General features: G+C 54.8%; 165 protein-coding genes, 1 tRNA gene and 4 pseudogenes (2 of these 170 running past the window's edge). 93 read left to right on the top strand and 77 right to left on the bottom strand.

Annotated elements, in window-relative coordinates; all coding sequences use genetic code 11:
* The 3 genes from SV7mr_RS24525 to SV7mr_RS24515 all read left to right on the top strand — a co-directional run.
* Positions 1-1237 carry the 3' portion of an arylsulfatase gene (locus SV7mr_RS24525; RefSeq protein ID WP_145277649.1) on the top strand. The gene continues 359 nt to the left of window position 1, outside the view, so 1237 of the gene's 1596 nt are visible here — the last part of the coding sequence; its start codon lies beyond the left edge, outside the window; its stop codon occupies positions 1235-1237.
* 291 nt (positions 1238-1528) lie between these two features.
* Entirely contained in the window at positions 1529-3316 is a 1788-nt protein-coding gene (locus SV7mr_RS24520) for a sulfatase (protein WP_419187888.1), read from the top strand.
* A gap of 9 nt (positions 3317-3325) precedes the next feature.
* On the top strand, positions 3326-4726 hold the full coding sequence (locus SV7mr_RS24515; RefSeq protein WP_145277646.1) for a sialidase family protein: 1401 nt from the start codon (positions 3326-3328) through the stop codon (positions 4724-4726).
* Here the strand turns inward: SV7mr_RS24515 and SV7mr_RS24510 are convergent.
* The 6 genes from SV7mr_RS24510 to SV7mr_RS24485 all read right to left on the bottom strand — a co-directional run bounded on the left by SV7mr_RS24510 (position 4723) and on the right by SV7mr_RS24485 (position 8753).
* Complete coding sequence (locus SV7mr_RS24510) at positions 4723-5991, bottom strand: sulfatase family protein (RefSeq protein WP_419187887.1); 1269 nt, start codon at positions 5989-5991, stop codon at positions 4723-4725. The two genes, SV7mr_RS24515 and SV7mr_RS24510, sit on opposite strands and share 4 nt — an antisense overlap.
* A 353-nt stretch (positions 5992-6344) precedes the next feature.
* Positions 6345-6563, bottom strand: coding sequence for a PEP-CTERM sorting domain-containing protein (locus SV7mr_RS24505; protein ID WP_419187886.1), 219 nt, complete (start codon positions 6561-6563; stop codon positions 6345-6347).
* Positions 6560-7075 carry a hypothetical protein gene (locus tag SV7mr_RS24500; protein WP_419187885.1) on the bottom strand — a complete coding sequence of 172 codons (516 nt, stop codon included), beginning with the start codon at positions 7073-7075 and terminating at the stop codon, positions 6560-6562. Before SV7mr_RS24500 ends, SV7mr_RS24505 begins: the two co-directional genes overlap by 4 nt.
* A 422-nt stretch (positions 7076-7497) precedes the next feature.
* Complete coding sequence (locus SV7mr_RS24495) at positions 7498-7662, bottom strand: Lacal_2735 family protein (RefSeq protein WP_145277638.1); 165 nt, start codon at positions 7660-7662, stop codon at positions 7498-7500.
* A 78-nt stretch (positions 7663-7740) separates the two neighbouring features.
* Positions 7741-8136 (bottom strand): thiol-disulfide oxidoreductase DCC family protein, encoded by a 396-nt coding sequence (locus SV7mr_RS24490; RefSeq protein WP_145277636.1) that lies wholly within the window; start codon positions 8134-8136, stop codon positions 7741-7743.
* Positions 8133-8753 (bottom strand): SOUL family heme-binding protein, encoded by a 621-nt coding sequence (locus SV7mr_RS24485; RefSeq protein WP_145277634.1) that lies wholly within the window; start codon positions 8751-8753, stop codon positions 8133-8135. Before SV7mr_RS24485 ends, SV7mr_RS24490 begins: the two co-directional genes overlap by 4 nt.
* Before the next feature lie 244 nt (positions 8754-8997).
* Between SV7mr_RS24485 and SV7mr_RS24480 the strand changes: the two genes are divergently transcribed.
* Positions 8998-9273, top strand: coding sequence for a TIGR03643 family protein (locus SV7mr_RS24480; protein WP_145277631.1), 276 nt, complete (start codon positions 8998-9000; stop codon positions 9271-9273).
* A 53-nt stretch (positions 9274-9326) separates the two neighbouring features.
* Here SV7mr_RS24480 and SV7mr_RS24475 read toward each other — a convergent pair whose 3' ends face one another.
* Entirely contained in the window at positions 9327-9755 is a 429-nt protein-coding gene (locus SV7mr_RS24475; protein ID WP_145277629.1) for a methyltransferase family protein, read from the bottom strand.
* Positions 9756-10077: 322 nt separating this feature from the next.
* Here SV7mr_RS24475 and SV7mr_RS24470 point away from each other — a divergent pair, with 322 nt between their 5' ends.
* Both SV7mr_RS24470 and SV7mr_RS24465 read left to right on the top strand, forming a co-directional pair.
* A complete protein-coding gene (locus SV7mr_RS24470; RefSeq protein WP_419187884.1) occupies positions 10078-12645 on the top strand; it encodes a DUF1588 domain-containing protein in 2568 nt (855 codons plus the stop codon).
* A 164-nt stretch (positions 12646-12809) separates the two neighbouring features.
* Complete coding sequence (locus tag SV7mr_RS24465) at positions 12810-14204, top strand: DUF1552 domain-containing protein (protein ID WP_145277625.1); 1395 nt, start codon at positions 12810-12812, stop codon at positions 14202-14204.
* An 81-nt stretch (positions 14205-14285) separates the two neighbouring features.
* Here the strand turns inward: SV7mr_RS24465 and SV7mr_RS24460 are convergent, their stop codons facing one another.
* Together SV7mr_RS24460 and SV7mr_RS25860 are read right to left on the bottom strand one after the other, a co-directional pair.
* Positions 14286-15146 (bottom strand): slipin family protein, encoded by an 861-nt coding sequence (locus tag SV7mr_RS24460; RefSeq protein WP_145277623.1) that lies wholly within the window; start codon positions 15144-15146, stop codon positions 14286-14288.
* A gap of 176 nt (positions 15147-15322) precedes the next feature.
* Positions 15323-15396 (bottom strand) — tRNA-Arg (locus SV7mr_RS25860).
* A 372-nt stretch (positions 15397-15768) separates the two neighbouring features.
* On the opposite strand from SV7mr_RS25860, the gene SV7mr_RS24455 reads away from it, so the two are divergent.
* Both SV7mr_RS24455 and SV7mr_RS24450 read left to right on the top strand, forming a co-directional pair.
* Positions 15769-17271 carry a cryptochrome/photolyase family protein gene (locus SV7mr_RS24455; RefSeq protein ID WP_145277621.1) on the top strand — a complete coding sequence of 501 codons (1503 nt, stop codon included), beginning with the start codon at positions 15769-15771 and terminating at the stop codon, positions 17269-17271.
* 67 nt (positions 17272-17338) lie between these two features.
* Complete coding sequence (locus tag SV7mr_RS24450) at positions 17339-17782, top strand: hypothetical protein (RefSeq protein ID WP_145277619.1); 444 nt, start codon at positions 17339-17341, stop codon at positions 17780-17782.
* A gap of 97 nt (positions 17783-17879) precedes the next feature.
* Here SV7mr_RS24450 and SV7mr_RS24445 read toward each other — a convergent pair whose 3' ends face one another.
* Positions 17880-18848 (bottom strand): hypothetical protein, encoded by a 969-nt coding sequence (locus SV7mr_RS24445; protein ID WP_145277617.1) that lies wholly within the window; start codon positions 18846-18848, stop codon positions 17880-17882.
* A 118-nt stretch (positions 18849-18966) separates the two neighbouring features.
* Here SV7mr_RS24445 and SV7mr_RS24440 point away from each other — a divergent pair, with 118 nt between their 5' ends.
* Complete coding sequence (locus tag SV7mr_RS24440) at positions 18967-19590, top strand: hypothetical protein (protein WP_145277615.1); 624 nt, start codon at positions 18967-18969, stop codon at positions 19588-19590.
* Positions 19591-19661: 71 nt separating this feature from the next.
* Here SV7mr_RS24440 and SV7mr_RS24435 read toward each other — a convergent pair whose 3' ends face one another.
* On the bottom strand, positions 19662-20609 hold the full coding sequence (locus tag SV7mr_RS24435; protein WP_145277613.1) for a YybH family protein: 948 nt from the start codon (positions 20607-20609) through the stop codon (positions 19662-19664).
* A gap of 405 nt (positions 20610-21014) precedes the next feature.
* Here SV7mr_RS24435 and SV7mr_RS24430 point away from each other — a divergent pair, with 405 nt between their 5' ends.
* Both SV7mr_RS24430 and SV7mr_RS24425 read left to right on the top strand, forming a co-directional pair.
* On the top strand, positions 21015-21581 hold the full coding sequence (locus SV7mr_RS24430) for a hypothetical protein (RefSeq protein WP_145277611.1): 567 nt from the start codon (positions 21015-21017) through the stop codon (positions 21579-21581).
* A gap of 342 nt (positions 21582-21923) precedes the next feature.
* Complete coding sequence (locus SV7mr_RS24425) at positions 21924-22184, top strand: cation transporting ATPase C-terminal domain-containing protein (protein WP_419187883.1); 261 nt, start codon at positions 21924-21926, stop codon at positions 22182-22184.
* 135 nt (positions 22185-22319) lie between these two features.
* On the opposite strand, the gene SV7mr_RS24420 is transcribed toward SV7mr_RS24425, so the two are convergent.
* On the bottom strand, positions 22320-23219 hold the full coding sequence (locus SV7mr_RS24420; RefSeq protein ID WP_145277607.1) for an endonuclease/exonuclease/phosphatase family protein: 900 nt from the start codon (positions 23217-23219) through the stop codon (positions 22320-22322).
* A 265-nt stretch (positions 23220-23484) separates the two neighbouring features.
* On the opposite strand from SV7mr_RS24420, the gene SV7mr_RS24415 reads away from it, so the two are divergent.
* Positions 23485-24162, top strand: coding sequence for a hypothetical protein (locus SV7mr_RS24415; protein WP_145277605.1), 678 nt, complete (start codon positions 23485-23487; stop codon positions 24160-24162).
* Positions 24163-24221: 59 nt separating this feature from the next.
* Here the strand turns inward: SV7mr_RS24415 and pdeM are convergent, their stop codons facing one another.
* Positions 24222-24881: a ligase-associated DNA damage response endonuclease PdeM gene (gene pdeM, locus SV7mr_RS24410; protein WP_145277603.1), complete on the bottom strand. Its 660-nt coding sequence runs from the start codon at positions 24879-24881 to the stop codon at positions 24222-24224.
* 3 nt (positions 24882-24884) lie between these two features.
* Positions 24885-25139 (bottom strand): annotated as a pseudogene (locus tag SV7mr_RS24405) (hypothetical protein); the annotation flags it as partial.
* 82 nt (positions 25140-25221) lie between these two features.
* On the opposite strand from SV7mr_RS24405, the gene SV7mr_RS24400 reads away from it, so the two are divergent.
* A complete protein-coding gene (locus SV7mr_RS24400; RefSeq protein ID WP_145271091.1) occupies positions 25222-25536 on the top strand; it encodes a transposase in 315 nt (104 codons plus the stop codon).
* A 35-nt stretch (positions 25537-25571) separates the two neighbouring features.
* Complete coding sequence (locus SV7mr_RS24395; protein ID WP_473163691.1) at positions 25572-26498, top strand: IS3 family transposase; 927 nt, start codon at positions 25572-25574, stop codon at positions 26496-26498.
* A gap of 202 nt (positions 26499-26700) precedes the next feature.
* Here SV7mr_RS24395 and SV7mr_RS24390 read toward each other — a convergent pair whose 3' ends face one another.
* The 3 genes from SV7mr_RS24390 to SV7mr_RS24380 are packed head-to-tail and all read right to left on the bottom strand — an operon-like array spanning position 26701 to position 31603.
* Positions 26701-28956 (bottom strand): ligase-associated DNA damage response DEXH box helicase, encoded by a 2256-nt coding sequence (locus SV7mr_RS24390; RefSeq protein ID WP_145277598.1) that lies wholly within the window; start codon positions 28954-28956, stop codon positions 26701-26703.
* Positions 28953-30572, bottom strand: a complete 1620-nt coding sequence (locus SV7mr_RS24385; RefSeq protein WP_145277596.1) for an ATP-dependent DNA ligase — start codon at positions 30570-30572, stop codon at positions 28953-28955. The genes SV7mr_RS24390 and SV7mr_RS24385 overlap by 4 nt, the downstream gene beginning before the upstream one ends.
* Positions 30569-31603: a ligase-associated DNA damage response exonuclease gene (locus SV7mr_RS24380; RefSeq protein WP_145277594.1), complete on the bottom strand. Its 1035-nt coding sequence runs from the start codon at positions 31601-31603 to the stop codon at positions 30569-30571. Before SV7mr_RS24380 ends, SV7mr_RS24385 begins: the two co-directional genes overlap by 4 nt.
* Positions 31604-31827: 224 nt before the next feature.
* On the opposite strand from SV7mr_RS24380, the gene SV7mr_RS24375 reads away from it, so the two are divergent.
* The 3 genes from SV7mr_RS24375 (at position 31828) to SV7mr_RS24365 (ending at position 36416) form a co-directional block, all read left to right on the top strand.
* Positions 31828-31998 carry a DUF2256 domain-containing protein gene (locus tag SV7mr_RS24375; RefSeq protein WP_145277592.1) on the top strand — a complete coding sequence of 57 codons (171 nt, stop codon included), beginning with the start codon at positions 31828-31830 and terminating at the stop codon, positions 31996-31998.
* Complete coding sequence (locus SV7mr_RS24370; RefSeq protein ID WP_419187881.1) at positions 31955-32800, top strand: hypothetical protein; 846 nt, start codon at positions 31955-31957, stop codon at positions 32798-32800. The genes SV7mr_RS24375 and SV7mr_RS24370 overlap by 44 nt, the downstream gene beginning before the upstream one ends.
* Positions 32801-33356: 556 nt before the next feature.
* The gene (locus SV7mr_RS24365) at positions 33357-36416 is read left to right on the top strand and encodes a patatin-like phospholipase family protein (RefSeq protein WP_145277588.1); all 3060 of its coding nucleotides are present in this window, start codon (positions 33357-33359) and stop codon (positions 36414-36416) included.
* 72 nt (positions 36417-36488) lie between these two features.
* On the opposite strand, the gene SV7mr_RS24360 is transcribed toward SV7mr_RS24365, so the two are convergent.
* Complete coding sequence (locus SV7mr_RS24360) at positions 36489-37637, bottom strand: DKNYY domain-containing protein (RefSeq protein ID WP_145277586.1); 1149 nt, start codon at positions 37635-37637, stop codon at positions 36489-36491.
* An 835-nt stretch (positions 37638-38472) separates the two neighbouring features.
* Between SV7mr_RS24360 and SV7mr_RS24355 the strand changes: the two genes are divergently transcribed.
* The 6 genes from SV7mr_RS24355 to SV7mr_RS25855 all read left to right on the top strand — a co-directional run bounded on the left by SV7mr_RS24355 (position 38473) and on the right by SV7mr_RS25855 (position 46912).
* A complete protein-coding gene (locus tag SV7mr_RS24355; RefSeq protein ID WP_419187880.1) occupies positions 38473-41739 on the top strand; it encodes a S41 family peptidase in 3267 nt (1088 codons plus the stop codon).
* Between the two features lie 259 nt (positions 41740-41998).
* Positions 41999-43456 (top strand): sulfatase family protein, encoded by a 1458-nt coding sequence (locus tag SV7mr_RS24350; protein ID WP_145277584.1) that lies wholly within the window; start codon positions 41999-42001, stop codon positions 43454-43456.
* Between the two features lie 82 nt (positions 43457-43538).
* Positions 43539-44306 carry a phytanoyl-CoA dioxygenase family protein gene (locus SV7mr_RS24345; RefSeq protein WP_145277582.1) on the top strand — a complete coding sequence of 256 codons (768 nt, stop codon included), beginning with the start codon at positions 43539-43541 and terminating at the stop codon, positions 44304-44306.
* A 413-nt stretch (positions 44307-44719) separates the two neighbouring features.
* Positions 44720-46444, top strand: a complete 1725-nt coding sequence (locus SV7mr_RS24340) for a DUF389 domain-containing protein (protein WP_145277580.1) — start codon at positions 44720-44722, stop codon at positions 46442-46444.
* Positions 46445-46537: 93 nt separating this feature from the next.
* Positions 46538-46738, top strand: coding sequence for a cyclic nucleotide-binding domain-containing protein (locus SV7mr_RS24335; RefSeq protein WP_145277578.1), 201 nt, complete (start codon positions 46538-46540; stop codon positions 46736-46738).
* Between the two features lie 24 nt (positions 46739-46762).
* Entirely contained in the window at positions 46763-46912 is a 150-nt protein-coding gene (locus tag SV7mr_RS25855) for a cyclic nucleotide-binding domain-containing protein (RefSeq protein WP_419187879.1), read from the top strand.
* Between the two features lie 670 nt (positions 46913-47582).
* Here SV7mr_RS25855 and SV7mr_RS24330 read toward each other — a convergent pair.
* Positions 47583-47732 (bottom strand): annotated as a pseudogene (locus SV7mr_RS24330) (IS256 family transposase); the annotation flags it as partial.
* 167 nt (positions 47733-47899) lie between these two features.
* Here SV7mr_RS24330 and SV7mr_RS24325 point away from each other — a divergent pair.
* Both SV7mr_RS24325 and SV7mr_RS24320 read left to right on the top strand, forming a co-directional pair.
* A complete protein-coding gene (locus SV7mr_RS24325) occupies positions 47900-48982 on the top strand; it encodes a type IV toxin-antitoxin system AbiEi family antitoxin (protein WP_419187878.1) in 1083 nt (360 codons plus the stop codon).
* The gene (locus SV7mr_RS24320; RefSeq protein ID WP_145277574.1) at positions 48983-49774 is read left to right on the top strand and encodes a nucleotidyl transferase AbiEii/AbiGii toxin family protein; all 792 of its coding nucleotides are present in this window, start codon (positions 48983-48985) and stop codon (positions 49772-49774) included. It begins immediately after the preceding gene.
* A gap of 952 nt (positions 49775-50726) precedes the next feature.
* On the opposite strand, the pseudogene SV7mr_RS24315 reads toward SV7mr_RS24320, so the two are convergent.
* A pseudogene (locus SV7mr_RS24315) lies at positions 50727-51016 on the bottom strand (IS256 family transposase); the annotation flags it as partial.
* 290 nt (positions 51017-51306) lie between these two features.
* Between SV7mr_RS24315 and SV7mr_RS24310 the strand changes: the two are divergent.
* Entirely contained in the window at positions 51307-52386 is a 1080-nt protein-coding gene (locus SV7mr_RS24310) for a type III polyketide synthase (protein WP_145277571.1), read from the top strand.
* A 39-nt stretch (positions 52387-52425) separates the two neighbouring features.
* Here SV7mr_RS24310 and SV7mr_RS24305 read toward each other — a convergent pair whose 3' ends face one another.
* From SV7mr_RS24305 to SV7mr_RS24285, 5 genes are all read right to left on the bottom strand, one after another.
* The gene (locus SV7mr_RS24305) at positions 52426-53607 is read right to left on the bottom strand and encodes an NAD(P)/FAD-dependent oxidoreductase (protein ID WP_145277569.1); all 1182 of its coding nucleotides are present in this window, start codon (positions 53605-53607) and stop codon (positions 52426-52428) included.
* On the bottom strand, positions 53600-54271 hold the full coding sequence (locus SV7mr_RS24300; protein WP_145277566.1) for a methyltransferase domain-containing protein: 672 nt from the start codon (positions 54269-54271) through the stop codon (positions 53600-53602). Before SV7mr_RS24300 ends, SV7mr_RS24305 begins: the two co-directional genes overlap by 8 nt.
* Before the next feature lie 106 nt (positions 54272-54377).
* Positions 54378-55895 carry a leucine-rich repeat domain-containing protein gene (locus SV7mr_RS24295; RefSeq protein ID WP_145277565.1) on the bottom strand — a complete coding sequence of 506 codons (1518 nt, stop codon included), beginning with the start codon at positions 55893-55895 and terminating at the stop codon, positions 54378-54380.
* Positions 55892-57244, bottom strand: coding sequence for a DUF1552 domain-containing protein (locus tag SV7mr_RS24290; protein ID WP_145277563.1), 1353 nt, complete (start codon positions 57242-57244; stop codon positions 55892-55894). Before SV7mr_RS24290 ends, SV7mr_RS24295 begins: the two co-directional genes overlap by 4 nt.
* Positions 57245-57249: 5 nt before the next feature.
* Complete coding sequence (locus tag SV7mr_RS24285) at positions 57250-59712, bottom strand: DUF1588 domain-containing protein (protein WP_419187877.1); 2463 nt, start codon at positions 59710-59712, stop codon at positions 57250-57252.
* A 432-nt stretch (positions 59713-60144) separates the two neighbouring features.
* Between SV7mr_RS24285 and SV7mr_RS24280 the strand changes: the two genes are divergently transcribed.
* Both SV7mr_RS24280 and SV7mr_RS24275 read left to right on the top strand, forming a co-directional pair.
* Positions 60145-60651 carry a hypothetical protein gene (locus SV7mr_RS24280; RefSeq protein ID WP_145277559.1) on the top strand — a complete coding sequence of 169 codons (507 nt, stop codon included), beginning with the start codon at positions 60145-60147 and terminating at the stop codon, positions 60649-60651.
* Positions 60652-60964: 313 nt separating this feature from the next.
* Entirely contained in the window at positions 60965-61789 is an 825-nt protein-coding gene (locus SV7mr_RS24275) for a hypothetical protein (RefSeq protein ID WP_145277557.1), read from the top strand.
* Between the two features lie 875 nt (positions 61790-62664).
* Here SV7mr_RS24275 and SV7mr_RS24270 read toward each other — a convergent pair.
* Positions 62665-63666, bottom strand: a complete 1002-nt coding sequence (locus SV7mr_RS24270; protein WP_419187876.1) for an exo-alpha-sialidase — start codon at positions 63664-63666, stop codon at positions 62665-62667.
* A 230-nt stretch (positions 63667-63896) separates the two neighbouring features.
* Between SV7mr_RS24270 and SV7mr_RS24265 the strand changes: the two genes are divergently transcribed.
* On the top strand, positions 63897-64943 hold the full coding sequence (locus SV7mr_RS24265) for an FkbM family methyltransferase (RefSeq protein WP_145277553.1): 1047 nt from the start codon (positions 63897-63899) through the stop codon (positions 64941-64943).
* A gap of 45 nt (positions 64944-64988) precedes the next feature.
* On the opposite strand, the gene SV7mr_RS24260 is transcribed toward SV7mr_RS24265, so the two are convergent.
* Positions 64989-66578 carry an SHD1 domain-containing protein gene (locus tag SV7mr_RS24260; protein ID WP_145277551.1) on the bottom strand — a complete coding sequence of 530 codons (1590 nt, stop codon included), beginning with the start codon at positions 66576-66578 and terminating at the stop codon, positions 64989-64991.
* Between the two features lie 163 nt (positions 66579-66741).
* The gene (locus tag SV7mr_RS24255; protein ID WP_145277549.1) at positions 66742-67641 is read right to left on the bottom strand and encodes a LysR family transcriptional regulator; all 900 of its coding nucleotides are present in this window, start codon (positions 67639-67641) and stop codon (positions 66742-66744) included.
* 235 nt (positions 67642-67876) lie between these two features.
* Here SV7mr_RS24255 and SV7mr_RS24250 point away from each other — a divergent pair, with 235 nt between their 5' ends.
* The 14 genes from SV7mr_RS24250 (at position 67877) to SV7mr_RS24185 (ending at position 84456) form a co-directional block, all read left to right on the top strand.
* Positions 67877-69325 carry an MFS transporter gene (locus tag SV7mr_RS24250; protein ID WP_145277547.1) on the top strand — a complete coding sequence of 483 codons (1449 nt, stop codon included), beginning with the start codon at positions 67877-67879 and terminating at the stop codon, positions 69323-69325.
* Positions 69322-70380: a Gfo/Idh/MocA family protein gene (locus tag SV7mr_RS24245; RefSeq protein WP_145277545.1), complete on the top strand. Its 1059-nt coding sequence runs from the start codon at positions 69322-69324 to the stop codon at positions 70378-70380. The genes SV7mr_RS24250 and SV7mr_RS24245 overlap by 4 nt, the downstream gene beginning before the upstream one ends.
* Positions 70367-71005 carry a cyclase family protein gene (locus SV7mr_RS24240; protein WP_145277543.1) on the top strand — a complete coding sequence of 213 codons (639 nt, stop codon included), beginning with the start codon at positions 70367-70369 and terminating at the stop codon, positions 71003-71005. Before SV7mr_RS24245 ends, SV7mr_RS24240 begins: the two co-directional genes overlap by 14 nt.
* On the top strand, positions 71005-72309 hold the full coding sequence (gene otnK, locus SV7mr_RS24235) for a 3-oxo-tetronate kinase (RefSeq protein ID WP_145277541.1): 1305 nt from the start codon (positions 71005-71007) through the stop codon (positions 72307-72309). The genes SV7mr_RS24240 and otnK overlap by 1 nt, the downstream gene beginning before the upstream one ends.
* Positions 72306-72938, top strand: a complete 633-nt coding sequence (gene otnC / locus SV7mr_RS24230) for a 3-oxo-tetronate 4-phosphate decarboxylase (protein WP_145277539.1) — start codon at positions 72306-72308, stop codon at positions 72936-72938. Before otnK ends, otnC begins: the two co-directional genes overlap by 4 nt.
* Positions 72905-74434: an isocitrate/isopropylmalate family dehydrogenase gene (locus tag SV7mr_RS24225; RefSeq protein WP_145277537.1), complete on the top strand. Its 1530-nt coding sequence runs from the start codon at positions 72905-72907 to the stop codon at positions 74432-74434. Before otnC ends, SV7mr_RS24225 begins: the two co-directional genes overlap by 34 nt.
* 66 nt (positions 74435-74500) lie before the next feature.
* Positions 74501-77653, top strand: coding sequence for a DUF5060 domain-containing protein (locus tag SV7mr_RS24220; RefSeq protein WP_419187875.1), 3153 nt, complete (start codon positions 74501-74503; stop codon positions 77651-77653).
* 386 nt (positions 77654-78039) lie between these two features.
* Positions 78040-78789, top strand: coding sequence for an RraA family protein (locus SV7mr_RS24215; RefSeq protein WP_145277535.1), 750 nt, complete (start codon positions 78040-78042; stop codon positions 78787-78789).
* A 137-nt stretch (positions 78790-78926) separates the two neighbouring features.
* Positions 78927-79538: a hypothetical protein gene (locus SV7mr_RS24210; RefSeq protein WP_145277533.1), complete on the top strand. Its 612-nt coding sequence runs from the start codon at positions 78927-78929 to the stop codon at positions 79536-79538.
* Complete coding sequence (locus tag SV7mr_RS24205) at positions 79525-79956, top strand: transcriptional regulator (RefSeq protein WP_473163663.1); 432 nt, start codon at positions 79525-79527, stop codon at positions 79954-79956. The genes SV7mr_RS24210 and SV7mr_RS24205 overlap by 14 nt, the downstream gene beginning before the upstream one ends.
* 61 nt (positions 79957-80017) lie before the next feature.
* Entirely contained in the window at positions 80018-80878 is an 861-nt protein-coding gene (gene ispH, locus SV7mr_RS24200) for a 4-hydroxy-3-methylbut-2-enyl diphosphate reductase (protein WP_145277531.1), read from the top strand.
* 243 nt (positions 80879-81121) lie between these two features.
* A complete protein-coding gene (locus tag SV7mr_RS24195) occupies positions 81122-82582 on the top strand; it encodes an N-acyl-D-amino-acid deacylase family protein (protein WP_145277529.1) in 1461 nt (486 codons plus the stop codon).
* Positions 82583-82591: 9 nt separating this feature from the next.
* Complete coding sequence (locus SV7mr_RS24190) at positions 82592-82984, top strand: RidA family protein (RefSeq protein WP_145277527.1); 393 nt, start codon at positions 82592-82594, stop codon at positions 82982-82984.
* Positions 82981-84456, top strand: a complete 1476-nt coding sequence (locus tag SV7mr_RS24185; RefSeq protein WP_145277525.1) for a sodium:solute symporter family protein — start codon at positions 82981-82983, stop codon at positions 84454-84456. Before SV7mr_RS24190 ends, SV7mr_RS24185 begins: the two co-directional genes overlap by 4 nt.
* Positions 84457-84535: 79 nt before the next feature.
* Here SV7mr_RS24185 and SV7mr_RS24180 read toward each other — a convergent pair whose 3' ends face one another.
* Complete coding sequence (locus SV7mr_RS24180) at positions 84536-85075, bottom strand: FKBP-type peptidyl-prolyl cis-trans isomerase (RefSeq protein ID WP_419187874.1); 540 nt, start codon at positions 85073-85075, stop codon at positions 84536-84538.
* Positions 85076-85497: 422 nt separating this feature from the next.
* Here SV7mr_RS24180 and SV7mr_RS24175 point away from each other — a divergent pair, with 422 nt between their 5' ends.
* From SV7mr_RS24175 to SV7mr_RS24160, 4 genes are all read left to right on the top strand, one after another.
* Positions 85498-88908 carry a PSD1 and planctomycete cytochrome C domain-containing protein gene (locus SV7mr_RS24175; protein ID WP_145277522.1) on the top strand — a complete coding sequence of 1137 codons (3411 nt, stop codon included), beginning with the start codon at positions 85498-85500 and terminating at the stop codon, positions 88906-88908.
* 6 nt (positions 88909-88914) lie between these two features.
* Complete coding sequence (locus tag SV7mr_RS24170; RefSeq protein WP_145277520.1) at positions 88915-90366, top strand: DUF1501 domain-containing protein; 1452 nt, start codon at positions 88915-88917, stop codon at positions 90364-90366.
* 167 nt (positions 90367-90533) lie between these two features.
* Positions 90534-91775 carry a sialidase family protein gene (locus tag SV7mr_RS24165; RefSeq protein WP_419187873.1) on the top strand — a complete coding sequence of 414 codons (1242 nt, stop codon included), beginning with the start codon at positions 90534-90536 and terminating at the stop codon, positions 91773-91775.
* A 173-nt stretch (positions 91776-91948) separates the two neighbouring features.
* Entirely contained in the window at positions 91949-94324 is a 2376-nt protein-coding gene (locus SV7mr_RS24160; protein ID WP_145277516.1) for an arylsulfatase, read from the top strand.
* Between the two features lie 368 nt (positions 94325-94692).
* On the opposite strand, the gene SV7mr_RS24155 is transcribed toward SV7mr_RS24160, so the two are convergent.
* Positions 94693-96132 carry a DUF1501 domain-containing protein gene (locus SV7mr_RS24155; protein ID WP_145277514.1) on the bottom strand — a complete coding sequence of 480 codons (1440 nt, stop codon included), beginning with the start codon at positions 96130-96132 and terminating at the stop codon, positions 94693-94695.
* A gap of 3 nt (positions 96133-96135) precedes the next feature.
* The gene (locus tag SV7mr_RS24150; RefSeq protein WP_419187872.1) at positions 96136-98829 is read right to left on the bottom strand and encodes a DUF1553 domain-containing protein; all 2694 of its coding nucleotides are present in this window, start codon (positions 98827-98829) and stop codon (positions 96136-96138) included.
* Between the two features lie 775 nt (positions 98830-99604).
* On the opposite strand from SV7mr_RS24150, the gene SV7mr_RS24145 reads away from it, so the two are divergent.
* From SV7mr_RS24145 to SV7mr_RS24115, 7 genes are all read left to right on the top strand, one after another.
* Positions 99605-100126, top strand: a complete 522-nt coding sequence (locus SV7mr_RS24145; RefSeq protein ID WP_145277510.1) for a hypothetical protein — start codon at positions 99605-99607, stop codon at positions 100124-100126.
* A gap of 94 nt (positions 100127-100220) precedes the next feature.
* Entirely contained in the window at positions 100221-101231 is a 1011-nt protein-coding gene (locus SV7mr_RS24140) for a WD40/YVTN/BNR-like repeat-containing protein (protein ID WP_419187871.1), read from the top strand.
* Between the two features lie 114 nt (positions 101232-101345).
* Positions 101346-103469, top strand: coding sequence for a WD40/YVTN/BNR-like repeat-containing protein (locus SV7mr_RS24135; protein WP_145277506.1), 2124 nt, complete (start codon positions 101346-101348; stop codon positions 103467-103469).
* Between the two features lie 104 nt (positions 103470-103573).
* A complete protein-coding gene (locus SV7mr_RS24130; protein WP_145277503.1) occupies positions 103574-104188 on the top strand; it encodes a DUF502 domain-containing protein in 615 nt (204 codons plus the stop codon).
* A gap of 146 nt (positions 104189-104334) precedes the next feature.
* Positions 104335-105636, top strand: coding sequence for a carbohydrate porin (locus SV7mr_RS24125; protein ID WP_145277501.1), 1302 nt, complete (start codon positions 104335-104337; stop codon positions 105634-105636).
* A gap of 271 nt (positions 105637-105907) precedes the next feature.
* The gene (locus SV7mr_RS24120; RefSeq protein WP_145277499.1) at positions 105908-106618 is read left to right on the top strand and encodes a class I SAM-dependent methyltransferase; all 711 of its coding nucleotides are present in this window, start codon (positions 105908-105910) and stop codon (positions 106616-106618) included.
* A 98-nt stretch (positions 106619-106716) separates the two neighbouring features.
* Positions 106717-108006 carry an MFS transporter gene (locus tag SV7mr_RS24115; protein ID WP_145277497.1) on the top strand — a complete coding sequence of 430 codons (1290 nt, stop codon included), beginning with the start codon at positions 106717-106719 and terminating at the stop codon, positions 108004-108006.
* A 22-nt stretch (positions 108007-108028) separates the two neighbouring features.
* Here the strand turns inward: SV7mr_RS24115 and SV7mr_RS24110 are convergent, their stop codons facing one another.
* Both SV7mr_RS24110 and SV7mr_RS24105 read right to left on the bottom strand, forming a co-directional pair.
* A complete protein-coding gene (locus SV7mr_RS24110; protein WP_145277495.1) occupies positions 108029-109387 on the bottom strand; it encodes an aminopeptidase P N-terminal domain-containing protein in 1359 nt (452 codons plus the stop codon).
* Positions 109388-109409: 22 nt separating this feature from the next.
* Positions 109410-110327 carry a M90 metallopeptidase family protein gene (locus SV7mr_RS24105; protein ID WP_145277493.1) on the bottom strand — a complete coding sequence of 306 codons (918 nt, stop codon included), beginning with the start codon at positions 110325-110327 and terminating at the stop codon, positions 109410-109412.
* Between the two features lie 728 nt (positions 110328-111055).
* Here SV7mr_RS24105 and SV7mr_RS24100 point away from each other — a divergent pair.
* Positions 111056-112066, top strand: coding sequence for a DUF1559 domain-containing protein (locus SV7mr_RS24100; protein WP_145277491.1), 1011 nt, complete (start codon positions 111056-111058; stop codon positions 112064-112066).
* Between the two features lie 85 nt (positions 112067-112151).
* On the opposite strand, the gene SV7mr_RS24095 is transcribed toward SV7mr_RS24100, so the two are convergent.
* On the bottom strand, positions 112152-113510 hold the full coding sequence (locus SV7mr_RS24095; protein WP_419187870.1) for a hypothetical protein: 1359 nt from the start codon (positions 113508-113510) through the stop codon (positions 112152-112154).
* 85 nt (positions 113511-113595) lie between these two features.
* Between SV7mr_RS24095 and SV7mr_RS25850 the strand changes: the two genes are divergently transcribed.
* Entirely contained in the window at positions 113596-113733 is a 138-nt protein-coding gene (locus tag SV7mr_RS25850) for a hypothetical protein (RefSeq protein WP_419187869.1), read from the top strand.
* Positions 113734-113992: 259 nt separating this feature from the next.
* Positions 113993-114796 (top strand): hypothetical protein, encoded by an 804-nt coding sequence (locus tag SV7mr_RS24090; RefSeq protein ID WP_145277487.1) that lies wholly within the window; start codon positions 113993-113995, stop codon positions 114794-114796.
* Between the two features lie 108 nt (positions 114797-114904).
* Here SV7mr_RS24090 and SV7mr_RS24085 read toward each other — a convergent pair whose 3' ends face one another.
* A complete protein-coding gene (locus SV7mr_RS24085) occupies positions 114905-116530 on the bottom strand; it encodes an arylsulfatase (RefSeq protein ID WP_145277485.1) in 1626 nt (541 codons plus the stop codon).
* A gap of 75 nt (positions 116531-116605) precedes the next feature.
* Positions 116606-118117, bottom strand: a complete 1512-nt coding sequence (locus tag SV7mr_RS24080; RefSeq protein WP_145277483.1) for a sulfatase family protein — start codon at positions 118115-118117, stop codon at positions 116606-116608.
* Positions 118118-118528: 411 nt separating this feature from the next.
* On the opposite strand from SV7mr_RS24080, the gene SV7mr_RS24075 reads away from it, so the two are divergent.
* Positions 118529-118855 (top strand): hypothetical protein, encoded by a 327-nt coding sequence (locus SV7mr_RS24075; protein WP_145277480.1) that lies wholly within the window; start codon positions 118529-118531, stop codon positions 118853-118855.
* A gap of 305 nt (positions 118856-119160) precedes the next feature.
* Entirely contained in the window at positions 119161-120054 is an 894-nt protein-coding gene (locus SV7mr_RS24070; RefSeq protein WP_145277478.1) for an HDOD domain-containing protein, read from the top strand.
* Between the two features lie 43 nt (positions 120055-120097).
* Here the strand turns inward: SV7mr_RS24070 and SV7mr_RS24065 are convergent, their stop codons facing one another.
* The 7 genes from SV7mr_RS24065 to SV7mr_RS24040 all read right to left on the bottom strand — a co-directional run bounded on the left by SV7mr_RS24065 (position 120098) and on the right by SV7mr_RS24040 (position 129182).
* Positions 120098-121450, bottom strand: a complete 1353-nt coding sequence (locus tag SV7mr_RS24065; protein ID WP_145277476.1) for a lactonase family protein — start codon at positions 121448-121450, stop codon at positions 120098-120100.
* Positions 121451-121573: 123 nt separating this feature from the next.
* The gene (locus tag SV7mr_RS24060; RefSeq protein ID WP_145277473.1) at positions 121574-122992 is read right to left on the bottom strand and encodes a hypothetical protein; all 1419 of its coding nucleotides are present in this window, start codon (positions 122990-122992) and stop codon (positions 121574-121576) included.
* 8 nt (positions 122993-123000) lie between these two features.
* A complete protein-coding gene (locus SV7mr_RS25845; protein ID WP_419187868.1) occupies positions 123001-123471 on the bottom strand; it encodes a hypothetical protein in 471 nt (156 codons plus the stop codon).
* A gap of 10 nt (positions 123472-123481) precedes the next feature.
* Positions 123482-124054 (bottom strand): DUF2585 family protein, encoded by a 573-nt coding sequence (locus tag SV7mr_RS24055; RefSeq protein WP_419187867.1) that lies wholly within the window; start codon positions 124052-124054, stop codon positions 123482-123484.
* A gap of 59 nt (positions 124055-124113) precedes the next feature.
* Positions 124114-125703 (bottom strand): DUF1552 domain-containing protein, encoded by a 1590-nt coding sequence (locus SV7mr_RS24050; RefSeq protein ID WP_145277471.1) that lies wholly within the window; start codon positions 125701-125703, stop codon positions 124114-124116.
* Positions 125700-127703, bottom strand: coding sequence for a DUF1592 domain-containing protein (locus tag SV7mr_RS24045; protein WP_419187866.1), 2004 nt, complete (start codon positions 127701-127703; stop codon positions 125700-125702). Before SV7mr_RS24045 ends, SV7mr_RS24050 begins: the two co-directional genes overlap by 4 nt.
* Positions 127704-128063: 360 nt before the next feature.
* Positions 128064-129182, bottom strand: a complete 1119-nt coding sequence (locus SV7mr_RS24040) for an OmpP1/FadL family transporter (protein ID WP_419187865.1) — start codon at positions 129180-129182, stop codon at positions 128064-128066.
* 51 nt (positions 129183-129233) lie between these two features.
* On the opposite strand from SV7mr_RS24040, the gene SV7mr_RS25840 reads away from it, so the two are divergent.
* The 6 genes from SV7mr_RS25840 (at position 129234) to gltS (ending at position 139631) form a co-directional block, all read left to right on the top strand.
* Entirely contained in the window at positions 129234-129476 is a 243-nt protein-coding gene (locus SV7mr_RS25840) for a hypothetical protein (RefSeq protein ID WP_419187864.1), read from the top strand.
* A gap of 522 nt (positions 129477-129998) precedes the next feature.
* Positions 129999-131285, top strand: coding sequence for a DUF1552 domain-containing protein (locus SV7mr_RS24035; protein WP_145277464.1), 1287 nt, complete (start codon positions 129999-130001; stop codon positions 131283-131285).
* Entirely contained in the window at positions 131272-133869 is a 2598-nt protein-coding gene (locus SV7mr_RS24030) for a DUF1592 domain-containing protein (RefSeq protein ID WP_419187863.1), read from the top strand. Before SV7mr_RS24035 ends, SV7mr_RS24030 begins: the two co-directional genes overlap by 14 nt.
* Before the next feature lie 141 nt (positions 133870-134010).
* Positions 134011-135645 carry a sialate O-acetylesterase gene (locus SV7mr_RS24025; protein WP_419187862.1) on the top strand — a complete coding sequence of 545 codons (1635 nt, stop codon included), beginning with the start codon at positions 134011-134013 and terminating at the stop codon, positions 135643-135645.
* 138 nt (positions 135646-135783) lie between these two features.
* The gene (locus SV7mr_RS24020) at positions 135784-138213 is read left to right on the top strand and encodes a DUF6288 domain-containing protein (protein WP_145277458.1); all 2430 of its coding nucleotides are present in this window, start codon (positions 135784-135786) and stop codon (positions 138211-138213) included.
* A 215-nt stretch (positions 138214-138428) separates the two neighbouring features.
* Positions 138429-139631, top strand: coding sequence for a sodium/glutamate symporter (gene gltS / locus SV7mr_RS24015; protein WP_419187861.1), 1203 nt, complete (start codon positions 138429-138431; stop codon positions 139629-139631).
* A gap of 80 nt (positions 139632-139711) precedes the next feature.
* On the opposite strand, the gene SV7mr_RS24010 is transcribed toward gltS, so the two are convergent.
* The 4 genes from SV7mr_RS24010 to SV7mr_RS23995 all read right to left on the bottom strand — a co-directional run bounded on the left by SV7mr_RS24010 (position 139712) and on the right by SV7mr_RS23995 (position 144673).
* Positions 139712-140779 carry a WD40 repeat domain-containing protein gene (locus tag SV7mr_RS24010; protein WP_145277456.1) on the bottom strand — a complete coding sequence of 356 codons (1068 nt, stop codon included), beginning with the start codon at positions 140777-140779 and terminating at the stop codon, positions 139712-139714.
* A complete protein-coding gene (locus tag SV7mr_RS24005; RefSeq protein WP_145277454.1) occupies positions 140776-142035 on the bottom strand; it encodes a DUF1501 domain-containing protein in 1260 nt (419 codons plus the stop codon). The genes SV7mr_RS24010 and SV7mr_RS24005 overlap by 4 nt, the downstream gene beginning before the upstream one ends.
* 25 nt (positions 142036-142060) lie before the next feature.
* Positions 142061-143725, bottom strand: coding sequence for a DUF1549 domain-containing protein (locus SV7mr_RS24000; RefSeq protein WP_145277452.1), 1665 nt, complete (start codon positions 143723-143725; stop codon positions 142061-142063).
* Positions 143726-144076: 351 nt separating this feature from the next.
* A complete protein-coding gene (locus SV7mr_RS23995; RefSeq protein ID WP_145277450.1) occupies positions 144077-144673 on the bottom strand; it encodes a hypothetical protein in 597 nt (198 codons plus the stop codon).
* A gap of 375 nt (positions 144674-145048) precedes the next feature.
* On the opposite strand from SV7mr_RS23995, the gene SV7mr_RS23990 reads away from it, so the two are divergent.
* The 7 genes from SV7mr_RS23990 to SV7mr_RS23960 all read left to right on the top strand — a co-directional run bounded on the left by SV7mr_RS23990 (position 145049) and on the right by SV7mr_RS23960 (position 154519).
* Complete coding sequence (locus tag SV7mr_RS23990) at positions 145049-148222, top strand: DUF1553 domain-containing protein (RefSeq protein WP_419187860.1); 3174 nt, start codon at positions 145049-145051, stop codon at positions 148220-148222.
* Positions 148223-148275: 53 nt separating this feature from the next.
* On the top strand, positions 148276-149679 hold the full coding sequence (locus SV7mr_RS23985; protein WP_145277446.1) for a DUF1501 domain-containing protein: 1404 nt from the start codon (positions 148276-148278) through the stop codon (positions 149677-149679).
* Between the two features lie 441 nt (positions 149680-150120).
* Positions 150121-151140, top strand: a complete 1020-nt coding sequence (locus SV7mr_RS23980) for a DctP family TRAP transporter solute-binding subunit (protein ID WP_145277444.1) — start codon at positions 150121-150123, stop codon at positions 151138-151140.
* Positions 151137-151760 carry a TRAP transporter small permease gene (locus tag SV7mr_RS23975; RefSeq protein WP_145277442.1) on the top strand — a complete coding sequence of 208 codons (624 nt, stop codon included), beginning with the start codon at positions 151137-151139 and terminating at the stop codon, positions 151758-151760. Before SV7mr_RS23980 ends, SV7mr_RS23975 begins: the two co-directional genes overlap by 4 nt.
* Complete coding sequence (locus SV7mr_RS23970; RefSeq protein ID WP_145277440.1) at positions 151757-153034, top strand: TRAP transporter large permease; 1278 nt, start codon at positions 151757-151759, stop codon at positions 153032-153034. The genes SV7mr_RS23975 and SV7mr_RS23970 overlap by 4 nt, the downstream gene beginning before the upstream one ends.
* A 52-nt stretch (positions 153035-153086) precedes the next feature.
* Positions 153087-153845, top strand: coding sequence for a phytanoyl-CoA dioxygenase family protein (locus SV7mr_RS23965; RefSeq protein ID WP_145277438.1), 759 nt, complete (start codon positions 153087-153089; stop codon positions 153843-153845).
* A 416-nt stretch (positions 153846-154261) separates the two neighbouring features.
* Positions 154262-154519 carry a hypothetical protein gene (locus SV7mr_RS23960; protein ID WP_145277436.1) on the top strand — a complete coding sequence of 86 codons (258 nt, stop codon included), beginning with the start codon at positions 154262-154264 and terminating at the stop codon, positions 154517-154519.
* Positions 154520-154561: 42 nt separating this feature from the next.
* Here SV7mr_RS23960 and SV7mr_RS23955 read toward each other — a convergent pair whose 3' ends face one another.
* The 4 genes from SV7mr_RS23955 to SV7mr_RS23945 form a co-directional block, all read right to left on the bottom strand.
* Positions 154562-155299, bottom strand: a complete 738-nt coding sequence (locus tag SV7mr_RS23955) for a YegS/Rv2252/BmrU family lipid kinase (protein WP_145277434.1) — start codon at positions 155297-155299, stop codon at positions 154562-154564.
* A gap of 3 nt (positions 155300-155302) precedes the next feature.
* Positions 155303-155461: a hypothetical protein gene (locus tag SV7mr_RS25835; RefSeq protein WP_419187859.1), complete on the bottom strand. Its 159-nt coding sequence runs from the start codon at positions 155459-155461 to the stop codon at positions 155303-155305.
* A gap of 201 nt (positions 155462-155662) precedes the next feature.
* On the bottom strand, positions 155663-157792 hold the full coding sequence (locus SV7mr_RS23950; RefSeq protein WP_145277432.1) for a LamG-like jellyroll fold domain-containing protein: 2130 nt from the start codon (positions 157790-157792) through the stop codon (positions 155663-155665).
* Between the two features lie 92 nt (positions 157793-157884).
* On the bottom strand, positions 157885-159000 hold the full coding sequence (locus SV7mr_RS23945; protein ID WP_145277430.1) for a sialate O-acetylesterase: 1116 nt from the start codon (positions 158998-159000) through the stop codon (positions 157885-157887).
* Between the two features lie 350 nt (positions 159001-159350).
* Here SV7mr_RS23945 and SV7mr_RS23940 point away from each other — a divergent pair, with 350 nt between their 5' ends.
* On the top strand, positions 159351-160679 hold the full coding sequence (locus SV7mr_RS23940) for a hypothetical protein (protein WP_145277428.1): 1329 nt from the start codon (positions 159351-159353) through the stop codon (positions 160677-160679).
* Between the two features lie 119 nt (positions 160680-160798).
* Here SV7mr_RS23940 and SV7mr_RS23935 read toward each other — a convergent pair whose 3' ends face one another.
* The 7 genes from SV7mr_RS23935 to SV7mr_RS23905 all read right to left on the bottom strand — a co-directional run bounded on the left by SV7mr_RS23935 (position 160799) and on the right by SV7mr_RS23905 (position 169733).
* Positions 160799-161422 carry a DinB family protein gene (locus tag SV7mr_RS23935; protein WP_145277427.1) on the bottom strand — a complete coding sequence of 208 codons (624 nt, stop codon included), beginning with the start codon at positions 161420-161422 and terminating at the stop codon, positions 160799-160801.
* A 157-nt stretch (positions 161423-161579) separates the two neighbouring features.
* Positions 161580-163064 carry a sulfatase gene (locus SV7mr_RS23930; RefSeq protein ID WP_419187858.1) on the bottom strand — a complete coding sequence of 495 codons (1485 nt, stop codon included), beginning with the start codon at positions 163062-163064 and terminating at the stop codon, positions 161580-161582.
* A gap of 3 nt (positions 163065-163067) precedes the next feature.
* The gene (locus tag SV7mr_RS23925; RefSeq protein WP_145277425.1) at positions 163068-164438 is read right to left on the bottom strand and encodes a sulfatase-like hydrolase/transferase; all 1371 of its coding nucleotides are present in this window, start codon (positions 164436-164438) and stop codon (positions 163068-163070) included.
* Entirely contained in the window at positions 164435-165838 is a 1404-nt protein-coding gene (locus SV7mr_RS23920; RefSeq protein WP_145277423.1) for a sulfatase family protein, read from the bottom strand. Before SV7mr_RS23920 ends, SV7mr_RS23925 begins: the two co-directional genes overlap by 4 nt.
* Positions 165839-165940: 102 nt before the next feature.
* Positions 165941-167455, bottom strand: a complete 1515-nt coding sequence (locus SV7mr_RS23915; RefSeq protein ID WP_145278928.1) for a sulfatase — start codon at positions 167453-167455, stop codon at positions 165941-165943.
* A gap of 197 nt (positions 167456-167652) precedes the next feature.
* Positions 167653-169209: a LamG-like jellyroll fold domain-containing protein gene (locus SV7mr_RS23910; protein WP_145277420.1), complete on the bottom strand. Its 1557-nt coding sequence runs from the start codon at positions 169207-169209 to the stop codon at positions 167653-167655.
* The gene (locus SV7mr_RS23905) at positions 169209-169733 is read right to left on the bottom strand and encodes a sigma-70 family RNA polymerase sigma factor (protein WP_145277418.1); all 525 of its coding nucleotides are present in this window, start codon (positions 169731-169733) and stop codon (positions 169209-169211) included. The genes SV7mr_RS23910 and SV7mr_RS23905 overlap by 1 nt, the downstream gene beginning before the upstream one ends.
* 445 nt (positions 169734-170178) lie before the next feature.
* On the opposite strand from SV7mr_RS23905, the gene SV7mr_RS23900 reads away from it, so the two are divergent.
* The gene (locus SV7mr_RS23900) at positions 170179-171075 is read left to right on the top strand and encodes a hypothetical protein (protein WP_145277416.1); all 897 of its coding nucleotides are present in this window, start codon (positions 170179-170181) and stop codon (positions 171073-171075) included.
* A 98-nt stretch (positions 171076-171173) separates the two neighbouring features.
* On the opposite strand, the gene SV7mr_RS23895 is transcribed toward SV7mr_RS23900, so the two are convergent.
* Positions 171174-172673: a sulfatase-like hydrolase/transferase gene (locus SV7mr_RS23895; protein WP_145277414.1), complete on the bottom strand. Its 1500-nt coding sequence runs from the start codon at positions 172671-172673 to the stop codon at positions 171174-171176.
* A 355-nt stretch (positions 172674-173028) separates the two neighbouring features.
* On the opposite strand from SV7mr_RS23895, the gene SV7mr_RS23890 reads away from it, so the two are divergent.
* The 3 genes from SV7mr_RS23890 to SV7mr_RS23880 all read left to right on the top strand — a co-directional run bounded on the left by SV7mr_RS23890 (position 173029) and on the right by SV7mr_RS23880 (position 177033).
* Entirely contained in the window at positions 173029-173703 is a 675-nt protein-coding gene (locus tag SV7mr_RS23890) for a hypothetical protein (RefSeq protein ID WP_419187857.1), read from the top strand.
* 451 nt (positions 173704-174154) lie between these two features.
* Positions 174155-174559, top strand: a complete 405-nt coding sequence (locus tag SV7mr_RS23885; protein WP_473163662.1) for a group II truncated hemoglobin — start codon at positions 174155-174157, stop codon at positions 174557-174559.
* Positions 174560-175080: 521 nt separating this feature from the next.
* The gene (locus tag SV7mr_RS23880; RefSeq protein ID WP_145277412.1) at positions 175081-177033 is read left to right on the top strand and encodes a trypsin-like peptidase domain-containing protein; all 1953 of its coding nucleotides are present in this window, start codon (positions 175081-175083) and stop codon (positions 177031-177033) included.
* Positions 177034-177060: 27 nt separating this feature from the next.
* Here the strand turns inward: SV7mr_RS23880 and SV7mr_RS23875 are convergent, their stop codons facing one another.
* The 4 genes from SV7mr_RS23875 to SV7mr_RS23860 all read right to left on the bottom strand — a co-directional run bounded on the left by SV7mr_RS23875 (position 177061) and on the right by SV7mr_RS23860 (position 182303).
* Complete coding sequence (locus tag SV7mr_RS23875) at positions 177061-177984, bottom strand: sugar phosphate isomerase/epimerase family protein (RefSeq protein WP_145278922.1); 924 nt, start codon at positions 177982-177984, stop codon at positions 177061-177063.
* 108 nt (positions 177985-178092) lie between these two features.
* Entirely contained in the window at positions 178093-179451 is a 1359-nt protein-coding gene (locus tag SV7mr_RS23870; protein WP_145277410.1) for a DUF1552 domain-containing protein, read from the bottom strand.
* A 70-nt stretch (positions 179452-179521) separates the two neighbouring features.
* A complete protein-coding gene (locus SV7mr_RS23865) occupies positions 179522-181906 on the bottom strand; it encodes a DUF1592 domain-containing protein (RefSeq protein WP_145277408.1) in 2385 nt (794 codons plus the stop codon).
* A gap of 202 nt (positions 181907-182108) precedes the next feature.
* A complete protein-coding gene (locus tag SV7mr_RS23860; protein WP_145277406.1) occupies positions 182109-182303 on the bottom strand; it encodes a CPXCG motif-containing cysteine-rich protein in 195 nt (64 codons plus the stop codon).
* A gap of 440 nt (positions 182304-182743) precedes the next feature.
* Here SV7mr_RS23860 and SV7mr_RS23855 point away from each other — a divergent pair, with 440 nt between their 5' ends.
* The 4 genes from SV7mr_RS23855 to SV7mr_RS23840 are packed head-to-tail and all read left to right on the top strand — an operon-like array spanning position 182744 to position 190967.
* Positions 182744-184939 carry a DUF1549 domain-containing protein gene (locus tag SV7mr_RS23855; protein WP_419187856.1) on the top strand — a complete coding sequence of 732 codons (2196 nt, stop codon included), beginning with the start codon at positions 182744-182746 and terminating at the stop codon, positions 184937-184939.
* Between the two features lie 39 nt (positions 184940-184978).
* The gene (locus SV7mr_RS23850; protein ID WP_473163661.1) at positions 184979-186331 is read left to right on the top strand and encodes a DUF1501 domain-containing protein; all 1353 of its coding nucleotides are present in this window, start codon (positions 184979-184981) and stop codon (positions 186329-186331) included.
* Entirely contained in the window at positions 186331-188010 is a 1680-nt protein-coding gene (locus SV7mr_RS23845; protein ID WP_145277404.1) for a serine protease, read from the top strand. The genes SV7mr_RS23850 and SV7mr_RS23845 overlap by 1 nt, the downstream gene beginning before the upstream one ends.
* Positions 188007-190967 (top strand): WD40 domain-containing protein, encoded by a 2961-nt coding sequence (locus tag SV7mr_RS23840; protein WP_145277402.1) that lies wholly within the window; start codon positions 188007-188009, stop codon positions 190965-190967. Before SV7mr_RS23845 ends, SV7mr_RS23840 begins: the two co-directional genes overlap by 4 nt.
* A 235-nt stretch (positions 190968-191202) precedes the next feature.
* On the opposite strand, the gene SV7mr_RS23835 is transcribed toward SV7mr_RS23840, so the two are convergent.
* From SV7mr_RS23835 to SV7mr_RS23825, 3 genes are all read right to left on the bottom strand, one after another.
* Positions 191203-192387, bottom strand: a complete 1185-nt coding sequence (locus SV7mr_RS23835) for a glycine C-acetyltransferase (protein WP_145277400.1) — start codon at positions 192385-192387, stop codon at positions 191203-191205.
* Positions 192388-192472: 85 nt separating this feature from the next.
* The gene (gene tdh / locus SV7mr_RS23830; RefSeq protein ID WP_145277397.1) at positions 192473-193498 is read right to left on the bottom strand and encodes an L-threonine 3-dehydrogenase; all 1026 of its coding nucleotides are present in this window, start codon (positions 193496-193498) and stop codon (positions 192473-192475) included.
* Between the two features lie 501 nt (positions 193499-193999).
* Positions 194000-194797, bottom strand: a complete 798-nt coding sequence (locus tag SV7mr_RS23825; protein WP_145277396.1) for an SDR family NAD(P)-dependent oxidoreductase — start codon at positions 194795-194797, stop codon at positions 194000-194002.
* 195 nt (positions 194798-194992) lie between these two features.
* Between SV7mr_RS23825 and SV7mr_RS23820 the strand changes: the two genes are divergently transcribed.
* The 4 genes from SV7mr_RS23820 to SV7mr_RS23805 all read left to right on the top strand — a co-directional run bounded on the left by SV7mr_RS23820 (position 194993) and on the right by SV7mr_RS23805 (position 200654).
* The gene (locus SV7mr_RS23820) at positions 194993-196279 is read left to right on the top strand and encodes a Gfo/Idh/MocA family protein (RefSeq protein WP_145277394.1); all 1287 of its coding nucleotides are present in this window, start codon (positions 194993-194995) and stop codon (positions 196277-196279) included.
* A gap of 95 nt (positions 196280-196374) precedes the next feature.
* Complete coding sequence (locus tag SV7mr_RS23815) at positions 196375-198006, top strand: sulfatase family protein (protein ID WP_145277392.1); 1632 nt, start codon at positions 196375-196377, stop codon at positions 198004-198006.
* Positions 198007-198379: 373 nt separating this feature from the next.
* The gene (locus SV7mr_RS23810) at positions 198380-199333 is read left to right on the top strand and encodes a ThuA domain-containing protein (protein WP_145278916.1); all 954 of its coding nucleotides are present in this window, start codon (positions 198380-198382) and stop codon (positions 199331-199333) included.
* A 217-nt stretch (positions 199334-199550) separates the two neighbouring features.
* Complete coding sequence (locus SV7mr_RS23805) at positions 199551-200654, top strand: alpha/beta hydrolase (protein ID WP_145277390.1); 1104 nt, start codon at positions 199551-199553, stop codon at positions 200652-200654.
* 1318 nt (positions 200655-201972) lie between these two features.
* Here the strand turns inward: SV7mr_RS23805 and SV7mr_RS23800 are convergent.
* From SV7mr_RS23800 to SV7mr_RS23770, 7 genes and pseudogenes are all read right to left on the bottom strand, one after another.
* Entirely contained in the window at positions 201973-203286 is a 1314-nt protein-coding gene (locus SV7mr_RS23800) for a sulfatase-like hydrolase/transferase (protein WP_419187855.1), read from the bottom strand.
* 43 nt (positions 203287-203329) lie between these two features.
* Positions 203330-204511, bottom strand: a complete 1182-nt coding sequence (locus tag SV7mr_RS23795; protein WP_419187854.1) for a DUF1592 domain-containing protein — start codon at positions 204509-204511, stop codon at positions 203330-203332.
* On the bottom strand, positions 204447-205568 hold the full coding sequence (locus tag SV7mr_RS23790) for a DUF1587 domain-containing protein (RefSeq protein WP_145277384.1): 1122 nt from the start codon (positions 205566-205568) through the stop codon (positions 204447-204449). Before SV7mr_RS23790 ends, SV7mr_RS23795 begins: the two co-directional genes overlap by 65 nt.
* An 84-nt stretch (positions 205569-205652) precedes the next feature.
* Entirely contained in the window at positions 205653-205898 is a 246-nt protein-coding gene (locus tag SV7mr_RS25830; protein ID WP_419188519.1) for a hypothetical protein, read from the bottom strand.
* A pseudogene (locus SV7mr_RS25825) lies at positions 205799-206864 on the bottom strand (DUF1552 domain-containing protein). The gene SV7mr_RS25830 and the pseudogene SV7mr_RS25825 overlap by 100 nt, the downstream one beginning before the upstream one ends.
* A 123-nt stretch (positions 206865-206987) precedes the next feature.
* Positions 206988-207677 (bottom strand): hypothetical protein, encoded by a 690-nt coding sequence (locus tag SV7mr_RS23775; RefSeq protein ID WP_145277378.1) that lies wholly within the window; start codon positions 207675-207677, stop codon positions 206988-206990.
* Entirely contained in the window at positions 207674-208201 is a 528-nt protein-coding gene (locus SV7mr_RS23770) for a sigma-70 family RNA polymerase sigma factor (RefSeq protein WP_145277376.1), read from the bottom strand. Before SV7mr_RS23770 ends, SV7mr_RS23775 begins: the two co-directional genes overlap by 4 nt.
* A 300-nt stretch (positions 208202-208501) precedes the next feature.
* On the opposite strand from SV7mr_RS23770, the gene SV7mr_RS23765 reads away from it, so the two are divergent.
* The 8 genes from SV7mr_RS23765 to SV7mr_RS23735 all read left to right on the top strand — a co-directional run bounded on the left by SV7mr_RS23765 (position 208502) and on the right by SV7mr_RS23735 (position 222480).
* A complete protein-coding gene (locus tag SV7mr_RS23765; protein ID WP_419187853.1) occupies positions 208502-209914 on the top strand; it encodes a hypothetical protein in 1413 nt (470 codons plus the stop codon).
* Positions 209911-210039 (top strand): hypothetical protein, encoded by a 129-nt coding sequence (locus tag SV7mr_RS25820; RefSeq protein ID WP_419187852.1) that lies wholly within the window; start codon positions 209911-209913, stop codon positions 210037-210039. Before SV7mr_RS23765 ends, SV7mr_RS25820 begins: the two co-directional genes overlap by 4 nt.
* A gap of 111 nt (positions 210040-210150) precedes the next feature.
* Positions 210151-210666 (top strand): sigma-70 family RNA polymerase sigma factor, encoded by a 516-nt coding sequence (locus SV7mr_RS23760; protein WP_419187851.1) that lies wholly within the window; start codon positions 210151-210153, stop codon positions 210664-210666.
* Entirely contained in the window at positions 210663-212060 is a 1398-nt protein-coding gene (locus SV7mr_RS23755) for a FecR domain-containing protein (protein WP_145277372.1), read from the top strand. The genes SV7mr_RS23760 and SV7mr_RS23755 overlap by 4 nt, the downstream gene beginning before the upstream one ends.
* Positions 212061-212158: 98 nt before the next feature.
* Positions 212159-216478, top strand: a complete 4320-nt coding sequence (locus tag SV7mr_RS23750) for an arylsulfatase (protein ID WP_419187850.1) — start codon at positions 212159-212161, stop codon at positions 216476-216478.
* 101 nt (positions 216479-216579) lie between these two features.
* A complete protein-coding gene (locus tag SV7mr_RS23745) occupies positions 216580-218904 on the top strand; it encodes a DUF1549 domain-containing protein (protein ID WP_145277368.1) in 2325 nt (774 codons plus the stop codon).
* A 10-nt stretch (positions 218905-218914) separates the two neighbouring features.
* Complete coding sequence (locus SV7mr_RS23740) at positions 218915-220210, top strand: DUF1501 domain-containing protein (RefSeq protein ID WP_145277366.1); 1296 nt, start codon at positions 218915-218917, stop codon at positions 220208-220210.
* Positions 220207-222480, top strand: a complete 2274-nt coding sequence (locus SV7mr_RS23735; RefSeq protein WP_145277364.1) for a sulfatase family protein — start codon at positions 220207-220209, stop codon at positions 222478-222480. The genes SV7mr_RS23740 and SV7mr_RS23735 overlap by 4 nt, the downstream gene beginning before the upstream one ends.
* Before the next feature lie 804 nt (positions 222481-223284).
* Here the strand turns inward: SV7mr_RS23735 and SV7mr_RS23730 are convergent.
* From SV7mr_RS23730 to SV7mr_RS23715, 4 genes are all read right to left on the bottom strand, one after another.
* Positions 223285-224034 carry a hypothetical protein gene (locus SV7mr_RS23730; protein ID WP_145277362.1) on the bottom strand — a complete coding sequence of 250 codons (750 nt, stop codon included), beginning with the start codon at positions 224032-224034 and terminating at the stop codon, positions 223285-223287.
* Positions 224035-224038: 4 nt separating this feature from the next.
* The gene (locus SV7mr_RS23725) at positions 224039-224806 is read right to left on the bottom strand and encodes a hypothetical protein (RefSeq protein ID WP_145277360.1); all 768 of its coding nucleotides are present in this window, start codon (positions 224804-224806) and stop codon (positions 224039-224041) included.
* Positions 224803-226770, bottom strand: coding sequence for a hypothetical protein (locus SV7mr_RS23720; protein ID WP_145277357.1), 1968 nt, complete (start codon positions 226768-226770; stop codon positions 224803-224805). The genes SV7mr_RS23725 and SV7mr_RS23720 overlap by 4 nt, the downstream gene beginning before the upstream one ends.
* A gap of 590 nt (positions 226771-227360) precedes the next feature.
* Positions 227361-230686: the 3' portion of a DEAD/DEAH box helicase family protein gene (locus SV7mr_RS23715; RefSeq protein ID WP_145277355.1), read on the bottom strand. Its footprint extends 466 nt past the window's final position; 3326 of the gene's 3792 nt are visible here — the last part of the coding sequence; the start codon falls outside the window, past its right edge — the gene reads right to left on this strand; it ends in the stop codon at positions 227361-227363.

Here is a 230686-nt window from a genome sequence, read left to right as displayed (position 1 = left end):
CGGTTACAACACGTTCTATTCAGGAAAGTGGCATTTGGGCGAAGCCGACTATGCGATGCCCATCAACCACGGGTTTGATGTGATGCGGAACACGTTCTTGTATCACCTCAACGCCTACACCTATCCGCTTGAATCGTTCAACCCTGACATGGATCCCGAACTGCGAGCCTTCTTCGAAAAGGTCACCACGGGTCTTCTGGAAGGCGAAGCCGGTGGCAAAGTGCGAGAAGTCGCCAAGATCGACGATCGAAACATCGCCGAAATCGATATGCTGACAACGAAGGTTTCCTTGGAGCACATGGAGAAACTCGCAAAGCAAGACAAGCCGTTTCTGATGAGCATCAACTTCGGCAAAAACCACCAGCCCAACCTGCCTGCCAAGGCGTTCAAGGGAGCGTCTCCAGCGAAGAGTCCATACGCAGATTCTGTTGTTGAGCTCGATCATCACGTTGGCGAAGTGCTGAAAAAGATCGAGGCATTGGGGATCAAGGAAAAGACTTTGGTGATCTACACGGTCGATAACGGTGCCTGGCAAGATGTTCATCCAGACTCGGGTTACACGCCGTTTCGCGGGACAAAAGGGAATTGTCGAGAAGGCGGTAGCCGCGTGCCGGCGCTAGCTTGGTGGCCCGGGACAATCGAGGCTGGCCGTGAGTCACATGAGATTGTTGGCGGTTTGGATCTCTTGGCAACCTTTGCCTCGCTCGCTGGCGTCGATGTGCCCAAGCTGGATCGTGAAGGGAAGCCGATCGTGTTTGATAGCTATGATATGACACCGTTGTTGATGGGCCAGGACGGTTGGAAACGGGACACTTGGTATTACTTCACCGAAACAGAGTTGTCTCCCGGCGCTGTCCGCTCCGGTAAATGGAAGGCCGTGTTTAACTTGCGCGGCGACAACGGGGCCATGGCGGGAACGGAAGCACCGGCACCAGAGTTGGGTTGGCGTGGGCCAGAGAGGTACATTGCAACCGTGCCAGCGGTTTACGATCTCTGGCAGGATCCTCAAGAACGCTACGATGTGTTCATGAACAGCTGGACAGAAAAGACTTGGACGCTGGTGACGTTCAATAAATCGGTTGCCGAGCTGATGAAGACCTATCAAATCGATCCGCCGCGAAAGCTTCAAAGCGAAGTCTATACAGGACCAATGACCATCGAACGCTTTCGCAAAATCGAGGACATCAAGCAGCTGTTAGAGAAGAAAGGTTTCGATCTAAAACAGCTGGAAAACTGAGGCACTGTTGCCAGCGCCGACGGCTTGATCTTGCGTGGCGCAACAAGTGTTCGCTGCGGGAATCGTGAACGCTGTGTCGTCCTTGGATGACGCAGCAGTCCACTGGCAGGGGCCTTTAAGGCGTCCTCTAGCACTGTAGGTTTTGGTAATGTCTTTCGGCTAACCGGCGTCGCGCTTGATCGCTCTGGCAGTTTGTGGGATCGGCTGGCAAAGTTTTCGTTCTCTGGCAATGACATTCGTGTTATAACATGATATGACGAAAACCTGTTCTCTGCCGATTGATGTTGAAACATGATGTGCCGATCGCTCGCTACGCTGTGGCTGCTTTGTTTTCTTGCTAATTCTTCGTCGGGTCAGGCGACCCAACTGATTTCCAAACGTCAGTCGCGACCGAACGTGCTGTTCATCGCGGTTGACGATTTGCGTCCCGAACTTGGCTGTTACGGCGCCTCGCATATCCATAGCCCAAACATTGATGCGTTTGCCGCTAGTGGACGTCGATTCAATCATGCGTACTGCCAGCAAGCTGTGTGCAATCCATCACGCACGAGTTTGATGACCGGGATGCGGCCCGATTCCATTGGTGTGACTGGGAATCATTCGCACTTTCGCACTCAGCATCCTGACATCGTCACACTGCCGCAGCATTTCAAGCGGCATGGCTATCATGCCGCCGCCATTGGAAAGATCTACCACGGCGTTTTTCCCGACGGCGCCAGTGTCACCAAATGGGACACCATGGGGGATCCCGAAAGCTGGTCCGTTCCCGCGCTCCGCTTTGGACCGCGCTACTACTATACAGAGCAAGGCATCGCGGCCGCGAAGTCGATCTATGAAAAGATCTACCGTCCCCAGAATCCTGGGCCAGATGACTGGACGACAAAACTGGTGTTCGGGCCCGCGACGGAATCGCCTGATGTGGCGGATAATGTCTTGTATGACGGCCAGGTGGCCAATGCGGCAATTGAGCGACTCAGCGAGCTAGGCGATCAAGATCAACCGTTCTTTCTAGCCGTTGGTTTCATCAAGCCGCACTCGCCCTACATTGCCCCCAAGAAGTATTTCGACCTGTACGAAGGTGTTGATCTGCCGGCTGATGTCAACTTGCCTGACAACGCGCCACCCTTTGCGGGACATCGTTCCGGTGAACTAAGGCGTTACACCGACCAGCCTGGTTCCGGCCCGATTCCTGATGTGAATCAGCGCCGCGTTCGTCAAGCTTACTACGCCTGTGTCAGCTATATCGATGCGCAGATCGGGCGTGTGCTCAGGGAACTGCAACAGACGGGGTTAAGCGAGCGAACGATCGTCGTGCTCTATGGGGATCATGGTTATCACCTTGGCGAGCAAGGCTTGTGGGGAAAGACAACGAACTTTGAACTCGATACTCGGGTCCCACTGATTATCCGTGCTCCCGGCATGCACGCCGCTGGACAGGCCAGTGATTCTCTGGTGGAACTTGTGGACCTGTATCCGACCTTGGCTGAACTGGCTGGGTTGCCAGTGAACGAACAGTTGGAAGGCAGCAGCTTGGTTTCCGTTCTCGGTGATCCCGAACAGGTCATCAAATCAGCGGCGGTCAGTCAGTACCCCAGGGCCGGAGGCTTAATGGGATATTCGCTGCGCACGCCAACTCATCGTTTGACGAAGTGGGTGCACAAAGCGTCCGGTCAAGTGCGCGCGACAGAACTCTATGACTATTCCGGCGGTCTGGTGGAGACAGAGAACCTCGCCGCCGAGAATCCTGAATTAGCATCGCGTTTGTCCACGCAGTTACAGTCGTTGGTGACGTCTGCCGAGTGGAAAGAGCGTTCAAGGGAACCCGAGGGATCTCAAGGGGGCGGCGGCGATGTGTCGGATCGTGTCTTGGGATTTGAGCGGGCACGGCCCGGCAACTTCAGTAACCTGCAAACGAAGCTTGGTGCTTGGCATGTTAACGCCGGTCGCGCACTGATCGATGATCGGCACGCCAAAACCGGTCAGCAATGTTTGCAGCTGACCGGCGGGACCAAGACGGTGGCGACATTGCAGTTGGCTGAAAAGGTGGCTGCAGAAAGTGTTCTTGCGTTTTGGGCCTAGCGATGGACGGTGAGAAAGCCCTTTTCATTTCGTATCGAGGCAAAGAATGCAAGCGGCTGGCAGGAAATCTTCAACGGTGATCAGAAGGTACGTGTTGGTCGTGGATTTCTCTCCCGCGTCGTTGTGCCAGTTGACAAGGGAGTCCAGCAACTGCGATTTTTGGTCACTAGTCCCCCAAAGACAGGTGTCTTGATCGATCACCTGGAGATCGCGCTGGCTTCTGAAGTTGAATGGCCGCTGCAACGACAAACCCTCTTTCAGCAGCGTGAAATTCCTGATGGTGTTCCGCGTCTGGGACATGCTAAGGATGCCAAGCAGTTTGGCTATCGCATTCCGTCGTTGCTGGTCACCAAGCAAGGAAGCATCCTGGCGTTCAGCGAGCGCCGATTGGGGCTGCATGATCACGCACAGAATGACATTGTGCTTAAGCGAAGCACTGACGGTGGCAAGACTTGGAGCGAAGAGATCGTTGCGTACGAAGACGGCAAGAACTCGATCAACGATCCGCTTACGGTTCAGTTAGACAATGGCCGGATCCTGTTGATGTTCGCGCGGTTTCCCTATGGGCGACATGCCCGCGATGCCGGTTGGATTAAAATGGCCAGTCTTGGCTACGATGATCCCACAGCCAATGTGTTGACATTCCTGTGCCATAGTGATGATGACGGTTTAACCTGGTCCCAGCCAGTTGATATTAGCCGGCAGGTCAAACATCCCGCCTTGCTAAATGCCAACACCCCAGGCGCCATGATCCAGTTGACGAAGGGGCCGCATCAAGGAAGAATCGTGACGGGGCTGTGGGGCACCTATCCAGTGACACAGGGCGGTAAGCGATCGCGTGAGTGGCGAGTTGTGGTCGCTTACAGTGATGACAATGGCCAGTCCTGGCAGCGTACTGAATTCCTGCAAGACGCCAGCCAGTTGGGTTTTCCTAACGAATGTCAGGTCGTCCAGGCAGCCAACGGTGACTTGGTTTTGATCAGTCGCAACCAAGGTGGCAAGCGTTTTCGCAAGAAAGCCATCAGTCGCGATGGTGGGGAAACATGGACGGCTCTGCAAGAGGACACGACTTTGCCATCGGTCGCTTGCATGGGGGCGGTTGTCAAAGGCCCCGTCAAACCAGATGGTAACTGGGACTTGTGGGCTTCGTTTCCCTCAGCAGCAGGCCGAAAAGCGGGTCAGTTTGCGGTTTCACGGAATCATGGCCAGTCTTGGCAGATCGTCAAAGTCATTCCGGGACACTTTGCGTACTCGGCATTGCAGGTGTCACCGGATCAAAAGAGCCTCTTATGCTTGTTTGAAGACAACGGTTATCGAACGGAATCATTCATCAAGATTCCATTTGATCAGCTTCTCTCTGGCCACGCAGAGGATTCGGTGCGACCCAAGTTGCCTTCAGAAGGGTTCTAGGGTTTTCTTCGATTCGCGTTCTGTCCCGCTGCTGGATAGGAGTCGATTACCGCTTGCAGTTTCTGACGCACGGAGTGGATGGTGGCATTGGCTGGATCGCTGCCAATCGGCTGCTTTTCAAGCACGTCATTCACGGTGTCGTAGAGCTGGCCATTGTCGTAAAGCTTGTAGCGTTTGTCTCGGGCAAAGCGAACTTCGTAGTGGCTGTATTTGTCGTTGTATTTCTTCGCTGATGGCCTGGGAAAATAGTAGCAGTAGATCGCTTCGCGCTGTTTGCCGCGTTGGCCAATGCACTGCGGCCAGAAACTCCAGCCATCGCCGTCTTCGATTGTTTTTGCCGGCAGGCCAGCAGCCTGGACCATGGTGGGGAATAGATCCGAGAAGCAAACCAGATCATCGACGACTTGCCCGCCCGATGCTTTGCCCGGCCAGTTGACGATTAATGGGACGTGGGTGCCGTAGTCGTGAGTGTAGCCTTTCCCGCCGCGAATTTGCTGGCCATTGAGTTCCGATGTTAGGACGGAGTTGGTGCCGTTGTCGCCGGTGAAGATGATCAGCGTGTTCTCTCTGAGTCCAAGCTCTTTTAAGGTGTCCTCCAAGCGACCAACGTTTTTGTCGATGTACTGCACCATGTCGATGAAATTGCTTTTACTGTCTGTTGACTTAGGAACTTTGCTGTCTGGAGTGACGGGGAATGGATTGTGCGGCAAGATCATCGGAAAGTAGGCCAGGAACGGTCCATCTTGATTCCTCTTGATGAAATCAATCAGGAAGTTCGTCGTGATGTCAGGGCCATAGCTTTCGGCTGGAAGATCCAATAATTTGCCGTTCTGGACCAACGATGGATTCCAATACCGCTTGGACCCTCCGCCCGGGAAGTTCCACAGGCAATAGCTATCAAAACCAGCGTCCTGCGGTGTGATGCCGCCCTTCTTTGTTAGTAACTGCCACTTTCCTGCAACAGCGGTCGCATAGCCATGCTGTTTGAAATGGTTGGCAAACGTTGGCTCGCCTTTGGGATAAACGCCAAAGTCATTGTAGTTATAGACGTTGGACTTGCCGGTCATCAAATTCACGCGGCTGGGAGTGCAAAGCGGCGTGGAGTGGCAGTTTTCAAAACGAACGCCGCCAGCCGCCAAGGCGTCCAGCCGGGGAGTCGCGTATTCATGGCTGCCATAAGCACTAAAACACTCGAATCCGACGTCGTCACAGAGAATCATGATGACGTTCGGCTTGTCCGCTGCCCACAGTGGTAGCGCAGTCATTGAGAAAACAACAAGTGATAGCAACCGGGTGAGCATGCGTCTTCCTCTGTGAATGACCCCGGCGGTTGAGGTCATCTTGGTTTAGGTTCTCAGGTCAAAGAGGACCATTCTACATCGTCGTTCAGCAAGCGTTGGTACCCGCCGTGTAGGGTGCCGTGCTTTGCACGCACCAATTTTCTCGCAGGCATTCTACGGTTTGATTGGTGCGTGCAAGCACGGCACTCTATCGAATGCGTGTTGCAAGCATTCAACCGCACTTGAACGGGATCGGGTTGAGGAGTTCCAAGGCGCGCATTAAAAAAGGCACGCTTTGTGGCGTGCCTTTCAATCACTGAATTTCAATCGAGTGTGCTTTACGCACGTTTGCGGCGGCGGAACATCAGTCCAACGCAACCAATGGAAAGCATTGCTAGCGAGCTTGGCTCGGGGACAGCGAACGCTCGCGCTAGGCCACCGATCTCTTCTGGGGTTAAGGCGCGTTCGTAGGTTCCCACGCCAAAAATCTCGCCGACGAGTGATTCATTTGGGCTGCCACCGAGATAGTTGGTTTGGCCCGGCAGATCACCATTCACAATCCACGAACCGCGTGTAGCGACCCCGCGGAGACACCATTAAGGTAAATCTCCATCTCACCATCCGGACGGTTATTGAAGATCACGTGCGTGTCGGCATCGAAGAGCGAGGACGCGCTTGGGAATCGGTGATCCGAGTATCCACGGATTGTAATGCCGAAAACTCCGGTGTTTCTCCACTGTTCCAGCTTTAGGATCGTGTCCTCGCCAGCCCAACCTTCGTACTTGGCAAACGCAATGGAACCTCCATTGTTGGATGCGTTGTAGATGAATTCAAAAGCCGCACCGGCGCCGACAGTGGTTGTGTTGTTGTCTTCGTCTAGGTCGCCGAAGTTGTATTGAATCGCGCTGTTGCCACCGTTAAAGGTGTATCCGGTCTTATCAGCCACGACATTGCCGGAGATCGATTTCGCCTGGTTGTACCAGTTCATGATCCCCGCTTCGGAGTGGCTGGTCCATAGTACGGAGAAAAGTGTCAGGCAGGTAACCGACAGGAGTCTTTGAGTTGACATCGTCTTGGCAGGCTAGATGGGGCAACAAAACTGTTTGAGCCTGCAAGCTAGACGCGCCGTGTCCCAGTACAACGGAAAAATGGGTCGGAAGATAGAAAAGAACCGCAAGATGGCGGCTGTCCCCGGGGGCCAGTGATGTACCCATCCGCCCCGTGGGCGGTTCGCTTGCCTAGTGATCTTGGGGGGAGTAGTGTCTGTTCAACACAGCCCGGGCTTGAGAGACTCCGATCGGAGGTCGAGAGGAGGTGGCCGATTCGCTGCGAAGGCGGTTCATCATTGAAACCAAGAATGCTGGTTCAGCAGCGCCGTTGCTTTGACCGCTCTGGCGCCAGTGTTTGTCCGAGACGGTTTGGCGCGTTGAGCATCAATTTACGGGGACGGGCCGACCACGAACCCGATTTCGCCAGACATGATCGAAGTGTTTAGGATTGCCGTTCCAGTTCGTCCAGTTGCTGGCCGATCTCTTCAGCCTCAGCCCGCTTCTGATCGCTTTTCTTGCGATTCACGGTTGAGAGGTCATAGGCTTCTTGCATGAGCTTGTTGTACTTGGTTTGCAATTTGACTTTGCTGTTAGCGGAACCGAACATTGATCGTGGTCTCCTAAGAGGTTTGTGAATCGCGAGCGGACAACGACGTCCATTGCCAACGCGACAACCGCAGGAGGATCACTTCAGTTCACAGGATTCTGCTTTACATCGGCCAGTTAATTTCAATCTGTTTTTCGCGAACAGCTTGTAGCCGAAATCTAAGCCATGAGAGATTCCCGGCAGTCGCGTGATCGCAACGATCGCCCGAAAGCGTAGCGCAGCGTAGACGCGACGGAAGACCTCGACACCAACGATCCAAGAACCATCGGGTAGACGTCCTTGGATCTCGTCCATGAACTCGGTCATCGATTTGCCATAATCGGCAGGGCGAAAACTGGGATGAGCGATGTCGGTGAAACGGATGTGATCGCGACGATCCATCCAGCGAAGGAATCTGATTTCACGAAGGCACAGCGGACAGTCTCCGTCAAAGAAGACTTCGACCTGCCAGTCACTTCCTCGCGGGTGGTTCATGATTCTGTCTGGGTCTGATCGGCATCGTCCAGGCGAATCAACACTTCATTGCGACGCAAGCGTTGTGGAGTGAACGGTGGATCGTAGCCTGCTGCTTCAGACGTGGTTGCACCCTTTAGCCCTCGCGCTTTGATCCACTGGCGCAGCGTTGCCTCCTGTTCTTTGGCCAGCTTTTTGTCGAGCCGGCCAGCGAAACGAATGACCGCGAAGCGTCCGCCCTCGCGTTTGCGAATGGTCACACCAGCCCCTTGCGGATCAGGAACGCCATTGGCGGCCACTTCCTTCGGTAAGACAAAACCCATTGAGACCTCGGCGTCGCTGGTCTTTCCTTCCATGAAGACAGGCGTTGTCATGGCAATCTTTTGCTTGTCTTCGTTGGCACCGCTGATGTATTGAAACAATCGCATGAAGCTGCCGTCACGTCCCTGTGAATCCATTTCAGAACGGGTCGAGACAAGCATCAAATCGGGGTATTGGCGAATTTCGATTTTACCGTCAGCTTCCAGCACTTTGTATTCCGCTGACTCATACATCGCACGAGCAGCCATGGCCCAGGTTGTGACACCGACTCCGATGAGCCCCACCATCGCCGTCAGAATGATCATTCGTCGTTTCATCACTGTCTCCTACAAATGAATTGGTAACCAACTATAGCAAGCCGGCTAGAGAGCCAAGTGCTGGCCTTGTGACGGTGAACGGTCATGGCAGCGGGGCTGGATCACAGCGGTGTTGAGCAGGGCTTGGAACGCGGTCTTTCTGGGTGAGGGTCGGTTAACTTGGTTTGCGAATTTCCGGAATCCGTAAGTGAATCCGGAATGATTCGATGTGTTTTCGCTCTCCTTTTAGATCTAGGAAAACGAGATGACTGACGAGAGGAGACAACTTTGTTGTGCTCAGATAGATCGCATCATCATGATGGCTTGGGAGGATCGAACGAGTTTCGATGCGATTCGCCAGCAATTCGGAATCTCACCTGGCGAAGTGATCAAGCTGATGCGGCGGGAATTAAAAGCGAGCTCATTCAGACTCTGGCGGAAGCGAACCCGCAGACGAATGACCAAGCATGAAGCGAAGTTTTCGCAATCTCAGTCGGGGCAACCCTTGCGTCGGTTCAGAGCCAAGTCGCAGCGCGGCTAGCCGAGTGTCAGGATGCGGCGAGCGGGTCGGCTCTGGTCGCGCGATCCTAACTGTCAAATCACAAACGGGATGAACCGTTTGGTGCGTTTCTGATAGGCCTCGTACTCTGCGAACTGAGCGCTCAACTGCTCTTCTTCGAGGTTGGATTTCAACACCAAGACGACGATCAGGACCGCCAATGCGATGCCTTTCCAAGGGTGGAATGGCATCAACGAAAAGCCCACGCAGGCGATGCTTAGTCCTGTGTACATCGGATGCCGAACGAATCGAAAGGGGCCCGTGGTGACCAGCTGAGTTCGTTCGTTTGCTTCGGGCATCACGCGCACTTTTCGAACTCCCACCGCCGCCACGGCCCAGGCTCCCCAAAAGAAGCCGATCACCACCAGCAGAATCGCAATCAAATCAACAGCATTGGGTCTCGCAGAAAGCACCAAGGCAGCCGCCAGAGTGCTCTGCAGGACGACCAGGGTGAGCGACTTCATGAAACAGCGAGTCTCGCGTGTGGGTAAGCTGTGTGGCCAGGTCCGCGTTAGAATCTGGATTGTGGACCTGCGTTTGGGAATGAACTATAATTCTAACCCCTTCCTGCCTTCCCCACGGCCGTCACTCGATTTCCTTTCCCGGCAGAAAGTCGCTGCATTGATCGTCATGATTGGCAGTGATCACTGGTTTTGCCGATCGCCGTGGCTAGGGAAACAATGAACTGGTTTTGATTGTCTGACGACCAGACAGCGATCAAGCTTGGAATCGCATTGTTTGCCTGTGCTCATGCCATCCAACCCTCCGCCTATTCGGGAGCCTCCCTTGCGTTTTAATGTTCGTTCGCGATCGTGGCTGGGCCTGTCTGTACTGCTATGGACCAGTCTTTGCCTGGCACCAGTAACCGTAACAGCCAACGAGGCTGCTGCGCTAGCGATGCCGGGGCCGATTCGGTCGATCATTGATTCAGCCTGTTTGGACTGCCATCAAGGTGAATCGGCAGAAGCGGGTGTTCGGTTTGATCAGTTTCAAACACTTAGCCAGGCCGCCAAGATCGACCTGCTGAACCGATCTCAGGATCAGTTGTTCTTTCAGTTGATGCCACCGGAGGACGCAGAGCAGCCTCGTGACACTGAGCGTCAAGAACTGACAAAGTGGCTGCGCCACGAACTGCGATCGCGGAATGCTTCAAAGTTGGACGAGAAGCTCCGCGAACCGGCTTACGGAAATTACGTGGATCACGATCAACTGTTCGATGGCTCGATCACTACCAAGCCATTCACGCCTGCGCGGCGTTGGTTGGTCAGCCCCCAAATCTTTCACCAACGCGTCAACGCAATCTTTAAACTTGATGGCCGGTCGCGACAGTCAAAGTTCTATGGTGTCACCAATCCGATCGTCTTGCCCGATCACTCTGGAGTGCGTTACTACGATACTGCTACGCTTGATGGTGGTCACCTGCTAGTGATGCTAAACAATGCCCAGTGGATCGCTGACAAGCAGATCATGGCGGCCGTGCATCACGAAGACGATCCACGCAAGTTGGAGTTCCCGAATCCGAAAGACAAATGGTTGCCTTCTCATGCGCCGGAAGCCTTTGTGGCAATTGTTGGTCTTGAATCGATGCCCAGTGACGAGGTCATGATAGCGGCGATTCATGCTCAGTTCGACAACGTGCTGCAGCGACAGGCCACCGAGTCAGAGCTGCACGAATACCTGCCACTGCTCAAGTCCGCGATTGAACTCGGTGGTAATGTCGAAGGCCTGCGGCAGATGCTGATCAGTGTGCTGCTGAAGTCCGAATTTTTATACCGCTTGGAGTTCGGTGCTGGTAAGCCGGATGCGTTTGGCCGCCGGAAACTGTCCCCGCGCGAGGCAGCGTATGCGATTGCTTACGCCATTGATGATCGCATCCCTGATGCTCAGCTGTTTCAGGCCGCTCGCGAAGGACGTTTGCAAACAAAAGAAGATTACCGCCGCGAGGTGAACCGGTTGCTGGACGATAAGCAGTCGTTTTATGCGGTGGCTGATCCGACGCTTTCGGGGATTACGATTCATGGTAGTCAGGTCACGCACCCCAAGATCAATCGATTCTTTCGCGAGTTCTTCGGTTACCCGAGTAGCACAAAACTGTTCAAAGATGTTGCTCGCAGTGGAGGATTCTATGACAACCTTGAACGTGGTTACAGCGGCACGGCGGGCTCGGTGACTGGCGAGGCGGACTTGATTGTCGATCGCATTCTACGTGAGGACAAAGAGGTCTTCACACGTTTGCTGACGACCAACGAATACTTTGTGTTGCATACGAAGAGCAACGAAGAGGGTAGAAAGCTTGTCGAACAGTGGCGGCGGGCTTACGAAGGCTTGAAGGACACTGATTGGAAAGAGAACACAGAGCAAGCGCTGCTCGACAATTTTGAAACTCATCAAGAACTCTTCAAGATCATTCGCATTGATAACATTCGTGAAGATCGCCGCCGCGTGCATCTTCGTGACTTCAGTCGGTTTATGGTGTTCTTTGAGAACACGTTTGGCAAAGGGATCACTCCCAATACTTACCCTTGGTTTTTTCATGGTGGGCAAAAGTATCGTCATGCCGAAATCTATAACTTGCCTCACGTCACTGGGGCAGGTCCCTTGCATTACGATGGCGTGTTCTCACGCGGTGAGTATCCCGATATCCAGACTTGGGATTACCCCGTCGAGCAACCCTTTGTGATCAAACATCGCATGGGGATCTTGACGCATCCCGCCTGGTTGCTTGCTCATTCGCAAAACGCCGAGACCGATCCCGTGCGACGTGGACGCTGGATTCGTGAGAAGCTTTTGGCGGGACGGGTGCCCGATGTACCGATCACGGTTGACGCACAGATTCCTGAAGATCCACACCGCACGCTGCGTCAACGGTTGGATTCAGTGACCGGCCAGCAAGCGTGCTGGAAGTGTCATCAGCACATGAATCCGCTAGGGTTGACTTTCGAGATCTTTGACGATTTCGGGCGCTATCGGACAAAGGAGAGCCTCGGGGATTGGGAGAGCAATCTGCTCATACGCAAAGGAAAACAAAGTGACCCCAATCAGAAGGCGGCGCCCGTCGATGCCTCGGGAATGTTGTCGGGTACCGGTGACCCGGCCTTAGACGGCGAGGTGAAAGACGCCTTTGATTTGATTGATCGAATGGCCAAGTCTGATCGCGTGCGGCAGTCCTTCGTCAGGCACGCGTTTCGGTACTTTATGGGCCGCAACGAGATGCTGTCCGATTCGCAGACCTTGATGGATGCCGATCAAGCTTATTTGCAGAGCGGTGGCAGCTTCCGAGCGGTGATCGTTTCGCTGTTGACGTCGGACTCGTTCATGTATCGCAAAGACAAAATAGGCTCGAACGACGATTGATGTATTGATTCAGCAGACTGGAAACTGATCTAATCGCTAGCCGTTGCCGATTCGCGATGAACGGTTCGGCCTAGTGATTGGATCGACTTTGATAACGAATCTTTGGCCGCGGCTTACAATCAAGCGGCTGATTTGACCCAACTCTTTTACCTCAGGAAGAAACCATGACCTCTCGCCGAGAATTCCTCTCACAGTCGTTGGCTGGTGTTGGAGCGTTGAGTTTGGCGTCGCAATCGTTAGCCGATCAGCGTTCGGAGTCGAAGCCGCCGATGCGTTTCATTTTCATGCACAAGGGCAATGGGCTGCTGCCAGACTCGCTGGCACTACCCACCTTTGATGCAGAACAGGCTGCAGCGGAGAAACAGAAGTCAGCCTTTGTGGCGGATCTGGACGAGCATGAATTGCCGGGCTGGATGAGTCCGCTGGCCGGTCACAAACAGAACATGACGATCTTGCAAGGCTTGTCAGGCAAGATGTGTACGACGGGGCACCACACTTGGTGTTCCGCGTTGGGAGCCTATAAAGCCAATGAGCGGCTGAGCACGATTCGCTGGGCAACGGTTGACTTCGAGCTCGCAGACTTGTGCCCCTCGCCGTTTCACCACATTGAACTGGCTTGCTTCCCCAGTGGTGGCGGCAACTCACGCGGCAATGTCAACGGGATTGAAAAAGGCTTTTCCGCTCGCGGGCCACAGCAGCCCAACTATGCCTTTGGTTCGCCAAAGATCGCCGTGCAGGAGCTGTTCAAGTCTGTCTCAGCCAATCAGGATGCCAAGACGCGGTATCAGCTTGAGCGTCAGGTGTTGAAGTTTCTTTCCAATGATGAGTCCTCGTTGGCGGCGCAGTTGAGTGGTTTCGAACAACGCAAAGTTGGCAACTACGCTGATGCCTTGAACGACATTCGGCAACGCAATGCACGTGTGGATGCCATGGGCGATGTGATTCGCAAGCACATCCCACAGCTTGATGCCAAATACATGGCGGAAGATCTTACCACCGTTGATCGTCAGGATGGGTTGGTTGAGGTCTTGTTGTCGACACTGATCTCGGGCATGACCAACGTGGTTGCCTTCACCGCGGATGAACTCGGAACGCCCTACACTGGGTTGCCAGGCATCGAAGGTGAGAACGTGAATCTGCATGATGTGGGTCACGGCAAGTCATTCGGTGGCGTTGAAGCACTGGGGATCCGGGACAAGGTTCGACATCAGCACATGACGTTGATCGATCGCATTGTCAGTCGGTTGAAGCGTGTGCCTGAAGGTGATGGCACGATGTTTGACAACACGATGTTGTTCTATTTGCCGAACAACGGAGAAACTCACCACAGCAAGGGCAGCGAGTGGCCGTTTGTTGTGCTGGCTGGAAACAACGCGCGGCTGGACATTGCTCGACGTTACATTCGTTTGCCGGGCTATAACCAGCCTGGACACAAAACGATCGGTAACTTGTACACGACGATACTCAATGCCTATGGCAATCCGATTGAGCACTACGGCGCTTTGGACGTAGCGTTAAAGATCGATCAGACCGGCGGAATCAAGTCGTTCCACGCATAGAAACGCCCGTCAAAGCGGCCTGCCGCCGCTTGCTGATTTCATCCCCACGCGGCGAGGCGCCGCGTTAAAAGGGCTGTTCCATTACGAATCCGTTTCGTTCAGGCGGACTCGGTCGAGGCCGAAATACAGTCGAGCGTTCCCGTTGTGAGCCAACTCGCGTAACGTTTCCAGTTCTGTCAAACGTAACAGTGTTGGGTGATCTTCCAATGCCTCGGCAGCCTTCACGCGTAGCGCATAGGCTTGCGTTTCTGCCTCAGCCTTGGCCTGGGTCGCTGCTGCCTCGGCTTGTTCACGCAGTCGTCGTGCATCGGCATCTGCCTGAGCATCTCGCCGTGTGATTTCCGCTCGAGATTCGGCCTCAATCTTGTCTACCTCGGCTCGTGTTCGCGCTTCAACGAGTTGTGCTTGGCTGTGCCGTTCGGCGGCGAGAACGCGGTTCATGATCTCCTGTAGGTTTCCCGGGAAGATCAAGTCCTTTACGTCCGCGCGTCGAATCGTGACACCATAGCTGCCGGCAGATTCCGTCACGTCGGACAGGATCTCCTCACTGAGTCGGTTCCGGTTGGTCAGGATTTCTTCCAGCGTCATCGATGCGAGTGCGCGTCGAGCGGCCAGTTGAACATCGCTGTATAGTCGATCTTCAAAGCTGTCCACGGTATGGACGGCGGCCTTGGGGTCTGTCACTCGGTACTGAACTAAAATGCTCACGCGAATGGCGACCTTGTCGGCCGTCAGAATTTCCTGACCCTTCAGCGTTAGCTCGCGCTCGCGAACGTCGACCAACAAACACTCAACGGTGGGCAGTTGCGTCAAAAATCGCTTTCGCGGTGGAATCTTGTAGTGCCCTGCTTCCAGGATCTTGGTTAGCTTGCCATCTTCGTAGTACAAGCCGCGGTGCGTGTCCTTGATAATGAATTCTCGCCCCGCTCCGCTAATGATCATGATGCACCTCCTATGGGTGACACTGATTGATGGTTGAAAGGTAATGATTGAATGGAGCCTCGGAGCGGAGTTGATATGAAGGACGAGTTCATCAGATGTGGAAAATCTGAGCGATCATTTCGAATAGTGAACGCAGGATCCATTTGCTTACTCGCTCCTAACGCCGCCGAGGCAAGTTGCTCGAGTGGGATTCGAACCCACGGCACCTTTGGCTCGAAGCCAAAGTGGTCAGCCAGTTACTTGCCGAGCATTCCCATGCTGGTCGCCTGATTGGCTACCAGCTGGTTTCGAATCTTGGAGTGCCGTTGCAGCGCGTTCGGGACATGTCGGTGAGCGCTGCGTGACCCTGGATGAGGATCTGCTCAGTAGAGACAACGAGCTGTTCGCTGGATGGTTGCCTCCAAGATGCGATTGACAATAGGAACGTCAAACTCTATCGCAGGTTCGCGATTTGTTGGAAAAGTTTCCTTCTCATGGTGGGTCAATTCAGGAATCCAACACCATGGGTTTGCACGTCACTTCCAGGCATTCCCCAACGCTCGGCTGCGGATGCTTTCCGCCGATCTATCATTTAGCGTTGTGTCGATTGATCGGTTGCTTTGGTTGATGGAAATGTCTCGTCATGATTCTCTTGGTCTTGCCCCATCAGCTGTTCGCCAAACATCCCGGTCTAAAGCGAAATCCAGACAAGATTGTGCTGGTTGAAGATTCGTTTTTCTTTGGCGATCCAGCGTGTCCAATGGAAATCCACCAGCAAAAGGTATGGCTTCACCGTGCAACCATGAAGCGGTACGCGGCAGGGTTACAGAGTAAAGATCACGATCTGACATACATCGACTACAACCCCAATCAGCCGCGATTGATTGATCAGCTGCCGGCTGTGTTGAGTCTGGCGGAAATGAAAGGAGAGACGCTTGCGGTAGTCGAGCCCACAGATTTCTTGGTCGAGAAACACATTCGCAAAGTCTGTGATCGATTTGGTCTAAGGCTTGAGCTGTTGCCGAACCCGGGATTTCTGAACACCACGGAGCAAAACAGGGAATACCGCCAGGGCAAGAAACGCTGGTTCATGGCGGACTTTTACAAGTGGCAGCGCCGGCGTCTGAGTGTCTTGATGGAGGGAGATCAGCCGCGGGGAGATCGCTGGAGTTTTGATGAAGACAATCGCAAGAAAGTACCCAAGAACCTACTGAGTGAGATTCCGGAACGATTGAAGCTAAAGCGTGATGCCTTTGATCAAGAGGCCGTGCAGTACGTCAACGAACGGTTTGCCAGTCATCCAGGCAATCTTGACACATTGTATTATCCCACATCGCATGCAGCTGCCAAACGATGGCTCCAGCATTTTTTGGAACACCGTTTTGAACGGTTTGGGGCATTTGAAGATGCAATCGTTGAAGGTGAATCATGGCTTTGGCACAGCATGCTTACGCCGGCTCTGAACATTGGGCTGTTAACACCAGATCAGGTCCTGAAGGCTGCGTTGAAGTTTGCCCAGCAAAACGAGGTGCCCATCAATTCGGTTGAAGGATTCGTTCGACAGTTGATTGGCTGGCGCGAGTACATGCGTGCAACCTATGAAGATCTTGGCGTCACCATGCGAACAACCAATCGTTGGCAACATCATCATTCAATGCCGCAGTGCTTCTACGATGGTACCACGGGCATCGATCCTGTGGATGACGTGATCCATCGTTTATTGGATACAGGGTATTGCCATCACATCGAACGATTGATGGTGTTAGGTGGGTTCATGTTTCTATGTGAAATCCACCCGGACGAGATCTATCGCTGGTTTATGGAAATGTTCGTCGACAGCTACGACTGGGTGATGGTGCCCAACGTGTATGCGATGAGTCAAAATGCAGACGGTGGAGCGATTACGACAAAGCCCTATTTCTCCGGTTCGTCGTATCTTCGCAAGATGAGTCATTATCGGCGTGAAGCATGGTGCGAAGTCTGGGATGGTTTGTATTGGCGATGGATCTGGCTGCATCGCGATGAGTTAGGCAGCAACCCGCGTTGGGCAATGATGTGCCGCATGGCCGAGAAGATGGATGATCAAAAACGAGAGTCACATCTTCATCATGCCGAATCCTTCTTGAAACGCATTCACAAGAACTGATCTCACGATGATCGATCGTCAGCACGCGATCCTATTAGAGCAACCACCCGTAGAGCACGTCTGATTCATGAACGCCAATCTCGTTTTCTTAACCAATCTGCTGTCGACGTGGTATCTGATGGGATTGATCTGGATGGTTCAAGTTGTTCACTATGAACTGTTTGATCGCGTGGGTGCCGATCAGTTTGCGCGTTATGAAACGGACCATACTCGGTTGATCACGCCGATCGTTGCCCTGCCCATGTTGATCGAACTGATCTCGGCGATGGGATTGATTGCCATGTCGCCGGCAGGATTCCCGCGATGGGCCGCTTGGGCTGGACTGGCTTTGATCGGGGTTGTTTGGCTGACAACGTTCTTTGTCAGCGTGCCCTGCCATTCAACGCTGGTCAATGGCTTCGACCAAGATGCTTATCGCAAGTTAGTGAACACCAATTGGATCCGCACGATCGCTTGGTCGCTGCGCGGGATTCTATTGGGTTACTTCACCGTGCGGTTAATCAATGGATAGCATCCGTCAAAGCGGCCTGCTGCGGCGTGCTGATTTCATCCCCACGCGGCGAGACGCCGCGTGGACTGACTGACACATGGACTGACGCGAACAGACGCTACTGCTCGTCGGAGGAGTTTTCGGGCTCATCCAGTCGAGCAAGACTCCACTGCTGAGTTTCACCGCCTTCGAAGTGCAGCAACACGTCGGTCGCGTTTTCGCTCAGGTTGTAGATTCCAGTTTCCATGATGGGCCACGGTTTTCCAACCGGACCCCAAGCAGCACGTTGAGACTCTTTGTCCACCGTGCCTTCGACTTCAAAGGCATCGTCGGTTGTGGTGTTCTGCACCGTGCCAGCGATGATGCCGTCTTTGTTGACAGCCAACTGTAAAAACAGCGTCGCGTCTTCAGCGTCACCATCTCGTTCCATGACTGAAAAGATACCTAGCGGCAGCCATTCCACGTCGTCTGTGTCGACGTCATCAGGGACCGCAGCAGCGATCTCCTGAGCTTGGGCTGCGTACTCATCCGCCGAGGCAATGACATTGTTTTCGTAGTAAACATTGTCACCTTCGTAGTAGATGTTGTCTCCGTAGGAATAGTACACCGGTTGCGTGTTCACACGGAAACACCATGAGGTGATCAAAGGGACTGAAGCCCAGCGATACCAGTTGACAGGATAGCGGTGCCAACCCCAACGCCATGGATAGCGATTCCAGAAATGGCGACCATAGACGGGAAGGTGCACAGGTGGTCTCCAGCCTGGCGGACGCCAACCCGGTGGACGCGCCCCTGGTGGTCGCCATCCTGGTGGACGCGACCCTGGGGGACGAAGCACTGGACGGTGGACAGGAAGGTTGGCCGGCGGACGAGCTCCCGGTGGGCGTTGAGGCCGAGTCGGTAACGTGCCGGGCCGCTCAGGTCGATCTCCACCACCGGGACGTTCTCCGGGCAGCGGTGTAATGGAGGGACGATCTCCGCCGCCGGGTCGGTTGCCTTCTCCGGGCAGGGGCATGATCGAAGGACGATCTCCGCCGCCTGGTCGATCTCCGCCGCCGGGTCGGTTGCCTTCTCCGGGCAGGGGCATGACCGAAGGTCGATCTCCGCCGCCGGGTCGAGTCCCGGGCGCTGGTAGAGTCGACGGACGATTCTGCAAGAAGTCACCGGCGGGATTGCTGGGCCGTGTGCCAGGTTGACCCGGTCGGATGAAGTCTTGGATATCTCCCAGTGATGGCCTGTTTCCTGGCAGTGCTGGCCGAGTGTTTGGCAGCGAAGGCCGAGTGTTTGGCAGTGATGGCCGAGTGTTTGGCAGTGATGGCCGAGTGTTTGGCAGCGAAGGCCGAGTGTTTGGCAGCGACGGCCGAGTGTTTGGCAGCGAAGGCCGAGTGTTTGGCAGCGAAGGCCGAGTGTTTGGCAGCGAAGGCCGAGTGTTTGGCAGTGATGGTCGCGTGTTTGGCAGCGATGGACGCGTGCTGGGATTCGACGGTCTGGTTGATGGGAATGAGGGGCGCGTTGAGGGCCTTGTGCTGGGCATCGAAGGCCGGCTGATCGAAGGCCGCGATGATGGCCGAGACATCGATGGCATTGAAGGCCGCGAGGTCGGTCGAGACATCGATGGCCGCGAGGTTGGACGGCTCATTGATGGCCGACTGACCGATGGTCGTGCCGATGGCCGACTGACCGATGGTCTGGCGCCGCCTCCGCCACGTCCACGCTGTGCAGACAGTTCTGCACTGGGTAACAACACCATGGCCAATAAGGCCGGCAGCACAGAGCGTGCCTTGATGGGAATGCTGAACATCGTTTTCATCACAAATGAGATGGGTTAGGTGGGGCGTTTGATTGTTCAATGGCGGCAACCGGAGCCAGCCCGCCAGAGATGGGCATCCTGCCGCGTTGGTCATTCCGGTTGGCGAACGACAATTGCGGGTTCCAGGTTCGGTAAGATCTGGCCGTCGATCACTCGCTTGACCTTTTCCACGCGATAGCTTGCTTCATCCAGTGGCGTCACGATCGACGTTGAAGATCCCTGTCCTCCGTCACCGAATGTTCCCACCGATTCGATTCTCCACTGATCACCATCCTTGGTCCAAGTCGCTTGAACGACCGTTCCTTCTTCGTCGAAAAGGTAGCTGCGAATCTGTTGCGAAGCGGCATCCCAGCTGATCAACTGAAGGCCCGATGATCGCACGTCTTCGCCAATGGTGACGGTGTATTTACGCGACAGAAATTTACCGCCGCGAGTCCGTTGGCAGCTCATGCGAATGGTCGAGTCGCCAGCTTTGTCCTGCCACTCGCCCTGCAGCCAATCCAGTTGGCTCAACGGATCCGCTGCCGCCGGGCCGCTACTCGCGGGCTGGGAAGGCGACACATTGTCAGTCACGCGAACGATTTGCCAGCCCGTGTCCTTTTTGACGTACTGGACTTGATACAGCGTTCGCGAGACGGTGCCATCGGCCCGAGTCACAATGGCCTGGCCGTCTTCGACGATTTCCCTTGGCGATGTCTCGCGGATCGCTTGAGTGCTGCATTCCAGTTTCAAGCCAGGGTGCAGCTCAAAGGTTTCGCGAAAGCTCTCGGCAAGTGCCTCGCGTCCTTTGACTTCATCACCCGTAGCATGATCGACGAAGATTCCGTCTATTGCCCAAAAACTTGCAAGTTCTTCCACGTTTGCGGCGTTAAACGCGGTCACGTAGTCCTTCACCAAACGCTGGATCGCTTGGGCAGACTCGGTTGTTGGAGCTGGTTGGCTCTCTTGGATGGGGGCCGTGGTTGCTGCCTCTTGCCCGGAGAGCGAACTGGTAAACAACAACGATAGCGATGCGAAAAACCAATGCTTCAATTTCATCTCAATGTCTCTATCAAGTTTCGCCGTGCAGAATCACACTTCAGTGTAGCTGATTCGCAGTGGCAGCGAATCAGATTCATGCCGCATTTTGATTTGCGATTTTATCCCGGTACAGTGTTGATCTGCATTCGGTTCTAGAGATGAGGGGAATTTGTTGGCGGATTCTCATTCAGGTCGATCGGCGGCCTGCGAGTGACGGTTTGTCGCTTAGTGATCATCGCAGTCGCTAGCTGCGGAAAAATCAACGTCGCGCGTTCTCGTTCTGCACCGCCCTGTCCTCCGCTGACCACCATGCTTCATCGTGTGCCTTCAACGAGACGCGTTTGCCGCGAACCAAGGCAAGCCATGCGCGCCGTTTGGTCCCAGCAACGGTTGGTTGCTTGCATCGCGTTGGAAAGCTACATTGTGAATTCACGATCGAGCAATCAATCCATGGGGCAAGTCAACGTGATTTATTTGTGTGAACGAGAGATCGGATCCGATAACACGGAGATTGGATTTCCGAGTATCGATGGCTGTCGCGCCATTGTGCTCGGTACCGCCGGCGGCTTGTATGGATTGCATCTCAATGGATCGCTAAACGGTACCAAGCTGGATGCGTTGGCCAACTTCGTAAACGGTGCTGCAGTGACGATCATGTATGTGGCCTGCAATCAGAACAGTGGCGCACGGGACATTGAAGAGGTGGCTCAGGTAGCAGCAAGGTTTGGCTGCGCAAACGCAACGTACTGGTTGACTACAGGGTTCCCAGGAAGTTCAGCGTACATTGACTTCATGTTGGTTCCTGGCAACAAATGTGTGATCCAAGCGCGAGCCTGGAATGAGGCCGCCGATAATGTTCCAGCGAACAAGTCAGGCTATGCCGCAGGTGCGAATCGAGCGATGGCCAATGGCGGCGCTCCAGGGCAAATGTATGCTGGCCTCAGCCGAGCCGGCATGACGACTTATTATCCGATCAAGCTTAACCTTTAGAACAGGCAGACTCAGCATCAGTCAGCCCGAGTGCGGAGTTTCCATCGATGAACTGAGACGCGTGGATTGCGCTCGGAGTCTCGATCCGAGCAGCCAGACACTAGGATCTGCTAGACGCCTTGATCTGCCGTTTTCTCCGCTGTCGGCACTTGCCACTGCGCGAATTGGGGGTTTGCAAACTTTGCCAATGTCTCCCCTGTCTCTGCGATGTAAGATGCAGGCTTGGTGCTCGATTGAATGAGTGAGCCCCGCCAACTGTTGCAAAAACTTCCCGGCTCTCAGGGTGGTTTTGCAGGGCGGTTTTCTAGGGTGTCGTGCTGTTTTCTTGATGGAATCTTCGCTGTGAGTATTGAAACCGTCTTTGATTCACGGTCCTCGAGCACGTTGTTTCGCAAGGATCCGTTAGGCAATCGCGCTCTGCTTGGCGCGGTTGCTCTGTCCGCTGCACTGTCACTGCTAGCGATCTACACCACGCCGGGGAACTTGGTGCTTGGCACCACACCGCTGCAGGCCAGGCACCTGCTGGAGATCGTGGCGATTGCTTCGTTGCCAACGCTGGGGCTTTCAGCGCTGAAAGAAGTGTTTCAATTTAAGTTCTTGTAGAAACCGAAGTGCTAGTGCGTTCGCTCCAGCGGAGCGGGCAGCGCTGCACACCGCTCGCTGACCGAACACCTCCGGTCAGCAGGCAAGCTTGCCAAGACTTCCGTCGTTTGGACGGGAGGATGCGGCGCGGTGGTCTCATTCCGCCGGCAGTGTCGCGAAGTCAACGATGACCGGCAAGTGATCCGACAGGATCCAAGTCGTTTCCGATGCGACGACCTGGGCACGCGAAACGTGTTTGGCCAATGGAGGCTTGGCAAAGACGTAATCCAGTCGTCGAGCACTGCCGTGATCGCCGGGCTTTTCGATTTTGGTTGGAAAGCTGCCAGTGAATGCAAAGTCCGGGCCGCGTTGGGAGTTTTCCAAGTCCACAAAGCCTGCCGCTTTGTAATGCTCGATGACGCTAAAGTCCAGTTTGCCCCTGCGCAGATTCTTCTCGCCGTACTTCTGATCGCGTTGATTGAAGAAGGGCTCCAGCTTGCCATGTTGATAGTACTTGGCATCGTCGCTGGAGAAGGTGTTGAAGTCACCCGCTAAGATAACGTGCGATCCTTCAGGCAGTGAAGCGACGTCCTTCAAGATCAGTTCCGTTTCTCCGAGGCGTGTTTCCCAGTTGCTGGGGTGAAGATGGATCACATACACATACAGCCCACGAATTTTGACTCGCAGCAAGCCATGATGAAACCCGGTCAGCGTGCGCTGGATCTCCTCGATCGGATATCGTGAGGTGATGCCAGTTGAAAAGCCCTTGGTTTTAAGCAGTGCAGAATGCGGATGTTGCCAAGCCGCGGCGTCCTTGGCCAATCGTTCTTCGGTGTAACCATTAAGCTCTTGAAGTGACACGATGTCGGGGGCCTGCTGTTTCATCCAGGTCAGATACGCGGGCTTGCGATCTGGGACTTTGCTGAATCCGTACCATACATTGTACGTAATGAGTCGCAGGTGAGCCGATTCGTTTTCGACAGCCTGGCTGTGCTGAGCGGTGAGCGTGAGACACAGGAAAACGAGGATAATCAGGTGACGGTAGGCGGTGATCATTTTGTTCACGCAAGACCAAAGAGAAAGAGCCAGTGGTGAGATAAAGGACACATTGTAATTCCCGACGCGCTCGAGGAGGTGTAAGAATGGCTGCGTCTGACGGAAGTCATGAGGCCCAGTGCGCGACACCGGCGCAAGATTGTGTGCAGGTGCAAATTGGAGTTCGCGGGTTCTGGCCACCAGGCAAGGTCAGTCGTGTTTCGTTATCCTAGCGAATTCGGCCAACGTCCCATTCCACTTCGTTTCAATTGACCAGAGGTTTAAAATGTCACGCAGCGGCATACTGTTACTGGTGTTCTTGATGGGTGCTGTTCCTATCGCGTCCGCTCAGCAAGATCAGCGACGGGAATCGGAGGCAAAACCAGTGCCCGATTTTCAGCCGCAGAATGATCGTGAACGCGCATTGTTCGAAATGATCAAGGAGTTGCGCAGTGAAGTGGCTAGCCTGCGCACCCAATTGCGATCTCGGGAACGCAGTCTGCCCAATCTTCGCGATCGAGAAGGCTCGATCATCCGTCGACCTGCTGAGGGCGATGCTGCGAGAGAAGTGTCGCGACGAGATTCACCGCGTCTGGATACTCAAGCAAACGCATTGTATCGCAAAGCCCAGCGAATCTACCAAGCCTACGACAAGAACAACGACAAGCGCGTGTCGTTCGAAGAATGGTTGGCCATGCGTGAAGGCGAGATGACACCGGAGCGGCGAGCACGCGAACGACAATATTTCGCGGATCCTGCTGGTGAGGATGAAGTCATCACGCTTGATGAGTTCTTTCGCTGGATGGAGCGACGGTCTCGAGGCGGTAAGCGTGAAGACGCCGGTGAACGAACGGGTTTACGTGCCCGCGACGGTGCCCGTGAAGGTAGTCGAGAACGATCGGGACTGCGCGAGAGTGATCAGCGGCCCAGCGGCCAGCGCGAATCAGAAGCGGCTGATCGCTGAAACGTCGGCCTCGCTAAGTTCCACTGAGTTGGCTTGCCATGGAAATGGAGTTGGCTGGGTTAGCCCCACTGAATCACTTCATGGTCGGCGACGAGCCAGACCTGATCGGTGGTTTTGGGCTCGATGATCTGCGAGCCCGTAAAGCTGCCGAGCGCCGGTAATACGAGTGTGCCTTCGCGATACCAAAAGCAGCGAAGTTTCAGACGGTCGGTGCGAGAATTAATCCGAACGGCTGGATGAATGTGACCCGCAAGCACAATGGCTGACGGGTCTTCGGGGACGACAGGATAGTGCGACACAATGAGGTTGTTCCAGATTGTACCGGGCTTGACGAGTTGGATCGGCCAGTGGCTCGGCAGTCGTCTCAATTGGGAGTCGTGATTGCCGGGGACCAGGTAGACACTGACGGGTGCGATTTCATCGAAGAACGGCTCCAAGGAGTGCACGGTTGATGGGGTCAGAGTTGCTTGGTCATGGAACATGTCGCCGAGAATGACCAGTTTTGTCGCCGAACTCATGTGCAGCATGCGCTTGATCTTCTGTAGAGTTTCATCAGTTGTCCCCTCCGGGACGGGCACAGCATGTTGCCGAAACGTCGCGTCTTTCCCAAAGTGTGTGTCGGCGACGTACAGGGTTCCGGCAGCCGGATCGAACACTCCTCCTGGGCTGCAAAGCCAAAGCTGATGATTCTTAATCGTGACCGGGTTTCTTCCGTGCACGTTCTAACCTGCCGCAGCTTCAAGTTGTTTCTGCATGCGCGCGACACGTTCAGCCAGTGATTCGCTGCTCAAGCGTTCACGCAGTTTGTCGACCAACAATGGAAACGCCAGCGGCGTCATCTTCTCGGGAGAGACAAGAATGATTTCACTGTCTTCAATGCGACGAATGGCACGCTGCAGGCGATTCGCATCAAGCTGCAAGTCAAGCACCTCTTGTTCGGCTTGTTGCAACAGTAGGTTCTCAGGATCGTAATTGCAGAAGACGTCAAATTGTCTTGCCTCTCATGGAATTGGAATTTTGCCTCCGGTGAATTAATCTCACCCCCCGAGGAGAATTCTGATGACAAAAAAACGACGATCTTTCACCGCTTCACAGAAGGCTGATGCGGTTCGCAGGCATCTTAAAGACCAAATTCCTGTCTCGCAGATCGCTGACGAGATGCACGTCCAGCCAACGATGATCCACAACTGGATCAATTCCGTGCTTCAACAGGCTGAACGCTCTTTTGAGTCGCCGCGATCGACGAAGGCTGAAACGTCCAAGCACGATGCCAAGCTCCAGAAGATGCGTGAGAAACTCGACGCTAAGAACGAAGTCATCTCTGAGCTGATGGAGGAGAACATCCGCTCAAAAAAAGAAAATGGGGAGCTCTAACCGGTCGCTGGGTTCCTCACGATACACGAGACCAAATCGTCGATTACATCAACCATTGGACGAAACAAACTGAGCTGCCTGCAAAGCAACTGCTGCTGTGGCTTGGCTTGGCGGCCAACAAGTTCCACACCTGGAAGAAACGCTACGGAATGGTCAATGACCACAACGGAAAGATCCCTCGCGACTGGTGGCTCGCGGATTGGGAGCGGCAAGCCATTGTCGCGTTCCATGACAAGAATCCACTGGAGGGTTATCGCCGATTGACTTTCATGATGCTTGACGATGACATCGTTGCGGTGAGCCCTTCGACGGTTTATCGCGTTCTCAAAGCAGCGGGGCGTTTGGACCGCAAATCCGCGACCAAGTCGCTCAAAGGAACAGGCTTCAAACAGCCTAAAAAGCCGCATAGCCATTGGCATACCGATGTTTCTTACATCAACGTTGGTGGAACGTTTTTTTACTTGATCACGGTACTCGATGGCTTCAGTCGTTACATCGTGCACCATGAACTTCGCGAGTCGATGACGGAAGTGGATATTGAGATTGTGATTCAAGCAGCGCTGGAAAAACATCCCGGTGTGAAGCCCCGAATCATCAGCGACAATGGTCCGCAGTACATCGCGAAAGACTTTAAAGCATTCGTTCGCTTCAACGGTTTGACGCATGTGACGACGAGTCCTTACTACCCGCAAAGCAACGGAAAGCAGGAGCGATTTTACGGGACGTTGAAGACGGAGTGCATTCGTCCCAATCCGCCGCGAGATCGTGACGAAGCGGTCAAGCAAATAGCTGCTTATGTGTGTCATTACAACGAGACGCGTTTGCACAGCGGGATCGGTTACATCACGCCAGCGGACTGCTTGAATGGCCTGTCCGGCGAGATCCATGCAGAGCGTGATCGCAAGCTTGAAGAAGCTCGTTCACGCCGTCGCGAGCAAGCATCACTTGCAATCGCGAGCTGATGTGAGAGACTGAGAGAACTTGGTCGGAGGATAGGGCACTGGTGAGGACCAACCCGAGCGCCGTGCCAAGTGAAACGTCGAAGGGCAGCGGTGTCAGACGATGTCGCTACTCTTCCCTTCGATGTTTCCACAATGCGAAAAACCTTCGGGCAGGATGCCTGATCTTCACGGCAGGAAGCCGCCATCCTGTACTACTCGCCGGTTAGCAAATTCCAATTCCCGTTGAACCAAGACAAAAGAACAGATTGCTGCTGGCCATCAAGTGTTTAGAACTTTTTCGACGGGTTGGTAGCCCTTGGTGAACGAGCCCTGCGACTCGAGCGATCTGTCGAAATTGCCGCTTGGCCATCTCGGTCGCATTCATGCTTTTATGTATGTCCTCGACCAAGGAATCGGAAGAGAAAACGCTCCCGTCAAGCAACGCTGACGGATCGATCTGAGTTGTGGATTGCAAGACGAAGCCATAGTCATTGCAGGCAATCGAGAACGTCGTCTTTTGGGCTTGTGCAAGACGATAGGCAGCGACAGCAGCGAGACCTTCATGGACGAGCCGACCTTCGAAGCAGTAAACAAACAGTTGCCACCCCGAGCGATTTTTCTGTTGTTCAATCAGTAACTGATCCATTCTGGGAATCACGCTCCAACGCGTTTGGACCTCCAGCAAGGGTCGGATTGCTTTCATCTCTTTGCCGGCGAACTGACCCCGCGAGGCTTCGTCGAACTTCCTGCGCAGTTGATCACCAAGCTCGGCCGAAAGCGGCATGCGGCCGCCCATCCATCTCGGTACAGCGTTGGGCTTTCCTTTTGCACGCCGCACGTAGGCCACGTTGTCTTGGACTCGGGCTAGCGAGACCAGCTTTCCGGCGAAAACGAACACGCAATCCTTTTTCAGCTTGGATAAGAAGCTTTCTTCGACCATTCCGAGTCGCTTTCCAGACATGTATTTGACGACCATGGCCGTGTCTGACACGATGGTTCCAATGTTCATGCGGTGCATGGTCATGACCCGCTTTTTCGTCACCTTGTAACGGCCGTCTTGAACTTCGACACGCTGAAAGTCAGGGTAGGCTTTAAGGGAACTGCCGCCATGCTCGACAAAGGCTAGAATCCATTGCCACTCAGTATCATTCAACGTGCGGTACGTGGACGCGCTGCGGACTTCGTCCAGCAATTCGCTGGGGCGAAAGCCGCCTCCAATTGCGATCGTGATGGCGTGCTGGGCGAGTACGTCGAGCGGCTTGTCCAGCAAGCGGTACGACTCTAGGTTTTGCTCTTTGATGGCTTGCTGTGCAGCGGCGAGTTCTGCGAGTTCAATCGCGTTGGTGGGAACAAACGCTAATCGGCTCACCGCATCCGGTTGATGTCCACTCCGTCCAGCGCGTTGCAGCAGTCTTGCCGAGCCCTTGGGGCTGCCGACTTGAACCACAAAGTCGACCGCCGTGAAGTCAACTCCCAAGTCCAGGCTACTGGTGCAAACGACGGCCTTCAATTCGCCATTGCGCAAACCTTCTTCCGCCCACGATCGTACCTCCGCGTCCAAGGACCCGTGATGAAGTGCGATGCTGCCAGCCCAGTCTGGCCGCAGCTTTAAGAGCTCCTGATACCAGATCTCAGATTGTGATCTTGTGTTGGTAAAGACTAACGCACTATCGACTTCATTGAGACGCTGCGCGACCTGTGGTGCCATCTTGGTCCCGATGTGTCCGGTCCAAGGAAACCGCTCGATCGTTGCAGGAATGATTGATTCGAACTTCAGCTTTTTCTTGCGATAGCCCTCAATCAGCCGCGGCGCTTCGTTGGGAGTGCAGCCAACCAGCGTGTCTGCAGCTTGCTGCATGTTGCCGAGTGTTGCTGAGAGAGCCCAAGACCTTAGGTTCGGATTAAGTTTTCTCAACCGTGCCAGTGCCAACTCGGTCTGGACTCCTCGTTTCGATCCCAGCAGTTCATGCCACTCATCAATGATCACCGCTTCCAAGCCAGCGAGTTGCGTTAAGACTTGCTCGTGTGTCAGTAAGAGCGACAAGCTTTCTGGAGTGGTGACTAAGGCGGTGGGCAATCGCTTCAGCTGGCGAGCTTTCATCGATGACTTGCTATCGCCCGTTCGTGACTCCAGTCGCCATGGCAGTTGAAACGCATCAAGTGGGGCACGTAAGCTGGCCTCGGTGTCAGCGGCGAGAGCGCGAAGCGGCGTGATCCAAAGGACACGGACCGGCGGCGGACGTTTGGGATTCCAACGCACGGTGTCGGGGTTCTCTCGCATCCATTTGATGAGTGGACCCATCCATACCGCCAGTGTTTTGCCGGTGCCCGTAGCGGAGTGAACAATTCCGCTTTGTCCCTGTTGGTAGGCGCGCCAGCAAGATCGCTGGAAACGAAACGCGCGCCAACGTTGGCTTTCAAAGTACTCGTTGACCAAGTCATCTGGAGAGGCGATGGTTGTGACTTCGGCGTTGATCATGGCTGTTCGATCGGCTCCGTTGGACTGTCCAGCAACGCCTTCAGTTCAGCCAATGAGCTGGCATCGGATGGCTGCTTGTCATGCCTCCATCGCACAATTCTGGGAAACCGGGTGGCAACCCCGGATTTGTGTCGCTTGCTGATTCTCAAGCCTTCGAATGCGATTTCCATGACCAGCGTTGGCGTTACGCTGCGCACGGGACCAAAGGATTCCGAAGTGTTTTGGCGAATGAAACGATCGACTTGACGAATCTCCTGGTCGCTCAAACCGCTATAGGCCTTTGCGAATGGTACCAGGGCGTCACCATCCCAGACGGCGAACGTGTAATCCGAGAACAGATTCGCTCGTCTGCCATGACCTTTTTGACCGTAGATCAACACGCCGTCGATGGTGTGTGGATCGACTTTCCATTTCCACCAAGTTCCTGTGACTCGGCCTACTGAGTACGACGCATCGAGCCGTTTCAACATCAGGCCCTCGGCATGATGCTGACGACTTGTTTCACGGATCTTTGCCAGCTGATCCCAAGCCGTTTGTTGCATCAGTTGAGTGATCCGCAAGTTTGGAGGGTCGACTTTCCGGAGCAATGCTTCTAGCTTTTTCCGGCGTGATGCAAAGGGCTCCAGACGAATGTCTTCGCCCTCGCGCTCTAATAGATCAAACGCATGAAAAACGACGGGGACTTCCTTGAGCAGTTTCTTACCCACCCGTTTTTTCCCGATGCGACGTTGTAGCTGATCAAAGGGAAGGACGTCGCCCACTGTGGCGGCGGCTAGAATTTCTCCGTCTAAGACGGTGCCGTCGGGTAGACTTGCCGCTGCCGCTTCAATCTCGGGCCATGTATTCTCCATCAGGATCTCGCCACGCGACCAGAGAAAGGTTTGGCCCTGGCGGCGGATCAGCTGTCCGCGAATGCCATCCCACTTCCACTCGGCCGCATATTCATTGTGCTCGCCAAGCTGTTCGATTGATCGTTTGTTATCAACCGCGTGAGCAAGGCAAAACGGATACGGCCGACTCGCTACTGAGTCACCTTCATCGGGATCGACGAGTCGCAGAAACGATTCCGCCGTTGATTCCCATGTTCCCATCAATCGATGAGCGATGACCTCTGTGTTGACCCCGGAGTGCTTTGACAATGCCCGAATGAGTAAACGCTTGCTGACGCCCACGCGAAATCCTCCGGTCAGGAGTTTCATGAACACAAACCTCACCTGCTTGGTCGTGTTTCGCCAGATCTGTAGCGTTCGCGATCGCTGATCCGCTTCCGGAAGATCTCGCATGGGCAGCAAATCCTCACAAACGCACTCAGCAAGCGATTTGCTGTAGTGGTGGTTTCCGTCTGGAACGACTAATGCAACGGTTTCCGCCAGATCACCAACCGTCTGGTACGACTCTTCAAACAGCCAGGCGGGGATGTCTGCTTCTTCGGCGGCCCATGTGCGCACCAGCTGAGTGGCGATCACGCGTCCCAATCGGTTGCCGGAAAGGAAGTACGTCGCCCAAGCAGCGTCAGCGGGATCAGCGGCTTCGAAGTAATGAATCAGAGCACTGATCTTTTGGTTGGTCTTTGTGGTCCGATCGAGCCGTGTGTATAGCTCTGCGAAGTGAATCATTGATAGGCCTCGCTTGCAGCTGGCGAGCTTTGCGGTTGATCCTCTTCAATTCTCGACATCTTGCTTTCCACCGCTCGGGCCTTGCGACCGGTGTCATTCAAGTACCTCGCGACGATGTCACTGTAGCCGTGATCGACCCATACCTCTTCGGGATCGCATAGTCTGATCGCCCGCATCAGCGCTGGCCAATCAACGTGATCGCTGATCACAAAGCCATGGTCCATGAAGCGCCGGCGTCTCCAGCCGCGGATCATGGTCCATCCGCTCACCATGGCTGTACTGACTTGTCCGAAGCGTTTCATCCAAGTCGTGCCGTGTGCACTTGGGACAGCCAGTACCAATGCTCCACGAAAGTCCTGTTTTGATTCCGCTGACGCGACATGCTTGGTGTCGGGAAGCGCAACGCCGCTGTCGCGATAAGCCTGAACTCCTTTCTCGATGGCCCCGTGTGTAAAGATCGATCCGATGCTATCATCAAGTGCAGCCAGCACTCGCTGACTCTTGCCGATCGCATAGCCATACAACACACTGCAAATCTCCTTTGCTTGATTATCACGCCACCAATCATTGATTTGCCTGACAACGGTCTCCTCTGGAGGCCAGCGGAAGACTGGCAATCCAAAGGTCGACTCGGTAATTAACAGATTGCACTCAACAGGTGACCAGCTCTGGCAAGTTGGTTCATGTCCTAATTTGTAGTCGCCAGTGATAACGGCAACGTAACCCTTATGCTCCAATCGAACCTGAGCGGATCCCAGCATGTGACCAGCCGGATGCAAGCTTAGGTTGACTCCGCCAAGGTTGATGGTTTCGCCATAATCCAGGAAGTGGAAGTCGCTCTCGCTTCCTAATCTCATTCTCAGCAGGGGTTTGCCAACGGCGCAAGCTAAGTAAGATTCGGAACCGGGGCGAGCGTGATCAGCATGAGCGTGCGTGACGACGGCTCGCTTCACCGGACGGATCGGATCGATGAAGAAATCGCCGGCCGGACAATACAATCCGGAGTCCGTGTACGTGAGCGGCGGATTCATCAGATTTGTGATTCCAGGTGCAAGAGAAGGTTGGCTGCGAGCGCTGGTGAGCAGAGAGAATCTATCGTTTGGGGCGCAGGTTTCGGATCGTTACGCGACGTCAGTATGTTCTCCGGTCAATTGGCGATTCTGTAACAGAAATTGCGTCCTCCGAATGCGATGATCGGCGACGGCTGGACGAAGTCCTAAACTTCCCTATCTCCCCCTGATTTTGGAAACGGCACGTGGCCAAAAACAACAAAACCGATTCGCCCCGTAAGCTCTGCGCGGTCTGTGGGCGACCGTTTAGCTGGCGCAAGAAATGGGAACGCAGCTGGGATTCGGTCAAGTACTGTAGCCAGCGGTGCCGCCGTGAAAAAGCCACAGGAACGCCAAAAGCGACCGGCAGTGGGTGATCTGATGCGGGCACACGATGATTTTGAGTTAGCCATCGGCATTGACTATTCGGGTGCGAAAACACCGCTTAGCCGATCCGCGGCCCTGCAGGTCTACAAAGCCTCACCAGGTAGCGAGCCCCGCATCGTCACTTCCCCAGCTTCCAGCGACAATCGAAAACGCAATTGGAATCGGAAAGAAATCGCCTGGTGGCTGGCGGAGCACTTGCAGGAAGAGCGACGAATGATCGTTGCTATCGATCATGGATTCTCGTTTCCAATCGACTACTTCCAACGCAACCAGATCCATGACTGGAATCAGTTTCTAGAGGACTTTGTCGCTCACTGGGCCACCGGTGAGGAAACGGTTTCCATTGATGATTTGCGTGCGAACGAGAAGTCTTTGGTACAGCAACGATGCGGATCGAGTCGTGAGCTTCGTTTGACGGAATCATGGTCCGGATCAGCAAAGTCCGTCTTCCAATTTGACGTCCAGGGATCGGTTGCCAAATCGACTCACGCTGGGATTCCCTGGTTGCATTGGCTGAAAGCAAAGTTCCAGTACCAGGTCCATTGGTGGCCGTTTGATGGTTGGGACCCTCCGCAGGAGAAGTCAATCATTTGCGAAGGCTATCCGACACTGCTACGCAAACGCTACCCGCGCGAGGGGCGCAGTGCTGATCAGCACGATGCGTATTGTTTAGCGGCTTGGCTGCGACGACTTGTTGATCAACAAACACTCGGTCACTACTTGAACGTTCCGCTGACTGATCAGGAGCGCGAGATCGCACTGCGGGAAGGCTGGATCTTGGGAGTGCTTTAACTTGTTCCGGGTTCAACAACTGCCGTCGATCCTTTTTGATGTTGCGCAATGCATACAGGCCCGCAGCACAAGCGAGGGAATCGCGGAATGATAAACGATCACGTGTCAACTTAATTCAAAGAGACGCCATCCACTCTCTGGCGCGGCCTGCTTGTAGTTTTCACAGTCACACAGCAACTGCGAGTTGTGTGGCGCAACATCAAGGGGCGATCTTCGGGCAAGAGCGATGGTTTCATCGTTTATGCGACCGAATCTAATCAGTAGGGAGACTGCAGTCGATTTGTTTTCCGCAAGACGAATGTCTTGCCGATGTTTGCCAGCCTGGGATTCGTTCAACTCACGCTGATTGTTCCGATGCGATTAACTCGCTTCACTGGCATCAATCTGGTTGACAAACACCGCTCGGCATTGGGAGCGGCTTGTATCGAAACGCTGATTTGATACTTTGGACTAGCCCTCTAGCGGTTGGCGCTCCTCCCCTGGCCTGCCGCTGTTTTCATTCCATGCATTCTCTTGGCTGCTACGCTCGGGCATCCGCATTGCTGACCAAGTCGTTATGGGTCGAGTTTTAAAGAATCGCTATTCTGAACACCATGTCTTTGAAGAAGAGTCCAAAGAGATCCAGCGTCGCCGGCGCATTGCCTTTGATGATGATCACGAAACAGGCGATGATCAGGAAACGGTTGGGCTGGCCATCTCTGGCGGCGGCGTCCGCTCCGGGGCATTAGGCTTAGGTTTCATTCAGGCACTGATCAAGAGAGGCATCATGCCTTACGTCGACTACATGTCGACGATCTCCGGAGGCGGTTATGTTGGCGCGTTTTTGAGCTCTTACTCGCTGACACTACCGCCGGGTGTTCCGCGCAAGTCGCAGTCTGTTGATGTCAATGAGGAGCCGTCCGCACCTCAAAGTCTCCAGCCCGCCGAGCAGCCCTTTGACAATCATCGGATCTCACAGATTGTGCATGGCGGCAATCAATTGCGGTTTCTCGGCTCGTTTCTCAACCGAGCGTTTTTGGGTTCGGTTCTGATTTTGGGTGTGATCTCAAGTGCGTTGATCTTCTCCACGAACTTGATCGCTTATTGTCACCAATGGGTCAACTACGAGAGCTTTCGTTTCTTTATTAATCCTCTGGGGTTCGACTCGGACGTCACGGCAGCCTTCTTTCCAACAGTGATCTGCGTCTTGCTATGGTTGCTGGCGTGGCTGTTTAGTTTTGTGCGTCGCGGTGGCAACACCACTGGCGCATTCGCGAAGCCATTTCTGTTGGCGGCCATCGTGACCTTGATGACTGGGTTTGCTTTGTTACTGGGCACTGGAGATATCTCGTTAGGGCATTTCGCTCACTGGATGGGAATCATCAGTGAAGAGGTTTCCCCAGAACGCTTGACCCGTCCGCTGGTCATCATCGTTAGTATTGCGATTTGCGTTGCCTTATTGCCTTATCTAAAACCCTCTGTCTTGATTGAGAGTGGGAAATCGAAACGGATTGTTGGTCGTGTCGGCTTGTGGGCGGTCACTCGGATTTTGATCCTCGGCGTTCCGTTTCTATTGCTGGTTTTCGCTGCTCGCGAAAACGTTTCGGGATTTAACTCCGATCGTTATCACTTGTTGCTGAAGCAACAGGAGATCAGTGAATGGAAGAAATGGGGTGTGCTGTCACCGTTGTGGGAGCAGGTCTTATCCAGTCCGCCCTCGGATCTCATCGGCAAACGCATCAATAAGTTTGCCATGAAAGCAGGTCCGACTGAGGGCGACAATCACATTCTAACCGCCTTGTCGAAGCTAGAACGTTACCAGGCCTTCGAGCACGCGTTGGTGATTCCGAAGTGCAATAAGTCGCTCGAAGATACTGAAGTGATTCATGTCAGGGCTCTTCGTGAGCAGTTCAGTCGGCTACGTCAGAGCAGCGCTGAAGTCGATGAACGACAGCGCGAAGTTGGCTCAATGTTGGCGGCTTGGGGATCCTTGAGCCGGCTTCCCATGCAATGGCTTGCTGGTGAATTCGAACGGAATAATCTGGTCCGGATGATGCGGTCCCGCGACAAAGTGTCTCGCCAGAAGTCTGTCATGCTTTACTACGTAAATTGCTGCTTGATCAACCCCCGTTTCTTCCAGCATGTTGAGCTCCCCAGCAACCGAAGTTCCGTCGATCTCAGTCGTTTTGCAAAGCTTCGTAAACGGGCAGATGCCCTCTCCAGTTTGATCGATAAGAGAAAACTCACATTGAACAACGAGTACGATAAGCAGTTGTTGAAGGAGGTGATTAAGACGAACCGGCAGCTTCTTGAGTTGTATTACCCGGGCGCATTACGATCTCCGGCAACCGTCTTTTGGGGCGTCGTCGGACTTCATGACCAAACCTTTCGGCTCTCCGTGATGTTCTATGCCGGGTTCGTGTTTCTTGTACTGGGGTTGCTGGTGGATTTGAATTCAACGTCAATTCATCAGGAGTATGCCGGGCGATTGGCCAATGCCTGGATCGTCCACGAAACCAACGATCGTCTAAAAATCCCCTTGACCAAACTGGACACCGTTTCTCGCGGCTATCCGTATCACCTGATTTCTGGTTCGGCGTACTTTCCGGGCCGGCGAAAACGAAACTCTCGTGCCGAGCCGTTTGATTACTTCCTGTTTTCCAACAGGTTCTGTGGATCGACCCGCACAAAGTACGTCAAAACCAAGGACTTTATGAATAGCAGGTACTCGCTGGAGGAGGCGATGGCCGTCTCAGGCGCAGCCACCAGCATTCTGCACTTGACCAGCAATCCGCTGCTCATGCTGTTATTGCTCGTCTTGAACGTCCGGCTTGGCCAATGGATTGAGAACCCAGGTTTTCGGCCCAAGGTTTCCAATACACTTGGCGTCTTGATCAACCGTTACTTGCCCATTTCTCCCATTCGTGTGTTGCTCAGTATGACACAGCGCGCAGAACGCAGGTCGTTGTGCTTCGTTGCCGACGGAGGCTTTTTTGATAACCTCGGCGTTGATCCATTATTGCGGCGTCGCTGTCGACTGGTGATTGCCCTCGATGCCGGTAGCGATGCGAAGTCCGAGTTCACCGACTTCACCAAGCTGCTACGCAATGCACGAACAAAACATGGGATTGAATTCACTTCACTCGCTGATGAATCGAACCTGCCCTTGGAGAGCGTCTCCATTGATCAACAAACGTCGCTGAGTGAGTCTCACTTTTTTGGTGCTCAGATCCACTATCCGGATCGCGACGAGCCAGGATTGTTGCTGTACTTCAAAACTAGCATGACGGGTGATGAGTCTGATGAGTTGATCAAGTTTCAACAGCAGTCTGAGTTTCCCAACGATCCAACAATCGATCAAGCGTTCTCAAACGCCCGTTTTGAATCCTATCGCATGCTTGGCGAACACATGTGCGAGTCGTTTGCCAAACAGCTGAATTCAAGGAAGTTGGATCAAAAAGAAGACAGGCTTTCTCACGATGAGTTAGTGCGTGTCATGCAACAGGTTTTGGTCTCAACCGAATTGAACCTCCCATCGATGAAACCCAAAACCGGTCGCGTTCCCAACCCTGCCAAGGCCAGGGTGATCCGGAAACTGCGGCGTGCACAGCCAAAACCAACGTCTAAGAAAAAGTGAACCTCATAGTCAGACCCGTCGCTGTTCAGGGCAAGCTCAACCCTGCGTTGGTAGCAGGTTTTGCTGGCATCGCTAGTTTGCTTCTTTGAGCATGTCGCCCGCAGCCTGCATTTGCTGGATCAGGTCGGCGCGGCGAAAGATTTGGAGCTGTGCTTCTGAAACCGGTTTTGCCGTGGCCTCACCGGGCGGCGGTAAGATGCGAACCTTTTCCAGTTTGTCGCCGGCGACTTCCGCCGCAATGATCGCAAGTGGTTTGTTTGTGCCGTGTTCGTAAACCAATTTTTCAACGTTCAGTTGATCTTTGTCCCAGTAAAGTGTGACTGGATTGCACTGATAAGTGTCCACGAGAAACGCATGGTTTTCGTCTTTGCCAACCCGATTGTCAATCATTTCAAAGGAAGTTGGATCGGCATGCAGAAACCGTTGTGAATTGAGGTAGACGCCATGCTTGTCGCTGACAATCTGGTAGCCATAGGGATCGTGCAAAATGAATTGGCAAGTCTCCGGGTCAATGTTCGGTAGTCGTTGACCACTTCGGTACACAAGGTTTTTATCGACTGCCATGAAGGAATCACCTAAGACCTTAAAGGTCGCCAAATCAACACCTGCGATTGGTTTTGGGCCCCAGTAAATGGCTTCCGCATCGCGATAGTAGCCCGAACCCAAATGACGGAACGACGCTGCATCGGCGCCGGCAATGAGTTGATGTTGATACCAGACGCGCTCCGCGTCTCGATAGACAGACCCTTCCCTGACGATCGTTAATGTTGCTGGATTGGCGTCTGGAATCACAATGTCGTACCACCACACTTGGTGCTTGTCTCGTGCAAGGTTCGATCCGACCACAGCGAATGTCATTGGATCCGCGTTCGGCAGCTCAATCATCAAGAAGCGACCTGGGCTGATCCACTTGTAGTAGACCTTGTTTTTGTCGCGAGTGTATTCCTCCGACAATACTTCGAAACTGGCCGCATCGGGTGCCGCACAGAGTTTGACGGGACGCGTCATCGAGCGGCGGAAGCCAAAGATGACACCCTTTCCGGGCTGATCGATCCGAGTGCCTTCCCCAGTGTTGGCATTCTTCTCGCCGCCGACGAAGTGAATGGCATCACCCCGGCGAACATAACCCAATCCAAGGTTGTCTTCAGCATCAACAAGGGGACAAAGAACTCCGGTCAAACAAACACACAAGACCGCCCGTTGCAAAAAACGTCTCGTCATTTAGGCTGCTCCTGGTACGGTGCGGTGATGGGAGACATGGAACCACTGCGCGTGGATAGATGTCCCAAGATCTCTGCACACGGAAATTCAAACCTCGCCTACCTCCACGATAGCAGAATCTTATCTCCCCGCTCAGACTTCCGCACGATTCCTCGACTTTCCAATGGCAAAGGGGCGGCGACGCTAGGGGCCGGTGCTGGTGGTCGTCGCGGTGGAGGCCGTTCGCCCGGCAGCGGCGCAGGTGCAAAAGGGAAATCGACCAGTCGTCTCGACCCGTCCCCTGCCGGCGAACCAGCGGCGAGAGGGGGGCTGACGAATTCATGAATCATGGAAGAAGAAGAGAGACGCACGCGCTGGCGCATCGTGCTCGTGTTTTGATGCCTATTGGAGACAAGCACGTTGCGGTAGCAAGTGCGTCCCCTGTTGTCGGCCTCTGATTCTCTGAGGCCATGCTATTCGGCATGCTAGCTGCCCTCTCTGCGGGCTGATTCATTTCTCCGGCCGAAATCTCCTTGCCGCCGTGGCTGGCCAAGCCACCTTCTTTACACCCTGACTATGATGAGTCAGGACGGCGGGGCTCAGTGACGAAGCGTTTGATTGACTGGCTGAGCTGAGCCGCACAAGGGAACCGTTGTCGCACATGATCGATTGCGCTACGCCGACCTTGCCCTCCAGTCGCGTTCCTGTTTCGCCGACCTGTTTTCCACGGCTTTAGCGGTGGGTCATCGGGCTCGGCAGAGCACGGCCCGGTGCCACTCAGGCTTGTCGTGCGACTGCAACACAATTCAAATCATCCGCCGTTAGAACCTCCCAGATGTTTCGAGTCACCCCTCTCATGAATGCACCGTCACTGCGTTTGATGTCGCGTCTGTTTCTTAGCGTTGGCGTGGTCTTTGCGTTTACCACCACCGCCTTCGGCCAGGACCTCAGCTATTGGTTTCGGCATGCTGCCATCTCTCCAGCCGGAAACATGATTGCGTTCAGTCATCAAGGCGATGTGTTTGTTGTTTCCAGTAAAGGCGGTGTGGCGCGGGCGCTGACGACAAGCGACGCTTGGGACGGACACCCCGTCTGGTCGCGAGATGGCAGGCAGCTCGCTTTCGCCAGCGATCGCCACGGCAATCTGGATGTGTTTGTGATGCCGGCTGAAGGTGGCAAGGCAACGCGATTAACCTTTCACAGCGCCCATGATGTCCCGACCGATTTTTCGGTTGACGGCCATGCGGTCTTGTTCTCTTCGGCCCGTAATGACAGCGCCGAGACAAGCCTCTTTCCCACCAGCCGCTTAGCCGAGTTGTATGAGGTCAAAACCAGTGGTGGAACGCCTCGCATGATCACCACCATTCCCGCTTCGCAAGCTCGTTACAGTCAGGATGGCAAGGAGATCGTTTATCGAGACGAAAAAGCTTACGAAATTGAGTTTCGCAAGCATGACGTTTCAGCCTTTGCGCGTGACATCTGGAAATTCAACGTCGAGACAGGGAAGCACACGCAGTTGACGACGTTCAAAGGTGGTGATCACGATCCCTACTATCTTGGTGAGACGATTTATTACTTGTCTGAGGATCAAGGCAATAACTTCAATGCCTGGAGAATGGATGCAAACGGTGGCAAGAAAAAACGCCTGTCCAGCTTTGAAACACATCCCGTAAGGCATCTTAGCGTGTCACAGGGCGGACTGCTTTGCTACACCCAGCATGGCTTGATCTACACCCAGCAAGCCGGCAAAGCCCCACAGCAGTTGGAGATCAGCTTCCAAGCCGATTCCCAAACCAATGATTATGAAACCAAACAGCTCAGCGGCGTGTCAGAGTTTGCTGTTTCACCCAACGGAAAAGAGATCGCCATCATCTCACGCGGCGAAGTCTTTGTCGTTAGTCGAGACTTTGGCACCACCGTCCGGATCACCGATACACCTGAACAAGAGCGTAGTGTGTCCTTTCATCAAGACGGACGCACATTGCTCTATGCCGGTGAACGCGATGGAAAGTGGAAACTCTATGAAGCTTCATTAACCGACAAACGTGAAAAGTACTTCTTTACCGCAACCAAGATTGAAGAGGCCGAAATTCACTCGGCGGACACCGAGAGCTTTCAGCCGCTGTATTCACCCGACGGCAAAAAAATTGCCTTCCTGGCAGGCCGCGATGAAATTCAGATTCTGAATCGAGAAACCGGGGACACGAATGTTGCGCTCAGCAAGGTGCACAACTACTCATATGCCGACGGTGATATTACCTTCGCTTGGTCATCCGACAGTCAATGGCTCACGTCAGACTATGCGGCTCGTGGGCGATTGTTCATTCCCAACATTGGAATCTTTCCTGCGGATGGTTCAGAGCAGCCAGTGGATCTTAGCCGCTCCGGTTATGAAGATGGAGCACCTGCCTGGAATCGTGGTGGCAATGTCATCTATTGGGCCAGCGCTCGCTATGGTCAACGCGATCATGGCAGCTGGGGACGGGAATACGATGTGATGGCCGCCTTTTTAAATCAAGATGCGTACGATCAATTCACGCTCAGCAAGGAAGAGTACGAACTCGCACAGGAACTCAAAGAGGACAACAAGAAGGATGAGGCGAACAAAGACAAAGAGGATGAAGAGGACGTTCGCAAAGTGCAGGTTGAATGGGAGGGGCTCGACGATCGAACCGTTCGTTTGACCAAGAACTCCGCCAAAATCACACAGTTCTATTTGCTAAAGGATGCGTCCAAGTTGTTCTTCCTGCAGAGCCATGCCGAAGGCAGTGAGCTCTGGATGCGTGACTTTCGAGAGGACGATACCAAGCTGCTGAAGAAGCTTGCCGATGGTGCAAGCTTCCAATTCTCTGATGATGAAAAGACGATCTTCATGTTGTCTGGATCATCGCTTAGCCATGCATCCGTTGATTCGATTGATAGCGCAAAGCCGATCTCGACGAGCACTGTCATGACATTGAAGCCCCAGGCGGAGCGGGCCTACATGTTTGAGCACAGCTGGCGACAGATAGCCGATAAATTTTACAAGCCGGACTTTCATGGGATTGACTGGAAGGCAATGAAGGCAGCCTACGCTAAGAAGCTTCCATCGATCACCACCAATCGAGACCTCGCGAACTTAATGGCCGAGATGACAGGCGAGCTCAATGCATCACACATTGGAGTGTCTTACCGGCCGAGCAAGGCAAAGGGCGCCGATCAGACGGCTGCGTTGGGTGTGCTTTTCGATCAGCGCGACACCAGTGGTCCACTGTTGATTGCCGAAGTTCTTGATAAGAGTCCGCTAAAGAAAGTCAAAAGCCAGATTCGCGCCGGCATGAAACTCGCCGCGATTGATGGAACGGACTTGGATGGATCGGCCAACCTTGCCAGCCTGCTGAACCACAAAGCGGGCAAGCGCATTCGACTATCAGTGATTCGCGAGGACGGGACGCGATTTGATGAAATCACCATGCCGATCTCGACGGCTGCTCAGTCACAGTTGATGTATGAACGGTGGGTCAAGAATCGTCGCAACTTGGTGGAAACGCTTTCCGGCGGGCGGCTTGGTTATGTGCATGTCCGAGGCATGAACGATTCCAGTTTTCGCGTTGTCTATTCTGAAATCCTGGGACGTAACTTTGACAAAGAAGCCATCGTTGTCGACACCCGATGGAATGGTGGTGGTTGGTTGCACAACGATCTGGCCAAACTGCTGATGGGCAAAGAGTATGTGACCATGCATGTTCGTGGCCGCGAATACCGAGGTGACTCGTTGGACCAGTGGAATAAGCCGTCGATCTTGGTCATCGGCGAAGGCAACTACAGTGATGCACACGCGTTTCCCTACACTTACAACGTGCTGGAGATTGGTGAGATGGTGGGCATGCCGGTCCCCGGCACCATGACCGCTGTCTGGTGGGAAACCTCGCTCTCGGGGGACATGCGAGTCGGTGTGCCTCAGGTTGGCATGAAGAATACCAAGGGCCAGTATTTAGAAAACAACCAGACCGAACCTGACTATCGGGTCAAGAACGATCCCGAGTCTACTGAGAAAGGGCAGGACAAGCAGATCGAAAAAGCCGTGGAAGTGATGCTCAAACAGCTAGACGCGACCAAGCGGAAAGCTGGACCGAAACCGTAGCCTGCCGAGCCATGCCCGGGCCTTGATTGCCACCGTGAACGTTAGCAGCGAGTCGAGCACGGGGGTGCCGGTGGTGGCGCTTCAAGCTTCTAAGTCTGGGCCCAAGGTCAGCTGGCCAATCAACAAGCTGGCCAATCAACAAGCAGCCTGGCCCAGAAAGCCTGTCACTGTCTGGCGGCGATTCGCTTTCGTTGCCAGATGGGCCGTGGCCGGTTACGCTATCACGTGAAATCACACTGCTACGAACTACGGGAAAACGATGGGTCGATTCATCACGGGTATCCTCTGGGTTGTGTTGCTCTTGCAGGCGGCGCCAGCGCTGGCTGCTGGGCCGAACCTTTTGTTCATCGTCTCGGAAGACAATAGTGAACACCTCGGTTGCTATGGCGAACAACGCGTCCACACGCCTCACTTAGACTCATTGGCGGCCGGAGGTGTTCGGTACACGCGCGCTTACGTGCCCTATTCCGTTTGCAGTCCATCGCGTTCTGTCTTCTTAACGGGACTGTACACTCGTCAGACAGGGCACATCGGACTGGCCACGCACCGGTTTGCGATGTACCAAGAGTTTAAAACGATGCCGGCGTACTTTCGGCAGGCGGGCTACTACACCGGTTTCCTTGGCAAGACACACATTAATCCCGAACGATTGGTGGAGGATTTCATCGATCATCGTGCCATTAATAACTCGAACTTCTCCAAAACGATCAGCATCGAAACCTATGCCGAAGAAGCTCATACGGTAATGCGGAACGCGGCGGAACAGGACAAGCCGTTCTTGCTGATCATCAACTATGCCGACGCTCATCGGAAATTTGTGGCACGGTCAAAGCATGGGTTTCCGACCCGCCAAGTCACTGAGCCGATCAAGCCGTTCCCATGGATTGGATCCGATACGCCTCATTTGCGCGAGGAGATTCGCGATTACTTTAATTGCATGAACCGCCTGGATGAAGGCATTGGCATGGTTCTGGACAAGCTGGATCAAACCGGAAATCGCGACAATACATTCGTGATTTACATCAGCGATCATGGTGCGGATTTTCCTCGCGGCAAGGGCAGCATTTACGAGAATGGCACGCGGATTCCGATGATCGTCAATGCGCCGGAACACTTCTCCAAAGGCAAAGTCGAAACCGGCATGGTTTCCACGATTGACATCCTGCCAACGATGATGCGTGCTGCCTCGATCCCGGTTCCGGACGAGTTGCCCGGTATGGCTCTGCAGGATCTTGATTCCGGAAAGGCTCCGCCGCGGCGATACATTCATACGTTCACCACCGGTTCATCGCCGAATCTGTTGTACATGCAATTTGGGATCCGTGATCAGCGTTACAAACTGGTCTTCAATCCCGATCGGGTACTGAATCGATTGGCTGAGTCCCGTTATCGCAACAGCCAGTTACCCAAAGAACAGGAGGTGCAAAGTTTCCTGTATCCGCCGCAGTACGAATTGTTTGATTTGCAAGCAGATCCCTATGAATGGAAGAACCTTGCCGCCAGTGCTGAGCATCAGCCAATCCGAGAGCGTTTGCTGCAAGCGATGCGTGAGTTTCAACTGGAAATCAACGATCCCTTTGCTGACCCAGAGAACATTGCCACCTTCATTGCCGAACAGAAGGAGTATCAGAGCAAACGTTACAAGAAACCTGGTTTCCGCTGGCCACATCTGGATCTGTTTCAAGAGGCCAGCCAGACCGGTGACACCGGGAAATAAGCTTTGACAGCGGTTCCACGGATTCACTTGGCTGCACCGTCGCGATCTCCTGAACTGACAACTTCAACTTGAAACACCCTTCATGTCGACGACGATTCCCGAGCCAGAATTACAGCAGCAATTCGACCGCGACGGTTATGTTGCTTTCCCCCAGTATCTTGATCATGGGGAAATGACAGAACTGGTTGCCAACGTGGATCGATTCATTGGCGACGTTTTACCGAGGCTTCCTGCTGAGCACGTCTTCTATGAAGATCGTGATGATGCGGCCACTTTGAAGCAGATCCAGCAGCTGGGGCAATATGATGCTTGGTTCCATCAACTCTTGACCGTCGGTCGCTTTCCTGACTTGGCGCAGCGATTGCTCGATGGTCCGGTTGTTCCCAGGAACATGCAATACTTCAACAAGCCGCCCGCAGTGGGGCAACCGACTCCTGCACATCAAGACGGTTACTACTTCATGCTTGACCCCTGCGAAGCAGTGACCATGTGGTTGGCTTTGGAAGACGTGGATCAGGAGACGGGTTGTGTCCGTTACGTCCAGTCATCTCACAAGCAAGGCATGCGCGAGCATGCCAGGACCGGCACACTGGGCTTTAGCCAAGGGATCGTTGATTATCCGACCGATAGCGATCGGTTGAATGAAGTCGCTTTCCCGGCCGGTCCGGGGGATTTGCTGGTGCATCATGCAATGACGATACATCGTGCTGATGGCAACCGTTCGGCCACGCGTTCCCGTCGCGCACTCGGCTTGATCTATTACAGTGAACGAGCACAGGAAGACGCCGAGGCGCATGCAGCGTATCAGCAAAGGTTAGCTGCAGACATGAAGTCGGCAAATCAGATTTGAGAAGCCGTTGTGCCAAGCCAAAGCGACGTTGTTTCCATTTCGCCATTCAATCGCCCGCTGCCAGCAAACGGATTTTCGGCGTCGAGGAATAGTGCTGATCTGGCTGGTCGCGACGATTAGGGGTGCGTTGCCTTCTTGGACATTTCAGGACGGAATGGTTATGCCGCTCACCGAGTCGCTTTCCTGGCTTGATACCCGTGTCTGATTTGTGTCAGGCACTGCCTGCGTTTAAGATCAGTTCGATTGATGAGCGATAATGGCGGCGACGCGAGTTCAGTCCGCTGTCGCTCAGCTTGCCCTTCCCTGTTCTGTGCGTGTTTTCATCGCCTGAGTCCATGACGTTTCCGCGAGGGGCGTGAAGTTCGCCAGCCCCTCATTCGTCTGTTTTCCAACGCCACGTTTCGAGCCCACCCATGTTTAAGATCTACCGAGTTTCGCCCAAGCGGACTCAAGAGATCGTCCGTGAAATCTCGGTTTCGTCCCAGCCACGAGGACGATTCTTTGTTTTGCTGCTCACGTCGTCACTGATCGCTTCGTTTGGTTTGATGGCCAACAGTGCGGCGGTGATCATCGGCGCGATGCTTGTTTCGCCCTTGATGACGCCAATCTTTGGAATCGCTCTGGCGATGCTGCGCGGGAATCCTCGTTTGTTGTGGCGGGCATTCAAAACAGAAATTCTAGGAGCGTTCTTGGCGATTTTGTCAGGGTTGCTGGTCGGGCTACCGCAAGTCGCATTCGGTGATGCAACGTCCGAGATGTTGGCACGGACGCAGCCGAACATTCTTGACCTCTTGGTTGCCGTGTTTGCGGGTTTTGCCGGCACCTACGCTCTGCTGGATGAACGCGTCAGTCCGGCGCTGCCCGGGGTGGCGATTGCCACTGCGATCGTGCCCCCGCTTTCGACCTGTGGGCTGTGTCTTGCGTTGGGCGCCTTTTCCGGCGCCTTCGGAGCGTTGTTGCTGTTCCTTGCTAACTTTGTTTCGATATTGTTGGTCGCATTGGTAACGTTTGCGATCGCTGGACTTTCGCGTCCGATTCCAGGCAGAAAAGTCGTTCGGCAATTTGGGCCCACCGTGGTGGTGTTTGTTGTCATCGCCGTGATCCTTTCCAACTCGCTGCTGCGGATTGCCCGTGATCGCAAGGTCCAGCAAGTGATCACACAAACCTTGGAGGAGCAGCTCTCGAACAGCCATCGGGCCAGCTTGGATCAGTTAGAACATCGCTTAACGCCGCGTGGAATCCAGGTGCTTGCCACGGTTCGAACGCAGCGGACGGTTTCACCTGGTTGGGTGGCAATGATTGAAGAGACGATGGGCGAGCGACTTGAATCGCCAGTTGACTTGGTGGTTCGATCCGTGCGATCGCGCGACGTCTGTGCGTTGGGGTCATCGCTTCAGGCGGTTCGCCCCAAACTGGATGGAACCTTCCTTGTAAAACCCGCCAATGATTTCGAAGATCGGGAGTTGTTGGCGTCTCAGGTGATCCGCGAAACGTATGAACGCGAGCCCGGATTTGAACTGACTCGCATCGAGTACGGTAATCGATTGGGGACGGGAGTCGTTGTGGCTTATGTTGACGCCATTCGCAATATCGCCGCGTACGAGGTTCAAGATCTGGAGCTGACTTTGCGAGAGCGTTTGAATGATCCTGAGTTACGGTTCTACTTACGGACGAGTGCGGCGCAATTACGTGATCGCAGCGGAAGCTTGCATGTTGAGTGGACAAATCAGAGTGAAGCACCCGAAGAGCAGCGAGCGCGGATTCCAGAACTGAAGCCCATCGTGTTACAGACTGTCAATAAGCAGGCCGATCTAAAGGCCATCGAGGCGCACTTCAATTGGATCGGTGATCACTGGAAAGTCTTGGTGGAAGTGATCGGTCCGGGAGAGATGACTCCTGAAGGGATCGCCGACATTGAAAAGGTGCTTCCCGAATCCGTGGAGTTGCTGTTCTGGAGGCGAGCAGACTACGTCGCAACCAAAGACGGGTACACCACCTATGACGCATTGGTTGAACGGGGGCTTCCCGAGCGAATTCAGAAACTGGACGAATTGTTTGAAAGTCAACAAGTCGCTCGTACGCTGCAAGCGACCGAGGGTATGAAGACGGATCAATCAGCCGACCGAGATGACAACTGACCAGTGCGATCACGAGACTCCGCTTCCCGCACCCTCGAATGATGATGCGCTAACTGGATCTCCGTTCCGGCCGACAAAGACACATTGACGTTGATGAAGTCCCACGGGCACTTCAAGGAAATCTCTGACGAAGTGTTGCAGGCGGTTGCAGAACGCATTCGCATCCAGCGAGATCAAGTCGGTGACTTGATCTATCGCGTTAATCGTCCCGTCACCGAAGTCGGGTTTCTTATTGCAGGTCGTGTGAAAGCCGTTATGGCACACCCTGATGGATCAGAAAGCCTGTTCCGCTAGATCGAGCGGGGAGCATCGCTGGGAATGATCTCCGCTGCGATGGGTGATCCACTACCGGTCTCAGCGTACGCAGTCGAGCCAGCCACGTTGCTGATCATTGACTATGAAGCGGCGTTGGATCTGACCGCGAAGCACAAAGAGTTACGGAAACGCGGGAGCCAACGCTCAAACTGATCGAACGCTCGCTTGGTAATTTCCAGCAGCGGGTTCATGTAACTGCACGCGCCCCTCAAATTTTTTGCAGCGGAGAATGATTGTGACCTCACCCTTCGTGCTCTTCGCGTCCTTCGTGGTTCATTCCCGGTTACGCGACGTTTTCCAGCTTCGGTGGACTGTCCCCGGCAGATTCTCAGCGTTTGCATGGCCAGCGGCACTGGTGTCATTTTTCTAGTGCAAGGGTTTGGGCGAGAAGCCTTGGAGTTGCCTGCGTTCTGATGGGCTTGCCAGGACCGTTTGTAGAACACCTTCGGCGTTCGGAGGCGATGTGTGTGGGGCCTGTCCCCAGGGTGCGCTGCGCGACCCTGGGCTATGGGGTAGAACACCTTCGGCGTTCGGAACTCTGGATGCAATTGTGAAAGCCACCGCCTTGGATTTGGCAGGTGACTGAGGTGCGTTTCTCTGATCATGTGCTTCGCAGGAACGTCAGGCTGGCCTGCCGAACGCCGTAGGTGTACCTGGGGCCTGTCCCCAGGGTGCGCTGCGCGACCCTGGGCTATGGGGTAGAACACCTTCGGCGTTCAGGCATTCGGTCCGGACTGGCATTCGGTCCGGACTGGCATTCGGTCCGGACTGGCATTCGGTCCGGACTGGCATTCAAGATCGGGGACAGTCCCAGTCCACTGAGCCCTGACGCTGAGCCAGCGCGGTAATGATCACTGGAGGAGGGTTCGTGCTTGGGACCGCAGAGTTCGGTGACTTCAGCGGCCATGACTTCGCAGATCATCTCCCGCACTTAGCCTCGCAAAAAGTCTCGAAGGACACGGTCGGTTTCTGCATCGCGGTCGACAAAGCCCTGGATGAACGCCACCGAAGCTTGGAGCAGGGCCGTGGCTGGCGCGGCACTCCCTTTTTTGCTCATTTGGGACAGGTTTCCAACAATAATATTCACTATTCATGCTATATTTACTGCGCAGTAAATACGTCATTATCAGTGAACAACCAATGCCTGCTAAACCAAATCTGGCGAATTTAATAGAACGCGCGTTGGCTGGACTCGGCGATTTCCAGGTCGCGATAGTGTCAGACTCCGAAGTGGGCGAACTGCAGATCACCCCACCTGCACGTGGGGCGATTCCCTTGGTCTTCAAGTCGTATCGGCTGATCACCCCTGCCCGCGCGGAAGGTGCCTGTAAGATTCTGCTGCAGGAGGCTCGCATGAGAAACGCCCAACCGCTGCTCTATGCGGCGGCCGTTTCAGACCGGACAGCTGAAATCGCTAAACAGGCGGGAGTCTCATGGATGGACTTTGCCGGAAACTGCGTGCTGCAATTTCCTGAACACAGTCTCTATGTCCAACATCGTGGGATCCCCAGTTCGCACGGCAAGCACGACCAGAAGACGCTGAAAATCTTTTCACCACGTTCCAGTCGCGTTCCACGCGCAATGCTGCAGGAACCTCAACGTACCTGGCAGGTCAACGAACTTGCCAAACACCCTGATGTGAAAGTCAGCCCTGGGCTGGTCTCGCGAATCAAGGGACGCATGGTAGACGAGGGCTATGTCGTTGTTGATGAACGACGCCTTCGACTTAAACGCCCCAAACGCCTGCTCGACGACTGGGTGGCAGAAATGCGATCGACGCGGAGAGAGCAGGTGATGTACTACATGCGCGGTGGCCTGGCCGACATCGAAGCCAAGGTGGCAGATTGGCTTCAGAAAGAGAACCTGCTTCATGCCTTATCGCACCTCGCAGCCGGCTGGCGAATCGCACCTGAAGTTCGCTACTCGGTTACCTCCTTTTTGCTTGCCGAAGAAGCTTGGGAGTCAGAAGCCTTACTGGGGTTCGAGGAAGCCTGTGGTGCGAGAAGGGTTGAAAGCGGAGCGAACCTGACTTTTTATCGTCCCTTAGACGAAAGCCAATTCGCTAATCTCTCAGAAACGCCTGTGCCAGTGACGTCGGCTCTACAAACTTACCTCGACTTAAGGACCATGGATGGCAGGGGGCAGGAAGCGGCAGATACCCTCTATGACCAGATCCTTCGTCAATCTTTCGATGCCGCCACCAGAACTGCAAGGGAGCTCTAGATGACACCCCAGGAAGCTGCCTATCGAGTCATGTTCGAAGTCGTGGAAACGTTGGCTCAGTGTGGCGAGTTCGTCTTGGTCGGTGGTTGGGTACCTGAGTTGCACTTTCCAGGCCAAGGTCATGTGGGGTCTATTGATGTAGACTTAGTCCTGCCCCCCAATGGACTTCGTCAGAATGTTGACTTAGACCAGCATCTTGTCGATCATGGCTATCAGCGCAGCCAACGGCCCAATCCGACTCAGTATCTGCGTCAGTTGCCTCAAACAACCACTCCAGTCGCTATCGATCTGTTGACCACACCGCGCTTTCAGGGCAGGGATGTCATGAAAATCGAAATTGGCGGCGTCTCTGTTGAAAGCCTACCGGGACTGGATCTCGCATTGCTCTGCAATGAACACCGCACTCTTCGACTGGAAAGTAATCCAGGTGTCGTCGAGGAGATCTCCGTAAAGGTAGTTAAACCGGAAGCGTTCATCTTGATTAAAGCCTTCCCACTCGCCAGACGCAATAAAGCGAAAGACGCCTATGACATTGCGTTCACGTTACAGCACTACCAACCTAGCCTGACTCAGTTGGCAGCTTTGATAGCTCCGTTGATCCACACCAAATCGGGAGCCGAAGCCTATGAACTATTGCAGGAGTCTTTTGCAGAACTGGACTCGGAGGGGCCACAACAGGCTGCCAGCCTCGCCAACGAACTTGGGCAGTCCCCTGCGCAGATGCAACAAGCAGCGTTTCAGGATGCCCAGGCACTGTTCCAAGCGATTCGCCTGGTTTCAGGAGAACTCTGAACGGCCTTCACAAACCTTGCCTAAGGTTCGGGGATGTCCCATCTGTTGTTAAATCTCTTGATGGTCTCTCTGGTGATTACTTGATTGAGCTTACAGGGGCTTCGCCGCGTCAGCTCAAAAGCCTGGACTCGAAAAATTGAAACACAGAGGAACAGAGATCACGGAGGAGGCTCAGTGCCCTCTGTGTTTTTCTTCTCCCTGATCTGTGACAGGATCAATTGATGCCGAATGACTGGGCTAACAACAGGCGAGGATGTTCCTGCCTGGAAACACCTTCGGCGTTCGGAACTCTGGATGCAATTGTGGAAGCCACCGCCTTGGATTTGGCAGGTGACTGAGGTGCGTTTCTCTGATCATGTGCTTCGAAGGAACGTCAGGCTGGCCTGCCGAACGCCGTAGGTGTTCCATTTTCACAGCCCAAGGTCGCGAAGCGCACCTTGGGTCATTGGAACCATCAAACCTCCGAACGCCGTAGGTGTTCCACACGCGGTTTTGGGCACACCCAGCGGAGAGCAAATGTTCTCTGCTGCACATGGATGCTTCGGGGACAGGAGGCGACGGGGGCAGTCCCCGGAGAATGATTGTGACCTCACCCTTCGTGCTCTTCGCGTCCTTCGTGGTTCATTCCCGGTTACGCGACGTTTTCCAGCTTCGGTGGACTGTCCCCGGCGGATTATCAGCGTTTGCATGGCCAGCGGCACTGGTGTCATTTTTCTAGTGCAAGGGTTTGGGCGAGAAGCCTTGGAGTTGCCTGCGTTCTGATGGGCTTGCCAGGACCCTGTTGTAGAACACCTTCGGCGTTCGGAGGCGATGTGTGTGGGGCCTGTCCCCAGGGTGCGCTGCGCAACCCTGGGCTATGGGGTAGAACACCTTCGGCGTTCAGGCATTCGGTCCGGACTGGCATTCGGTCCGGACTGGCATTCAAGATCGGGGACAGTCCCAGTCCGCTGAGCCCTGACGCTGAGCCAGCGCGGTAATGATCACTGGAGGAGGGTTCGTGCTTGGGACCGCAGAGTTCGGTGACTTCAGCGGCCATGACTTCGCAGATCATCTCCCGCACTTAGCCTCGCAAAAAGTCTCGAAGGACACGGTCGGTTTCCGACGCTGGAACTTGGCCAAGGGCTGCAATGAGATTAACTTCGTTCATGGATGGTCTCCCCGTCGGTTGCAGCTGACGAAAATAGAAACGTTCTAGGAGGGAAGATTCTGCCTTCCGGGAGACCATCTTTCAAGTTTTAACAATCACCCGGTCGCTTCCCAATGACATGCCGCGCGCCATGTGCTTGCGCACCGCGGATGGAGACCCGGACTGGCCCTGGAATTCTATTGATGGCTGGGCTGCGGAGAATCTAGTGTTTTAGACGCTGAGACCTGGTCTTTCTTCAATAGGTTCTTCCATCAGTTGGAATTTATCAGGAAATTTGGGGCTAACTTGGACCCTGTGATGGCCGGAGGTCAAAACTTGAAGTGGTGGTAGACTTTGGCAGTGAAAGGTAGCGGTTAGGCAACGGGCTTTCGATAAGGAATTTCATTTGAACCCTTGTATTCTCGGATTCGGCACAGAGGTGCCCGTCAATCAGATGAGCCAAGAAGAGGCGGCGGCAATGTCCGCTGATTTGCTCTGTGGCGATGAACGGAAAAAGCGTTTGCTGAAGGCGATGCTCAAACGCTCTCAGGTGAGCAATCGTTACACCTGCATTCCCTACAAAGCAGCTTACGATTGGGTTGAAGAGGATTCAGAGCCCGGCACTTCAATGGGTTTAAGCACCCAGCAGAGGATGGCGTTGTATGCCGAGCACGTCGGTCCGCTATCAATTGGTGCTGCGCACAAAGCGCTCGAAAGCGCTAACGTCTCAGCGGATGCTATCACTCATCTCATCACGGTTTCTTGTACAGGTTTTGATGCACCCGGGTTTGATGTGCAGTTAATCAAAGCACTCAATTTACGTCGCGATGTCCAGCGGATGCAAATTGGTTTTATGGGCTGTCATGCGGCAATCAATGGGATGCGTGTCGCAGCTGCTCTTGGAAACGCCGATCCATCAAGTAAAACCCTGCTCTGCGCAACGGAACTCTGCAGCTTGCATTATCGCACGCAGTGGGATGAAAAACTGATGTTGGGTAACGCATTATTCGCAGATGGATCTGCGGCGTTTGTAAGTGGTCGGCCGAGTGGCACGGGAGAATTACCTTACGTGATCAAGGCGACCGGCTCTTACCTTGCACCTGATTCAACCGAGATGATGTCGTGGCAGATAGGCAATCACGGTTTTGAGATGTCGCTTTCTAGTTTAGTTCCCGATGCAATCAAGCAGCACCTTCGTCCCTGGTTGGCCCGGTGGCTTGAGAGCAATGGCCTGGCACTTAACGACATTGGGTCTTGGGCCGTTCACCCCGGTGGTCCACGCATTTTGACAGCTGTTGAACGATCGCTGGAACTGCCCGCGGAGGCACTGGAGATTTCTCGGGATGTGCTCCGCGAATACGGAAATATGTCTTCTCCAACAGTCTTGTTTATCCTCCAACGCTTGGCAGCATTGTCGAGGCCGAAACCATGTCTTGCGTTAGCCTTTGGTCCCGGGTTGATGATCGAAGCAGCGCTGCTGGATTAGCACTCCAGCGAAGCCTTGCTAAACGCTTTCATCGCTGAGCTAGGAGCGAAGTTCTGGAAAGGGGCGGTTCAGAGACCTAATAAAGGGACGCGAAAGACCGGGCGCATGAGTCAATCCCCAGGCAGCGGCTTTTACGAGCTTTGGCCGTCGTAGTAATTGACTGATCAGACGACACTTCCACATTCTTCCCCCAAGCAGCCGTGTTCTGGACTTCGCCCAAGTTGGACCGGTCTCCGTGGTTCCTACTTTGAGTGATTGAAGTGCAAGTGGTGCCACAGCAATTCCCGACGCGATTGCCCAAGCCATGCCTTCGCCGGTAAACGGTTCAACGTATCCAGCTGCATCACCGACAACGAAAAGGCGATCCCCGTAAACCGTCGCTCTGGACTGGGTGAGTTTGGCAGTGCCGCGCCAGTTTGCTGCGGCCACAGCATCAGACGCAGGAAGTCCCGCAGAGTTGGTGATGATGCTGGCCAATGGACCGATGCCGCCGGCCTGCTTGACAGCGTTTGCATCCAGTGCAGCTGCCAGGTCAAGACGCCCGTCCTCTAGACGCACACAACCGACATAGCCGCTTCGGTGGCAAGCCATGTAAATGGTCTTCGGCTTGAAATCAGAACGAACCTCCGAAAGGACCGCGCCAGCTCCGATCCTGGAGTTTCGATTGGTTCGGCGTTCATCGGCGAGTCGGTTAGAGAACACACGCCGTCCCAATCCACTGGCGATGATGGTAATCCTGGCGCGGGTGGCGTATTCCGATTGCGAATGATTTAGCATGACCGAGCAATGCTGTTTTTCGCTCGCATGCAGGGTGGCTCTCGTTTCATCCAAAAACTGCGCCCCGGCGTCAATCGCTGCCTGTGTTAGTTCCAAATCAAGTCGCTGTCGTGACAGCGAGACTCCGGCACCTAGCGGTAGAGCGACTTGTTGTTGACCGCTGGCGAGAACGAAATTCTCGAGTATTGGAGCATGGCAATCAGAGACCAATTTGTTCAGCCCAATCCGATTCAACGCCTCCAAGGCTGCGCCATTTAGACAGCAACCACAGACCTTGTCGCGAGGCAGTTTCTGATCATTGACCAATAAGACTTTGCCGCCGCCTTGAGCGCATTGCCTCGCCGCGATGGCTCCGGATGGACCGGCACCAATCACAAGCACATCCCAGTCTCGCTGAGATGCCTCGGTGACGTTGAGGGTCGCCTGGAGAACTGAATCAGTCATGACAGGTTCCAACCAGCATGAATCGGCAGGGCCAGTGGTTTGTTAGTTGATAAGTTTGGAGTGGCAGGTTGGCTGCAATCGACTCGATTTCGCTGATCGTGAAGGAAGCGCGAATCGACTGTGGCCCATCAAAATGAACCACCGGTGATCGAGAAAGCAAACGCGTCGCAATGCAGACCTGTAGCCAGTTGAATCGGCTGCGAATCAAATCGACGACAACGATTTTCTGCGTGGCAGCCTCGATCATTTTGGCAAGTACGATCTCGGCTTGTTCGGTGGTTAAGTGGTGCAGGAAAGTCGCGCACATAATCATGTCATACCCGTCAGGGATCGGTTCAGACAACACATCAAGATGATGTAACTTGATAGAGACTTTACTCTTCTGGCTGTTGTCCTCTGCAAATTGTATAGCCTGCGGGCTGATGTCGCTCGCTTCGACTTCCAGCCTAATTCCCCGTCGCTCAGCTCTTTGAGCCAGTTGAATCGGCACATCAGCGCTGCCGGTAGCGATGTCTAGAATCCGCAAGGAGGAGGCAGGATTTTCCCGGGCCATTTGCTCAATTGGACGCCATACCAAATCGATCAGCTTCGTCCAGCGATTAAGCCGTTGCAGTCCATCGAGCGCGTGAAAATGTTCACGCTGGTCGAGACTCGGGTTGTCCATTAATTCTGGCTCAAGAATCCGGCTCTGCACGATGGATCACCCCTGGTTTGTTTTTTGGTCATCGCTCCGCTGGCCCGTCGTGATTGCGAACTAGCTAGCGCGAGAGTCAATCGAAGATGATTGCACAGTTGGGCAACGCGAGCTTAAGTTGCTCGATCCGGCTGGCGGTCAGCCCAGGACAACTATCCAGAACCAGATATTCCAGCGATTCAAGTTGCTTAAGCGTGTCCAGTGAAGCGTCGGTCAAGCTTAGGCAGCCCGTCAAGGTAAGTTCTCTCAGCTTGGACAGTCGAGATAGCTCCGCAAGCCCAGTGTCGGTGATCTGCGTGCAATGATCAAGGTAGAGTTCTTCTAGGTTGGTTCGCTGGCCGGCATGCTTCAACGCGGTGTCGGTTAGATGATCGCAATCAGCAAGGTTTAGCGTTCTCAGCTCTGGCATCTCCTGAAGCACTGCCAGCCCACTGCCTTCAAGATTGGGAAGACTCCAGAGATGCAATTCTTTCAGCAAGTGAAGTCCGGCTAAGTTCGCGAGCCCAGCATCAGTGAAATGATCATTGTCACTAAGGTTCAGATAAGTCAGCCGCGGGCAATGTTGCAGCTCGACAAGGCCTTCATCCGTCAGTGCCGCGATGCAGCCGAGATGAAGCCATTCCAGATTCGGCATGTCACGCAAACGCTGCAGGCTCTTGTTGGTCAGTTCCAAACAGTAAAATAGGTTGAGCGTCTTCAGGCGATGCGTTTCTTTCAATTGGGTGACCCCCGCATCAGTCATCTGGAACGACTCCATCATGTCAAGATGAACCAGCGTTGGCGGAAGCGCGATCTCGGTTCCTTTAAGCGGCCAGTTGAATCCCATCTCCAATGTCGTCAGCTTTTCAAGCTTGGCAAACAGTGGGTTGTAGCCTTCAGCGGTCAGTTGAAAGTGACCAAACAGTCCCAGGAACTCTAACTCCGTGAGCGACTCAAGATGTTTCAGACCGGCATTTGTTAATGTCTTATTCGCGCCCCAATTGCGGCTCCCGTTTAGATTCAGAGAGGTCAGCTGGGTTAATGATCCAAGTGGTTTGAGATCATTGTCAGTGATACCACCGTTCGCATTGGAGAGATCCAAGTAGGTCAGCTCAGTGAGCTCCTGCAGCCCTTCACTTTTGAATCCGCGAATGTCTCTTACTTCCAGTCGCGTCAGGGCGGGCAGTTGCTTTAGTTCGCGATAGACATCCGTTAAAGGTAAACGAGTCTTGCTGAGGTTCAGAGTGGTTAGTTTTGGCAGTCCACAGATGGCTTGAATGCCCTTCAGGCTGATGCGATGACAGTTCTGCAGGCTTAAGGATTCCAGCGCCGTCACTTCAGCGACGTGCAGCAGCCCTTGATCGGTGATCTGATGACAGTCCGTCAAATCCAGCTGAACCAGATCGGACGCTTGGCAAATTCGAGCAAGGTCGTCGTCCGAAAGCTCGTTGCCTCGCTCGGCAAGAATGGCTCGAGCTTTGGCGGTGGTCATTGAGGTTTGGCTGGCAATGTCCGTAGATTGCTGCGCAGAAACCCCTGTGATGCCCCATTCGGTCAGACCCAATCCAGCGACCAAGAAGAGAGCGATTGTCCGGCAAAGTGAGTTGACGATCATGACAGCAGCTCAGCCAAAGGTCCCGATTGATTTTCCGGCTTGCCTAACGCTAGGTCAGGCTGTCCAAACAGGTCCTGTGGAACGCCAGCAAGATGGCAGAGCGTCGTGAACCAATTGCAAATCGTGTGCTTGTGTCCCGCCCGACCGTACTGAGGATAAGCCAGGAATCTGCCTTGCGATTTCAGTCGGCCTGCTAAGTTGCCCACGACGACCATCGGCCAGTCATTTCCCACCGAGTGATGCTGGGCGGCGTTATCACTGGTGTAAACAATCAGTGTATTGTCCAGCATCGTGCCATCGCCCTCGGGGATCGCCTTCAGTTTGGCAGCCAGTCCGGAGATCAGTTCCACATGGAATTGACGAATGGCATTTCGGCAATCTTGAGCCGACAGCGTCGCGTAGCCAGCGCCATGACCGATCGCGTGGACGTTGTTGCCAATGCCAATTCCAGAGTAGACCGAATCCAGTCCATCGGCGTGAATCGTGATGACATTGGTCAGGCCAGTGACAAGCGCCGAGGCCGCCATGTCAAAGTGCGCTTCCAAATGCTGGGTCTTAAAGCGAGAGGTGTATTTGTCGTCCAGTTCCGGAGCATGCTCCTTGAGTGTCTTTTGCATGGAAACCAGTTTGACGCGGCGATCGCGCAAGGCTTCAAAGCCGCTGAGGTAGTGTCCTAGCTTTTCCTGTTCGGTGCTCGGCAGGTTCTGTTGAAGCTTGCGAATATCCGATGACATCGCATCTAGGACATTGCCAGTGCGCGTGTACTTCTTTTTAAGATCACCTCCTTCTAGGATGCTACCGAACAGGTTCTCGAAGGCTGCAACTGGGTTTTGCTGAAACGGAAGCTGTTGGCCTTTGCCTTTTGCCGAGATGGCGGGGAACGTTACTCCCTGGCTTCCTTCACCCATCTTGAAACCAACATGGTTGAAGACCGAGGGAAACGTTTCCGAAAGGTAGCCGTCAATGGTTGCTGCAAGTGGCGGCGTGTGCGGTGAAGCTTTGTATCCGCCCAGTGCACCATAGTGAGCGCTGTGTCCCAGTCGCGTCATCTTGCCGCTTAGGCCTTGAATGATCGTTAGTTGATCTTGAAAAGGGGCCAGCGGCTTCAGGCTTTCTGGAAGGGAGCGTTCCGCCAGAGTCGAGTCGACCAGTTTATCACCCCGATGCTCCAGGCCTTCTGGGTTCAGGTATTCTCCCTGCAGCCCACTGCTCTTGACCACAAACACAAAGCGTTTGGGTGGTTCTTGATTCTCCGCAGCATCAAGCCGCCTGACAAACGGAGACAGAGCCACGGCTCCTGCTCCTAGGCTGAGTCCCTTCAAGAGATTTCGACGATTTGAGTTCTTCATCGTGGCTATTTTCTGTAGAGAAAGGAATCGGAAGTCATCAATGCCACCAGCAACTCTTTAAAGCTGCCGCCGCTTTCCACATAGGCTTTGTCCATCGCCATCAGCGTTTGGGAGTCGCTGAGCATTTCATTGCGCCCCATCCAGTATCGGAAAACGTGCCGGATAAAGCTTTGCCGAACCAGGTCGGATTCAGCGAGAGCTTCCATCAGCTCGAGAACATTTTGGACGTCTTGATGTAAGCTGTCGTCGTGGCTCAGTGTGATCGAGCCGCTCGCGTCAACGGGCTGGCCCTGTTCGGTCGCACGCCATTTGCCGACGTGATTGTATGCTTCGAATGGCATGCCGAGTGGATTCATTTTCTTGTGGCAACGCCAGCAGGCACTCTCGTGCACGACTTGGAATCGCTCACGCAGCGTTTGATGTTCGTTGTCAGGAATCTGAGCATCAACATTGATCGGTAGATCCATGACCACACCTGCGAGCAGCTTTTCGCGAATCCACTTCCCGCGCCGCACAGGGTCATTGTCAAAGTTGCCGCTATGCGCAATCAGCCAGCTGGGTTGGGTCAGAATCCCACAGCGTTGTTCCGCTGGAGCGCGGAACACCTGTCCGTTCTTGCGAATCTGTGGATCACTGTGATTGTCTTTATCGTAGGCGTGCTCGTACGGATCCAGGTTGTAGCTTTGCACAGGATGGGTGCGTCGATACTTTTCCGCGCCACCGGCCCGTTTAACTTGCTGTTCATCGTTCTTGCCATTCCAATACACCGAGACGACTTTGTTCGTTGTTAGCAGCTGTTTGAGAACATCTTTGTCTTCCTGAAGTATGTGCAGAATCAAGCTGTCTGTGTCGTAGGCCAACTTGGATGCACTGCCCTGAACAAACTGCTGAAAGCCATCACGTTTTTTGAACTCGTCAATGTCTTTGAAGACCTCATCGGCTTTGTAGTAACCGAAGAACTCACGAAAGAACTGCAGGATTCGAGGGTTAGTGGTGGAAAGGTAGGTGCGGTTGTGAGTGGTGACCCAGCCGTTTTGCCGCGCGTCAAGCATTTGTCGCACGACGCGTTCGACATCGTCTCGCGTCTTGAGCTTGCCGGCCAGCATCTCCTTGACCAATGCACTGTGCCCAGCGGCCCAGGCGGGGCGTGGAGTGGTCATGGTGCGCTGGATCGGAGCTTCGCTCTGTTTGGTATAGACATCGATGGTTTCGATCTCATCCACACCAAAGGCCGGCTTGTTGTGCAACGCATAATGCAGCGAGTAAACCAACTCTTGAGGTGACAGGAAACGGCGGCCGTCAGCGTCGGTCTCGCCGAGACCTAGCTCCATGCGATAAACGAATTCGGGTGTTAAGGTGACATAGATCAAGACAGCCTGTAAAGCCATCTCGTTGCCGAGTTCGGCGTTCTTTTGAAAGACGTTCCGCCAGTAGTGCTCGTATTCCTCTTGCTTGGGCGAACGTCTGAGGAACAACGCGAACGCCACATCAAGAGCCTGGTCAAAATCGTCGCGCGTCACCGGTTGTGCGGATTTGACGATGTAGTTGAAAATGACTGGGACCCGTCCTCGGTACTCGTTTGCCGTGGTGGTCACGCCGCCGACAAACATCGCTTCGTTGTTTCCCGTCCGACTGCCTTTGTTTTTTACCTGAGTGACAATCCGAACCTTTTGACCTACGGTTAGGATCTGAGCCATCGTTTCGGCGTTTACCAATAATGCTTCCAGTGATGACTGGTCAGCAACGATCGACGCGTAATCGGTAAAGCCTGAAGCGTGATGGACAAATTCAAAGAACGGATTGGCGTACTTTTGATCTTGGAAATACCGCGTTGCCATCAGCTTGCCTTTGTGAGGCCCGCGGGCGATCAGATGATTTCCCGTTCCACCAATCTTGACGCTATACCAGGGAGCACGTCCGTAAGCGTTGCCCCAGATGGCGTCATAGATGATTGGCCGTTGTCGCCAGAGACGCGCTGGGCTGTATGGTTTTTCGGTGACGCTGCCATCGAATAGTTTGCCGTGGTCGATATAGTTGCCAAACTGTGGGAGCAGCAGCTTTTTGTCCAGCTCAAAACCGCGACCATGCAAAGTCAGTTCATGATCGAGTTGCCTGAGAAACGTCGCTCGTTGATCAGCCGATGGTTGCGTTTCATCTTCCGGCGGCATCTCACCAAATTGAACCTGATTGAAGATGCGGTTCCAAGAGTCGGCTGTTTCGGTGACAGAGAGATCAACGTCCAAGTTGTCCAGTCGGACATCGCCCTCTGGATCGGTCGAGTCGTGGCAATCGAGGCAAAACTTGCCCAGGAATTGACTCGCGGTGTTTTGAAAATCAGTCGCAGGAGTTTCGCCCTGCCCTGCTTTGCTTGACGGTTGGTTGTTCGCAGGTGCTTCGTCTGTTGCCTGGCCGTTGGCAGCTAACGGAAACGCGACCAACAAGAATGCCGCCCAACACAGTCGTTGCATCGACCGGCCATCAATGGTCGTCGAGATGCATGGCGTCGAAGGGGAACAGGCGGGATGGTTTTGGTGATGATCCATCCACTCATTTTAGCTGAGTTCGCACCCAATTGATAGCGAACAAATTAGCGTCAGCAAGCGCTTCGCGTGCCTCGCCGGACACTCTGATTCTGAGACTGAGTTGAGTCAGGTTTTCCTGATCAAATCGGTTTGTTACTCGCGGTCCGAAACTTTGTCTGTTTTTGGCGGGCGCTGATTTAGCTTTCTGACGAGAACGTTTGATGTCACGAACCTAAATCAGTTCGACTGCTTTGTCTCTTAACGTAGGAATTGCTTAAGCCAACTCGATTTGGTCTAGCGGTATCGACTCTAATAAGCTTCTCTGTGATCATCAGGTAAAAAACACCGCTACGCGAGAAAGTGAGGCCCCCGATGCGTGTGACATCCATTCCCAGAATCACTGAGTCAATTTCAATTTCAGAATATGTGTTTGGTGCGGCACAAAGGCAAATCACCTATCCCGGTTTAGCCCAGTGCATCTCGGTCACCAAATTCTCTGGCGGTCTTTTAAGGGGGACGCACATCTCTCCGGGGTCTTCCCCGGATGAAGTCAAAGAGCATTTTCGACTCTTGAATGCGGGCTCAGTGGGCCAATATAGCGATTGGTATGTGATCGGCCAATTTCAAGAGCATTTTAGAACTGCTAATGCCGTCATGGGAAACATGTCATCGCTGAGACAGACGCTGCGCAAGCGATTGGGCAAGGGGAATACGTTTTACACGTTCGATACCAGTGCCTTGACTGCCAGCGAGAATTGGGCTTTTGGAATCGACATTCGAGCCACACAGCAAAATTACAAACTTGAGTTCTCGTTTGCAAAAGCGTTTGGTCGACCAGATAAGCCATTCTCCAAGCTTTCAGATTGGTACTTCACCAAAATCTAGGCTATCAAGCGGATCAGACTCGCGTGCACCCCTAAGCGGTTTGTCGAGCAGTGCATCTTGGATGCGGTGGCAAAAAGAAGCCCCGAACCTGTGAAGGTCCGAGGTTTGCTGATTGACGGAGTCCTGGGCCTCCGTCAGTACCATTGATTACAGCTTCGAGTTCGAAGGAAGCTATTTTTTGCCAACGCTCGTGGTTGCCGTCGGTGGGTTCTCTGCAACCTTCTTTTGGCAGCAGGGCTTGTCACATTTGACGTCCTGACAGCAAGGCTTGGTGCAAACGGCTTCGGCGCAACACGGTTTCGTGCACGCCGCCGTGGCAACGCAACAAGGCTTGGTGCAAACGGCTTCAGCGCAACACGGTTTGGTGCAGGCCGCCGTGGCAACGCAACAAGGCTTGGTGCAAACGGCTTCAGCGCAACACGGTTTGGTGCAGGCCGCCGTGGCAACGCAACAAGGCTTGGTGCAAACGGCTTCAGCGCAACACGGTTTCGTGCAGGCCGCCGTAGCAACGCAACAAGGCTTGGTGCAAACGGCTTCAGCGCAACACGGTTTCGTGCAGGCTGCCGTGGCAACGCAACAAGGCTTGGTGCAAACGGCTTCGGCGCAACACGGTTTCGTGCAGGCCGCCGTAGCAACGCAACAAGGCTTGGTGCAAACGGCTTCAGCGCAACACGGTTTCGTGCAGGCTGCCGTGGCAACGCAACAAGGCTTGGTGCAAACGGCTTCGGCGCAACAGGGTTTGGTGCACGTCAGCGAATCAGCACAACAGGCTTTGTCGCACTTGGCCGTCCCGGCTGCGGATTTCTGTTTGCAGACGCCGTTCTCACAGGTCTTGGGCTTCGAACAGCATCCGGGGGCGGAGCAGGCGCAGTCGCCTGATTTGGAATCGCATTTGCAGGTGCCGCCAACGCAGGGGCAGTCATCGCTTTTGCATTGGTCGCCACAGCAGGCACAGGTGGCTATTTCAGCCTCTGTCTCGGGTGCTTGGGCGTTGAGGGGTTGGGAGACAAACGACGCGAATGTCGCCAACACAAAGAAAGATAGGTACAGACTTTTAGACATGGAATTCTCTCGAATTGATTTTGATACTTTAGTGAGTCAACAATCAAAGAGAGATTCAGAGCCGCCAGACTCCTAGGCAGGCAAGTTTGCGTAGATGCGGAAGCACAAACGGCGGTGCTCTTTCGAACGTCATCTCGCTGGCTTCGACTGTGCTGATCCAGGCTGCCACAGTGGACAGTGGCTCGACGGCATCAGAAACCGAGCGATCCGTGTTGGACACTTCGGCTAAAAAGAGCTCAAACCGTGAGACATCGTCACAGCGACAAGATGCTGATTGGTCGTCATCGGACTCCCAGCCAATCGCCGCAGCGTCAGGGGCGGGCTGAGCTGAACAATGTCCGCAACAGCTCTTCTTGGCGGTTGCCAGACTTGCAGACGATGGATTGATGTCCGCACTTGCCGAGCTAATCGGACCTGCCACCGTGCACGGGCATAGCTGCGCGAACACCGGCAGGACGGCGCACCATCCAGCGAGTATCAGCGTGATTGCGGCTCGAGCAACACTGGGAATCAAAGCAGGTTCACCAGAAAAGCGGTTTGAAAGCTGGCGGGCGAAACACCGTTTAGTAGCCCGACATGCACAAATGTTATTTTATGATTTAGCGTATGCCAGTGGCAAATGTCAAGTAAATCAGTTTGCCGCCCTCGGATGAGGGTTATGCAGGCTGTCTGACTGTGTGTTCAGGGGGACTGGGAGGCTTCGGGGAGCTAGCCCGTGCAGCGTGACACGGCCTCTTGCCCTGCCGTGGTCAGCGCCACGCTGGCCCGGCCATTCCCAAGCAGGCTCGCTTGGCGGTTTCATCTCATCACACAATCACGGCTGGCAGCGATCCGAGGGAAATCTGTCATCGCGTTTGGATCCGTGTTCTTCACGAACGCGATCACGGGTGTTGTGCAAGCGTCCGCGTCGCGAAGCTTCTGGAGGCATTGGTTCTGTGCGTCCGGTGGTCGCTACCGACCGTTGACTTTGACTTTGGCGAGATAGATGGCGGTTTTGCCTTCGTGGGACGAGTAGTAACTGATCCACAATCGGTCTTCGTGCCAGACCATGCCTGCGTAGCTGGTGTCGCCGCCGGATGGCAGTTTGAGTGCCTCGGTGAGTGTGCCGTTTTCTGGATCTAGCCAGCACACGGATGAGCGGACCGGAGCATCATACAAGCGGACAACGGCCAGGAAGCGGCCATCGGGCAAACGGATCATGTCCGGCCCGCCAATTCGAACGCCCAATGACTTCCAGTCCCATTGCGTGTAAGGCGGCTTTGACTTGCCGATGTAGCCCGAGTTGGGTCGTCCGTCTTGTCGTAGCAGGCAATAGCAGGTGTCGTCCCCTAAAAAGACCATCGAAGTTTCATTGGGGTAAGTGCCTTCGACATCCGCCGTTTCTATCAGCCGGTTGAAGGACTTTCCATCGGAGCTCTCGAAGAATCGAATGCCGCGATCACTGCTTTTGCAGCCGTAGCCCCAACCGTAGCATTTGTCTTTGTGCCAGGTGATGCGCCAGAGCCAGTTGTCGCGATCGCCGACTTCGTGCTGCTGCGTCCAGTTGCTGCCATCGGTAGAAAACCAAACCAGCGATTGGTGTTTGTGTGTGATCGGTTCATTCATTGCCTCGGCACCCGCCAGCATGAGCCGTCCATCGGGTGTCGTTGTGATCTTGGCATCGCGCAGATCGGAGTCCGCTGACGTGATCAGGGCCGCAGAGTTCCACTTCCACCCGTCCGATGAAGTGATGACTCGTAAGGCGCCATCAGAAGAGACGTGCTGTTGCCCTTCGCGAAAGACGCAGTACCATCGATCTTGAAAACGAATCAAATCGGTGAACGCGTTGTGTGGTGCTCCGTCCCAAATACGCGCTGATTCGACCAGTTCAAGACCGTTTGAATCCTGGGCAGACGCGGTGATCGCTGGCAGGCAACAGACAAGTAGCGACACGAGAGCTCTAAGTGTCTTCATCACGCGGGAATCTCCTTGGCAACCATGGGAACGCTCAGGCATTTGCTTTTAAGACAGAAACGCCTCCACTGACTGCGGTGGCAGCGTCTTTCTCAAATCTGACTTGCCTAAGAGGTTAACCGTTTCGCACGCGGTTCGTTGGATCAGCGGGGAAAAATCGCAGCGGTGATCCGGCTTTTCCGAAACGGACGTCGCTAGCATCATGGAAACAAGCGAGTGAAGCCTCGTCGTTGCGAGCTGTACCTCGCACCACCAGCCTGCCCTGCTTTGTTGTTTCCTCGGTTCCAGTAGATCAGGTCAAGAAGGTCCGCGAGATGAGGGTTAGCCGTCTTGTGCTGAGTGTTGGCGGGCGAGTAAGACAAGCCGTTGTTGTTCAATGCGAGACACAGCGCGCGGCTTCACCGCAGTGGGCAGCGCATGGCACTGCGTCGGGCAATCAAGCGCAGTTCACACGCAACGAAAACGAATACCTAAACCAGGGGCACATTGAAATGATTCAGTCCAGTAAGCAAATCGTGCAGCAGTCACCGCTGAAGGGCGTGTATCAATGGTTCTCCAATCGTTGCCGAGCACGGCGTTTTTGGCGCAATTCAGAATTGGATCAAAAAGGTCGCGCGTTCTATCAGCAGTTTTTCTCTGACGGAGACATCGTGTTTGACGTGGGGGCCAACGTCGGTCATCGCTCGCGAATGTTTCATCGACTTGGTGCAACCGTCGTTGCAGTTGAACCCCAGTTGCCCTGTATTCGCCATCTGGAAGTCGTGTTTCGTCGATCTGAACGGTTCCATCTGGTCCGCTCCGCGCTGGGAGCATCGGTTGGCGAAGCCGAAATGCTGATCAGCAATGAGAGCACGATCTCAACGCTTTCTGCTGAGTGGGTTCGAATGGTAAAGGAAAGCGGACGTTTCGCGACCAGTCAGTGGAATCAGCGCGCGATCGTGCCGGTCGAGACGCTGGACAATTTGATTGAACGCTATGGAACACCTGCGTTCGTCAAAATCGATGTCGAAGGATTTGAGAAAGAGGTCATCGCCGGGCTCTCCAGGCCCGTCGGTGCTCTCTCGCTGGAGTACACCCCCGAAAACATCGAAGGAACCCTGAGTTGCATCCAGCAGTTGTGTGACATCGCTCCCTGCGAGTTTCAATACAGTGACGGGGAAACGCTGGAGTTTGCTCTACCCGACTGGGTGGACGCCGATTCAATTCGCAGCGTCCTGGAGCAGGTCCCCTTGAATGACTTTGGTGATGTCTACGTGCAATTTCAGCAACCGAGTTGAAGTCATCACAAGCAAGGCTGGAGCTGTCGCGCCAGCCAAGTTCGCCTATTGGAAGGGGTTCTCTGTAGTCGCCGATGACTTGAGGAACTCTTGATCGGCTTCGCTTAGCCTTGTCAGTGGCAGCGTTACCTCTTTGCCTTGTTCGGTTAGCAAGGTCACCTCGGTGGCCGTTTGCTGGACCACTTTGGCTTTGACCCTGAACTTGCCGGTTGCGTCGGTAAAGGTGCGCATCTGGCCCGCTGCCGAACCGCTCTGCAAAGTCCTTAAGACAGACTTCTTGACGATCAGTTCATTGCGAACCATGCTGCAATCGTAGGCTTGTCCATAGTCATCCCATCGGACGTTCAGTGTTCCGTCGGAGGCATGCGAAAGAAAGGTGATGGGATTCCATTTGCCAGCGTAGCAGGCTTGCAGTTTGGTGCCTGGTGCCAAAACCGCATCGGCTGGGACCAGGGCTGAATCGGTCGGCACTGGGATTGCGACCGTATAGTTTTTGCGGCGCAGCGGTGGAGTGCTTTCGGCGACCGCATCTGGATTAGATTTCAGTTGCTGTGCCATGGTTTTCTTGATGATCAGCTCGCTGCGCAGCATGCTGCAATCGAATCCCGCGCCGTATTCATCCCAGCGAACGTTTAATGTTCCATCTTTGTTTTCGCTCAATGCTGTGATCGGTATCCATTTTCCGGCGTAGCAGGCCTGAAGTTTGACTCCGGCTTTGACGGTGAGATCAGCCGAAACGAACTCTGAATCTTGTGGCACAGAAATGGAGACGGGATAGCTCTTGCGTCCTTTGGCATCTGCTGACGGAGCCGAGGTTGTTTTTGCCGATTCGGATGCCCAATTGGGGACAGTTTCCGGGAAGCGTGATGTCGGGTGTGAGCTCAGGCGGCTGACAAGGCTGGTTTCAATCACCAGTTCGCCACGCTTCATGGCACAGTCGTAGGTTGGGCCATACTTGTCCCAGCGTACATTGACGGTCCCGTCGCTGTTCTCTGAAATGGCTGTCAGTGGATGCCAGCTGTCTTGGTAGCAAGCTTGCAGTCGCGTGCCCTTGGTGAGCTTGACGGTGTTGCTAACGAAATCGGAACCTTCTGGAGGCTTGATCGTGACTTTGTATTCCTTGTTGGGTTTGTGCGCCGAATCATCGTTCATGATCCGAACGAACTCTTGATGCTGCGCTTTCTCGGCCGCAGTCAGGCTTCGTGTGCCGGTTGAACCACCGGGATTGCCCAGTCGCACGGGGTTGGACACTAGAACCTTGACCGTTTTGCTGGCATCAATCCGATAGTTTTGAACCAAGTAGAATTCGATGTCGTTGATCGTGCCGCGACCACCAAACAGACTCGAGAGTCGGACGGTTCCAGAGTCCTGTGTTGTCGACAGATAGGCAGACACGCTGGTGCGTCCACTAGCGGAACGACCGCTCACGGAAACCGATCCAGGCCCTTTCTTTGTGCGACGATAGTCAATGGCAATGACCGATTTGCCGAACCGGTCAGTTTCCGTCCGCAAGTTACTAAGCTGATAACGAGGTGAATCAGCTAAGGGCGCAACGAGATCATCAGCGGCCGTCGCGGGCACTGACATCGATAGCAATGCTCCGGCGACAAGCGGCAAAAGGAATCGGTGGAACATCAGGCGGGTCTCCGCGAGGAATGGATTCGATATCTGGAGTATACTGGATTCCCCCGCAGGCGCGCCCGTCCGACTGGCAAATTAGGAGTCAGTGCCTGACCATGTTGGCGGTGCCGTGTCTTCACGCGTTCAGCAAGCCGCGTTCGCTAAACACTGCCGACGCTTACAGTCGGCATTGGATGATTTCGACAAGACGTAACAGTGCATTGGTCAGTCGTCTGCCTTTGCGCCACATGAAGACAATGTTGCGCGTGCCCAGTTGGCGACTCAGTGACCGCGTGACAAGCTGCCTGCTGAGACAGCCGTCAGGACGTCCAGCCAGAATCCCCAGCCCCATGCCCGCTTGCACGCAGGCGATCGTGAATCCGCTGTTGTCTGTTTCAACAACGATCTCGGCTGTCAGCCTCTGAGCATGCAACGTTTGCTCCAACGCATCACGGCCGTGAGTTCCCGGCGCGGTGACCACCAATGGATGTTTGACCAATTCACGCATGCTGCATGACTTGGTCTTCCAAAACGGGTGCGTTGGTAATCCAGCAGCTAAAAAGCTGATCGAAAAAGCGGGTTCGTAATGAATCAATGGCGATGCGTTGCCGGCACCGGGTTCAAGCGCAAAGGCAATGTCAGCTTGGCCGGAAAGAATCAGTTCTTCGGCTTGTTGCTCGTTGCCCTGCAAGATGCGGATCGCGTTGCTGTGCTGGGTGCGAAAACAAGCCAGCGGCTCGGCCAGGTCTTCCATCATCATTCGGACACCGGTCACTAGCGTGATCTGTGCCGATTCGTCTTCGGTGACCAGGGCAAAGGTTGAATCGAGCCGGGCCAGGATTTCTTCAACCGCTTCGTAGAGTCTGCAGGCCGCATCGGTTGGTTCCACACGACGGCCAACTTTGGTGAACAACTCTGTTCCATAAGCTTGCTCGAGTTGTTGGACATGATGCCAAACCGTTGGCGTGGAGCAGCCGGCCGCCTCAGCAGCAGCGGAGTAGCCTCCGTGCGCATAGACCAACCGGAAGGTATGCAGTTGCTGGATGCTTAGGTCCTCGAAGGTCTTCTGAAGTCGCATGCAAGGTTTCCGATCATCTGAGTCTGTCGAATGATTATTAGAAAACATTTTATTTTAATAAACGTTCAGATGGTCTACAATCTTCTCTCATTGAGCGAATCAAATGAATCCAGCGAATCTTGCTGCTCGCGTGCGTTTTTGAAAAGAGATGCTTCCCTTGAGCGGTTTTGCACCACTTCGTTCAGTCTTCTCCACCTCCTCATTCTCGAACACTCAGTAGGTCGCCGATCAAGGCATGATGGACAACCAACCATCAAAAGCGCGTTACGTTGTGGTGATGTTGTTGTTCTTTCACACCGTCAACACGTACATGGATCGCATCTGCATTTCCACTGCGAAAGGTGCGATGCAAAGTGATCTCACTGGTCTGACCGATCAGATGATGGGCTATGCTTTTGGCATCTTTGCGATCGGTTATGCGTTGTTTCAAATACCAGCAGGCTGGTACAGTGATCGAGCGGGAGCCAGGCATGCGTTGACCGTTGTGGTGGTCGTGTGGAGTCTGTTCACCGCTTGGACGGGTTTCGTTTTCACAGCGATCGGATTGCTGGTCGTTCGTTTTCTGTTTGGCGCTGGAGAAGCGGGTGCATACCCTGGTGCGACACGAGCGCTGTATTCCTGGTTGCCGGCCAAGGAGCGTGGGCTTGGTCAGGGCATCTTTCATTCCGGGGCGCGGATTGGTGCCGCCGCGTCGTTGGTGCTGATGCCGATCGTGATCAATGCGATTGGTTGGAGAGCGACGTTTGTTCTTAACGCCGTGATTGGGCTTGTCTGGGGCGCTGTGTGGTGGTTTTGGTACCGGGATGATCCCGCCGATCACCCGAGCGTGAACGAAGGCGAGTTAAATCTGATTCAATCCGGCATTGCCCAAGCGGAAAGCAACAGTGGGCCGAAGGTTCCCTACATCCAGGTGGTGACCTCGACCAATGTGTTGCTGGCCATGTTTCAGTATGCGGCTAGCAATATTACGTTTTTCATCAGCATGACTTGGCTGCGTCCCTACATTGTTGAATCTTGGGGCGAGAAGTACGGTTGGTGTTCATCGATTCCACTGTTGTTTGGTGCGGTCGCGTTGTGGTGTTCTGGGTATCTGGTCACTGCACTTCACAAGTTGGGGCACCCTGTGATGTCCCGGCGATTGCCCGCGATGGTGGGTTATTCGCTGGGCGCGATCGGACTTTTGATGACCACGCAAACGGTTGGTTCCGCGTCGGTTTGGCCATTCATCGCCTGTTTCTCACTGGCTTTGTTTGGTGTGGAAATGACGCTTAGTCCCAGCTGGGCCTTTTGCATGGACATTGGCGGAAGTCGTTCCGGTGCAGTTTCCGCCGCGATGAACATGGTTGGAAACCTGGGGGCAGCGGTTAGTGCTGTTGCGTTTCCGTATTTCGTCTCAAGCGTGACGGTGCCGTTCTTTGCAGAATCTACCGGAACGGCGAATTCGTTCTTCCTCTTCGCGGCGACGATGAACTTGCTGGCAGTGTTTGCTTGGCTGTTCATGAACCCACTGCGGCAGCTGAAAACCATCACCGCGTCGGCACTCAAATTGCGGCTGGCGTTGTTCATTGGCTTGTTTGTCATCGTGCTGAGCGCGTTGCTGTACACGAAGTTCTTCTTCCAAAGTGATGCAGGCACCCAGCCTGAACCAGTTGCAGCAGAAGTCCAGGAGGCGATCGAGCCATGAAGAAGCTGAAAGGGGTTGCGGTTGGCGCTGGGTACTTTAGCCAGTTTCACTATGAAGCTTGGTCGCGGCTGGAAGGTGTTGAGCTATCGGCGATCTGCGATGTGAATCGTCAAGCTGCCCAGTCGGCTGCCGATCAGCACGGGGTGCCAAGCGTCTACGTTGACTTTACTGAGATGCTGGAGGCTGAAAAGCCGGACTTCGTCGATCTGATCACACGGCCTGATTCACATCTTGAATTGACGAAAGCCGCCGTTGAACGCGGCGTTGCGGTGATCTGTCAAAAGCCACTTGCGCCGACGATGGATGAGTGCCGTGAATTGGTGGCGGCGGCGCAGAACGCCGGCGTGCCGTTGATGGTCCATGAGAATTTTCGCTTTCAGCCCTGGTACCGGGAGATTCGCAAGCTGATCGACGAGGGTGTGATCGGCGATCGGTTGCATGCGATCAGCACCCAGACGCGCACAGGAGACGGCTGGCAAGAGGATGCCTACATGGCTCGACAGCCTTACTTTCGCACGATGCCAAAGTTTTTGATCTTCGAAACAGGCGTTCACTTTATCGACACGTTTCGGTTTCTCGGCGGGGAGATCGACGGAGTCTATGCGTCGCTGCGAACGTTGAATCAAGCGATCGCTGGGGAAGACTCGGGAACGGTGGTGTTCGAGTTTCAGTCTGGCGCGCAAGGCTTATGGGACGCCAATCGTTACAACGAATCAAACGCCAAGAACCCACGTTACACCTTCGGTCAAACACTGGTTGAAGGCAGCGGCGGCTCAATTCGTTTGCTGACTGATGGGCGTTTGCTGATCCAGCGACTCGGCCAGTCAGAGCAGCCGCATCACTACAATCCTTCAGCGGCCAACTTTGCCGGAGACTGTGTGTTTGCCACCCAGCAGCATTTCATTGCATGCTTGCTGAATGATCAACCGTTTGAAACCAGCGGCAGTGAGTACCTCAAGACACTGCAGGTTCAGGAAGCGGTTTATCAATCGGCACAGGCTCGGACACCGGTTCGAAATCTCTTGGCACAGGAGTCCTCTCATGCGGATCATTGATCTTAGCCTGCCAGTGGATCACCAAATGCCGGGGGTCAGCATTCGCAGTGCACGGCAACTTCAGCAGGATGGCTGGAACGCCACGACGCTGGAGTTGTATTCGCATGCCGGAACGCACATGGATGCGCCTCGACATTTTCTGCCCGATGGCAACACGCTCGATCAGCAGGACTTGAGCGTGTTGGTTGGTCCAGCCTTGGTGGTCGACTTGTCAGCCACGACGCCGAGCGAGTTGATCGGTATCCAGCATTTGGCAGACGTCGCCGATCGTGTGGTGCCCGGCAGTCGATTGCTGTTGCGCACCGATTGGCATCAACGTTACGGAACACCGGCTTATCGAGAGGAATTGCCACGGATTTCATTGGAACTTGCTCAGTGGATGGTTTCGCGAGAAGTCGCGTTGCTTGGCGTAGAGCCTCCTTCGGTCGCCGACGTCAATCAGATACAGGAACTGACAGAGGTTCATCAGACGTTGTTTCGTGGCGGTGTCGTGATCGTTGAGGGGCTGGCTCATTTGGATCAGATTCAAACCTCTGAAGTCCAGTTCATCGCCCTGCCGTTAAAGATCATCGGTGGCGACGGTTGTCCGGTGCGAGCCATTGCCATTGAGTCGGAGACGCACTGATGGATTCATCTCATCCGCCATTGTTCCTGGGCTGCATTGCCGACGATGTGACCGGGGCGACGGACATCGCCAGCAACCTTGTTCAAGCTGGTATGCGCACCGTTCAGGTGTTCGGTGTTCCCAATCCTGCCGACTTGATGGCTCTTCAAGCTGACGCGGTTGTGGTCGCGCTGAAATCACGCTCCATCGATCGCGATGCCGCCGTCTCGATGTCGCTACAGAGTTTGGCTGCATTGCAACAGGCTGGCGCTCAGAGATTTTTTTTCAAGTACTGCTCGACCTTTGATTCAACACCGGCGGGGAACATCGGCCCGGTGGCAGAATCTTTGATGAATGAACTGGGCGTAGCACAAACGATCTTTTGTCCGGCATTCCCAGCCAACGGCCGAACCGTTTATCAGGGCCACTTGTTCGTCAATGGACAACTGTTGAATGAATCGGGCATGCACAATCATCCCTTGAACCCGATGACCGATGCGAATCTTGTGCGGGTGTTGCAGCGTCAGACGACGAAGTCGGTCGGACTGATTGACTGGAACGATCTCCGTGCCGCTAAGGTTCGGTCGTCGATGCAGTCGCTGGCCGATGATGGGATCGCAATGGTGATCACTGATGCCTGTGATGATGATCATTTGCAACGACTAGCACAACAAACAACGCAGCTAGAGTTTTTGACGGGAGGCTCCGGGATCGCGCGTTGGTTGCCGCAGGCTTGGCGTGAGTCGGGCTTGCTGACGGCAGTGGATTCGGAACCCTCTGCTTTGGCAGCCTTTGATCGTGTGGCGGATCGCGGTCGTGCAGCGGTCTTGTCCGGCAGTTGCTCGCCAGCGACCAATCGGCAGGTGCACTATCTAAAGTCTCGCTGTGCGTCCTTGGCGTTGGACATTGAACGACTCCTGGCATCGCCGGAAAACGCCTTGGCGGACATGGAACACTTCTTGCGAGCGGTTCCAGATCGGGAACCGCTGATGATCTATTCCACCAGCGATCCGGAACGTGTCGCTCAGTTGCAGCAAGCCTTTGGAACCGCCGTGGTGGCCGAGGCGATTGAGACCGCCATGGGCAGGCTGGCCAAGCAGTTGGTCGACGATCATGGGGTGCGGAGACTGGTGCTTGCTGGCGGAGAAACTGCAGGAGCGGTCACGCGCAAGTTGGGCATTCATGCGATTCGTGTCGGTCCCGAGATTTGTCCCGGCGTGCCTCTCACGGAGACGGTTTCTGCCGAGCCACTGTCCCTGGTGTTGAAATCGGGAAACTTTGGCGATGACCAGTTCTTTGAGAAAGCAATCCAGGTGGCGACATGAGCGAACAGGCATTGCGAGAACGCATCGCGCTGCATGGCCGATCGCTTTTTGAACGTGGGCTGACCTTTGGCAGTTCGGGGAACATGAGCGTCCAGCTGCCCGACGGCATGCTGATCACTCCCACCAACACTTGCTTGGGGCGAATTGATCCGGATCGGATTTCCAAACTCTCAAGCACCGGTGAGCTGCTTTCCGGTGACAAACCATCCAAAGAGTGCTTCCTGCATCGCGCTGTTTACGATGCTCGATCAAACGATCAGTCCATTGTTCATTTGCATTCGACGCATTCGGTCGCGGTGTCTTGCTTGGCGGACATCGATCCGGCAGATGTTCTGCCACCGATCACCGCGTACTACGTGATGCGAGTCGGCCGGTTGCCGCTGGTGCCCTACTTTCCGCCTGGCGATGAAGGACTGGCGGCGGCGGTCGAATCACAGGCGCGGCTTTCACGGGCTGTCTTGCTTGCCAATCATGGACCGGTGGTTGCTGGTGCGGATCTGGACTCAGCGGTTAATGCCACCGAGGAATTGGAAGAGACCGCGCGTCTCTTTTTGATGCTGCGTGGACAGCCGACGCGTTTTTTGACTGAACCGCAATGCGACGAACTTCGCCAACGATTTCCCAACTGAAACGATCGAAACAGAACATGTTTATTGTCACTGTAGAATTCGAGATCAAACCACAGTACGTCGCTGATTTTCGGCAGGCCATGTTGAAGCAGGCCGCGGACTCCTTGGCCTTGGAACCCGCGTGCCAGCAGTTTGATGTGTGCTTTGATCCCGAAGCCGAAGCCATGTGCGTTTTATACGAGCGTTACGACGACCGCCAGGCGTTTGACCAACACCTTCGGTCTGATCACTTTCGCCGATTCGATCAAACGGTCGCTTCCTGGGTCATTAGCAAGACCGTGAAGTTATGGGAGCGGCATGAACAGCAAAGTGCTCAACGAGCCACCCAGGCCGAACGGTTTTCTACCACACCAGCAATCACTTCAAGGACAGTTACCGAGTCAAAGCAGATGAGAACCTACGAAATCGCGTTACTTCCAGGGGATGGCATTGGACCTGAGTGCATGCAGGCAACCCAGGTTGTCCTGGATGCGTTAACAGAAACTGAACCAGGATTCCGTTTGCAGCTGACTGCTTACGAAGCAGGTGCTTCACTTTACCGGGACACAGGCGAAGCGCTGCCGCAGAATGTTTTGGATGCTTGCTTGGCTGCGGACGCTGTGTTGTTGTCGGCGATCGGTTTGCCGGATGTCAGGCAAGCGGATGGGACAGAGGTTCAGCCCACGATGATGGTCGGTTTGCGACGCGCCTTGGACGTTCATTCTGCGGTTCGTTCGGTGAAGCTTTATCCCGGTGCACCTTGTCCATTGAAGGACATCGGCCCAGGGATTGACTTTGTTGTCATCCGCGAAAACTTAGAAGGCTTGTTCGCCTCCTTTGGCGGTGGTTCACGTGTTGGCAATGAAGTCGCTACGGACACGATGGTGGTGACAAGGACCGGTACATCTAAGGTTGCTGATTTTGCATTCCGTTTGGCCCAGCGGCGAAACGGTCGGCCCAGCGATGGGCGGCAAATGGTGACATGTGTCGACAAGGCCAATGTCTTTCGCAGCATGGCGTTCTTTCGCGACATCGTCCAAGATGTTGCTGGCGATTACCCGGACATTGATCACGATGCCGTCTATGTTGACGCGATGAGTTTGTACATGGTCCAGCGGCCCTGGGACTTTGATGTCCTGGTCATGGAGAACCAGTTCGGCGACATCTTGTCTGACCTGGGGGCCGGTCTGGTCGGTGGTTTGGGGCTTGGGCCGTCCGGCGAGATCGGGGATGATCACGCCCTGTTTCAGCCTTCGCACGGCACTGCACCGCAGATCGCTGGCAAGAACGTGGCCAATCCGATGGCGACCATCTTGTCTGCCGCGATGATGTTAGACTGGCTAGGCGATCGTTACGGCGACCAAGCTTGTTTGGAAAGCGCTGTCCGGTTGGAGCAAGCCGTGGCCAAGGTTTTGCAAGATGGAGACGTCAGGACTCCCGACATCGGCGGCTCATCGTCGACAACCGAAGTGGCTCACGCGATCGCCAAAGCGTTCTCCGTTCCCGCTAACATTTGACTTCTCCAAAACGAATCATTCCCTCCCTTCGAAGCTCTCACGCAGATTTCAATCTCAGGTAAATCGATGCGAAGCACTCTCTTCCTAACCGGTCTTTTATTGTTCCTTTCCACCGCTGCGGTTGCCCAGCGGCCAATGGCTGACGAATCACTTGTGTTCGCCGAGCAGGATGGAATGGTCTCTGTTGAAGCAGAGCATTTCTTTCAACAAACCAAGGCTGATGTGCGTGCGTTTTATCTGACGCATGCAGGACAGTCACCAGCCGTCACACCGGATGGTGATCCTAGCCACGTCGGTGGAGCCAGTGGTGGTGCTTACCTTGAAATCCTTCCCGACACTCGGCGCTCGCACGGCGACAAGCTGATTCGAAATCAGAACTTTTGTCCCGAAGCCGGCAAGATGGCGGTGCTGAGTTACAAAGTGGAAATCCAAACGCCAGGACGATATTACGTCTGGGTTCGCGCTCATTCAACGAATTCGGAAGACAACGGGTTGCATGTTGGTATCGACGGTCAATGGCCTGCAAGTGGTCAGCGACTCCAATGGTGCGAAGGCAAACGCACTTGGCGATGGGAGAGTAAACAGCGGACCGACAAGCAGCACTGCGGTGAGCCTCATAAAATCTATTTGGACATTAAGCAGCCAGGGGTTCACACGATTTCCTTCTCGATGCGCGAAGACGGCTTCGAGTTTGATAAATGGTTGATGACCACCGACCGCAATTTTCAGCGGCCATCTGGTCCTGGTCCCGATTCGATGGTGAAAGCTGGCAAAGCCCCAGAGGCCTTCCCGTTGGTTGCCGCTGCTGCATCCACACCCGCAGTCGCCACAGCGAAGCGGCCAAAAGCCAGCACTGATGCCGCTGCCAGATTGCTGATGCCGGCAACCCTGTTTGCTAGCGGCAAGGTGACAAACTATTACGTGGATCAAGGTAAGTGGTTGGCTATCAATCCCGATAAGGCCAAGTCCGCTTCGGCCGAACGCACCTTCCCCTACCCAACCGGACGGTATGACGTGGTCTTGCTAGCGGTTGGCGAGAACGATGGCAGGTCAACTTATTCGGTTGCCATTGACGGAAAGATAATCGGCCATCACCAGAGTCCATTGGCGGCACAAACCTATGAAGAGGGACCGAAGTTCAATCACCAATGGAAAGGTATCTTGGTAACCGAGGGGGCGATCGTTGGAGTGAAATCAACGATTGCCAGCGAAGACGGAAAGGAGTTCAGTCGAGCTCGTGTTCGGGCCGTTGCCTTCATTCCAGCCGACGAAGCCACGCTGGCGGCAGCGAAGTCGTCTCTTGATAAACAAGCCCCTCCCACTGCACCGATGGCCAGTGACACCAGTCCGACGACGCCGGTTAGTCAGTTGCCCCTGCAACAACCTCGCCAGGCCGATGGTGATGGGTCGGTGGTCGTCAGCGGTGAGCATCGGGTTTGGCACAAGGTCACGGTCGACCTCGCTGGCCCCTACGCACACGAAAAAGACAACGCGCCCAACCCGTTTACTGATTATCGCATGACGGTTCAGTTTCGGCACACAGATGGCACGCAATACACCGTGCCAGGTTATTTTGCCGCTGATGGCGACGCGGGCAACTCATCTGCAGAGGACGGCACCGTCTGGCGCGCACACTTTGCTCCCGACCGCGCCGGCAAATGGGCATACACCATTCGCTTTCATCGCGGGAAACTTGCCGCGCTCGGTGGGGTGACGTCGCAGTCAATGGACGCTTTCCATGGCAAGCAAGGGACCATCGAAATTGGTGAAACGGATAAACAGGGACGCGACCTTCGGTCTGAGGGGCGGTTGCGATATGTTGGCAAACACTATCTGCGATTTGCTGGCAGCGGTCGGTACTTCTTGAAAGTCGGTGCGGACGCGCCGGAGACGTTGCTCGCATTCAAAGATTTCGACAACACCATTGCCGGTAATCCCAAGAAGGCGCCCGTCAAGAGTTGGCAGCCCCATGTGCAAGATTGGCGCCCCGGTGATCCCACTTGGAAAGGCGGCAAAGGGAAGGGATTGATCGGGGCGGTTAACTACCTGTCCGGCAAAGGATGCAACGCATTCTCGTTCTTAACTTACAACGCCGGTGGCGATGGTGACAACGTTTGGCCCTTCATCCATCGTGACGACAAATTGCACTATGACTGCAGCAAGCTAGACCAGTGGAGCATCGTGTTCGATCACGGCACCGCTCGCGGAATGTACTTGCACTTTAAAATGCAGGAAACAGAAATCGACGATCACACGCGTGGTCACAATGGGAATCAGGGACGGGTTGTTGAAAGCCTGGACGGTGGTCATCTCGGAACGCAGCGCAAACTGTATTGTCGCGAACTGATCGCACGCTTTGGTCATAACTTGGCGCTGAACTGGAATCTGGGTGAAGAAAATACTCAGACAACGGAGCAAGTCAAAGCGATGATTGACTACATCGCCGCCTTGGACACCTATGATCACAACATCGTGATTCACACCTTTCCCGGACAGCAGGATCAAGTGTACGGTCCACTACTCGGCGATGGTTCAAAGCTTACCGGCGCCTCATTGCAAAATAGCAGTTTGCAAACCACACACGCCCAAACAGTGAAGTGGGTGCAAGCATCTGCTACCGCTGGCAAGCCCTGGATTGTGGCTTTTGATGAGTCGGGCTCTGCCAAACACGCGCAGTGTCCCGACCTCGGTTACAACGGCTTTGATGGTCATGACCGTAATGGCCAGGTGGCTCACACCCAGCATGAAGTGCGCAAGCAAACCCTGTGGGGCACGTTGATGGCCGGCGGTGCCGGCAACGAGTATTACTTCGGTTATCAATTTGATCAAAACGACATTGTTTGCGAAGACTGGCGAAGTCGTGACCAAAGCTGGGACTACTGCCGCATCGCCATTCACTTTTTTCACGATCACAAAATCCCGTTCTGGGAAATGAAAAACGCTGATGCACTGGTTGGTAATCCCGATCATGGGATCTCGCGGTTTTGCTTTGCCAAAGCCAATCAGGTTTACCTGGTCTACTTGCCCGAAGGTGGCGAGGCGGCGCTGGATCTAACCGATGCCTCTGGAGAGTTCTCCGTGCATTGGTTCAATCCCAGAACGGGCGGCGAGCTGCGAACAGGGGCGATCAAACGTGTCACTGCCGGGGCGCCGGTGAAATTCTCCGCACCCGATTCAAAGCCCGGCGAAGACTGGCTGGCAGTGATCAGGAAGAACTAACGCGGTGTTCTGGTTGGAAGTGCTTGATGCGTTTCGCTTGGTCCGGTATCAAATCAATGACCCGGTCCCAGCGAAACCGTCGGGCAATCGAAGTGCCAGAAAATCGATCTGCTGCGATCATCTGTTCTCAGGTTTTAGGAACCAAGTTCCCCTTCTGGACGCATCGATCGCTCCCGGGGTGTGAGCGGCTGACGATGCTTGATACGTTGAGATGGTAGCTTCAAGCGTTTCCAGGCACGTGATCAGAGTTTGGGAACGCAAATTCAGCGTTGCGCACTGGAAACAGTTTGACGAACGACACGAAGCTCTATCGGGGACGAAGCCAGAAAGCTGCTTCATAACTCGAGATTTCGAACGCAGTCTCCTTCGACAACCTTCAGTGAATCATGAACAAGTTAAGCCATGCTGACCTGCTGCAGCTCAAGCGTTGGAACACGCCGACGATCTACAACGGATGGGAACAGATTACCAAGCAAGATCCCGCTGCGGATGCGTTTAATCTGGAGGAAACCCACGACTTCATGCCGCAGATGGGACCCATGATTGGTTACGCGGTCACGGTGGTGATTGAACCCAGCAACAAGTCGCATCGACAGAACAAGCCGCAAGCCTGGGAGGAGTATCGGCGTTATGTTGCCAGCGTGCCAGGACCAAAAATTGTCTGTGTTCAGGACCTTGATAAGCCTGGGACGATTGGGTCCTTTTGGGGCGAGGTGAACAGCAACACGCATCGCGCATTAGGATGTGTGGGGACGATTGTGGATGGAGCGATCCGGGATGTTGATGAAATGGCCAACGCCGGATTTAAAGCATTGGCGCGTCGACTCTGTGTCGGTCACGCCCATGTGCAACCGGTCGACTGGGGCTGCTCGGTTGATGTCTTTGGGCGGATGGTTTCCCCCGGCGACTTAATTCACGCCGATAAACATGGCTTTCTGGTCATCGCCCCAGAAGACCAGGACAGCATCTTGGAGGCAGCACGATTCATGGACGCCAACGAATGTGAAACCGTCATCCCCGCCGCGCGAGAGGCAAGTGGTCTGACCACCGATGAATTATTGCAGCAGCTGACCGAAGCCGGTGGGCGCTTTCGCGAAAACACTCGCCAGCGATTCGCCAGCGAAGGCGAATGGTAGCGGCGCTCAACGCGATCATTTGCCTGTCAATGCGTCGACGCGCTCAGTTTGACTGAAGAAACCGCTTGACTCTTGCCGATCCCGCTTGTACTTTGTATTGCAAAGCAATGGATTTGGGGCCCCGGGGCAGCAGAGTCGTGGAATTACGCGAAGCACTTCAGCAAATCTCCGACATTCGCCAGCAGATGGCGCGAAGCGAAGTGTTTCGTGGCTATCGCTCGTTGATCGTTGGCTGTTCGGGACTGCTGGGGGTGTTGGCGGCGTTGTTGCAGCCGGTTTGGGTCCGTTCGCCAGAAGAGGATCTGGGGCGGTATTTGATGCTGTGGGTCGGTGTGGCAGTGATCAACGTGTCGATTGCCGGAGTTGAGCTCTTGGTTCGGGTTCGCGATGTAGGGCCCGGGCATGCTCGCGATCTGACACGTTTAGCAGTCGAACAGTTCTTGCCCTGCCTGGTGGTCGGTGCGTTGTTAACGCTCTGTGTCAGCTTGTTTGCCACTTCAGTGGCTTGGATGCTGCCAGGGTTGTGGTGTTTTATCTTTGGTCTGGGGATCTTCGCTTCGTATCGCTTACTGCCTTCGGCGATCGTTTGGTCGGGGGTTTATTATGTGTTCTGCGGGTGCATTTGTTTGCGTTTTGGCCAAGGTTCGCATGCGTTTTCCCCTTGGTTGATGGGCGTGTCGTTTGGCGGTGGGCAAATGCTGAGCGCGGGGATCTTGTACTGGACATTGGAGCGAAATGATGCCTCGTAAAACAAGTGGTTCCGTCCCCATTGAAGGGGCGGCCAAGGCTGCAGGAGTCGGTCGATTCTCTTACGAAGGGCTTGATCGGGTCATGCACGAGAAAGCTCGCCTGGGGATCCTGGCGTCATTGGCTGCCAACTCTGAAGGCTTGTTGTTCAATGACCTGAAGCAACTCTGTGCATTGACCGATGGCAACCTCAGTCGTCACCTGCGGGTTTTGAGTGAAGCCAATTTGGTTGAGGTTTGGAAGGGCGGCAAAGGCACGCGTCAGCAAACCATGTATCGCCTGACCAGTGACGGACGCGATCGATTCACGCAGTACATCAGCGAACTGGAAAGAGTCGTCGCTGATGCTCAGGTACAGCGTCAAACCGATGGCGAGAAACGCAAAGGTCGTGGCTTGTCTGGCGGTTGGTCCCCCGCCTAGTTTTTTTTGTCTATTTGCTTTGCAGTGCAAAGTCAGGCATTCTGTTCACTGGAAATGAAGCATGAAAATTGTCCGCGCAACCGAAATGGGAATGTGTTTTGGCGTTCGTGATGCGCTACAAATCACCCGCGAGGTCAGCGACCCAACGCAGGTAACCGTCCATGGTGAATTGGTTCACAACCCGGCCGTGATCAATCAATTGAGTGCCGCTGGGTTTGCTCAGGCAGCGGAGGATGATCGGCAGTCGCTGCCTGATCGTCCTGTCGTTCTGATCACCGCACATGGCGTCAGCAATCGCGAGCGCAGCCGATTACAGAATCAGGGCAAGCAGTTAATCGACACCACCTGTCCTCTGGTGCGTCGCGTGCACGATGCTGCGTTCGAACTGGCCAGCCAGGATCGCCATGTCTTGCTGATTGGCAAGTCCGGGCATGTTGAAGTGCTTGGAATCGTTGATGATCTGGAAAGCTACGATGTGATCTCCAGTGCCCAGCAGGTGCAAGCGTACGGTCACCAACGGCTGGGTGTGATCTGTCAGACGACGATGCCAACGGCCGTTGTGGATCAGATTCGGTTGCAGATCGAAACGCTAAATCCAGCGGCGGACATTCGTTTCGTGGACACCGTGTGTCATCCCACCAAGCGCAGGCAGCAGGCCATGCTAGATCTGTTGGGGCGTGTCGATGCGGTGGTTGTCGTCGGTGGCAGAAACTCCAACAACACTCAGCGACTGGTGACGCTTTGCGAGCAACGGAGTGTCCCCGCTCTGCATGTCACGTGTAGCGATGAGATCGACCCTGACTGGTTCAGTGATGTGCAGACCGTTGGATTGACGGCAGGGACTTCTACATTGGATGAAACCATTGATGACGTCGAGCGGCGATTGCAGGAGATTGCCGCTTGCGAGTCGGTCACCGGCTGATCACCGATTCCAGGCTCGCTTACCCGCTGCTCGCTCTCTGGTGTTGCGAGCGTTTAGCCCTCTGGCGTGCTTCTAGCGAGGCTGCGACAATAGCGGGACGTTTCGCCAGCGGGTGTGTCACCGCACCTCTGGCTCGTGGTGGCGAACCGTCATTGGATACGGCGATGGGATTGCTTTTGGGTGTCCCGTTTGTCTGATGCCAGGCACGCCGCGGCATTTTGTGTGACCAAAGGACGTCCCTCTATGGCTGACAATCAACTGGATCTTGTGCTGACTGGTGGGACCGTCATCGACGGCACCAACTCGCCGCCTCAGCGGGCTGATGTTGGTCTCCGTCAAGATCGGATTGTTGCTGTTGGCGACCTGCAGGATGCAGTGGCCAGGGCGACCTGCGATGTCACGGGCAAAACAATCGCCCCTGGCTTCATCGACGTTCACACCCATGATGACAACGCGGTGCTGGCCAAACCGGATTGCTTTCCAAAAATTAGCCAGGGCGTCACTTGTGTGGTCGTTGGCAACTGCGGCATTAGTGCAGCGCCGATGCGGTTGGACCAGCAACCGCCGGAACCGTTGAATCTGTTGGGTCAGCAGGAAGATTTCGTCTTTGAATCCTTTGATCGTTACATTGAGGCCGTGCAAACCACTCAGCCGGCTGTCAATGTTGCAGCGCTGGTGGGGCACACCTCACTGCGTATCAAACACATGAGTGATCTGAGTCGACCGGCCAACGCATCGGAGGCCTCTGCGATGCGCAGGGATCTGGAATCAGCGATGGCCAGCGGAGCGATTGGGCTCAGTACAGGATTGGCCTATGCCAACGCCATGCCTGCACCGACGGACGAAGTGATTGATTTGGCCAGAGTGGCTGCTGAGCATCACGGTCTGTACACAACGCATTTGCGCAGTGAATTCGACGAGATCATTGATGCGTTGGAAGAGTCCTTCTCGATTGGATCCCAAGCTCGCCTGCCGGTGGTCGTTTCGCACCTGAAGTGTGCAGGTCCTCAGAATTGGGGACGCAGCGAGGAAGTGTTGGAAGCCATCGCCGCGACGGCTCACAGCGACCGGGTGCACATGGATTGCTATCCCTATTCGGCGGGGTCCAGCAATTTGGATTTGAAGCAGGTTGATGAGCGCGTCAACATCCTGATCACGCGATCAGAATCGCATCCTGAGCAGTCGCGCCGAATGCTTGCCGAAATCGCCAGTGACTGGGGTGTTTCGCAAATGGACGCTGCCAAGCGTTTGATGCCAGCGGGTGCAGTTTATTTTTCCATTGATGAACAAGACATGCGAAAGATTCTGCGTCATCCGCGGTCGATGATCGGTTCGGACGGGCTTCCGCTTGACCCGCACCCGCATCCCAGGTTGTATGGTACATTTCCGCGTGTCCTGGGCAAGTATGTGCGCGACGAATCATTGCTGCCGCTGACGCAGGCCATTCATAAGATGACGGGGTTACCGGCGTCAGTGTTTGGTTTGGCCGATCGAGGGAGAGTTCAGCCTGGCTGTTTTGCGGATCTGGTCGTTTTCGATGCAGAGCTCATTAACGACGTGGCCACATTCGACGACCCCATTCGACCGGCGGTGGGCATTGATCGCGTTTTGGTCAATGGCTCAGTTGCATTTGCCGATCAGCAGTTGACCGGCGAGAGAACAGGCCGTTATCTGTACGGCAAACAAACCCATTCGACTCTTTAAGGAGATCACATGAGTATCAAACGTTACGGAACATCAAAGCCAGGGGCTGGCGGGCAAACCTTGCCGTTCGCACGGGCCGTCGAAGCCGACGGGTGGTTGTATGTTTCAGGTCAAGTCGCGATGGAAGATGGCGAGATCATCACAGGCGGCATTGTTGCTCAGGCTCGCAAAGCGATTGAAAACATGCTGGCGATCGTCGCCGAGGCTGGCTACACCAAAGAGGACATCGTCCGCTGTGGCGTGTGGCTGGATGATACACGGGACTTTTGGTCGTTCAACAAAGTCTATTCAGAGTACTTTGGTGGCGAGCATGCTCCGGCGCGAGCCTGTGTGCAGTCCATGATGATGGTGGATTGCAAGGTCGAAATTGATTGCGTTTGTTATAGGCAGCCTGCCGAATGAGCCCGACTCTGTTCCTAACCGTCTTTGGTCTGTACGTGACGGCCATGATTGTGATGAGTGTCTGGATCGCGCGCCGTCAGCGTAGTGGTGAGGACTTTCTGCTTGGCAATCGAAGCATCCCTTTGTTTCTCAGTTTCGGCACCACGGTGGCGACGTTGGTTGGCACCGGTTCCACGATCGGCGCGGTCGGTCAGGGATACGGGTATGGATGGCGTGGAGCTATGTATGGGATTGGTGGCGGGATTGGGATGTTGCTGCTGGCGGGTTTGTTTAGCGATGCGCGTCGTCACAACTTCATGACGATGGCCGAAGAGGTTGCGTTTTATTATGGAGCCAACCGATGGATGAAGGGCTTGGTGGCGATTTTCATCTTGTTTGCTTCCATCGGATGGTTGGGCGCGCATATCTTGGGCGGCAGTAAGTACCTGGCTTACATTGGCTTGATGGATCCTTGGCTGGCAAAGCTGGTCTTGGCATCGGGATTCAGTGTCTATGTGATCATTGGCGGGTACGTGGCGGTTGTTTGGACGGACACGATCCAGGCGGTGGTGTTGTTCTTCGGCTTCATTCTGATGGCGTTCTTTGCGGTCAGTGAAGTTGGCGGGTTGTCCGAACTTGGCAGCCTTACTGGGACTCAGCTTGATTTCTTACGAGGTGACAAGCTGTTGCCCTCGATCTCGTTGATGGTCGCCATCGCGATCGGTGTTCTGGGAGTGCCTTCGTTTCGGCAGCGGATTTATTCGGCGGACAGCGTCTCGACGGTACGGAAAACCTTTTACCTGACGACGGTTCTGTATTTTCTGTTTTGCTTTGTTCCAGCGATCATCGGGATCTGTGCCTTTCACCTTAACCCGAACCTGGAGGAGCACGATCATGCGTTCTTGTATATGTCTCGCGATGTGTTGCCGCTGTCGATAGGCTTGGTTGTGTTATTGGCGGGGTTAAGTGCAACCATGTCGTCGGCCAGTTCCGACGCTATCGCCGCCGTCTCGGTTCTGTTGCGGGACATTTACCTGATGTTTACCGGCAAGGTGCCCAGCCCCAAGAGCGTGATTCGTTACACACGCTGGGGACTGGTTGGAATCACGGGAGCAGCTCTGGCTGTTGTTCTGCCGCGTGATGACATCATTGACTACATCAAGGACATGATCGCCTTTGTCCTCAGTGGTCTTGTGGTGGCATCCATCATGGGCAAGTTCTGGCCGCGCGCGACGTGGCAGGGAGGCATTGCTGCCATCTCTGGGGGCGCCGTCTGCACCATTGCCTTTAAGTTCAACCCGGCTTGGGATGCGTTCTGGGGCGGAGCGACAATTCCGTCGGTGATCAGTGCTACTTTGGCCGGCATCGTCGTGAGCTTGGTCACTCCGCCGAACCAGATCAGCGAGGAAGAAGCGCTGCGTCTCCTGCATGATGAGCGACAAGCGATGGAGACGACGCAGGAACAAGTGGTGTCGGAATCAGTCGCTGATTGAGTGACTCTCACGTTGATGACTGCAAGTCCGGGCGAAGTGCCCGGAGCGTGATCAACCGTCGCTTGAACTTCTTGTGATGTTAGTTGACATCGATCAGTTCGACGATGAAATGAAGGTGCGAATGAGGAGGGATCGAGCCTTTGGAGCCGCGCTCTCCGTAGCCTAGCTGAGAGGGGATCCACAGTTCAATCATTCCACCCTCGCCAACAAGTTGTAGCCCTTCTGTCCAACCAGGAATCACTCCGTCCAGCGGAAACGTTGTTGGCTTGTTGCGTTCGTAGGAGCTGTCAAAGACTTTGCCGCTGTTGAGCCAGCCACGGTAGTTCACCGAGACGGTGTTGTTGGCCGTGGGGATCTTGCCGCTGGAATGTCGTAACACTCGGTACCTGAGCCCCGAGTCGGTGGCGGTGAATGCTGGCAAGTCTCCGGCGTCGATGGGGCCGGTGCCCTCTTGGAATTTCGCCTGGTGAACAAAGGTTTGGGTTTCCCACGGCGAGGCCGGTTGCTGGGCGGATGAGAAATCTGCGGCAGCGAGTTCGGAGGCTAAATCCGTGTCGCGTTTCCCTGTCGAGCGACATCCCAAGGACGCAACCATCACGCTGGCTAAACACCACGACATCCAAGTTTTCATTGCCATCATCAAGCTCCTTCTCTGCATCCGGCGATGACTGAATCTTCCCGACGCGGACCGGTGTGGAACGCGCGTGTTGATTCTTCAATGCGCGAGTCTACAAAATCCGAGCCGCCGCCGATAGGCAAGCTTTCTTGCTCGGCCGAGGGCCCTGTTTTCCGCATGATTGGCTCGTTTTCGGCAAGTAAAGCGGACCCAAAACTCCGCTAGATGTCCGGTCCTGGCGGTAGCCTGGGCTGGTCAATCAGGTGGCCCTCGGCGGGATAGAGTGACCCATTGCAGCCCGTGCAGAATGGGCATTCCGTTCCACTCGCCCGGCCTTCTATGCAGTATGATATTCGTTTGGTCACTGACGAATCTGTGTTGTTGGTATCGGCGAGAGCCGTTTGCAACTCAAGGTGAGAGGTTCGATGGGGTTTGCTCGTCTGCTGCGACATTTGAATGTGTGTTCGCTGAACGTGGTCCTTCTGCTGCTGGCAGTCTCTGGGGTGGCGCAGGGGCAGGTTGCGAATGATCAGCGTTCAGCTTACTTTGAAAAATACGTTCGGCCGCTGCTGGTCGATCGCTGCCAAAGCTGTCATGGCTCGAAGAAGCAATGGGCTGAGTTGCGTCTGGATACGGCGGCGGGCCTGCATGACGGTGGCGAAAGCGGACCAGCAATCGTTGCCGGTCAGCCCGAGCAAAGCGAATTGTTGCATCGCGTGAACGAGTCAGATGATGACTTGCGAATGCCACCGCAAGAGTCCGGCCCCAGACTGACACCGGGCGAGGTTGAAGTCCTTTCCCGTTGGATCAAGAGCGGAGCGTTTTGGCCGCAAACCAGCACCCCGGACAGTGCCGAGTCGCTGCGCCGGGCACAACGGCAACATTGGGCGTTCCAGCCTGTTGTTCGACACAATCCGCCCACAGTGAAGCAAGCGCAGTGGTGCCAAAATGAAGTCGATTCGTTCATTCTTGCTAGGCTGGAGACTGCCGGGCTGTCTCACGCATCGGTTGCCGACCGGCGAACGTTGATCCGACGCGCCACGTACGACTTGACCGGTTTGCCACCGACCACCGATGAGGTCAAGGCGTTTGAACAAGACCGTTCCGATGATGCCTATCAGCGGCTGATTGATCGCTTGCTGCGGTCGCCACGCTATGGCGAACAGTGGGGGCGGCATTGGCTTGATGTGGCCAGGTATTCAGACGTCAAGGGTTATGTTTACGGTCGCGAAGAAAGACGCTTCGTGCATGCGTCCTTGTATCGCGACTGGGTGATTCAGGCATTCAATAACGACCTTCCTTACAACCGATTTGTGCTGTTGCAGCTGGCGGCTGATCAAGTGGTCGCGGACGACTCGCCAGATTTGGCTGCGATGGGATACCTCACGCTTGGCCGCCGTTTCTTAGGCGTGACACCGGACATTATCGACGATCGGATTGACGTGGTCGGCCGCGGTCTGCTTGGGCTTTCAATCAGTTGTGCACGTTGCCATGACCATAAGTACGATCCGATTCCCACGGCAGACTACTATTCGCTGTACGGTGTTTTTGAAAACAGCACCGAAGACTTGGTGCCAATCGTGCCAGAACCAGAACAAGCGTCGCCGTCGGTTGAGTTTATTCAGGAGTTGCAACAGCGGAAACAAACGCTTGCTCAGGCAACCGCCGAGCAACGTCAGGTCGCCGGAGAGAGGATTCGGGAAAAGATAGACCGCTATCTGTTGGCGCAGCTTGATCTGGAAAAGTATCCCGCGCTCACGTTCGGACAGCTCCTGCCGCCTGATGCCGTGTTCCCTAGCAACGTTTGGCGTTGGGAGTCATTCCTATCCCACGTCAGACAACAGCATGATCCAGTCTTTCAGCCTTGGATTGCCTTTGCCGATCTAGCGGACGAAGAGTTCTCGAGTCGCGCACAGGGCGTGACGCAGCAACTGGCCAAGCAAGCTGATTCGTTGAATCCTCGTGTTGCCGCGGCATTCAGCGAATCACCAGTGAGTCCCGTCGACGTTGCCAAACGCTATCAGCAAGTCTTCGGCGCCATTGATAAACAGTGGATTAAGCAATGCACTGACGCAGAGTCAGCGGGCGAGCCGGCGCCAACAGCGTTGCCAGATCCTGACGATGAAGCTTTGCGACAAGTTCTTTACGGTTCGGGTTCACCCTGCGTGATCCCCGATGTTCCCATTGTTAACAGCGAGTACTTCTGGGACATCAAGACCACTGAACGGTTGTGGAAGTTACAGAAAGCGGTCGATCAACAGATCCTCAAGTCACCCCATGCAGCACCCCATGCTGTGGTGCTAAACGATCGACCTTCCATCAGCGAACCTCGTGTGTTCCGCCGCGGTGATCCGACCAAGGCCGGAGAGGCGGTTCCCAGGCAGTTTTTAGAGATCCTGGCGGGTTCAAACCGACAGCCGTTTCAATCTGGAAGCGGTCGGCTGGAAATGGCTCGCGCGATCGTTGATCCCAGCAACCCGCTTACCGCGCGGGTCTGGGTGAATCGTGTTTGGAGGCACCATTTCGGCACGGGACTGGTGCCATCACCGAGCGATTTCGGGCTGCGGTCTGATCCGCCTAGCCATCCAGAATTGTTGGATTGGCTGACCAGCGCGTTCATCGCGAACGGTTGGAGTACCAAGTGGCTTCATCGCACGATCATGCTTTCGGCGACCTATCAACAGAGCTCACGATTGCCGAGTGATCAGTCGCTGGTCGCTAAGGTCATGAAACGGGATCCACGCAATCGCTTGCTCTCGCGAATGAATTCACGTCGGCTGACCTACGAGCAGTTTCGTGACACACTGCTGGCGCTCTCTGGCGAATTCGATCTCACAATGGGCGGCCAAAGTGTAGCGATGTTTGGGAGCGGTCAAACCAGTAATCGTCGTTCTGTTTATGGCTGGATCGATCGAGAGTTCTTGCCGCCCGTGTTGCGAGTTTATGACTTCGCGAATCCGGAACTACACACCAGCAAACGCAGTGAGACCACTGCACCGCAGCAAGCTTTGTTTGCAATGAATGGTGATCTGTTGGTTGGACGTGCGCGATCCTTGATCAAGCGAGCCGGTTTTCTCAGGCAGCCCTTGTCAGCTGAACGAGTGCAAAGGCTGTATCAAATCGTCTTCCAACGCGATCCTTCCTCGACGGAGCTTCGCCGAGCGATGGAGTTCTTGCAGCCTGTTGTTGATGATGTTTCAATCGTTCGCAAAGAGGCTGTGCCGTCCGCTTGGTCCTATGGGGTCGGTGAAATTGATCCGGACGCGAGAACGCTTAAGTCGTTTAATGCCCTGCCCCATTTTACGGGAGATGCTTGGCAAGGCGGATCCGCGTGGCCGGATTCAATGCTAGGCTGGGCACAGCTTACGGCCGATGGCGGGCATCCAGGGAATCATCATCAGCACGCGGTGGTGCGACGTTGGACGGCGCCGCGTTCGGGGGTTGTCTCGATCACTTCAGAATTGATCCATGAGCCCGCCCGTGGCAATGGCATCCGCTATTGGGTGCTTTCCAGTCGATCCGGCGTGTTACGGACCGGCTTGATTCACGAATCCAGAAAGCCAGTCCGTGTCGATCGGGTCAAGGTGCAGCTCGGCGAGATGCTTGATTTTATTGTGGATGTGAATGGCCATCTCGGCTACGACCAGTTTCTTTGGGCTCCGGAGATTCGTTTGGTTGATCCGGTGACGCTTGCGGATGACAAGCAACCGTCGCGTTGGCATGCGAGAGATGACTTTACCAGTCAACAGGAGGCCAGGCAGATTGAGTCGCTGGCCTTGTGGGAGCAATTTGCTCAAGTGTTATTGATGTCCAATGAACTAATGTTTGTGGATTGATGAATCATGATGGATGGCAAAAGAAATTCACTGATGATCGATCGCCGCGAGATGCTGCAGCGCTCTGGCGTTGGGTTAGGCATGCTGGGGTTGGCTGGCGTGCTTGCGGATTCCGGAGCGTTGGCGACCGATCCAGCATCTGCTTTGGCAACCGAGCCAAGGTCAGCCTTATCAGCCGGTCAACTGATGAATCCGTTGACTGCGAAGCGTCCACACTTTGCACCTCGGGCAAAGCGTGTCATTCACTTTTTTCTAAACGGTGGTCCATCGCATCTTGATACCTTTGATCCGAAACCAGAGTTACAGAAGATTGCTGGTCAGCCACTGCCTAGCAGTTTACAGACAGAGCGAAAAACGGGCGGTGCATTGCCTTCACCGTTCAAGTTTAAGAAGTACGGTCAAAGCGGCTTGGAAGTTAGCGAGTTGTTTGCGCAAACAGCCACTCATGCCGATGACATCGCTGTGATTCGTTCGATGTACGCTCAGGTTCCCAATCACGAGCCGTCATTGCTGCTGATGAATTGCGGCGATTCGGTTCAGTCGAGACCGAGTGTTGGTTCTTGGCTGCTGTATGGACTGGGAACAGAGAACCAGAACTTGCCGGGGTTCATAGCCATGTGCCCAGGCGGATACCCTGTCAGTGGAGTGGCGAATTGGAAAGCTGGTTTTTTGCCCGGCAGCATGCAGGGCACGTTTATCAATTCGCAGCACCAGCGAGCGGACCAGTTGATCGCAAACATCCGCAGTCCACATGCTAGGGTCGCCACCCAGCGTCGACAGCTTGATCTGTTGCAAGCGAATCATGCAGAGCATCGTCGATCGCGGCACGACCCACGACTCGATGCGCGGATTCAATCCTTCGAGCTCGCCTTTCGAATGCAGACCGAATCGGCGGAGGTCTTTGATACATCGGATGAACCAAAGTACATCAAAGACATGTATGGATCGGGTGTGCATGGCAGGCAGACTTTGTTGGCTCGTCGTTTGCTGGAACGTGGAGTGCGTTACGTTCAGCTTTGGCATGGTGCTGGCCAGCCTTGGGATTCGCATAGCAATGTTGAAGGCAATCATCGCAAACTGGCTGGCCAGATTGATCGCCCAATCGCCGCCTTGCTAACGGATCTCAAGAAACGCGGCATGCTGGATGACACCTTGGTCATTTGGGGCGGCGAGTTTGGACGCACGCCGGTTTCCGAAGGCGGCTCGGGACGCGATCACAATCATTATGGCTTCACCGTCTGGATGGCAGGCGGTGGTATCCGCGGTGGCACCACGTACGGCGCGACAGATGAATTTGGCTTCAAAGCCGTTGAGAACGCAGCGAGCGTCCATGATCTTCACGCCACCATCCTGCACCAGCTTGGTCTGGATCACGAGCAGTTGACCTATCGCTACGCCGGTCGCGACTTTCGATTGACCGACGTTCATGGGCGCGTGATTCGCGACATCCTGGCGTAGCGTCTTGAAATGGGACGGCGCGCGGGACGGCAATGAGTGCCCATTGGAGGTGGTTGAGCGCAGGGACAGAACGCCTGCCATCGGTGTGGTGTAGAATTCACTGCGTCGCCTGCTGTGGTTGGTGTTCGCTGAACTGTCTTGGCCTTGAATCTCCCGAGTATGAAGTGATGAATCGAGTGTTTGCCCTATCGCTGTTCTGTTTCTTTGTCAGTGGCAACGCTTTGCAGGCTCAGGTTATCAAGCCGCCGTTTTCCACCGAAACCACTGTCGCTACCGAAGGATTTGATGGCAAGTTCTGCTGGGTGCATGCGAGAGCGGGGCTCATGCCAGGGAGTGACCCAACGGTTGTGATGACGCTGCAGAAGCTTCAACTCTCGGGGTCGGACGTGTTCTACGCGCTCAACGAGATGCGTAGCTCCGACAACGGTGCGTCTTGGACGACTCCCAAAAAGCTCGCTTCATTCGCTAGAGTTCCCTATGAGTTCGACGGCAACAAAGGCCTGGAAATCACGGTATGCGATTTTAGTCCCAAGTGGCATCAGAAAACCGGGACGCTGCTCGGTACCGGTCAGACAGTGGTCTATGAAAACAATCGCGTTCGCCACGTGCGGCCGAGAGCGACAGCGTATGCCGTTTACGCTCCGAAGGCCACCGCTTGGACAGCATGGCGGACGATTGAAATGCCCGACGAACCGAAGTTCAAGAGCGCTGGTGCGGGCAGCGTTCAACGGCTCGACCTCCCCAACGGTGACATCTTGTTGCCGATCTATTTCAAGGAGATGGGCAAAGCACAGTATGCGACCACTGTGATGCGATGCACCTTTGATGGCCAGACCATGCGCTACCGGGAACATGGTGACGAGCTGACCATTCCGGTCAAGCGTGGCCTCTATGAACCGTCAATCGCCGAGCATGGTGGCCGCTATTTTTTGACCATGCGCAATGACGACCATGGATACGTCTCGGTTAGCGACGTTGGCGATCCGCTTAGATTCTCCACGCCAAAGAAGTGGACGCTTGATGATGGCAGTGAACTCGGCAACTACAACACCCAGCAGCATTGGGTCCACCATCACCAACATGGACTGTGGCTGGTTTATGCACGCAAAGGTGCAGGAAACGATCATGTCTTTCGCCATCGAGCCCCGCTGTTCATTGCCAAGGTTGATCCAGAGGCGCTGCAAATCATTCGCTCCACCGAACAGGTATTAGTGCCGGAACGGGGAGCGAGGCTTGGCAACTTCGGTATCACAAACATCAGTGACAACGAAACCTGGGTGACAGCGGCTGAATGGATGCAGGGGCCGGGGCCGAATCACAGCGATCCCAAGCCGCTGGTCGCTCGGGGAGCCAATAATCGAATCTGGGTCGCCAAACTGAAATGGTTCACGCCAAGGTCCAGCCGCTGATTTCATGATCGGAGGCGATTGTTTTCAACTCACGCTCCGATGCTTGTCCTGCTTTCCGGCAGCATTTTCCGGCGTGGCCTAGTCGTTGCTGTATAATCGGACCGCCTCATCGTAAAGGTGCAGCGAAACCGTCCAGTCTGCAGAACCTTATCTTAATGAACCAGGGAACTTTGATGCCCAATACATTCTCCAGGCAATTCATACTTGGTGTGTTGTTCACATGTCTCATTGGCAGTGTCGCCATCGCGGAAGACACGCTTGATCGGACCCATTTACCGATTCAGGAACCACCTCGGCCCAAGTTCAACGAGCTTGATGTTCGTAACGTCAAAGAAACGCCGCCATTCTTTGAAGTCAAGGCACCTGCGAAGGCTCCCAATGTTGTGATCGTGTTGATCGATGACATTGGCTTTGGCGGCCCCAGCGCGTTTGGCGGACCGATTCAAACACCAACACTTGATCAACTGGCAAAAGCTGGATTGGTTTACAACAACTTTCATACGACGGCATTGTGCTCGCCGACTCGGATGGCGCTAAAGTGCGGTCGCAATCATCACACGGCCAACACTGGCTCGATCATGGAAAGCTCAACAGGTTTTCCAGGCAACACTGGACAGGTTCCCAATAGTGTGGCGCCCTTGGCGGAGATGCTGCGGCTTAACGGTTATTGCACCGGAGCATTCGGTAAATGGCACGAGACAGCTGCCTGGGAAACAAGTGTGTCAGGTCCGTTCGATCGTTGGCCGACCCGACAAGGCTTTGACAAGTTTTATGGATTTATCGGCGGTGAGACTGACCAGTGGTATCCGCTGATCTATGACAACTTGACTCGGGTCACCCCGCCAGAGAGAGAGGGTTATCACTTCACGGTTGACATGACGGATAAAGCGATTGGCTGGATGAAAGCACAGCAATCCATTACACCCGACAAACCGTTTTTCATGTACTACGCGACCGGTGCTGTTCACGCACCGCATCACGTTCCACGCGAATGGGCGGACAAATATAAAGGCAAGTTTGACAAGGGCTGGGACAAGGTTCGCGAAGAAACGATCGCGCGGCAGAAAAGCATGAACGTCATCCCTGCTGACACCGCCTTGGCACCCAAGCCTGAAGACATCAAGGATTGGGATCAACTGTCCGACGATGAGCATCGCTTGTTCGCACGACAAGCGGAGGTGTTCGCCGGTTTTCTTGAGCAGACAGACCACGAAGTCGGTCGTCTTGTTGAGGCCATTGACGACATTGGGGAAATGGACAACACGCTGTTCATCTACATCGCCGGTGACAATGGAACCAGTGCCGAAGGTGGATTCGTTGGCATGTACAACGAAATGACTTACTTTAATAACGTGACCGAAAAGGTTGAAGACTTGCTGCCCTTGATCGACGAATGGGGCGGACCCGAGACGTTCCCACACATGGCTGCTGGTTGGGCCGTTGCATTTGATACTCCGTTTTCATGGACCAAGCAAGTTGCCTCCGACTTTGGTGGCACTCGCAACGGAATGGTGATTCACTGGCCAAATGGGATTCAACAGGACCTCGGTTTGCGAAGCCAGTTCGGGCATGTGATTGACATCGCACCGACGGTTCTCGAAGCCGCTGGGTTGCCGGAACCCAAAAGCGTTAATGGGACGCCGCAGATACCGATCGAGGGAACGAGTTTGCTGTACACGTTCAACGATCCCCGCGCCAAAGAACGCCATACCACCCAGTACTTCGAAATGTTTGGCAACCGTGCGATTTATCACGACGGTTGGTTCGCTCGGACCCTGCACCGGGCGCCATGGGAGGCGGTTGATATGCCGCCCTTGGAAACCGATGTTTGGGATCTGTACCATGTGAAAAGTGATTTCAGCTTGACCAGGAACCTGGCCAAGGAAAATCCTGAAAAGCTTGCGGAACTGCAGGCACTGTTCATGAGCGAGGCCAAGAAGTACAACGCCTTACCCATCGACGATCGCGTGATTGCACGGATGAACCCAGCCATTGCCGGACGCCCTGAGATTCTAGGTGACCGAACCTCGTTGACGCTTTACGACGGCATGGACGGGATGCTTGAAAACACGTTCATGAATGTCAAGAATCGTTCGAAGAAGATTACTGCCGAACTGAAAATTCCCGAAGGTGGCGCCGAAGGTGTGATTCTGACACAGGGTGGTAAGTTCGGTGGCTGGTGTCTGTATATGAAGTCAGGAAAGCCTGTGTATACCTACAACTATCTGGGCCTGGAACGCTTTACCGTTGCCGCTGATGCTGAGGTTCCCGCCGGGGACGCCGTCGTGGTTCTTGATTTTGCCTACGATGGCAAGACCACCGACGAGATTGGCAAGGGGGGCGATGTCACTATTTCTGTCAACGGCAAGGAGGTCGCCCAAGGTCGTGTGGAGAAGACACAGCCTTTGATTTTCTCTGCCGATGAAACCGCTGATGTGGGGCTCGACAACCAAACTCCCGTCGCCGAGGATCTTGGCGTGGGGCGAGTGAAAACACGGTTCACCGGCAAGATCAAAAAGGTCACGCTGGATGTCAAGGATCCAGGCTGATTCCTTTCGTTAGGCTGATTCGTTCAGTCAGGTTTGCTCCAGCCAGCCTGACTGCTTGCAGCGTCCTAATCGTGCCGCCAGCTTCATGGTCGCTCGGCCACGGTGGCTTGCTGGAAAGAGGGATGCTCATCGACACTGATCGACCACATCATGGATGTTGTTGATTCGCACTGATGAGTCCCCCGCTCTTCTTTCGCTCTCTTGCTGAGTGTTGGAGATCGACCCCGTGACCGATGACTTGTGGATCAACGTCACACACGCCTATCCGGTGGTCCTGTTTGGTCTGTTTCCAGCAAGCAAACCACTGTGGCTGACGCCAAAGTGGATCATGTGAACTCGGCGTCCGGTGGGGCGTCTGTCATGGTTTGTTAGCTGAGTAATTCGGAGACGATTCGGGCTTTGCTGTTCAGGATCAAGCGTTGTTCGTTGCCGTTTCGGGGGAAGGTCAAGCGTTCTGAATCGAGACCAAACAAGTGCAGCAAGGTGGCATGGTAGTCGTAATGATTGACGACATCCTTGATCGCGTTGTGGCCAAATTCGTCCGTTTCGCCGTGGGTATAACCGGCCTTGAATCCGCCCCCGGCGACCCACATCGTGAAGCCGTAAGTGTTGTGATCGCGGCCAACCGTTTTGCGATCGGTCTTGCCGCCAGCTCGATTCTGAATCACCGGCAGTCGCCCCATTTCGCCTCCCCAGTGCACGATGGTGGAATCCAGTAAGCCGCGTTGTTTGAGATCTTTAACCAAAGCCGCAGCGGGTTGGTCCACGTACTTGCAGGCGGCAGGGAGTTTGGTCGCCAAGTGATTGTGATGATCCCAAGTTTGGTTCCCGGTGTACAAGTTAACAAAGCGAACACCGCGTTCGACGAGCCGTCGCGCCAGCAAGCAGCGCGTGCCGAAATCCTTTGTCTCTTTGTTGTGAATGCCGTACATCTCCAGTGTTGCTTGGCTTTCATCACTGAAGTCCAAGACGTCTTTGGCCTCCGACTGCATGCGGGCAGCGAGTTCAAAACTTTGAATCCTGGCGTCCAATTCATTTTCACCCGGGCGATTGGCAAGGTGACTTTGATTTAGATTTTGGACGAAGCTTAGGTAGCGTTCTTGTGCCTCCCCTCGCAGTGACATCGGGGCATCCAGATTCAAGATTCGCGGCTCAGTGGGCCGAACGACGGTGCCTTGATAGATCGATGGCAACCAGCCGTTGGTGAAATTTCCGACGCCCAGAACCGGTAAGCCGCGCGGATCGGTCAAGGCTACAAAGGCTGGTAGATTCTGGTTTTCCGTCCCCAGTCCGTAGGTGAGCCAACTGCCCAGCGAAGGCCGTCCATTCAAGATGCTGCCGTTGTTAAGTGCATTGATCGATTGGCCATGGTTGTTGACGCCGGTATGCATCGAGCGGATCATCGTGATCTCATCGGCGATCGATGCCATGTGTGGCACGAGTTCACTGAAGTCCATGCCGCATTGGCCGTGCTTTTGGAACTTCCACTGAGCCTTCATGACCTCTTTGGTTGCTCCGGCAGCGTCATCGTATTTGACTTGGCCTGGAAAGTCTTTGCCATCCAAGTCATCGAGCGCTGGCTTGGGATCAAAGAGATCAATTTGACTGGGGCCTCCCTGCATCACCATCGAGATCATCGCCGTTGCCCGCGGCGGGTGATGCGGCGGCTTCGGCTTGTTGTCAAAGCGTCCGGTCTTGCCGGCGATCTTCGGATTGGCAAGTGACTCTCGGTCGTCCATCAGTGTTGCCAACGCCACCAGTCCGGCGCCGTAACTGCTTTGCAAGAAATGTCGTCGTGAGTGACTCATGGTTCAATCGATGTAGAGGAATTCGTTGGTGCTTAGGAGAGCATGACAAAACGCGGCGAGTGCCAAGGCTTGTGCGGAGGCATTCTCCTTTTCAGCCGGACCCGATTCGTTTTCGAATTTGGCTGGGTTGTCTTTGTAGTACTGCTGTTGTGCGTTGATGAAGTTTTTGGAATTGGCGATTTCCGTTTCGCTTGCCTTGCGACCGTAGCACAGTTCAAACGCCGTCCGAATCTGAGAGTCCTGATCGGGAGGCCCAGTGTTTTGTAATCGCTGCGCGAAGTGTCTGGCGTGAGCTCGCATGCCAGAGTTGTTCATCATGAGGAGACTCTGCGGACTGACGGTTGTTTCAGGCCGCGAGATGCAGTTGGGGTCCGTCATGCTGGGAGCGTCAAATGTCGTCAATAGGTCCAGCGGGCGACTGCGGCGAACCTGCACATAGATGCTGCGGCGATACTCTTCGCCATGGAGTGGAATGTACTTTCCCGTTTGTCGTCCCGCGCTATCGGTCGTGTCGTTGCCGACGACGATTGAACCATCTGTCGTCGGCATCACAGGGATCGGCGGCCCGAAGGGTTTGCGATTCAGCTTTCCGGTCACGGCCAGCAACGCATCTCGCAGCGCTTCGGCTTCTAGTCGCCGAGTCTTTTGGCGGCTAAGCAATTGATTGTCGGGATCGATCTGATCACCTCGCTTCGATCGCTTGGAGGACTGCTGCCAGGTTTGGCTGGTCAGGATCAAGCGATGAAGCGCTTTTAAGCTCCAGCCCGATTCCATGAATTCAGTGGCCAGCCAATCCAGTAATTCGGGATGCGAGGGACGTTCACCTAAGACGCCGAAGTCGCCGGCTGAGGAGACCAGTCCGCGTCCAAAGTGATGCTTCCAAACTCGGTTCACGATCACTCGGGCCAGCAACGGATGCCTGCCATCGGTCACTGATCGTGCAAACGCTAGTCGCCGACCGGTCGTCGGCACTGCATCACTAAATTCAGCCAGTTCTGTCGATCGCCAGCTTGCCAGCACGGATAAGTCACTGGGCAAAACCTTTTCCTTCGGTGCCTCTGGGTTGCCACGGAAAAAGACATGAGTGGTCACAACAGCTTTCGGATCGTTGGCTAACTCTGTGAACGCGTGGACGAATTCTTCAGTTGGTTTGGTGTCACGGATGGCCTGGGCGCGAGCGGCAATTTCCTTGAGCGTTGCCGCATGCTTGGTTTTGTAGGTGCTGTCATACAGATACAGACTCGAAGCGCTGAGTTTGTTGATGCTGGGATGCTCTGAAAGCAACTTCGTCTGTTCTTTCGTGCGTTGCTTGGCGTTGGAGTTGTAGGCGACACGCAGGTCGTCTCGAATGGCTTCATCGCGTTTCGCGAGTTCCTTTTCCAGCACTTCAGCGATGAACTGTTTCTGTTGAGCGTTGCGTTCCGCGTCGATCTTCTTGGCTTCCTTTTCAATGTTTGCCGCTTGTTCGGCTTGCTGCTTGGTCTGCAAGGAAACCAAGCGATTCTTGGGAACACGCCAACGGGGCACATCGAACCCCGGATCGAAAATCGCCCGCAGGCTGTAGTAGTCTGCCTGAGTGATCGGATCATAGCGGTGATTGTGGCATTGGGCGCATTCAATGGTCATGCCGTACAGCGTCGTGCTGATGATTTTGATCGTGTCGGCGACGCATTGATTGCGTGTGGTGATGTTGTTTTGGCTAACGGAACCATCGGGCGCCATGCGTAGAAAGCCAGTGGCGGTCAGCAATTCAGCATACCGCGCGCGATCTTGTTCCTCTGGTGAATTCGCATGCATGCCCAGCGAAGCCGCGATCTCATCACCGGCAAGCTGTTCGCGTATGAACTGGTCGTAGGGCTTGTCGTTGTTTAACGATCGAATCACATAGTCGCGATATCTCCAGGCATGTTCGCGAACGACATCTTTCTCGTCGAACCCGTTTGAATCCGCATAGCCAGCGATGTCCAGCCAGTGTCGGGCCCAGCGCTCACCGTACGCTGGCGAGTTCAACAATCGTTCTAGCAAGGATCGGTATGCGGACTCGGGAGCGTCTTTCGACTGTTCGGTAAAGGCAGTGATCTCGTCTGGCGTTGGCGGTAAACCCGTCAAATCAAATTGCAGGCGGCGGATCAGCGTTCGAGCATCGGCAGCGGGTGAAAAGGTCAGGCCTGACTGCTGCAGCGACCGAGCGATGAATCGATCGATTGGATTCGTTGAATCGGTCAGTTCATTGGCTGCAGGCACCTGGGGCGCGGCAATGGGTTGCAATGACCACCAGTTGCGTTCTTCTTCGGTGAAGGCGTCCAGTTCGGCGACCGTTTCTGGCTCGCTGCGCGCCGTCGGTGCGCCTTGCTGAATCCATTTAGCAATCAAGTCAATTTCCTGATCCGGCAGCTTGTCTTTGCCCTCGGGCATCTGGCCCGATCGCAAGACCTCGATCAACAAACTGTTTTCTGGATCGCCCGGTATGATGGCCGCACCGGAGTCACCGCCTTGAGCAAGAAAACGCCGGAGTCGTAAATCAAGGCCCGCGCTGACCTCTTCCTCCTCACCGTGACAATGAAAACAGTGCTGTTTCAGTATCGGGCGGATCTGTTTTTCAAAAACGATTTTGCTGTCTTGATCAGCAACGGCCAGCGAACCTGTCAGCAGCCAAACGGTCGCCAATGCGAGTTGGGAGATGAGTATTGGTTTCATAACAATGGGCTGACCGATCATCCGAGCCATCGGGCGCGGTCAACGAAATCTACTTTGGGTGAATGAACCGAACGAACGACGTCGAAATGTCTTTGACGACCGTGCTTGACATCGCGGTCAAGTCGCCTTGAAGCGGATCACGAGGGGTGAACAGGTGACTGACGCATCTCGTTTTCAGTGGAAAGAGGCAACGGATTGCGGCTGTTTTTCCCGTTGAATGACGCCGATTTGACTCCGCAAGCAAGCCGGCAGCGCTTCGTCCGCCGACCGAGTCGATGGTTTGCTGGAGCAACTGTCGGCGTGAGAACATGAGTAACGTCGCGAGGTAGCGGGTGGCGGGGCGGCTCCGTTTAAAGAAGCGAGTTCTTTTGAGACCAGGAGGGTGGTCAAGAGCACGTGTGACTATTGTACCCAAATCTCTCGGTGCGTATGGCTCGGGGCTTGGCCGCCCTGGAGGCCCAAGAAATGGCAAACCCAAGTCGATTTCGCGTCTCAACGCCTCGCGAGCGAACGATCACTTGGCAGCGAATCTGGATTCGCGTGCCCAGCGGTGGGGCACGCTTCGCTCAGGTCCATGTTTGCCAAGTGCCTAGCGATGAAAGGAAAAGTGACGCAGGAAAGACATCCGCACGGTTGTCGTGTCAACTATACTTTGGACATCCTTCGATCCCTTTCCTTTAAATCAAAGGTCAATGACAGGTGCTCGGGCTCTTTTATGGAATCAGAGGCGATCGATCGAGACTCAGTGTCGCGCCAGCTGAAAAAAGTTTGCGGCATGTCTGCGTTCACGATCACTGAAGCACTGTTTTCTGTCGTTGTGATCTCGATTTTGGAACAGGGTTCCGATTCCGAGCGAATCCAGATGGATCGTGATTTGCGCCAACAGGTCGACAGCGGTGTGACGGCGTTGCAAATTTTGACGGACTTGTGTCCGTCTGAACCCAATCATCGGATTCGTCTTAAGGACGGAAAACCTCATGTCGCTCCTCAGACCTATGGCGTGAATTTTGGCACTTGGTTGGGTGATGACCCAAGAATGGAGGCAATCGGTGACGGTGCGATGGTCGTCAATGGTGGTTTAGCGACGACCTTTACGCCCAACGATCAAGTGCTTGATCGCCATGCTGGCGGGAACTGGGGCATTGAATTCAGTTCTCAGCAGGAAGGCAAGAGCGATCAACGAGCGACTGATGCCGGGATGACCTCACGCAGCGATCAGTCAAGGGCTGTTCACGTTGCGTGGAGGGACGGTTCTGTCCGTGCTATTTCAGAGTCCATTAAAAGACCGATCTGGTGAACACTGGGGACGCAAAGCGGCAGCGAGATCATCACAAGATTCTAAAGTTACCAACCGTACCCATTGAAACGGGATGCCAGAGGCGAGACGATCAATGAGAGATTATATGTTTAGGTTTACAGTGGCTTGCTTGGTCACCAGTTGGGCGGTTGCGACGTTTGCTCAAGGACCCCAAAGACCGCAACCGATTCCCCGTGTAGCGGCTCCTGCGAAGCAACAGCCCAATACCGATGCCATGATCTGGCGTTTCATAGGTCCCATGATGGGCAATCGCGGTTCTGCCGTGATCGGACATCCAATCAACAAAAATGTCTTTTACTTTGGTGCCTCTGGCGGCCTCTGGAAAACCATTGACGCAGGTCTGACCTGGATGCCACTGGGTGATGGTCAGTTTCAAAGCAGTTCGGTGGGCGCAGTTGCGATCGCTCCAAGTAACCCAGACATCATGTACGTCGGGATGGGCGAACCTCAGATGCGGAACAACGTCAGCTGGGGCGATGGGGTCTACAGGTCAGACGACGGCGGCGAAACCTGGACGCATTTGGGACTGGAGGAGTCGCATCATATCTCCCAAGTTCGCATCCATCCGACGAATCCTGACATCGTTTACGTTGGCGTTTATGGGCATGCCTTCGGTCCCAATCCGGAACGCGGAGTGTATCGCACAACAGATGGTGGCAAGAGTTGGAAACGAGTGCTCTTCAAAAGTGACCAGGCAGGCGTGATTGACTTGGTCATGAATCCGGCCAACCCTCAGGAACTGTATGCCGCGATTTGGGAGTTTGAACGCAAGGCGTGGGGCCCGAAAACGGGAGGGCCCGATAGCGGGCTTTGGAAAACAACCGATGGAGGCGAAACGTGGACCGAATTTACCTACGCGGAAGGATTACCCGAGGGCGGTCGCGGGCGCCAGGGGTTAACGATGTCGGCAGCCGATCCAAATCGCCTTTACGCGCTAATTGATTCGGAGACCAAGCCAGGCCTGTACCGCTCCGATGACCGAGCTCAAACGTGGAGTCTGGTCAGCGACTTTTTCCAAATCATTGGTCGGCCCTTTTACTACACACACATCTATGCCAACCCGTCCAACGCCGATCAGCTCTGAAGCCCCAACAATCGCATTTTCTCTTCCCAAGACGCTGGCAAAAACTGGACGGTGGAGCCAGGCATTAAGGATGACTTTCATGATGTTTGGATCGATGCAAACGATGCAAATCGCATGATCGCGACCTGTGATGGAGGCGTGCAGGTGACCCTGAACGGCGGCCTCAGTTGGTCTCAGCAATACACGCAAAAGATCAGTCAGATTTATCGCGTGCATACCGATGATCAGTTCCCCTACAACGTTTATGGCAACTCCCAGGATATCTTGGCCTATAAGGTGCCAAGTGCGTCTCGATGGGGCGGCATCTCGGGTTATGAAACTACCATCGTCGGCAATGGAGAGACCGGTGATGTGATTCCCAATCCGAATGATCCTAACATCGTTTACAGCATGGCCAGTGGAACGCCGCTGGGCGGTGGCAGTCCCTTCACGAAGAACAATTTGACCACCGGGCAAAGCGAAGTGCGAAACATTTCGCCTGAGCCGATCTTCGGCCAGAATGCCTCCGACCTCAAGTTCCGTTTCCAGTGGGACTCTCCCTTCATCATTTCCCAGCACGATCCGAATACGATTTATGCGTGTGCACAGGTTGTGTTCCGAACGCGAGACGAAGGGATGAACTGGGAGCAAATCAGCCCCGATCTGACTCGTAACCATCCAGACAAGCAAGTCATCACCGGAACTCCTTGGCTGCCCGAATACTTTGGCCAAGAGATCTACAGCACGATCACGCGATTGGCAGAATCGCCATTGCAGAAAGGCGTGCTGTGGGCGGGTTCCGATGATGGGATGATTCATGTGACGATGGATGGGGGACAGAGATGGCAGGATCGCTCCATTCCCGAGTTGCCAGATTACGCCTACATACGTTCGCTGGAAGCCTCTCCGCATGACGCTGGCACGCTGTATGTGGCGATCTCACGCTACAACACCGCCGACGACTATGCACCCTATGTTTTCAAGACAACCGATTTTGGCAAGACTTGGACCAGCATCAACGGTGACTTGCCCAAGGATCTGCCGACGTACACCCTCCGCGAGGATCCTCAGGTAAAGGGCCTGCTTTACTTGGCAACCGATCGAGGTGTGATGGCGTCGGTCGATGATGGAACGACGTGGAAGTCAATTCGTAAGAAGATGCCAGTTGTGCCGATCACGGACCTTCGCGTGAAAGACAATGACTTAGTGGTTGCGACCAATGGCCGAGGCTTCTGGGTGCTGGATGATCTCACCCCGTTGCGTGAATGCTGCCAGCAAGTCGCCGATCAGCCAGCCTATCTGTACTCGGTACAGGATCACACTCGTTTTGGCTTCAGCTGGTGGATGAGCTATGCACCCGGTGGCGATCCCGGTGGCATGAAGAAGTACTTTATTCAAAACATGCGTCCGTCTCACATCTATTACGAACTCGGTGTCGTCAACGGTGAAAAGAAACGCAAATTCGTCGACGCCGGTGATGCCAAGCCGCTCGGTGTGATGATGTATTTTAGATTGGTCGAAGGGGTCAAGGATGTGAGTATCACCATCCTGGATGAATCGGGTGACCAGATCATCACCTATGGCCAGAACCAGCTCAGGCTTCGCTATGCAGCCCCTGGCGATGACGCGCATGATGCTGGGTTGAATCGCTTCGTTTGGGACATGCGTTATCCTGCGCCGCCAACGGTTCCCAATCGCCCGCCGACGCCGATTCTGCCGATTGCCAAGCCGGGCACTTACACGGCTCGTCTCACAGTGGATGGCGTTTCACAAGAACGTCAATTTGAACTTCGGATCAACCCGAATGAACCCTACACGCGTGAGCAAACCGATGCCCGCATGGTGTTCTGGTTGGATCTGCACCAGACGGTCATCAAGAACACCAATAACGTGATCGCAGCACTGGAGCTAAGCGAGGCGTCCGCAGCGCAAGTCAAAGCACTGCAGGGTAAGGGCGTTGATGCAACTGTGCTCGCTGAGGCCGAGAAACAGAGCCAAATCATCGCAGAGGCGGCCTCCACTTATGAATCAGCCTTCGTGCCCACTGGCAGAACGCTGGCTGAAACCATCAACTTGCCCGCAAAAGCGTTCTCAAAGCTGACTTGGCTGCATCAGATGATGGAGATGACCGAGGGGCCGGTAACTGGCGGAATGAAAGCCAAGTATGCAGCGATCCAGCAGGAACTGCAGGCAGCCACCGAGGCTTACCAGAATGCAGTCAAGCCGGCCGCAGCAAAGCTTAACGCACTGAGTCAGTAGGCAAGTTTCCTGCTACCCTATGGAGCAGAATCAGATGGTGACGCTGTCCTCACTGGGGGACAGCCATTCGGTTCGAAAGATCCCTTTTCGGCTTGTGACCTCTTATGAATCAACGAACCAATCCCATCCGATTCTTGCGGACCACGGCAATTGGTGGATTGCTGTTTCTGTTGCCATTGATCGTCATCGGCGCGCTAATCGGACAGATTGTCCCCATTGTCATGTCGCTCGCGACAACGTTGGGAGAATTGCTTCCAGGGTTCGTGAAGACACCCAGTGGCATTGCGTTGCTCTTTGCGTTGTCGATTGCACTGTTGCTGCTGCTTTGCTTTGCCGCTGGACTGCTGGCACGCTGGTCGTTCAGCCGGAACGTTTCGGCGATCTTCGAAAAGAAGCTGGCGATGTTTTTTCCTCGTTACACGATCATCAAAGATCTGATGGCTGACAGCATTGGTGGTGATCATGCCAAGGCTCAGATGAAGCCGGTCGTCGTTCGCTTCGATGAGTGCTTGCGACTTGGTTTCGAGACCGAACGAGACGATGAAGCTGGGGTCGTGGCAGTGTACTTGCCGGGGTCTCCAGATCCCTGGTCCGGCAAGGTGGCCGTCTTGAAAGCCGATCGCGTTGAGCCGCTGGACGTTGATTTCGGCGATGCGGTGGCAACTTGCGAACAAGTGGGCAGAGGCTCCACGGCGTTGATCGGCCATCTGAAGCACTAGCTCCGTCGCAGGTCACAGGTTGCATTCATGCCAAACTCTGGGCGACAGAACTGCCTTGTCGGTACAACCGTCTAACTCACATGGAATAATCGATACCCGGTTTGATGGGCTGAATCTGTCTGCTGTTCGCTGCCGAAGGCGGTGGTATGAGTTCACCGCATCCGTCCATGCCCTGGTTAGCAGCACTGGCGTTCCTTGTCATTGGCATTGGAGAAGCGTCCTGGTTGTCGGCACAGGATATCGCATCGCCGTCGCGTCTTGATTCAAACAATCAAGCGTTGGGAACCTACCAAAGTGTTGAACCGTTCGGCGGTCCCTCCAGCGTCGGCGGGCAGTTGGCCGAAGACAACGCTGTTAGTGTTCCCCAGTTTCGGTGCCATCGACTCCAGCGGTGCGCTGAGCCTTGGTTTGAGTTCAAAACCCGGTTGGACGAGACCTGCAGATTGCAGTTGAGCATCGATGAATCGATGTTTTATCAAACCGCCTCTAGCAGCCTGGGGCAGCGGGATGCTGCAAGCGGGTTGGTGCGTGTTTATGGCCAGTGGACGCTGCTTGGTCTCGGTACCAATCAACCCGGACAACTGGTGTTCAAAGGCGAGAATCGTCACCGAATGGGGACGGAGATTACGCCCTTCGATCTTGGGTTTGAAGCGGGTTCGATCTTGCCAACGGGAACGTTCTTCAGTGAATTCAATTACGGGGTGACAAACCTCTACTGGAAACAGTCTCTCTGTGAACGGGACTTGGTGTTCGCGATTGGCAAGATTGACGTGACGGATTTTATTGATGTCTATGGCATGATCAATCCGCTCACTCATTTTATCAATCTGGGGTTTTCGACCAATCCAACAATTGCCGTTCCAAATCAAGGCCTGGGAATCGCTGCCGGTGCGATGCTGACCGATCACGTGTACCTGCAAAGTGGATTTGCCGACGCCAACGGCCAGCCAACGCTCGCTGGTTTTAACACCTTCTTCCGCGACAACGAGTACTTCAGTTATCTGGAACTTGGACTCACCTCATCCCGAGATCGTCTCTATCTGGATAACATCCATGCCACGCTGTGGCACACCGATGCAAGACAAGACGCGGGCACTCCGGAAGGTTGGGGCGTCGCCTTCACGGCGCAAAAGTACCTTGACGAAAAGTGGTTGCCGTTCTTCCGATTCGGCTACTCAGATGGCGACGCTGCATTGATGCAGACGACCTTCAGCACTGGTTTGGGGCTGCGTCGTGAAAACAATGATGTCGCTGGTCTTGGCCTCAGCTTTGGCAAGCCCGCTGATGGGACGCTACAAGATCAGTTCACCAGCGAGGCTTTCTATCGATTCCAGCTCACCCAGTACTTGGCCGTGACACCTGACCTTCAGCTGATCGTTGACCCAGCGCTCGATCCCAGCCAAGACGTTCTGGCACTGTTCGGTGTTCGTCTGCGAGCCGCATTCTAAGCGTCGTCGGGTGTCTTGCCTGTTTTGATCCAATCGATCGCCTCCAAGCCATTGTATGCGATGCCATTGTATGCCATGCCATTGTATGCGATGGCATTGTTTGCGATGCCATTGCCGGTGAATTGCGACGGTCAACTGGCCAGTCCTGTGTGTCGTTTTCCTGAGTGTTTTTCCGTGCCAGATCGGTGCGTCAAAAGAAAGGCAATGCAGGATGGATGGATTTGCCTATAATTGGCTTTTCGCTGAGTTCTCGCCTATGGATCTGCCAACGATGAAGCCATTACCGCTGCTGTTTGCAATTGTTTTTCTTTCTTCCGCCAGCTCGCTGACCGCTCAGGAGGCCACTCAGCCTTCCGCAGAAAGTGTCAAGCCGGGGATCAATGAACGGTTTCTTGACACCACGCTCGATGTCCAAGAGTGGATTGGACGCTTTGAGGTTGAGAGTCGTGAAGTGTTTTCTGCTCGAGAACGTGTGTTGTCGGCGTGTCAGATTCAACCCGGCATGACGGTCGCGGACATCGGTGCCGGCACAGGCTTTTACAGTCGATTGTTTGCCAATGAAGTGGGTGATCAAGGTTGGGTTTATGCCGTCGATCTCTCGACGAATTTCTTGCAACACATCAACAAGCAATCAGACGCTGACAGGGTTCAAAACATCACTTGTGTGCTCGGCACGGATCGTTCAGTCAGGCTTCCTGCAGCGTCAGTGGATTTCGTCTTTGTTTGTGATACCTACCATCACTTTGAATTTCCGCAATCGACTCTGGCGTCGATTTACAAAGCGCTCAAGCCTGGGGGCACGATGGTTGTGATCGACTTCGAGCGGATTCCAGGACAGACCCGAGACTGGACGCTCGGTCATGTTCGCGCGGGCAAGGAAGTGTTTCGCAAAGAGATTGAAGCGGCTGGGTTTTCTCTTGTCGAGGAAGTTGAGATTCCGTCGTTCAAGGAAAATTATCTGTTGCGTTTTCGAAAGGAATAGCTTCGCGGCGACAATCAGCGTTAGGTTTGCTTGTTCGATGGATGCGGCAGCGCACAGGCATGGATCGATCAGAGAACACGGAAGGATAGGATTGGCTAGTGAATCACTTGAAAACGCTTGATCGGTCGCCCGGCATTTGTATCACCACGCTTTGTCTGCTGTATGCTGCTCAGGGCATTCCGGACGGATTCGTGCGTGTTGGTTTAAAGACTTATCTGATTGATCAGGGAGTTTCGACAGCGGCAATCGGCGTGACCATTGCGTTGGTCAGTTGGCCATGGTCTTTGAAATGGGTGTGGGGGCCGTTCGTTGATCGGTTTCGATTTCATCGAATGGGTCGGCGCAGGCCCTGGATCCTGGCTGCACAGACGGGCATCATGCTCAGCTTGGCTTCGCTGCTGTTCATTCCAGATCTATCAGCCAGTCTGAAGGCGCTTAGCATTGTCATCCTCCTGGCAAACACGTTTGCCTCCTTGCAAGACGTCTCCGTTGATGCGATGGCGATCGATCAATTGCCGCCAGAGAAACGGGGGATTGCCAACGGGTTCATGTATGGTTCCTCGTATGCAGGTAGCTATGTCGGCTCCTATTTTCTAGGCGGTTTGTTACTCACCAGCGGGATCGTGGCGGCGGTCTCTTTGCAGATTGGCATCCTGTTTTTCATTGCGTTGTTTCCGTTACTGTTCCGCGAGAGGCGACAGGATCGCTTCGTCGCTCTGGGGACTTACGGAGCGGAGGATGCAGATGAAGAAAGGGCCTCTGTAAAGGAGTTGTTTGCCAAGCTGGGCAAATCGTTTTCCGTCCGATCATCTTGGTTAGCAGCAGTCTTTGCCCTGACCTCATTGATTTGCACTAATGCTTACCTGATTGTCTGGCCCGTGTACATGAAAGAAGAGCTTGGCTGGTCGACGTCAGACTACTTGACTTTGGAAGGCGGCCTGTCGGTCTGGTTCGGGCTGGGCGGTTCGGTGGCAGGCGGTTTGATTGCCTCACTGTTGGGACCCAAACGCGCTCTGTTCACTGCGTTGTCACTGATGGCGATCACCTGGGGGCTGCATGGACTGTTGATGTCCTGGTGGGCCGAGGCGACGGTGGTGTCTTCGTTGTTTCTGCTATCCGCGATGCTGCAAGGCTTTTTTCAGGTGTCAATGTTTTCGATGTTCATGGAAATCGCTTGGCCACCGGTCGCGGCAACTCAGTTCACCGCTTACATGGCAATGCTGAATCTGTCCAACGGCTTGGGCGCCTCTTCGGCGGGGCTGATGGAATCAGCGTTTTCCATGCAAGGGTTTTTCTGGGTGCTGGTCGGGATTCAATTGGCCGGTGGCTTACTCTTGCTGTTCATTGATCCAACACAAACCAGACGCGTCTTGCACGCAGCTCCCTGAGTCTCTTGCCAGAGGCGATTTGTCACTCGAGTTCTTTGTGTTGGAGCTGCAGAAGTCCGGGCTCTCTGATCAGTTCTTCGATCTGGTGACTGCTGTGAGGAACATTGGGAGTCAAGTTCTCCAGGCCGCCATCGGTGACCAACACACAGTCTTCCACGCGGAAGTAGAGCCTTTCTTTGGGAACCCAAAGCTGAGGATCCAGCGCGAACACGCATCCGGGTTGGAGTGGAGTTTGGTCATCTTGATAGCCACCTTCATCATGAACGGCCATGCCTACCGCGTGTGTCATTGCTCGACTGGTTGCCAATAGCTTTTCGGCGGCGTTGGCGAAGGATGGTTTTGACCAGTGAGTGTTGGCCACTCTGGAGGAGAGTTTCGCGGCTGCTTTTTGTCGGACTTCAATCGGAGTCATGCCTGGGCGAGTGATGTCCAGTAGCGTGAGATGATAGTCAACGACCAGATCGTAAAGCTCTTTTTGCCACGGTAGATAGCGGCCGCTGACCGGCCACATCCGTCCAATGTCACTGGTGTAGTTGTGTAAGTCCGGCGCGTAGTCAAACAGCACAAGGTCGCCGTCAGTTAGCCGCGAATCGTTGCGGAAATAGTGCAAGTTCCAGATGTTGTCGCCGCTAGCGACAATCGGTCGATAGCCTCCTCCAGTCGCTCCGCTGGTCAGGAAGATCAGTTCGGCAACGGCCGCAAGGTCGGATTCGAATAAGCCAGCCTTTGTCGATTTGATCGCTTCGGCGATCGCCACAGCTGCAATGCGTCCGGCCTCGCGCATGACCGTGATTTCTTCGGCGGACTTCGATCGCCGCATTTCCAGAATGGTCGTGGACAGGTCTTTGATTGCCACGGGAGCACAGCGTTGTTCGATCAATTCGATGAAGGCTTGTTCCGCGGGCGGGGCGACACGCCAGGGATCTTGATTCAACCGTTTCGCAGCGCCATTGAGCGAATCCTGGCACGCTTGCCGGCCTTCAGCTGCTTGATGGCACGTGTACACGACATCGCAGCTCTTGAGATCCGGTTCCAGAGCCGTGATGGGCTTGACGTGATCGACTCCGGTCAGCCGAATGGCTGTTTCAGCGTCATCGCTGTTGAGCTCCGCTCCTTCTTGTTCAGCGAGATGCCGATCTTGGCCGACCAGGTACAGTGTGGATTCCTTGGTGGTTCCGTTGAGAGTGAGATAAGCATTGGCAACCTCCACGCCACAGAGATAAAAGAAATCGTTGTGTTGGCGAAAGCGATCCATCGCTCCTGTCGCCGATGCACCTTGAATGACGGCGGTGGCACGGCCGATCGTTTCGCAAACGAGTTCACGCCGTCGTCGAAATTCAGTCGTTGAAAACGCAGTTTGAAAGGCAGCTGGTTTGCTCATGGTGTGATGCTTCGATACTTGATCAGTTAGCGGCGGCTGGCGAGGTCGGTTCCTTCGTCGCTTGTTTCTCCTGACGCTCCCAGCGGAACGAAGGCATGGTCTGGCGATTGAGGCTCTTTAAGTGTGGCTCCTGCTTCCGTTGGGGTGCATCCGAACGCAGGTAACGATACGACTGATCGATAAAGGTCGATTGAACCAGAGCGTACAGTTCGGGATCGTGCTGTTTCAGTTCGTCTCGTGTGTTGACGTGATTATGAACCGAATCGTTTTCGCGATTGCAATCGAACCAGCTTTGGACGCCTTCTGCCCAGTACTCTCGATCGTTCGAGATCGCATACGTCTCCTTCCAGCGTCCATTTTGGATCGCTGATTGATAACATCGATCCAGCTTCGCCTGAAAGCCATCATCCAAGTCGCGAAGGGCCATCAGGTGAATCGCATGAGCGAACTCATGAATCAGAATGCTCTCTGCATCATAGGGATCGCCGTTGAGATTCAGCACGTTCTCTTCACCACAGGAGACACTCGGGCGAGCACGCGTTGCACCCAATCCGCGCGCGCGTCGGTTCCAGTAGTCTTTCGGTGTCAGGTCAGCGTGCTCTGGCACATCACAGGTTCGTTCAGAAGTTGCCATCACGGTCAGGCGAATTCGATTCGCAGCTAACTGGCGCAGAATGTCGGGGCGTTTCTTGAGCATCGATGAGACGATGATTGCCGCTTCACTGATCGCGCTTGGATGGACTTTGTTTGACGCTACGATCGGCATGCCCCCAACCACAAGGCACTGTTGGTAAAAATCCTTCAGTGCAAACTGATCTCTGATTTCCTGGGGCACCGCGCTCACAACCAAGGCCGGGCGAATGGTTTCAGGCGGCTCTGCGCTGGTCGCCGAGGCGATCAAAGTGATGCTTAGGAGGGCGATCGCAAGGGGTTTGTTCATGGGGTGATCCACGATGATTGTGGCGGGCAGATTTCGAACTGACAAAAGGTATCGTCGCGGAAGGAATCGGCAGAGTCAATTGCCCCGATCCTGCCTTCAGGATGGGGGCCGCCTACCAGCGATCCTGGCTGTTGTGCAGGAAGATCAAACCGCCAGCAAAACAAGTTGATGGTTGGGAATTCTTCGGCCCAACGCTTTCATTGGCAAGTCCCCGTTGATGAATTTGCTGGCTGATCGCTTGGGAATGTGAGCGACCTGTGTGGCTGTCCCAGAATGATTGCTTGACCGGTGCAGATCCTGAGTTATTTTCTCTTGGTTTGATGCCGTCAGCGGGCCATTGAACCTGTGACGTTGCCCGTTGCATCCGAATCATCGGCGACCATTGGGGCGGCTTGAGTTCCGTTCGCTTTGCCTCTTAGGAGTTCTGTGGGACTCGATGCACTGCATTCAGTTGACTCAGCGAGTGAAACCGCGAGTTTAGGCAGCCGTTTGCCAACGTTCCTGTTCGCCTGGGGGAGAGGTGGTGCAGGATGTTTGGCGGATGAATTTCCGCCACCGGTGGCGAAAGATTCGCCGCCAATGCCGTGCCGGTTGTAGCGCCGCCGCAGTTTGACTGAATTTGATGATTGGCATGCGATGTGCTTATGACATGAGGTCGCCAGGGACGATCCAATCGCCAGTGTGGTGGTGGTCTCACTTACTCCTCTAGAATTTGCTTCAAGCGTTTTATGAAAACTCATCGCCAGGGTGGTTTCACACTTATCGAGCTTCTTGTCGTCATTGCGATCATTGGCATCCTTGTTGGTCTTTTGCTGCCGGCGGTTCAGGCCGCCCGTGAAGCCGCGCGTCGCATGTCTTGCTCGAACAATCTCAAACAGCTTGCCCTTGCCTGTCACAACTATGAGTCAGCATTCAAGAAGTTCCCCGCCTCGACGGTGGTTGACCTAAGGGTGAACGCGACGGGGAACAACCAAGCTTGGGGCGTTCATGGGCGAATCTTGAACTATATCGAAGAGTCCAATCTGCGCGACTTAGTTGACCTGTCACTCGGTTGGGATTCACAACCTGAGATTGATGGTGTCAAAGTTCCGACCTTTTCCTGTCCCTCTGATCCCGGTGGTTATCGAGTACGGGTTTTTAGCGACGGACGACCTTCGTTATTCCCGACCACGTACGGTTTTAATCTCGGGCGTTGGTTCGTTTTTGATCCGGCAACGCGTCGTGGCGGTGAAGGCATGTTTTATCCGGATAGCTTTCTCGGCTTCCGTGACTGCCTGGACGGAACAAGCACAACGCTGTTGATCAGTGAAGTGAAGGCTTGGACACCGTACACTCGCAACGGAGGGCCAACGACAACGGCCATGCCAACCACACAGGCTGAAGCCGAAGCGATTGTTGCCAGCGGAGCTCAGTTCAAGAACACCGGTCACACTGAATGGCCTGATGGACGCGTGCACCACACTGGTTTCACTGTCTCACTTGCCCCGAATACGCGAGTGACTTACACCGACGGCGCCTTCTATGAGGAGATGGATTACAACTCATGGCAGGAAGGACGCGATGGGAACTCCGGTAATCCAACGTATGCAATGATTACCTCACGTAGCTATCACTCTGGCCTGGTGCAATCGGCGTTTCTTGACGGATCGGTGCGCAGTGTGACCGAGTCGATTGATCTTTCGATCTGGCACGCGCTGGGAACACGTGCCGGTCATGAAATGATCCAGGGCGACTATTGATGCGTCGCCGCTAGGTTGAATCGCGCGTTCGCTGAGCAGCGATTCCCCGTTCGGCGTCTTGAGTGGATGCTGTTTGGCAGCCGCGTCACTTTAATGGGTCAATGCTGTCGACAATGTCAGCCTGTTTAAACCCAACGCCAAACGTTGCCTGCAACGTTGCTGTAGCGTCCGCCGCACGATCGTTCAGCAGCAGAGTCGGGGCTTGGTCGAGTCGGTCGCCATGATCGCGGTAAAGGCGAAGCTGGATCTTTCCCGGTTGAAGCGTGATGCCGGAGGGATCCAAGTCTTTTCTGGCGTCGGACTTGGCGATCACAAAAAGCGAACCGTTCAGGATCTTGCGTGGTGTGACCAGAGCCTGCGTGAACGCGACCGGGCGTGCCATCCAGTCATTGGCTGATTCGTCCCAGCGATGGACAAAGACCTGAACCTTTGACAGGTTGGGCCAGGATTCCGGGATGCCCTTGATGCGGACAACGTGTTGCGTCGGATACCAGTTGTCAGCAGGCAGTTCATCGGCGGAATGATAGTTTCCCGAGACCGACGCGGCGTAGTCTCCTAGCCAGTGCAGCCAAGCCTTGTAGGATTGATCGCCGGCGTGCATTTTGATGCCACCCATGTGCGATACCGGAATCTCAGAAGACGGCCTGCCAAGCTTGCCGTCGGCGCCCTTGGCGGGCAGTTTGGCCGTCGGCTTTTGGATCAATAAGCTCTTCGAAGGCTGATCAAGATTAATCAGCGGCAAACGACTGTCATGGCGTTTCTGACTACTGGCGATCAGTGATCGCATGGTGCTGAGCGGTGTGTCTTTGAAGAGATTCATCCGAGCGCCATATCGCTTGACAAATTCTCGGTGACGCTCGATCGGTTTTTGATGCAATGGGTTGCTGGGATCAAGTTCACCTGGAGTGTGACAGGGAAAGCATCGCATCCGCTGGGACCAGACGTTTCGCACAAACGAATCAAGAACGCGATCCTTTCGCGCGTGGCGAATCACTTCATCCGTCACGCTGGGGCCTGCTGTCGCCGATTCCGATGCTGGTTGGGCGGCCAGCAAGTCAGCCTCTTGGCAACAGGCTTTGATCCAATGTGAGAACGCTGCGAATTCTGCTTGGCGATTTTTGGCGTGAATGCGTTTGGAGAGCGCGTCGGGATCGGAGTCGCCCATTGCAATCAAGTGCAGGATTTTTGACTCATCGGGACGCTTGGTGTCGATCAGCCCTTGAGCCCGTAGCGAGAGAAACGTTTCCCGGCTGGATGGCAGGATGTAGTCTTTTAGGTCAACCGCAGACAGATGGCATTGAATGCAACTTGATGGATCAGGCGAATCAAAAATCGGTTTCAATCGTGTCTCAAAGACGGACTCAGGGGAGGGTTCCTCACTGACAGCAATTGAAGTGAGGGGCATGCCGATAAGACATGCCATGATGAGTTGCAAGTAACGCATTCGTTTCTCCGGTTCAATCTGCCTGGGGGTTTCCACGCCGTGGTCACAAGATTGTATCGCTCCCATCCTGGTTGGAATTCAGGAAATGGAACGAACCACAAAGAAACGCGGCGGTCACTTGATGTCCAGTGGCATGGTCTGTCTGGGCTCGTCTTGCCCTGCTCGCCTTGCATCACTTTCGTCGACTCGTCGACTGGTGGCGGATGACATGGCGGTGTTCTGAAATCGATCCTCTCAAAGAGTTGATCAGGGAAAGCGTCCATTGGATTGAGAAACATCGGTTCTAACCGATTCGGGGGCTGACGGATGCTAGAATCTGTAGCCGCTGCACGTCTGGATCGCCCGTCGGGCCGCAGCAATGCCAGCGACTACGGAAATGTCTCCTTCAGCGTCAAGATCAAGCTCTGTCAGGGCCGTAAGGGTCGGGGCATCCGGCATCGAAACCGGCATCGAAAATCAAGTCTCCTTAGCGAGCAATCATCATGATTGGTAAATTTTGTCGCGTGCTCGCGTTTGTATTCGGGCTGTTCGGTTCCCTGCTCAGTGTGGTTGCCGTCGGTGGCGTGTGGGTTGGTCATGCTCGCGTGCAGACCTTTAACCAGCAGGTTGACCAAGCGATTGACCAGACCTTTGTCGCCTTCCAAGAGAGCGTGACTCGTGTTGGCAAGCAGGTCGCTGATGCAAGAATCACCACCATCGAACTGGAGACAGAGCTCAAGGAACTTCTTGCCGAGGTCGACATCAAGAAAGCAGTGGTGCGAGGCAAGTTGCGAAAACATTCCCAGGCGATCACGACGACGGTCGTGAGAACCGATCAATGGCTCGCCACGGCGGAGTCTTCGATCGAACTGCTCCAGCGTGTTTCCGAATCTGCCGAGACGCTTGGGTTTGATTTAGAAAGACCGGATACCCGTGGCCTGTTAGGCAAGATTGGAACCGTCCGGCAAAAGGTCTCGACACTGAGCGACAGCTTGGAAGCGATCGAGAACGAATCCATTGCCTTTGAGTTGCAGAAGAACGTCGATGCGATTGTCAGGTTGTCAGCCAAACTGGTTCTCACGCTGACCGATGTCGATGAGCGTCTCGCCAATCTTGCGGAGACCATTGAACGCACGCGGGAAGCCAGTCATTTGTTCTTTGTCAGGATGGAGCGTTCCATCTTTCACGTTTGTCTTGCCGTGACGGTGCTTGTCATCTGGCTCTTGGCCGGGCAAGTTGCTCTTTGCTGGGTCGGTTGGCGCGGCTGGGTTGGCTGGCGCGGCCTGCGCCAAAAAGCAACTGTCTAGTGAGAGCCTGTGATGGCGGATCAGGCGAAGCTTCAAATGCACGGGGCAACGGTTAGCGCACCGCAGCTTTGCTTAGCGGGCGACTGCTTCGAGCGGGGCAGCGCGTTTTTACTTTGCCGAGTTTGTGGTTGGCGTGGGTTTTGCTTGCTGCGTCACACCGACTCGATCTGCCCAGGTTTGCCACTTGGCGGCCATCTTGGCAAGTCGCGCTGGTTCCGTGGAGGCCAAGTTGATCGTTTCCTGACGGTCATTGGCAAGGTGATAAAGTTGCCAGGCTTTCTCTCGGCGTGGTAACAGCGCCTTGAAGTCACCGTGTCGAACCGCTTTGTGCCCGGAGTGTTCCCAGTACATCCACGGCGCGGGTTGGCAGGCTTCACCGTTTAGCAGTCTAGCAAGGCTGTTGCCTTCCAGCGGATGGATTGGATGGTCGGCAAACCGCTCGGGATAGTCCGCTCCGGTGACTTCTAAAATCGTTGGCATCAAGTCGATTAACTGAGAGGGATGCGACGTGATTGTTCCTGGTGTGGTCTTCAGTCCGGCTGGCCAGTGGATCACCAGCGGAGTCGAGATGCCGCCTTCGTGGCTAAAGACTTTGAATTTTTGAAACGGTGTGTTGCTTGCGTTTGCCCAGCCTTGTCCATAGCTGATGGCCCCAGATTGATCGGGGTCATTGATGTCGCTAAATCGACCGCCACCAAGATCCTTGTACGGTTCGGCACAGCCGCCATTGTCGGACAGAAAGACCAGGAGTGTGTTGTCCAGTTTTTCCTGGTCTTTCAGCGATGCGACCAGGCGGCCAATGTTTTGATCCATTCGATCGACCATCGCTGCGTAGACGGCCATGCGATAATCGAGCTGTTCCTTCTGCTGATCGGTCAATTTGCTCCATGCGCGAACCCCTTTGTCCCGCGGCGGTAACGTGGTGGCCTGGTCGACGATGCCGAGTTGTTTTTGCTTGCGCAGGCGCTGCTGGCGAAGTCGGTCCCAGCCAATGTCCCGGTACTTGCCCACGTATTTCTGAATGTCTTCTTGGCGAGCATGCAGCGGCCAGTGCGGTGCCGTATAAGCCAGATACAAAAAGAACGGCGCATCGTCGTCCTGTTCTTCGATGAAACGCAATGCGTAATCCGTGAAAACGTCGGTCGTGTAGTAGTCCGGATCCAGGGGTGGATCGAGCTTTTCGTTTTCCAGCATCACACCACGACCGCCCTGCGGCTTGAAATAGCTGGTGACCCCGGCAATGGAACCATAGAAGTGTTCAAACCCGCGCTGGCGAGGCCACTTCTCTTTGCCGTGATAACCAAGGTGCCATTTGCCAGCCATGTAGGTGTGATAGCCAGCGGGTTGAAGGACCTCTGCCATCGTCACGCAATGCCGATTCAGATAGCCTTGATATGCTGGGCGATCGTCCTTGCGAGGGCCCTGCGGTGTCTCGGTCATGTGACCGATTCCCGTTTGATGCTGATGCAATCCGGTCATGAGTGCAGCTCGTGTCGGGCAGCATCGCGCCGTATTGTAGAACTGAGTGAAACGCAGTCCATGGTCTGCCAACGCGTCAAGATTGGGTGTCTCGATCTCGCCGCCATAGCAACCGATGTCGGAGTATCCCATGTCATCCGCCAAGATGATGACAACATTAGGACGTTCCGCAGTCGCTGGTGTTGGTTGCCAGGCTGCAAGGAGAAACGCAAAGCAGACGAGTTGAGTGATGGTTCGCGTGTTGCCATAAACCATGATGGAAGTCAATTGATAAAGGAGTGATCAGTGAAGGGGCAAGCCGTTTTCATGTTGCCCTGCGATGTCGACGCTTCATTGTGAATCTTTGGAGAACAGTGGCTTGCCAGCGGGGCGCGGTTGGCCAAACAAGGTTTCATTGACCAACCCGTGAGTGTCGTGGAATTTCTTTACCTCCGGATTGCCGCGAGTCATCCGCGTATAGGCTTCCAGTTCCGTTTCCAACCCGCGGTCACCTTGCGACTTCATCCAGTCTTGAAGTTGATCGCGAAGCTGTTGGATCGTGTCGGCATGCTCTGTCGCCTCGGCAAGGTTATGCATTTCCAAAGGGTCGTTCAGGACGTCGTAGAATTCAATGGCTGGTCGAGTACTATGAGCCTTCACTCGTGCCGCTGCGTGAGCATCTCCGGTGGCAGCTTTTTGTTTCCATTCCAAAAAGAACGGGTGCTTCACGACATAGTTCTGAAACGTTTGCTCGTGAGAAAGGTTCAGCACGAGCTTAAATCGATCGTTGCGGATCGAGCGGATCGCATAGTGCGGTGGCCCATTAAAGATCCCTCGCGACGTTTGGACGCCGTAGACAACCGACTTGTGCTGGTCTGTTTCTCCGCTCAGCACCGGCAGAAAGGATCGCCCGTCGAGTTCCCCACGCGGTTGACCTCCGGCAACTTCGACAAAGGTTGGCACCAGGTCCACGTACTCAACCATCGCCGCAGTCGTGCGGTTGGCTGCGATCTTGCCTGGTAACCTGGCAATCATTGCTGATTGCAATCCTTTGTCATAACAGGTCCACTTGCCACCGGGGAATGCGCTGCCTTGCTCACTGACGACGACGACCAGTGTGTTGTCGGCGTGGCCATGTCTTTTTAGCAACTTCAAAAGCCGACCCACTTCAGCATCAAAGAAGGTGATCTCTGCTAAATAGTTGCGATACTCAATGCGAGTCGCTGGTGTGTCGACAAAGTTGGGGCGTAGCTTAAGGGTTGCCAGGTCGTATCGCTTTCGGTATTCCTTGCCTTTGGTATAGGGACCATGCGGTTCGTTGGAGCAGGCGAATAAGGCGAATCGAGTGCCCGCCGCTTTGGAGTCACTGAACAGTTTTTCAACGGCCTGAAAGTCAATCACCGATTCTCGGCTTTGATTCTTCTTGGGAAGCGCAGAATACTCAAACGGAAAAGCAGAGGGTGGGTTGATGTGTGTTTTACCAGACAGCGCAACACGGTAGCCCAATGGCTTTAAGTCATGGGCAATGCTGCTTACATCGGGATAAACGAAGGTATGATTCGTCCATGCGCCCGATTTGACTGGATAGAGTCCTGTGTAGAGCGTGTGCCGAGTAGGCGAGCACATTGCGGTGGTTTGGAAGCACCGAGTAAACCGCAGACCTTGTTCTGCGAGGCGATCGATGTTTGGCGTGTGTGCCTGACCTCCATAACAACCGAGATCCAGGTGCGTGCAATCATCCGCAATCACAAACAAAAGATTGGGTCGTTGGTTCTGCTCTGCCACCGCATAGGAGGCCAGTGGGCTGATAAGCTGCGTGAGCAGGCTAAACGTGAAGGCGGTGATCAGTAGTGGACGAAGCACTTGAGGCGTTACTCAGCGATAGGATGGTGGGCCGCAGGGGCGGTGGGCAAGCACTCACGCTTGGAGCATAGGTGGATCAGGCAGACAGGTGGCCTCATCAAACGTACCGGTCAAGCATGCGACCAGGAAAGCCGCCAAAGCAAAGTGGGGAAGCAACCAATCTTACTGAGATTGCATTGGAAAACCATGAAACGACGTGTTTTCTACCTGAACTATTTTGTCATCCCGAAACCGTCTCTGTCAGACGCACGCTGGATCGCTGTGATCTCGTTGCCGCAGTGATGGCATCGCTGCCTAGCTTGCTATCGGAACCGAATGGATAAAACCGTGTTCCATGATGCGGAAGCAAACCGTCGTCCGCGGTGGATCGGAGCCCCTTCGGTATAGAAATCGACAGAACCATCCTTCGTTGTGATTGAACTGAGTGCTTCTAGCGGTGCTGATGCAATCAGTCCGTTCCCGGCTGTCAATCAAGTTCCGGTGCAAGGTGAGGGAGAACGGGCACTGGAGGAAGTATTGCTTGTTGTGTTGGAAATCAAACCTATTGTTCACCGGTTCGGCAACAATCGTTTCGGCGGCCCTTCAGGCGATGCGTTCAGGACCCTGCAGCCCACTTTTCGTAAGCGTCGTGATTCAGGAAACTTGCTCGTCCTTGGTAGACATCCTGTGTTCTTCAGTGTTGATGCACAGCGTCGATTGCTTGTGAACACCGGCGACAGCGTCGCGTATCAATGGTGAACGTATCTGATGGATCAAACGATGACAAACACTTTCTCTGAAACGGCTTGCGACTCGAGGTGGCATTGGCTGTGCTTTGCGCTTCTGGCACTCATTGTGCAGACGCTTACGGTCTCTCCCGCTCTAAGCCATCGCGTCGCTAACGAATTCAGCAACACGCTGCAGGTGAACCGTTTCATCGCTGAGCGGTCTTTCATTGCCAAGCCATTGGCATCCCATCCACCAAAGAGCTCGAATCTGCATCGCGGTTTGGTCACGTTAACCGTCGGTGAATCGAAGAAATCACGGCAGAAGGAAGGAACCTCATGATTGATTTAGGAAGGATCCCTGAAGGGACGCCCGAGCCTGCACCCGTCATTGCCTGGACGCTTGATAGGGTCAATAACCTCGCTGCATTGCCGAAGGTGGCAATGGAAATCATGAGTTTGGTTGATGATGAGCAAGCGCTGGCAGCAGATTTCTACAACAAGATCGAACAGGACCCCGCTCTTACTTCACGAATTCTAAAGACGGTTAATTCTTCGTTCTTTGGATTGCCCGGCGAAGTCGATTCGCTTCAGCAGGCGGTGACGATGTTGGGATTCACTTCAGTCCGCAACTTGGCGGTTGCGGGAAGTTGCCACAGACTATTCATGGTGGATGCTTTGGCCGGTGGATTCCATCCGTCTGAACTGTGGTCGCATTCTGTCGCCGTGGCAACCGCTGCCAGTCTGTTGATGAAAAGAAGTCGCCGTGGCAGACCGGACCAGGCATACCTTGCAGGGATCATTCATGACATCGGTGTGATCATTGAGATGCAGATCCACCGCGAGGAGTTTGCCAAAATGATCGCTGCTCTGTCGCTCGATCGCGAGCCAATCACCTTTCGCGATGCTGAAGCAAGGATTCTAGGTGCAACCCACGAAGACTTCGGCGCTGGCATCTGTCGTAAATGGCAGTTCCCCAAGTTCCTAGTCGATGTGGCTGGAACGCATCATGATCCGTTGAGCTGTGAAGAGGACACACTACCATTTTCAGCCGTCGTGCATGTTGCGGACGTGATGGCAGCTCGGTTGGGAATCGGATTCACCGGGACCGTCGAAACGGATGAGGTGGATCCCCGTATTCTGCAACTGTTGCAGCTGAGTCAGAGGGATCTTGACGAAGTCGCCGACGAGCTGCTGGCAGCACTTGAGGAATCCCAGGCGATGTCCAACTAGACGCTCGGCTCTGACTGAAGCCGTCTTGGAACCGCACCGTCAATCACTGTCCCCTATTCGGGTCCGTCCGGATTGCTTTGAATGAATCAGAGGGTTGCGAAAATGCGGTGGCGGTTGGATTCCGTTTGCGCTGCTGATCGCCTTTGCCGTTATGATCAGGGGTGGCCTGGGCAAAGGTGACGTGCGATGGGTTGCCGACGGGGATGTAACGTCCGGTGAACTCTAGCTTGCCCGTCTGTCGATCAACGGCAAAGATGCTCACGTGGTCGGCACGCTGGTTTCCACAGTACAGAAATCGACCGGAGGGATCAAAGCTGAAACTACGTGGGTAATTGCCTCGCGTCCATGTCTCTGTCACATAGTTCAGTGTGCCGTCCTTGCCGATCGAAAAGAGACCGATGCTGTCATGCAATCGATTGCCGGCATAGACGAATCGTCCATCGCGCGAAATCTGAATCTCTGAACAGAAATTGCTGCCTGCATAGCCTGGTGGCAGCGTTGAAATCGTCTGTCGTTGCGTCAGTCGACCGGTTTTTCCGTCGTAGTCGAACAGCACCAGTGTGGATCCTTCTTCCTGGATCGAATAAAACCATTGGCCGTTGGGATGGAAGTGAAAGTGTCTGGGGCCATCGCCTGGGGGCAGGCTGACGAAGGGTTGTTCGGCGGGGCTAAGCGTCCCGGTTTCAGCGTCAAACTTCCAAACGAAAATTCGATCCATGCCCAGATCGACATGCAGCACAAACTTACCCGACGGATCAGATTCGATCATGTGCGCGTGTGTGCGATCATGTCCGCTAAACGCTTTGCTTCCCGGTGGCGCGTTGGTCGCCACCGTAGGGCCGATCTTGCCTTCCATCACTTTGACGTCCGTGGCCGCTCCCAGTCGCCCGTCTTCTTTGATCGGAAGCACTGAGACGGAACCGCCAAAGTAGTTTGCCACCAACAGGAAGCGGCCTGTGGGATGAAAGCTGACATAGGTGGGGCCTGCACCGCCCGAGGGGACCGTGTTGATCAGTCTTAAGCCGCCGGTTGTCTTGTCAAGCTCGAACGCGCTAACGGTGCCTTCTTCTGTGCCGTTGTATCGATCGGTCTCGTTGGCGGAGTAAAGTCGCGTTCCGTCGGCGCTGACTGCCAAGCGACTGGGGCTGGTTCCCAGTTCGGTCACTCCAATCGGTTTCAGGTCACCCGTTTGCTGATTGACCTCAAAGGTATGAATGCCGCGCCCGTTGCCAGGCGGCAGGTCAACTTGAGTTGGCAACATGTCCTTCAGCGGCGAACTAAATGTGCCGATGTAGGCGAACAGTTTGGTGTGCTCTTGTGCGGTTGCTTGGCAGCTGAACAACAGCAAGGTCGTTGCTAACAAGCAAAAAAGATTGGGGCGGTGTTGGATCAGCATGGCGGAGGAAAGGTCAAATGAGGTTCGTCGTCGGAGTTGGATTCAAAGTGCGGCGCAGCTGCGAGGCAGCGTCTGATGGCCGAGTGGTTGATAATCGTCTGAAGCGAGTGCGTGTGGCACCTTTTATGGAAGTCGCTTTGCAGTGAAGGTGATTTCATACTTGCGGCCTGGATCGCATCGCTTGGGATTTGGGATCAGGACAAAGTCATCGGTGATGACCGGTTTTAAGTCCGCGCCAGAGAGAACGTTCACATCGCCAATGCGATGAGGCAGCAGTTCCACGATGGGACGCCAGCCGCGCTGGGCACCGTTGGTGTTGATGGGTTCAAAGGATTTTTCGCCGCGATTGGGGATGATTGTCAATGTGTATGTGTCGCCTTCGATTGTGAGTGTTTGATCGAAGGCCTTGCTGCGATCGGCCATCGTGGCTGACCAACCCGGATCACCGTAAAAGGCGACCGTGTCTCGGTCCCATAGTAATCCAGCAGCATCTTGTGACGTAAGCGATTGTTGGCGTCCGTCAGCATTGGGAGTTGCTCGAACCATTTGCCGTGATCCTACCACTAGCTTTGTATCGACGGCATCATCGAAGTAGGTGTCCAGGCGATGAATCAGTGCATGATGATTGGCATGGAAGGCTTCGTTCATTGAATAGCGCCCTGGCTGCTCAACGAAGTAATCCAGCACGCCCCAGCCGCCATACCCGTACCAAGTCACCACCGTGTAGCCAATCATTTGTTTGACGCCAACACGGTTCATCCAGGCCAGCGCCATCGCATCGGGGCCATCGATGTGTCCCATCAAGCAGTTGCCGATCGGCAGGTAGACTTTGGGATTCGTCGATTCGATCTCAAAGCGATCGCCCGTGGTGGGCTTACCGAACATTAAGCCGTCTTTGGATTGGAAGTAGCCGTTCCTGTAACTGAAGCCGATTTGCCAGTTTCGCTCCGTCGCGTGGCCAGAGGTGACGAACAGGTCAGTGGATTGCGAGGTCAGAGTTTCAGCAAGCGCTGCGGTGGTGTCGGCTGGTCCACGCTCTTCCTGGCGGACACCGTCCTTTTGCCGGCTGACTTTTTTGTGCTTCACCAGTTCGTCATACCAAACGCCCTGGTTGCACATTTCCAATGCGACTTCGGTTCCTGAGGAAACGTTGTTGATTGTCAGCGGCACCTGGTGCCTGGCAATTCGCAACGCGTTGGCGGCATCGTACCCCGTCAGAATCCCCCACTGCGTGTCAGTGTATGGATCATCGTCAAACGTTCGCGTCAGCGTGTGCACAGCAGCGACGAACGCTCGGTTGGCTTCAGTCGGTGTGGCGACAAAGCAGGTCTTTCGCGGGTGCTGTTTTCGTAGCGTGCCCAACGCCTCAGTGACATCATCAGTGTAGGGATGAATCTCGGCATCGGGATACTTTTCCACTAACGCGTCAACAACCGACTTCCACTGCGGGTCGGAGTGCGTTGCTTGGGAAACCACGATGGCATAGTCCGCCGTCGCCACGAAAGGCGTAAGCAGAAGGAGTGAGACGACGGCGAATCTCATGCGAAGGCCTAGCTGGAGAGTTCGATTGCCGCGAACTGGCAATCGGAAGGGCATCGGTCAAAGCCACACTGGCACGGGGGCAATTGTACACACAATCGACTTTCAACAAGACGCCCGTTGAAGGCTACGAGATCCGGCAGAGCCTGGCAACCTTCGGCAGACAGCTGGACAGCAACGATCTGGGCAAAGCAGGCCGTTTCGCAGAGGCCCGATCGAGGGTTGGGAATAATGCTGATTCCATGAGCCTTGATCGTCATCCGCACGTCGAAGGCGATGGGAGTGGATTCACTTTGCTGTGGAAAGACAAGTCGGCGGCGGCGTTCAGCTGTCGGTGCACGGTTCCCGTGGGTGCGTTGGCACAGTGGGGAGTCCCAGGTGACGGTGATTCGCTTTGTCTTGTCGTTCCAGTTCTGCCGTTCTTCAAGGAAAATGATCCCAAGTCTTGTCTCCGCGTCGCTAGAGGGGAACGATTGAGTCATCGATGGGACGTTAGGGAGACTGCCACTGGCGAATCACATCATTGGGATAGACTAACATAATGATGTTCAGCAAGAGACTGTCCCGGATCCAGATCAAACTGATGGTTTCCAAGGTCACAAAGAGGGTCAGTGACCACTTCCAGCCAAGTTTGTCGGCGACGAACAGTCCCAGCAAGCACATGAGGTAATCACTCAATGAGTTGCTAATGCTATCGCCAAAGTAATCCAGTGAGATGGTGGCTTCGCGATAGCGATTGATGATCAGCGGCGTGTTCTCCAGAACTTCCCATCCAGCCTCGATCGCTGCAACAATAACGGCCTTCCAGCCGAACGAAAGACGCCCTTTGCTGATCAGGCCAAGCAAGAGAAACAGCCCGATGCCGTGTTGGATGTGTGATAGAGAGTAAGCATCCAACAAGTGCTGAGAGTTATGCGGGGACCAGATGTCTAGCGACCAAGGCAATGGATCTCCCTGAGGGCACCACCCGTTTCGTCCCATCAACGCCAAAGCCACGGTCATGGCAACCGGGACAATGTACAGCAAACGAGTCAAGCGTTTGTCCGTTACGGATTGATCCTTCAAGGTTTGCTGGCTCCATGTGATGCACCGGTGTGATGCCGGAAGTGGCTTTACGAGCGGGGCTACTTTTGATATTCCAGGCCTGTGATGACTTTCCTGCCTTGGTGGGTTCCCCAGGTTCCCTTGATTTCGACGACCCGTCCTACCTTGGCATCAAAGACCAGTCGGTGAATCACCATAAAGGGGACGCGAATCTCCAGTTTTGATTTGTCTGACAGAAGCAGGTAATAGGCATTGGTGTCGTTGATGTCATCGCTAACGGTCAGCAGTCCGCGCACCAGCACCGTTTTGCCGTCGTCGCTGGAGACCTGCCATGATCCATCATCGACAACTGACATCGGGAAGCCCGCTGGCTTTTCGATCCCTTCCAGTGTTCCGGTGCTTTCACCGACCTTGTCCCGTTCGACGCCCATCAGATTGGTTAGCGTCAATAGCAGGTTGGGAAACGGCGTCGGTTCTGGATAGCGAACATGGCGTCCGGTGCTAATCGTGCCGCCGCCTTTGCCGGCCAGAATCACTGGGATGTCTGTCAGCGTGTGATAGTCTCCGTGTTTGATCCCGGACATGAACAAGACGATCGAGTTGTCCAGGATGTTGCCCTGCCCTTCTGGATAGCCTTTGAGTTTCTCGACCAGATAGGCGAACTGAGCGGTGTGCCACTGGTTGACTTTATTGAACGATGGCAAGATGCCTCGGTTGCGAACGTAATGCGACATGTAGTGCATTTCCTCGTTCAAGCCCAGGAAGCTGTATGTGCAGCGACTGTTGGTGTTGGCCATCATCAGGCTGGAAACACGCGTGCTGTCGGTCCAGAAGCTCAGCGCGATCAAGTCCAGCATCGCTTTGATCTTACCGGGAAGCTCGGCCTCAATCGTAAAATCATCAAGCTGCCTGATTTTGTCGTCACGTGTCTTGTCCGATCCTCCATCGAAGGAGTCGAGCTGTTTTTCGAGATCTCGAATGGAATCAAAGTACCGCGAGAGGACTTCGCGGTCATCGGTGCTCGCTTTTCGCAACACATCGCCAGAACTCTCGCGAACCGAGTCCAACACGCTCCGGGTTCGTTCTCGGTACGGCCGGGAGTTCATCCCACGAAAAAGCTTGTCAAACACCAGTCCAGGGTCTCTGTCCGGCGCGATCGGTGTTCCCTGTTCGTCGTGTGACAGGTAGTTGATCCAGGGATGTGCTCTCCACAGCGAGTCCGCCGTCATTTGCAGCGACTTGATCGGCGTTTCGTTTCCAATTTGATCCGCAACGATTTGGTCAATGCTGTGGTAGCTCTTGCGCTGCCGATCGGGCAGTGCGCCGGTCGTGCTTAGCGAGGGAGCGACGAGGTGACCACCGTTGTTGTTGCCAAAGATGTGATCCAGGTTACGAAGGATCAGAATGTCATCCTTGACGTTTGCCAAAGGCTGCAACAAGCTGGAGAGTTCGAACTCGGTCTCCGTTCCACTGGGGATGTCCCAAGCATGCGGAAACACGCCGCATCCTTTGTACAGGACACAGAGTCGTTTGGCTGCGGCTTGTTCTTTCGCACGAGCCGCTGGCGAAGCGATTGCAGGCGACATGATGTCCAGCAGCGGCAGACCGATCGCAGCGGCTGTCCCACGCAGAAGATGACGTCGGGAAATTTGATAGGCGTTCTTGGTCATCGTTCTTTGTCCTGTCTTGATTGAAACTGCGGCGAGGCAATGATCTCCCGGATCACAGCACCACTCTTGAAGTCCGCCTCGACAACACGTTCATAGAGATGGTCCACCGTGACCCGGTCGTAGGGCTTTAGCGAGCGACCAATGGCATAGGAGAGCAATCGGCGAATGAAGTTGCGAACGATCTGCTCTTGATAGATTTCCAGCAACTGCAATTTCAGTTCGCGTGGCGAAGAAAACTCATTGCCGCCCGGTAGCACTCCCGTGCTGACCACCGGTTGTTGATCACGATACTCTGTCCGCCAGCGACCTGTTGGATCGAAGTTTTCTAGGCCGATGCCAAGCGGGTCAATCGTTTTGTGGCAAACCATGCAGCTCTCCATTTCCGTATGGGCTTTCAGGATCTCCAGCTTGCTGGGGTTTGCCTTTGGTAAGGAGCCGATCGCTTGGTCGATCGGAGGAACGTTCTCTGGCGCTTCTAATTTGTTGCCAAGGATTTTGTCAAGCAACCAAACGCCTCGGCGTACCGGGCTGGTACGTGCAGGCGCTGATGTTAGTCGCATGACAGCGGCAGATGTGATCACTCCGCCGTAGCGATCGCCCGTCACCGTCTGCAGGGTTGGTGGGTCATAAATGGATTCGATTCCGCGCCGCTGGGCTCCCGTTAAACGGCGATGAGCGAGTACATCGGCCATGCCCTGGTCAAACGGTTGACGCGATTTGAACTGGTCTTTGCCATACTGGCCCATGTTGTAGCGACTGATGTACGTCCAGTCCGAGTCCACGATGTCGAGCACGCTCCGGTTGGACCGAAACAGTTCGTCAAAGAAATACAGCATCTCGTCGTACTGAGCTCGGCTGGTGGTCGAGATGCCGTTGCTGCCTGACTGGGAATCGTTGATCAGTTCATCAAACTCGATCCACTGGGCGGCGAAACGTTCGGAAAGCGCGATGCGGCGTGGGTGATTGAGTAGCCGAACAATCTGTTGCTCAAGCACCGCGGGTGAACGAAGTGTGCCAGCATCCGCAGCGTCCAGCAACTGATCGTCAGGCGTAGAGCTGGTCAGAAAGTAAGCCAGCCGCGTTGCGAATTCATGGTCGCCGATTTCGTAAGGCGTTGATTTGGCTTCGTTTGATTCAAGTCGATAGTAGAATTCCGGCAGCAGTAATCCCGTGCGCATCATTGCCTTCAGGGCAGACTGCTGTTCAGTGCCCGCTGCGATGGCTTGAGTGTAAACAGCCATCGCCTGTTTGACATGTTCGTCAGTCGCTTGTCCGCGGAGGGCACGATGGAGGAAGTGCTTGGCAATCTGGCGCAGTTGCTGGTCGGAAAGTTGATCTGGCAGGCGATCGAGTCCAAACAGTCGTTGCAACGAATCGCCGTCTTCCTTGACCCTGGACAATGCAAAGTCAATGCACCTGATGTATTGCTGAATCGCAAAGGGCTGTGATGCGAGAGCATGAGCATCGTTGACGAAACCGCTTTCCCCAGGAACTTCAAGCGGCAGGATCTTTTCGACGAAGCTCTTTTCCACATTGACGCTGGTCAAGATGTTGTAGTCCGCACGAAGTTGGACGCCCAGTAAATCCTCGACCGTGTTGATGAACTCATAATGAGTGAGCCGGCGCAGCGGCGTGGGCCCAATATGAGGCTGACCATTCTTTAGAACGAATTGGCGATGAAACCAATCTTGGACGAGTTTCCGTTCATTCTCAGACAGCGGGTCTTCACCCTCGGGCGGCATCCGCTGGTCCAGGATTGCTGCTTCAATCTTGACCCACTTTTCTACCAGCTGATGGTTGTTGACGTCCAATGCAGTGGTTTGCTCGAGGAGCGATTCCAAGTCAATGCCAGCCTCCGCTTCATCGCCCGTATGGCAATCCAGACAGCGCTGGGAGATCAATTCAACGGGCGCCTCCCCGTGCGTTTCTGAAAGGCACTGAGCGAGGATGAGAATCGTTAAACCGGCGACCAGTCGCCTCGCATGTCGATGGATTTGCATGGTGAGCATTGACCCGGGCCGGACGAGGCCGGACCGGCCAAATGAGAGTATCGAGTGGTTGGTTCAGCTGGGTTCTGAGGACTCTGCCGCAGCTGGAAACTACCAGGCGGCAACAAGCATGGCGGGGCAGAACACTGAACGAAATGGTAGGCGGAGGGTCATTATAGTCGATCTGAACGATATCGTTCTCAATCGCTCCTTTGGCCCCCTGCTGGGAAGCCCACCCCCGGTCGAAATCAGCGTTGATGGCATGCAATGCGAGTGCTGTCGTTAAGCGATGACCCACAGACTGTCAGACGTCAACCGCTGGCAACGCAATGCGATCGGATGAAAGCGACGTGTTTGGCAACGAATCAACGGCTATCGCATTGATCCGCGGCAGAATTCAAAGGTCAGGCCGCCGCCCACCCAGTACGAGGCAAGCGACGTCGTCGTGTCACCAAACGTCTGCGAGTCCTCGAACATTCCTCCAGCATTCATGTCAAAGTGCACGCCAGGAAGTACGTGGCGAACCCCAATGCCACCACTGATCCGATGCTCATTGAACGCTGGAAAGAGTGATTGAACGTACTGAATGTGCTCAGCACCGCCCGGTGGGGCGACTCCGCCACCGGAACCCGGCACAATGTCCCGCATCGCATTTTCAGCCCAGGCATAGCCGAGTCGCAAGCGAAGTCGATCGGTGCATGAATACTGTGCACCAAGCTGGATGCCCCACTGATCTTCGTAAAAGGCTCTCAGCAGAGACGTCTCAGAATACACTAAATAGGTTGCGTCGATGGCCAACAACAGCTTGCCATTCATCAGCGAGCTATCGGCCAGACCAAAACCAAACGTCTCTGGTCGGTCGAGCGAGACGTCCTGAAACCCGCCACCGAAGTTTACGAGGTTGTTGAAGGTGTAACCGACCTTGGTTTTCCAGTAGAAACCGACGGTCGTCTCTGGCATCACGTCATAAGTGACGCCCAATGATCCACGCAGTCCATAATCGTACGACGCACCCGTCGATCCGACGAAGGGACCTGCAAGTGTTGTGTTCGACAGAATGATCGATGCTCCAGCGCTGAGCCGATCCGTTACGTCCACAGCAGCACTGCTGATAATGTCCAGTGCCAAAATACTGGCATAGGTCCCGTTAGATTCGGGGACATGCCTAAAGTCAGATCCCGCCCCGGCCCCAGCGACCAGGGCAACACCCAACGTTGCCGGTAAGCCGAGCTCGCCAAGTTCTCGCGTCCACCCGATGTTGCCAGCTGCAACTCCCTGGGCTTCGGATTTGTTTTGCGGAAAAGGGGTCACGCCAAACAGCGGATGGTTCCCTGCGTTGGCCACATTGAATGTTGGTTCGATCCAGGTCCCACTGAAGGAGAACTTTGTGCCGTGGTGTTGTCGCAGAGCTGCGGGATTACCGTTGATCGCCGAGGTGATGTCCAAAGGGCGAGCGATACTGGTCCCCGCCATCCCGCCCGAGACGGGCATTGCGGTATTTAGCAATTCAATGCCAAACCCCTGTGCGTGAACAGGAGTCGAATGCGCGCCTACCAGCAAAAGGCAGCCAAGCAGGCAGAGAATCGTCGACAACGGCTTGAACATGTTTCGCCCTGGGATGCGTCTGAACGTTGGGAAGCGTCGCCACGCGCAGAACTCGCGCAGCAGTTGCTTGACGCAGCATCGTCACAATCGAACCTGAATCATTGCTTTGATCGGTTTGCCGCGAATAACCGCTTGAATGCGGAAGGTTTGGCGGCTTTTGGTAACCGTCGCAGTCCCTAAAGCTTGCCAGGCCAGCTCGGCTCGCATTCCGCGAACGCCGAAGGTGTTTCACACCCAGGGACAGCGGCCAAACACAGCCGTTGCCACGGTCGCGGGATTGAGTTCGCAGGTTGCCGTGCTTGCACGCACCAATGCCTCAGAAACAAGGCGATTGCAGGTGATTTGTCGGTGCAAGCACGTACCCCACGGACTGCCTGCCGAAGTTCGGCACGAGCTTGCTGGGAAGTTTGATTTTAACGATCAGAGGCCTGCGACCTCGACGTTTGGGCTTTCTGGGGCTCTCCAGAAGACGATTGTGTTTGATCGCGCCAAACCGATCGAGTCATTCCGGTTCGAAGCGGTCCTCGTTCGATCTTTTTGTCTGCTCAATTGAAACACGTTCATCGTGTGAAGGGAGGGCTGTGTGTACAATGGGAGCTGACTTGGGTGCTGAATCGAAGTCATCAACACTGTCCTCCGCCCCACCCTCGTTTGTCCCACCTTGGCCGCTCTGCCGCCAGCTACATCTTCTTTTGGATCATCATGAAACCAGATCGCAAAAATCGGCGCTTCCTGTTGAAGTCGGGCGGCTTGACGCTGACACTGCCAGCGCTGCAATCGGCTCCCTCGGCAATGGCTGGGGAGGTGGGCAAGGCAACCGGTCATGAATCATCCGAGGGAACCGCGAAGCGCCTGATCTGTGTGGGTTCCAACCTGGGCCTTTATCGTCAAGCGTTTTATCCCAAGCAAACGGGGCACCAGTACGAAACGACCACGTTGCTGAAACCGCTCGAGCAACATCGGAAAGACTTCACCGTGTTTTCAGGGTTCGATCATCGTGCGGCAAATGGGCATCGCAACTGGGACAATTATCTTTGCGGTCAACGCGTCGGGGATGTCACGTTGGATCAGATTGCTGCGGAGACGATTGGAACGTCGACGCGTTTCGAATCACTTCAGCTTTGCGCCGGAGGCATCCCAAGTATACAGCGGATGGTTTACACGCGAGGGGGCGTTCCCCTGCCGATGATCAATCGGCCAAGCGTGGTCTATCGAAAACTCTTCGCCACTGCCGATGATCGTGAGCGAAGTGAATACCTTCTCAAAAGTGGTCGCAGCGCGCTGGACTTGGTGCAAGAAGACGCCAAGCAACTGGCGCGAGCGGTGGGGAAAGACGACAAGCAGAAGCTCTCGGAATACTTCACGTCACTGCGAGAACTTGAGCAACGGATGAGTCGACAGTTAAACCACTTGGCCGATGAGACCGTGGAGGTCGATTACGAGCTGCCCGCTTATGACCCAGTGGCGCCAACGCTGATGCTGGAGTGCGAGCAAATCATGTTTGACTTGATGGCGTTGGCTTTGCAAACCGATGCAACCCGCGTCGCGACTCTGTTCATTGCCGGGTTGGGTCAGGTCTTTACGATTGACGGACAGACGGTTCGCGCCGGTTATCACGCGTTGTCGCATCATGGCAACGATGCTGATTTGATTCGCGATTTAGTCCGCGTCGAGACCGAGCACATGAGGTGTCTGGCCAGATTTATCTCGCAACTGAAAGAAAAGACGGATGCGGACGGCCAGCCTTTGTTAGACACAACTGTGGTGATGTTTGGGACCGGGATGGGTGATGCCAGTCGGCACTCCAACCGTGACCTTCCGACGATTGTCGCAGGCGGTGGATTGAAGCACGGCCAGCATCTGGCGGCCGACCCCAAGGATGCGCGTGGACAGCAACTTGGCGACGTGTTTGTTTCTATCCTCAAGCAACTCGGTTCCCCTGTCGATTCCTTCTCTGAAACCAAGCGAGGGATCGATGCTTGGTCGTAAGGGTGTTTTTGTTCTGATCGCCACCGTGATGTTTTGGTCGTCGGTTCAGTGCTGGGCTGAAGGAAAAGGTAAGCGGGACGCAAGGGCGGTGCTGCAGGAGTTCTGCATGGATTGCCATGATCGCTCGGCAGCTGAAGGCGATTTTGTTCTTCCGCTGGAGGCTTCATCCTGGAACCAGCCTGACGCCGTCAAGTCGCTGGAGCTGGTTCATACCATGATCGAAAAGAAGATCATGCCACCGGTGGACATGGATCAACCCAGCGAGGCTGATCGCCGCGTTGTTTTGGATTGGTTAGATAAAACGCTGATCGACAACAGTCCGCTCGGCGGCACTCCGCTCCGTCGTTTAAGCGGTCGCGAGTACGCCAACACGGTTTCCCAAATCTTCGGGTTAACGGATTACTCGCTGCCCGCTGGATTTCCTCCAGACAATCAACAACATGGCTTTGACAACCAAGGCGAGGCCTTGGTGATTGCTGCCTCGCACTTGGAATCCATGGCGGATGCAGCAACGCAGATCGCTGATCAGTTTTTCCCGCCCCCGCGAAAAACGGTGTCAATCAAGACCTTTGATGTCCCTGCGAAGGACCTTGTGATCAGCTATTCTTCAGCTTGCCTGATCGATGGGGCGATGCGACTTGCATCCTCGGGAACGAACGTGAACCGGCATGCGACTTGGCCGACGAAGTTTGAAGCTCCTGTCAGTGGACGCTACCGAATCGAAATCACGGCGTCTAGCTTCGATCCACGCAACGCATCGAAGCCTGTGCCAGCCTTGCTGGTCGAAGCGACTCAAATGACCGGCGACGAAGCGAAGCAAAGTTCACTGCGGATTAAGCCTGGACCGAAACAGACATTCGAATTTGAAATCGGTCTTGATGCTGGTGCGACGATTCGCATGCGTTATGCGAATGGCCCATTTGATTACGAAGACAAAGCGGCATATACCAAGTTCTTGGAAACGCTGTTGGTGCAAGAACCAGAGATCGCTGCGGCCTGGAAAAAACTCCGCTCTCCGGCACGTGGTGGAAGCGGTTGGGAGCGTCTGAAGGAAGTGATGGCGAGCAAGGACTTGGACGTGCCGCCGCTCCAGCCAGGCAGTGACGCCCTGAAGCAAGCCGTTAAATCCGTGTCCAGTAACGCGGTTTCAAGCGGTGAGACATTGGTCTATAAGTTTTTCGAAGAAGGCCCTTTCATCGCCATCGAGCGTCTTCGGATCACTGGCCCCATGGCTCAATACCAAGACCGTGATCAGCAGCGATTGGCTAGAAAGAGAGAGCAGTTTGTTGGCGAACTCGCTGACCGCTTCGACCAAGCCGCTTTGCAACGCTTTCTGGCGAAATTTCTGCGTTCAACGTTTCGACGCGCTCCGACGCAAGCTGAAATCGATCGGTACACAAAACTGGTCCAAAGAGAGCATCAAAAAACAGGGTCGCTCGATGATGGCTTGCACCTGGCAGTCCGCACAGCGCTGATTTCGCCCGCGTTTCTGTATCGCAGTATCGGTCCGGGACAGCTCTCTGATCATGAACTTGCGAGCAGGCTGTCGTATTTCTTAACCTCAGCACCGCCTGATGAAACGCTGTTGAAGCTGGCCGAATCAGGACGCCTTTCAAGCTCAGGCGAGCTGGAAAAACAGACCCGTCGCCTACTGAAGAACTCCAACACCTTTGCTGAGGATTTTACGAGTCAGTGGCTTGGCCTCGATGCGGTTGATCGTTTGATGCCGGACGCGCGGTTGATCCGTTTGTTTAGCAATGACCATCGCCAGGGCATGCGCAAAGAAGTCGTGATGACGTTTCAGCATGTGTTGGATAGAAACCAAAGCGTCACCCAACTGATTGCTCCTGATTTTGTCTTCACCAATGAAGCCGTGGGGCGAGAAATCTACGACCTGCCAAGCTTTAAGGCGACAGCCAAAAAGGGAAAGCAGAAAACCAGCAAGGCGATGAAGCAGGTTGCTGTTGATCCTGAAGGACGAGTCGGCGGATTGTTATCGATGCCAGCGATCATGATGGCGACGGCCAATGGGGTTGATACCCAGCCGGTGCTTCGTGGCGTCTGGTTGCTAGAGAACATTCTGGGATCGCCGCCGCCGGAGCCACCGAAGGCCGTTCCAGCGCTTACCCCTGATACGGCAGGTGCGACATCGCCAAAGGCAAGACTGGCTGCACACATGGCTGAGCCATCCTGTGCCGCCTGCCATCGGGAAATCGATCCGCTCGGGTTTGTACTCGAGAACTTTGACCCCATCGGTCGTTGGAGAGAGACCTATCCGGTCTATACCGAACAAGATGGCAAAAGCAAACGCGCCGACGGATTACCAATCGACGCAACCGGAACGCTGCCCTCGGGTGAGGACTTGCGTGATGTGACCGACTTGAAAAAATACCTCGTTGCCAAACCCACGCGATTTGCTGGCTGTTTGTCTGAGAAGTTAATGACCTACGCAACCGGTCGTTCGCTCAATTATCGCGAGAGACAGATCGTCTCAGGCATCGTGGTTGCCGCTGGCGAAAACGACCTCAAGTTTGCTGACCTGATCGTTGAACTGGTTGATAGCGAAGTCTTTCGTACGAAATAACGAAATACTCTGGCGCGTCACGCGATCGGTGAAGGTTGCGTGATCAGTTGATGGCTTGGGATTTAGGAAACGATTCCGTGTGACTGTGGTGGCGCTTGCGTGACTCAGAGAGACAACCCGATTTGGAGACAGGTGAAGACAATGCAGAAACTCTTGATGAGCTTGGTGGTGTTATCGCTGGTGTCCCTTTGGACCGGCATGCTGAATGCGGATGACGATCAGACGTTGCGAGTGTTTATCTTCGCCGGCCAATCCAACATGGAAGGCGCTGATTCGCATGTCAGTAAGGTGGCAAACTTTCCGCCCTTCCATGGTTTGGACGAAGAGCAAACCGATGTGCTCTACAGTTACAACATGGGCCGCAACGATGCGCATTTGTCCAACGGCTGGGTGAAGCTAAAGTCGGTGAATAACTGGGTCGGCCCTGAGCTAAGCTTTAGCCGCGAAATTCGTAAGCAGGTCAAGGCACCGATCGCCATCATTAAGTGTGCCGTGGGTGGAACCACCCTCGGTGAAGACTGGAATCCAGATCATCCCGGAGGGTTCAAGCTGTACCCCAAAGCCTTGAAACTGGTCAAGGACTCACTCGCAGAGCTCGACAAGCAGGGCGTTGACTATCGAATCGAAGGCTTGATGTGGCACCAAGGCGAAAACGATATGTTCAACGACGACTATCGAAAGGCCTATGGAGACAACCTAAGCCATTTCATCAAGTCTTGGCGTCGTGATCTTGGCGTCAAAGATCTGCGTTTCTATATCGGCGAATTGCATTGCAAATCGGTTTGGGGAATGGATAACCGTCAGCGGATGGATGAACTGAGCCAAGGTCAGAAGGCCGCTTGTGGGCGAGATGCACTGGTTCAGTACATTCCCAATAATCACAACGGCATGACGGTTAGCAATCGGACAGGACTGCATTATCACTTTGGGACCTTAGGCCAGTTGGGGCATGGCATGGGGTACGCCAAGGCTTATTTGGCCAACATTGGAAAAGACAGTCCGGGACGGCCTGCGCTGGTGGAATGGCCGTATCAAGAGAAGGCGAAAATCAAACTGTATGTTCTGGCCGGTCATCGCAACATGGAAGGTGAGCGGGCATTTATCCAGGAGATCAAGGGAGATGCACTGTTGCAAGACAACAAGGGCATTGCATTCAAGTACAGCATCGGTGGCGGCGTCAGTGTTTCCAATGGCTGGGAGGCCTTGGGGCCGACTGGCTTTTATGACACCTTTGGGCCGGAGCTTAGTTTTGCCCATCAAGTCAGCGTAAAAAGCGACAGCCCCATCGCGATTGCCAAGTTCACGCATAGTGGCAGCCAGATCTTGGATTGGACACCCCAGGGCTCTCTTGCCAAAGATCGCAACCTGTACAAAGCGTTTATCTCCTTTGTTGAGGGCAGTGTTGCAGAGTTGAAAGACAAAGGGCATGACGTTGAATTGGCAGGTGTCGTGTATCACATGGGTGAAAACGACATGTGCATTCATGGCTACAAGAAGAACGCTGTCAGTGGTCTGTCATCAATCATCACGCAATCTCGCCTGGACCTTCATTCGCCAAGCTTGCGGTGGTTGGTCAGTTTGCAACCGCCCTTCCCCAATGAAAACCTGAGCAAGATCGATGTTCCGTCGGAGTTGCGTGACTTGGCCGCAGGCGACGCTCATCTCAAGGCCTTGATCATCGGAAATGACTTGCCACTTGACCGAAACCTGTTGATGAACGCCAACGCGGTGAAGCGACTTGGCGAACTCCTGGCAACCGAAGCTCTGTCAAAGTGAATTCACGATGCTGGTCAGTGCCGACAAGGGCTGTTGCCAAGCATCGCTGAACCGACACCACGGCTCGGCTAGAGAAAAACGGGGCGCAAACGACACGATCCCCTCAGCAGTCCACCTCCATCTTGAAATGTTTGATTCATGACTCTTCATTACAAATCTCTCCATCGCGCTTTGGCCGTCGTTTGGCTTTTCACATGCCTCGCATTTGCCGACAGTGTTTCGGCTGCTGGCGGAGGACCCGACGCGGATCAACCCGACTTTACGCAAGGCGACAGCATCCCGTCTGGCTTTTCCCACGATTGGAACTTAGGCCCAACCGGTGCTCGCGGTTGGATCTACAGTCACCGACTGGAGACAAGTGCGGCCCGGCAAATCCGCATCACGAAAGTCGACTCGGGGTCTCCGGCCGATGGAGTTCTGCGCGTCGGCGATGTGATCCTTGGTCTCAGTGGAAAAGAATTTGAAGGCGACCCCCGTGTTCGTTTTGGCAAAGCGATATCGGAAGCTGAAACCAAAGCTGGGCAAGGACAGCTCAGCCTCCTTCGTTGGCGTGATGGAAACACCGAGAACGTGTTGTTGAAGATTCCTGTGCTGGGAAGTTACAGCGCAACGGCTCCTTGGGATTGCCCGAAATCGGAGCGTGTTCTTGAGCTTGGCGTGGCGTCGTTGGCCGATCGTGTGGCCAGTCCATCCTATCGTGCTGTTCCAATCACTCGATCGCTTAACGCGTTGGCTTTACTAGCCAGTGGCCAAAAGCAACACCTGCCGCTGATCAAGCGGGAAGCCGAGTGGGCCTCGAAGTTCACCACCAGCGGTTACAAGACTTGGCACTACGGTTATGTCATCCTGTTTCTTTCAGAATACGTGATGGCAACGGGTGATGAATCGGTGCTGCCTGGCTTGCGGCGGTTGTCAATGGAGGCGGCTCTTGGTCAAAGTGATGTCGGCTCCTGGGGGCATCGGTTTGTACAGAGCGACGGGCGACTTGGTGGTTATGGGATGATGAATGCACCGGGCCTTCCACTGACCATTGGCCTTGTGATGGCTCGCAAGGCTGGCATCAATGATCCAGAGGTCGCCGATGCCATTGAAAAGAGCGCCAAGCTGTTGCGGTTCTATTCCGGTAAAGGTGCGATTCCTTATGGCGACCATCATCCCTGGATTCAAACCCATGATGACAATGGGAAAAACGGCATGGCTGCAGTGTTGTTTGACTTGCTTGGTGAAGCCGAACACGCTGAATATTTCTCGCGCATGAGCGTCGCCTGTCATGGGCCGGAACGCGACTGCGGGCACACCGGGAACTTTTTCAATCTGCTGTGGGCGATGCCTGGCATCGCGCGGTCTGGTCATCATGCGACGGGGGCGTGGATGAATGAGTATGGCGGTTGGTACTTTGATCTGGCACGTCGCTGGGACGGCACGTTCATTCATCAAGGTCCTCCGCAATCACGGCCGGACAGCTATCGGGGCTGGGACTGTACGGGAGCCTTCTTGTTGGCCTACGCGACTCCCAGAGAGCAGCTTTACCTGACCGGTAAGGGAAAGCCAGTGATTGCTGAAGTCGACTCCGACACCGCATGGTCTCTGGTCGCTGATGGTCGCGGCTGGAGCAATAATGATCGCAATCGTTTCTACGATTCACTGACCACCGTGCAACTGTTGGAACGCTTGTCCAATTGGTCTCCAACCGTTCGTCAACGGGCGGCCGAAGCTCTGGGGCGTCGAAAAGAGGACGTGTCCGAGTCGCTAGTGGCCTTGCTTGAATCGCCAGACCTGTCTTCTCGCTATGGTGCATGTCAGGCGCTGCAGCTGCAACGGGGACGAGGTGTTGCGGCGGTTCCAGCCTTGGTCAAGACCTTGCAAGCCGACGATCTATGGCTTCGCGTCTTAGCCGCAGACGCGCTTGCCGGAATCGGACAGCCTGCGAAGCCAGCGATTCCGATCATGCTGCAGCGTTTGGCTCGCAGCGCATCGCCGCAAGATCCTCGCAACATGGAACAGCGTTACCTGTCCTTTGCTCTGTTTAATACACGGGGCGGATTGCTTGGCCGCTCGCTTGATGGTGTTGATCGTCAGTTGTTGCTTCACGCCGTGCGAGCTGGACTTTTGAATGAAGATGGTCGTGCGCGAGGGAGTTTCAGTTCCGTTTATGACAACCTTCGTTTCGATGAACTGCAGCCGCTTCTTCCGTCAATCCACAAGGCGATTGTCGAACCTGCTCCCAGCGGGATCATGTTCGCCGATGGCATTCAAAATGCCGGCTTAAAGCTGTTCGCGCAGCATCGGATTGACGAGGGCATCGAGCTGTTGGCCGACTACGCACGAACACAAAAGAAGCACGGCAGCCAGAAACGCATCGTGCAGGTCATGAAGATGCTTGAGAGCTACGGTGCGCATGCCCAGCGGGTGATTCCTCAGCTTGAGGCGACGGCGAATTATTTCGAGCATGAGGAAACGGACTTCCCCAAGAATCTGAGCCGCGACAAGGCCAACGTTGTTCGGCAGACGATCAAGAACCTGCAAGGGGCAACGGAGCGACCGGCACTGAAAACCTTGGGCCTGTGAATGACGTGCTTCGCAAGGTGTGCACCGGCGGGCAACCTTGATTGAGCTGAAGGCCAAGGGATGTCGAGGCGTGATACCGACCAACGCGTCAATCAGATCTCTCGATCGTGGTGACGCAATGGGTTGTTCGTTGCAGGATCCTGTATACCCTGAGGTTGACTGGTGTCGTTGTTGGCGGTCACGGGTTAAAGTAGGAGCCAAGGTAGGATTTAAACGTGCAAGAGATCATCGTCAAAGGTTCTGACATTGTCATTCTGGCAATCTTGGTTCTGTGGGTCGGGCAACAGATGACGCAGCGCGTTAGTTTGTTGACCAAGTACAGCATTCCCGTTGCGGTGACTGGCGGATTGCTCTGCAGCATCATCGTGGCGATGATTGGCGCCGCAGGTGGTCCGAAGATCAGCTTCGACATGGCGATTCGCGACACGTTGCTGATGGTCTTTTTTACCACCATTGGAATTTCCGCGAAGTTCTCGCGGCTTCGATCAGGCGGCAAGGCACTTTGCATCATGGTGGCTTGTGCCGCTGTGTTCCTGGTCATTCAGAACGTGACCGGAGTCCTGATGGCCTCTGCTTTTGGGGCGCGGCCCGCCTATGGGCTCTTTGCTGGCAGTGTTTCGTTGGCCGGTGGCCATGGGACGGCGATTGCCTGGGGCCAGGAGGCCGCTGCTGCGGGATTGCAAAACGCGCAAGTCATTGGAATTGCATTTGCAACCTTTGGTTTGGTCGCCGGAGGGATCATCGGCGGCCCGGTTGCTGAACTGTTGGTGAAAAAGAACAACCTTTCGTCCGCTGCAAAAGAGAGTGTCACCGACGAGGATCAAGAGCACGTTGAGGAGCCGCTATCGATGCGGCGTTCCTTTGGCGTGCTGTTTGTGCTTGCGATCTGCCTCTCGCTTGGTGAGCTGGTCAATCGCTGGCTGTTCTCGAACAATATCAAGCTGCCCGGTTTTCTGACCGCAATGCTCATCGGCATTGTCGTGACGAATCTTGCTGATAAACGGGGCAAGCCGCTCTGCGAAGGTGACTACGGTCACGTGGGCGACATTGCGCTTCAGCTGTTTTTAGCGATGAGCCTGATGAGCATGGACTTGGCATCGATCTCCAGTTCCTTCGGCATGATCTTTGTGATTTTGAACGTGCAAGTCCTGGTGATCACGCTGTTCGCCGTCTTCATCATTTTTCGGGTCATGGGCAAGGACTACGACGCCGCAGTGATTGCTGCTGGTTTTTGCGGACTGGGAATGGGGGCAACGCCGGTCGCGATTGCCAATATGAACGCCGTCACCGCGAAGTACGGACCCTCGTTCAAAGCCTTTCTTGTGGTCCCGCTGGTGGGAGCGTTCTTCATTGACTTGCTCAATGCGTTGATCATCAAGTTCTTCATCGCCTTGCCGGCTTTGCAGCAACCGCTTTGAATGGTTGCAAAACGGTTGGCAATAACCGATCACCGTTCAATGGAGTGGCTGCTGCCACGACGGGCTGGCTCAAACGGTTCTCACTGCTTTTCTTTCTGTTCAGCCTTGGCGGTCTCGGTCGGTTTTTCCTCGTCCGAGTCACTGCTTGCCGGTTCGGTCATTTGATACAAGCGCATGGCACCATCAGCATGTGCGACGGCTAGGCGGTCCTTGCCGACAAGATCCAATCCGCGGGCGGCACTCTTCATGGCGAACGTGTGAAAGGCTTCGTCCTGTTCCACATTGTAGAACCAGAGTTCGCCTTTGCCGGATTTTTCGGCTCCCGCGCCGATGATGAATCCTTGGGGGTGAAATTGCACTCCCCATGCGACTCCTTTGAATTTATCAGCGGCTTTTAGTTGCCGAGTGGCTTGGCCCGTTTCCCAGTCAAACACCACAATGATTGGATCTTGAATACCGGCAAAAGAGTTGACGACTTTCGTGATCCCGGCACTGGCCCACTGAGTCCCATCGGCATTGAAGCGAAGGTCTCGAGCGCCTCCCATGTCGGCGGCAAACTTTTTGTCGTAGCCCGTCATCATGCTGGCATCGATCGTCCTTTGTTGCTGATTCGTCTTGAGATTCCAAACAAATGAGACACCCATTAAGTCTTGTGAGACCAGATGTTCTCCGTCGGGGTGAAAGTCGACACCGTAGACGTGCCGCTGGTGGCCATCAAATTGTTGTCTCCGTTGGCCGCTTTCGATATCCCAGACTTTGACCAACAGATCGTTGCCACAGGTGGCGATTGCTTTCCCGTCCGGGCTGACTCGAACACAGCGTGTCGAGCCTTGATGCGTTTGCAGCGAACGAATCAGTTCAGGACTCGGGCCTGCGAGGTCCCAGATCTTGACTGTTCCTGCCCAGCATGCGGTGTACATGCGGCTTCCGTCTGCTGAAAAATCGATCGATCGGACCCAGCTTTTGTGTCCGGTAAGCGTTTCCAAATGACCGTCGTTCAAATTCCATAACTGGATGTCCAAGTCTTGAGCACCGGCGGCGACGAAGCGTCCGGTGGGATCGGCTTTGAGCGTGGTCAGTGGATTCGGATGTTTGAATTCATTGACTTGGTGAATGTTTGCCGGGTCGATGGTTGCACTTCGGTTCATGACAGCAACTCCTCGATTGGGTCGGCGGCCGGATCGGCAATCGGAATGGATCGTCCTGGAAAGTCATGGTCCTCGGTCGAATCGAGTCCCAGCGCCGATAGATAGGTATGGAACAAATGTCCGGCGTCGACTTCTCGATCGGTGACTTTGGTTCCGTCTTGGCTGGTCTTGCCAACAATCGCTCCTGGCTGAATCCCGCAACCGCCCATCGCCATCGACCAAGCAGTGCCCCAGTGGTCGCGGCCGTACTTTGTGTTGATTTTGGGTGTGCGTCCCATTTCGGAATAAACCATGATCAACGTGCTGTCGAGCATGCCTCGGTCGTGAATGTCGTCCAGCAGCATTGAAAAGGTTTTATCGAATTCACCAAGCTGCTCCAGGTGGAAGTTGAAGTTCTCTGCATGGGTGTCGTAGCCATGGTGCGTGACTTTGACACACGTCGCGCCGTTTTCCAACAAGCTTCGAGCAAGCAAGCAGTGGCGCCCAAAATCATGACGACCGTAGCGATCAAGATCCCGTTCGGATTCTTGTCCCTCAAACATTCCCTTGCGGTGCATCAGTTTGGCGGCCTGCTCGTAGGAGCTGTTGTACACGTCGGTCAGTGCTCGCGAGCGTTGCTGGGAAAACCGTTGGTTGAACTGAACACGCAGTTGTTCTCTTGCCAGGTCCGCGGACGCGTCGATTGCCGGTGGAGCATCAAGGTTCTCTGGAGGCTGAACGCCTAGTATTTTCAATTGACCGTGTCTGGCGCCCAGGAACGCTGCGGTCGAATCGTTGATGCCACGCTTGGTGATATGAATGTAGCCAGGCAATTCGCTGTCAGCTGGCGCAAGGTACCGAGACGCAACGGAGCCAAAGTACGGATACTCACCCGCTCGTCGTCCCTTTTCCATGAACAGCATGCCCTGGCGATGATCACCAATTTTCGAATTGATGCTTCTGACGATTGAGAGCAAATGCATGCGTTTTGCCGTGTGTGGCAAGAGCTCTGAGACATGGATTCCGGGGACCGAGGTTGGAATCGCTTGAAACGGCCCGCCATACTTGGTGCCAGGTTTGGGATCCCAGGATTCCAGCTGGCTCACGCCGCCTTGCAGGTAGATTTGCAAGATTCGTTTTTGTTTCTGCTCTAAACGCGCAGCATTGGATGCTTGACTCAGCACCCCCATTCCAATCACGCCTGTCGCCGCCCCGATCAAGAGGTTTCGGCGGGCGATCAGATGGTCGAACCTGTTGCAGTCCTCGTCTCTTCGCATCAGTTTTCTCCGGCAACCTGAGTGTTCAGTGGTTAAAGCGAAAGGCGCTGGACGTCAGCCCGGCCCATACCAAATGCTGTAGATCGATTTTGCGTTGCTTGCTCTGATCCAGCAGATCGGCGATGGGCTGTGCTTCCTCGGCAGTTGGCAACCGAGAGAAGATCGACAGGTAGAATTCTTCGGCAACTTGGTCGTTGTCGAGAGCAGTCAATCGATCTGAAAGTCCATTCTTAAGCGTGACCCAACGCTGCAGTAAATCGCCGTTGCGAAGGAACAATGCTTGGTCTGCCGAGGCATCGAACCCATCATTCCGGACGCCCTCGTGGCCAAAGACTTTGGCAAAGATTTCCGTGTTGGATCGCAGCGCCGTGTTGAGCGCGTTTTCTTGCCAAACCGGATCATCTGCAAGCTGGGGATCGTCGGCCTTTCTTTGCTTGGCAACCAGTGTTGCAACTTGTTGATCGACCAAGCCGGTGGCTTGCATCATCGACCAGGCCAGTTGCTCAGGTGATAAAGGTTTTAGAATTGCAACCGAATAGTCAGTTGTTTGTCCGGGATCGAGACTTACCGGTGGGTGGCTCTGACTGCTTCGCTGGTACGTTTTGGATAACGCCAGTTCACGGATCAGGTATTTCAGGTCATAGTCATGTTGCAAGAGTGAATCAGCGAGCCGGTCAAGAAGCTCGTTGTGTGACGGTGGGTTGTCCTCATGCCACATGTCCAGTGGTTCTACCAGCCCACGACCCATCATCATTGCCCAGATGCGATTGGCAATGTTTAATCGAAACGACCGGTTCGACGGATCAGTGATTGATTTTGCGAGCTGTAAGCGACGGCTGTAGATCGGAACCGATCGCACATTCTTTTCCGGTTTGATCTTGTAGAGCTCATCGCCGTTGGGCGGATCGGAGATCGGCGGCGCATCCAGGATCCTCGGTGAAGTTTCGTCCTTTTCATCGGTAAAAACCGATGTGAATTCAATTTCGCCTTCCGCTTTTTCGCCGATCAAAGACTGTTTTGTTTTGGGGTCCTTGAAGATGTAACTGCGGTTGATGAACGCTGCGATTCCGTAATAGTGACGTTGAAGGTAATCGTCGATTGCTGGATGGTCATGACACTGAGCGCATTCCAGGTCGCGTCCCAGAAAGAGGCGACCGACGTCACGGGTGACGCTGTCAATCTTGAGTTCACGATCCAGCAGGAAGCGCGCCGCAGGACGCGTTTGTTCGTCGACTCCGTCCGCAGCGAGGATCTCCTGTGACAGGTCCAGCCACGATTTGTTCTGCAAAAACGACTCGCGCAGATAGTCTTGCCACGGTTGCACCTTGATGTGAATGCTCGGTCGACGCTCCATCAGCATGACGTCGAACACATGCTGCATCCGCCGTGCGTACTGCGGCGATTCCAGCAGTTTGTCGATCCGTTTTGCGCGTTTGTCGGGCGATTGGTCCGCGAGAAACTCTCGGACTTCAGTGGCGCTGGGGATCGATCCAGCCAGATCCAGATGAATGCGCCGTAGGAATGAAGCGTCATCGGTTCGCGCCGCCGCAGGGGCGCGAAAGTCTGGATGGGATTCAATCAACGCATCCACTTGCTGGTGAAGCGGTTCCGTGGCTGGTAACGGGGACGCATGCAGGGTCATGCTTCCGACGACAAGTCCCACGAAGATTAAAACGCATGAACGTGACATCGATGTTCCTTGCGCGGTGGGTGAGGGAGTGGCGGGAATGAGAGGCTTCAATGGAGCCACTCATCGCCTGTTAGCTTATCAGAGCGCGACGCATCATGCCACAGGATTCCAGCTTCCCAAACGTGCTTGCTGCAATTGCCAGACAATCACATGGCTTCGATGAACCAGCACGCCTGAACATCCCGCTCGAACTGTCGTCCTGTAATGTGGCAGGCATCATCATCGGGAAGGGTTTCCGCAAGTGCATTCAGCGGAGCGATGGACTTCCCGGGGCTTGCACGCGCTTTGATTTCGCCATGTTCTCTGAATGCCTCAAGCGGTACCAATCCGATCGAACGGCATTGTCCCGTTTCAAGTCGAGTGTCGACGTCGCCGCAACCATTGCAATGCCAGCAAAACCAGACTGCCGAACACTGCACAGCCTAGGCACCATGCGAGGCTGACGGCGATCATGTCTGCCCAGAAGGCACCGTTTATCAGCGACCATCCACAGGCAAACCCAGACCACATCGCAAAATTTTCTAATTGGTAAAGCCAGTGGCCGAGTGGGCCTGGGGTCCCTCGGTTCAGGCTGATCAGGATCAGGCAACCGACCAATAGTATCAGCAAAGCCCCAAGCGCGTCGTAATGTGCTCCATCGACGTTTGCATAGGGTCGCAGCAAGCGTGAGACGATCCCAGCGCCGGTTCCCATGACGACGGTCGCCACTGGAGTGAGTAGCACGCTTCGTAAAGGGGGACTGGATGTTGGGAAGGCGGCGTCTGTGTCCGTGTTAGCCGGATTCTCTAGCGTCGACGGCGGCGCGTAGGGATTGATTTTAGAATCTGCAGACGGTCCCGCTGGGGTGGCGTCCCGGCGGTTGAGTAAACGCTTTAATAAGATCGTTGCGACCGCGGCACTGACGGCAAGAATGCCACTTAAGATCGTTAGGAAGAATTGAGTATTCATCGCAGTCCAGTAGATGGTTCAGCTCAACGAGAAGTTTCTGATCTTAGCACTCACAGGGACTGGCCGTCATTGGTGCAGCGGGCGACAGGTGAATGGCCCGGCAGATTGCTTGCTGACCCAGAGCCGTCGCCGCTACAGGGGGAGTGGTGTCTGACGCGGTCTTCGGGCGGCATTGCGTTGAAAACGAGCAAAGAATTGCCGAATTTCGCGAGGGAAAAATTGGTGCAGAGAATTCTTCAAATTGTTGTTAGAATAGGAGCCCCTCCCTAAGAGTTGCCGCCAATCAATTCCACGCGACAACTGCTTTCCCCGCCCTGCCTGACAATTCTGTCTTCCTACCTGGCGACCAGTTGGATGCTTCATACGAACGTTAAAATGAATCCGATTCGATGGGTGACTCCATGGATCTTGCTGACCTGGGCTGTGTTTCCTTGTTGTGTGATCGGCGATGAAACCAATGCGCCTACGGCAGAAGGGATCGAGTTTTTTGAAACTCGGATCCGTCCCGTTTTGGTTGAACACTGCGATCAATGCCATTCTTTGCAGGCCAAGAATATCCAAGGCGGGTTAAAGCTCGATTCCAAAGCGGCTGCCCAGCAGGGTGGTGATTCGGGACCAGCGATTGTGCCTGGCAATGTCGATGAAAGTTTGTTGATTGACGCTCTGAACTACGATGGTTTTGAGATGCCGCCCAAGGGCAAGCTCCCGGACGCGGTGATCGAAGATTTTAAGAAGTGGATTGAGATGGGTGCGCCTGATCCACGCGATGACACATCCGTTCCTGAAACAGCAATCGACTTTGACGAAGCGGGAAAGTTCTGGTCGTTCCAACCGGTTCAGCGAGCTGCCTTGCCAAGCGTGAAACGCAAGGATTGGCCGACCAGCAAGATCGACTACTTTACGCTGTCCAAGCTCGAACAGCTTGGTTTGTCTCCTGTTGGTCCGGCCAGCAAGCGAGTCTTGATTCGCCGAGCAACCTTTGACCTGATCGGTTTGCCGCCGACGCCTCAGGAGGTTGAAAAATTTGTGAACGATGATTCGCCGTTGGCTTTTGAAGCCTTGGTGGATCGGTTGCTTGATTCGGAGCATTATGGAGAACGCTGGGGACGTTACTGGTTGGATGTTGCACGCTATGCCGAAGATCAAGCGCATACGTTCTCGGTACGAGCGAACACCAATGGCTATCGTTATCGCGATTGGGTCATTCGAGCCTTCAATTCTGACCTGCCGTACAACGAGTTCGTCAGGTTGCAAGTGGCCGGCGATTTGGTGGGGCCCAGGGCTGAAGGCAATCACGACCACTTGATTGCACTTGGCTTCTTTGGGCTCGGTGCACAGTACTATAAGAACAGCGATAAAGCGAAGGCGATGGCCGACGAATTGGACGATCGCGTTGACACGTTGACGCGTGGTTTCTTGGGATTGACGGTGTCTTGTGCCCGTTGTCATGACCATAAGTTCGATCCGATTCCCACGCAGGATTACTATTCGCTCGCGGGCATCTTTAATAGCTCCAAGCTGCATAACGCGCCGCTCTGTTCGCAGGAAGAAATTGCGAACTACAACGAGGGTCAAAAAGTCATCAAGCAAGCGGAGGAGGGCGTCAAGAAGTTCTTTGCCGAAGCAAAGGTTGCTGAAGCGGAAACGCGGGTGGATCAAATCGCGGATTACATGGTCGCTGCTTGGCGCGTTCGCCTCGCTCAAGCGGATGGAAACAACAACGCGAAAAAGGAGATCGCTGAAAGCAGTTCACTGAACGAGTACCTGTTGAACCGATGGGTTGGTTTTCTGGATCCCAAGCAGAAAGGGAAAGTCTCCGCGTTAGATCCTTGGTACGACTTCACCCTCGATCCGGCAAAGGAAAAGGATGCCAAGTCCCTCGATCAAGTAAAGGACCTCGCCAAGCAATTTCAGGATCTTGTTGACCTTGAGATCCGTCTGCGAGATGGTTTGGTTGATCGCAACTCCAGCGGTCAAGGGCTTCCTCACACGCCTGGCAGTCCTCGTTTTGTCACGCGGACGGTGACCAAAGCTCGGCCAACGGCGAAGATCGCGGCGGACATTCGCGGTGCAAAAGAACTGTATCTGGTTGTTAACGATGGCGGGAACGGCAAAAGTTGTGACCACGCCGATTGGATTTCACCGAAGCTGATCGGAGAGAAAGGTGAGTTGAAGCTGTCTGAACTGAAGTGGAAGCGGCACGAAGGTGGTCAGCCCCGAGTGAACACAAACCACTCAGGTCAGCCCATTCGCGTTGGTGGAAAAGCGTATCCAGAGGGGATCGGCGTCCATGCGGAATCGACCATCGTGTTTGATGTACCGGAGGGCTACGATCGATTCGAAGCGGTTGGTGGCTTGGATAATAGCGGCTCTGACCAAGGCGGCTGTGGTGAACAAGCCAGCGTGCAGTTTTGCATCTACACCGAAAAACCGACACGACAGCCACTGTTGAATTTGGTGTTGGGAAAAGATGGACCATTGGCTGTGCCAGATAAGGAGCTAGAGAAGTTTCTGGAGGGGCCTGCCAAGGAACAGTTGGTTGCGTTGAAGGCTGCCGTCGAAACAGCAAAAAGCTCGGCGCCATCCATGTATCCCATTGCTCACGCTTACACCGAGAGTCGGCCTGCTGACATGAAGGTGTTCGTTCGCGGGAACCCCGCTCGCCAGCGCGAAGTCGCGCCGCGCCGGTTCTTGAGAATTCTTGCCGGCGAGCAGCGTTCATCGTACACGTCCGGTAGTGGGCGGCTTGAACTGGCCAATGCCATTGCCAGTCCCGACAACCCGCTGACGGCACGAGTGATGGTCAATCGGATTTGGCAGCACCATTTTGGACGTGGGATCGTTGGCACGCCCAGTAACTTTGGAAACCTCGGTGAAGCACCTACCCACCCTGCTCTGCTGGATTACCTCGCATCCAGGTTCATCGAAAATGGATGGTCCGTGAAGCAGTTGCACCGCGAGATCATGCTTTCTGCGACCTACCGTCTTGCCGCCGATAGCAACGCGACAAATCGGGAAGTTGACGCAGACAATCGATTCCTTTGGCGAGCCAATCGCCGACGTCTTGATGTTGAAGCATGGCGAGATTCCGTGCTGGATGTCTCTGGCCAGTTGGATCGAACCATGGAGGGGCCGTCGACAAAGTTAAGCGATGCCAATAACGTGCGAAGAACCGTTTATGCAAAGATCAGTCGCCACGAATTGGACAGCCTGTTACGGTTGTTTGATTTTCCCGACGCGAACATCACGAGTTCGAAGCGAACCGAGACCACGGTCCCACAGCAACAGCTGTTTGTGCTCAATAGCCCCTTCATGATCAACCGGGCGAAAGCGTTCGCGGAACGTTTGCACACCGAAGCACCAGCGGATGATTCGTCCAGAATTGAACGCGCCTTTCAGTTGGCCTACGGTCGTTCGCCAAGTCAGCCTGAGCTGCAGCTGGGATTGGATTACCTGGCCGGTGAGAAAGCTGCCGAGGATAAATTGACGCGTTGGCAAAGCTATGCCCAAGTGCTGCTCGGTAGCAACGAATTGATGTATGTCGATTAATCTCGTTCTGTGAAAATCAGTTCCCTAGACGAATCTTAAAGCAAAGTCTTTCCATGCAATACATTCAGCCCAACCCCGCTTTGAATCGACGTGAATCCCTCCAGCGAATGGGGATTGGTTTAGGGTCACTCGGTTTGGCTGGCATTCTGGCCCAGGACCAAACGCTTGGTGCATCGACAGCTGGAGTGCTTGATCCCAAACCCACTCATTTTGCGCCTCGCGCGAAACACATCATTCACCTTTTTATGAATGGTGGCCCGTCGCAAGTCGATACGTTTGATCCAAAACCGGCACTTGAAAAATACAATGGCAAACGTCCACCAGGGGCCGACCTGAAGACAGAGCGAAGGACCGGTGGTCTGCTCATGTCACCGTTCAAGTTTCGACGCTACGGCGAGTCAGGATTGGAGGTCAGTGATCTTTTTCCAAAAGTCGGCGAGTGCATTGATGATCTTTGTGTGATTCGATCAATGCACACCAATATTCCCAACCATGAACCGTCATTGCTGATGATGAACAGTGGTGAAACGCAGCCGACACGCCCCGCCATGGGATCGTGGTTGTTATACGGTTTGGGAACGGAGAATCAAAACTTGCCTGGGTTTGTGGTGCTTTGCCCCGGCAAGCCGGTGGTCGGGCCGCAGCTCTGGAGTAACAGTTTTCTGCCAGGGGTCTTCCAAGGAACCCACATCAATCACGCTAAAGACGTCGATCCCAAACGGGTCATTGAGCACATTAGCAATTCGCATCTGACCAAAGCGGCACAGCGTCAGCAGTTAGACTTGCTGACCAAGATGAATCAGATTCACTTGGAGCAACGCGGTGGTCAAGACAACCGCTTGGACGCCCGAATCGAATCGTTGGAGATGGCATTTCGCATGCAGGCCGAGGCCCAGGGTGTTTTTGATCTGGGCAAAGAAACCAAGCAAACCCTCGATGCCTATGGCTCAGGACAGTTTGCCAAAGGTTGCTTGGCTGCACGACGTTTGGTTGAAAGCGGTGTTCGGATGGTGCAGGTTTATTACGGCAACGGGCAACCATGGGACGATCATGGAAACATCAAGTCGCACGCTGATAAAGCCAAAAATGTAGACCAGCCAATCGCCGCGTTGATCAATGACTTAAAACAACGCGATCTCCTGAAAGACACGCTGATTGTCTGGGGGGGGGAATTCGGTCGCACGCCTGTTGCCGAGAACGGTAACGGTCGCGATCACAACCATCATGGTTTTTCCATGTGGCTGGCCGGTGGAGGCGTCAAGGGGGGCATGGCTTACGGTGCAACGGATGAATTCGGTTTCGCTGCTGTCGAAAACAAAGTGCATGTTCACGACCTGCACGCCACCATCTTGCATCTGATGGGTCTGGATCACGAAAAACTGACCTACCGCTACAGCGGTCGAGATTTTCGGTTGACCGATGTGCACGGCAGAGTGGTCAAAGAGATCATCGCCTGAGCGTTGGCGAAACACTGTTCGCATCCCCGTCATCGCCCCGTGGGGCAAGGTGCCGGACGAGCAGTGGCAGTCTTTCATTCAAGTTGCTTGCTCAATGATTCGAGGCAAGTCCGAGATCTCGGTGCCTTCGTTGGTTGACCTTCGGGGGGATTGAACCGTCCATTCCAAGCCACAAAATTCTGGCTCTAATCCTTTGTCGGCCAGAGAGACCCCACGATGTGAATGCATTCGAAGTATGCTAAGATCCTCGATTCATCCAGGGCCTGATTCGCCACGTCTTTTGCAGAGCGGTCTTTGATGAATCGTATGGAACAACGTTGATTGTGGCGGGCCAACGATTCAGTGAAGCAAGTGGAACCATTTCACCGCACGGAATAGGGACCGCCGACAACATGCCAACCCCTCTGATCGTGGCGACCTTTTGCAAGTGGATTTTAGTGAATGATAAATGACTCTCTGCTTGATCGATGGCTATGCCCGCTGTTGCTGCTTCCCATTTTGTTGCTCTGTGGCTGTGATTCTCAACAAGCCGGAGACGAAACGGTGATGTTGCGAATGGGCCATGTTTATGAAGTCAACTCGCCCACGCATACCTATGGGACAGAGTTTCTGTCCGAGCGGCTTCGTGCGAAGACTGACCATCTTGATGTCACGGTCTATCCAGCGTCACAGCTCGGCAGCGAATCTGAATTGCTTGAGCAGTTGGTCGCTGGAGAGATTGACCTGGTCATCTCAGGTCCATCGTTTCTGGGGATGTGGCATCCACCGATTGGTGTTCTGGACGCCGCGTTCGTCTCTCGCGATCTTGACCACATGCTGGAAATCGCTCGAAGCGATGAAATGGCTCCTGAGTGGGAGGCGCTACGCAAAAAGTATGACGTGCGCGTGCTGGATACCTGGGCTTATGGGTCACGGCATGTGACATCGAATGTTCCCATTCGCCATCCGAATGATCTAAAGAGTTTTCGACTGCGCTCGCCCGCGGCAAGGATCTTTCAAGCTTCCGGCGAGGCGCTTGGCGCAAGTCCCATGCCAATTTCATTTAGCGAAGTCTATCTTGCTTTACAGCAGGGGATTGCCGACGGCCAAGAGAACCCGGTGCCAGTGATCAAGTCGATGGGTTTTCACGAAGTCCAGGAGTGTCTGAATCTGACCGGTCACATCCAGTCGTCGTTGCAGATTCTAGTCAACGAACGCAAGTGGAAACGCCTGACAGCTGATCAGCAGAAAGCACTACTCGAATCCATCCAGGAACTGGGGAACGAGGTTTACGCTGGGTTGATCAAGGACGAAAAACGGCTGATCGACGAATGGCGAGTGGACGGAACGATGCAGATTGTCGAAGACGTCGACGTGGATGCGTTCCGCCAACGATGCCGAGATTACTTTTCCAAAGGCTTTGCGTTCAGCGATGTCTACAATCGCATCACCGCAGAACGATCGCAGGAGGATGATGAATGAACACGAATAAGACTGGAGTTGAGTCGCTAGCAGCGGACGCTCCATCAGAATCGAATGCTAAGCCAACTGGCGCCGGTCCGGCGAGCAGGCTGGCGACGTTGACTCGCTGGATCGTGCTGGGCGAAAAGACGGTCGCATGTTTGTTCTTGCTGCTGATCGTGGTCACAATGGGGACGCATGTGTTTGCTCGTTATGTCTTGTCGGATCCGTTTCAGTGGAGCGAGGAGGTCGCGAGGCTTGCCTTGATCTGGATGACATTCATCTCGGCCGCATTCGTCATGGCCGAGGGGCGTCATATCGCAGTGGACATGGTTTCGTCACGAGTCGGTGAACGAGGAAAGCTGTTCATTGAATGCCTGGGTTATGTGGTGGTGGTTGCCGCTTGCTTGTTGCTAATGATCGGCGGTGCTCGCTTCGTTTGGTACGTTGGCAAAGTGGGATCGCCGGGGCTGGGTGTGCCGAAAAGCTGTTGGTACGGCGCGGGCATGATCGGGCTGCTGCTGATGGCAGTGCATAACCTGTTGGATCTGTTTCAAGTTTGGGTGACGGGAAAACCGATTCCCCGCGACGTCCATGTGGAAGAAGAAGGGTTTCAATTGGAAATGGAGCAGAGCGCATGATACTTGGTGGATTAGTCATCGCGATGCTCGCGCTTTTGATCCTGCGCGTGCCCGTTGCGTTTAGCATGCTGACGCCGTGCCTTGTTTATGTGGTTTGGTCGCCGGACATTACGATGGGTGTTGCGCTTCAGCAGACGGTCGGTTCGGTCGATTCGTTCCCGCTGCTGGCGGTGCCGTTATTCATCATGACTGGCTATCTCAGTAACGCTGGCGGTCTTGCTGATCGTCTGTTTCGAATGTTACTGACGTTATTCAAGAAGATTCCCGGCGCCCTGGGCTTTGTGAACGTGTTCAGTAGCCTGACGTTTTCTTGGATGAGCGGCGCTGCGATCGCTGATGCAGCTGGATTGGGATCTGTGCTTGTGCCGGCGATGAAGAAACGCGGCTATGACGAAAAGTTTGCGCTCGGCCTGACAGGTGCGTCATCGTTGATCGGTCCGATCATGCCACCGAGTATTCCTGCGATCGTTTATGCGGTCTCGGCGGGCGTCTCGGTAGGAGCTTTGTTTTTCGCGGGCGTGCTACCCGCGTTGGTTCTCACGTCGATCCTTTGTTTGTTCGTCTATCGAGAGGCCAAGAGGAATCCCGTGCCCGAGGAAGCGGGCGGCCAAGACATGCCCGTTTCCAAAGCCATTACGTCAGCGCTGCCCGTCCTGCTGACACCGGTGATCATTCTGGGCGGAATTTTGGGCGGGATTTTTACTCCCACAGAAGCTGCGGCAGCAGCGGTGATCTGGGTGCTGATTCTAAGCCTCTGTTACCGCTCGTTGTCTTTCAAAGCCTTCCGTGGCGTGCTGGTCAAGACGACATCCACGACGGGATCGATCATGTTGATCGTCGCCGCCGCGGGACTGTTCGGCTGGGTGATTGCCCGGGAACAGGGGCCGCAAGCGGTGACTGAGGCGATGCTCCAGTTCACTGACAACCCGATCGTGTTTCTGCTGCTGATCAACGTTGCTTTATTGCTGACGGGAATGTTTCTTGAGCCCGTGGCGGGGCTGTTGATCACCGTTCCGGTGCTAATGCCGGCCGCGCTGGAGTTTGGCATCGATCCGCTGCATCTGGGGATCGTGATGATTCTTAACTTGGTCCTGGGGCTTTTGACGCCTCCGGTTGGGCTGGTGCTGTATGTGCTTAGTTCGGTCACCGGTAGCTCTGTTCAAACGGTGACGCGTGGCACGGTGCCGTTTTTGATTCCGCTCTTAATCACGTTATTGTTGATCACGTTCATTCCCGCATTCAGCCTTTGGTTGCCAAGTCTGCTGGTGAAGTGATGATTGCTCCGTGTTATGCCACTGTTAAATTTCGATCTCTTTAAGCAAGCTCATGTTAACCCCTTCTGAAATTGAACAGTACCATCGTGACGGATACGTCACGCCCTCGTTCCGCTTTGATGACGCGACTCTGGACGAGATTCGTGATGCACACACGCGGTTGGTCGCTCGTCATCCGGAGTATCATGATTACTGTTCTGCACTGTTGGCGTTCGATCCTTGGTTCTTGAATGTTGCTCGGCGACCTGAGCTGTTAGACATGGTTGAACAGGTCATTGGCAGCGATTTCGCGTTATGGAATTCCAGCTTCTTTGCCAAGCCGGCGAAAGTTGGCACGCGCACTCCCTGGCATCAAGACGGTGAATACTGGCCGATCAGACCCTTGGCAACCTGCACCGTGTGGATTGCGTTGGATGCGTCGACGCCTGAGAACGGTTGCTTGCGCGTGATTCCCGGTTCACATCGATCCCGGCAACTGGCTCAGCACAACCACAGCGATGCGGCTAATATTGCTCTGAATCTGGAGCTCGATGAAGCGGCATTTGATGAATCAGAAGCCGTGGATATTATCTTGCAACCCGGCGAGATGTCGCTTCATGATGTGTATCTCTATCACGGCTCGGAAGCGAATCAGTCTGATCATTCACGCCGTGGCATGACTTTGCGATACATGCCAACATCGTCAGTGTATCGTCACAGCGAGGCCACGCCATCGGATCCGGCGGGACCATTGGATTTGTCCAAACGAACGGTGTATCTGATGCGAGGCACGGACGTGTCTGGACAGAACGACTTTCGAGTGCGCTACTAGTCCCGCCAGGACGTCGCGTTTGGCTGACGATCGCCTAACTGGCACTCTGGCACCATTTGGAACTGCTTTTCATTTTGGCCGCTAACGGGTTTTCTGGAGGCCATTGGGATTCCTTCGGACCTGGATTGAATTCGTAGGGTGCGTGCAATCACACGCCCTACCGTCGCTTACCTGATGATTTTCAAATCATTGGTGCAAGCACGCGCTCTACGTTGCTTTGCACCGCGGAAAGGCATTGTCCCAATGCGAGCCAGAGAAAGGAGGGCAGCTCAAGCCGCTTTTCCGGAACCCGGCGGCTTGGCTAGTCCCCTGGAATGCCACCGAGAGCGACACGCGAAAGCCATCTGTGGTACCATCAGGTGCCAGGCTGTTGAGATCAATCATTCTAAATCCAATCCAACCAGTGGCTACAAAAAATGCCAACCAGCGGATTAGTCATCACCTTTGAATCCGAGATCTCTGATCGCGATGAATTGCTACGCTTGCTGCGTGCTGACCCGATGATCACGGTGGGGGTTGTCCAGGACAACAAATGCGCCATCGTGCTGGAAAGTGATTCCAAGCAGCAGGATCGCGAGTACTGGGAATGGATACGTTCACTCGCTGGCGTTGCCGATCTGCAAGTGGCCTTCATCGGGTTTGAAGAAGGCCCCGAGAGCGAGCCACCGGCTTAGCTTGATTTCAAATTGGCGCTAACAGTGCCTTGGGTTGTCCAATCAGTTGGTCTTCAGTGGAGCGTCCGGTCCCAGGATAAACGGAAGAGCGCCGGGCATCACGGTGAAGTGAAAACGCGTCCCGCGATAAGGCTCGCCATCGAGGTTTAACTGTAGCGGTGTTGTTGACTCAAGCTCCAGCGAGGCAACCTGACGGTACGAGACAAACTGATTGGACTTGGCTTGCAAGTCCAGCAGCTCGCCCAGCACTGTGCCCAGTTGGGTGATCTCTGCGTCATGGATCACAACGACATCCAGCAGGCCGTCATTCAGCAAGGCATGTGGCGTGACTTGGTACCCTCCGCCACTTTGTCGCCCGTTGCCAACAGCCATGATCAACACGGTTCCGTCCTCCGTTGTGCCATCGGGAGCAGTGAACCGGCACTGGTAGGGACTCATTTTGGCAGCTGTCACGATCCCCATCAGCGAGTAAGCTGCGCCACCGATCGCTTTCTTTAACTGGGGTGGTGTGTTGGCGGTCACTTCTGCACCGAAGCCACCGCTGGCGACATTGACAAAAATGTGCTCATTCACCTTGCCGACATCGATCGGTGTGGCGGCACCTGTGGCCGCTAAACGCAGCGCTTTGAGTGGATCGCCTTTCAGCACTCCTGTTCCGGTCGCAAAATCATTGGCGGTCCCATAGGGAATGACGCGCATGGCAGTGTTCCCTGAGATGCCTGTCGCCAGGAGTCCGCCAGCAACTTCGTTGATGGTGCCGTCACCGCCAGCAGCAACCACGACCTACACTCCCTCGCTGGCAGCTTCGCCGGCGTACCTCGCCGCGTCACCGTTTTCGAAGGTCACGCGGACTTCCACTTGATGTCCTAGGTCGCGGACTGCTGAAATCGCGGGACGTAACAAAGGGTCCGATGCTGCTTTTCCGTTCACAATCAGCCGCATCCATCTGCTCGCGTTTGGCATGCTCATCATCTTAGGGTGTGGGAAGGTCCGTATCCATCAAGATCGTTGCCAAGCGGGATGACGGTTTTACCATGGTTCATCCAGCATGATGGGCGACAGCAAGCGTTTCAGCAATGGCTCGAGGAGCACCCCTGCACCGCCCAGCAGTTCTGCCGGGAAGAGTGACGCCAGGGATCGAGTTTAGCGAACATCAGCCTCTGTTTGCGAGGGGGCTAACGTGTTGATTTCTTTGGCCGTGAGAGGACGATCAAACAAAGCGATCTCGTCTAGTCGTCCCTCCCAGTTTGCACGATTGGAGCTACTGCCTGCGAAAAACAACCGGTCAAAGCCTTGGGGGAATTCATTGGCCGCTGTTGCTTGAAGCTCCAGTTTGCCGTTGAGGTAGATTCGGATGGACGCTCCCTCCCGAACGAACACAACGTGCTGCCATTTCCAACGTGGGATGACTGTCGTTCCAGCAACAACGTCATTGGGTTTGTCGCCGGACTGAAAGATCAGGCGACCAGGGTTACCGCTTGAGCCGCCAATGCCTAGGTGTTCCGAGTAGGCAGATGCGCCATGGTCGCGGCCGCGTGAGTACAGCCAGCCGGTGACGTCACGACCGTCGATCGGCATGCCGTTCCAAAACCACAATGAAATCGAATAGCGGTCGGCGATTTGGGGCATGCGAGCTTGTAAACGCCCGCCGGCGAACATGGCTGAACGATTGGTTTGCCCGTTTAGGCAGAATCGCTTTGAGTGTGGACCGGCCAGGTACCAAGTGACTCCTGCTTCGTAGATGGCATCGTGATGGTGTCCGCTGGAATCAACTGCACGCGGGCCAGTAAACTCATCCAGCCGATACCAGGCAACGGGATTCAATGCTGCGATCGCGTTAGAGGCCGGTCCGCGGCTAAGTTGTGGTTCACGACGCGGTTGATCGCAAACCTGTTCTAGCAAATCCATGCCAGCTTCGACAATCTTGGGTTCCGCCGTAACCTCCAGGCCTGCTGAACGAGCTGGCCAGGTGTTGTAACCACCCAAGGGGAATTGCTCTGGGGGTGGAATGTAGCCGTCGCCTCCATTGGCCAGTTCGATCACCATCGTGTTGGCCAGCGGGCTTGTTGCTTTAAGACGCAGACCCGTGATGGCATAGGTTTCATTGGGCGTTGTGGCGATAGCGATGTCACCGACCCGCAAGGCCTGTACCACGACCTCGGTTTCCTGCCGCTGGTGCAAGAACAGTTGTTCGCGTGCATAGATCTCTTCTTGCGTTTTGGGAGGTCTGTCACCCATTTCAGAGACGATTCGGTTGGCCCATTCCAGACGCTGTTGATCGGGGACTCGGTAACGCAACTTCATTCGTCGTTCGGCCATCGCCAGGTCAACGTCCCGGCGATGCTGGATGGTTTGGTACGCTTTGATCGCCCGTTCGACGAGTCCGTTGGCGTAGTCATCAACGGTGGCCAGTTGCGTCCACGAATCTGGATCCGTGTAATCTCGCCGCCAGATGTCTCCGCTGCACCCGTGTGACATGATGCCGACGAAGTCAGATTGCGGCGCGAGCTTTTGTTTCAGACCAGCGCAAAACAATCCAAAGTAATCCGCGCTGATGCCGGACTGCCCGGCAAAGTAATGCATGGAGAAGTTCGCCAGCACCGCGATAGGTTTGCCGTCTGGAGTCTGCACGGAAATCAGTGACAGTTCTGGATCCTCTGGGCCAGATTCTCCTGTGACATCGTCAGGTTTGGCTCCGGCGTGCATGTTGGCGCGTACTGTCGGATTGCCAAAGGGATCATTGACCACGCGGTCCGGACGCCGGATCCAACGACGCAGGGCGGTAAATTCGGCGGCATCAATCCTGGCAAAGCCGATTTGAGCGGGAGCCAAGTTGTCCGCTGCTTTGGCAATGGTGTCGGCCAAGCTGGTCGTCAGGAACGGGACATAGTTTGGATCAGGCTCCGTTCCAAGGGCGCCCATGCAAGATCCGGCGCTATGGGTGTGTGTGGCAGAGATCAGCATCCGATCTGTCGGAATGCCGGTTTTCAAAGAGGCCAGTTGCTTGGCTTTGTCGATCAGTGGTCGGGGCATCATGCAGCTGTCAACGACGACAATGACCAGCGTTGTCTGTCCATCGGAAAGTGCCAAGCCGCGGGCGTGCAAACGCGAGCTGACCTTGCTGATTGACCTGCTGGTCATGCCTCCGTTGACAAGCACGGGAAACGTTTGCGGAGTCACGTCAACGACAGCAGCGCCAGCCAGGAGTTCAGCATGGGCGACCGCTGGGACAAACAGCAAACACAGTGGAAGGATTCGCAAGAGGAAGTGCATCGTCTTGAAGGCTCATGAAGAATGTGGCGTTTCGGCTGGGTGTTCATCAGGTGCGCGCGGCGTTTGATGGCGCTGTGTGCTGTTAGATGGCGCTAGTGGGCCATCACTTCTAGCACTGCGTTAGCGAACGCACGGCCTTTCAGGTAGTACGTTTTTCCAGAACCGAGGTAGTGATAGGGACGATCGTTGCCAACTGCCTGCCACTGAGCTTTCTGTTCTTCAGTGCCTTTCCAGAATCCCTGTTGATACAGTTCGTCAGCGCGGGTGTCGTAGTACTCGGCCGTTGGGACAAAGACCACTCGGCCTTTGAATTCTGGTAGCTTGGCGGTGTTGGCTTGCGCGAGTTGAAAATCGCCGCGACTTGGGATTCCGCCAGTGCTGAGTTCACCAATGATGAAGGGCATCTGTGGTGCCTCAAGATCCTTGCGGACATCGCGAATGAATGCTGCCAACCATTTCGTGTAGTCGGCGTATTGGGTCTCGCGGTATTCGGCACGAATCTTGTCGTTAAAGCCTTGGTGCCAGACAAATCCAGCGATTTCAGGTTCGTAACCTTTCAGCGCCGGGAACTTCTCGTCGATGGTCGCAAGCTCTTCCTTGGTGTGCTGGATCAGTTGTCGATAGCTCTCTCCAAACTGTTGTTTAAGTTCTGCAAAGGTCGGAGCTGGTTTCGGTTTTCTGGCCTTCTTGCCCTCCTTCTGCTTGGCTTGGTAGCTTTCCATTTGCGCATCAAACTTTAGTTTCGCATCGATCGCCATCTGTTTGAGTTCATCATCCGATGGCAAAGCGCTTGGCGGACGAAAGGGTTTGTGAATGCTTCTGCCGCCCCAGGCGACTTTGATGATCAGGATCGGTTCATCAATCGCGTCACCGATCGCATGACCAAAACCGAATTCAGGCCCAATGGAGTCTTCGCCTTTGGTGCCATAGCCTACGCTCAGCGGCCCATGTTTGGCGCCAGAGCTCTTGGAGGGATAAGTGATCCAAACATCGTCACGCTGCTTCCACCCCTGGCCGTCCTTCAGCGAAGCGTAGGATGGCTGGATCAGCGGGTCATTTTTGTAGGTGTCGAGGTGAGCCGGGTTGCCTTTGCCTTCCATGTTGGACTGTCCCGACAGGATGAAGACCTTGACGGTTTTAGCTTCCAGCAACGTGGGGCAGTTGATCAGGAGCACAGGCAGCAAGAGCTGAATCAAGCGATAAACCATCGATGAGCCTTTGAATGCAAACGCGGCGGGAGCAGGGACGCTCGAGCGTGGTGGGAGAATGGGGATGCAGGGGGTGCTATTCTACTACAACCGATCGCCCCGGATTGGTCGCCAGTTGACTGCAGTGCGGGGAACGAACATTTTCCCGCCAAACAAACGAAATTGATTCGCCGCTGCGACTCGACGTTCCATTCCCTCTGAGCAAGGTTTCTTCTACAATTCACGACTCACAATCACGCCGGATGACCCCGTTTTTCCATCTTTGGCGTGATTGAGCAAAATCAAAAGACCGAACCTGTCCAAATTTTGGATTTGACACACTCACTTGGACCCCTTGAGGCGCATTGCACATGGCTTCTTCCCAGTCAATTCTCGCGGATAAACTGCACGAGTACCCACAACAAGATGTGATCGATGGAGCGAGTGGAGGATCAGATTCGATTCTTGACGACTGCCTGAATCAGAATGACGGTGTGTTTCAGTTGCTGCACCGCTACGCTGGCCGTACCTTTTGCACGCCAGGAAAACGCCTTCGACTGGATGCGAAATCGTATTACCCGGACTACATGAACGGGACAGGACTGGATGAGCTGTGGATGTGCTGCACGGTTCCGATTGTCACCGGTGTGGTTGATACGCGAACCAACAAAGCTCCGTTTCGTGAAGGTGAATCACACGTTCTGACTCCCAGCGGCCAAGTCATCTCGCTGCAAGATTTGATCACCGCCAATCCGGAAGCAGTGATGGGTCAGAAGGTCACCGCGTTCGCGAAAGAACTCTTTGGTCACATCACTTGGCCGATTGTCTCGAAGAAGTTTGATAACCTGAACCCAATTCCACACCACCTTCACTGGTCAAAGTGGGAAGTCTATGACATCAACTCGTTCGACAATCCCGGAGTCAGTCCGTCGCACTATCACACCACCGCGATGGGACTGTATCCCTTTGTCAGCAAGGATCAGTTTCTTGAATGCATGCAGAGTTTTGGGAAGGGCGAATACAACGGCGTTCGGCATTTGTCGCCGCACGTCATGATGCAGCTCGATAATGGCTTCGTGATGCCCAACGGTGTTTTGCACTCGCCAACCGACCTGTGCACGCACGAATTGCACGTGACCATGGACGAGCACTTCCTCGCCGAGGACTTGACGCTCGACGGACGGATCGGGGCAGCCGATGCGTTCTATGCCTGCCGTGAAGAAGACTTTCCCAAAGACCGGCACGAAGACTGGGAATACTTGGTGGAAAAGTTTGACTTCGAAGCCAACCAAGATCCCGACTTTGTCCTGAATAACAAACGTCCGGCGATCACCTCCGAAGAGTTTTCCGGCGAAGGCGTGGATGCCAAATGGATTATCTACGGTGACTTCCTGGGCGACCAGAAGTGTTCGATCCTGCGGTTGACGGTGCAGCCCGGTGGAAAGACTCAGTTTTGCCCCGAGACTCCAACCCTGTTCCACACCAATGGTGGCAGCGGTCGAGTTGGGAAGCTGAGCGTGCAGTACAACCAAGACATGGTGCTCGGTCAGCTCTATTCCGAAATCGGTTTCATCACCCAAGCTGCACTGAACAGCGGCGGTGTGGAGATCGAAAACACCGGATCAGAGCCGCTGGTACTCACCTTCGACTTCCCGCAGAACGCGCACTCCACGACACCCGGTGCTGCACTGGCTGGTTAGAGACTGGCTGGTTAGAGACCGGCTCTACCGGTCATTCAGTGGCTCGGCAGTCATTGCCGAGCGATCTGTTCGGTGAAGCACTGAGCAAGCAAGCGAGCTTGCTCAGTGATGACTCGCTGTCATTCTTGCGGCCAATCGGCTAGCTCAAACTTCTTTTCGACATTGGCCGTGTGTTCGTCGTAATGGCGTTCCATCTGCAGCAACAGAGCTTTCAGCGAAGGCCAGGGAGTGGCTGGCGGTTTGCGATCCAGCGGCATGTCCTCTAAAAGGTACGCATAGCGGCGACAGAAGTCGTCGACTCGTTGCATGAATCGGGCTTCTTGTTTTCCATCCCAATCTGGATGCCGAGGTTCGTAGTCCTTCGGCATCTGGCGAGGGTTCAAGTTGACCACTGGGATGCTCGGATCAAGAGCGTGGTAGATCTGAGAGAAGAACAGTAACTGGCGACCAGCCATGTGTTCGGCATTCCACCTGGGCGTGTGTGTCCCATTGGATGGCTTGAAGCTCATCTGCTTGGCAGACAGGTTTCGGAACACCTCTTGGGATCGTCGGTTCGCAGCTTCCATGCGATCAAACCATTCGCTGAGATGTTCGGGGACCGGTCGGGGTGCGGCAAGCAGAGCTGATGCATCGACCTTTGTCGATGCTGCTTCACCGCTGTTTTGGCCAACCGCATCGCCAACAGGAATGGTCATTAAACCTGTCAGCGAAACCAGCAGGCATATCGTCAATCGAAGGTTCATTGGACCTAAAACCGTGTTGGAAGAGAGTCAAAGCGATGGAGCTGTGATCGGCGAGTCAATCACTCGCTTCATGACGGGCAACGTGCAGGGCTCTATCATATCGCGTTGATCGCCGCTCGGTGTGAAGAGTTGGATTGATTGGTTGTCGCTATGGGTTCTACTGAGGTGGCTTTTGTTTTCGAGGCACAGAGTTCACGGCCCCGGCTTGGCGACTGGGAAGCGGCTGGGCGACTTCATCTTTCGCAGGCAGCAGGCTGGCGAGCTTTGTCTTGATCGCAGCGAACTGAGGATGATTGGTCTGGTTGGTCCATTCATGCGGGTCCGTGGTTCGGTCGTAGAGTTCTGTTGTCCCATCCCAGTAGCGAATGAAGCGAGCGTCTTGCGTGCGCACTGACATGTGTCCGTCGTAGACGGTGATCGCGGGCTGCTGCCTCGGTGACCGTACGTCCTTCAGCAGTGGTAGCAAGGAGTGACCATCAAGGTGCTTGGGCCTCTCCAGCCCGATCAGATCGACAAGCGTTGGGTAGAGGTCCAGCAAGGAGACGGGGCGCTGGCAGATCTGGTCCGGTTGGGTCACGCCCGGCACGCGCCACATCATCACGCTGTCAGTGGCTTCTTCCCAAAGCGTCGCCTTGGTCCATTGCTGTTTTTCGCCCAGGTGAAAACCATGATCGCTGATCAGTACAACGATGGTGTTGTCACGGTGTGGGCTTTCGTCGAGAGCGTTAAGGATGCGGCCGATGTGAAAGTCAGAAAACGAAACGCTAGCCAGGTAGCCGCGAATCGCTTCCTTGGCCAAGCCGTTTTCGACCACCTTTTCGTTCCAGCTAAGATTCACTAATCGCTGCCCGTACTCGGGGACATCGTTCAGGTCTTGGTCCTTGACCGGTGGTGATTGGATCTCGTCCAGCGGATACAGGTCGAGGTACTTCTGTGGGACGTACCAAGGGTAGTGTGGATGAAAAAGACCACATGAAATGAAGAACGGACGGTCGTGTTTTTGCTTGAGTGCATCGATGGTGGCATCGGCCAGCAGCTTGTCACTCATTTGGTCTTCCTCCAAATGCGTGGCTCCCCAGTCGCGTTCCGTGATGCCGCCACTGGCGTTTCTTGCAATGCCATTGAGCGGCGCTCCTGGCGGCGGAGGCGTTCGTTTGTGGTTCAGCGACGCGTCGTACTTCACACCAGTGTCATAGCCATGCGACACTTTGCCGAACTTGGCGATCCAATAGTCTTCATCACTGAACGTCTTAAACAGCGAATCCACGTCGTGCAAGATTTCGCTGTCACCGACCTTTACTCCATTGCGCGACACACCGGACTTCCAGGGTGCAACGCCCGACAGGAACGCCGTTCGCGAAGGACAGCAAACGGGACTGGCCGTGTAGGCGTTGTGAAACAAAACACCCTGTTTTGACAGCTGTTGAATGTTCGGGGCGATGACTTTTCCCGCGTAACGCGTTGGATCTTCCAGCAGCCAAGTGTTCAGGTCGTCAACGATCAGCAGCAACACATTCATCGGCGGCTCTGACGTTTGCCCAGACGGTGGTGCCGCAGATGCCAGATTCGGGGACGGGGCGATGAAGCCGCTGGCCAAGAGGAATGAGCCAGCAACCAGTGATAGCAGGAATGTGAAACGCATGAATTACTTGCTCCTTTTCTTGAGGATTGTCTTGGTGCCTGCGGTCGATGTTTCCGGCAGTTTGCCGATGGGGCGGCGATTGGTTTCCAGTTCACTGACCATCGCATCCATCCGGCGTCGCAGGTCGGAGACGATTTGTGGATGTTGGGCTGAAACGTCGGTGGTCTCGCCAGGATCGGTTTCCAAGTGAAAAAGCGAGCCAGCCGGTGCGGAGGGACGCTTTCCTTCTCGGCCACTCTTGCCACCGGGTTTTAGTTCTCGTACGAGCAACTTCCACGCCCCGTGGCGAATGACCGAGCCCGGCACAACGAATGAATCATGGATCGGTTGTTCCACCGGATCGCCGTTTAAGTACGGCAGAATGTTTCGACCATCGATCACGCGGCCGTCCGGTGGCTTCACTCCTGCGATCGCACTAAAAGTCGGCAGCCAATCGATGATCCCAGTGATCTGGCGGTTGGTAGACCCCGGCTGAATCGTCGCTGGCCAACGCATGATGCAGGGGACGCGAATGCCGCCTTCAAAGTCGGTCCATTTGCCGTCACGAAACGGACCAGCGTCGCCACCATCAATGCCGAGCACAGGGCCGTTATCGGAGGCGAAAATGAAAAGTGTGTTGTCAGCGATGCCGCTGGCATCGAGGGCCTTCATGATTTCCCCGACTTGCCAATCGATCTCGCGAATCACATCGCCATACGTGCCTCGTTGTGAAGTGCCGATAAAACGCTCGTTGGGGATCCAGGGCGTGTGTGGCAGCGGTGAAGCGTAGTAGAGAAAAAAGGGACGCTGCTTGTTTTGCTCGATGAACTGAATCGCGGCGTCAAGCAGTTTCGGCGAGTGGGCTCCGTCCGTTTTGCGTTTGATCGATTCGACACGTTCTCGGTTGTGGTAAATTCCCGTGCCTTGATCAAGGTCGACCATGAAGCCGTAAAACTCATCAAACCCATGGCGGGTCGGATTGAATGCATCCCATTCACCTAGATGCCACTTGCCGACAATCCCTGTCGTGTAGCCAGCCTTCTTGAGAAGCTCCGGTGTGGTGACTTCATCGGTATGGATTCCGATACGATCCCGGTTGTAAATGACTTTGGTGCAACCGGCACGATGGGCGTGCGAACCGGTCATCAAAGCCAGTCGAGTCGGTGAGCAACGCTGATGCACATAAAAGTCCGTGAACTTCATGCCCTGTTCACGCAGTTGGTCAATGTTAGGCGTTTTTAGGGTCTGTGATCCATAGCAACCGAGGTCCCCATAGCCTTGGTCGTCGGTCAGAAAAACAACGATATTTGGTTTGTCGGATGCCTGAAGGTTTCCAGCGGCAAACGAGAGAAACGCGCACAGGATCGCAATGGTTTTCGCAGTTGGACGGATCATCGTTCGTTGGCCACTCCTTGTGGACGAAGGTTCTCACGCAGGTTCGACTCAAAGCGAGCCATTTGTTGCTTGAGACGACGAGCAATGTCGGGATGTTGGTCGAGCAGGTTGGTCTGCTCGCCAAGGTCCTGGCTCAGATCGTGAAGTGTCTCGATCGCAACTTTCTTGGATTGTTTCTTCTGTGCGGGTTTCTCGGTCGCGGTTCGGTATTTCCAGTTGCCAACACGGATTGCCTGGACGCCTCGGCCGCGCAAGTAGTAGATGGCTTGATGTGGAGACGTTGCATCTGGCTGGCCAGCCAGCAACGGCCAGATGTCTTTCCCGTCGATCACACGATCGCTGGGCACCTTGCCGCCGGCCAATTTGGAAACCGTCGGCAGCAGGTCCATGCCGGTAATCGCTTCATCATTTTCTCTGCCGGCGGGTATTTTGCCGGGCCAGCAAGCAACGAACGGAACCCGCACACCGCCTTCCAAGGTGGAACCTTTGCCACCGTTCAACGGTCCAGCGCTGCCGCCTTTGCCGGTGTTGGGGCCGTTATCTGACGTAAAGATCACCAGAGTGTTTTGATCGATCTTCAGTTCTTTCAAGGATCGTAGGATTTCTCCTGTGCTCCAATCCAGTTCTTGGATCGTGTCTCCGTAGAGGCCGCGTTTGCTCGTGCCAATGAACTGCTCGGAGGCGTGCAATGGAATGTGCGGCATGTTATGCGCCAGGTACACGAAGAACGGACGGTCTTTGTTTTCAGTGATGAAACGAATCGTTTCTCGGGTGTACCGCTGAGTGAACTGTGTTTGGTCCGCAGGGACTTCGATCACGACGTTGTTGCGAACCAGTGGGCACGCTGCCGTCTCTCGCTTTTGGATTCCATCACGCGTGTAGCCTTCACGAAAGACACAGTCATCGGCATAGGTTTTTAACGCTGGATAATAGGGCTGGCTGTTGGAAGAGGGTGTCCCGTACCAGTAATCGAACCCATGGTTCAGCGGCTGGAACATCTCTTCGTTCCCCAGGTGCCACTTGCCAATGATCGCCGTTGCGTAGCCCTGATTTTTCAGCAGTTCGGGTAAGGTGATTTCGCTGGGATTCAATCCATGGTTGTTCCGAGGAAACAGGACGCCGCCGATGCCAACTCGAGTTGAATGGCTGCCGGTCATCAATGCCGCGCGTGTCGGAGAACAAACGGGAGACACATAACAGCTGTTGAACTTTACGCCCTTTGTGGCCATTCGGTCAATGTTGGGTGTTGCAAGATCCTTCGCCCCGTAGCAGGAGAGATCGCCGTAGCCGAGGTCGTCGGCTAGGATCACGATGACATTGGGTTTTGTAACGTCCGATTCGGCGATTAGCTGCGCGGCGGACAAACAAAGGACGAGCACAGCAAGAAGGGATCGATTCATTTCTGACGGGGTGTTTCGCTAACGTGGAAATGCTTTGTTGTGAATGTGGGTAAGCGTTCGCTGCCAGACGGGCTTGGAGACGGCTTCGCGGCTCTTGGGCGATCACTTCTTCTGGGCAGTTGCGTCAGAATAAGGCAGGTACTTTGGATGTGGGACATAGTTGCCCTTGCCCTTCTGCCAACGGAATTTTCCAGCTTCGACAACGAGATCCCGTCTGGCGTTCAACTTTGGTTCGGGATCGGCGAACGTGGTCGGTGCTGATTGTTGGAGCTCTTTGATGATCTCCGCAGACTGTGATTCGGACGCAAGGTTGTTCCACTCGTGTGGATCTTCTTTGACGTGATACAACTCTTGGTTCTTGTCGTCATAGTGGATGAAACGCCAGTCGCGATTCATGATGGCGTACTCACCGGGATTCATGTACGGCAGATAGACATTGCGGTCTCTCGCATTGGCAGGATCTCTTAATGTCGACGCCAACGAAACGCCTTCGAGCGTTTGCTGCGGCGATGGAAGTTGGCATTGTTCAACCAGCGTTGGGTAGAGATCAATCAAGCTAACGGTGACGTCGGTCTTGGCACCTTTCGCTACGCCGGGACCGGCCCATACGAACGGCACATTCGATGTTCGTTCCCACAAGGTGTGTTTGCCCCACTGGCCTTTTTCGCCCAGGTGATACCCGTGATCACTCCACAGCACGACGATGGTGTTGTCGGCGTAGGGGCTTGATTCCAGTGCGTTCAGGATTCGTCCCACCATGGCGTCGGCATAGCTGGTGCAGGCCAGGTAGCCGTGCAAGGCGTCTTTCCAAGCGTCCATCGCAACCAGTTTGTCATAGTGAAAGGCCTTGCGATTCTGACGCTGCTTGCGAACCTTGTCCGGCAGGTCAGCTAAGTCGTCCTCTTTGAAGGCCGGGGTCTCGATCGCGTCCCGAGAGTACATGTCAAAGTACTTCTGAGGGCAGTAATTCGGGTAGTGAGGCGCATAGAATCCGCATGCGAGGAAGAAGGGTTTGTCATGTTTGCGGCTCAGTTGTTCAACGGCCCAGTTGGCTCGGATCGTGTCCGCCAGCTCTTCCTCTCGATCGTTGGGGATCGCACCCCATTCCAAGAACAGACCGCCGGTGATCTGCTTTCCTTTGTTGTAAACACTGTTAGGAAAAGGCTGCGGGACGGGGGTGTCACTGCTCCATGATTCCAGAGCCCAACCGCCATCACGTTGAAACTGATTGCGTAGAAAGAACGTGGTCCAATCACGCTGGTCAATCGCTCCGGCCGGATGGTGAAACAGCTTGCCCGCACCGAGCGTTGTGTAACCTGCCTTTGAAAAACTTGTTTGCAGCGATTCAATCTTCGGATGGTGTACAAAATAATTTGGCGTTGTGTAACACCCGGTGGTCGATGCGTATTGCCCAGAAAAGATCGCTGCACGGCTGGGCGCGCAAAACACTCCCGCCGTGTGAGCATTGGTAAAGCACACGCCACGAGCGGCGAGTCGATTGATGTTGGGCGTGATTGCATTGGGGCGCGACGGAAGGCAGCCGACAAAGTCGTTCATATCATCGACCGCGAGAAACAATACGTTGGGTCGGGGGGCAGTCGCAAACAAGCTTCCCATTGATGCAAGAACGAAAAGCGTGACGCTGAATAGAAATCGCGAGGGGTTCATAGGTGTTCCACTGGGAGAGCATCGGGCGGGATGGAAAAGCATGACCGTAACGGAGCCAGAATCATCGATGATAGATGATGCGTATGCCTAACGGTTGAATGAGTTTGGGTGGTGTGCGGATCGGGGAAGGGAATCTTCTGTCGTCATCATTTTGATCGGGCGATCTCCTCTTGGGCGGTCCGATACAGCGCGGCGACTTCTTTTGCGGAAAGTGGTCGATCGAACAACCCGACTTCGTCGATTCTGCCATTCCACATTCGCGTTGCCTGGGGAGTTGTTCCGAACCAAATGGTCTGGGCGCCGCTGACTGCGAGTTCGGTACAGGACTGGGCTGCAACCAAGTTGCCGTCTTCGTAGAGTCGTAATTGCTGGCCATCTGCTGTGACAACGATCTGTCGCCACGACTCGGGCGTCAATGCGGAGTCGCCGGTGACCGAGGTCATCTGTCCGGTGCTGCTCTTGATGGTTGCCTGCAACATGCCGTGCTGGTCAAGGTTCAGACTAAAGTTACCTTGGCCATGGTGTAAGTTTGTGGCGATCGCTGATTGGTGTTCAGCGATGAAGGGTTCGTGTGTGGCTGGTTCCCAGTAAACAAACAGTGTCAGCGAGAATTGTCCTGTGTTTAGCGGTGGTGGTGCATCGACACGTCCTCCACGGCCCGTGGAATCAGCACCCACGCGCAGCGAACCGCCGACGAAGACTCCGCGCGCATGCGGCGGACGTTTCCCTTGACCGGTCAATACAACACCCGAGTATTCAGGCGGCTGAGACACCAAGCCCTGGTCACGGATCGGCATGCGATAGAACACCAAATGTGACAGGCTCTTCAGTGCGCGAGCGTAGCTTCGTTTCGGTTCATCAAAGTTGCGAATGAATCGATTCGTTGCAAGCGAGATGTCCTGTAGTTCCGTTGCACCGTCTGTGATTCGCACCGCTTGAGAGGCATGCAGCTCAACGGACCGGGAGACGTCTCGCTGCTTTGACTCGCCGGGAGAAACTCGGACCAGCCCATCAAAGACATGCACTTCGCTGGTGCCACCCTCGACATCGATCGAGAATTCCGTTCCAAAGTCAACCACTTCCGCTTCGGGGGTTTCGACGGTGAAGCCAATCCCGGCGGGAGGGACTGTGGCTGAGAGACGCCCGCTATGCAACACGATGCGTTTATTGCTGACGGTGTCAAAGTGAGCAGGTGCTTCAACGTAGACCATCACGCCTCCACCAAACTGTAAGTTCAGCAGGCCTTGTCGCAGTTCGTACGTTCCGACTGGAAGTGTGTCATCATTCCACGCTGAGCCCTTCTTGATCAAGAGGCCATTGACTGTACTGACAACTGATGCAGTGTCTTCATCGTTGCCGTACGGCTTTGTCTCCAGCAACATGAATCCGATGAAAAGGCATGCAGCAGTGACCAGCGTGGTGACGGCAGGCGCCAGGATTCTTCGCGAGCGGAAAGTAAGCGGTGAATGATCTTGCCGAGATTCTGTTGGGCTTGCAGACGTGGAATCAACGCTGGCGTGCAACGCTTGTTCTTGTAACTGGCGTCGCCGCAGCGAGCGACGCAAATCGACGTGTAACTCCGAGCGATGGGCAAACCGTTCCAGATTGTCCGGATCTTGCAACCACCGTTGGAAGTCTGCGACTTCCGATTCGGAGACTGTGCCGTCAAGGACACGATCAATGAATGCATCATCGATGGACATTACAAATGCTCCATGCCTAGCCGTCGCTCAATGCAACCGGCCAGTGATGTCCGTATGCGGGTAAGCAGGACACGTACGGAACCGCTGGTGGAACCGACCCGTTGGGCTGCTTCCTCTGCGGACAGTTCTTCAACGTACCGCAAGTCCAGGACTTGTCGCGATTTTGGCGTTAATGCTTCAAGACAGGCCTCGAGTGCTTCACGACGCTGGTTCCGGCCGTCAGCTTGCTGTGCCATCGTCTCAGCCAGTTTACCCAGCAAATCGTTGGGCAGCACAACCTGATTGCTCCCGCGTGCGCGGTAGTGATCAATGACTCGTGACTTGGCGACCCACAACGCCCAGGCAACAAATGGCCGTTCCGAGTCATACTCGTCAAACCGACGCGCTAATTCCTGGGCAATCCGCTGAATAACATCTTCGGCGTCATGAAACAGAGAAACCGATGCAAAGACATACGCCGACACGGCTGGCTCTGCTTTGAGCCAGCATTCGGTGAAGTGCTCTCGTTTGTCTTCTTCTCTCATATCTATGCAAGTTGTGGATCACAGGTCAGGCTAGTGTCTGCCGAAGGCGAGCTGAGATTGTTAACAAGATTCTAAAAGAATCACAAACGTTTTTTATCACAGAGCGGTTCGTCGTTTGACAATAGGCCGCAAAATGCTGGCTTGAGCTGGCCAAAGAAAGTGCCCTGAAACGCAGGGGGCTTGTCACCGTTTATTGCCGAGATCGGTGGTCAGACGATTCTGGATCTCGCTGGGAATGTCTAGGCCATGCTGGACTGGGGAAATCACGTCGATTAGAATGTGGTCGGCCCCAGCCGGTGTTTCATGATCCACCGTTAGGTGTGTTCGATTGTTAGCGGTCGTGTATCAGCGGGGAATGCCTGCCAAGCGTTGCGATGGGAGGTCAAAGGGATCGTCTGGGCTGCCAGACGACATTTCCATCCAAATTTTTATCAAACGGTTTCCGATGTCGACTTTGACTTGCAGTTGCGGTGTAGCTCTAAATGTAGGTGGCATCGCGGCTGGAAAAAGCGTCCGTTGTCCCAAGTGTCAGCAGGTGCTGACGGTGCCTGGGGCGGCGCCGGCCGTTGTGACAGCCAGTGCGGTTGCGAGTCCAGGTTCCAGTGGAGCAGTCGCCGAGCAGAAACAAAAGCTAAAGTGTCCCTGCGGTCAGATCCTTGGAGTCAAGGCATCGATGGCCGGCAAACAGGTGAAGTGCCCCTACTGTCAGAAGCTCTTACAAGTCCCCGGAGCACCGGCGGCACAAGCCGTCCCCAGGCCTGCAGCGGCACCTGCTAGTCCGACAGGCTTTCCAAGCCAAGGCGGTGGGATGTTTGACAACGTCCCCGGGCCTCAGCCGATGGCCTCGGCCGCCCCATTCGGGAACATGCCGGCAAGCGGCGCGGCCGCACCGGCAGGGGCTGGAGGCTATTATAATTCGCCAGGCATGCCGATGCCGGCTTCTGGCGCAGCGATGGGTGGCAGGGCTCCGAGGTCACGAGGTGGCGGCGGGATCAGCCCCGGCGTCGTGATCATTGTAGGATTGGTGGTTTGTGTTGTCGCCTCGGTGCTTAGCTTCATTCTGCCACCACTGGGATTGATTCTTGGATTCCTTATTTTCATCGGCGCCTCTTGTCTTTCGACAGTGGGGAGCATCTGGATGTTGATTGTGGCCTTTGAAGACGACACGACCGAAGGTCTACTCGTGCTGTTTGTTCCGTTCTATTTCTTCTATTACTTGATCAAAACCTGGGACGGTTCGGTCCCCTACATCATTAATGCTTTGACCTTTGCTTTGCTCGGCCTTGCGATTTCTGTGTTTGCGGCCGGCTTTTTGGGGGCCTTAGTCTTTGCCCCGAACTGATGCATCCGTTGTAAGGGTTGCGGCACGCCGGTCAGGCTGTTTGCAGAAACTGAAAGATCGCTTCGTGATGACCGATGCCTGGTGCCGAGCAAGCTGGTTTACAGCGTTTTCAGATTAGGCTTGACGGCTTTGGCGTCACGGACATCGACAGGGTACATCGCTTGTTGTGAATCCAGACGCTGGATCAGTTTCTTCGCCAATGATAAAGCGAGTTCGGGGCGTTGTTTGACCAGGTTCGCTCGTTCAAACGGATCGTCTTCTAAGTTGTACAGCTCCCACTGTTGCGAAGCGTAGCTGTAAATGATTTTCCAGGCGTCGGCTCGATAGCTTGAGAACAGCGTGTTGCGATGGCGATGCGGGAAATGGACCAGGAACTCCTGTGGCCGATGTGGTCCAGGTGTACCGGTGAACGATGGTGTGATGTCATGGCCATCAATGACGGCATCTTCAGGCAACTTGGCACCTCCGATTTTTAAGAGGGTCGGCATCATGTCCACGCAAGTGACGATGTCGTGCTCGACCGAGTTGACGGGAATTGCAAGCCGTTGTTGCAAGGGATTCTGAGGATTTGGCTTGGCCCAGGCCACGATCAGCGGCACTCGCACTCCGCCCTCATAACGCGAGCCTTTCTTGTCTCGATACGGTCCGTTTGCCGACCATGCACTGCCGTTGTCTGAAAAGAAGATCACAAGCGTGTCCTCGGCAACGCCAAGTTCATTCAGCCTGGCCAGCATGTCACCCAAGGATTGATCCATGCCTTCAACAAGTGTTGCGAAGGCAAGTCCCTGCCCTTTGAGCTGCGGATAGTTGGCGCTAAAACGAGCATCGGGATACTGCCAGGGGGCATGGACCGCATAGTGGCTCATGTAGGCAAAGAACGGTTCGTTCGCTGTGACCGAGTCTTCGATTGCCTGATTCATCTCCAAAGTGATCGCTTCGGTTAAAAACGTGTCACTGCCATGGTACTTTCCCAGACCAGGCACGTCCCAAACATGAGCACCTGTGCGATGATTCGCCGAATAGTTGTACTTTCCCCAGTAGCTCCCTGGGCCGCCGCCACCGAAGCCTGCGATATTGAGATCAAAACCCAGGTTGCGAGGATCCCCGGACGGTGTGTCATCGGGGCCAAAGTGAGCTTTGCCAGCAAACAGCGTTCGGTACCCGGCCTGCTTCATCAATCGGGGCAGCAAAGGCAGAGAGCGATCGACACCGGTGATGCGCCAGCCAGGAGGGCTCTTCACGTTTGCTGTCTTGACCAACCCGGTGTCGACGGAGGATTCTTTGGGGTGCGTCCAGGTCGTGACTCGATGTCGCGGAGCAGACTGTCCTGTTATCAGGCTGATGCGCGTCGGCGAGCAGACCGAATAGGAGTATGCGTTGGTGAACAGTCGGCCATTTGCTGCCAGTTTCGCCATGTTCGGGGTTCGGTAAAGATCATTCAGTGGGATCTTCTGAGGCTGATCGTCTTGATAGAAAAAGGGGACGGAGGTGTCGCCGGTGCCCATGTCGTCGACCAGGAAGAAAAGAATGTTCGGTCGCTCAGCGGCGGTGCCGACCGACGCAGCGGCCATCAAGAGCACAAGAAACAGGCATCGCATCTTCAGTTCGCCTCATCATGGGTGTGGTACAAGCATCTTGAGCAGACAGTGTACTCATTGGTCGCTTCCAGAGCCATGTCGCCAAGGTTGCCCCCGGAAGCTAGTCGATTTGATCGGCGCCGCTGGAATGTTTTTTACCTACGCCGTTGAACTGCGCTTCGCGTCTGCGATGCCTTGGGCCGTCAAGTGGCGAAGCTTTTTGAGGAAATTGGCCCGGAAAGGGAAGAACGTGCGCGGCGTTTTGATCGCGATGGGCACTGGAAACTAGACGCGTGTTGCCCAGAGCGTGTCGAATCAGTTGGTGGGCGTTCCACCGCTCCCTTCTCGTTCGCATTCCGCTCAGCAGGTCGACTTCATGCAATCTCCTTCCGCCTCGATCCCAATGTGGGTCAAGCTTGGTTTCACGGTCTTCATGTGCGTCTTGGTTCCTTATTACTGGATGGAGTACGGCCCCACCAACTTCATCTACTTTTGTGACATCGCACTGTTTTTAACCTTGGCCGCGGTTTGGACGGGAAAGCCCTTGTATGCATCCATGGCAGCGGTCGGAATCATGCTGCCACAAGTGCTTTGGCAGGTTGATTTTGTCGGGCAATTGGCAGGCTTGCCGGTGACGGGGATGACGAGCTACATGTTTGACAGCGACATCTCTTTGCTGGCTCGGGGGCTTTCATTCTTCCACTTTTGGCTGCCAATTCTCTTGATCGCACTCGTCGTCAGGCTTGGCTACGATCGCCGAGCGTTGGCGTTCTGGACGCTGACGGCTTGGGCGGCAATGGCAGTCGGTTACCTTTGGTTGCCTGCGCCTGGCGATCCACTGGACTTTACCAACCAGCCCTGCAATGTGAATTATGTCTTTGGGATGAGCGGTGATGCCCCACAAACAATGATGCCGCAAGCAGCTTGGCTGACGATGATGATGGTGGGTCTGCCACTGTTGATTTACTTGCCCACCCACTTCCTTTTGTCTCGACTGGCGGCCCGCAGGTCGATCGCCGAGCCTGGCAAGTCGGCCGTGTTGGTCTCTTAAGGGTCGCGGCTAACAGCAGTTTGACTGAAGAGACAAAGTGACAAGGTCGAGCTTACCGGTTCGCTGTATCCAGCGATGCTTCGTGCCCGGTGGCTTTGTGCGTCAGAAGGCTAGGTGATCAAGGATCAAAGAGATTGTATGTCTCAGCAAGGGACCTGGATCTCTTCTCTCATGTCCAATGACGCGTGAGTTGTGGCTTTCAGGAATCTGCAAGGCGGAATGCTGTTTCACTGCATGTTGAGGGATGCCAGCCATTTCATTGCCTCAGCCGTCGGCGGTGGATGAGAATTGAGGTCGTCGCCGGCCACGCTCTAGGATACGATTGAGCCGGCGAGGGAGTCTTCGGTGGTTGCTGGGTGAAGGCACCTGCGTGACGCTGGAGTCATTCTAGCGGTGACGCTAGCACGGTCGTTGGTAAAGCGAATGGCTGGCCGTTGAATTGAATTGTCTTTTGTCTGCGAACAAATCCATGAATGGCGTGACAACGTACGAACAGCTTGGTGGTGAAGAGGGTGTGCGAGGACTTGTCGATCGGTTCTATGACTTGATGGCCGAACTGCCTGAGACTCAGGCGATTCTGGCGCTTCATCCAGACGACTTGACCGAGTCCAGAAACAAGTTCTTCAAGTTCCTGTCGGGGTTCTTCGGTGGGCCTTCGTTGTACATTGAAGAATACGGTCACCCGATGTTGCGAGCTCGCCATCTGCCGTTTCCGATCGGCGAAGATGAGCGTGACCAATGGTTGTTGTGTATGAATCGGGCAATCGATGAACGCGTCACCGATTCTCTGTTGGCGACACAGCTTAAGCAAAATTTCTTTCGCACAGCCGACCACATGCGAAACCGCTCGGAGTGACGACCTGGCTGCAGGCCGAACGCGCCCGTGTTGGGTGCGTCATGTTCAGCAACGGTGCGAGCCTCGCCGAGATTCAATCGGCCGAGATGGACCCGCTCAGTCGTAACGCGGCCCATCCAGCGCGGCCTGTACGGCGCGGCCCGTACGGCGCATTGCCCCTTGCTAGGCAGATCCGATTGCGGTGTTTTTCCGGGTCATTGCCGTGTCAAGACTTGCGGCGACCTGACCGGTTAGCAGGCAGGGAAACGCCAGGCGGACCGTTTTGCCCATCTGTGACAATTCGATTTCGACGGCGAATTGCTGGTGAAAACGCAAACTCTCTGCCCTCCTCTGTTTGACGCTCGGTTAGAATTTCATAAGACGAGCGACGTCTTGCTGGCGGTCTCTGCCGCACTGCGGCTATGAGTCAAGCAGTCTCTCCTCCGCTGTTACGCATTCTCTCTGCGCGTTGTGCTTCCAATTGGTGGCTGTAATCGGGGAGGATCATTCGCAATTTTATTATCCAGCCGATTGAAGTTGTTATGCATTTTTTACACTGGGTCCGCCATTGTTTTGTCTTGCTTGCTGCGTTTGCGACACTGCCTGATTCAACGGTCTTTGCAGATTTAGACGCCCAAAATCTGCAGAGCAGAATTTTCTCGACCATCGAATTGGTTCAACCTGCGGTTGTCTCCCTGGGGCAACGTGGCGGTAGCTTTAGTGGTGTCATCGTTAGCAAGGAAGGGCATGTGCTCTCGGCCGGTCACGCGGTGCGGCCCGGCAGTCGTTATCAAGTGACGTTGCCAGATGGTCGCCAACTGACGGCGGTTGGGAAAGGTTCCAATCCACGAGTCGACTGTGCCCTGTTGAAGATAACGGGTGATGTTGATGATTTGCCGTTTGTTGAGATGGGCGAGTCCAAGTCGTTGGTTCGCAATCAGCCCTGCCTTAGTATTAGCTTTCCCGGTGGTCAGGGGACGCGTGGCGTCCCCTTTGTTCGCTTTGGCCGAATTGTCGGCACCAGCAGAGGCGACGGCATGTTTCAATCATCAGCCTTGATGGAGCCCGGCGATTCTGGTGGTGCACTGTTCGATTTGCAAGGACGAGTGATTGGAATTCACTCGCGCATCGGCAGAAGCATGGAGCGGAACTATGAGGTGCCGGTTGATTCGTTCAAGAAGTATTGGAACGAATTGAACCGTGAGAAAACGTTCACGGAAATTGGGCCGCCCGTGCCAAAGCTTGGTTTCAACGGCTCGGGGCTCGCGGATGGGGCTGGCGTCGAGGTGTTCAAGGTTTTTGATGACACCTTGGCTGCGAAGCACGGCATGAAAGCCAAAGACGTGATTCTATCGGTCTATGACAAGAAGACCGTGTCGATTGACGCACTGCGCAAAGCACTCATTGCGGCTCGGGATGAGGGGGCTGATACGATCGTTGTCACGGTCTTGCGCGAGGAGAAGAAACTGGATCTGAGCATGCCCTTTGAGGTCGAGCGTGAAGCGGCGCCCAAAGTCGAATTGCCTGTTTACAGCAAGAAAGCGTTCGCAAAGCCGACGCCGATCGGCGAACTTGCCAGCCTGCCCAAGCAATTTCAAGACTTGGAATCAAAGCTTGATGATGGATGTGTCCAAGTCGTTAGCAAGTTGAGCGACAACGAGGACGTGACCATCTTGGCGACCCTGATTCAAGACACTGATTTCATGGTCAGCAAGAGCTCGATGGTGCATCAAGATCCGACGACAAAGCTGTCCGGCAAACAGGTGAAGCTCAAGATTGTTGCTCGCGATAGCAAGAACGATTTGGTCCTGTTGCAAGCGCCCAAGCCGCATCAGACAGGGGTTGAACTCACGGACTCATCTGACAACGACTCATCTGACAGCGATTCATCTGCCAAGGGCTACCGGGCCGGCTTGTTTCTGTTGACCCCCGATCCAGCCGGTCAGGGAGTGGTGAGTATTGTCAGTCGCAAAACATTCCAGTCCCAGAAACAACAGAGTCGCGGCTACCTCGGTGTGATGCCCGAGGACTACAAAGACAAAGCGGGTGCGATCTTGCGTCAGGTCACCAAAGACGGTGCCGCTGAGAAAGCTGGCCTAGAGGTCGGGGACGTGGTGACCAAGATGAACGATCAACGGATTCGAACTCACATGGAGATGCGGAATTTCTTGGGCACCGTCGACCCCAACGATACGATTGTCGCAGTGATTCTGCGCGGCGAAGAAGAGTTGAAAAAGACGATCCGTTTGGGCGTGTTTCCATCCTCCTCCAGGCATGCCGCCGACCAGATGGAAAAGAGTGGGCGTCGAGATGGGTTCGCAAAGGTCGTTTCGCATGATGCCGTCTTGGAGCCGACGGACTGTGGCGGACCGCTCTTTGACCTCGATGGAAACTTCTTGGGCGTGAACATTGCCAGGAACAGTCGAGTGCGAAGTTATGCCGTCACACCCTCGATCGTCAGGCAGCTCGTTGATGAACACACCAGCAAGAAGTGAGACGCAGCGCAGTGGGGTGAAACCCGATTAGCGAAGCGCTTCAAGGTAATCTCGTGCTCGATTGATTTCCGCAGTGACCTGGTCGGTCGTTTCCAAGATCGGCACGCCACGGGGAACTGGATGCATGAAAATCTCCGTCCAGCCTTGGTAGTCTATCTCGGTGAGTGCCTTGATCAGCGGCGTGAAATCCAGGTCGCCGCGGCCTGGCATTTGAAGCAATTCTTGTTCCTTTGGCAGTTTGTTCATGCAGCCCATGCCATGTTGCCAGGCATAAAACACAGCAATCGAATCGCCGAGCGTCTTGATCAATTGCCCAAGTGAGTCCGCATCCTGTGGCAGGTGGTAGGGGGCAAACGCGATGGCCAAATGCTTCGAAGGTCGCAGTTCCGCCAGCCATTTGAGAGAGTCAGGTGATTCGATCAGATTGTTGCCATGGTTCTCGATTGCGATGGTCACGCCGGTGGCTTCGGCGATTTCCAGGTGAGGCTTCATCTGCTCGACAAATTTACCCACCGCGCTTTTTAGCTCCGCCCCCTTTAATCCCTTGGGGCCTTTGCCTCCGGTGACGATGGTGTGGCAGGCGAACCGTTGTGCCAGACGCATCTCGTCCTGCAGTCCGAAGGGGCCGAGTTTGTACTGCGTGATGCAGCCGAGGGTGACCTGATGCTGATGCAGTAGCCCTCGGAAACGTTCCTCGCCCATCGCATCGACCTGTTCACGCTGATTGCCATGAACCCGCGGCCAAATGTCGATTGCAGTTGCTCCAGCTTTGCGGACTTCGGGAAGAATCTCTTCCAGGCTGCCTTCGCCATACATGCAGGAACCAAGCATGTATTTGAATTTCAATGCCTTGGCGTGTTGGGCAAATGCTGATTGCATTAGCAGGCTGCCGGCCAGTGTCGCCGTTGTTGCTGCGCAGAAGTGGCGGCGTTGAATTTGGTGGCGGGGCATTTGATCGTCCTCGTTGTGTTTGTCCATGGAGCCTCGGTTGCAGGTTGGTCGCGCAGGATAGGGGCAATGATTAAGTTTAGCCAGTCAAGTCGCCTGTGCTTCGTTAGATCAGGCGTGGGTGAGTTCGGAGAGTTCGCCGGTGCTGTCGGCGAATGCTTCGGTTTCTTTGCCAAAGCAGTTGAGCAAGGTGACGAATAGATTGGCCATCGGAACATCGCTGCCAAGCTTTAAGTAACGACCGTGCTGAAGTCCCAGGTTTGATCCACCCGCCAGAATCAGCGGGTAGTTATGGTTGTGGTGGGTCGTTGAATTGCTGCTGCCATACAGGATTAGCGAGTGATCGAGAACGGAACCATTTCCCTCCTGTGCCGATGCCAATCGCCTTAGAAAATAGCTGAACTGTTCGGCCATGAACTGATCCCATTGTCCCAGTTTGACGGCTCCCTCGGGCTTGTTCCAGCCATGCGCCAGGCCATGCAGGTTGCTTTTGAACCCTTCGAGTTGCGGGAACTTGCCGGCATTCGACGATGCGTCCGCCATGTTGGTGATCTGGTAAGTGGCGACTCGTGTGGAGTCGGTTCGGAACGCCAAATACATCAGGTCGTACATTGTTCGCATGAACAGTCGAGGCGCCTTGTCATCTGATTCCAGGCTCAGCATGTCGCGTTCTTCATCACGCAGCTCGGGGCGTGGGATTTCCAGCCAGCGCTGTGAACGTTCGACTCGTTGTTCGATCTGGCGTACGGAGGCGAGGTATTCGGCAAATTTCTCTTGGTCTTGTTTTCCTAATCGTCGATTGAGTGACCGTGAATCTTCCAAAACACGGTCCAGCATTTTGGAAGCGCTTTTTAGTCGGCGGCGCTGTGCGATCGAGTCTGCATCTCCCGCGCCGAAGAAGCGATCAAAGATCTGTTGCGGTTGATGCATCGCTGGCATCGGTCGGCCCTTGTCGTTATAGGACAAGGTGCTCGATCGCGTTGGCTCACCGACTCCACCATCGGTGGAAAGCACGAGTGATGAGAAACGCGTTTGATCGCTTACCGAAGCGGCGGCGACCTGATCAACGGAAATCGTGTTTTCGAGATACTGATTGTTGAGGAAGGCGCCGGTTAAAAAGGTGTCACCCGTGTCGTGGCCGCCCATTTTACGACCGTTGGGGTGCGAAAGGCCTCCAAGCACGGTCAAGTCGTCGCGGAAACATTCGAGTGGCCGCAGTGAATCAGTGAATTCAAAGTCACGCCCTTCACCTTTGGGGAACCATCTCCAGTTGGCATGTTCGCTGTCTTCTTTGGGCAAGCCGATGCCGAATCCCCAGTACATTGCACACAGGCGGCGTGGAGAATCAGTCGCCGAAGCGGTTGCCGGAGCCGCGTCTGCCATGCACTCCATCCACGGCAACGCTAGAGAAACGCCACCGGTTCCCATTAAAAAGGTACGGCGGTTAAGGTGCCACGATTTTCTTGCCATCGTTTGTTCCCAACTCGATCGAGGTTGATCTTCAGTGTTACTCTGCTGTGACAGCAGAATTGATCCGCCGTTATTTGGTCTGAAAGGATTCGCTTGTCACAATTTGTGTCACAAGGTCACCCAGCCGATAGTCATTCTTGACAAACTTATTGGTTAGATCGTCAATTGCCGATTCATCCGTTAATTCCAGTTTTCGGCCGAGTGCATAGGTCAATAAACGCGTGACCAGCGCCCGAGCGAACTGCTGCTTGCGGTTGTTTAGCAAATACCTGCGAAGGCCATCAACGCCATTGAGTTCCTGTCCGTCGGGCAACGTATCGACTGCGTTGACGGGCAGCTTATCGAACCGCTTGCCTTTTTGCCGACGGACTTCGTCTCGCCAGAGTCCAACCGCATCGAAGTTTTCTAAAGCAATGCCCCAGGGGTCGATGTCTTTGTGGCAACTCGCGCAGGCGGCTCGCTCTCGGTGCACTTCCAGTTGTTCTCGAATGGAGAGCGTTAGGAATTCCGGATCGGCTTCATCCAGAGTCGGGGCATCCGGCGGTGGAGGTGCTGGCGGGTCGTCAAGCAGCCGATCACGAATCCAGACCGCGCGACGAACGGCATGAGAATCAGCGCCCGTCGAATTGCTTAGCAACACGCTGGCGTGCCCCAAAAGTCCCCCACGATGATCGTCACGGTTAAGCTTGACTGGCCGAAAGTCTCGGCCCCAGACATCTGGATAACCGTAGTGTTTGGCCAGAGGCTCATTCATCATCGTGAAGTCTGACTGGAGCAGTTTTAGCGCACTGTCATTCTCTTGTAACAGAAACGCAAAGAACTGTTGCGTTTCGCCAATCATGTCTTGCTTCAGGCCTTCGGGGAATTTTGGATAATAGCTTTTGCTGATCGCCACTCGGTCGACGACATCCAGATTCAACCATTGGCGCGTGAACTGATCGACGAATCGCTGGGACCGTTTGTCGGCAAGAAGGCGTTCTACTTCACTTGCCAGCACTGTTTGGTTCAGCAACGAATCATCGGCGGCTCGGGCAGCAAGTTGATCATCCGGCATCGTGCTCCACAGAAAGTACGACAGTCGCGAGGCGAGTTCCGAGCTCGTCACCGGTCGCTTTTCATCGCCTGCCGGTTCGACCAAGTACAGGAAGTCGGGGCTGATGAGCGCCATGGCCAGCGTTTCTCGCATCGCCTCTTCAACGGTGGGGAACTCGGGGCGAACGGTCTGAAAGAAGTCCACAAACCGCTTAATCTCTTGTTCAGTGACGGGGCGTCGAAAAGCGCGAGGCAAAAACTGTGTCAGGGATTTATTAGCCCAGCTTGTTTCGTCGTTCTGTTGCTCCGCCGGGGCGCCGATGATCTGCCGATGAAGCTGTGGTGGCCATTGTTCAAAGAAGGGTGCTTCGAACTGGACGGAGTGAATATTGATCACGGGCAGGTTGGGCTCGTCCGGAAATTTGCCCTTTTGAGCCTTGGGACGCTGGGAGCCATCGTCGTAGGCGTTGCGAACACGAACGACAAGGCCGGGGTATTTTCCTTGTCCACGAACTGGCAGTGGATGATTTTCCAATCGCCCGCGGAACTCCAGCGTCTGTTGTGCTTCCGACTTGATCTCCACCGAGTCCACGTTACGGAACAGGATTTGAGTGTCGGGGCGGTAGCCTACCGAGAGCTCAAGAATCGGATAGCCTTTGTTGGGGCGCAGTTCAGCACTGAATGTCACTCGAATCCGAAACTCGCCTGCTTCCGGATAGTCCTTGACCATCGTGCCTAGGAACACCTGTGAACGTTGCAGGCGATTGCTGCGTTCTACGTTGCCGCGCCAGTTGCGTACATTGGACTCCGTGAATTCGTGGTCGTATTGTTGCGGAGCCGGTCCGCTGACAATCACGCGATCGAGGGCGCGGCGTGCGGTGGCCAGGGCGTACTCCAGCTGAAACGCAGACATCTGCAACGCCTGGCCGTTGTTTTGAAAGCCATCTTCGGAAGGCGAGTCCGGTGGAAGGTCTAGGGCATAATCCATGTCCAGACCCAGCAGGTCCAACAGGGTGTTTTGGTATTCCACACGATTCAATCGCCGATGCACCACTCGGCCGCTTCGTCGGCTTGTGGCTTTGACATAGTCATCGAGTGTTTTTCGGATCCAGCCAGTCAGTGACGCGAGTTCTTCGTCGGTCAGTTGATCCTCGTCTTCCGGTGGCATCTCGGCAGAATCGAGAGCGTTCAGGACTTCGTGCCATGTTTCGGCCGCCGCCCGGTTCTTCATCAGATCCGTGGACAGGGTGTCCAGACGGACCATGGATTCCTGGTTCTCCGAGCCATGGCATTGAACACACTTTGCCTGCAAGATCGGCAGAATGTCTTTCTTGAAGACTGCTGAATCGCTGTCGGCAAGCGCAGCGCTAGCCGGGATGACAGCATGCAAAAGAAACAGCAGATGCAGAATGCGATAATTCATGCGATCTGAAACGGCAGGTTGGATGGCGGGTCGGTTCCACGGGGACCGTGAGGCGGGACGTTCAGTTTACCCGTAACGATGGCTGCTGTGCCTGAAAAAATAGTTTTCTGCCGCTTCTCAGCTTCAAATTGGGCTGTTTAAAACAGGAAGCGGGTTGAATCTCTTCTTATCACAGCGGCTTTGCGGCTTCAGACCAGCAACATCAATACAGGTCTTGTTCGCCTTCGCCCCAGGAACTCACATCGCCGTCCTCATCAATTTCCACATGAATCACATTGGAATTGCAGCACACCGGGCAGTCTTCAACGTACTCCTGACGCGATCCCGCCGATGGGTCGACGGGCACGATGATCTCTTCGCCGCAGTGATTGCAGATGTAACTGGCTTCGTCGTTCATCGATCAACCCTTTCTCACCAAATTCACTGACACGAGCTCTACGACTAGCGATCGTAGCGATGAACAATCTTCAATCAAGCCTGCATTGAGAATCTCCAGAGTTCAGCTTTGGGCTGCGAGCTGCCCACCGCGCGGCGCCGTCGCGAGGCAGTAGCGGCATCCGCAACGTCTTGCTGTGCTTCATTTCACGGCCATCCACACTCGCTTGGGCGATGGGTTAGGCAAACTCTTTCAGCTTGATGCGTTGAATAGCCAAGCCAACAGTGGCTCTGCGGTTTTTCGCCGCCCGGGGACTTCGCCACTGGCTATACTAGGGGATCCCGCCTCCAATCCCACCTCTTTCGCATTTACCGATGTCAGATCGCCTGCTTACAAGGTTGTCGTTCGCGTTCGTCATTTCAGTGGCGATGTTATCGGGATGGATGTGTCCCCAAAATGCAATGGCTGTGGATCCAGATCCCGTTGATTCCGTCGCCGCGGACTCGTCAGGATCGGGCTGGTCAGGATCGGACTCGGCGGTCGACGTTCCGGTCAGTTTCGAGCTGGACATCCAGCCAATCTTAGCTGCTCACGGATGCAATGCCGGAGCCTGTCATGGGAAGCAGCGTGGGCAGAACGGGTTTCAGTTATCGCTGCTCGGATTTGATTCTGATTTTGACTACAACGCACTGGTGCATCAATCGCGTGGTCGTCGGCTGTCGGTGTTGGCTCCGGAATCAAGTTTGTTGATCCAGAAAGCGACAGCGGAATTGCCGCACGGCGGTGGACGCAAGATCGAACCCCATTCCAAGTCCTTTACCAAGCTTGCCAGTTGGATTCGGCAAGGTGCGCCGCGGCGTCTGAATGATGAGCCTCGGCTGGAGTCAGTGAAACTTGCCGAAACAGAATTCTCTTTGTCGCCTTCCGCTGAGGCTCAGTTGTCGGTGACTGCACATTACAGTGACGGAACCGAGCGAGAGGTGACGGAGCTGACTGGCTATCTGTCCAATGATGCAACGGTTGTCGCAGTCGACGAGCAAGGGCGATTGAAAGCGGGACCGATTCCGGGTGAGACTGCGGTCATGGCTCGTTACATGAATGTGATCTGTGTGGCCAATGTCTCGATCCCTCGAACAGAGAAGTTGCCCAGCGATTTCTATGCTCAGCAACCACGCCGCAACTTCGTCGATGCCTTGGTTTATGAAAAGCTGGCACAGATTCAGGTGCAGGTTTCCCAGCCGGCCCCCGAGCATGTCTTCATGCGGCGAGCTTACACGGACATTATCGGTCGCCTACCATCACCTGAAGAAGCACGCCAGTTTCTTGATTCTGATGCTGCGGACAAGAAGGCCCAGTTGATCGACCGCTTATTGCAGCAGCCAGAGTACGTGGACCACTGGGCTAACCAGTGGGCTGACCTCTTGCGTCCCAACCCCTATCGCGTGGGCATCAAAGCTGTCCTGAATTATGACAATTGGATTCGTCAGCAATTCCGCGACAACGTTTCGTACGACGAATTTGCCAGGCGTTTGATCACGGCGAAGGGAAGCACTTGGCACAATGGGGCGGCAACGCTTTATCGTGATCGCCGTAGTCCTGACGAGATTGCAACGCTGATGAGTCAGTTGTTCTTGGGTGTGCGATTGGAGTGTGCAAAGTGCCATCACCATCCGTTTGAAAAATGGAGTCAGCACGACTTTTATTCCTTCGCTGCCTACTTTGGCAAAATCGGTCGCAAGGGAACGGGGCTGTCGCCTCCGATCTCGGGCAGTGAAGAGATCATGTTCGTTTCGAACAAAGGTGAAGTTCGACATCCGGTCACCGATGAAGTGTTAGCGCCGCAACCTTTGTTTGGAAGCGCCGAGGTTGCCGACCGAACCGACCCTCGCGAAGCCTTGGCGGAGTGGATGACTTCGCCAGACAACGAATACTTCGCCCAGGTGCAAGTGAATCGAGTGTGGGCTCAGTTGATGGGACGTGGGATCGTCGATCCTGTGGATGATTTGCGCAGTACCAATCCGCCTAGTAATGCCAAGTTGCTCGGTGAATTGGCCAAGCATTTTCAGGAAACCCATTATGACCAAAAGGCATTGATCAAGACGATTGCGTTGTCGCAAGTCTACGGGCTGAGTTCGGTCCCGAACGAAACCAATCAGGGTGACCGGCTGAACTATTCTCGGCACTATCGGCATCGACTGCGAGCGGAGGTGTTGCTGGATTCGGTGGCGTTGGTGACTGAAACGGCTGACTCTTTTTCGGCACTGGCTCCGGGTTCACGTGCGAATCAAGTTTGGACGCATCGGATTGATTCAGTCTTTTTGGATACCTTTGGCCGTCCCGACGAAAATAAGGATCCGCCTTGCGAACGCGTGAGTGACTCTTCGGTGACGCAGACTTTGCATTTGATGAACTCGCGGCAATTAGACAATCGTGTTCGAAGTGACGCGGGTCGAGCGGCAAGACTGGCCAAAAGTGACAAGACTTCAGCGGAAGTCGTCCAGGAGCTTTATTTGGCCATGTTCTCGCGACGACCGACGGCTGAAGAAAACGTTTACGCCGAACAATTGCTGAACGCTGCTGGCGACAACCGGCGTGCAGTGATCGAAGACTTGATGTGGGCGATGATTAACTCCCCAGAATTCATTATTCAGAATTGAGTGCGACTGACTCGCAAAGAGGAATTCGAATCGATGGCAATGAGTTGGAAAAACTGTGAAGGCATCTCCAGGCGGGATGGCTTAAAACTCGGCCTGGGCGGCTTGGTTGCCGGTGGCCTGTCCGGCGCACTTGGAGCACGCGCACTTGGATCCGATCGCACTGGCCCATTAAAGCCAGCCAATGCCAAACGGTCGGAAACCGATGCCGATGCTTGCATTCTGGTATGGCTTGACGGTGGTCCCAGTCACTACGAAACCTTTGATCCCAAGCCCGAAGCGCCTGTTGAGATTCGCGGGGCTTACAATCCGATCGCAACCCAGACTCCCGGAATCCTGTTTTCCGAGCGGATGGAAAAACTGGCCGCACTGACGGACGATTTGGCGATTGTTCGCTCGATTCGACACAATCAGGGCAACCACGGCGCGGGAAATCATTACATGATGACCGGGGCCCCGCCTCGAATTCCGGTTGGCTGCGGAGCGTTTGTGAGCTTTCACCCAAGTCTTGGAAGTGTGGTTTCCAAAGAAATTGGCGCGCCGCATGGAATCCCTGCGTACTTTTCGTTGCCACGGATGTCGCGATCTGGTGGGCCCAATTTCCTGGGCAGCAAGTATGCACCCTTCATTGTTCCAGACAGTCCCAACAGTTCCAGTTTTCGAGTTCGTGATGTCACGATCCCGTCCGGTTTGACTGACGGTCGATTTCAGTCGCGCCAGGCGATTCGCGAGAACATCGACAAGATGCTCCGTTTTCATCACGCGCAAGTCGGCGATCCCGCACTGGCGGTTGACGAGTTCTACGATCAGAGCATGCAGATCATCAGCAGCCCTGAAGCCCAGGCTGCATTCGATATTCATCAAGAACCGGGTGAGATTCGCAACGCGTATGGCCGCAATACATTTGGTCAGCAGGCATTGCTCGCCCGGCGGCTGGTCGGTGCAGGCGTGCCGTTCGTGACGCTCTACCATGGTGGTTGGGACCATCACGTCGACATCTTTCCGCGTCTGGATGAGAAGTTGCCCCCGTTTGAGGCAACCGTCGCGGCGCTGATCTCCGATTTGAAGCAACAAGGCATGCTGGAACGGACCTTGGTCGTTGTGCTAGGCGAATTTGGTCGAACGCCCAAGATCAATGATCGAGGTGGACGCGATCACTGGTCCAATGCCATGAGCGTTCTCTTCGCAGGCGGCAAAACACCCGGTGGCCAAGTCATCGGCGCAACGGATCGTCAAGGTTATACCGCGATTGAACGCGTTCTGTCGCCAGAGAATTTTGTGTCGACGATCTATCGCAAGTTAGGCATCGATCCAGGGCAAGTGATGTATACGCCGGAAGGTCGACCGACACACTTGGTCAGTGATGCCAATCCGATTGAAGAGTTAATGGGTTAATGGTGGTTGAAAAAGTCTTGGTCCGGGCGGAGTTTGGACAGATCGGCAGGCAATGGATTCTTTTCAGCTTCGTGCAGCTGTGGCTGTTGGCCACGGGCACGGGGAGTGCATTCGCACAGGTCCAGCTGGATCGTTTTTTTCCTCCCGTCATCACCACCGGTGTGCAATCCGCTGCGGTGGCTGAGGGGAAGTTTCCGACGTGGCCGCCCACGGTTGAATCCAGTCGCCAGGACATCCAGATTGCCATCGGCAAAGATTCTGGCAAGCTAGAGTTCACGGTTCCCAAGGACGCTGCTCCCGGAGTCGCATGGATTCGGTTTTTTGATGCTGAATCGGCTTCACAGTTGATTCCGATTCTTGTCTCGCGGTTTGCAGTCACTGAAGAAAAAGAACCAAACAACGAACGGCAGCAGGCCAATTCGCTTCACTTACCAGCCGTTGTTGCGGGGCGACTTCAAGCGGGTGGTGATAGTGACTGCTACCGCATCAGCGTCAGTCAAGGAAGGCCACTGATTCTTTCGGCCACCGCCAACCAACTGCTTCGCTCACCAATGGATGCTGTGTTGCAGATCACGGATTTGCGTGGGAACGTGCTCGCACAATCGGATGATCAGCGCGGGTTGGACCCCCAACTTGTCTTTACGCCTGCCGCAGATCAAGAGCTGCTGATTCGTCTCTTTGCGTTTCCGTCAACGCCGAATAGCACCGTTGGTTTCGCAGGCTCACCAGCATACGTGTACATCTTGAATGTGACCCAAGGGCCGTTTTTGGATCACGCCGTTGTGACTGGCTCCGAAACGATCCCGTTTGGCTATCACATCGATCCTGGTTCGACGGTTCAAGTCCAAAGGGGCGATCAAGTCTCGCCACCCATCGCTTCGATGCCCGACACGCTGGGATGGTGCTTTCTGGCAGGCGAAACGTTCGGCGAGTCGACCTATTACCGCGAGGCATTTGAGGCAAAGCTTCCGGTGGAGGTGTTTGGGCACATTCGGCGTCCCAAGGAATCACACACGGTTTCATTCGCAGCCCAATCTGGAACCAAGTATCGTGCCGAAGTACGCTCCAAAGGAGACGGTTTTCTGTTGGATTCGAAACTGGAAGCCGTGGAGGCGAAATCTGGGACGGTGTTGGCCAGCAACGACGATCAGACCCGCGGTGGCTATGATGCCGCGATTGAATTCACACCGAAGTCCGATGGGCAGGTGGATCTCAATCTTACCGAAATGCTAGAGGCCTTCGGTCCGCGTCACTTTTACCGGCTTTCGATCCGTCCGGCAGTTCCTGCCTACAAGCTTTCGGTGGCATCCGATCGATTTGTACTTGCGAGTGACAAACCGCTGGAGATCCCTGTTTCAATCCAGCGAGAGTTCGGCTTCGCCGGGAAAGTTGAAATCAAACTTCAAGGCTTGCCCGCTGGAGTGACCTGCAATCCCGTGATCTCCGAATCAAAAGGCGAGACCGCGAAGTCTGTCAAGCTGATTCTGAAATCCGGTGAGATTGAATCGGGGCACCACTCGATCCGCGTGATCGGAAAGCAGCTTGATGTCCCAGTTGACAGCAAGGATGCCGACCCCAGCGAAGCCGCGATCACGGCTTCGTTTTCAGTGCGGCCCTCGATCGAAGTCAATGATCTTTGGCTGACACTCAAGCCGACTGACAAGGCGAAAGAGCAATGAGTATCCGAATCTTCCCGTGCCGATTGAAGGGGTTGGTTTTTACCGGCCTTTGGTTGGCAGGCTTGAGCAATCTGTCTGCGGCTGACTTGGAAGTCGCCGAGCTTCCCGCTGATCGACAGGTTTCGTACAGCCGTGACATCGCCCCTGTGATCAAGAGGAGTTGTCTCGCATGCCACAATGACCAGGAAGCCGAAGCTGGCGTCAATCTAGAGACCGTTGAAACAATGCGGGCATCGGATGTTGATGAGGTACTGATTCCCGGCAAGCCTGACGCCAGTCGCTTGTTTGTGCTCGCCACGCATCGCGATGATCCTGTGATGCCGCCAGAGGACAACGAAGTTTCCGCGTCAACGCTTCGCCCGATCGAGCTCGCCCTGCTCCGTCGCTGGATTGAAACCGGCGCGAAAGTCGATGCGATGCAGTCATCGGTGCAAGCGATTGCTTTTCAGCCATTGCCTCGGCAACTGAAATCGAACTACAGCTCCGCGATGACTCCCGATGCTCGACTTGCCGCGGTGAGCTTTGGGAATCGCATTCAAGTTTTTGCAGGCGATGACGCCACGGCCGTCGCTGAACTGACGACCGTTAACGGCGGGCAAGCGATGGCGGCGCACCAAGACTTTGTTCGTGACCTGGTGCTGGATGCTGAAGGACGCCAGCTGATTTCCAGCGGCTATCGGAACGTCAAAATTTGGGCCAGGTCATCGCCAGAGGCGGTGGCTATTCCCACCGTTGATGCGCCAGCGGTGATTGCAATGGCAATGAATCGAACGGGGACTCATGTGGCAAGCCTTGCACCGCAGGGGCAAGTGAGCGTTGCCGAGCTCGGCAAGACTCGCTGGGATTGGACAAAGGGGTTTGACCGGCCATCGAGTTGGCTTGGCGAAGGGGCGGCGGTTGCCATGATGGCTGTCAATGATCTCGGTGATGCGGTCGCTGTTGGATCAGAAAAACAGCTCTGGATCCTGCGTGTCGATGCTCAGCAAGTCGAACCGATCCAATTGTCAGCAGACCTTACAAAGATCATCTGGGCGCCTGACGGACGTCTTTTGATGGCGGGCTCTGGAGGACAATTATGGGTCGCTAGCCGAGTTCAAGAGCAATGGGCTTTGAAAGAGTATGCCCTGCTCGGTGAATCGCTAACTCACTTTGGCATCGGTGCGGCGAAGCCAACGCGCGTTGTTGCCATCGATCATGCGGGGCATGTCGCAACGCTTGATCTTGATGACGGAAACGTTCAGGCGATTGGGAAGTTGCCATCACCGATGGGTTCTGTAGCAGTGTTTCCCGATGGAGAGGGGCTGTGGGCGGTGGACGAGTCTGGAAGCCTTGGTGTTTATCGCTTTGCGGAAACAAAGTGGGTTGAGCTTGCCAAGTCGGATCCGGTCTCCGTTGAACGTTATCAGCAAACGCGATGGATGTCACTGGTTGGAGAACGGCTGGTTGCGGCAGACGAGAAAGATTTGTCTCAAGCCGAGGCGGACGTGAAAGCCGAACAGGAGAGTTTGGAAGCCCTCGGCAAAGATCTTGACGCTAAGACCAAGGCGCGAGAAGAAAAACAACAAGCAGCCAAAGCCGCCAAGCTGGCCGCTGAAACGGCAACCGAAAAGGCCGCTCGGGCAAAGGCCGCCCAAGAGCAGGCAAATTTAAAACGCACTGAACTTTCAAATTCAATCAAGAAGCTTGACCAGAGGCTGGACGCAATCCAACAAGAGCTTGCCACGCTGAAAACGCAAAAAGCAGATCAGGAGAAGCAGCTCAGCGAGATCCCCGATGCCAAGCAGTTGGCCGAAGCGGTGAAGTCGGCCAGCGATGTGGCTGCGAAGGCTAGCAAAGACTCGCAGGCAAAGCAGGCCGAGTTAATTGCTGCTGAAAGTGCTGTTAAAGCCACGGAGGAAACAAAGAAACGTGGCGAAAAATTGCTCTCTGAGTTGACCGAAAAAGTCACTCAGCAAAAGCAAGTCGTCCAAGCCTCGGAAGCCTTGCAAGCGGAGCGAATGAAAACAGAGGCGGCGGCCAAGGCGATCGCAGAGCCATCGAACGCCTCCGATCGCGGCCTGGTTGTGCTTGCCGGTGCAAAGCGTTTGTTGACCTACAGTGAAGCCTCGTCGACTTGGAGTCTTTGGTCGGATTCAGGTCATTGGTTGGCCCAGGTCCCCGAGTTGTCAGCTCAGCAAGCCATTGTCGCAAGCGGTGAATCGAACTTACTGGCCAAAGCAACTGACGGGACTTATTCTGTCGTGCGATTCGATCCCACGCGTTGGCAGCTTGCTCGTGTCATCGGGTCTGTGGCTGGCGAGAGTCCGTTTGTCGACCGCGTGCTCTGCTTGGACCGAGATCCCAGTGGCCGTTACCTGGCGACCGGAGGTGGACAGCCTTCGCGGAACGGAGAGTTGTTGATTTGGGATCTTGCCGATGGTCAGTTGGTTCAGCGAATGGACCAGCCACATTCGGACACGGTGGTCAGTCTGCGATTTTCGCCGGATGGTAAAACGCTTGCCTCGGGAGGCGCCGACCGAATGATCAAGTTATGGAATACAGCCGATTGGTCGTTGATCAAGACGCTTGAAGGTCACACGCATCATGTGACAGCGATCGATTGGAACGTGAATCGTCGCCAGCTTTCGAGCGGTTCTGCAGACGAGACCGTCAAGGTCTGGGACGTTGAAACCGGCAAGGCTGAACGAACGATCAGTGGTCTGAAATCCGAAGTCACCAAGCTCCGTTATGTCGGTCGCGATGATCGGATCGCGATTGCCTGTGGCGATGGATCGTTTCGCGTGTATCGTACCGACGATGCCAAGCGGGAGATCAATGTCAAGCTGCCTGGGGGATACTTATACACACTTGGCGGTGACCAGGAAGGCACGCGTTTCGTCGTCGGCGGATCGTCCGGGCAGGCGGTCGTTGTGGATCAGAGCGGCAAGCAAGTCGTGGGACTGAACGCCAGCGAGTAACGATTGCTGGAACGCGTGATCACGACTGGCTTTGTCAGTCGCTTCGCCTTGCATCAACCCATCGGCAAGTCACTTCTGGCCAGGCAGTCTCGTCCGCTCCACCCAAGCTGTGATGTCAGAAAACGGGTCCGTGTCATTGGTGCATCGGCCTGGTTCAACACCAGTGCCGAGCTCCATTGCCCGTCTAGCCTGACGGGATTCGCTCCTTGCGAAGACGTGGACCCAAGCGGCGTTGCTAGATCCCTAGTTCTTTTTTGGCTTCAGCAAATTTCTCAACGGCAAACGCCAAGTCTTCTTCGGTGTGTGCGGCGGAGATTTGCGTTCGGATCCGTGCTTTCCCCTTTGGAACGACTGGATACGAGAAACCAATCACGTACAGACCTTTGGTTAGCAACAGGTTTGCCATTTCCGATGCCAGGCTGGCATCGCCGAGCATGATCGGAACGATGGGGTGTTCGCCTGGGATGATTTCGAATCCCAGTTTGCCGAGTTCACTGCGGAAGAACGTCGTGTTCGATTCCAGGCGATCACGCAGTTCGGTGGATTGCGTGAGCCGATCGATGGCATGCAAGGAAGCCGCAACAATCGGTGGGGCGACCGAGTTTGAAAACAGATACGGTCGACTGCGTTGACGCAGCAGGTCAATGATCTCACGTCGCCCGCTGGTGTAACCACCACTGGCTCCGCCAAGGGCTTTGCCCAGCGTTCCGGTGATCACATCCACTCGGTTCATCACATCATGATGTTCATGCGTCCCGCGTCCGGTCTTACCGAGGAAGCCGACTGCATGGGAATCATCAATCATCATCAATGCGTTGTGTTTATCAGCCAGGTCGCAGATTCCGGGAAGATCCGCGATGACGCCATCCATTGAAAACACGCCGTCGGTGGCGATCATTCGAAAGCGTGCCTCGCTTGCTTTTTCAAGTTGTGCTTCCAGGTCGCTCAGGTTGTTGTTTTTGTAACGAAACCGTTGCGCTTTGCACAACCGCACGCCATCAATGATCGATGCGTGATTCAGTTCATCTGAAATGATGGCGTCTTCAGCGGTCAGCAGTGTCTCGAACAGACCGCCATTGGCATCAAAGCAAGAGGTATAAAGGATCGTGTCTTCCGTTCCCAGGAACTCACTGATCTTTTGCTCAAGCTGTTTGTGAATCTGTTGCGTACCACAGATGAAACGAACGGAGGAAAGTCCGTAGCCCCAATCGGCCAGTCCTTCCTGAGCCGCCTTTACGACTCCCTGGTCATCCGAGAGTCCCAGGTAGTTGTTCGCGCACAGGTTCAAGACCGTTTCGCCATCGCCAACTTGAATCCGCATTTCCTGGGGCGACTGAATCACGCGTTCGGATTTATACAGTCCGCCGTCACGGATTTCAGTGAGTTGCTGTTCAAGATGTTTTTGAAATTCGCCGTACATTGATTCGCTTTCATTCAAAGAAGAAAAGACAATCGACTTGATCGAGGTCAATCCGGTGAGACGTCACCGCTGACTCTCGGTTTCATCATTGCCAGTTTAAGATCACCTTTCCAGACTGCCCGCTAAGCATCACATCAAACCCTTTTTGGAATTCAGTGTAATGATAGCGATGTGTCACAACGGGTGAGATGTCGAGGCCGTTTTGCAGCATCACGGACATCATGTACCAAGTTTCGTACATTTCGCGACCGTAGATACCCTTGATGGTCAACATGTTGAAAACCACATCATTCCAATCGATGGCGAGCTCTTCGGTGGGAATTCCCAGCATCGCGATTTTGCCGCCGTGGCACATTTGGCTGATCATATCGCGAAACGCATCTGCGTTGCCAGACATTTCTAATCCGATATCAAAGCCTTCCTTCATGCCCAGTTCACGCTGAACGTCGCTGAGTGATTCCGTGCGAACATCGACGACACGGGTGGCTCCGAGTTGCTTGGCCAATTCCAGACGCCAGGGATTCACATCGGTGACCACAACGTTTCGCGCTGAGGCGTGTCTGGCGACGGCTGCCGCCATGCAGCCAATGGGGCCAGCCCCTGTGATCAAAACGTCTTCGCCCAGAGTGGGGAATGATATTGCGGTGTGAACCGCATTGCCCAAAGGATCAAAGATCGCCGCGATGTCTCGATCGATCGAGTCATCGTGTTGCCAGACATTGGTCATTGGCAGCGCGATGTATTCCGCAAAAGCGCCAGGCCGATTGACGCCGATCCCTGCGGTGTCTGCACACAGGTGGCGACGTCCAGCCCAGCAGTTACGGCAGCGACCGCAGACCACATGGCCTTCGCCGCTGACGATCTGGCCAGCCTTGAAGTCGGAAACGTTACTGCCTACATCAACGATTTCGCCGACGAATTCATGTCCGACCACCATGGGCACGGGGATCGTTTTCTGCGCCCAGGAGTCCCACTTGTAGATATGCAGGTCTGTGCCACAGATCCCTGTGCGATCGACTCGTATCAAGACGTCGTTGATGCCAACTTCTGGTTCTGGGACGTCCTCAAGTGACAGTCCTGGCTGAGCATTCCGTTTTACTAACGCTTTCATCTGGTTGGCCCACTCTGAAGATGAATGTTGAAGCTTGTGACAGTTGAGATGCCTGGGGCGCGTTGTTTGTGACAAGAGATCCCAGGTGAAGAGGGGCAACAATCCACAACCAGCGTCGTGTGGCGGCTCTCCTCCAAGACCGTTCTTTCTTAGTCACGATTGATTCAGTGTATCCCCGATTCATTGGCCTTCGCAGTGCCGAATCAGTGAAGTTATTGAATACTCAGGAACACGCCAACCCAAGGCCTAGGGTCCGTTGATCGGCTAACCGACAGCCACGTTCAAACGGATGCCTACACCGCATTTTATAAGCGCATGATTCGAGAACGTTCAGGCCAGTTCGGCACGCAATGTGGTTAAGCGACAGCCCTCTTCCACCACAACCCAGGCGATGCCTCTCCGGCGCAATCGCACCACTCTGTGCACCACTCTGTGCACCACTCTGTGCACCACTCTGTGTGCCACTCTCTGTGCCACTCTCTGTGCCACTCTCTGTGCCGCTTAGGTCTTCCCTTCGTACGGATCAGCAAACGCGCCAAACGCACCCAGTCCACCGTCCACTTCCAGGTCAGCCCCGGTCACGAACGAGGCTGAATCGCTGCACAGCCACATCACCGCATTGGCAACTTCATCCACTCTGCCGATCCTTCCGACCGGGTGACGATTTGCCAGTGCTTCGCCACCGCCTTGGGCTTCCAGGCTCGCACGCACCATTGGCGTGTCAATCGCACCCGGAGAAACCGAGACCACACGGATGCCCATGCGAGCGTATTCAACGGCCCATTGCTTGGCTTGCATGATGTTGGCTGCTTTGATGGGGCCGTAAACGCCAACATGTCTGGCCGTGCGATGCGCTTGCCCGCTTGCGATATTGCAAATCACGCCGCGCTGTTGTTGCTTCATCTGTGGAATCACGTTTCTAGCCATCAGGTGGTAGCCACGGAAGTTAATCCCAACCATCCGGTCAAAGACATTCTCCGGCAATTCGTCGATCGGGTGGTATGAATCCGCTGGCTGGATCCCGGCATTATTGATCAAGGCATCGATGCGCCCAAAGCGATCGATGACCTTCCTGACGGTCGACGAGCATTGTTCTTGGTCGGAAACATCGCAGTGATAAAAGACGACCTGGTCAGGCAGTTCCGTTGAGTCCGGTTGATCAATGTCGACACAGATGACGGTCGCATTGGACTCCGCAAACGCTTGGCAGATCCCCAAGCCGATCCCGCTCCCTCCACCGGTGACAATGACCACTCGATCAGAGTAATCATATCGGACCATCGCCTTTTCGTTCTTCATCTTGGATCCCACTGTGGCTCTACGCTGCGTTGGATGGTCTGGCTGACAACCGACCTGCGCAGTCGAGATTCGATTACAATTCAGGATGCGGGAAACGCATCGTCGCTGGCTGCGCTGTTGATCTTAATGCAGGTCTCGATTGCTGTCATGAGAAACCCCGCTTCAGATTCATTCCTTTTCTAAGCGTAAACTGCGATGTCTGATCGAAGAGCCTTTTTGAAAACAAGTGTCGGCGTTGCATCGGGGGTCGTCGCTGGCGGCTACGGGCAACAGGAGCAGGTGCTTGCCGCCAGTGCTGTTGCCAGTGAACGCATTCGTCTGGGTGTGATTGGGATTGGCCCCCGAGCCAAATACGTCTTGGGCGGAATGCTGAAGCACAAAGATGTTCAATGCGTTGCCATTGCTGATGTTCAGCAAACAAGACGGGATGCCGGCAAGAAGCTTGTCGACAACGTGTACGGTGACGCTGCCTGCGAAACGCTCGGTGATTTTCGTCAGTTGCTCGACCGCAAGGACATTGACGCGGTGTTCATTGCCACCGGCGACCGTTGGCACGCCACGGCATCGATGTTGGCTGCCGAAGCGGGCAAGGACGTTTACAGCGAAAAGCCCTGCGGCATCACCATCGATCTGTGTAAGCAACTTGCCGAAACCATCGATCGAACGGGACGCGTCTTTCAAGCCGGTACGCAGCGTCGCTCCGTTGCGAACTTTGTCGAGGCAGTGCGGTTGGTGCATGACGGCGTGCTGGGCGATCTCAAGTCACTGCATGCGACGGTTTACGTTCCCGAGATCAAAACACAATGGCTGCCGGGACAGCCAACCCCCAATGCAAAACAATGTGATTGGAACCTCTGGTTAGGGCCCGCTCCCTGGCGGCCTTATCATCAAGATTATGTCAACGGTCGATGGCGAGGCTACTATGACTTTGATTCCGGGGCGCGGCTCTTGGACTGGGGAGCGCACACCGTGGATCTTTGCCAGTGGGCTCATCATGCGGATGATACCGTGCCTGTTCAATACGCTGCGGATGAAAAAGGTGTCACGGCGACTTATGCCGATGGGACGCCGCTGCGGATCGATTTCCTGCAAACGCCCTTTGGCCAGCGTCCGGGATGGATTCAGTCACTGGGGACTTGTCCGGTGCGATTTGTCGGCAGCAAAGGCATTGTCGAAGTCGGCGATAGCGGCGGGATTGTGGTGTCCCCAGAGAAGTTGATGTCGGCGGTCAAGCCATTGCCACAAAAGGGTTCCGGCTTGGATGTCGAAGCGCACAGCCGAAACTTCTTTGATTGCATCAAGTCCCGTGAGTTGCCGGTCGCCAATCAAAACGCCATGCGGCAGTCGCACATCGCCTGTCATGCCGCCGCCATCGCTTGGATGCTGGGGCGGACCGTTAAACTCGACCCCAAGACGCTGCAGTTCCTGGATGACGACGAAGCCAATCGACTCTGTGCACGGCCCGAACGAAACTGGCAATAGCCACGGCCGTTCGCGTTGCCCTGAGACCTGTCGCTTGACGATTCTGATCCCCGACCTGATGGTCGATGAAACCAGCCCTCCTGCACTGATGATCAATGAAATCGCTTCTTAACACTCTCTTGCTTTGCCTCTTGACGTTTCACAGTGTTTCCGCTGCGAAACAGCCCAATGTCGTTTTTATCCTGGCAGACGACTTGGGGATTGGCGATGTGGCCTGCTATGGCGGGGAACGTTGTCTGATCGAGACGCCTAACATCGATCGCTTGGCTCGCAGCGGAGTCCGTTTTACTGATGCGCATCCAAATGCCTCCGTTTGCGGGCCCACTCGCAGAGCATTGATGACCGGTCGCTACCCGTGGCGATTTGGTGCGGCGGTGAACAGTGGACCCTGGGGGTTCGTGGGGCCAAAACCCGGTACAGAAAAATCGACGCTTGGCAAACTCCTGCAACGATCCGGATACGAAACCGGATATGTCGGCAAGTGGCATCTCGGGACAACGATGACGACCCTGGACGGCAAAAAACAGGGTCCCGACAATGTCGACTATACAAAACCGTTGAAGTACGGCCCCGTGCAGTTTGGGTTCGATGAGAGCTTTATTCTGCCGGGATCTCTGGACATGTACCCCTACGCGTTTGCTCGGAATCATGTCTGGCAAGGCGACATCACCGCGCAAAAAGGATGGAGTGCCTTCAATCGCGTCGGGCCTGCTGAAAAGGATTTCCAAGATCACGAAGTGCTTGAGACCTTTTATCAGGAAGCCGAGTCATTCATCCAACAGCAACAAACAGGTAAGCCGTTCTTTCTGTTCCTTGCGCTCACTGCACCTCACACGCCCACCAGTCCTGGCACACAATGGCAAGGCAAAAGTCAACTCGGGGTGTATGGCGATTTTGTCATGGAAGTCGATCACTCCGTTCAGCGGGTCGTGAAATCGCTCAAAGACAAGAATCTTTACGAGAACACTCTGATCCTGTTCTCCTCTGATCATGGGCCGGCGCCTTATGCTGGCAATCTGCTCAAATCCACCCCTGCACAGATTCATCAACTTGAAAAAGCGGGACACTATCCAAGTGGTCCGCATCGAGGATACAAGTTCTCTGCGTACGAGGGAGGCTTGCGAGTCCCATTGATCGCCAGTTGGCCGGGCCAGACGCCGCAGGGAGAAACCTGCCAGGCATTGGTCGGGTTGAACGACTTATTCGCGACCTTTGCTGAACTGGCCGGTACGGAAATGAAGCCTGATGAAGGTCCTGACTCGATCAGCTTTGCCAATCTACTGCGGCACCCAGATGATCTGGGACTTCGAAAAACACTGGTCCTGCAGTCTGTGGCTTCATTTGTGATTCGAGACGGTGATTGGAAACTTTGTCTTTGCCCAGGAAGCGGAACCCAGGCCAATTCAGAGAACGCTCTGGGCAGTGACCCGATGCCCGATGTGGCCTGGGCCAAGGCGCTACAGAACTTCTCCGGTAAGCCAACGGAGTTGGATCTACTCAAGCCTCCCTTCGTGCAGTTGTTCGATCTCTCTCAGGATCCTCATGAGGACAAGAACTTGGCCGCCGAACAGCCACAGCGGGTCGAGCAAATGGTGTTGGAGTTAAGACGCCAAGTCGCTAGCGGTCGCAGCACTCTCGGTCGACCATTGAAGAACGACAGGAACGTCAAGGTGGTCAATCTAAAGGATCCACGCCTTCCCGCCGTTGTTCGCCAACGCTTGCGGTAACCAGCTCTCCTTTCCAGATGCGAGCCATGCTTTTTCGATCTGCTTTTCTCTCTGCCATCGTTGTCTTTTCGGCCTGCTTCGCTGCGTCGCCTGTTGCAACGCAGCGGAGGCTGGATGTAACGCTTCCCCGCAGAGATCACTCACCCAGCACGCGTGTTAGGCAATCCATCGAAGTTCGTCCAGGAACGCGTTCACTCGTGGTGCCCGAGGGGAAGTCTTTACTGGGACATTCCCAAGCACCGTTCATCAGTTGGCTTCCAAGCCGAAGTAATCCACATGCAGTGATCGCCGGAAAGACATGGCCACGCCAACGTTGGGTTGCTTTATAAATCCTGCGATTCAAATCACAATGCTTCCATCCCATAGACTGACCATGCTCACTCGAGTGTTCCTGTTTCTGATCCTTGGCTCTTCAATCTGCCAAGCACAACATACCTGGCAGAAGCCGAAGCCGTTGATCCCTCGGTCGAAGGTCGAACAGATCATTGGTCGAGTTGAACAATCTGAGCCGTCCAAAGATCGACGCATTGTGTGGGTCTGGGGGTATGACAAACCACATCAGCCAGGCGCTCACGATTACCTTCGCGTTCGGGATCTGATGACCGGATTGCTTGCTAAAGTCCCTCGGTTCACGATCGAGCACGCGTATCTGTTTCCGTCCCAGGAACAATTTGAAAATGCGGATCTTGTCGTCATGTACTTGCATTTGCCACAGCTAACGACACGGCAGTATTCGATGTTCAGGTCGTATCTTCAACGCGGCGGCGGTGTGGTTGCGATCCATGAGACGGCGATCATGCGGCCTTCGTCGGAAGGCAAAAAACTAGCCGAATGTCTTGGCATGGCTTGGGACGAAGGACGTTCGCAGTGGGGAGCGATCTTTGAAGACATCACCATTGATAATGCGCATCCGATCTTCAAGGGATTCCCCAACAAGCTCTCCATCGTCGACGAATTCTACTGGGACCTTCATCGGATGGATGGAGTCAATGTTCTGGGCACAGTACGAACAGGGCCACCAAAACGAAGCTCTGCGCGGGTGCCTGAATCGATGCTGTCCAAGTCTCGCTCGCCAATGTTCTGGACCTTGGAATCAGGCGCTGGCCGAGTGTTCGGCACAACCTTAGGGCACAATACATTCAGCTATTATGATCCGGAGTTGCGGATCGTCTTGTTTCGAGCCATGGCTTGGGCGATGAAGGAATCCGCCGATCCGCTAATGCCGTTGGTTTGTGAAGGGATCACCAACCAGCAGAACAGGGTGGGAACAACCGACGACATGCGAGACTGGAAAGGCAAACGTCGCGCCCCGCCATCGGGCGACTAATCAAACGCCCTGTTGTGGTTGAGTGTCTCGTGCTGTTTCCGCGCCAACGACCGCTAGAATGTGACAGCGGTGTTGTTTTTTATCGCACTCTTCAAACGCCAATTCCTCTGTTCAGTTATGATGGCGGACCAAAGTTTTGCAGCCTAGCGGCAGCGCAGAGCCACGCGGGACCTGCTGTCGGTTTAGGTTCGAAGTCACACACCTTGCGAGATTACTGATGTTGAAGCCACTTTCTTTGTCCTTGCTAGTCGCGTCAGCGATGCTCAGTCCTGTTACTGCGGCACCGCCGATTCGCCAATACGACGCGCCGGGAGCACCCGCGTTTACCGTGCTCCCGACTGGCGAGGATCCCGAGATTGACGTTCATGATAATTTTGTGATCGGGCCTGAGTATGTCTCGGCTCCTGAAAACAACGTGGTCGATGGCGTGCCTCGTGGATCGATTCAACAGTTCAAAATCGATTCACGGGAGACTAAGATCTTCAATCCTGGAATCGCAAGAAAAGTCTTTGGAAAGGTCGATCCTGAAAATCCAAAGACGCTGATCGTTGACACGCATGAGATCGATTACGAGCGACAAATCACGGTTTACATCCCGGCCCAGTACAAGCCGGGATCTGTGGCTCCTTTCATGGTGGTTCACGATGGACCAAAGGGCAAGTCAAAGGGGACGCTGCCTCGCATCCTGGATAATCTGATCGCACAAAAACGAATTCCAGCGATCATTTTGATTCAAATCGCCAATGGTGGCGGCGACGCTCAGGGGCATCAACGTGGTCGTGAATACGACAACATGTCAGGCCTGTTCGCCGAATACATCGAGACCGAGGTGTTGCCACGAGTGGAAGACAAGTGCCAGGTGAAGTTGACAAAAGATCCCGACGGACGAGCTGTGATGGGGTCCAGTTCCGGCGGTTCAGCGTCTTTGATTATGGCTTGGTTCCGCAACGATCTGTACCGCCGCGTCCTGACCACTTCAGGGACCTTCGTCAATCAAGCTTGGCCGTTTGATCCACAGTACCCCGATGGTGCCTGGGGATTTCATGAAACATTGATTGCTAATCAGCCCAAGAAACCGATCCGCTTGTTCATCTCAGTGGGTGACCGAGATCTGTTGAACCCCAATGTGATGCGTGATGACATGCATGATTGGGTGGAAGCCAACCATCGCATGGCCAAAGTGCTCAAGGCCAAGGGGTACGAGTATCAGTACCTGTTCTGCCGGAACTCAGGGCACGGGATCCGCAACGCCAAGCAGCAGTTCTTGCCGCACGCCATTGAATGGGTTTGGGATGGTTACGGCGAACGGCCAGTCAAGTAACCCGTCGCATCGGTCCAGGTCCAGCGACTGGTTCAATGTCACCATCGGCGACGCTCAGTCACAGCAGTGTCTGAGCTGGCGACGCGAACGACGGCAAACAGCCATCGCAAGGAAATTTCCTGCGATGGGATGCTTTGGGATTCACGCGTTCTCTGATGGAGGAACTATGAAGGGCTTGCTGATTTAATCAACACTGCTGGCTCGGATGGTAGAGCCACCTCTGGCTAACTCCAATGCAGCAGGTGGCACTTGCTCTCTCGACGCAACGCCCAATAGCAAGTGTAGAACACCTACGGCGTTCGGGCCTCGAGGCTGAGTTTTCTTCGGCCAACAGAATCTGGGAAATACACCACGGTTGCCAGCGAGATTCCATCGAGCGGTTTGTCATCACGCATCATTTCCGAACGCCGAAGGTGTTCTATTCCATAACCCAAGGTGCGCAGCGCACCCTGGGGACAGACTGGCAATCGTCGCAAAACCGGGAATAAACCACGAAGGACGCGAAGAGCACGAAGGAGGGAATCGCAATCATCCTCCGGCGACTGTCCCCAGTCTTGAATGCCTGAACGCCGAAGGTGTTCTATTCCATAGCCCAGGGTCGCGCAGCGGACCCTGGGGACAGGCTGGCAATCGTCGCAAAACCGGGAATAAACCACGAAGGACGCGAAGAGCACGAAGGAGGGAATCACAATCATCCTCCGGGGCTGTCCCCCGTCTTGAATGCCTGAACGCCGAAGGTGTTCTACCCCATAGCCCAGGGTCGCGCAGCGCACCCTGGGGACAGGCTGGCAATCGTCGCAAAACCGGGAATAAACCACGAAGGACGCGAAGAGCACGAAAGAGGGAATCACAATCATCCTCCGGGGACTGTCCCCAGTCTTGAATGCCTGAACGCCGAAGGTGTTCTATTCCATAGCCCAGGGTCGCGCAGCGCACCCTGGGGACAGGCCCCACACACAGGCCCTACACACATTGTCTCCGAACGCCGTAGGTGTTCTACAACTGGTTCGGGATAGTCGCTTGGAACGCAATCACGTGCAAGGCTTTTCGCCCAAAGTCGCCAAAAGCCTTGCACTCGAAACAGCAAGCAAGCCGCCAAGCCAAGCAAAAACCAAGGTGTTCGACTCAATCAGCAAGCCCTATGAATGCCTGAACTGTGTGACTGGCGTGAGCCAGTTGTTTGACGTAAGCATGGGGCGGCAAATTAAACACAGAGCCACAGAGGTCACTGAGTTTTTTTCGGTCTCTTCCTCTGTGTTGCAAACTCGCTCGCCGAAGGAAGCGACCATTCAGATCAACGCTTGAGTGATTCGTGGTTTCACTTCGCTGTCGGGTCGTGTTTGTGCTGAAATTCTGGAAACGGTGCCGGGGCGTTGGGGGGCAAGCGATTGAGGATCTTTTGCAGACGGGCGCGGCGGCCAGGAACAATGCGTTCTTTGGACGTGAAGAGGTTCTTGGTTTGTTGCGGATCGTCTTCAATCTGGTAACAACCCTGTTGATTGTCGAGCAAATACTGCCAGTCGCGAACCATTCGAAAGTCTCCAATTTGTGAGAAGATCCAGTTCCGCTTTTTGAACGGGTCTTCGTCGCCGGAAAGACTCGGGACGAGTGACTTGCCATCAAGTGTGACGCCGCTGGGCAGTTTGGCGCCGGTCAGTTCGACAAGTGTCGGATAGATGTCGGTGAAGTCGACGAGATCTGTGGAGTACAGGCCCGCCTGCGGGATCAAAAACGGAGCGCGAACGATGAACGGCACATGCACGCCCCAGCTCGCTCGTTGCCCTTTTCCTTTATTGTAAGGCTTCGCGCCAAGTGTCCCTGCGGCGGATGAACCGTTGTCACCGACAAACAGGATCAGCGTGTTCTGGGCAACGCCTGCATCGTCGACAGCGTCGATCAGATTGCCAACCAGCTTGTCCATGTAGGTCACATAGCCAGCGTATTGCTGTGTCTTTTCAGTCGGAGGATTGTCTCGGTTCAGCGGCGTTGCACCGAACGGACCGTGAGCCAGCAGCATCGGGTAGTAGAACAGAAACGGTTCGTTTTTGTGGCGGCGAACAAAGTCGCAGGCAAAGTCATTGATGGTGTCCGGTCCGTAGGCGGCGGTCTCGCGATTGCCGTTGGTCATGATGTGGCCGCCAAAGTAGCGTTCTTCGGTCTCTGGATGCCCCTTCTCGGCGCCCGTCCAGACGCAGTGTTCGTCGAAGCCGTGATGTTTCAAGGCCTGTGGCTGTGATCGCAGGTCGTTGATCTGCCATTTGCCGCCGATACCTGTCGCGTAGCCGGCGTCGCGAATGGCGCTGGCGAAGGTCGTGAATCTGTTCCAGTCCAGGCCATCACCTCCCCAGCGAGGCACATCGTAGTGCTGTACCCAGCCGTGGCGAAACGGATACTGGCCAGTTAACAGCGTGACTCGAGTGGGTGTGCAGATCGGCGTGCACCATGCTGTCGTGTACCGCAGGCCTTGTTTGGCAAGTCGGTCGATGTTGGGTGTTTGGTTTTCTGCACCGTAGCAGCTAACCCAGTCGCGTCCCATGTCATCAACCATGATGAGGATGATGTTGGGAGGATTGTCTGCGCGCAAGGGTGTGGCAAGCAGAAACAGTGACAAGGTGAGAAGGAGGAAACGCATCGTATTGTTCGCAGTCGAAAGGGGTAGCAACATAGGACCGAAGTTATCTGGATCGAAACGCTTCACTGGTGACCACCCGTTTGATCACGTCTCTAAAGCCGTAGCCACTCTCGGCGGACTGTGACACGATGCGATCAATGTCGCCGCGATCAACGAACGCCAGTCGCCGGCCCAGGGCATAGGTCATGAGTTTTTCCGTCAGGCATCGCGTGAACTGGTCGGGGCGATCCAGTAGGTAGGAACGGATGCCGTTGACACCGTTGAACCGGGAACCGTCTGGCATTTCTCCGGAGGGATCGATGGGTGAGAGCTTGGAGTAACGTGTTCGGAATCGACCCACGTGGTCAAAATTCTCCATGGCTAGGCCGATCGGATCGATCTTGCGATGGCATTCGTTACAAGTTTGAATCGTCCGGTGTTTTGCCATCAGTTCACGGATGGTTTTCACGCCGCGGGTGTCGGGTTCAACTGGTTGAACATCCGGCGGCGGTGGATTCGGTGGTGTGCCAAGCAAATTCTCCAGCACCCAGATACCGCGTCGAACGGGCTGCGTTTCCACACCGTTGGATGTCAGTGTCAAGATGCTGCCGTGGCCAAGCAGTCCGCCGCGACCGTCCTGAGGTTTTAACGCTACCCTTTGGAACTCGTCTGTGTCGACGGCTTCGATGCCGTAGTGCCGAGCCAACGCACCGTTGACGAATGTGTAATCGGCGTCGACAAATCGCAGCACACTTTCGTTCTCGATTAGCAAGTGATTGAACAGTCGCAGTGTCTCCTGCCGCATGGCCGATTCAAGATTGTCGGCATAGTAAGAGGTGTTGTTTGCTGGATCGGGGGGCATCTCGCCAAGCTGCCGAAGCCCCAGCCATTGGCCTGGGAAATTTTCGGTAAATGCATTCGCTTTTGAATCGTTCAACATGCGATCCACTTGCTGGACAAGTTGTTCCGATGACGCGAGGGAGCCGTTTGCAGCCAGGGCCAGCAATTCATCGTCCGGCATGGAACTCCACAGGAAGTACGACAGACGCGTGGCCAGTTCAAAGTCGTTGAGCGCTCGGTGGGAGCGATCCTTGTCGGGTTCGACGAGGTAAAGGGATCCCAGGGAAGCCAGGATGGCACGCATCGCCAGTTTGGATGATTCCCAGAAATCGCCCGTCTGTTCAAGTCGATCCGTTCCCAGTTGGATGTACTTTTCTAACGCTGCGAGTCGACTTGACCACGTCACGCTTTCGCAGCAAACCGGGTGAGGCAACGTCGCAGATCCGCTTCCGTGGGCTGCTCTGGGACATCGCTGAAGAAGCGAGCGAATCCGGGAAGTGGCCATTGATCGTACAGCGGACCTTCAAGTTCCAAGCGATGTCCGCTGGTGTTCCGTCACGGATTTCATATTCGCCAAAGGTTCGCGTTGAAACGATGCCGAGACGCCGATTGGTCACCAGAACATGAATCCGCGGTGACTCGGACGGATCGTAGCCAAGGCCATCCAAATCGAAACGATGTTCTTTCCAGCGAACGGTGTTGGCGCGGATGCGAAGAATGTACGCGCCATCGGCCGGCGCGCCGGCGTACTTGCGTTTGACATAGGCTCGTGTGAACTGATCACGTACCAGGGCTCGTTTGAACCCGCGTTGATCCGAATGCCCACCGCCGTGAATCGCGTCGCCTTCCGAAATGATGTGATCGATCTTTGGCTGCGGACCGGGGCGAATGGCTTTGTCGACGATCTCTTCCGCCGCGTTCAGATACTGGGACAGTAAGAAGTCTGATGTCAGTAAGTCTTCGCCGATATTGTCAAAGCCTTCAACAGAATCGTCGGCAGGGAACGCGACAGTTGGATCAAAGTCGGTCATGTTCAAGCGAAACAGGTCTCGCACCGTCTTGAGGTATTCGGTGCGATTGAGTCGCCTCAGGACGACGCGCCCGGTCGAATGGCTGCGCGCCTGCTCGCGCGCCTGCTCGCGCGCTTGGGCGAGTGTTTGAGTGAGGACCGAGACAATGTTCTGAAGTTCGTCTGGCGAAGGCTGCGCTTCGTCCTCGGGCGGCATCTGTCCCAGGTTCAGTTGGTCAAGAACCTCCTGAAGCAGTTCGCCTTCCTGCGGTTGGGTGAAGTCAAACTGCAACTGATCAAATCGACGATCGCCGCTCTGATCACCGTAACCATGGCACTCGATGCAGTGTTCGTGCAGGAAGTCCTTGATCGACTTGTGAGCCTCGCTGGCGAGCAGTGGTGAAGCGACCAGCGACAGAAAAAGGCATAGCAGTAGGGTGATGTGGCGATTCATTGAAGTTTCTAACTCGATGATGACTCATTGAACCGGTAGCAGAAGGCGCCGGGTGACTCGGTTGCCAAGTTGCGGAAAAGTCATTCAGGACAGCAAATGATCCAGGTCACCGCTGCTGCTGGAGAAGCGGTCCGTTTCGATGCCTAACTGCTTCAGAAGCGTGACATAAAGATCGGAGAGCGGCGTTTCCTTTCCAGCGTCTTTCGGGAACGAATGATGATTGCCGTGTCTCAGTCCGCCACCGGCGACAAGTACCGGTACATCGCGACTGCTGTGTGCGCTTGCATTGCCCATGCCGCTGCCGAACAACACGATCGTGCTCTCCAGCATCGATCAGCCCTCTTGGTCTTTTTCAGCCGATCGACGAATCCAGCGAGTTGTGTGAGGTAGTAACGGTCGATCACTTGAATTTGGCTGGCTTTCTCGGGATCTTTGCCGTGGTGCGTCAACGTGTGGTATCCCATCGTGACACCGTCGAACGGGAACATTCGGTTGCCGCCCGGCATCTGATACGTCAGCACACGCGTTGATTCCGTTTGCAAGGCCAGTACCATGATTTCAAAAAAACATTGACATGTCGTGCGGATACCCAGACTGCTCGGGTTCGTCTTCATCCTGCTTCGGCGGTTTCGCATTGGGTTTCGGGATCTCGATCCAGTCTTTTCGTCGAACAAGCTTGCGCTCTGTTTCTCGGACGGCGGTCAGATACTCCTCCAACTTGTCGCGATCCTGTGATGCCAGTTGTGGCTGAAGTGAACGCGAATCCTCAAGCAGCACATCGAGGATGCTGGCGTTATCGTCAAGAGCTTTCCGCTGGCGGTTTTTGGTGTTTGCGTCTTCATCAACGAACAGCAGGTTGAAGAACCGATCGACCGTCGGAACCGACGGCACAGGAATCCCCGCTTCGGTGTATGAAATCGGAGCTCCATTGCCAGTCACCAATGCTGGGAAGCGGTTGTTCATGCCGACATTGCGAGCGATCAGCTGATCGAGCGACAGCAGTCGACTCCGATCGCCGCCTGCATCGCTGGCCTTCATTCCGTTCATAAAGGTCCGTGTGCAAGCGTGCCCACCGCCGACTCCGGGATGATCCAGGTGCGAAAACAAGGTCATGTCCTCGCGATGCCGCTCCATCATCTTCAGCGTATCGGGCATTTTGTAGTTGCGTCCCGTTTCACGAGGGAAGAACGCTTGCGGATAGATGCCGTAGTCCGGTGCGACACAGACAAAGTGTTTCGCGGTTGCGGCGGGCCCCTGCTCATCAGCGACGGCTGCCGGTTGCAGCGACTCCAGCATCGGCAGTGCGAGACTGACGCCGACGCCTCGCAAGAAGACTCGTCGATCAGGTTGCTTGCATTATGAAAAGCGGTGCATTCCATTCACCTTTTTCTCGTTGTTGGATTCAAAGTCATGCGGTTGTCACCCAGCGAAACACCGTTCACATCCGGCGGGTCTTTGCCGGACACTGCAATCGATCCGAGATTGCTTGGGTGAGGCATCAAGGATCACGCGAATCTGATCGACCGCTGAGCCTGCGGAAAGGTCCAAGGATAACGTTCGCCGGTCTTCGCTTAGGATCACAACGTCCCGGCCATTATTTGCGGTGTCGCTGGTGCGCAACGGCTCGATACCGCGTGGCATCTTTGAGTAATTGCCAAGCGGATTGCCCAGCAATCCGCGGCCGATAAAGTCTCCGACAGAGCAAACGCGGTCAGCCACGAAGGCGTTTGACGCGTAAGTGATTTCAGCAATCGCGTCTGCTGGGCGAGTCGGCTTGGGGGCATCCCTGAGCGGAAACAATGCAATGAGCAGCAAAGCCGTCGTCGCGAACGCTGCCACCCAAGCGATCCGTCGTGGTGGACGTAAGTGGGCTCGCCAAGGATTGGCCTGAATCGGGGACGCCTGCTGATTAGTGTTTGATCGCCGAGTAGTGCTTAGGAAATCACCACCGCAGAGCAACTCACTGGTGTGCTGATCAATCATGGTTTGGCGAGCAAATTGGTCCGCATTCGCTGTGTTTTCTCCGACCCATTGAAACAGTTCGGCCAATTCCTCGTCGCTGAGTTCATCGTCAAGATAGCGGTCCGTCTGGCGGATCATGTCGCTCACGTCATTCCCTCCGCTTTTAGTTTTCCGTCGAAACATTTTCGCAAGGACGCACACACGCGATGCAACATGACACCCACATTGCTGGCTGTCATGCCAAGCCGCTGAGCGATTTCCTTCAGTTCACGTCCCTCGGAGTACCGCAGGGCAAGAAGCTCGCGACTCTGTCCACGGACTTGCCCAAGGCAATCGGCAAGTGATGCCTTCCTTTCCTCCGCCTGGGGTTCCAGTTTTTTGATCGCCAGAGCAACTTGGTCAATCGCCTGGGAAAACTTGACCTGTTTGTCGCGGTGTTTTTTTCGCAGGTGGGCCAGTACTACCCGTCTTGCGATCCCCAGAGCCCAGCGAATGAAAGGGCGTTGGGGGTCCCAATCTTCAAATTTCTCAACAACGACCAGAGCGACATCCTGCAGCACATCTTCGCAATCCACGCGATCACGCAGGAAGGTGCCGATAAACCGCCGCACCGCAGGCTGAGCCCGCGTCCACTCGATCGTCATTCGTTGTACGGTGTCTGAATTTTCCATCACAACCAAGTATTGTCGTGAAGCAGCAAGGCATTACAGAAATTTTAAGAAAAGTGGTTTATCATGGTCCGCTGTGGGCCAAACGAACTGAATCCCCAAGACGGGCCGCAGCACTGCGTCTCATTTCACCGGCAGACGGACGTGTCGTCCAGTCATTGTTTTGCCAGGATTGAGTGACGTGTGAGGCTAGCGGATCAACGGCAAGAGGCCCGTTGGATTTCTGGTTCAATCCACTTCCCTTTCAATCAGCACGTTGATTTGAAGTCTCTCACCAAGTAACCGCTGCATTAGCAATCTGTCATGCCATTGACCAAGTCATTTTTATCAGCTGCAATCGCCATTCTATTCATTGCTTCCGAATCTCCAGCGATGGATGTTTTTGACATGGAGGCGATTCGTGACGCAAGCACTTTGGAAATCGAAGTCTTGCAGGATTGGCACGTTGTCCAAGGCCGAGTTGCGACACGGCAAAAACTAGTCACCATCAATGTCGGCGACCTTTGGAAAGGGCAGGCATATCGCGTCCCCGTTCGCATGGTCGTGCCCGTCGATCGAAAGGCCAAGGGGTTTCACCTGACCGGTTCCAGTACGCCGGACCGATTGAAGCAAGATGCCAGGCCCAACGCTGTGTTTCAGCAGTTGATCGAAGGTGGTGTGGGATTGGTGTACACCGTCGTCCAAGAGCCAGGCACCTACGGTCAGCGTGAGTTGTCTTCGGAATCGGAAAAGCGTTTTGCGCAGACTTTGAATCCCAGGTTCAAAATTCAGTATTGGGCATGGCCAGCCACTTTAATGCGCGCCATCACGACGGCCTACGCTGAAGTCGATCATTTTGAAAAAGGCAAAATCGCAGCCAGCGGAGGGTCCAAAAATGGGGCCTCTCCGTCAATGGCGATCCTGCACGATGATCGCATGACCGCGATTCACGCCACGGTGTCGCCAATCTGGGATTCGCCTCTGCGCCTCTGTGATCGGGAAACTTGGGATCGACACCTTGCCCAAGGCGGCTCGCAGCGAGGCTTTTCCGGCGGGCATTACGGTCCTAACTTCAACCAACGAGCTCTCGATGCCGGACAGTCGTGGAAAGATCTGCAGGCCTTCGCTGCCGGGATCTCCGATCAAGTGTTTATCTCCCGCAACCTCAACGCTTTGCGTGAGCGTGGCGTCGAGATGCTGTTTCATCCAGGCACTCACGACATGGTTGCCTACGATCTGGTTTGGGGTGGCAGTCATCATCCGACCATCCCCGTGTACCTTGGGGCCAACACCGGCCACGGCGGCAAAGGCCATCCAAGGACCGAACGCGATCAGCAGAATAAATCTGCATTCCTGTTGCGTCACTTTTTCCCGGAGTCCGTCAAGCAGCCACTTCTTACACCGCCCCGCATTGAAACCCGTGTGGATGGCAAGCGATTGAAAGTCACCGTCCGTTTCGCAGACAACTCTGGCGAAGAGTCCGGAAGGATTTGGTGGATCAGTGATCGTGGGCCCGACGGAAGCCCCAGTTACTTGAAAGAGCTGATTCCAAACGAAAACAGCATGGAGATGAAGCGCGAAGGAACCGCGTGGGTGGCGGAAATCCCAATCGCATCGGGGGCTAAGCATCTCGACGTCTTCACGAACCATCGGAAAATCATCGACTACCAAGATCAAAAACTGCGAACCTACCTCTCAAGTCCGTACACACGCGTGACAGTCAGCGACGACAGATGAGTTCTTGCTCAAACGCTGGCGATCGGAATCAAAATGTGCAGCTGGAACTTCATGTTGTGACCGCTTCGGAAGGAAACGGTGCCGGCTTGGGTGAACGCAGCGAAGTGCCGGCCCTGCGTCCGTGAGGGGGCTTTCAATCGCCAGCACGGGCTTTTCAATGAAAAACCGGTGTGCGGCGTTACCTGATGCCTGACAGTGGTATTTATTGTCGTTGGGGCCCTAAATGCGTGTTGAGTATGACATCCGATCAGTATTTCCTTGCCGTGACGGCGATTCAGAACCGATTGCATGCCTTTATTTTGTCGTTGCTGGCTGATTCAGCAGCGGCACAGGACGTGTTGCAAGAGACCAATTTGGTTCTGATTCGTAAGGCTGACGATTTTCGCAGTGACGCGAAGTTCGAGTCCTGGGCTTACAGCACGGCCCGCTTTCAAGTGCTAGCCTATCTGCGAGATCGAAAACGCGATCGCTTGGTCGTTCATGAAGCCATTGCCGAGAAACTGGCTCCCGTCGCAGAGGTCATGGCAGAGGATACCGAGCGGCGGATTCAGTTGTTGGGCGGATGCGTCGAGCGACTCTCGGACGACCATAAAGCTTTGCTGCACAGTCGTTACGGCAAGGAGGTTGCGATTGCGACGCTGGCCGCAGACCATGGCAAAACAACTTCGGCCATCAAGCAGTTGCTTTATCGGATGCGAAATTTATTGGCCGCATGTGTTGAAGAACGTCTTCAAAAGGGGGCAACCGAATGAGTGTTGATGAACGTTCTGCAGCTTCGCTGATCCAGGAAATGCTCGACGGAGTGTTGGATGATGACGGGCGCGAAGACCTGTTGAAACGCGTCGAATCAGACGAGGCGGTTCGAAAGCTCTATTTTGACCAGATCGCCGCGCACTCGGCGCTGCGGGCTGTGCTGGCCGACTGTCTTCCGCCTCCAGCGGACTCGGCAAATGCCGTGGAGGTTGAACCGAAATCAATGGTTGCTGATCGGTCCAGAAGGAAGGTGTTTGCCTTCGTTGCCTCTGTCGCGGCCACATTTCTGGTGCTGTTCGGTAGCATCGCTTGGCTGGCAACACGAAACCCCGGCATTGGTCAGTCGAAGGGCACGCGCCCGCCAGCGATCATTACGCAAGCGGTGGGTGCATACGATCGCGAAGGCGTCGCATTGCTGTCCGGTCAGAGGGTTCAACCAGGCGAGCTGATTGTTGATCGCGGCGTGGTTCGGCTGGACTTTGTCAACCGAGCACGGCTGACCATCGAAGGGCCCGCCAAGATTGAAGTCGTTGATGAAATGCGAGTGAGCCTGATGAGCGGCGTCATCACGGCGACGATTCCAGAGTCCGCCATCGGCTTTGTCGTGGACACGGACACGGCGCATGTGGTCGATCTGGGAACCTCATTCGGTGTCTCCGTTGGAGACGACGGAACAACCGATGTCTGCGTCTTTGAGGGCGAGGTCGAAGTCAGCTCGCCCGAGAAGAAGCAGCTCGGAGAGAGGCCTCATTTGCTAAGGGAAGGCGAAGCCGTCCGAGCTGGTGCGGGACCCAGCGCGATCGACTCCATCGTCTATGACACCTCTGCGTTTGAAAAGGCCTGGCCGGTCAATTCCGGTGTTCTGCAAACCACCGGTTCAATGCGATTTGTCTCTCCTGGCCCCGATTTTCATCCGGGGAACTACGAGGACAATGATCATATCGTCGTGTTCCCGGAACGCCGTGGATTTGTTTCCAACGAAACGATTCGCGTGGACATGGTCGATCCCGGTCAATTCGCCAAGACGAGCTCTGGCGAGAAGCCAGTCTTGCTGACGAAGCAGAAATTGACGAGCTATCTGCTTCAGCTGAATGCTCATCCGGAAGGCAAAAATCCCAATCGAAGGCGGAGCGTTCGCGGCCAGATCACGTTTGCCAAACCGATCGTCGGAGTGATCATAGCCAATCGCTTGCTGAAACAATCAGAGGTCGTCTTTGGACTTCCCGGTGTCGAATACCCAGGGCCTCGGATGATTGAGCCTCGCCCCCAGGGAGATCAGCGTCCAGGATTCGATACCGTGATTCTGGCGGCCGACCGGCGAACGCTGATCATCGAATTGCAGGAAAATCCAGGCAATCTGGATCAGTTTCGCGTGCTCGTGGAGGCGGAGTAACGAACGATGAATGGAAACACCACATGAAAAGAGATCTTCTTGTTTCGCGATCACTCGCGCCAGTCTCACAATTCTTCTTCCCCGCTTTCAGTTTGATCATGAAACTTCCCTTCTGTCACGTTTCCGCTGCGCTCCTTTTGGTTTGCCTGTTTCCATGTTCACGATGGGTGGCCGCGGATTCGAAACCGAATATCATCGTTATTCTGGCTGACGACTTGGGCTATTCGGACCTTGGTTGCTATGGCAGCGAGATCGAAACGCCTCGACTGGACGCTCTGGCGGAGAAAGGTGTGCGTTTTACGCAGATGTACAACGCCGCGCGTTGTTGCCCATCGCGCGCCAGTTTGCTGACCGGCCTCTATCAGCATCAGGCCGGAGTCGGCTTCATGGTCTATGGCGACTGGGGCACCGGCTATGAAGGGTCGCTGAATGAAAACGGGGTCACACTGGGCGAAGCATTGAAGCAAGCTGGTTACAACACGTTTACCAGCGGTAAATGGCATGCCGCAGCGCATCGCGATCCTCCACCCCACTCGCTTCCCGAACACCGTGGCTTTGATCGATCCACGGTGGTTCGTACCCATATCGACAGCTATTGGAAAGTGCTCCAAGGTTGTGACATCTACCGGGACGGGAAACTGTTGATTCCCGGAGACAACGAGAACACGACGCTGAAGAACCCTTATCAGCCCGATCAGGATTTCTATACCACTGAATACTTCACTGATGTGGCTTTGGAATACATCGACGATGCGGTCAAGGATGACGACAAGCCGTTTTTTCTCTACTTGACTTACAACGCACCGCACTTCCCTCTTGAAGCACCCGATGAAACGATCGCCAAATACGAGGCGAAGCTCAATGACCCGAACTGGATTGCCGAATACGGGGACGGTTGGGATGAGATGCGGGAGAAAAAACTCGCGCGACAGAAAGCATCGGGAGTGGTCCCGAAGGGGCAACGATTGCCTGAAGTGCGTTATTTCAATAACGTTCGAATCATGCCCGGCATGCAGACCGGAACCAATCGCAACCCGCTACCGAAGTGGAAAGATCTGCCCGCAGACGTCACGGCGGAGGCTCGGTTTCGACGCGCTATCTACAACGCTCAGATCGACAGCATGGACCAGAACATTGGACGCGTTGTCGACAAGTTGAAGGCAGAAGGCGTCTACGACAACACACTGATCCTGTTCGTTTCGGACAATGGATGCTCGGGTGAGATGAGCGTTTTCGGCACTCACTTCGCGGGCGGGAAATATGATTACCCCGAGGGCGAGTTTCGCAATGGCGAGTTCACTCGCCGGGGATCGCGGGAGGAAGGTGCCTGGTCGCACAAGGACAAGCTGGGGGGGACTGGCTATCAAAAATCCAATTACGATCAATGGAAGAAACTCAGCGGCTGGGCCACTTCGCAGGGACAGGGATGGGCTTCCTATTCGAATTCGCCGTTTCGTAAGTTCAAAAAGTTCGCCCATGAGGGAGGCATTGCCTCTCCTCTGATCGTCCACTGGCCGGACGGTTTCTCAGCCAAGGACACGGTGTCCAATCAGCCCTACTTTCACTTCATTGACATCATGCCCACCTTGCTGGATGCCGCCGGCGCAGCGTACCCGGCAAGCTACGGTGGCAAGTCTCGGCTGCCACTCGAAGGTGTCAGCATGCTGCCCTACTTGCGGCAACCGGATCGGGAAATGGAGGATCGACCGATCTTTTGGCAGCATGAGACGCACGCCGCAGTTCGTCTGGGGCGGTGGAAACTGGTCACCGATAATGATCGCAGTGAACCGATCGTTTGGGAACTTTATGACCTCACACACGATCGCAGTGAGACCAATAACGTCGCCGACGAGCACCCTGAACTTGTCGCCAAACTGTCTGGCCACTGGAGTCGCTTTGCTGTTCGAGCGAATGTCAAACCGTTTCCCGAAACACGGCATGCCCCTCGGGTCTCGTCGTCGGTTCGCGGCGCCAATGTCACCGCATTGATCGACGAGGACGAGCCCGCGTCCTCGTCCGACTACCGCATTCCACGCCTCAGCTTTCATCCAAATCGTGGCAGCACCGAGTGGGTCCAGTTTCAGTTTTCAGAACCTGGAACCTTTGAGAATGTGGGCGTGTACTGGTTTGATGAAGCTCAGGCTGCGGCCTCGTTTCGCAACGAGCGCCAGGAAAACCTTCCCAAGTCCTGGAAGGTGCTCGCCTGGAATGACGGCGGCTGGAAACAAGTTGCTCTGAACGAAACCAGTCCCGGTGTTCAGCGAGATCAGTTCAACCAAGTGACGTTTGCCCAGCCCGTCACGACGTCGAAGATTCGCATCGAGGTCGAGCTTCACCCACGGCTTTCCGGCGGCATGCTGGCCTGTCGCTTTCATGCCGACGATGCCCCCAGTCCATCGCTGCCCTTGAGTGACCCAGATAAAGAATTAAAGCGGATCCGGAAGGAAGCCCAGCGGACACTGACCGAGGATGTGGACGAGTTCAACGGTTACTCTCACCTGAACGGCAATCGACCCGAGTTTGACGGCTGGCTGGAAAAGCACAACAACGAAGAGTTCTTGCAACAGAACGTCCCCAAATTTCTCTGTTCCAACGAAGACTACACCGAAGTCTTCAACTATCGCTGGTGGATGATCAGCAAGCATCTCAAACAATGGGAGGAAGACGGCGATCAATTCTATGTGTTCACCGAGTTCCCCGGCTTTCCCGGTTGGGCTTCCAACAGCGGTGCCATCCCGGCGCCTGCTGGACACCAGTTTTATGATCTCCGCTGGATGCGTGATCCAAGGTACTTGAAATCGTATGCAGAGTATTGGCTGGCCGGGCCTCCCGCTCGCAAAATGCAGCACCAGAACAACACCTGGTTGTCGACGCTGCCGCGGCCGCAAAGCCATCACTACACCAGCTGGATGGTCGACGCTTCGGAGGCCATGCTGAAGATTCATCCCGATGCTCAGTGGCGCGACCGACTGCTGCCGGCGATGGAGCGTCACCAGGCGATCTGGGATCTGATTTTCCAGGTCAAAGCTCCGGGGCAAACGACCGATGGACTGTACAAGTGTCTGGACATGTACGACGCCAACGAGTTCACGATCTCGACCACGTTGGGGCTGATCGCCGCACAGGGCGCTTTCTCTCGTTACACCGCTGAAATCAACCAGGAAGAACCGTATAAGGGACAGGAACTCTGGCGGCGCTACTTCACCGATGGCAAAGGCTGGCAGGCGGCCTTTCAGGAAGGCCTAAAGAATGACCCGCTGATTTATCCTCAGCCCTTTGATCTGGACAACTACAGCGCCAAGCCCCAGCCATTCGGTGGCAATCACGACTGGTATGTCGACAGGGACGGCGAGCGAAAGTCCAAACGGCCAAACAGCTATCCCAACTGCTTTACCGTTCGACCGTCGCTCAATTGTTACATGTATGGGAACTACGCTTCCCTCAGCAGGTTGTATGCGCAACAGGCCGAAGCGACTCCGGACGCACAGGCTGGTGCCAAAGCCCAGCAATACACCCAACGCGCCAGGCAGCTTCAACAGCAAATCATCAAGTCCCTGTGGCATCGTCCAACGAAGGACGACAAGTATCTGTTCTACAGCCAGCGAGGTGCCAGCGACGATCCCTTCTTTTATTCTCGCCTTGCCGGTGACAACCTGCATGCAGGCGGCGTGGGCGATCAACTTAGCATCATTCGCGAAACCGTTGGCTACACGCCTTGGTATTTCAATCTGTTGCCTTCGGCCGATAGCCAGTTCGATGTTGCCTGGAAACAGTTCGATGATGAACTGGGCTTCAAGCAACCTTTCGGGATGTCGACCGCCGAGTATCGCCACGACTTCTTCAATGAAATGTCCTACGGTTGGAATGGACGCGGTTGGCCCTTTCAGAACTCGATCGTCTACAAGGCCTATGCCAACTACCTGCGGAATTACAAAGCGACGCGAGGGGAGATCAGTGACGCGGATCGGCAACTGCTTTACGATCACATGACGCAGTATGTTGAACTTCACGGTCGTCGCCGAACAATCGGTGAGTGGTATCTGCCTCGCACTGGCGGCTACCGAATGCCCGGTGGTGGCGATGTTGTCCAGAGCCATCCCGCGATGGGCAAGGGCTTTGGAGATGTTCAGGATTACTTCCATTCCACCTTCCCCGACATGCTGATCGAGGATCTCATCGGTTTTCAAGCCAGTCATGAGAATCGCTTCACGATCCATCCACTGGTTCCGCCGAATGCTTGGGAATACCTGTATCTAGGAGACCTACGCTACCACGGCCACGACGTCGAGATCCTGTGGAGAAAGGACTGGGACAGCAACCAGCCCGGAGACCAGAGCAAGCTCTATGTCTGGGTGGACAACCAGCGGGTCGCCGAAAGCGATGATCTGACGGCACCGTTGGAAGTGAGGTTGCCTTGAAAATGGTTGTAAAGTTTGGGGACGCATGTTACCTGACAGTCGTCAGTGGTATTAGTTGTTATCGATAGGAAACACCTTCCGACATTCGCAAGCCGTAAACGATGTTCCAGCTCTTGATAAAAACCAGGCAGCCATTGTTCCGGCTGACGCTTTGCACAATCTGTCTCGTTGCGTTCGGTTCCCTTTCCGCAACAGCGGAGGGATTCGACCGTCAGCGTGCCGCCAGAAAAATCGATCAGCTGGTGTTGGCGCACTTGGCCGACAAGCAGCTCAAGCCCAACGCCACGATTAACGATCAGCAATTTGTTCGCAGAGCGTTCCTGACCATCGTTGGCCGGATTCCAACCACGTCTGAATCCGCTGACTTTCTGAATTCCAACAGCGCCGACAAACACTCGGATCTGATCCAGAACCTGCTGGCCAATGACGCGGCGTACACCGCGCATCACTTTCAATTCTGGGCTGACCTTTTGCGTGTTCCCTCGGGACAGCACTGGTCGCTGGTGTACCGCGAGTGGATCCGTCAGCAGATTCATGCGAACACGCCGTACGATGAATTCGCTCGCCGTCTGGTCAGCGGCCACGGACTGGTCTTCGATGACCCGGCCGCGGCGTATTACATTCGAGACACCGGCATGCCCCTGGACAATATGTCGAACACCGCGCGCGTCTTTCTGGGCACGCGACTGGAATGCGCCCAGTGCCACGACCACCCGTTCGACGAGTGGACGCAAATGGACTTTTTCAGGATGGCCGCCTTTACCTACGATTTTGACCATCGTGGTGGTGGCGTGAACCGTAGCAAGATGCTCGTTGCGCTGACACGCGAAGAGAAGCAGGCTTACTCTGACGCGATTCCCATTCAAGGCTTTCCGTACTTTCGCAGTGAAGAAAAAGTTGCAGACTTCCTTGCCAAGCCTCATGCGGCAAAGTTCTTAGCGGAACACAATCTGACCGAAGCACAATTTCGCCAACACGTCGATGCTGGAATGGCCGCCGACAGAAAGCTGGCGGAGTTCAATGAGCCGATTCGAGGCAACATTTCCCAGCTCGGAAACAGTATCACCTACACTCAAGTCAGGCACCTCGATCGACCTCTCACGCTTCCCCACGACTACCAATACGACGATGCCAAGCCGTTAGACGTGGTGTTGCCCAAGACGATGTTCGGCGCCGACGTTCCGCCGCAAGCCGATCAAATCACTCGCAAAAACGCCTACGCGAAGTGGCTGACTTCACCGGACAACCCGCGTTTCACCACCGTCATTGTCAATCGGATTTGGAAACGCACATTCGGTCATGGAATCTTCGAGCCGGTGGATGATCTCAGTGATGCGACCGAGATCGAAATGCCCGAGCTGCTCGCTTATCTGGAAGACCTAATGCGCGAGTTAGATTATGACATTCGCAAATTCCAAAGCGTCCTGCTTCACACCGATCTCTTCCGCCGCCAGATGGAAGGCACCGATCATCCGCTGGGAACGCCCTTTGATTTTACCGGCCCGTTCATGAAGCGAATGAGTGCCGAGCAACTTTGGGATTCAATCGCAACGCTGGTTCTTCCCGAGATCGACACGCACACACCCAATCGCCCCAAACTGCTTCGGCGGATTGCCGAGACTCGGGCAAAGCATCACAGCTTGGAAGTCCGGCCGATGGAAGAAGTCTTGGAGCGAATGAAAGTTGCCGGAGCACGCAATCGTGAGTTCAGTCAGGAGCAAGAAAAGTACCAGTCGCTTATTCTTGCCGCCTACAAAGCCGGAAAGGAACAGGAAGCACGGCGGCTGACCAGTGAGTTGAAGCAGAGGACACGCGAGATCGATCAACTGAATCGAGCGACGGTTTTCGTTGATCTAACCGAGGGCGACGCGGGGCCCCAAGGAATGATGATGACCATGACCGGGAACCAGCCCGTCGTGGGCTCGGCCGCAACGCTTGATTTCATCAAGGCAGCCAGGGTTCCCAAGCCTCCCGAAGAGTTAGACGAACAGGAACGCAAACGCTGGCTGGAACGAGAACAACGCCAGTTGAAAGGCTTTCGTGATGTGGCTCGTGAAATGGCTCGTGCTGTTGATCTGCCTTCACCCGCTCGGCGCGGTCACTTTCTCCGCGACTTCGGCCAATCGGATCGAGACGTGATCGAGAATGCGTCATCGCACGCGTCGGTGCCTCAGTCACTTTATTTGCTGAACAGTCCGCTGGCGGTTGCGGTGCACAATCGAAACTCCGTTCTGGGTTCACAAATGCAAGCGGCAACTAGCCCCGAAGAAAAGATTGCCGTGGTCTATCGCGCCATGCTGACTCGTGAACCAACCGAACGCGAAACGAAGCGCATCCTTGCCGACTACGAACAACATGGTGACGAGACCTTTGAAGATCTCGTCTGGGCATTGCTTAACTCCCGCCAATTCCTCTTCATTCAATAGTGTGCTCACCATGATCAGCCAACAATCTCATTTCAATCGCCGTCGATTTGTTGAACTTGCCGCCAGCAGCTTTCTGGGTGTTAGCGCGGGCAGCACACTCGGCTTTGGCGCCAGCGAGTCATTCGCCGAAGCCGGCGCGCCGGGGCCTGCGCCGCGTAGCAAGCCTGCCAAGCAACTGATTTATCTCTTCATGGCAGGAGGCATGAGCCATCTCGACACCTTGGACGTGAAACCAAATCATGAGAACCAGGGCTCGACGCAGTCCATGAATACCAGCGTCGATGGCTTTCGCGTTTCCACCCATCTGCCTCAATTGGCTCGCCATGCCGACAAGCTTTGCGTCGTCAACTCACTCACCTCGACGGCGGGCGATCATGAGAAGGGCAACTATTTCATGCACACCAGTTACGATCAGCGGGCGACGATTCGGCATCCGGGGTTAGGTGCCTGGGCGCAGCGAACGCACGGGAAGCTCAACACCACCATGCCCGGTTCGGTCTTCATTGGTAAAGAAAGTCGCTTTCACGGCAGTGGCGGTTTCTTTGAACCCGAGTTCGAGCCATTGGCGATCAGCGATCCACGCTTTGGCTTGAAGCATGCTAATCGCAATGTTCCCTCCGAACGCTTCGATCGGCGTCTCAGGTTGGCCGGTGATCTGGATGCCGAATTTCTTCAGCGTTACCGTTCCAAGCCAATTCGAGCCTACGGTGACATGTACGAAGATGCCGTCCGCTTGATGGAGAGCGCTGATCTGGCCGCCTTCAATATTCATCGCGAAAACCAAGCGACAAAAGACCGATACGGGGACGACCCCTTTGGCCAGGGATGTCTGCTCGCTCGCCGTTTGATCGAAAGCAACGTTCGCACCGTTGAAGTCAGCTACACAGGCTGGGACACGCACGCCGACAATTTTACCGCGATGCCTGTGCTGTGTAACACGATGGACCGCACGGTCGGCGCTTTACTTGATGATCTGCAACGGATCGGGAAACTGGACGACACCGTTGTGGTTCTGACCACCGAATTTGGGCGCACTCCGGTCACGAATCAGAACCGAGGCCGCGACCATTACCCCAAAGCGTTTTCCAGCGTCGTGGCCGGAGGCGGCTTCAAAAGTGGTTACGTCTACGGAAAAACCTCCCCGGGCGGCGAAGAAGTGGTGGAGAACCCAGTGACGATTCCCGACTTCAACGCCACCATTGCTTACGCACTGGGGATTCCGATCGGCCAGGAGCTCATCAGTCCGACCGGTCGGCCGTTCACTGTTGCCCACAAAGGCGAGCCCGTATTGGATCTATTCGCATGATGAACAAGCTCCTGTGCCTTGTCCTCCTGATCGGCTTGGGGACGACCTGCCAGGCCGCAGACCCACGGCCCGCCAAGCCCAATCTGATCGTCATGATGGCAGACGATATGGGGATTGGGGACACGAGCGCCTATCTCGGCGTGCGTTTGAGTCCCAGTGGACCGCCGATCGAGAGAACGCTGCGGACTCCGCATCTCGAATCATTCGCGCGTTCAGCGACCCTGTTCACCGATGGATACGCGCCGGCGTCGATGTGCAGTGCGACACGGTATTCCTTGTTGACTGGCCGATTCGCTCATCGGTCGTCTCTGAAGTACCAGGGTTGGCTGCCGCACGGACCGAATCAGCCCCTGATTCAACGGGCTCTGACGACGCTGCCTGAAATGCTGCAACAGAATGGATATCGCACCGCCGGCATCGGGAAGTATCACGTTGGCATGTCCTTTGATGATGGAGACGGGCAGCCAGCGGACGATTTCTACTTTCACGATGTGGACTTCACAAAACCGTTGCTCGATGGGCCGACGCATCACGGCTTTGATGAGTACTTTGGAGTGCCTGGCAACACCGAGGACCCGCTGGATACCGAACCGCGTGTTCTGATTCGCAACGATCGTTTTGTCTTCACCGATCGCAGTCGCATGCAGTTGATCGGCATGAAGAATCGAGCCGGACGAATTCTGGCGGCTCCCGATTGGGATCAACGCGACCTTGGACCCCTTTATCTACAGGAGGCAGAATCGTTCCTTGATCGCCAGGCCGCACAGGCTGCCCAGCCCTTCTTTCTTTATTATGTGCCCAATGCGAATCACCTCCAGAGGAACCCGCAGGGCGACTATGCCGTTCCCGATCATGTCGGTGGTCAAGCCATTCAAGGCCAGAGTCGTTACAGTGACGGCGGGATCGCAAGCGACCGCGAAGACATGGTACTTGAGAACGACGTCGTGTTTGGAAGGCTGCTCAAGAAGCTGCGCTCGACCGACGATCCTCGCTGGCCCGGACACAAGCTGGATGAGAACACGCTGATCATCTTTACCAGTGACAATGGGCCGAACACCGGCGACAATCTTGGCCGCAATCAAGAAAGCGGCGGCTTGCGAGGCAAGAAAGCAAAGCTCTGGGAAGGCGGCATCCGAGTACCCTTTATCGTTTCTTGGCCGGCGGTTCTAGAGGGTGCAAAAGTCAATCGGTCGATCGTCACGTTGACGGATCTGTACGCGACGCTGGCCCGTCTTGCGGGTCACTCGCTGGCGGCTGATGAAGCTCAAGACAGCTACGACGTTTTCGACTATTGGACGGGTTCGCTGAAAACAGCCGACGATCGCCCGCGTGTCTTCTTTTGTCACCTTGGGCCGCCTTATCTGAATGATGCGTTGGCGATCCGACAGGGATCACACAAGCTGATTGTCGATGGCGGTCTTGTCATGCCTTGGGGGCGGTGGTCGTCACAGGGATCGCGTGGCGATGCCAGGCCGACGGTGTTGTATGACCTGACGAAGAACCTCTATGAAGACGGAGACATTTCCAGCCAGAGTGCCGATCCGATCGCCAGTGAACTGGCGGCCACGCTTTTGAAGATTCATAACCGAGGACATGCCAGAGAGTTGGCAGTCGCCGACGGAGCCGAGTTGTTCGCGGACCCTGGGTGGCACAACTTGCGAAACGATGTCACTGGAGAAGTCGGGTTCGAATTCCAGTTGGTTGGTGGTCGTGGTGACAAGCTGGTGACACATCTTGGGATGTTCGACGACCATGGTAAAGACACGCCTGTTCGTCCGGCGCGAGCGATCCCCACCGAGCAGGCCAGCGACCAGCCGTCGGCGCAGGCGGCTCAAGGTAAGAACCGGCAGCTGCTTGCCAGTCACGTGTTGCGGCTGTTGCGGATGGAATCGGGCAAGGCCGTTGAGATTGCGAGATGCCAGGTGACGCCAGGAGCAGAGGGAGAGTTGCGCGACTGCTTTCGGTACATCCGTTTGAAGCATCCGGTTCGGTTAGAGAGGCAGGCGGTGTACGTTCTGTTGATGTCAACGTCGGTTGCCGACGGAGATCATTTCCGGGACGCGGCCAGCTTTGATGGTCTTTCGCCGCAAGTCCATCCTTGGATAGAGATTCGGCGAAGCCGTTTCGTCCGAAACGGGAATCTAGAAAGCGCCCTCGAATTACCGGCCTTCGAAGACCTCAGCCCCGCCTATTCCCGCCACCGAGCCCCCGTAGGCCCAACCCTCCTCTTCCAGCCGGCCGCGTTGGGCACGGTTCGCGTACCACTTTAGGCCACCTCAACCAATCATCACGTCCGTTGCCGTGCTTGCACGGCACCCGACGTCTGTGCCGAACGCCGTAGGTGTTCCATACTCACAGCCCAGGGTCGCGAAGCGCACCCTGGGTAAGCGTTGCGATCAATCACCCGAACGCCGTCGGTGTTCGACACAGGTTGCTGGACGAGCCAAGGGAAGCACAGCGGTGTGTGGAGGCGGTGCGAGAGCGTTCGATTGAGGCATGTCCCAACGGTAATTGAAACTTTTGATGATACCTTTGTGGCTTGTGCGACGAGTGTTTGCGTGACAGAAATCAGTCAAACGCTGCTCATTTGCTTTCAAATTTGGAAGCAAATGAGCAAATGTTGCGAACGTTCTTTCATTCGATCATCTCCCGCACCTATTCGCGCAAAAGGCGCACAACACACAGGCGGTTTCCGGCGCTGAAACTAGCCCAAGGGATTCAACAAGATTAACTTCGTTCATGATGGTCCCCCCCCCTCGTTTGCACCCGCCCCATTGTTTAGAGCCAACCTCGTTTGGTCCAGTCGAACCTGAACGCTGCGAGACGAAAATCAGCGTGTCTCCCGCTCGTGAGGAACCGCCGAGTACCAATTGTTAACCGTATTGTTCGTGACGCAAATGAGCAAAGTCAATGAGTTAACACCCTGTCATCGAAAGTGGCGATTGGTCATTGGGCGATGGCCTGCTTTAGACGGGCAGGAATTCCGAAGCCAAGAGGCACCGTCGTGATGTCAGCGCGTCAACGTTTGTCGCTTGGCATCAGTCTTCAGTGAAGTCTTGTACTCGGATTTGGGATCATTCCAAGATGAACTCCATTTGAGGGTTTGATTCGGCAGCTCGTTGTTGAAATTCATTGCCAAGAATTTCTAGCAGTTGGTCGGCGTTCAGGCTCTGTAGGTCGTACGTCTTTTCAAGTTGTCGGATGCGTGTGGGGAGGCGATGCATCAGATCGCCAGCGCTGATTTTGTGCGGAGACACAATTCCTTTTGCGGGGCGATTGGTCCTGCGGTCCCAGTAAAGTCGGTCGAGCAACTCAAACACGCAAGGGATACGAGTGAGATACAATCGCTTGAACACCTCGGTCGTCAACTTATCGAGAGTGACCAGTGACGAATCGAGAAACAGCCGATTGTGCTCTGAAGCAATTTGTTTGACCTGCCACGCGATAAACAGCAAATGGCGATAAAAATGCCGAGACTGATCGGGCATAAAGAGATATGTGTAGTCGTTTCGGACCTTTCGGTTGCCGTTTGGATTCGGGCAGATCTGATCGAAGTAAAATAGCGAAAGCCAAGTCCACATCCCTGCGTCTTTTCGGACTGCGTCCGGAGATAGCGGAGAAAGGATTCGATGAAAGTAATCCGCTGCATCACGTCGCGTAGAGAATTCGCGAGGCTCGACAAAGATCTCATCCGAGATCAGGATTGTATGCTGGTCGCTTTCCGCAAGTTCCATGGGCACGCGCTCGTTGGGATTCTCACGGCACGCGGTGAGGAATTTGCTAAACGCGTCGACGCCAGCTTGGTTGAATTGTCTAAGTCGCATCTGACTAATTTCCCCCATAGCCGGAGTGTACGTACTTGTTCTTTAGTTCGTGCAGTTTGCAGAATTCGGCAATCACCATTTCGACCCAGTCATCAATCACGTCTTCGCCATCGGTATGAGCAGGTGGTTCTTCATGATCAGGGTGGAGTTTTCGACCGAACGTTAGCCAGAGAACTGGCCATCGATCGTCGTCCTCATCTGTTTCCGCTCCGTCCGCGATTGCGCGGTGGAGAACCTGTCGCATGATCTGAGGGTAGATGAGCGAAAAGAAAACGGGGTCGGAGCGGATGCTCTCTGAAAGGCTTGGTACATCTTGATTGACCAGTAGGAAAACGTCGTGATCTCGGTATTCCAGTTTCCAGAGTTCTTGGCCAAGCGGCGCGTGCTCGACCGGCAGGATGCCTTTTCGCCCGCTGACGGTTTGCTTTCCCGTGGTGATCGGTCGGATGTTTTCAGCAACGCCAAGTAACCGACCAATGTGCTGACTGGGATCGATTATCTTCAGTGAGAAGAATACGTTCTGGCCGTGTAGATCATTCAAGGGCAGGCCGATCGGTTGTTTTAGTGCGCCGACCGTCCCACAGTCAAATCGCTGAACCAAAGAAGAGCCGGCACAGGTTGCTTCTAGAACAACGGTTCCGTTTGCATCCCAGTTGTGATTTTTGAAGTCAATGTGAGCGGAGAATGTTCGTGGTTCACCATCTACAACTTCAATCGAGACACAGTCGCGAGGAACGCGCTTTCGCCCCAGGGAATTGAATCGCTTGATCATGATGCGACCTCCTGTGGTTTATCAGCGTGTTCTGCCTCTTCTTGAACTTCGTCGATTCGGACGATCAAGTCTCGATGGATGTCAAAGCCTGTTGCAACAAGATCAAAGTCTTCGTCCTCGACTTTTATCTCGATGACATTGCCGCTTGTCGCTCTCGCATTCAGGCCCCGAAGCTTAAACTTAATGTGGCTGGCTTTGTCACGGAAGTTGAAATCGAATTTGCTCCAGTGCTTCATCGGATTGCCACTCGGCATATCGTAGGCGACGGAGACTCGCAGTGTCGCTCCAACCGGTGTTGGAAGCTGGCTAGAGTCGCAGATCTGAAAACCGCCTCCCTTGCCCTGCATGCGGTACCATCTTGGTGATGGATCGGGTGGATCGAAGTCTCGCGTCCGTTCACCCTCCGATTTGGGCTTTCGTTTTCTCTGCGGCGATTCAAGCTGCTCGATCGAGAAGAAATCGCTAAGAAGGTCAAAGTCAGCTTTATCCGGGGGCGGAGTGAGTAGCTCGACAAGTGAGTCCACGATCTTGGCGAAGAATTTGACGCGTCCCTTCCAGGTCTTCCAGACTCGGTTTGGACGTTCGTCGTTCGACGTGTCCCAGCTAACGTGTGATGGGCCCTCCGTGTCACCAAGCAACGATGCCAGTGGTCCAGGATCAACGGTGACCAACGCCCGCGTGCCACGCATGGACAGTTTGGAATTGAGCCGGGTAATCGTCATTCCTTCACGGACATAGTACGACTCAAATCGATCATTCACCGCAGTGCGTTGCAGGAACACATTCAACTCGCCGATCTCATGGCCACCGGCTTTCTTCGGCAGCGCGGACTGGACTCGGATGGCCACCAATTCTTCGTCGGCAAATCGCTGCCGCAGTTTCTGTAACGTCCTTGTGTCGAACGCTTCTTCAGACATTGACGGAATCCGAGACTCACCCAGCAACCGGGTGGGAATGACTTCTGTCGTTGGGGCGAGACACTTCTTTGCGAATTCGACTGGTGGTGCCGCATTCAGTTTCTGTCTTGCTTTGCCGGTCCAGTTGAGTTTCTTGCAGACCGATTCAATGGTCTGGTCGTCAACGCGATACTCAGCCTGTCCGCCAGGGAGCCCATCACCGGCGATCTCGACCACCAGTCGCTTTTGCACGATCGGCAAAAAAAAGTTGACGGCTGCTAGTCTAAGAATGCTTTCGGCTTTTAGTTCATCCGCAACATAGGGAACGACGACGGAAAGTCCCGGTTCACCCTTTCGCGCAAGTTTCCACTCCGACGCGAACCGTGCAAGAGACGCCTCATCATCAATGGGCAGAGGAGTCTCGGTCTCGTTGCAACCACTGCACCAAAATCCTTCAGGTGCGTACTCTGTTCCATCGTGCTTGTGGATTCTCAGCACGGCTTGTCCCATCAGCAACTGCTTGCCGTCGGAGTGGCGAACGGTCATCCCGAGCATGCAACCAACACGACTGGCGGCACGGTAGACGGTTTTGCCGAGCCCCCAACGTCCGAGATCATCGCCCGTTTTGCCACTTCGCCCGATGTTTCGCCAGAACCAAAAGAAGTCTTCGCCTTTGGTTTGGTCCGGTGGGTCGGTCGCACGGTATGGATCTCCACCCAAGCCACGAGTGCCAAAGTCTTCACAAACCAGGAAGCCGTGCGGTAGTTGAGGCTCGCCCGCTCCATTGAACGAGATATCTCGGTACATCAAGCCAGGTTGCAGTCGCCTAAAGTAGCTCGCAATTCGCCCGGGATCGGGCAAGGAATCGTTTCCGTGCAAGGCAAATCGAACTCGAACCGGTCCATCGCCGGTCCCCGCGTCCATTGAATTTTGAATGACTTCACGGACCAAGGCGTCCGTACCGGCGTACTCGCCCTCGCCGGCATCCTCAGTCTTAAAGAGTTCCGTCTCTTGAGGATCCCGCCGAACAGCAGCGCCCGACAGTTTTGCAAAAACCCATTCTGACATGGCCGATCAAGTGATGTGCTTACAGGTTGCGATTTCTAAAGTGAATTCAGAGTCTTACGGCGCGAATGCCATGCAGTTTTACGGGGGCAAGGCGAATGACAAAGGTCGGTTACCAATCCGGAAGAGCATGCTCTCAGATGGCAGCTATCAGTGCGTTGATGTCGTAAATTGTGATGTGCGTCGAGACGATCGGAATTTTTAATCTCAGCGAAGCACTTTGAGACAAGAATTCGTCAATGGATCCACGTGATGATTTTAGCAAATCCCAGATTCTAGCGGGTCGTGTCCCCGCGTGTTCGAATCAGCTTCGTCACTTCTGAGTTGTGAGCCACGGTTGCGTCTGTTAGAGCCGCCATTTGAGTGGTGCGTAGACCGTCTTGTGGCACTATTTTACGGGGCTTCGTTCTGTTGAACAAGATGGTGGTGTCGACGATGCGACGAGGGAATGAAGGATCTAGCGGGACAGTCTGTTGTCCTGCGATGGACTGTGGTTTGGAATCTCTGTTCACGATTGCTTTCCAGCTGTTCTGGTCCTCGCGACAGCGAACGCTGACGCATCGACAGAAAAAGAGCTCGTCGCGTTGCGGTGGTTACGAATCGTTGGGTTCGATCACGCTGATGAATTCGCCGACGATGCGGATGTCGTCGGCTTGTTCGCTGGAGATTTCGATTGGCTGGTAACCCTTGTTGAGCGGTTCAAGCTGAACAGAATGATGCTCCCATCCGTCCTCAATCGATTGCTTGACGGAATGGTATCGCTTGACGGTGTACTGGCCGCCGTCTTCTGGATCTGTCTGCGTGTTGATTTGCACAAGCAATAATCGTCCTTCGCGCGATCCGGCTGGGCAGGGACGAAAAAGGCACCAGGAGCCGCTCGGAATTCTTGGCTCCATTGACTGCCCTGTCACCCGAGCCGCAAACATGCCCTGCGACAGCGATTGATCTGCGACCGCGATCCAGCCAGCTTCGGCAGGGCTTCCTTGCGGTCCCCAGTCACCGGCCGCAGCCGATAGGTCGTAAACCGGGGCATGTGTTGTGTATCGGGACGCCAATTCAACGCTTGGCTGCACTTGCTGGAACGTCTCTTCAGGCGGTCTCTCTAGCTGGACATCGGGCTGCATGGCCGCGCCCACCGGCGAGACATGCCACGCTCCCGATTTGGATTCGAACCGCACTTGGAAACCGGTGCCTGGCAATCCTGCGTTGGAGCCAAACCACCGCTTCAGTAACTCACCCAGCTGATTGCCTTTTTCACCGAGCGGTTTTGCCACATTGCACGCGACCTTGACGAGTTTAAATTCCCACTGCGAGCGATCGGGCAGTGTTGCCACGATTGGACCAACGGGCCGATCTGGGCATTTCGTTTTGTCCGGGAGGAACAAGATTGGCCGGCCGTTGGCGTGCGACACCTTTCCCTCAAAGGCAAGATCGCCAACCGCACTTTTAACAAGCCGACGACTTTTGGCGTAAGCCGCCAGGCGCCAGTCGACGAGTTCTTCTGTCATGGATTCGAGTGATGGTTTCAGATCGTCCGCGCATTGGATGAGCAATCGAAAGCGATCGCCGGTACGCTCGAACCAAACCTTTTTATTCTGAGCATCAAGCCAACGCCCAATCGGCCATTTGATCCACCAGGCTGCCCACTCGCGTTGGCTGGCATTTTCGTGGTCGACGGCATGGTTTTTTCCTTCGAGATCACGGCGCAGTACCTCGTGTTCTAGCATGAATCGACGGCACTGCCTGGAGAGTTCGTCGAGCTCAATCCCTGTGAACAGCTGTCCGGAATCTAGCAGGACACGGAGCACAACCATTTTGTAAGACTTGTTCAAGCTGGTCGTTTCCAGCGTCTTCAACCATTCATGGAACTCCGCCGCCACCTGCCGTTGCAACTCATCTAAATCACCTTCGGCATCCGCGAATCGAAACCAGCTTCCTTCAGCGGCGCCGATCGTGCGTGGCAGGAATCCCCGGCTAAAGACCTCCATTGCGGTTGGTCGCCGCCCCAGGTCGTCGCGGATCGCGCGATACCCTTCGATCCCCGCGTTCCTGCCTTTCGGTAGGAATTGTTTGAGCATGTCTTTGGCATCCACTTCGACGTCCAGCAGGCAACCTTCGGGGAGGTTGGCCGGTTTGCCATTGAGCCAATCTTTGAGCGCGTGCCACTGATTGCTTGCGGACTGCAGTGACAGCAGGTGGATGATCCGTTGAGCAAAGACGCGGTGATTGCCTACAAAGTCAATGACCAGCAAGCGACTCTTGCCTTCACTCGCACGCAGGCCGCGGCCAAGTTGCTGGAGGAAGATGATTTTGGACTCGGTTGGGCGCAGCATGACAACGCGGTCCACCGCCGGAATGTCTAATCCTTCATTGAACATGTCGACGACACATAGGGCGTGCAATTCGCCTGTCCGCAATCGCTCCAGTGAGTCACCGTAGGGATCGCTTCCCTCGCCAGAAAAGACCGCCGCAGCGGAGACGCCCTGCGCCGTCAGCCAGTCTCGTGCGAACACCGCGTGTCGCCGCGAGCAGCAGAAAATGAGCGTCCGGTCGGCAGGGTGTTGTTCCATCGTTGACCACAGCCGATCCATGCGTTCGCTACGAGCGACTTGTTGCTCCAATTCGGCAAGGTCAAACCGCCCGTTTCGCCAAGGGATCTGCCGAAAGTCAGCCGTGTCTTTGATGCCAACATAGTGGAAGGGGACAAGAGCCTCTTCGGCGATCCCTTCGCCAATGCTGGCGTGATACGCCAAGTTGTCGTCAAAGATCGTCGCAACGTCGACGCCGTCGGTCCGTTCAGGAGTCGCGGTTAACCCGAGTGCAAAGTCGCAATTAAGTTGCGCGAGCACTCGGCGGTAGCTCGGTGCGTGGGCGTGGTGCACCTCATCCATGATCACATAGTCGAAGTGTTCGGTCGCAAGTCGCTGGATCCCTGCGGGGCGAGAAAGTTTCTGGATCGATGCGACGACCAAGTTGCTCGACAGTTCGCTTTGATTGCCGATGTACCATGCGGTTGGACTGGAACTGAAGCGGTGGTCGAGCAAACGTGAGAGCACCGCTTCGGCCTGGGCAAGGATATGAGCCCGATGCGCGATGATCAGGACCCTGGGGCGCCTGCCGATTTCCATGCCAACCTGGCAAGCGTCGAAAGCTGCCAACCACGTTTTACCCATGCCCGTTGCCACTGCGACCAGCGCTCGGCTGTGTCCTGCGTCGCGCAAGCGCGCCAGCGAAGCCAAGGCCTCAACTTGCCAGGGCCGCGGTGCTGGGATCTCTTGAGCGTCTTTCGCCTCAGGCACAAAATGCTGCTGACGATATTTCGCCGCCGAGATTGCATACGAGGCGACAAGTTCCGGCGTCAACGGTGACGCGGCCTGCCACAGTGCGTCAAATTCCTCCGAGAATTGAACGTGAGACGGTTCCGACGTAGTGGAGCTTGACAGCAGGTTCCATTCCACACCGCTGACAAGCGCGGCTTTTGAGAGGTTGCTGCTTCCAACGGAAATGAAGTCGCGTGATCCCTCGACAATCCGCCATGCCTTGGGGTGAAATGACTCCGGATCAGTCGGAAGCTTGGCTGTCTGAATCAGTCGAACGTGTAGCCGTCCGTTATCAAAATCCTCTGCCGCCAACTCGCACCAGCCGAGCAAGGTTTGGAGTGCCCTTGGTGCAGAAATATAGAGGTAGTCGCTAACCAGGATTCGTACTTGAGCTCCACTGCGCAGCGCCTTGAAGAGTTGCTCTTCGATGATTGCAAGCCCCGATGCCTGAACGAACGAGGCCAGGACATCAACCGCATGGGCGCCGGCAATTCTCCACGACAGTTGTTCCCACAGCGGCGAGTCGGGGTAGCCGACACTCAAGGTGGCCGCAGGTTTCGCGTTGCTGCTTACCAGTTGGCTGCTTACCAGTTGGCTGC

The sequence above is a fragment of the Stieleria bergensis genome, assembly GCA_007745635.1.
Classification (GTDB): Bacteria; Planctomycetota; Planctomycetia; order Pirellulales; family Pirellulaceae; genus Stieleria; species Stieleria bergensis.
Note: the sequence above shows the minus strand (reverse complement) of the source record. Positions and strands in the feature narration are given on the sequence as shown.

Coding starts and splice junctions, on each gene's coding strand:
- SV7mr_RS24520 (WP_419187888.1), top strand. CDS start 1,529: ATGATGTGCCGATCGCTCGCTACGCTGTGGCTGCTTTGTTTTCTTGCT.
- SV7mr_RS24510 (WP_419187887.1), bottom strand. CDS start 5,991: ATGACTGCGCTACCACTGTGGGCAGCGGACAAGCCGAACGTCATCATG.
- SV7mr_RS24500 (WP_419187885.1), bottom strand. CDS start 7,075: ATGTCAACTCAAAGACTCCTGTCGGTTACCTGCCTGACACTTTTCTCC.
- SV7mr_RS24495 (WP_145277638.1), bottom strand. CDS start 7,662: ATGTTCGGTTCCGCTAACAGCAAAGTCAAATTGCAAACCAAGTACAAC.
- SV7mr_RS24490 (WP_145277636.1), bottom strand. CDS start 8,136: ATGAACCACCCGCGAGGAAGTGACTGGCAGGTCGAAGTCTTCTTTGAC.
- SV7mr_RS24485 (WP_145277634.1), bottom strand. CDS start 8,753: ATGAAACGACGAATGATCATTCTGACGGCGATGGTGGGGCTCATCGGA.
- SV7mr_RS24480 (WP_145277631.1), top strand. CDS start 8,998: ATGACTGACGAGAGGAGACAACTTTGTTGTGCTCAGATAGATCGCATC.
- SV7mr_RS24475 (WP_145277629.1), bottom strand. CDS start 9,755: ATGAAGTCGCTCACCCTGGTCGTCCTGCAGAGCACTCTGGCGGCTGCC.
- SV7mr_RS24465 (WP_145277625.1), top strand. CDS start 12,810: ATGACCTCTCGCCGAGAATTCCTCTCACAGTCGTTGGCTGGTGTTGGA.
- SV7mr_RS24460 (WP_145277623.1), bottom strand. CDS start 15,146: ATGATCATTAGCGGAGCGGGGCGAGAATTCATTATCAAGGACACGCAC.
- SV7mr_RS24455 (WP_145277621.1), top strand. CDS start 15,769: ATGATTCTCTTGGTCTTGCCCCATCAGCTGTTCGCCAAACATCCCGGT.
- SV7mr_RS24450 (WP_145277619.1), top strand. CDS start 17,339: ATGAACGCCAATCTCGTTTTCTTAACCAATCTGCTGTCGACGTGGTAT.
- SV7mr_RS24445 (WP_145277617.1), bottom strand. CDS start 18,848: ATGCCCCTGCCCGGAGAAGGCAACCGACCCGGCGGCGGAGATCGACCA.
- SV7mr_RS24440 (WP_145277615.1), top strand. CDS start 18,967: ATGAAGTCTTGGATATCTCCCAGTGATGGCCTGTTTCCTGGCAGTGCT.
- SV7mr_RS24435 (WP_145277613.1), bottom strand. CDS start 20,609: ATGAAATTGAAGCATTGGTTTTTCGCATCGCTATCGTTGTTGTTTACC.
- SV7mr_RS24420 (WP_145277607.1), bottom strand. CDS start 23,219: ATGATCACCGCCTACCGTCACCTGATTATCCTCGTTTTCCTGTGTCTC.
- SV7mr_RS24415 (WP_145277605.1), top strand. CDS start 23,485: ATGTCACGCAGCGGCATACTGTTACTGGTGTTCTTGATGGGTGCTGTT.
- SV7mr_RS24400 (WP_145271091.1), top strand. CDS start 25,222: ATGACAAAAAAACGACGATCTTTCACCGCTTCACAGAAGGCTGATGCG.
- SV7mr_RS24390 (WP_145277598.1), bottom strand. CDS start 28,956: ATGATCAACGCCGAAGTCACAACCATCGCCTCTCCAGATGACTTGGTC.
- SV7mr_RS24385 (WP_145277596.1), bottom strand. CDS start 30,572: ATGATTCACTTCGCAGAGCTATACACACGGCTCGATCGGACCACAAAG.
- SV7mr_RS24380 (WP_145277594.1), bottom strand. CDS start 31,603: ATGAATCCGCCGCTCACGTACACGGACTCCGGATTGTATTGTCCGGCC.
- SV7mr_RS24365 (WP_145277588.1), top strand. CDS start 33,357: ATGGGTCGAGTTTTAAAGAATCGCTATTCTGAACACCATGTCTTTGAA.
- SV7mr_RS24360 (WP_145277586.1), bottom strand. CDS start 37,637: ATGACGAGACGTTTTTTGCAACGGGCGGTCTTGTGTGTTTGTTTGACC.
- SV7mr_RS24355 (WP_419187880.1), top strand. CDS start 38,473: ATGAATGCACCGTCACTGCGTTTGATGTCGCGTCTGTTTCTTAGCGTT.
- SV7mr_RS24350 (WP_145277584.1), top strand. CDS start 41,999: ATGGGTCGATTCATCACGGGTATCCTCTGGGTTGTGTTGCTCTTGCAG.
- SV7mr_RS24345 (WP_145277582.1), top strand. CDS start 43,539: ATGTCGACGACGATTCCCGAGCCAGAATTACAGCAGCAATTCGACCGC.
- SV7mr_RS24340 (WP_145277580.1), top strand. CDS start 44,720: ATGTTTAAGATCTACCGAGTTTCGCCCAAGCGGACTCAAGAGATCGTC.
- SV7mr_RS24335 (WP_145277578.1), top strand. CDS start 46,538: ATGAAGTCCCACGGGCACTTCAAGGAAATCTCTGACGAAGTGTTGCAG.
- SV7mr_RS25855 (WP_419187879.1), top strand. CDS start 46,763: ATGATCTCCGCTGCGATGGGTGATCCACTACCGGTCTCAGCGTACGCA.
- SV7mr_RS24325 (WP_419187878.1), top strand. CDS start 47,900: ATGCCTGCTAAACCAAATCTGGCGAATTTAATAGAACGCGCGTTGGCT.
- SV7mr_RS24320 (WP_145277574.1), top strand. CDS start 48,983: ATGACACCCCAGGAAGCTGCCTATCGAGTCATGTTCGAAGTCGTGGAA.
- SV7mr_RS24305 (WP_145277569.1), bottom strand. CDS start 53,607: ATGACTGATTCAGTTCTCCAGGCGACCCTCAACGTCACCGAGGCATCT.
- SV7mr_RS24300 (WP_145277566.1), bottom strand. CDS start 54,271: ATGGACAACCCGAGTCTCGACCAGCGTGAACATTTTCACGCGCTCGAT.
- SV7mr_RS24295 (WP_145277565.1), bottom strand. CDS start 55,895: ATGATCGTCAACTCACTTTGCCGGACAATCGCTCTCTTCTTGGTCGCT.
- SV7mr_RS24290 (WP_145277563.1), bottom strand. CDS start 57,244: ATGAAGAACTCAAATCGTCGAAATCTCTTGAAGGGACTCAGCCTAGGA.
- SV7mr_RS24285 (WP_419187877.1), bottom strand. CDS start 59,712: ATGCAACGACTGTGTTGGGCGGCATTCTTGTTGGTCGCGTTTCCGTTA.
- SV7mr_RS24270 (WP_419187876.1), bottom strand. CDS start 63,666: ATGAAGACACTTAGAGCTCTCGTGTCGCTACTTGTCTGTTGCCTGCCA.
- SV7mr_RS24260 (WP_145277551.1), bottom strand. CDS start 66,578: ATGTTCCACCGATTCCTTTTGCCGCTTGTCGCCGGAGCATTGCTATCG.
- SV7mr_RS24255 (WP_145277549.1), bottom strand. CDS start 67,641: ATGCGACTTCAGAAGACCTTCGAGGACCTAAGCATCCAGCAACTGCAT.
- SV7mr_RS24250 (WP_145277547.1), top strand. CDS start 67,877: ATGATGGACAACCAACCATCAAAAGCGCGTTACGTTGTGGTGATGTTG.
- SV7mr_RS24245 (WP_145277545.1), top strand. CDS start 69,322: ATGAAGAAGCTGAAAGGGGTTGCGGTTGGCGCTGGGTACTTTAGCCAG.
- SV7mr_RS24240 (WP_145277543.1), top strand. CDS start 70,367: ATGCGGATCATTGATCTTAGCCTGCCAGTGGATCACCAAATGCCGGGG.
- otnK (WP_145277541.1), top strand. CDS start 71,005: ATGGATTCATCTCATCCGCCATTGTTCCTGGGCTGCATTGCCGACGAT.
- otnC (WP_145277539.1), top strand. CDS start 72,306: ATGAGCGAACAGGCATTGCGAGAACGCATCGCGCTGCATGGCCGATCG.
- SV7mr_RS24225 (WP_145277537.1), top strand. CDS start 72,905: ATGCGACGAACTTCGCCAACGATTTCCCAACTGAAACGATCGAAACAG.
- SV7mr_RS24220 (WP_419187875.1), top strand. CDS start 74,501: ATGCGAAGCACTCTCTTCCTAACCGGTCTTTTATTGTTCCTTTCCACC.
- SV7mr_RS24215 (WP_145277535.1), top strand. CDS start 78,040: ATGAACAAGTTAAGCCATGCTGACCTGCTGCAGCTCAAGCGTTGGAAC.
- SV7mr_RS24205 (WP_473163663.1), top strand. CDS start 79,525: ATGATGCCTCGTAAAACAAGTGGTTCCGTCCCCATTGAAGGGGCGGCC.
- ispH (WP_145277531.1), top strand. CDS start 80,018: ATGAAAATTGTCCGCGCAACCGAAATGGGAATGTGTTTTGGCGTTCGT.
- SV7mr_RS24195 (WP_145277529.1), top strand. CDS start 81,122: ATGGCTGACAATCAACTGGATCTTGTGCTGACTGGTGGGACCGTCATC.
- SV7mr_RS24190 (WP_145277527.1), top strand. CDS start 82,592: ATGAGTATCAAACGTTACGGAACATCAAAGCCAGGGGCTGGCGGGCAA.
- SV7mr_RS24185 (WP_145277525.1), top strand. CDS start 82,981: ATGAGCCCGACTCTGTTCCTAACCGTCTTTGGTCTGTACGTGACGGCC.
- SV7mr_RS24180 (WP_419187874.1), bottom strand. CDS start 85,075: ATGTCGTGGTGTTTAGCCAGCGTGATGGTTGCGTCCTTGGGATGTCGC.
- SV7mr_RS24175 (WP_145277522.1), top strand. CDS start 85,498: ATGGGGTTTGCTCGTCTGCTGCGACATTTGAATGTGTGTTCGCTGAAC.
- SV7mr_RS24170 (WP_145277520.1), top strand. CDS start 88,915: ATGATGGATGGCAAAAGAAATTCACTGATGATCGATCGCCGCGAGATG.
- SV7mr_RS24165 (WP_419187873.1), top strand. CDS start 90,534: ATGAATCGAGTGTTTGCCCTATCGCTGTTCTGTTTCTTTGTCAGTGGC.
- SV7mr_RS24160 (WP_145277516.1), top strand. CDS start 91,949: ATGCCCAATACATTCTCCAGGCAATTCATACTTGGTGTGTTGTTCACA.
- SV7mr_RS24155 (WP_145277514.1), bottom strand. CDS start 96,132: ATGAGTCACTCACGACGACATTTCTTGCAAAGCAGTTACGGCGCCGGA.
- SV7mr_RS24150 (WP_419187872.1), bottom strand. CDS start 98,829: ATGAAACCAATACTCATCTCCCAACTCGCATTGGCGACCGTTTGGCTG.
- SV7mr_RS24145 (WP_145277510.1), top strand. CDS start 99,605: ATGTCTGCGTTCACGATCACTGAAGCACTGTTTTCTGTCGTTGTGATC.
- SV7mr_RS24140 (WP_419187871.1), top strand. CDS start 100,221: ATGAGAGATTATATGTTTAGGTTTACAGTGGCTTGCTTGGTCACCAGT.
- SV7mr_RS24135 (WP_145277506.1), top strand. CDS start 101,346: ATGATCGCGACCTGTGATGGAGGCGTGCAGGTGACCCTGAACGGCGGC.
- SV7mr_RS24130 (WP_145277503.1), top strand. CDS start 103,574: ATGAATCAACGAACCAATCCCATCCGATTCTTGCGGACCACGGCAATT.
- SV7mr_RS24125 (WP_145277501.1), top strand. CDS start 104,335: ATGAGTTCACCGCATCCGTCCATGCCCTGGTTAGCAGCACTGGCGTTC.
- SV7mr_RS24120 (WP_145277499.1), top strand. CDS start 105,908: ATGAAGCCATTACCGCTGCTGTTTGCAATTGTTTTTCTTTCTTCCGCC.
- SV7mr_RS24110 (WP_145277495.1), bottom strand. CDS start 109,387: ATGAGCAAACCAGCTGCCTTTCAAACTGCGTTTTCAACGACTGAATTT.
- SV7mr_RS24105 (WP_145277493.1), bottom strand. CDS start 110,327: ATGAACAAACCCCTTGCGATCGCCCTCCTAAGCATCACTTTGATCGCC.
- SV7mr_RS24100 (WP_145277491.1), top strand. CDS start 111,056: ATGAAAACTCATCGCCAGGGTGGTTTCACACTTATCGAGCTTCTTGTC.
- SV7mr_RS24095 (WP_419187870.1), bottom strand. CDS start 113,510: ATGCGTTACTTGCAACTCATCATGGCATGTCTTATCGGCATGCCCCTC.
- SV7mr_RS25850 (WP_419187869.1), top strand. CDS start 113,596: ATGGAACGAACCACAAAGAAACGCGGCGGTCACTTGATGTCCAGTGGC.
- SV7mr_RS24090 (WP_145277487.1), top strand. CDS start 113,993: ATGATTGGTAAATTTTGTCGCGTGCTCGCGTTTGTATTCGGGCTGTTC.
- SV7mr_RS24085 (WP_145277485.1), bottom strand. CDS start 116,530: ATGGTTTATGGCAACACGCGAACCATCACTCAACTCGTCTGCTTTGCG.
- SV7mr_RS24070 (WP_145277478.1), top strand. CDS start 119,161: ATGATTGATTTAGGAAGGATCCCTGAAGGGACGCCCGAGCCTGCACCC.
- SV7mr_RS24065 (WP_145277476.1), bottom strand. CDS start 121,450: ATGCTGATCCAACACCGCCCCAATCTTTTTTGCTTGTTAGCAACGACC.
- SV7mr_RS24060 (WP_145277473.1), bottom strand. CDS start 122,992: ATGAGATTCGCCGTCGTCTCACTCCTTCTGCTTACGCCTTTCGTGGCG.
- SV7mr_RS25845 (WP_419187868.1), bottom strand. CDS start 123,471: ATGACTCAATCGTTCCCCTCTAGCGACGCGGAGACAAGACTTGGGATC.
- SV7mr_RS24050 (WP_145277471.1), bottom strand. CDS start 125,703: ATGACCAAGAACGCCTATCAAATTTCCCGACGTCATCTTCTGCGTGGG.
- SV7mr_RS24045 (WP_419187866.1), bottom strand. CDS start 127,703: ATGCAAATCCATCGACATGCGAGGCGACTGGTCGCCGGTTTAACGATT.
- SV7mr_RS24040 (WP_419187865.1), bottom strand. CDS start 129,182: ATGCCCGTCTCGGGCGGGATGGCGGGGACCAGTATCGCTCGCCCTTTG.
- SV7mr_RS25840 (WP_419187864.1), top strand. CDS start 129,234: ATGCGCGCCTACCAGCAAAAGGCAGCCAAGCAGGCAGAGAATCGTCGA.
- SV7mr_RS24035 (WP_145277464.1), top strand. CDS start 129,999: ATGAAACCAGATCGCAAAAATCGGCGCTTCCTGTTGAAGTCGGGCGGC.
- SV7mr_RS24030 (WP_419187863.1), top strand. CDS start 131,272: ATGCTTGGTCGTAAGGGTGTTTTTGTTCTGATCGCCACCGTGATGTTT.
- SV7mr_RS24025 (WP_419187862.1), top strand. CDS start 134,011: ATGCAGAAACTCTTGATGAGCTTGGTGGTGTTATCGCTGGTGTCCCTT.
- SV7mr_RS24020 (WP_145277458.1), top strand. CDS start 135,784: ATGACTCTTCATTACAAATCTCTCCATCGCGCTTTGGCCGTCGTTTGG.
- SV7mr_RS24010 (WP_145277456.1), bottom strand. CDS start 140,779: ATGAACCGAAGTGCAACCATCGACCCGGCAAACATTCACCAAGTCAAT.
- SV7mr_RS24005 (WP_145277454.1), bottom strand. CDS start 142,035: ATGCGAAGAGACGAGGACTGCAACAGGTTCGACCATCTGATCGCCCGC.
- SV7mr_RS24000 (WP_145277452.1), bottom strand. CDS start 143,725: ATGTCACGTTCATGCGTTTTAATCTTCGTGGGACTTGTCGTCGGAAGC.
- SV7mr_RS23995 (WP_145277450.1), bottom strand. CDS start 144,673: ATGAATACTCAATTCTTCCTAACGATCTTAAGTGGCATTCTTGCCGTC.
- SV7mr_RS23990 (WP_419187860.1), top strand. CDS start 145,049: ATGAATCCGATTCGATGGGTGACTCCATGGATCTTGCTGACCTGGGCT.
- SV7mr_RS23985 (WP_145277446.1), top strand. CDS start 148,276: ATGCAATACATTCAGCCCAACCCCGCTTTGAATCGACGTGAATCCCTC.
- SV7mr_RS23980 (WP_145277444.1), top strand. CDS start 150,121: ATGATAAATGACTCTCTGCTTGATCGATGGCTATGCCCGCTGTTGCTG.
- SV7mr_RS23975 (WP_145277442.1), top strand. CDS start 151,137: ATGAACACGAATAAGACTGGAGTTGAGTCGCTAGCAGCGGACGCTCCA.
- SV7mr_RS23970 (WP_145277440.1), top strand. CDS start 151,757: ATGATACTTGGTGGATTAGTCATCGCGATGCTCGCGCTTTTGATCCTG.
- SV7mr_RS23965 (WP_145277438.1), top strand. CDS start 153,087: ATGTTAACCCCTTCTGAAATTGAACAGTACCATCGTGACGGATACGTC.
- SV7mr_RS23960 (WP_145277436.1), top strand. CDS start 154,262: ATGCCAACCAGCGGATTAGTCATCACCTTTGAATCCGAGATCTCTGAT.
- SV7mr_RS25835 (WP_419187859.1), bottom strand. CDS start 155,461: ATGCGGCTGATTGTGAACGGAAAAGCAGCATCGGACCCTTTGTTACGT.
- SV7mr_RS23950 (WP_145277432.1), bottom strand. CDS start 157,792: ATGCACTTCCTCTTGCGAATCCTTCCACTGTGTTTGCTGTTTGTCCCA.
- SV7mr_RS23945 (WP_145277430.1), bottom strand. CDS start 159,000: ATGGTTTATCGCTTGATTCAGCTCTTGCTGCCTGTGCTCCTGATCAAC.
- SV7mr_RS23940 (WP_145277428.1), top strand. CDS start 159,351: ATGGCTTCTTCCCAGTCAATTCTCGCGGATAAACTGCACGAGTACCCA.
- SV7mr_RS23935 (WP_145277427.1), bottom strand. CDS start 161,422: ATGAACCTTCGATTGACGATATGCCTGCTGGTTTCGCTGACAGGTTTA.
- SV7mr_RS23930 (WP_419187858.1), bottom strand. CDS start 163,064: ATGCGTTTCACATTCCTGCTATCACTGGTTGCTGGCTCATTCCTCTTG.
- SV7mr_RS23925 (WP_145277425.1), bottom strand. CDS start 164,438: ATGATCCGTCCAACTGCGAAAACCATTGCGATCCTGTGCGCGTTTCTC.
- SV7mr_RS23920 (WP_145277423.1), bottom strand. CDS start 165,838: ATGAATCGATCCCTTCTTGCTGTGCTCGTCCTTTGTTTGTCCGCCGCG.
- SV7mr_RS23915 (WP_145278928.1), bottom strand. CDS start 167,455: ATGGGAAGCTTGTTTGCGACTGCCCCCCGACCCAACGTATTGTTTCTC.
- SV7mr_RS23910 (WP_145277420.1), bottom strand. CDS start 169,209: ATGTCCATCGATGATGCATTCATTGATCGTGTCCTTGACGGCACAGTC.
- SV7mr_RS23905 (WP_145277418.1), bottom strand. CDS start 169,733: ATGAGAGAAGAAGACAAACGAGAGCACTTCACCGAATGCTGGCTCAAA.
- SV7mr_RS23900 (WP_145277416.1), top strand. CDS start 170,179: ATGTCGACTTTGACTTGCAGTTGCGGTGTAGCTCTAAATGTAGGTGGC.
- SV7mr_RS23895 (WP_145277414.1), bottom strand. CDS start 172,673: ATGCGATGCCTGTTTCTTGTGCTCTTGATGGCCGCTGCGTCGGTCGGC.
- SV7mr_RS23890 (WP_419187857.1), top strand. CDS start 173,029: ATGCAATCTCCTTCCGCCTCGATCCCAATGTGGGTCAAGCTTGGTTTC.
- SV7mr_RS23880 (WP_145277412.1), top strand. CDS start 175,081: ATGCATTTTTTACACTGGGTCCGCCATTGTTTTGTCTTGCTTGCTGCG.
- SV7mr_RS23875 (WP_145278922.1), bottom strand. CDS start 177,984: ATGCCCCGCCACCAAATTCAACGCCGCCACTTCTGCGCAGCAACAACG.
- SV7mr_RS23870 (WP_145277410.1), bottom strand. CDS start 179,451: ATGGCAAGAAAATCGTGGCACCTTAACCGCCGTACCTTTTTAATGGGA.
- SV7mr_RS23865 (WP_145277408.1), bottom strand. CDS start 181,906: ATGAATTATCGCATTCTGCATCTGCTGTTTCTTTTGCATGCTGTCATC.
- SV7mr_RS23860 (WP_145277406.1), bottom strand. CDS start 182,303: ATGAACGACGAAGCCAGTTACATCTGCAATCACTGCGGCGAAGAGATC.
- SV7mr_RS23855 (WP_419187856.1), top strand. CDS start 182,744: ATGGCTGTGGATCCAGATCCCGTTGATTCCGTCGCCGCGGACTCGTCA.
- SV7mr_RS23850 (WP_473163661.1), top strand. CDS start 184,979: ATGAGTTGGAAAAACTGTGAAGGCATCTCCAGGCGGGATGGCTTAAAA.
- SV7mr_RS23845 (WP_145277404.1), top strand. CDS start 186,331: ATGGTGGTTGAAAAAGTCTTGGTCCGGGCGGAGTTTGGACAGATCGGC.
- SV7mr_RS23840 (WP_145277402.1), top strand. CDS start 188,007: ATGAGTATCCGAATCTTCCCGTGCCGATTGAAGGGGTTGGTTTTTACC.
- SV7mr_RS23835 (WP_145277400.1), bottom strand. CDS start 192,387: ATGTACGGCGAATTTCAAAAACATCTTGAACAGCAACTCACTGAAATC.
- tdh (WP_145277397.1), bottom strand. CDS start 193,498: ATGAAAGCGTTAGTAAAACGGAATGCTCAGCCAGGACTGTCACTTGAG.
- SV7mr_RS23825 (WP_145277396.1), bottom strand. CDS start 194,797: ATGAAGAACGAAAAGGCGATGGTCCGATATGATTACTCTGATCGAGTG.
- SV7mr_RS23820 (WP_145277394.1), top strand. CDS start 194,993: ATGTCTGATCGAAGAGCCTTTTTGAAAACAAGTGTCGGCGTTGCATCG.
- SV7mr_RS23815 (WP_145277392.1), top strand. CDS start 196,375: ATGAAATCGCTTCTTAACACTCTCTTGCTTTGCCTCTTGACGTTTCAC.
- SV7mr_RS23810 (WP_145278916.1), top strand. CDS start 198,380: ATGCTCACTCGAGTGTTCCTGTTTCTGATCCTTGGCTCTTCAATCTGC.
- SV7mr_RS23805 (WP_145277390.1), top strand. CDS start 199,551: ATGTTGAAGCCACTTTCTTTGTCCTTGCTAGTCGCGTCAGCGATGCTC.
- SV7mr_RS23800 (WP_419187855.1), bottom strand. CDS start 203,286: ATGCGTTTCCTCCTTCTCACCTTGTCACTGTTTCTGCTTGCCACACCC.
- SV7mr_RS23790 (WP_145277384.1), bottom strand. CDS start 205,568: ATGAATCGCCACATCACCCTACTGCTATGCCTTTTTCTGTCGCTGGTC.
- SV7mr_RS25830 (WP_419188519.1), bottom strand. CDS start 205,898: ATGCTGGAGAGCACGATCGTGTTGTTCGGCAGCGGCATGGGCAATGCA.
- SV7mr_RS23770 (WP_145277376.1), bottom strand. CDS start 208,201: ATGGAAAATTCAGACACCGTACAACGAATGACGATCGAGTGGACGCGG.
- SV7mr_RS23765 (WP_419187853.1), top strand. CDS start 208,502: ATGCCATTGACCAAGTCATTTTTATCAGCTGCAATCGCCATTCTATTC.
- SV7mr_RS25820 (WP_419187852.1), top strand. CDS start 209,911: ATGAGTTCTTGCTCAAACGCTGGCGATCGGAATCAAAATGTGCAGCTG.
- SV7mr_RS23760 (WP_419187851.1), top strand. CDS start 210,151: ATGACATCCGATCAGTATTTCCTTGCCGTGACGGCGATTCAGAACCGA.
- SV7mr_RS23755 (WP_145277372.1), top strand. CDS start 210,663: ATGAGTGTTGATGAACGTTCTGCAGCTTCGCTGATCCAGGAAATGCTC.
- SV7mr_RS23750 (WP_419187850.1), top strand. CDS start 212,159: ATGAAACTTCCCTTCTGTCACGTTTCCGCTGCGCTCCTTTTGGTTTGC.
- SV7mr_RS23745 (WP_145277368.1), top strand. CDS start 216,580: ATGTTCCAGCTCTTGATAAAAACCAGGCAGCCATTGTTCCGGCTGACG.
- SV7mr_RS23740 (WP_145277366.1), top strand. CDS start 218,915: ATGATCAGCCAACAATCTCATTTCAATCGCCGTCGATTTGTTGAACTT.
- SV7mr_RS23735 (WP_145277364.1), top strand. CDS start 220,207: ATGATGAACAAGCTCCTGTGCCTTGTCCTCCTGATCGGCTTGGGGACG.
- SV7mr_RS23730 (WP_145277362.1), bottom strand. CDS start 224,034: ATGCGACTTAGACAATTCAACCAAGCTGGCGTCGACGCGTTTAGCAAA.
- SV7mr_RS23725 (WP_145277360.1), bottom strand. CDS start 224,806: ATGATCAAGCGATTCAATTCCCTGGGGCGAAAGCGCGTTCCTCGCGAC.
- SV7mr_RS23720 (WP_145277357.1), bottom strand. CDS start 226,770: ATGTCAGAATGGGTTTTTGCAAAACTGTCGGGCGCTGCTGTTCGGCGG.